Origin of the sequence: Chitinophaga alhagiae (genome assembly GCF_003568665.1) — a bacterium.
Classification (GTDB): domain Bacteria; phylum Bacteroidota; class Bacteroidia; order Chitinophagales; family Chitinophagaceae; genus Chitinophaga; species Chitinophaga alhagiae.
This window is the reverse complement of sequence record NZ_QXMH01000001.1, coordinates 346030-576715: the sequence shown is the minus strand read 5'-3', so window position 1 is coordinate 576715 and position 230686 is coordinate 346030. Positions and strand designations below refer to the sequence as shown.

At 53.9% G+C, this 230686-nt stretch carries 184 protein-coding genes, 3 tRNA genes and 3 riboswitches (2 of these 190 running past the window's edge); of the genes, 94 read left to right on the top strand and 93 right to left on the bottom strand.

Annotated features, from left to right (window positions below):
- From D3A97_RS02300 to D3A97_RS02290, 3 genes are all read left to right on the top strand, one after another.
- Window positions 1–1436: the 3' end of a SusC/RagA family TonB-linked outer membrane protein gene (locus D3A97_RS02300; RefSeq protein WP_119076254.1), read on the top strand. 1750 nt of this gene lie to the left of the window's left edge; 1436 of the gene's 3186 nt are visible here — the last part of the coding sequence; its start codon lies beyond the left edge, outside the window; its stop codon occupies window positions 1434–1436.
- A 14-nt stretch (window positions 1437–1450) separates the two neighbouring features.
- Window positions 1451–2989: a SusD/RagB family nutrient-binding outer membrane lipoprotein gene (locus D3A97_RS02295; RefSeq protein ID WP_119076252.1), complete on the top strand. Its 1539-nt coding sequence runs from the start codon at window positions 1451–1453 to the stop codon at window positions 2987–2989.
- Between the two features lie 83 nt (window positions 2990–3072).
- Window positions 3073–4110 (top strand): hypothetical protein, encoded by a 1038-nt coding sequence (locus tag D3A97_RS02290; RefSeq protein ID WP_157986309.1) that lies wholly within the window; start codon window positions 3073–3075, stop codon window positions 4108–4110.
- A gap of 14 nt (window positions 4111–4124) precedes the next feature.
- On the opposite strand, the gene hxpB is transcribed toward D3A97_RS02290, so the two are convergent.
- Window positions 4125–4781: a hexitol phosphatase HxpB gene (hxpB, locus tag D3A97_RS02285; RefSeq protein WP_119076248.1), complete on the bottom strand. Its 657-nt coding sequence runs from the start codon at window positions 4779–4781 to the stop codon at window positions 4125–4127.
- Window positions 4782–5875: 1094 nt separating this feature from the next.
- On the opposite strand from hxpB, the gene D3A97_RS02280 reads away from it, so the two are divergent.
- From D3A97_RS02280 to D3A97_RS02270, 3 genes are read left to right on the top strand one after another with little or no spacing between them, the layout of a single operon-like run.
- Window positions 5876–7993 (top strand): ferredoxin-like domain-containing protein, encoded by a 2118-nt coding sequence (locus D3A97_RS02280; RefSeq protein WP_119076246.1) that lies wholly within the window; start codon window positions 5876–5878, stop codon window positions 7991–7993.
- Between the two features lie 28 nt (window positions 7994–8021).
- Window positions 8022–8798 carry a uroporphyrinogen-III C-methyltransferase gene (cobA, locus tag D3A97_RS02275; protein ID WP_119076245.1) on the top strand — a complete coding sequence of 259 codons (777 nt, stop codon included), beginning with the start codon at window positions 8022–8024 and terminating at the stop codon, window positions 8796–8798.
- 13 nt (window positions 8799–8811) lie between these two features.
- Window positions 8812–9393, top strand: coding sequence for a precorrin-2 dehydrogenase/sirohydrochlorin ferrochelatase family protein (locus D3A97_RS02270; RefSeq protein ID WP_119076243.1), 582 nt, complete (start codon window positions 8812–8814; stop codon window positions 9391–9393).
- Between the two features lie 318 nt (window positions 9394–9711).
- On the opposite strand, the gene D3A97_RS02265 is transcribed toward D3A97_RS02270, so the two are convergent.
- On the bottom strand, window positions 9712–10233 hold the full coding sequence (locus tag D3A97_RS02265; RefSeq protein ID WP_119076241.1) for an acyl-CoA thioesterase: 522 nt from the start codon (window positions 10231–10233) through the stop codon (window positions 9712–9714).
- Between the two features lie 796 nt (window positions 10234–11029).
- Between D3A97_RS02265 and pyrG the strand changes: the two genes are divergently transcribed.
- The 3 genes from pyrG (at window position 11030) to D3A97_RS02250 (ending at window position 15646) form a co-directional block, all read left to right on the top strand.
- On the top strand, window positions 11030–12685 hold the full coding sequence (pyrG, locus tag D3A97_RS02260) for a CTP synthase (protein WP_119076239.1): 1656 nt from the start codon (window positions 11030–11032) through the stop codon (window positions 12683–12685).
- A 119-nt stretch (window positions 12686–12804) separates the two neighbouring features.
- Window positions 12805–14661: a membrane protein insertase YidC gene (gene yidC, locus D3A97_RS02255; RefSeq protein WP_119076237.1), complete on the top strand. Its 1857-nt coding sequence runs from the start codon at window positions 12805–12807 to the stop codon at window positions 14659–14661.
- 52 nt (window positions 14662–14713) lie between these two features.
- Complete coding sequence (locus D3A97_RS02250; RefSeq protein ID WP_119076235.1) at window positions 14714–15646, top strand: M20/M25/M40 family metallo-hydrolase; 933 nt, start codon at window positions 14714–14716, stop codon at window positions 15644–15646.
- 137 nt (window positions 15647–15783) lie between these two features.
- Here D3A97_RS02250 and D3A97_RS02245 read toward each other — a convergent pair whose 3' ends face one another.
- Together D3A97_RS02245 and porW are read right to left on the bottom strand one after the other, a co-directional pair.
- Window positions 15784–18213, bottom strand: a complete 2430-nt coding sequence (locus D3A97_RS02245) for a transglycosylase domain-containing protein (protein ID WP_119076233.1) — start codon at window positions 18211–18213, stop codon at window positions 15784–15786.
- A gap of 92 nt (window positions 18214–18305) precedes the next feature.
- On the bottom strand, window positions 18306–21266 hold the full coding sequence (porW, locus tag D3A97_RS02240; RefSeq protein ID WP_157986308.1) for a type IX secretion system periplasmic lipoprotein PorW/SprE: 2961 nt from the start codon (window positions 21264–21266) through the stop codon (window positions 18306–18308).
- A 288-nt stretch (window positions 21267–21554) separates the two neighbouring features.
- Here porW and D3A97_RS02235 point away from each other — a divergent pair, with 288 nt between their 5' ends.
- From D3A97_RS02235 to D3A97_RS02215, 5 genes are read left to right on the top strand one after another with little or no spacing between them, the layout of a single operon-like run.
- Entirely contained in the window at window positions 21555–21950 is a 396-nt protein-coding gene (locus D3A97_RS02235; protein ID WP_119076229.1) for a hypothetical protein, read from the top strand.
- 57 nt (window positions 21951–22007) lie between these two features.
- Entirely contained in the window at window positions 22008–22457 is a 450-nt protein-coding gene (locus D3A97_RS02230) for a bactofilin family protein (protein ID WP_198673830.1), read from the top strand.
- Window positions 22423–22650, top strand: a complete 228-nt coding sequence (locus D3A97_RS02225; protein ID WP_119076227.1) for an AtpZ/AtpI family protein — start codon at window positions 22423–22425, stop codon at window positions 22648–22650. The genes D3A97_RS02230 and D3A97_RS02225 overlap by 35 nt, the downstream gene beginning before the upstream one ends.
- The gene (locus D3A97_RS02220; RefSeq protein ID WP_119076225.1) at window positions 22640–23035 is read left to right on the top strand and encodes a hypothetical protein; all 396 of its coding nucleotides are present in this window, start codon (window positions 22640–22642) and stop codon (window positions 23033–23035) included. The genes D3A97_RS02225 and D3A97_RS02220 overlap by 11 nt, the downstream gene beginning before the upstream one ends.
- A gap of 5 nt (window positions 23036–23040) precedes the next feature.
- Window positions 23041–23661: a SprT-like domain-containing protein gene (locus D3A97_RS02215; protein ID WP_119076223.1), complete on the top strand. Its 621-nt coding sequence runs from the start codon at window positions 23041–23043 to the stop codon at window positions 23659–23661.
- An 84-nt stretch (window positions 23662–23745) separates the two neighbouring features.
- On the opposite strand, the gene D3A97_RS02210 is transcribed toward D3A97_RS02215, so the two are convergent.
- From D3A97_RS02210 to sucC, 4 genes are all read right to left on the bottom strand, one after another.
- Window positions 23746–24165 (bottom strand): OsmC family protein, encoded by a 420-nt coding sequence (locus D3A97_RS02210; protein ID WP_119076221.1) that lies wholly within the window; start codon window positions 24163–24165, stop codon window positions 23746–23748.
- A gap of 162 nt (window positions 24166–24327) precedes the next feature.
- Window positions 24328–26226, bottom strand: a complete 1899-nt coding sequence (locus D3A97_RS02205) for a DUF4139 domain-containing protein (RefSeq protein WP_119076219.1) — start codon at window positions 26224–26226, stop codon at window positions 24328–24330.
- A gap of 68 nt (window positions 26227–26294) precedes the next feature.
- Entirely contained in the window at window positions 26295–27317 is a 1023-nt protein-coding gene (locus D3A97_RS02200; protein ID WP_119076217.1) for a DUF4407 domain-containing protein, read from the bottom strand.
- Window positions 27318–27652: 335 nt separating this feature from the next.
- A complete protein-coding gene (gene sucC, locus D3A97_RS02195) occupies window positions 27653–28867 on the bottom strand; it encodes an ADP-forming succinate--CoA ligase subunit beta (protein ID WP_119076215.1) in 1215 nt (404 codons plus the stop codon).
- Window positions 28868–28942: 75 nt separating this feature from the next.
- Here sucC and D3A97_RS02190 point away from each other — a divergent pair, with 75 nt between their 5' ends.
- Both D3A97_RS02190 and D3A97_RS02185 read left to right on the top strand, forming a co-directional pair.
- Window positions 28943–29797, top strand: coding sequence for a purine-nucleoside phosphorylase (locus D3A97_RS02190; RefSeq protein WP_232825822.1), 855 nt, complete (start codon window positions 28943–28945; stop codon window positions 29795–29797).
- A gap of 30 nt (window positions 29798–29827) precedes the next feature.
- On the top strand, window positions 29828–31813 hold the full coding sequence (locus D3A97_RS02185; RefSeq protein WP_157986307.1) for a putative porin: 1986 nt from the start codon (window positions 29828–29830) through the stop codon (window positions 31811–31813).
- A gap of 55 nt (window positions 31814–31868) precedes the next feature.
- Here D3A97_RS02185 and leuB read toward each other — a convergent pair whose 3' ends face one another.
- Genes leuB through leuC form a run of 4 tightly spaced genes read right to left on the bottom strand, consistent with a single transcriptional unit; the run spans window position 31869 to window position 36520 of the window.
- Entirely contained in the window at window positions 31869–32942 is a 1074-nt protein-coding gene (gene leuB / locus D3A97_RS02180) for a 3-isopropylmalate dehydrogenase (protein ID WP_119076211.1), read from the bottom strand.
- A 19-nt stretch (window positions 32943–32961) separates the two neighbouring features.
- Window positions 32962–34455, bottom strand: coding sequence for a hydroxymethylglutaryl-CoA lyase-like TIM-barrel protein (locus D3A97_RS02175; protein WP_232825821.1), 1494 nt, complete (start codon window positions 34453–34455; stop codon window positions 32962–32964).
- 33 nt (window positions 34456–34488) lie between these two features.
- A complete protein-coding gene (gene leuD, locus D3A97_RS02170; RefSeq protein ID WP_119076207.1) occupies window positions 34489–35085 on the bottom strand; it encodes a 3-isopropylmalate dehydratase small subunit in 597 nt (198 codons plus the stop codon).
- Between the two features lie 28 nt (window positions 35086–35113).
- Window positions 35114–36520, bottom strand: a complete 1407-nt coding sequence (gene leuC / locus D3A97_RS02165) for a 3-isopropylmalate dehydratase large subunit (RefSeq protein ID WP_119076205.1) — start codon at window positions 36518–36520, stop codon at window positions 35114–35116.
- A 328-nt stretch (window positions 36521–36848) separates the two neighbouring features.
- Here leuC and D3A97_RS02160 point away from each other — a divergent pair, with 328 nt between their 5' ends.
- Window positions 36849–38711 (top strand): glycoside hydrolase family 127 protein, encoded by a 1863-nt coding sequence (locus D3A97_RS02160; protein WP_198673829.1) that lies wholly within the window; start codon window positions 36849–36851, stop codon window positions 38709–38711.
- 54 nt (window positions 38712–38765) lie between these two features.
- On the opposite strand, the gene D3A97_RS02155 is transcribed toward D3A97_RS02160, so the two are convergent.
- Window positions 38766–39176, bottom strand: coding sequence for a nucleoside deaminase (locus tag D3A97_RS02155; protein WP_119078386.1), 411 nt, complete (start codon window positions 39174–39176; stop codon window positions 38766–38768).
- A 117-nt stretch (window positions 39177–39293) separates the two neighbouring features.
- Between D3A97_RS02155 and D3A97_RS02150 the strand changes: the two genes are divergently transcribed.
- Complete coding sequence (locus D3A97_RS02150; RefSeq protein ID WP_119078385.1) at window positions 39294–40502, top strand: exo-beta-N-acetylmuramidase NamZ family protein; 1209 nt, start codon at window positions 39294–39296, stop codon at window positions 40500–40502.
- Window positions 40503–40608: 106 nt separating this feature from the next.
- Here the strand turns inward: D3A97_RS02150 and D3A97_RS02145 are convergent, their stop codons facing one another.
- The 6 genes from D3A97_RS02145 to D3A97_RS02120 all read right to left on the bottom strand — a co-directional run bounded on the left by D3A97_RS02145 (window position 40609) and on the right by D3A97_RS02120 (window position 53544).
- The gene (locus D3A97_RS02145; protein WP_119076203.1) at window positions 40609–41943 is read right to left on the bottom strand and encodes a voltage-gated chloride channel family protein; all 1335 of its coding nucleotides are present in this window, start codon (window positions 41941–41943) and stop codon (window positions 40609–40611) included.
- A 38-nt stretch (window positions 41944–41981) separates the two neighbouring features.
- Window positions 41982–42057: riboswitch (Fluoride riboswitch) on the bottom strand.
- Between the two features lie 84 nt (window positions 42058–42141).
- Entirely contained in the window at window positions 42142–45126 is a 2985-nt protein-coding gene (locus tag D3A97_RS02140; protein ID WP_119078384.1) for a discoidin domain-containing protein, read from the bottom strand.
- Between the two features lie 105 nt (window positions 45127–45231).
- On the bottom strand, window positions 45232–48084 hold the full coding sequence (locus D3A97_RS02135; RefSeq protein WP_119076202.1) for a glycoside hydrolase family 2 TIM barrel-domain containing protein: 2853 nt from the start codon (window positions 48082–48084) through the stop codon (window positions 45232–45234).
- Between the two features lie 13 nt (window positions 48085–48097).
- Window positions 48098–48886, bottom strand: a complete 789-nt coding sequence (locus D3A97_RS02130; RefSeq protein WP_119076200.1) for a sialate O-acetylesterase — start codon at window positions 48884–48886, stop codon at window positions 48098–48100.
- The gene (locus D3A97_RS02125; protein WP_119076199.1) at window positions 48883–50565 is read right to left on the bottom strand and encodes a RagB/SusD family nutrient uptake outer membrane protein; all 1683 of its coding nucleotides are present in this window, start codon (window positions 50563–50565) and stop codon (window positions 48883–48885) included. The genes D3A97_RS02130 and D3A97_RS02125 overlap by 4 nt, the downstream gene beginning before the upstream one ends.
- A 27-nt stretch (window positions 50566–50592) precedes the next feature.
- The gene (locus D3A97_RS02120) at window positions 50593–53544 is read right to left on the bottom strand and encodes a SusC/RagA family TonB-linked outer membrane protein (protein ID WP_119076197.1); all 2952 of its coding nucleotides are present in this window, start codon (window positions 53542–53544) and stop codon (window positions 50593–50595) included.
- A gap of 184 nt (window positions 53545–53728) precedes the next feature.
- On the opposite strand from D3A97_RS02120, the gene D3A97_RS02115 reads away from it, so the two are divergent.
- Window positions 53729–54769 (top strand): LacI family DNA-binding transcriptional regulator, encoded by a 1041-nt coding sequence (locus tag D3A97_RS02115; protein ID WP_198673827.1) that lies wholly within the window; start codon window positions 53729–53731, stop codon window positions 54767–54769.
- Between the two features lie 3 nt (window positions 54770–54772).
- Here the strand turns inward: D3A97_RS02115 and D3A97_RS02110 are convergent, their stop codons facing one another.
- The 3 genes from D3A97_RS02110 to D3A97_RS02100 all read right to left on the bottom strand — a co-directional run bounded on the left by D3A97_RS02110 (window position 54773) and on the right by D3A97_RS02100 (window position 57923).
- Window positions 54773–55276: a molybdopterin-dependent oxidoreductase gene (locus D3A97_RS02110; protein ID WP_157986306.1), complete on the bottom strand. Its 504-nt coding sequence runs from the start codon at window positions 55274–55276 to the stop codon at window positions 54773–54775.
- A gap of 10 nt (window positions 55277–55286) precedes the next feature.
- Window positions 55287–57290, bottom strand: coding sequence for a TonB-dependent receptor plug domain-containing protein (locus D3A97_RS02105; RefSeq protein WP_198673826.1), 2004 nt, complete (start codon window positions 57288–57290; stop codon window positions 55287–55289).
- Window positions 57291–57563: 273 nt separating this feature from the next.
- The gene (locus D3A97_RS02100) at window positions 57564–57923 is read right to left on the bottom strand and encodes a winged helix-turn-helix domain-containing protein (protein WP_119076189.1); all 360 of its coding nucleotides are present in this window, start codon (window positions 57921–57923) and stop codon (window positions 57564–57566) included.
- Between the two features lie 56 nt (window positions 57924–57979).
- On the opposite strand from D3A97_RS02100, the gene D3A97_RS02095 reads away from it, so the two are divergent.
- Complete coding sequence (locus D3A97_RS02095) at window positions 57980–59221, top strand: hypothetical protein (protein ID WP_198673825.1); 1242 nt, start codon at window positions 57980–57982, stop codon at window positions 59219–59221.
- 119 nt (window positions 59222–59340) lie between these two features.
- Window positions 59341–60207 carry a polysaccharide lyase gene (locus D3A97_RS02090; protein ID WP_119076187.1) on the top strand — a complete coding sequence of 289 codons (867 nt, stop codon included), beginning with the start codon at window positions 59341–59343 and terminating at the stop codon, window positions 60205–60207.
- A gap of 121 nt (window positions 60208–60328) precedes the next feature.
- Here D3A97_RS02090 and D3A97_RS02085 read toward each other — a convergent pair whose 3' ends face one another.
- From D3A97_RS02085 to D3A97_RS02005, 17 genes are all read right to left on the bottom strand, one after another.
- On the bottom strand, window positions 60329–61054 hold the full coding sequence (locus D3A97_RS02085; protein WP_119076185.1) for a 3-keto-disaccharide hydrolase: 726 nt from the start codon (window positions 61052–61054) through the stop codon (window positions 60329–60331).
- Window positions 61055–61063: 9 nt separating this feature from the next.
- Window positions 61064–62221, bottom strand: a complete 1158-nt coding sequence (locus D3A97_RS02080) for a Gfo/Idh/MocA family protein (protein ID WP_119076183.1) — start codon at window positions 62219–62221, stop codon at window positions 61064–61066.
- 29 nt (window positions 62222–62250) lie between these two features.
- A complete protein-coding gene (locus D3A97_RS02075; RefSeq protein ID WP_119078382.1) occupies window positions 62251–63297 on the bottom strand; it encodes a sugar phosphate isomerase/epimerase family protein in 1047 nt (348 codons plus the stop codon).
- A gap of 28 nt (window positions 63298–63325) precedes the next feature.
- Window positions 63326–64525, bottom strand: coding sequence for a cupin domain-containing protein (locus D3A97_RS02070; RefSeq protein ID WP_119076181.1), 1200 nt, complete (start codon window positions 64523–64525; stop codon window positions 63326–63328).
- 19 nt (window positions 64526–64544) lie between these two features.
- Window positions 64545–65618, bottom strand: a complete 1074-nt coding sequence (locus D3A97_RS02065; protein WP_119076179.1) for an aldose 1-epimerase family protein — start codon at window positions 65616–65618, stop codon at window positions 64545–64547.
- Between the two features lie 26 nt (window positions 65619–65644).
- Window positions 65645–68326 carry a PQQ-dependent sugar dehydrogenase gene (locus D3A97_RS02060; protein WP_119076177.1) on the bottom strand — a complete coding sequence of 894 codons (2682 nt, stop codon included), beginning with the start codon at window positions 68324–68326 and terminating at the stop codon, window positions 65645–65647.
- Window positions 68327–68365: 39 nt separating this feature from the next.
- Window positions 68366–69847 (bottom strand): RagB/SusD family nutrient uptake outer membrane protein, encoded by a 1482-nt coding sequence (locus D3A97_RS02055; RefSeq protein WP_119076175.1) that lies wholly within the window; start codon window positions 69845–69847, stop codon window positions 68366–68368.
- 24 nt (window positions 69848–69871) lie between these two features.
- Window positions 69872–72928: a SusC/RagA family TonB-linked outer membrane protein gene (locus D3A97_RS02050; protein ID WP_157986305.1), complete on the bottom strand. Its 3057-nt coding sequence runs from the start codon at window positions 72926–72928 to the stop codon at window positions 69872–69874.
- 277 nt (window positions 72929–73205) lie between these two features.
- Window positions 73206–74807 carry a serine hydrolase domain-containing protein gene (locus D3A97_RS02045; RefSeq protein WP_119076171.1) on the bottom strand — a complete coding sequence of 534 codons (1602 nt, stop codon included), beginning with the start codon at window positions 74805–74807 and terminating at the stop codon, window positions 73206–73208.
- A gap of 9 nt (window positions 74808–74816) precedes the next feature.
- Window positions 74817–76064, bottom strand: coding sequence for a DUF819 family protein (locus D3A97_RS02040; protein ID WP_119076169.1), 1248 nt, complete (start codon window positions 76062–76064; stop codon window positions 74817–74819).
- Window positions 76064–77119, bottom strand: a complete 1056-nt coding sequence (locus D3A97_RS02035) for a dipeptide epimerase (protein WP_119076167.1) — start codon at window positions 77117–77119, stop codon at window positions 76064–76066. Before D3A97_RS02035 ends, D3A97_RS02040 begins: the two co-directional genes overlap by 1 nt.
- A gap of 9 nt (window positions 77120–77128) precedes the next feature.
- Window positions 77129–78295 carry a serine hydrolase domain-containing protein gene (locus tag D3A97_RS02030; RefSeq protein WP_119076165.1) on the bottom strand — a complete coding sequence of 389 codons (1167 nt, stop codon included), beginning with the start codon at window positions 78293–78295 and terminating at the stop codon, window positions 77129–77131.
- Window positions 78296–78310: 15 nt separating this feature from the next.
- Window positions 78311–79858 (bottom strand): DUF4843 domain-containing protein, encoded by a 1548-nt coding sequence (locus D3A97_RS02025; RefSeq protein ID WP_198673824.1) that lies wholly within the window; start codon window positions 79856–79858, stop codon window positions 78311–78313.
- An 18-nt stretch (window positions 79859–79876) separates the two neighbouring features.
- Entirely contained in the window at window positions 79877–81292 is a 1416-nt protein-coding gene (locus tag D3A97_RS02020; RefSeq protein ID WP_119076161.1) for a RagB/SusD family nutrient uptake outer membrane protein, read from the bottom strand.
- Window positions 81293–81304: 12 nt separating this feature from the next.
- Complete coding sequence (locus D3A97_RS02015) at window positions 81305–84610, bottom strand: TonB-dependent receptor (RefSeq protein WP_198673823.1); 3306 nt, start codon at window positions 84608–84610, stop codon at window positions 81305–81307.
- Between the two features lie 229 nt (window positions 84611–84839).
- Window positions 84840–86000 carry a FecR family protein gene (locus D3A97_RS02010; protein WP_119076158.1) on the bottom strand — a complete coding sequence of 387 codons (1161 nt, stop codon included), beginning with the start codon at window positions 85998–86000 and terminating at the stop codon, window positions 84840–84842.
- A gap of 69 nt (window positions 86001–86069) precedes the next feature.
- Window positions 86070–86681 (bottom strand): RNA polymerase sigma factor, encoded by a 612-nt coding sequence (locus D3A97_RS02005; RefSeq protein ID WP_119076156.1) that lies wholly within the window; start codon window positions 86679–86681, stop codon window positions 86070–86072.
- 155 nt (window positions 86682–86836) lie between these two features.
- On the opposite strand from D3A97_RS02005, the gene D3A97_RS02000 reads away from it, so the two are divergent.
- From D3A97_RS02000 to D3A97_RS01980, 5 genes are all read left to right on the top strand, one after another.
- A complete protein-coding gene (locus tag D3A97_RS02000) occupies window positions 86837–87283 on the top strand; it encodes a secondary thiamine-phosphate synthase enzyme YjbQ (RefSeq protein ID WP_119076154.1) in 447 nt (148 codons plus the stop codon).
- 19 nt (window positions 87284–87302) lie between these two features.
- Window positions 87303–87692 carry an HYC_CC_PP family protein gene (locus D3A97_RS01995; protein WP_432206039.1) on the top strand — a complete coding sequence of 130 codons (390 nt, stop codon included), beginning with the start codon at window positions 87303–87305 and terminating at the stop codon, window positions 87690–87692.
- Window positions 87693–87776: 84 nt separating this feature from the next.
- On the top strand, window positions 87777–88316 hold the full coding sequence (locus D3A97_RS01990) for a heavy-metal-associated domain-containing protein (protein ID WP_157986304.1): 540 nt from the start codon (window positions 87777–87779) through the stop codon (window positions 88314–88316).
- Between the two features lie 11 nt (window positions 88317–88327).
- Window positions 88328–89194: a hypothetical protein gene (locus tag D3A97_RS01985; protein ID WP_119076148.1), complete on the top strand. Its 867-nt coding sequence runs from the start codon at window positions 88328–88330 to the stop codon at window positions 89192–89194.
- A gap of 2 nt (window positions 89195–89196) precedes the next feature.
- Window positions 89197–89769: an AraC family transcriptional regulator gene (locus D3A97_RS01980; protein WP_119076146.1), complete on the top strand. Its 573-nt coding sequence runs from the start codon at window positions 89197–89199 to the stop codon at window positions 89767–89769.
- 1 nt (window position 89770) lies between these two features.
- On the opposite strand, the gene hemN is transcribed toward D3A97_RS01980, so the two are convergent.
- From hemN to D3A97_RS01935, 9 genes are read right to left on the bottom strand one after another with little or no spacing between them, the layout of a single operon-like run.
- On the bottom strand, window positions 89771–91081 hold the full coding sequence (gene hemN / locus D3A97_RS01975) for an oxygen-independent coproporphyrinogen III oxidase (RefSeq protein ID WP_119076144.1): 1311 nt from the start codon (window positions 91079–91081) through the stop codon (window positions 89771–89773).
- Between the two features lies 1 nt (window position 91082).
- Entirely contained in the window at window positions 91083–91754 is a 672-nt protein-coding gene (locus D3A97_RS01970; protein ID WP_119076142.1) for a sulfite exporter TauE/SafE family protein, read from the bottom strand.
- Complete coding sequence (locus D3A97_RS01965) at window positions 91751–92188, bottom strand: FixH family protein (RefSeq protein ID WP_119076140.1); 438 nt, start codon at window positions 92186–92188, stop codon at window positions 91751–91753. The genes D3A97_RS01970 and D3A97_RS01965 overlap by 4 nt, the downstream gene beginning before the upstream one ends.
- Before the next feature lie 18 nt (window positions 92189–92206).
- Entirely contained in the window at window positions 92207–93631 is a 1425-nt protein-coding gene (gene ccoG, locus D3A97_RS01960; RefSeq protein WP_119076138.1) for a cytochrome c oxidase accessory protein CcoG, read from the bottom strand.
- Window positions 93632–93640: 9 nt separating this feature from the next.
- Window positions 93641–94654 (bottom strand): cbb3-type cytochrome c oxidase N-terminal domain-containing protein, encoded by a 1014-nt coding sequence (locus D3A97_RS01955; RefSeq protein WP_119076136.1) that lies wholly within the window; start codon window positions 94652–94654, stop codon window positions 93641–93643.
- Window positions 94647–94838: a CcoQ/FixQ family Cbb3-type cytochrome c oxidase assembly chaperone gene (locus tag D3A97_RS01950; RefSeq protein WP_119076134.1), complete on the bottom strand. Its 192-nt coding sequence runs from the start codon at window positions 94836–94838 to the stop codon at window positions 94647–94649. Before D3A97_RS01950 ends, D3A97_RS01955 begins: the two co-directional genes overlap by 8 nt.
- Before the next feature lie 5 nt (window positions 94839–94843).
- A complete protein-coding gene (gene ccoN / locus D3A97_RS01945) occupies window positions 94844–96964 on the bottom strand; it encodes a cytochrome-c oxidase, cbb3-type subunit I (RefSeq protein WP_119076132.1) in 2121 nt (706 codons plus the stop codon).
- A 9-nt stretch (window positions 96965–96973) separates the two neighbouring features.
- Window positions 96974–97126 carry a cbb3-type cytochrome oxidase assembly protein CcoS gene (gene ccoS, locus D3A97_RS01940; RefSeq protein WP_119076131.1) on the bottom strand — a complete coding sequence of 51 codons (153 nt, stop codon included), beginning with the start codon at window positions 97124–97126 and terminating at the stop codon, window positions 96974–96976.
- A 57-nt stretch (window positions 97127–97183) separates the two neighbouring features.
- Entirely contained in the window at window positions 97184–99559 is a 2376-nt protein-coding gene (locus D3A97_RS01935; RefSeq protein ID WP_119078381.1) for a heavy metal translocating P-type ATPase, read from the bottom strand.
- 239 nt (window positions 99560–99798) lie between these two features.
- On the opposite strand from D3A97_RS01935, the gene D3A97_RS01930 reads away from it, so the two are divergent.
- On the top strand, window positions 99799–101181 hold the full coding sequence (locus D3A97_RS01930; protein ID WP_119076129.1) for a hypothetical protein: 1383 nt from the start codon (window positions 99799–99801) through the stop codon (window positions 101179–101181).
- 156 nt (window positions 101182–101337) lie between these two features.
- Complete coding sequence (locus D3A97_RS01925; RefSeq protein ID WP_119076127.1) at window positions 101338–102984, top strand: L,D-transpeptidase family protein; 1647 nt, start codon at window positions 101338–101340, stop codon at window positions 102982–102984.
- Between the two features lie 58 nt (window positions 102985–103042).
- Here the strand turns inward: D3A97_RS01925 and D3A97_RS01920 are convergent, their stop codons facing one another.
- The 3 genes from D3A97_RS01920 to icd form a co-directional block, all read right to left on the bottom strand.
- The gene (locus D3A97_RS01920) at window positions 103043–104173 is read right to left on the bottom strand and encodes a TlpA disulfide reductase family protein (RefSeq protein WP_119076125.1); all 1131 of its coding nucleotides are present in this window, start codon (window positions 104171–104173) and stop codon (window positions 103043–103045) included.
- 141 nt (window positions 104174–104314) lie between these two features.
- On the bottom strand, window positions 104315–105547 hold the full coding sequence (locus D3A97_RS01915) for an NADP-dependent isocitrate dehydrogenase (protein ID WP_119076123.1): 1233 nt from the start codon (window positions 105545–105547) through the stop codon (window positions 104315–104317).
- Between the two features lie 123 nt (window positions 105548–105670).
- The gene (icd, locus tag D3A97_RS01910) at window positions 105671–106936 is read right to left on the bottom strand and encodes an NADP-dependent isocitrate dehydrogenase (RefSeq protein WP_119076121.1); all 1266 of its coding nucleotides are present in this window, start codon (window positions 106934–106936) and stop codon (window positions 105671–105673) included.
- Window positions 106937–107050: 114 nt separating this feature from the next.
- Here icd and D3A97_RS01905 point away from each other — a divergent pair, with 114 nt between their 5' ends.
- From D3A97_RS01905 to D3A97_RS01885, 5 genes are all read left to right on the top strand, one after another.
- Entirely contained in the window at window positions 107051–107713 is a 663-nt protein-coding gene (locus D3A97_RS01905) for an FAD-binding oxidoreductase (RefSeq protein ID WP_119076119.1), read from the top strand.
- A gap of 263 nt (window positions 107714–107976) precedes the next feature.
- A complete protein-coding gene (locus D3A97_RS01900; protein WP_119076118.1) occupies window positions 107977–108693 on the top strand; it encodes a LiaF transmembrane domain-containing protein in 717 nt (238 codons plus the stop codon).
- Window positions 108694–108775: 82 nt separating this feature from the next.
- Window positions 108776–109129: a DUF4288 domain-containing protein gene (locus D3A97_RS01895; RefSeq protein WP_119076116.1), complete on the top strand. Its 354-nt coding sequence runs from the start codon at window positions 108776–108778 to the stop codon at window positions 109127–109129.
- A 10-nt stretch (window positions 109130–109139) separates the two neighbouring features.
- On the top strand, window positions 109140–110213 hold the full coding sequence (locus tag D3A97_RS01890; RefSeq protein WP_198673822.1) for a sensor histidine kinase: 1074 nt from the start codon (window positions 109140–109142) through the stop codon (window positions 110211–110213).
- The gene (locus tag D3A97_RS01885; RefSeq protein WP_119076114.1) at window positions 110188–110919 is read left to right on the top strand and encodes a LytR/AlgR family response regulator transcription factor; all 732 of its coding nucleotides are present in this window, start codon (window positions 110188–110190) and stop codon (window positions 110917–110919) included. The genes D3A97_RS01890 and D3A97_RS01885 overlap by 26 nt, the downstream gene beginning before the upstream one ends.
- Window positions 110920–110933: 14 nt before the next feature.
- Here the strand turns inward: D3A97_RS01885 and D3A97_RS01880 are convergent, their stop codons facing one another.
- The 4 genes from D3A97_RS01880 to D3A97_RS01865 are packed head-to-tail and all read right to left on the bottom strand — an operon-like array spanning window position 110934 to window position 115117.
- Entirely contained in the window at window positions 110934–112139 is a 1206-nt protein-coding gene (locus tag D3A97_RS01880; protein ID WP_198673821.1) for an acyltransferase family protein, read from the bottom strand.
- Between the two features lie 17 nt (window positions 112140–112156).
- Window positions 112157–112552, bottom strand: coding sequence for a thioesterase family protein (locus D3A97_RS01875; RefSeq protein WP_119076112.1), 396 nt, complete (start codon window positions 112550–112552; stop codon window positions 112157–112159).
- A gap of 5 nt (window positions 112553–112557) precedes the next feature.
- The gene (locus tag D3A97_RS01870; RefSeq protein WP_119076110.1) at window positions 112558–114438 is read right to left on the bottom strand and encodes an Nramp family divalent metal transporter; all 1881 of its coding nucleotides are present in this window, start codon (window positions 114436–114438) and stop codon (window positions 112558–112560) included.
- Window positions 114439–114457: 19 nt separating this feature from the next.
- Window positions 114458–115117, bottom strand: coding sequence for a metal-dependent transcriptional regulator (locus D3A97_RS01865; protein ID WP_119076108.1), 660 nt, complete (start codon window positions 115115–115117; stop codon window positions 114458–114460).
- Between the two features lie 106 nt (window positions 115118–115223).
- Here D3A97_RS01865 and D3A97_RS01860 point away from each other — a divergent pair, with 106 nt between their 5' ends.
- Window positions 115224–116141: a hypothetical protein gene (locus D3A97_RS01860; RefSeq protein ID WP_157986303.1), complete on the top strand. Its 918-nt coding sequence runs from the start codon at window positions 115224–115226 to the stop codon at window positions 116139–116141.
- 78 nt (window positions 116142–116219) lie between these two features.
- Here the strand turns inward: D3A97_RS01860 and aat are convergent, their stop codons facing one another.
- Together aat and D3A97_RS01850 are read right to left on the bottom strand one after the other, a co-directional pair.
- The gene (gene aat, locus D3A97_RS01855; RefSeq protein WP_119076104.1) at window positions 116220–116867 is read right to left on the bottom strand and encodes a leucyl/phenylalanyl-tRNA--protein transferase; all 648 of its coding nucleotides are present in this window, start codon (window positions 116865–116867) and stop codon (window positions 116220–116222) included.
- Window positions 116867–117172 carry an ATP-dependent Clp protease adaptor ClpS gene (locus D3A97_RS01850; RefSeq protein ID WP_119076102.1) on the bottom strand — a complete coding sequence of 102 codons (306 nt, stop codon included), beginning with the start codon at window positions 117170–117172 and terminating at the stop codon, window positions 116867–116869. Before D3A97_RS01850 ends, aat begins: the two co-directional genes overlap by 1 nt.
- Window positions 117173–117330: 158 nt before the next feature.
- Between D3A97_RS01850 and D3A97_RS01845 the strand changes: the two genes are divergently transcribed.
- The 7 genes from D3A97_RS01845 (at window position 117331) to D3A97_RS01815 (ending at window position 128717) form a co-directional block, all read left to right on the top strand.
- Complete coding sequence (locus tag D3A97_RS01845) at window positions 117331–119490, top strand: cation:proton antiporter (RefSeq protein ID WP_232825820.1); 2160 nt, start codon at window positions 117331–117333, stop codon at window positions 119488–119490.
- 324 nt (window positions 119491–119814) lie between these two features.
- On the top strand, window positions 119815–120414 hold the full coding sequence (locus D3A97_RS01840) for an RNA polymerase sigma-70 factor (protein WP_119076098.1): 600 nt from the start codon (window positions 119815–119817) through the stop codon (window positions 120412–120414).
- Window positions 120415–120519: 105 nt separating this feature from the next.
- Window positions 120520–121686: a FecR family protein gene (locus D3A97_RS01835; RefSeq protein WP_119076096.1), complete on the top strand. Its 1167-nt coding sequence runs from the start codon at window positions 120520–120522 to the stop codon at window positions 121684–121686.
- Between the two features lie 102 nt (window positions 121687–121788).
- Window positions 121789–125151: a TonB-dependent receptor gene (locus D3A97_RS01830; RefSeq protein ID WP_198673820.1), complete on the top strand. Its 3363-nt coding sequence runs from the start codon at window positions 121789–121791 to the stop codon at window positions 125149–125151.
- A gap of 18 nt (window positions 125152–125169) precedes the next feature.
- Window positions 125170–126453 carry a RagB/SusD family nutrient uptake outer membrane protein gene (locus tag D3A97_RS01825; RefSeq protein WP_119078377.1) on the top strand — a complete coding sequence of 428 codons (1284 nt, stop codon included), beginning with the start codon at window positions 125170–125172 and terminating at the stop codon, window positions 126451–126453.
- A 21-nt stretch (window positions 126454–126474) separates the two neighbouring features.
- Window positions 126475–127386: a phosphodiester glycosidase family protein gene (locus D3A97_RS01820; protein ID WP_119076094.1), complete on the top strand. Its 912-nt coding sequence runs from the start codon at window positions 126475–126477 to the stop codon at window positions 127384–127386.
- Between the two features lie 14 nt (window positions 127387–127400).
- Entirely contained in the window at window positions 127401–128717 is a 1317-nt protein-coding gene (locus D3A97_RS01815; protein WP_119076092.1) for an IPT/TIG domain-containing protein, read from the top strand.
- Between the two features lie 455 nt (window positions 128718–129172).
- On the opposite strand, the gene D3A97_RS01810 is transcribed toward D3A97_RS01815, so the two are convergent.
- The 3 genes from D3A97_RS01810 to mtaB form a co-directional block, all read right to left on the bottom strand.
- Window positions 129173–129247: transfer RNA gene (locus D3A97_RS01810), tRNA-Val, on the bottom strand.
- Between the two features lie 61 nt (window positions 129248–129308).
- Window positions 129309–129383 (bottom strand) — tRNA-Val (locus tag D3A97_RS01805).
- 160 nt (window positions 129384–129543) lie between these two features.
- A complete protein-coding gene (mtaB, locus tag D3A97_RS01800; protein ID WP_119076090.1) occupies window positions 129544–130821 on the bottom strand; it encodes a tRNA (N(6)-L-threonylcarbamoyladenosine(37)-C(2))-methylthiotransferase MtaB in 1278 nt (425 codons plus the stop codon).
- A gap of 53 nt (window positions 130822–130874) precedes the next feature.
- On the opposite strand from mtaB, the gene D3A97_RS01795 reads away from it, so the two are divergent.
- Window positions 130875–131639: a lysophospholipid acyltransferase family protein gene (locus D3A97_RS01795; protein ID WP_119076088.1), complete on the top strand. Its 765-nt coding sequence runs from the start codon at window positions 130875–130877 to the stop codon at window positions 131637–131639.
- The gene (gene priA, locus D3A97_RS01790) at window positions 131636–134080 is read left to right on the top strand and encodes a replication restart helicase PriA (RefSeq protein WP_119076086.1); all 2445 of its coding nucleotides are present in this window, start codon (window positions 131636–131638) and stop codon (window positions 134078–134080) included. Before D3A97_RS01795 ends, priA begins: the two co-directional genes overlap by 4 nt.
- Before the next feature lie 53 nt (window positions 134081–134133).
- Here the strand turns inward: priA and D3A97_RS01785 are convergent, their stop codons facing one another.
- Complete coding sequence (locus tag D3A97_RS01785) at window positions 134134–134778, bottom strand: NAD(P)H-binding protein (protein WP_157986302.1); 645 nt, start codon at window positions 134776–134778, stop codon at window positions 134134–134136.
- 57 nt (window positions 134779–134835) lie between these two features.
- Here D3A97_RS01785 and murB point away from each other — a divergent pair, with 57 nt between their 5' ends.
- A complete protein-coding gene (gene murB, locus D3A97_RS01780) occupies window positions 134836–135852 on the top strand; it encodes a UDP-N-acetylmuramate dehydrogenase (RefSeq protein ID WP_119076082.1) in 1017 nt (338 codons plus the stop codon).
- Window positions 135853–135935: 83 nt separating this feature from the next.
- The gene (locus tag D3A97_RS01775; RefSeq protein WP_119076080.1) at window positions 135936–136670 is read left to right on the top strand and encodes a DUF3800 domain-containing protein; all 735 of its coding nucleotides are present in this window, start codon (window positions 135936–135938) and stop codon (window positions 136668–136670) included.
- Window positions 136671–136815: 145 nt separating this feature from the next.
- Here D3A97_RS01775 and D3A97_RS01770 read toward each other — a convergent pair whose 3' ends face one another.
- From D3A97_RS01770 to nagB, 4 genes are all read right to left on the bottom strand, one after another.
- Window positions 136816–137778 (bottom strand): YpdA family putative bacillithiol disulfide reductase, encoded by a 963-nt coding sequence (locus tag D3A97_RS01770; RefSeq protein ID WP_119076078.1) that lies wholly within the window; start codon window positions 137776–137778, stop codon window positions 136816–136818.
- Window positions 137779–137787: 9 nt separating this feature from the next.
- Complete coding sequence (locus D3A97_RS01765) at window positions 137788–138459, bottom strand: type 1 glutamine amidotransferase (protein ID WP_119076076.1); 672 nt, start codon at window positions 138457–138459, stop codon at window positions 137788–137790.
- Entirely contained in the window at window positions 138459–139871 is a 1413-nt protein-coding gene (gene rmuC / locus D3A97_RS01760) for a DNA recombination protein RmuC (RefSeq protein WP_119076074.1), read from the bottom strand. The genes D3A97_RS01765 and rmuC overlap by 1 nt, the downstream gene beginning before the upstream one ends.
- 75 nt (window positions 139872–139946) lie before the next feature.
- Window positions 139947–141872, bottom strand: coding sequence for a glucosamine-6-phosphate deaminase (gene nagB / locus D3A97_RS01755; RefSeq protein ID WP_119076072.1), 1926 nt, complete (start codon window positions 141870–141872; stop codon window positions 139947–139949).
- 289 nt (window positions 141873–142161) lie between these two features.
- Here nagB and D3A97_RS01750 point away from each other — a divergent pair, with 289 nt between their 5' ends.
- Window positions 142162–142566 carry a hypothetical protein gene (locus D3A97_RS01750; RefSeq protein WP_119076070.1) on the top strand — a complete coding sequence of 135 codons (405 nt, stop codon included), beginning with the start codon at window positions 142162–142164 and terminating at the stop codon, window positions 142564–142566.
- 123 nt (window positions 142567–142689) lie between these two features.
- Here D3A97_RS01750 and D3A97_RS01745 read toward each other — a convergent pair whose 3' ends face one another.
- The 7 genes from D3A97_RS01745 to D3A97_RS01715 form a co-directional block, all read right to left on the bottom strand.
- Window positions 142690–145008 carry a glycoside hydrolase family 20 protein gene (locus tag D3A97_RS01745; RefSeq protein ID WP_198673819.1) on the bottom strand — a complete coding sequence of 773 codons (2319 nt, stop codon included), beginning with the start codon at window positions 145006–145008 and terminating at the stop codon, window positions 142690–142692.
- 27 nt (window positions 145009–145035) lie between these two features.
- The gene (locus D3A97_RS01740; RefSeq protein ID WP_119076068.1) at window positions 145036–147954 is read right to left on the bottom strand and encodes a GH92 family glycosyl hydrolase; all 2919 of its coding nucleotides are present in this window, start codon (window positions 147952–147954) and stop codon (window positions 145036–145038) included.
- A 206-nt stretch (window positions 147955–148160) separates the two neighbouring features.
- Entirely contained in the window at window positions 148161–148943 is a 783-nt protein-coding gene (locus tag D3A97_RS01735; RefSeq protein WP_119076066.1) for an endonuclease/exonuclease/phosphatase family protein, read from the bottom strand.
- Between the two features lie 406 nt (window positions 148944–149349).
- Entirely contained in the window at window positions 149350–150108 is a 759-nt protein-coding gene (locus D3A97_RS01730) for a copper homeostasis protein CutC (protein ID WP_119076064.1), read from the bottom strand.
- 88 nt (window positions 150109–150196) lie between these two features.
- Window positions 150197–151240 (bottom strand): glycosylasparaginase, encoded by a 1044-nt coding sequence (locus tag D3A97_RS01725; RefSeq protein WP_119076062.1) that lies wholly within the window; start codon window positions 151238–151240, stop codon window positions 150197–150199.
- Between the two features lie 90 nt (window positions 151241–151330).
- Window positions 151331–152296, bottom strand: a complete 966-nt coding sequence (locus D3A97_RS01720) for an ROK family protein (protein WP_119076060.1) — start codon at window positions 152294–152296, stop codon at window positions 151331–151333.
- The gene (locus D3A97_RS01715) at window positions 152268–153899 is read right to left on the bottom strand and encodes an MFS transporter (RefSeq protein ID WP_119076058.1); all 1632 of its coding nucleotides are present in this window, start codon (window positions 153897–153899) and stop codon (window positions 152268–152270) included. Before D3A97_RS01715 ends, D3A97_RS01720 begins: the two co-directional genes overlap by 29 nt.
- A 189-nt stretch (window positions 153900–154088) precedes the next feature.
- On the opposite strand from D3A97_RS01715, the gene D3A97_RS01710 reads away from it, so the two are divergent.
- Window positions 154089–155381 carry a sugar MFS transporter gene (locus tag D3A97_RS01710; protein ID WP_119076056.1) on the top strand — a complete coding sequence of 431 codons (1293 nt, stop codon included), beginning with the start codon at window positions 154089–154091 and terminating at the stop codon, window positions 155379–155381.
- A 300-nt stretch (window positions 155382–155681) separates the two neighbouring features.
- A complete protein-coding gene (gene galK / locus D3A97_RS01705; RefSeq protein ID WP_119076054.1) occupies window positions 155682–156833 on the top strand; it encodes a galactokinase in 1152 nt (383 codons plus the stop codon).
- 82 nt (window positions 156834–156915) lie between these two features.
- Here the strand turns inward: galK and D3A97_RS01700 are convergent, their stop codons facing one another.
- A complete protein-coding gene (locus D3A97_RS01700) occupies window positions 156916–158307 on the bottom strand; it encodes a Gfo/Idh/MocA family protein (RefSeq protein ID WP_198673818.1) in 1392 nt (463 codons plus the stop codon).
- Between the two features lie 230 nt (window positions 158308–158537).
- On the opposite strand from D3A97_RS01700, the gene D3A97_RS01695 reads away from it, so the two are divergent.
- The 9 genes from D3A97_RS01695 to argH all read left to right on the top strand — a co-directional run bounded on the left by D3A97_RS01695 (window position 158538) and on the right by argH (window position 169541).
- Entirely contained in the window at window positions 158538–160577 is a 2040-nt protein-coding gene (locus D3A97_RS01695) for an alpha-L-fucosidase (RefSeq protein WP_119076052.1), read from the top strand.
- Window positions 160578–160973: 396 nt separating this feature from the next.
- Window positions 160974–161771, top strand: a complete 798-nt coding sequence (locus tag D3A97_RS01690) for a GNAT family N-acetyltransferase (protein ID WP_232825818.1) — start codon at window positions 160974–160976, stop codon at window positions 161769–161771.
- A 36-nt stretch (window positions 161772–161807) separates the two neighbouring features.
- Window positions 161808–163001: an argininosuccinate synthase gene (argG, locus tag D3A97_RS01685; protein ID WP_119076050.1), complete on the top strand. Its 1194-nt coding sequence runs from the start codon at window positions 161808–161810 to the stop codon at window positions 162999–163001.
- Window positions 163002–163083: 82 nt separating this feature from the next.
- Entirely contained in the window at window positions 163084–164067 is a 984-nt protein-coding gene (gene argC, locus D3A97_RS01680) for an N-acetyl-gamma-glutamyl-phosphate reductase (RefSeq protein ID WP_119076048.1), read from the top strand.
- 27 nt (window positions 164068–164094) lie between these two features.
- Complete coding sequence (locus D3A97_RS01675; protein WP_119076046.1) at window positions 164095–165219, top strand: aspartate aminotransferase family protein; 1125 nt, start codon at window positions 164095–164097, stop codon at window positions 165217–165219.
- A gap of 89 nt (window positions 165220–165308) precedes the next feature.
- Window positions 165309–166262, top strand: a complete 954-nt coding sequence (locus tag D3A97_RS01670; RefSeq protein ID WP_119076044.1) for a Rossmann-fold NAD(P)-binding domain-containing protein — start codon at window positions 165309–165311, stop codon at window positions 166260–166262.
- A gap of 9 nt (window positions 166263–166271) precedes the next feature.
- Window positions 166272–167054, top strand: coding sequence for an acetylglutamate kinase (argB, locus tag D3A97_RS01665; RefSeq protein ID WP_119076042.1), 783 nt, complete (start codon window positions 166272–166274; stop codon window positions 167052–167054).
- A gap of 4 nt (window positions 167055–167058) precedes the next feature.
- Window positions 167059–168138: a M20 family metallo-hydrolase gene (locus tag D3A97_RS01660; protein WP_119076040.1), complete on the top strand. Its 1080-nt coding sequence runs from the start codon at window positions 167059–167061 to the stop codon at window positions 168136–168138.
- Window positions 168139–168209: 71 nt separating this feature from the next.
- A complete protein-coding gene (gene argH, locus D3A97_RS01655) occupies window positions 168210–169541 on the top strand; it encodes an argininosuccinate lyase (RefSeq protein ID WP_119076038.1) in 1332 nt (443 codons plus the stop codon).
- A 58-nt stretch (window positions 169542–169599) separates the two neighbouring features.
- Here argH and D3A97_RS01650 read toward each other — a convergent pair whose 3' ends face one another.
- Both D3A97_RS01650 and D3A97_RS01645 read right to left on the bottom strand, forming a co-directional pair.
- Entirely contained in the window at window positions 169600–170001 is a 402-nt protein-coding gene (locus tag D3A97_RS01650) for a hypothetical protein (RefSeq protein ID WP_119076036.1), read from the bottom strand.
- A gap of 71 nt (window positions 170002–170072) precedes the next feature.
- The gene (locus D3A97_RS01645; protein ID WP_157986301.1) at window positions 170073–171332 is read right to left on the bottom strand and encodes a hypothetical protein; all 1260 of its coding nucleotides are present in this window, start codon (window positions 171330–171332) and stop codon (window positions 170073–170075) included.
- A 133-nt stretch (window positions 171333–171465) separates the two neighbouring features.
- Here D3A97_RS01645 and D3A97_RS01640 point away from each other — a divergent pair, with 133 nt between their 5' ends.
- The 3 genes from D3A97_RS01640 (at window position 171466) to D3A97_RS01630 (ending at window position 175624) form a co-directional block, all read left to right on the top strand.
- Window positions 171466–172323: a DUF1444 domain-containing protein gene (locus D3A97_RS01640; protein WP_119076032.1), complete on the top strand. Its 858-nt coding sequence runs from the start codon at window positions 171466–171468 to the stop codon at window positions 172321–172323.
- An 11-nt stretch (window positions 172324–172334) separates the two neighbouring features.
- Window positions 172335–173024 (top strand): DUF2461 domain-containing protein, encoded by a 690-nt coding sequence (locus tag D3A97_RS01635; RefSeq protein ID WP_119076030.1) that lies wholly within the window; start codon window positions 172335–172337, stop codon window positions 173022–173024.
- A 155-nt stretch (window positions 173025–173179) separates the two neighbouring features.
- Complete coding sequence (locus D3A97_RS01630; protein WP_119076028.1) at window positions 173180–175624, top strand: ABC transporter permease; 2445 nt, start codon at window positions 173180–173182, stop codon at window positions 175622–175624.
- A gap of 268 nt (window positions 175625–175892) precedes the next feature.
- On the opposite strand, the gene D3A97_RS01625 is transcribed toward D3A97_RS01630, so the two are convergent.
- A complete protein-coding gene (locus tag D3A97_RS01625; protein WP_119076026.1) occupies window positions 175893–176489 on the bottom strand; it encodes a hypothetical protein in 597 nt (198 codons plus the stop codon).
- A gap of 147 nt (window positions 176490–176636) precedes the next feature.
- Window positions 176637–179003 carry a TonB-dependent receptor gene (locus D3A97_RS01620; protein WP_232825817.1) on the bottom strand — a complete coding sequence of 789 codons (2367 nt, stop codon included), beginning with the start codon at window positions 179001–179003 and terminating at the stop codon, window positions 176637–176639.
- Between the two features lie 97 nt (window positions 179004–179100).
- A riboswitch (TPP riboswitch) is annotated at window positions 179101–179194 on the bottom strand.
- A gap of 161 nt (window positions 179195–179355) precedes the next feature.
- On the opposite strand from D3A97_RS01620, the gene D3A97_RS01615 reads away from it, so the two are divergent.
- The 7 genes from D3A97_RS01615 (at window position 179356) to D3A97_RS01585 (ending at window position 183951) form a co-directional block, all read left to right on the top strand.
- Window positions 179356–179745, top strand: a complete 390-nt coding sequence (locus tag D3A97_RS01615; protein WP_119076023.1) for a single-stranded DNA-binding protein — start codon at window positions 179356–179358, stop codon at window positions 179743–179745.
- Between the two features lie 329 nt (window positions 179746–180074).
- Window positions 180075–180146, top strand: a tRNA-Met gene (locus D3A97_RS01610).
- 64 nt (window positions 180147–180210) lie between these two features.
- Window positions 180211–181083 carry a GTPase Era gene (gene era, locus D3A97_RS01605; RefSeq protein WP_119076021.1) on the top strand — a complete coding sequence of 291 codons (873 nt, stop codon included), beginning with the start codon at window positions 180211–180213 and terminating at the stop codon, window positions 181081–181083.
- Between the two features lie 32 nt (window positions 181084–181115).
- Entirely contained in the window at window positions 181116–182429 is a 1314-nt protein-coding gene (gene der, locus D3A97_RS01600; protein ID WP_119076019.1) for a ribosome biogenesis GTPase Der, read from the top strand.
- Between the two features lie 81 nt (window positions 182430–182510).
- Window positions 182511–182726, top strand: a complete 216-nt coding sequence (locus D3A97_RS01595) for a hypothetical protein (RefSeq protein WP_119076017.1) — start codon at window positions 182511–182513, stop codon at window positions 182724–182726.
- Between the two features lie 148 nt (window positions 182727–182874).
- The gene (locus tag D3A97_RS01590) at window positions 182875–183420 is read left to right on the top strand and encodes a hypothetical protein (RefSeq protein WP_119076015.1); all 546 of its coding nucleotides are present in this window, start codon (window positions 182875–182877) and stop codon (window positions 183418–183420) included.
- A gap of 102 nt (window positions 183421–183522) precedes the next feature.
- Window positions 183523–183951 (top strand): hypothetical protein, encoded by a 429-nt coding sequence (locus tag D3A97_RS01585; protein ID WP_119076013.1) that lies wholly within the window; start codon window positions 183523–183525, stop codon window positions 183949–183951.
- Between the two features lie 117 nt (window positions 183952–184068).
- Here the strand turns inward: D3A97_RS01585 and D3A97_RS01580 are convergent, their stop codons facing one another.
- Window positions 184069–185643, bottom strand: a complete 1575-nt coding sequence (locus tag D3A97_RS01580; RefSeq protein WP_232825816.1) for a S41 family peptidase — start codon at window positions 185641–185643, stop codon at window positions 184069–184071.
- Between the two features lie 144 nt (window positions 185644–185787).
- Between D3A97_RS01580 and D3A97_RS01575 the strand changes: the two genes are divergently transcribed.
- The 8 genes from D3A97_RS01575 (at window position 185788) to D3A97_RS01535 (ending at window position 195740) form a co-directional block, all read left to right on the top strand.
- Window positions 185788–186642 carry an N-acetylglucosamine kinase gene (locus tag D3A97_RS01575; RefSeq protein WP_119076008.1) on the top strand — a complete coding sequence of 285 codons (855 nt, stop codon included), beginning with the start codon at window positions 185788–185790 and terminating at the stop codon, window positions 186640–186642.
- Window positions 186643–186645: 3 nt separating this feature from the next.
- Complete coding sequence (gene murQ, locus D3A97_RS01570; protein WP_119076006.1) at window positions 186646–187458, top strand: N-acetylmuramic acid 6-phosphate etherase; 813 nt, start codon at window positions 186646–186648, stop codon at window positions 187456–187458.
- A 22-nt stretch (window positions 187459–187480) separates the two neighbouring features.
- Window positions 187481–188044 (top strand): hypothetical protein, encoded by a 564-nt coding sequence (locus D3A97_RS01565; RefSeq protein ID WP_119076004.1) that lies wholly within the window; start codon window positions 187481–187483, stop codon window positions 188042–188044.
- 105 nt (window positions 188045–188149) lie between these two features.
- Window positions 188150–188836 (top strand): succinate dehydrogenase cytochrome b subunit, encoded by a 687-nt coding sequence (locus tag D3A97_RS01560; protein ID WP_119076002.1) that lies wholly within the window; start codon window positions 188150–188152, stop codon window positions 188834–188836.
- A 14-nt stretch (window positions 188837–188850) separates the two neighbouring features.
- Window positions 188851–190824 (top strand): fumarate reductase/succinate dehydrogenase flavoprotein subunit, encoded by a 1974-nt coding sequence (locus D3A97_RS01555; protein ID WP_119076000.1) that lies wholly within the window; start codon window positions 188851–188853, stop codon window positions 190822–190824.
- Window positions 190825–190861: 37 nt separating this feature from the next.
- Window positions 190862–191611, top strand: coding sequence for a succinate dehydrogenase/fumarate reductase iron-sulfur subunit (locus tag D3A97_RS01550; protein ID WP_119075999.1), 750 nt, complete (start codon window positions 190862–190864; stop codon window positions 191609–191611).
- 436 nt (window positions 191612–192047) lie between these two features.
- Window positions 192048–193436 (top strand): Gfo/Idh/MocA family protein, encoded by a 1389-nt coding sequence (locus D3A97_RS01540; RefSeq protein WP_119075995.1) that lies wholly within the window; start codon window positions 192048–192050, stop codon window positions 193434–193436.
- 174 nt (window positions 193437–193610) lie between these two features.
- Window positions 193611–195740, top strand: coding sequence for a S9 family peptidase (locus D3A97_RS01535; RefSeq protein WP_119075993.1), 2130 nt, complete (start codon window positions 193611–193613; stop codon window positions 195738–195740).
- A 192-nt stretch (window positions 195741–195932) separates the two neighbouring features.
- Here the strand turns inward: D3A97_RS01535 and D3A97_RS01530 are convergent, their stop codons facing one another.
- Window positions 195933–196472 carry an HdeD family acid-resistance protein gene (locus D3A97_RS01530; RefSeq protein ID WP_198673817.1) on the bottom strand — a complete coding sequence of 180 codons (540 nt, stop codon included), beginning with the start codon at window positions 196470–196472 and terminating at the stop codon, window positions 195933–195935.
- Between the two features lie 135 nt (window positions 196473–196607).
- Between D3A97_RS01530 and D3A97_RS01525 the strand changes: the two genes are divergently transcribed.
- On the top strand, window positions 196608–198248 hold the full coding sequence (locus D3A97_RS01525; protein ID WP_119075991.1) for an ABC-F family ATP-binding cassette domain-containing protein: 1641 nt from the start codon (window positions 196608–196610) through the stop codon (window positions 198246–198248).
- A 127-nt stretch (window positions 198249–198375) separates the two neighbouring features.
- On the opposite strand, the gene D3A97_RS01520 is transcribed toward D3A97_RS01525, so the two are convergent.
- A complete protein-coding gene (locus D3A97_RS01520) occupies window positions 198376–198771 on the bottom strand; it encodes a response regulator (protein WP_157986300.1) in 396 nt (131 codons plus the stop codon).
- Window positions 198772–199038: 267 nt separating this feature from the next.
- Window positions 199039–200004, bottom strand: a complete 966-nt coding sequence (locus D3A97_RS01515; RefSeq protein ID WP_119075987.1) for a DUF8428 domain-containing protein — start codon at window positions 200002–200004, stop codon at window positions 199039–199041.
- Window positions 200005–200107: 103 nt separating this feature from the next.
- Here D3A97_RS01515 and D3A97_RS01510 point away from each other — a divergent pair, with 103 nt between their 5' ends.
- Both D3A97_RS01510 and holA read left to right on the top strand, forming a co-directional pair.
- Window positions 200108–200830, top strand: coding sequence for a 3'-5' exonuclease (locus D3A97_RS01510; RefSeq protein ID WP_119078372.1), 723 nt, complete (start codon window positions 200108–200110; stop codon window positions 200828–200830).
- Window positions 200831–200851: 21 nt separating this feature from the next.
- Complete coding sequence (holA, locus tag D3A97_RS01505) at window positions 200852–201850, top strand: DNA polymerase III subunit delta (RefSeq protein ID WP_119075984.1); 999 nt, start codon at window positions 200852–200854, stop codon at window positions 201848–201850.
- Window positions 201851–201852: 2 nt separating this feature from the next.
- Here the strand turns inward: holA and D3A97_RS01500 are convergent, their stop codons facing one another.
- Window positions 201853–202779 carry a bifunctional riboflavin kinase/FAD synthetase gene (locus D3A97_RS01500; RefSeq protein ID WP_119075982.1) on the bottom strand — a complete coding sequence of 309 codons (927 nt, stop codon included), beginning with the start codon at window positions 202777–202779 and terminating at the stop codon, window positions 201853–201855.
- Window positions 202780–202900: 121 nt separating this feature from the next.
- Here D3A97_RS01500 and D3A97_RS01495 point away from each other — a divergent pair, with 121 nt between their 5' ends.
- A complete protein-coding gene (locus D3A97_RS01495; RefSeq protein WP_232825815.1) occupies window positions 202901–204079 on the top strand; it encodes an AIR synthase related protein in 1179 nt (392 codons plus the stop codon).
- On the opposite strand, the gene D3A97_RS01490 is transcribed toward D3A97_RS01495, so the two are convergent.
- The 3 genes from D3A97_RS01490 to D3A97_RS01480 form a co-directional block, all read right to left on the bottom strand.
- Window positions 204076–204792, bottom strand: a complete 717-nt coding sequence (locus tag D3A97_RS01490) for an energy transducer TonB (RefSeq protein WP_119075977.1) — start codon at window positions 204790–204792, stop codon at window positions 204076–204078. The two genes, D3A97_RS01495 and D3A97_RS01490, sit on opposite strands and share 4 nt — an antisense overlap.
- A gap of 548 nt (window positions 204793–205340) precedes the next feature.
- Window positions 205341–207128, bottom strand: a complete 1788-nt coding sequence (locus tag D3A97_RS01485) for a M56 family metallopeptidase (protein ID WP_119075975.1) — start codon at window positions 207126–207128, stop codon at window positions 205341–205343.
- Complete coding sequence (locus D3A97_RS01480) at window positions 207125–207487, bottom strand: BlaI/MecI/CopY family transcriptional regulator (RefSeq protein ID WP_119075973.1); 363 nt, start codon at window positions 207485–207487, stop codon at window positions 207125–207127. The genes D3A97_RS01485 and D3A97_RS01480 overlap by 4 nt, the downstream gene beginning before the upstream one ends.
- A 230-nt stretch (window positions 207488–207717) precedes the next feature.
- Between D3A97_RS01480 and D3A97_RS01475 the strand changes: the two genes are divergently transcribed.
- The 3 genes from D3A97_RS01475 (at window position 207718) to D3A97_RS01465 (ending at window position 211170) form a co-directional block, all read left to right on the top strand.
- Window positions 207718–208338, top strand: coding sequence for a cell division ATP-binding protein FtsE (locus D3A97_RS01475; protein WP_232825923.1), 621 nt, complete (start codon window positions 207718–207720; stop codon window positions 208336–208338).
- A 124-nt stretch (window positions 208339–208462) separates the two neighbouring features.
- Complete coding sequence (gene rpsO, locus D3A97_RS01470; protein WP_119075969.1) at window positions 208463–208735, top strand: 30S ribosomal protein S15; 273 nt, start codon at window positions 208463–208465, stop codon at window positions 208733–208735.
- Between the two features lie 86 nt (window positions 208736–208821).
- Window positions 208822–211170, top strand: a complete 2349-nt coding sequence (locus D3A97_RS01465; protein ID WP_119075967.1) for a polyribonucleotide nucleotidyltransferase — start codon at window positions 208822–208824, stop codon at window positions 211168–211170.
- Between the two features lie 74 nt (window positions 211171–211244).
- Here D3A97_RS01465 and D3A97_RS01460 read toward each other — a convergent pair whose 3' ends face one another.
- Window positions 211245–211820 carry a hypothetical protein gene (locus tag D3A97_RS01460; RefSeq protein WP_119075965.1) on the bottom strand — a complete coding sequence of 192 codons (576 nt, stop codon included), beginning with the start codon at window positions 211818–211820 and terminating at the stop codon, window positions 211245–211247.
- A gap of 117 nt (window positions 211821–211937) precedes the next feature.
- Between D3A97_RS01460 and prmA the strand changes: the two genes are divergently transcribed.
- The 3 genes from prmA to D3A97_RS01445 all read left to right on the top strand — a co-directional run bounded on the left by prmA (window position 211938) and on the right by D3A97_RS01445 (window position 214552).
- On the top strand, window positions 211938–212759 hold the full coding sequence (gene prmA / locus D3A97_RS01455; protein ID WP_119075963.1) for a 50S ribosomal protein L11 methyltransferase: 822 nt from the start codon (window positions 211938–211940) through the stop codon (window positions 212757–212759).
- Window positions 212760–212876: 117 nt separating this feature from the next.
- The gene (gene plsY / locus D3A97_RS01450; RefSeq protein ID WP_119075960.1) at window positions 212877–213515 is read left to right on the top strand and encodes a glycerol-3-phosphate 1-O-acyltransferase PlsY; all 639 of its coding nucleotides are present in this window, start codon (window positions 212877–212879) and stop codon (window positions 213513–213515) included.
- 230 nt (window positions 213516–213745) lie between these two features.
- Complete coding sequence (locus D3A97_RS01445; protein ID WP_119075957.1) at window positions 213746–214552, top strand: M48 family metallopeptidase; 807 nt, start codon at window positions 213746–213748, stop codon at window positions 214550–214552.
- Window positions 214553–214734: 182 nt separating this feature from the next.
- Here the strand turns inward: D3A97_RS01445 and D3A97_RS01440 are convergent, their stop codons facing one another.
- Together D3A97_RS01440 and topA are read right to left on the bottom strand one after the other, a co-directional pair.
- On the bottom strand, window positions 214735–215604 hold the full coding sequence (locus D3A97_RS01440; protein WP_119075954.1) for a transglutaminase-like domain-containing protein: 870 nt from the start codon (window positions 215602–215604) through the stop codon (window positions 214735–214737).
- A gap of 115 nt (window positions 215605–215719) precedes the next feature.
- Window positions 215720–218071, bottom strand: coding sequence for a type I DNA topoisomerase (gene topA, locus D3A97_RS01435; protein ID WP_119075952.1), 2352 nt, complete (start codon window positions 218069–218071; stop codon window positions 215720–215722).
- 259 nt (window positions 218072–218330) lie between these two features.
- On the opposite strand from topA, the gene D3A97_RS01430 reads away from it, so the two are divergent.
- The 5 genes from D3A97_RS01430 (at window position 218331) to D3A97_RS01410 (ending at window position 222120) form a co-directional block, all read left to right on the top strand.
- Window positions 218331–219101, top strand: coding sequence for a Rossmann-like and DUF2520 domain-containing protein (locus tag D3A97_RS01430; protein WP_119075950.1), 771 nt, complete (start codon window positions 218331–218333; stop codon window positions 219099–219101).
- Between the two features lie 40 nt (window positions 219102–219141).
- Window positions 219142–219666 carry a KdsC family phosphatase gene (locus D3A97_RS01425; protein WP_232825814.1) on the top strand — a complete coding sequence of 175 codons (525 nt, stop codon included), beginning with the start codon at window positions 219142–219144 and terminating at the stop codon, window positions 219664–219666.
- Between the two features lie 45 nt (window positions 219667–219711).
- A complete protein-coding gene (locus D3A97_RS01420; RefSeq protein ID WP_119075948.1) occupies window positions 219712–220656 on the top strand; it encodes a geranylgeranylglycerol-phosphate geranylgeranyltransferase in 945 nt (314 codons plus the stop codon).
- A 5-nt stretch (window positions 220657–220661) separates the two neighbouring features.
- Complete coding sequence (locus D3A97_RS01415; RefSeq protein ID WP_119075946.1) at window positions 220662–221231, top strand: Maf family protein; 570 nt, start codon at window positions 220662–220664, stop codon at window positions 221229–221231.
- 76 nt (window positions 221232–221307) lie between these two features.
- A complete protein-coding gene (locus tag D3A97_RS01410; RefSeq protein WP_119075944.1) occupies window positions 221308–222120 on the top strand; it encodes a hypothetical protein in 813 nt (270 codons plus the stop codon).
- A 47-nt stretch (window positions 222121–222167) separates the two neighbouring features.
- Here D3A97_RS01410 and D3A97_RS01405 read toward each other — a convergent pair whose 3' ends face one another.
- Entirely contained in the window at window positions 222168–223349 is a 1182-nt protein-coding gene (locus tag D3A97_RS01405; protein WP_119075942.1) for a homoserine dehydrogenase, read from the bottom strand.
- A 3-nt stretch (window positions 223350–223352) separates the two neighbouring features.
- Window positions 223353–224531, bottom strand: a complete 1179-nt coding sequence (locus D3A97_RS01400; protein WP_119078370.1) for a trans-sulfuration enzyme family protein — start codon at window positions 224529–224531, stop codon at window positions 223353–223355.
- Between the two features lie 187 nt (window positions 224532–224718).
- Window positions 224719–224832: riboswitch (SAM riboswitch) on the bottom strand.
- Between the two features lie 119 nt (window positions 224833–224951).
- Between D3A97_RS01400 and D3A97_RS01395 the strand changes: the two genes are divergently transcribed.
- Complete coding sequence (locus D3A97_RS01395) at window positions 224952–226271, top strand: DUF2851 family protein (protein WP_119075940.1); 1320 nt, start codon at window positions 224952–224954, stop codon at window positions 226269–226271.
- 189 nt (window positions 226272–226460) lie between these two features.
- Here the strand turns inward: D3A97_RS01395 and D3A97_RS01390 are convergent, their stop codons facing one another.
- Entirely contained in the window at window positions 226461–226868 is a 408-nt protein-coding gene (locus tag D3A97_RS01390; protein ID WP_119075938.1) for an OsmC family protein, read from the bottom strand.
- A 105-nt stretch (window positions 226869–226973) separates the two neighbouring features.
- Here D3A97_RS01390 and D3A97_RS01385 point away from each other — a divergent pair, with 105 nt between their 5' ends.
- The 3 genes from D3A97_RS01385 to D3A97_RS01375 all read left to right on the top strand — a co-directional run bounded on the left by D3A97_RS01385 (window position 226974) and on the right by D3A97_RS01375 (window position 229854).
- Window positions 226974–227801 (top strand): hypothetical protein, encoded by an 828-nt coding sequence (locus tag D3A97_RS01385; protein ID WP_119075935.1) that lies wholly within the window; start codon window positions 226974–226976, stop codon window positions 227799–227801.
- A gap of 34 nt (window positions 227802–227835) precedes the next feature.
- Window positions 227836–228729 (top strand): lipoyl synthase, encoded by an 894-nt coding sequence (lipA, locus tag D3A97_RS01380; protein ID WP_119075933.1) that lies wholly within the window; start codon window positions 227836–227838, stop codon window positions 228727–228729.
- Window positions 228730–228939: 210 nt separating this feature from the next.
- A complete protein-coding gene (locus D3A97_RS01375; protein WP_119075931.1) occupies window positions 228940–229854 on the top strand; it encodes a phosphodiester glycosidase family protein in 915 nt (304 codons plus the stop codon).
- Between the two features lie 9 nt (window positions 229855–229863).
- On the opposite strand, the gene D3A97_RS01370 is transcribed toward D3A97_RS01375, so the two are convergent.
- Both D3A97_RS01370 and D3A97_RS01365 read right to left on the bottom strand, forming a co-directional pair.
- The gene (locus D3A97_RS01370; RefSeq protein WP_119075929.1) at window positions 229864–230247 is read right to left on the bottom strand and encodes an SdpI family protein; all 384 of its coding nucleotides are present in this window, start codon (window positions 230245–230247) and stop codon (window positions 229864–229866) included.
- Between the two features lie 53 nt (window positions 230248–230300).
- Window positions 230301–230686, bottom strand: partial view of an AsmA-like C-terminal region-containing protein gene (locus tag D3A97_RS01365; protein ID WP_157986299.1) — the 3' portion only. It continues 2326 nt past the right edge of the window; only the last 386 of its 2712 coding nucleotides appear in the window; its start codon lies beyond the right edge, outside the window — the gene reads right to left on this strand; the stop codon is at window positions 230301–230303.

Here is a 230686-nt window from a genome sequence, read left to right as displayed (position 1 = left end):
AGGGCGGGCTCATCATCCCCGATTACTACAACCTGAAGAACGCCAGCAGCGTGCTCAATGAATCCAACTTTTACCACAAAAGCATTTACTCCCTCTTCGGGAGCGTGTCTCTCGGGTATAAGAACTTCTGGTTCATAGATGGTACGTTGCGGAACGACTGGAGCAGCACCCTGCCGCTTGACCGTAATTCATTTGCCTACCCGTCTGTGTCTTCCAGCCTCATCCTGTCCGAGCTGGCGCCTTTCAAAGAGAACAACTGGCTGGACCTGTTGAAGCTCCGCCTCAGCTGGGCGCAGGTGGGTAACGATACAGACCCTTACCAGCTGCAGCAAGCCTATGATGCCACCCAGGCTTTCAACGGCAACCCCGGGTACAAGCTGCCCAGCGTGCTGGCCAACAAAGACCTGAAACCCGAAATTACCAGCTCCACCGAGGCCGGCGTGAGCGTGCGCGCGTTCTCCAACCGCCTGGGGCTGGACGTAACGGTGTATAATAACAACAGCCGTAACCAGATCATCAATATTCCCGTATCTACCGCGTTGGGTTATGAATCCAAATACATCAACGCCGGCAAGATCAACAACCGCGGTATAGAAGTAACGCTCACCGGCGTACCGGTACAAACGGCGCATTTCACCTGGGATGCGGCCCTCAACTGGTCTGCCAACCGCAACAAGGTGGTGCAGTTGAGTGAAGGGGTGACCACCTTCCCGCTTACAGACCCTTCCGGTTCACTGGCCACGCTCGTAGCCCGCGAGGGAGAACCTTACGGCCAGTTGCTGGGCTATGATTTTGTGTACGCTCCTGACGGCAGCAAGGTGATAGACGATAAGGGGCAATACCTGCGCACACAGCAACTGGTGCCCATTGGCAGCGTGTTGCCTGACTGGCAGTTCGGCATACAGCAACAGTTTACCTACAAAAGATTTGATGCGGGTTTCCTGGTAGACGGGCGTGTGGGTGGCAAGTTCTTTTCCCAGACATATAAGGTGGGCACGCAAACAGGCGCGCTGAAACATACTGCAGATAATGGTATCCGAGAGAACGGCCTTATACTGGATGGTGTGAACGGTACCGTGGCTTTCAACGCAGATGGTTCCTACACCGTGTCTAACACCAAGCCTAATACTACCCGCGTATCTGCGTACGACTGGGCCTATGGTTACAGCACCGGCCCTACCACGCAAAGCATCCTGGACGCCACCTTTGTGAAGCTGCGCGAAATAACCGCCGGCTACACCATTCCCTTCGGCAAAACATCTGCCGTACGCCAGGTACGCGTAGCCGCCTACGGCAGAAACCTCTGGAACATTTATACGGCCAGCAAATACATTGACCCGGAACTGACCAACAGCGGCGGCAACATACAGGGCGTGGAAGGCGGCAACCTGCCTGTGCCCGCTACTTTTGGCCTGAACGTACAGGTTAAATTCTGATAAAAAGAACCGACATGAAAAAACAACTCATTATAGTATATACGTTAGCGTTAGCGGCCGTGCTGGGCCTGGCTGCGTGCAGCGACAAGAAATTTGAAGAGATCAATACCGATCCCAACCGCCCGGTAGATGTGCCCACCACCACCATTCTGTCTGTAGCCCAGAAGCTGGTGATAGACAACGCGCGCGGGTCTGCCGGCAACTTCCGGAGCGCCATGCTCTTTGCGCAATATTTTTCGCAGAACCAGTACGTGAACGAGTCGCGGTACGACCTGCCGCGCAGCGCGTCAGACACTTATTGGGACAACGCGTACAAGGCCCTCAACAACCTGGAGCAGATCATCCGGCTCAATACAGACCCGGCCACCAAATTGAAAGTGACCGCCAATGTTGGGCCTAATGAGAACCAGATCGCCATTGCCCGCATTCTGAAAGTATACACTTTCCTCTCGCTGACAGATGCGTTCGGGAACATTCCTTACAGTTCATATGGCAACAACGATGCGGATTTTCAGGCCCTGAAAGTAAACCCGGAGATAGTGTCTCCAAAATACGCGCCGCAGGAAAAGATCTATCCGGACCTGCTGAACGAGCTGAAGGAAGCCGCCGCCCAGATAGATGTGAGCGCCAACACTTTTGGCAACTACGACGGTATTTACAAAGGCAAACCCGACCTGTGGAAAAAGTTTGCCAACTCCCTGCGCCTGCGCATTGCCACCCGCGTGCGCGCCAAACTGCCGCAGGTAGCGGAAACACATATACAGGAAGCCATTGCCGGCGGCCTCATTTCCAGCAACGCGGAAAACGCCGTGCTGAAGTATGAGGCCAAAGCGCCCAATGAAGCGCCGTTGTACCGTAGCACGGTTACCGAAAACCGGCGGGACTTTTCCGTGTCTCACATCCTGATCAATGTGCTGAAAGGCACGGCCGGCCCCTTTACCGCTCCTGATCCCCGCCTGCCCGTTTACGCCCGCACCAACAACAAGGGCGAATACCTGGGCCAGCCATACGGCCTCGACGCCCGGGTGGCGTCTATCCTGAAGGCGGAAGACATCAGCCTGCCCGGTGCGCTGGTCAACGCGGCAGATTATGGCGAAGTGCTGATAGAATATGCGGAAGTATGTTTCCTGCTGTCTGAGTACAGGAACTGGGACGCCGCAGAATATATCAAAGGCGTGCGTGCATCCCTGCAGAAATGGGGCGTGGCCGCCAATGCGGAAAATGCTTACGTTAATGCCCTGCCGGCCGCTTCGCAGGAAACGGTGCTGTCCCAGAAATACCTGGCGCTCTATATGCAAGGCAACGAGGCCTGGGCGGAAATACGCCGTACCGGCTTCCCCAAATTCCTGGTAAAACCCGGGGATGTAGTGTGGCCCAATGCACCCTTCCCGGAAACGGAGTACACCAAGTTCAATCCCGTTGTGGGCAGCGGCATTCCCTCCAGGATCTACTACCCGCAGAAAGAACAGACTGTGAACCTGGCCAGTTATGAAGCCGCGGTGGCCGCACAGGGTAACGATGTACTGGATACAAAACTCTGGTGGAATAAATAAAACCAGCCTGTATATATGAAACGGCGCAAATGAGAATTTGCGCCGTTTTTATTATATATTGAGTGAACAAAACCCTGCTACCTATGGAATTAGTAAAACGTTACGCCAGCGCATATATTACCCTTTTTTTCGTGCAACTGGTAATGGTTAATCCGGCTTCCTCACAAGATTTTAGCTATCTTAATATTTTCAGTAGCCCTGCCGATGCCTTGTTAAAAATGGGAGAGAACAATATGAATTTCTACCTCAAGCAATACTCATCGAACAATAAGTTTTTACAGGAAAGCATATATGATGGTGGTGTGTACCATGTGGTTGCGGAGAAGCATAAGTCCTATATAAATTTCAGGAACAGCGCCGGGATCGGGAATGTTACTCCCGTTGCCACACTTGATGTAAATGGCAGCATCAGGGCCAATACGGCCTTCATGATGCTGGGCCCCGGAAGTTATGTGGGAACGAGATTTATTGACGGCCTGACCAGCGGCCGGCGTGGCCTTCATATTGACAATGATGCAAGTACAAGTTGGGAATTCCTTTCATTAAGGAATGCAAACGGAGAGCATCTCCGCATAAAGGGGAACGGCTACACCGGCCTGGGCGTTGATCCCAGCTACCGGCTGCATGTTATGCAAAAGGATGGCTCGTTTGCAGAAGGCATTGGCCTTACCAACGGAAGCGTGACCTGGAACATTGTTTCAGATGGTTATGGCGCCCGCCTGCTGATCTCCCAAAATGGGGACCCATCCAAAGGGCTGTCTATTCTGAACGGTAATACAGGTATTGGCATGGATGCCCCGGCCGCCTACCGGCTGGCGGTTAACGGCACAGTAGCTGCAAAAAAAGTAAAGGTGACGCAAACACCCTGGGCAGACTTCGTATTTGATCCGGGTTATGATCTGATGCCACTGCCGGAACTGGAAGAATATATACAACAAAACAAGCACCTGCCGGGTATACCTACCGCGAAAGAGGTAGGGAAAGACGGTGTAGACCTCGCAGAGATCAATGCAAAACTTCTTCAGAAAATAGAAGAGTTAACCCTTCACCTGATTGAACAGAACAAGGAAATAAAGCAAATAAGAAAAGAATTGGCTGCGGCGAAGGCTGTTACGGAATAAGTCCGGCCCCTTTTTCATCTTAACCCGCCCAACCGCTCATCATCAAACTCCAGCAACGAGCCCAGTTGCAGGTCTGCCAGGCCAAAGCGGCCGTCGTTACGTTTGTGGGCTTCCGGCACCACCACTACTTTCATGCGGGCGGCCTTGGCGGCTATCATGCCGGTTACGGAATCTTCAAAGGCCAGGCAGTGCAGCGGGCTGCTGTTCAGTTCCTGGGCGCAAGACAGGTATACGGCGGGGTGGGGTTTGCCGTGGGGCTCAAATTCTGCGGAGATCACGGCGTGGAACCGGTCCCGGATGCCCAGGTGGTCCAGCACGGACTGTATCAGGCGCATGGGAGAGGAGGAAGCCAGCCCTACCTTGAAACTGCGGGTATGGAAAAAGTCCAGGATGTAAGTAAGGCCTTCCATGGCGCGGCCTTCCCGCAATATTTTGCTGGTGACGTTGTCAATGATCTCCACGGTCACCTCTTCGGCGCTTTTGTTGTTCCACTGAAAGTGCTCATGCCAGTAGCTCACCACCTCCTTGGTACGGAGGCCCGTGGTGCGGCTGGTCAGTTCCGGAGAAAGGGTAACGCCCACCGTAGAGAACACCTCCCGCATGGCCTGCCCCCACAGTGGCTCGGAATCGATCAATAGGCCGTCCATGTCAAAAATCACCGTGTTGATCATATCGTTTGTATTTGCGCCGCAAAGGTACGGCAAAATGAGGGGAATTGTAGCGGCTGGCGGGTTGAACGGACGATAATGCAATGACCCGCAGTACTTTATGATTGGAAAGGAAGAGGGGGCCGGCTTTGGCACCAGGCCCGGCCGCCGTTGTGTCACTCCCTTCAGCGGCAGTGCAGGGCCCGGCAGGGCGGGGGCTTCACATCAGCTGTGCCGGATACAATTGTGCCTGTCTCAAAGCTGCTTTGACCACACTTCGGGGCCTCACATCAGCTATGCCGGATACAATTGTGCCTGTCTCAAAGCTGCTTTGGCCACACTTCGGGGCTTCACATCAGCTGTGCCGGATACAATTGTGCCTGTCTCAAAGCTGCTTTGACCACACTTCGGGGCCTCACATCAGCTGTGCCGGATACAATTGTGCCTGTCTCAAAGCTGCTTTGGCCACACTTCGGGGCCTCACATCAGCTGTGCCGGATACAATTGTGCCTGTCTCAAAGCCGCTTTGGCCACACTCCAGGGCCTCATATCAGCTTTGCCTGATACAATGTGCCTGTTTTAACCGGCCCGCTGGTTTTTTCAGGCCCCGAACGCCTCATTTCACGCCCGGCGCCCCATAACTATTTGTTATAGCCCATAACCCGGTAACGGCGGCTGGTTATGCCCGCCTATATTCGGCACTCAGCTGTAACGGCCTGCGGTGGCCGGTTTGGAAGAAATTTGCTGCAAATGGACGGCAGTATTGCCGCCCTGCCGCGCCCGCCCGCGCAGGGCCGTTAGATATTTTCTAATTTACCCCCCTCTTTTTTTACAAAAAAAGTTTTGCGTTTACAGGCCCAGACTATACCTTTGTATTACTCTACAAAATCTATAGGATTATGGGTTATAAATTTCAGATAATGACAGGTATGTGCATGTGCTGTTGGAATAACTCAACAGACTAGGAGGTTTCTACATATGAGTGAAATAAAGTTTTCAAGATCATACAACGAGGGCCTCCGCTATACAACGGGGGCCTTGTTTTTCAGGGCAGCGTACCGGGAAAACGAACAAGCACCACGATGAATACCAATTTTATCACGAGCAACTAAATTATCATGCAAAGCTTCAGAACCGAACTGGAAAATCCCATCGTAGAAAGAGACATTATCGAACTGGAAAAAAAGATCAGGCAGTTTCGTGAGGGAAAGGTAACGGACGAAAAATTCCGCAGCCTCCGCCTGGCGCGGGGCATTTACGGCCAACGCCAGCAAGGGGTACAGATGGTACGTATCAAACTGCCTTACGGCAGAATGACTTTGCAGCAGTGGAAACGTATCTCCGATATTTCTGACGAATATGCTACTAGCAACCTGCACCTTACTACCCGTCAGGATATTCAGATCCACTTTGTATCGCTTGACAGAACGCCCGAACTGTGGCACAAACTGGCGCAGGACGATATCACCATCCGTGAGGCCTGCGGCAACACCGTGCGCAACATCACCGGTTCAGACCGGGCGGGTATAGACCCTGAAGAACCGTTTGATGTTTCTCCGTATGCCGATGCGGCTTTCCGCTATTTCCTCCGCAACCCTATTTGCCAGGAAATGGGCCGTAAATTCAAAATATCTTTCTCTTCCAGTGATAAAGACACGGCCATGGGCTACATGCACGATGTTGGGGCCATCCCCAAGGTCCGCATCGTAGATGGCAAAGAAGTACGCGGTTTCAAAATAGTAGTGGGCGGCGGCCTCGGTGCACAGCCCTACCTGGCCAAAACGGCCTTCGAGTTCCTGGAAACAGAGCAGCTCATCCCCTACATTGAAAGCGTGCTGCGTGTGTTTGACCGCTATGGTGAAAGAAGCAGCCGCCACAAGGCCCGCCTCAAGTTCCTCATCCAGAAAATAGGCTTTGAAGAGTTTGAGCGCCTGGTAAAAGAAGAATTTAAGGCGGTGAAAAGCAAAACCTACCCGGTAGACCATGCGGCCTGGCCGGAGACGGTTGCTCCCGCGGCCGGTGTGGAACTGCCTGCCTTTACCATCAAAAACGAAAAACAGTTTGAGGCCTGGAAAAAGACCAACACTTTTGAACAGAAACAGAAAGGTTTTTACGGCGCCTACATCCGCGTACCGCTGGGAGACATCAGCTCCAGCACCTCCCGGACGCTGATAGAAAGGCTCCGCCCCGTAATAGCGGACGATCTGCGGGTAACGGCCAACCAGGGCCTGCTGCTGCGCTTCATCCGGCCTGAATACCTGCCGTACGTGTTCAGCCTGCTGGAAGAAGCGGGTTTCTCCGCCGCCGGCTTTGACAGTATCGCAGACATCACGGCCTGCCCGGGTACAGACACCTGTAACCTGGCCATTTCCAGCAGCACCGGTATTGCCGCCGCGCTGGAAAACGTGATCCACGACGAGTTCCCCGATCTCATTTACAATAACGATATCAAAATAAAGATCAGCGGCTGTATGAACTCCTGCGGCCAGCACGGTCTTGCCCACATCGGTTTCCACGGTTCTTCCCTGAAAGCCGGCGGCAAGGTATTGCCTGCCCTGCAGGTGCTGCTCGGTGGCGGTACCCTGGGAGACGGGCATGGCCGCGTGGCGGACAAAGTGCTGAAAGTGCCCAGCCGCCGCGGCCCCGATGTATTGCGTACCCTCCTGTATGACTATGAGGCCAACGCCAAAAACAACGAGCTGTTTAACGATTATTATGACCGCAACGGCGAAAAATATTTCTATGAGCTGCTGAAACCACTGGCAGACGTTACGGCCGTAAAAGCGGAAGAATATATTGACTGGGGCAAGGAAGATGCTTTTGCAACTGCCATTGGCGTGGGCGAGTGCGCCGGCGTCATGATAGACCTGATTGCCACCCTGCTGTTTGAAGCGGAAGAAAAAATGGACTGGGCCGCGCAGGCTTTCGCCAACAATGCCTGGGCGGATGGTATCTATCACGCTTACGCCTGTATGATACAAACGGCCAAGTGCATACTGCTGGACGAGAACATCAACTGCAACACGCAGCACGGCATCATGAACGATTTTGACAAACATTTTGTAGAGACCGGCCGCTTCAAGCTGGACGGCACGTTCCGTAACATGGCGCTGCAGATCAACCAGCACGAGCCTACAGAGAGCTTTGCCAAGCAGTATTACCAACAGGCCAAGGCATTTTATGATAGTGCGCAGCAATACCGCGCAGAAAAACAGGCGGCCAACGTAAGCGCCTGAACCAATCAACCTTAAAAAAAGTACGATCATGCAAACAACACAACCGAAAGTGACGCTGGTAGGGGCAGGGCCCGGAGATCCGGACCTGATTACCGTGAAGGGGCTGAAGGCCATTCAGAACGCCCGGGTGATACTGTACGATGCGCTGAGCAACAATGAGCTGCTGGACCACGCTCCGCAGAGCTGCCTGAAAAGGTTTGTAGGCAAACGCGCGGGTATGCATGTATACACACAGGCCGAGATCAACCGCATGATCGTCAAATACGCGCTTACCTACGGCAACGTGGTGCGGCTGAAAGGGGGAGACTCCTTTGTGTTTGGCCGCGGTCAGGAAGAAGTGGCCGCCGCGCAGCAGTACGGCATTGAAACGGAAATAGTGCCGGGCGTGAGCAGCGCCATTTCCGTACCGGGAGTGAACAAGATCCCCGTTACCGCCCGCAATGTGAGCGAAGGGTTTTGGGTGATCACCGGCACCACGCAGAACGGCAAGCTCTCCCGTGACCTGGAGTACGCCATACAGGCAGATACCACCGTAGTGATACTCATGGGCATGAGCAAGCTGGAAGAGATTGCCGCCATCTATAGCCAACAGGGTAAAGGCCAGGTACCGGCCGCAATTATACAGAACGGTACCCTGCCCACCCAGAAAGTAGGTGTAGGGGTGGCGGCAGACCTGGCGGTATTTGCCGCCGAACAGGATCTTCACAACCCCGCCATTATCGTAATTGGCGAGGTGGTGCGTTTTCATGAAGCATTCCAGGAATTACAGAGTAAATTAGCGGAGAATTACAAACTGGCCGTTTAATAAAATCTGCTGTATGGAAGCCAATCATTTATTTCCTGTTTTCTTCAAACTGGAGCAGTTGCAGGTGCTGGTAGTAGGAGGGGGCAATGTGGGCTGTGAAAAGGTGAACGCCATTTTACAGAATTGTCCCGCCGCCCGTGTGACCGTGGTAGCCACCTGGTTCCTGCCGGAAATGGAGACCATTACCGCCGGCTACCCCAATGTGACCCTGGTGCAAAAGGAGTTCTCCTGCGGGGATATTTTCGGGAAAGACCTGGTGATAGCCGCTACCTCAGACAAGGAACTGAACAGCTGCATCTGGGAAAAGGCCAAGGCTTCCAAAGTGCTGATCAATGTGGCAGACACGCCCGCGCTCTGTGATTTTTATCTCGGCTCCGTGGTGCAGAAAGGCAACCTGAAAATAGCTATTTCCACCAACGGCAAGTCTCCCACCATTGCCAAACGGCTCCGCGAAGTGCTGACAGACGCCATCCCGGACTCCCTGGAAAATGTGTTGCAGCACCTCAACGCCATCCGAGACCGGCTAAAGGGGGATTTTGCGGACAAGGTGAAAAAGCTGAACGAGCTGACGAGCGTGCTGGTAGACCGGAAATAAACCATAAACATGATCTGAGACTATAAAGAACAAGGTTGTTCCATGACGGAACAACCTTGTTGCTTTCGATGGGATGCCTTATGAGCATGATCGTTTATAAAAGAACAAGGTTGTTCCGTCATGGAACAACCTTCTTGCTTTTGACGGGATGCCTTATGAGCATGATCGTTTATAAAAGAACAAGGTTGTTCCGTCATGGAACAACCTTCTTGCTTTTGACGGGATGCCTTGTGAGCATGATCGTTTATAAAAGAACGAGGTTGCGCCGTCATGGCACAACCTTGTTGCTTTTGATAGCATATCTTGATCTTGCAGGGTTTACTGCTCGTAAAACAGCGCCTTCAGCTCGCCCGCGTCCGCGGGCTTCATTTTGCCGCCCAGTATCAGGCGCAGCTGCCGCCGGCGGAGGGCGCCATCATATAGTTTTTTCTCTTCCTCGGATTCTGCTATTACCGGGGGCACCGGGCGGGATTTGCCGTGAGGGTCCAGCGCTACAAAGGTCATAAAGGCCTCGTTAGACTTGTAGCGGTACTGCAGCACGGGGTCTTCTCCCCAAACCCGCATGTGTACTTCCATGGAGGTGGTGAAGGCGCGGGTAATAATGGCCTCAATGTGTACCACGTTCCCGAGCTTGATGGGTGTTTCAAAGGAAATATTGTCTACCGAAGCGGTCACCACCGGGGCCGCGCAGTGCTTCATGCAGGCCAGGGCGGCGGCAATGTCCATCCAGTACATCAAACGGCCGCCCATGAGGTTGCCGAAGGTATTGGTATCGTTGGGCAGCACCAGCTCCGTCATCTGTACCAGGGATTCCTGTGCCTTTTTTGGCGTTAAGGTCATATTTGCGTGTATTTCATCTGTTAATAACGGCTTCCAGGGGCCGGGTAGTGCCTGGCAGGGGCCTTCCCGGTATCGGGAAATGTTGCCTTTGCCCGGCTACAGCCCGCAAATTTACGGGAATGCGGGCACAATTCCCCTATGGATGGGAATGGTTTCAAACGGCGGAGAAATACGGCAGTACACGCCGGTGAGAAAGGGCGCTGCCCAGCAGGCGAAAAGCCCCCTGCCTGTGCCGGGTAGAAGCAACCCTGTCCTGCTGATGGAAACGTCGCTACACACCTCGTGAAAACACCCCCTGCCTATGCCGGGTAGAAGCAACCCTGTCCTGCTGATGGAAGCGTCGCTACACACCTCGTGAAAACACCTCTTGCCTGTGCCGGGTAGAAGCAACCCCGCTCCTGCTGATGGAAGCGTCGCTACACACCTCGTGAAAACACCCCCTGCCTATGCCGGGTAGAAGCAACCCTGTCCTGCTGATGGAAGCGTTGCTACACACCTCGTGAAAACACCCCTGCCTATGCAGGGTAGAAGCCCCCGCTCCTGCTGATGGAAACGCTCCTCTCGCCACGCCGGGGAAAAGTACAACCGGCCGCGTTTGGGAAATTTTCTGAAACGCTCTCCGGTGGTGGGTTTGAGGCGGCTCCGTAGTAAAGGCCGCAAAAATAGACTTGGGCGCGCAGCAAATTTGTGTAACTTTGCATGACCTTACGGAAGTAAATTACTTGACAGGATACACCAATACAGTCCGGCATCACTTCCTCTACAGGTCAAGTAAAATTTCGGGAACTTAGTTTTTATGGCAAAATATATCTTCGTTACGGGAGGTGTTACTTCCTCATTGGGTAAAGGAATTATCGCAGCGTCCCTCGCTAAACTATTGCAGGCACGTGGCTTTAAGGTGACAATTCAGAAATTTGATCCATATATCAACGTGGATCCCGGTACATTAAACCCCTATGAGCACGGGGAATGCTATGTAACCGAAGATGGCGCCGAAACTGACCTGGACCTCGGGCACTATGAGCGTTTCCTCAACACGCCCACCTCACAGGCCAACAACGTAACCACCGGCCGTATTTACCAGACCGTGATCAACAAGGAGCGCGAAGGCGCTTACCTGGGTAAAACGGTACAGGTGATCCCCCATATCACAGATGAGATCAAACGCCGTATACTGCTGCTGGGCAAAGACGGTAAGTACGATATTGTAATTACCGAACTGGGCGGTACCGTGGGTGACATTGAGTCTCTCCCCTACATTGAGGCGGTACGCCAGCTGCAGTGGGAGCTGGGCGAAGAAGATTGCCTGGTGGTACACCTCACCCTCATCCCTTACCTGCGCGCGGCCAAAGAGCTGAAAACCAAGCCCACGCAGCACTCTGTAAGGCTGCTGAGCGAAAATGGCGTGCATCCTGACATTATTGTATGCCGCACGGAAGAGCCCCTGTACCGCGAGCTGAAGAAAAAGATCGCTCTCTTCTGCAACGTGCAGGTAGACGCGGTCATTGAAGCAAACGACGTGGGCACCATCTACGAAGTGCCGCTGGAAATGATGCGGGAAAAGCTGGACGTGATCTGCCTCAAAAAAATGAACCTGCCGGTAGAAAAAGAACCGGAGCTGGTGAAATGGCGGGAGTTCCTTGACAAGCTGAAATACCCCAAGTCCAAGGTGACCATTGGCCTCATCGGCAAATACGTGGAGCTGCAGGATGCCTACAAGTCCATCCTGGAATCTTTCATACACGCCGGCGCCGTGAACGAGTGCAAGGTGATCGTACAAAATATTCATTCCGAGCATATTACGCCTGAGAATGTGTGTGAGAAGCTGAAGAACCTGGACGGGTTGCTGGTAGCTCCCGGTTTCGGCCACCGCGGCATAGAGGGCAAGATCACCGCCATCCAGTATGCCCGTGAAAATAGCCTGCCCTTCTTCGGCATCTGCCTGGGCATGCAAATGGCGGTAGTGGAATACGCCCGCAACGTGCTGGGCCTGCGGGAGGCGCACTCTACGGAAATGAACCCGGAAACGCCTTACCCCGTGATCAACCTCATGGAAGAACAGAAAAAGATCACCAAAATGGGCGGCACCATGCGCCTGGGCGCTTACGCCTGTGATCTGAAACCCGGCTCCCAGGCTTCCGCCATTTACGGCGGGGCCACGGCCATCAGCGAGCGCCACCGCCACCGTTACGAGTTCAATAACGACTTCCTGGGCCAGATGGAACAGTCCGGTCTCGTGGCCTCCGGTAAAAACCCGGAAACCGGCCTGGTGGAAATGATCGAGCTGCCTTCCCATCCCTTCTTTATAGGCGGCCAGTTCCACCCCGAGCTGAAAAGCACCGTGGAAAGCCCGGCCCCCCTCTTCGTCAGTTTCATCAACGCCGCCAAGAGCTTTGCGGAAAACAAAAACGGCAAGGCTAAACCGGCTGAAGAGAAGGTTATACACGAATAATATTTTTGATATATGATGCTTGCGCGCCGGCAGATGGATTTTAACAATATCATCTGCCGGAAAGCGTACATCATTGTACCTTATATATTACCTTTGCTCCTTAAATTTTAATTTTCGACATGGATAGAAATTCGGTCATTGGTTTTGTTCTGTTAGGAGCGTTACTGATCGGTTATATTTTCTGGAACCAGAAATCTACGGAAACGGCAAGACTGGAAAAGGCTCGTCAGGATTCTATTGCCAATCTGAATAAACCCAAAGAAGAGCAGGTACGGCTGGATACGGCCGTGGCAGCGCTGGGAGATTCCAACCGCCCCGTGGCCGCTTTCGGGCAAGATGCCCAGGCCGGTGAAACAGAGACCATACTGGAAAACGAACTGGTGAAGATCACCTTCTCCAATAAAGGCGGTATTCCCAAAACCGTGTTGCTCAAAGCCCTGCAAACCTCTGAAAAAGAAGGTAATAACAAGCTGAAAGAGTTCAAGACCTCAGACGGGCAGCCCCTCTACCTCCAGAAAGGCTCCTTTAACCGGATGGGCCTGAAAATCCCTTCTTCTACAGGCGAGATCAATACAGCAGACCTTTATTTTTCTCCGGCTACCATAGAAAAGACCACGGACGGCGGACAGCGCATCGCCTTCCGGCTCAATAAGAACGGCGCCGCCGGCCAGTATATAGAATATGTATATGTACTGAAACCAGACAGCTACCTGGTAGATTTTACCATCAATACCGCTGGTATGCAGGCAGACCTGCCTAAAGGCAGCATTCCCTTCCAGTGGAACAGCCAGGCAGACCGGCAGGAGCATGACATGCACCAGGAGCGCCTGAACAACCAGGTACACTGGCGGCTGGCAGACAAGGAGCATGATTATTTCACCCTGCAGAACCGCGCCGAAGAAAAGCTGGGCCCCCTGCAGTGGCTGAGCTTCAAGCAGCAGTTCTTCAACATCACGCTGCTGGCCAAAAAAGACAACTTTGCTTCCGCGGAGATCCACAGCAAGGTACCGGAAAGCGGCAACATCGTAGGCCAGGAAATGACCACCCTGGGTATTCCCTACAACGGCGCCTCCACCTTCAGCTTCCCCATGGAAATTTATTATGGCCCCAACCACTATAAAACGCTGAAGTCTATGGACGTTGACCTGGAGAAGATCATTCCCCTGGGCACCGGCATCTTTGCGTTTGTGAAGTATGTGAACAAGTGGATCATCATCCCCGTGTTCAACTTCCTGGGCGGCCTTACTACGCACTACGGCCTCATCATCCTGCTGCTCACCATCTTCATCCGCATCATTATTGCGCCTTTCACCTACCAGAGCTATGTGTCTGCCGCAAAAATGAAAGTGCTGAAACCGGAGCTGGACGAGCTGCGCGCCAAGCATAAAGATGACCAGCAGGCGTTCGGCATGGAGCAGATGAAACTCTTCCGCAGCGCCGGCGTAAACCCGCTGGGTGGTTGTTTGCCCGCCCTGCTGCAGTTGCCCATATTGGTGGCCATGTACTCTTTCTTCCCGTCTTCCATTGAGCTGCGGCAGGAAAGTTTCCTGTGGGCCAAAGACCTGTCTACCTACGATTCCATCTATAATTTCGGCTTCACCATACCGCTCTACGGAGACCACATCAGCCTGTTCACCATCCTGATGACCATTTCCAGCCTCATCCTCGCGTTCTACAACAGGGGTATGACGGACCAGAGCAACCCGGTGATGAAATACATGCCGTACGTGTTCCCGGTAATGCTGCTGGGCATTTTCAACAGCATGGCCGCGGCGCTCACTTATTACTACTTCCTCAGTAACGTGATCAGTATCTTGCTGCAGTGGGTGATACAGACCTTCATTATCAACCACGACAAGATCCACGCAAAGATCCAGGCCAACAAGGCCAAGCCCGCCGGCAAAAGCAAGTGGGCGGAAAGGCTGGAAGAAATGCAGAAACGCCAGCAGGACATGCAGAAAACAAAAAAGAAATAACCATCATACCGAAGGCCCCGAAAACGGGGCCTTCGTTCTTTAAACAGTGAACATGCGATCTATTCTAGTAACAGGATTATTGCTGGCAAGCCTATGCAGCGCAGCGCAGGAGTACATGCCCTCACCGGCCAACATTACCCGCACCGTACAATACCTGGCCTCGGAAAAACTGAAAGGCCGCGGCACCAATGAAAAAGGCGGGCAAAAAGCCAGCAGCTACGTGGCTAAGCAGTTCAGGAAACTGGGCCTGGAGCCGGGCAGCAACGGCCGGTATTACCAGCCCTTTACCTTTACCCGCGGCAAACATGTGAACATTCCCAGCCGCAACGTGATCGGCTATCTGGATAACAGCGCCGCCTACACGATAGTGATCGGCGCGCATTATGACCACCTGGGCACCGCCGCCCTGTTTGACGGGCGCTACCCTATAGGGCAGGTCCACAATGGCGCGGATGATAACGCCTCCGGTGTGGCCGGCCTGCTGGAGCTGGCCAGGTATTATACGCAAAACGGGGAGAGGGAGCCGTTCAACTTTATGTTCATTGCCTTTGGTGGCGAAGAAATGGGCCTGCAGGGCTCCAAATACTATACGCAGCACCCGGTAGACTCGCTTGACAATATCCACTTCATGCTGAACATGGACATGATAGGCCGTTACAATCCTTCCCGCGGCGTGGGCATTGGCGGCTACGGCTCTGCTATGGAGTGGCCGGAAATATTCAAAGGCGTACAGGCGGATACCATCAAATTCTTTACAGACGCGGCCGGCAAAGGCGGTTCAGACCACCATAGCTTTTATGTGGCCGGCGTGCCGGTGCTCTTTCTCCATACCGGCGGGCACAATGATTACCACAAACCTACGGACGATGCCCACAAGGTGAATGCGGCGGCGGAAGCCGGCATTCTCAGAATTGCGGTACAACTGATCAACAATGCCATGAAGGTGAACAAGCTGGAATATGTGGGGGAACAGGCGTCAAAGTAAGTAGCCCCGGCCGCTACTACGGCCACCAGGGCCTTAAACGATGACAAGTCTCTGCCAGGTACCCGAATAAATCAGGGCTGACCATCATTGCTGGTCAGCCCTTTTTATATTTATTTTCCGGCGCAGGCCGGGATGTTCTACTGGTTGTTATTCTTCGGCTTCGGCGGCATCACGGCCTTGGGCGTAGCACCGGGAGGCGTGGCCTCCTCTTTCTTTTTGTCTTTCGGCGCGTCTTTTTTATCCTTCTCTTTCTGTGTTTCCTTGCCAGGAGGGGCCACCGTTTCTACCGGCTCGCCATAATCCCTGAGGTCTATGGTCTCATAATCGCTGGCGGCGCCATTGCCCACGTCTTCCGCTTCCGCGCCGGGCTGCACGTTGTTCTCATAATTGAAGTAGAGATCGTTGCGCATATTGGCGGGTATCGGGAAGGTGGATTTGGAGTCTATGCCGAGTGTTTTATCTGCATATACTTTCTGCATGAACAGCGCCCAGATGGGCAGGCCGGTATTGGCGCCCTGGCCCAGGGCCGTGCTGGCAAAGCGGAGGTAGTTGTTGTCGCAGCCCACCCAAGCGCCGGCCAGCAGCTGCGGCGTGTAGCCAATGAACCAGCCGTCTGTATTATCGTTGGTGGTACCGGTTTTACCGGCTATTTCGCCCGGCAGGTTGTAGCGGAAACGCAGGCGCGCGCCGGTGCCGCCGGTGGTGGTAACGCCTTCCATCATTTTCACCATGGTGTACGCGTCTGTTTCGCTGATCACTTCGCGCTTTTCGGGTACATTGGTTTCAAGAATGTTGCCGTTGCGGTCTTCAATGCGGGTGATGTACACCGGTTTGGTGATCACCCCGCGCGCCGGGAACATGGTGTAGGCGCGCATCATGTCAAAGAGAGACAGTTCGGAAACACCCAGCGAGATAGACGGGTAGGGATCTATTTTATTAGACTCGAAACCTATTTTGGAATTGGCGAAGTTGGAGAAGGCCTGCGCGCCGAATTGTTTGATGAGGTATACGCTCACCAGGTTCAGCGATTTGGCCAGCGCTCCGGCCATGGTGATAGAACCGCCCACGCTGCCTTCGGAGTTGCGGCTGATGGTCCAGTTGCCGATGGTAACCGGCTCATTGGGCAGCATGGTGTTGGGGCTGAACCCGTTCATCAGCGCAAAGCAATACAGGAACGGCTTGAAGGTAGAGCCTACCTGCCGGCGTGATTTGAACACGTGATCGTTCTTGAAATACCTGAAATCAGGGCCGCCTACCCATGCCTTCACTTCGCCGCTCTCAGGGTCCATGGCCATGAAACCGGTTTGCAGTATGGCGCGGGAGTACTTGATGGAATCAAGCGGGGTCATCACCGTGTCTATCTCGTTCTGGGACGCGTCCGTAAAGCTGCGCCAACCGAACACTTTCATTTTTGTAGGGGTCTTGAAGGCCTTTACGATCTCTTCTTCCGGCACTTCATCTTCCAGCATTTGTTTATAACGTTCAGATTCTTTCATGAACCGCACCAGGTCTTTTTTGGCGTCTTCCCGTTTGGTCCACACACTGCCGCTTTTGATATTGCTTTGCTGGAAGAAAGACTTCTGCAGGTCTTTCAGGTGTTTGGCCACCGCTTCTTCCGCATACAGCTGCATGCGGGGGTTGATGGTGGTGTATATCTTCAGCCCGTCCCGGTACAGGTTGTATTCCGTACCGTCCGCTTTTTTGTGGTCTTTGCACCAGTTCTTCATTTCCGATCTCAGCACTTCACGGAAGTAGGGGGCCAGGCCGCTGTTGTGGTCTATCTTGTTATAGCGCAGCACAATGGGGCGGCTTTTGGCGGCGTCTCCGTCGGCTTTGGTGATATAACCGGTTTCCACCATGTTCTCTATCACGGTATTCCGCCTGTCAAGCGCCATTTTAGGATTGCGCCGCGGGTTGTACATAGTGGAGCCTTTCAGCAGGCCCACCAGCAGCGCGGCCTCTTCTATGGAAAGGCGGCCGGGGTCTTTGCTGAAAAACGTGCGGGCGCCGTTCTCTATCCCGTACACATTGTCACCGAAAGTAACGGTGTTCAGGTACAGGGTAATAATTTCTTTTTTGGTAAAGTTCCTTTCCAGCTTGATAGCGATCACCCATTCCGTCAGCTTCTGGAAAGAACGGATGAGCAGGTTGCGGGAGCGGGATTTGCCTTCCACATCCGCCTGCAGGTTGAGGGCCAGCTGTTGCGTGATGGTGCTGGAGCCGCGTTTTTTACCCACCAGCAGGTAAAATGGAATGGCTGCCGTGCCTTTCGGGTCTATGCCGGAGTGATCATAAAAATTACGGTCTTCCGTGGCCAGCAGGGCGTTGATCACGTTCTGCGAAATATCCTTGTAATCAACATTGGAACGGTCTACGGATAAAAACTTGCCCATAATGGTGCCATCTTCCGCAATTACCTCGGAAGCCAGCGCCGTTCTGGGATTTTCCAACTCCTCCAGGCTGGGCATATGCCCGATCAGGCGGAGATTGATGAGCAGTAACAGCAGCAGGAAAAAAGCCACGCCGGCGCCGAATACGACCCATAATATCTTGATGGATTTTCTCATATGTTAAATTGTGTGAAACAGTCTTTAGTGCAAAATTACCAATTTCCCCCCGGTATTCATAGGCCAGGGTGCCGCAGACAGTATTGCAAATATTATTCCGTTATATAGTTGTCTCCAAAGAATTTCCGGTAGCCGTTGATGTCTTTTGTATTGTTCAGCAGGATGAAGTTTTCCCGTGAAATGATAAAGAATTTATACTCAGTGGGTTTAATTCTCGGGATGATGACGGTGGCGGCGGAGCGCACGGCCTCGTCAAAATACCCGAGGGCTTTTTCCTCATCGGGGAAAAGCCTTATGATCACCATTATTTCCGTGGGCGTGAGCACAAAACTGCTGGTTTCCAGCTTTTCCGCCGCGTGTTTTTCCGCATTATAACGGGAAAACTGGGCCACCGCCTCATCTACCAGCACTTTCGACACCCGGTTGAAGTACATCACCACAAAGTGCGGAACGGCGGTTTTTTCGTCTCCCAGCCGGTAAGGCGTTACCGGCGGCGGCGGTGGCGGCGGCGGCACATTGGCGGCTGCCAGGGAGTCTGCCTGCGCCTGCGCTATTTTGGCAGAATCTGCCGCAAACTGGGGCTGCGGTGTTTGCCAGGGGTAGCGGATGGAAATATTTTCGTCTACTATGGCTGTTTCCGAGCTGTCCCGCTGCAATTGCAGGCGGCTGAGGTAGTCTGTTACCTCCGCTTTGCGGTTGAGCGCCTCCATAATGTCATTGGCCTGGTTGAGGATGGCCGGCTCGCCGGGGTATTTGTTGATGATGGCGGCAATGGCGGCCTTGCCCGCGCTGTCTGACTGCGTTTTGATAATGGCCATGGCTTCCAGCAGGTCCCATTTGGGCTGCAGGGAAGAATAGCCATAGCTGGAATCCGCCAGTTTTTTGAGCTGGAAAACAGTGTCGTACCGGCCGGTGAGGTAAGCGATGTAGGCGGTGTCATAAATGGCGCTCACCGCGTTGGTTTTCTCCTTGCTTTCATCTTTAGGCAGGCCAAATTGCAGGATGTTGGCGTAGTTGGTGCCGGCAAACTGCGTCATCACCATTTGTTTGTATTGGTTGGCCTGTTGGGTGTGGTTCAGTTTGTTATGCCATACGTAAAGCGAATACAATATTTCCGCCTTGCGGGGGTGTTCGGGGAAACGCTCCAGCAGGGAATCGTAAGAGGCAATGGCCTCACGCGGGTCTTCCAGTTTGTCGTGGTACAGCTTGCCCAGCTCAAACCAGGTGTCCATTTGTTTGCCGCGGGACTCGGCCAGCTTCTCCGGCGTAACGGGCAGGTTGGCGGCCAGTACGCTGGTATTGATGCTGTCTGCAGGCAGCTGGCTGATGTTGGCGGCCACATCGTCTGCGGGCGCTTCCGTTCCCGGTGCGGGCGCATTATTATTGAACGCGGCCGCGGCGCCCTGGCTGCGGCGCCAGTTGTCTGCCAGCGGGCGGTTGCCCCAGCGGCGCTTAAATTCTGAATAGCCGGAAGACTTGCTGCCAACGTTATAGAAGTACCAGTCCCCGCTGCCTTCATCCGGTTTGGGCGCCAGGGAATTGTTAGGGAAATTGTTGTTGAAGGCCGGGTTGTTAGCGGCGGCCCCGCCGCGTTCCCTGCCTTTTTCTTTTTCCGGTGTGGTGCGCGCGGTGCGGATGGCCGTTACCTGCTGGGCCAGCAGGGAGTCCCGCAGGGCGGGGGGCATGGCGGCTATCTGCTGAAGGCTGTCTTCCTGCCTGATGAGGCGGGTGCGCTGCACTACTTCTCCAAGGGCTTCTTTGCGGGTGTTGACAAGTGCCGCTTCCTCAAAATCAGGCCCCATTACGGCAGCGGTGCTATCATAATAGCGCTGGGCGGCGGCATAGTCTTTCCGGGAATAATAGATGTCTGCAATGCCTTTGAACGTAAGTGTTTTCTGGAGGGAATTGGCGCTTTCTATTTTGAGGGATTTGTTCAGGTAGTCCAGCGCTCTTTCCGGTTGCTCGTTGGCGCAAAGCGCGGCCATGTTGTAATAGATAGCGTCCCGGAAGGGGATGAACCTTTCCTTGCGCAGCATGCTTTGCAGCGCGGCAATGCTTTCGTCCATACTGCCGCCGTTGGCTTTGGTGTTGCAGCGGGCGATCTGTACGCGGGCGTTGAAGTCAATGGTAGCGTCAGGCTTGTAGGAGATCACGTTGCGGAAGGCGTTCATGGCGGAATCCAGTATGCCCTGCGACGCGTACAACTGGCCCAGTATAAAGCTCATGCGGGCCTTCTGGTCTCGGCCGGAGTTCCCTTTTTTGATGGCAATGATCAGCGGGTCTATGGTTTCCGCATAGCGGCCCTGTTTGTAAAAACGGTAGGCCTGCAGTTCCGCCAGCTGGCCTTCCAGCCGTTTGGGGAAATAGGGGTCTCCTTCCAGGATGTTCAGCAGGCTTTGCGCTTCGTCATACTGTTTCTGCTCCAGGTGTACGCGCGCCTGCCAGAGAAAAGCCTCGTTGCGGGCGGATTTGTGCCGGAGGCGGCTGAACATGCCTTTTTCTTTTTCCCGGGTGGAAATAGACATGCGGGAGTCTTCACTTCGCCCTACCACCGTGTTGTACTCCGATTTCTTTTTAGGGGCAAAAGTGGTGTTGATGTATTTGAAGGTGTTGGCGGCATTTTCCCAATCGCCCTTGTAATAATAGGCTTTGCCCACCAGCAGGTAACAATCATCTATCCAGCGCCCCCGCGGGTCATGTATCTGCACTGCTACAGACGCTTTCTGGATCACGGAGTCCAGGTCGTTCGAGTTGAGGTTCAGCTTTTCTACCGTGAAAGGATAAAAGGGGAGAAATACGTTGTAATTGTCCTGCCGCTGCTGGTTAATGCCCTTTAAGACCGCTTCCAGTTTCAGCTTGGCATGATAGTAATAGTTATACCGCGTAACGGTGTTCTGTACCACTTTACGCTTGAACGTGAAAGGCTTTTCGGCCATTTTTTCAGAAGGCGGGCGGCGGTCTTCCTGTTTTTGAGGCTTGTCCGGCGCCTGGTTTTGCCCAAATACGGTCAGCACTCCTGAACACATCATCAATCCCACTAACCAGGCACGCATATATAAGGATCTAGAACAATTCATGAAAAATACCAGGGTCGATATAATATAACATTAAAATGGCGAAAATATTTTAAAGATAGGGAAAATCAATTACGATTTACGAATTAGGACGGCCGCCTGCCCCGGCAAGCAGGTTGAAAATCAGGGCTTCAGGTAAACAGGCCCGGAAATGGCAGGCGGCATCCGGATTATTTTATGAAGAAATTTAGACCAATCTTGCTATTTTACGGCTTTATTCTGAATCTATTATCATAATTTCACATTCGTAATTCGTAATTGAGAAGCATGGCTTTGGACGATAAACATAAGGGGCGGAGCCTGGACCGGTTGAACCACAAGTACAGGCTGGTGATCATGAATGATGACACCTATGAGGAGGTAACGGCCTTCCGTCTCTCGCGCATGAGCGTATATGTGGCGCTCAGCACGCTGTTTGTGTTGCTGGTGGCCATTACGGTGGCTACGGTGGTGTTTACGCCCCTGCGGTATTACATTCCCGGTTATGGAGACCTGAAGCAGCGCAAGGAAGTACTGCAGCTGCGCATGCGCACAGATTCACTGGAACGGGCCATTACCAGCCGGGACCGGTACCTGGAGAACCTGAAGAACGTGATCGGCGGCAACATAAAGCTGGATACCAATATGTTGAAAGTGCCAAAAGTGGATAATAGTACTTATTAAATATTTTTTAACTATATTGTAACTGTCTTTATTAAAACAGAAAAACCTTGAGAACCTATGTTTAACCAAAGCAAGAAAGGTGAGAGCAAAGGCCTGATGCCCACCTCCAACATCAACCTTATTGGCAGCGGCACTTCTATCCATGGCGATATTGAGTGCGAAGGAGATATCCGTATAGACGGCCGCGTTAACGGCATTGTGTCTACCAAAGCTAAAATAGTGGTAGGCCCTGAAGGCGAGATCACGGGAGACCTGGTTTGCCAGAGCGCGGACATACTCGGTAAAGTGACCGGTATCATCAAAGTGGAAGATCTCCTGTTCCTGAAAGGGAATGCCATGATCAAAGGCGATATTTACACCGTTCATTTTGAGATGGAGCCTACGGTGAAGTTCAACGGGCGTTGCTATATGGACCCCGCGGAAGCGCCTGCTCCGGTGAGCGCATCATCAGAAAATCATTCGGATTCCAAATATGGAAGACCCGTCCTCGAAGAAGAAGCCGTATAACAACCAGCTCTGGCGTTACGCCGGCCTGGCTTTTCAAATGATGGCAGCCATCGGTATTGCCTTGTGGGGGGGCTATAAGCTGGATCAATGGACGGGGATGCCCTTCCCGCTCTTTATGATCATTTTTTCTTTACTGGCTTTAGCCCTACTTTTGTGGCAAATCGTAAAAGATACCGGCAAGCATGACCGATAAGTTTATTCAATGGCTGGCAGTCGTTTTCATATTGATCTCGGCGGCATTGTTCCTGTTAAAAGGCTGGCTTCAGCAAACGCTGGGCGTGGATTTTGGTGTATTGATGGGGGGCAACCTGGCCCTGGCCCTTATTACGCTGACCAGTTACTCACTGGGCAGTAAGGGGCTGGCGGCGGAGAACCCCAATGCCATGGTACGCGCCGTATATGCCTCCACACTGGCCAAGCTGATGCTTTGCGTGGCCTGCATTGCCGTGTATATATTCATGAACCGGCAGAACGTCAGCAAGGCCACCATCTTCCTGTTCATGTTCTTTTACCTGGTATATACGGTGTTTGAGACCATTCACCTGTACCGCAAAAGCATACGGCAAAAGAAATCCTGACAGCGTTGAAGCAAGAAGCACCTTTACATGCACTGGCGGCCTATTTACCAGACGGCACTTTTGAACAGGTGATCGCGTACATCACGGAGCACAGGGTACACCTGACCATTACGCGCGAACGGCAAAGTGTGTTGGGAGACTACCGCCATCCGTACGATAACAAGGGGCACCGCATCAGTATCAATGGCGGGCTCAATAAATATGCTTTTCTCCTCACTTTGCTGCATGAAATAGCCCACCTGGTCACGTTCAACTTGTACGGGAACCGGGTAAACGCGCATGGCCGCGAGTGGAAGCACGAATACAGCAAAATACTCCGGGAGTTTGTTGGGAAGAATTATTTACCGGCCGATGTGGAAACAGCGGTGCGGGACAGCCTGCATGACCCGGGGGCCAGTTCCTGCGCGGACGAAGGCCTGATGCGGGTACTGAAGCGGTATGACCGGAAAAGGGAAAATCATTACCTGGTGGAGCAACTGCCTCCAGGACAGTTATTCAAAACAAAAGACGGGCGGGTATTCCGCCGCGGGGAGCGCATCCGTAAACGGTTCCGCTGCGAAGAGGTGCAAACCAGGCGGGTGTACCTGTTCAGCCCGGTGTATGAGGTGGAGCTGGTGAGCGAGTGACCCTTCCGTATGACACCTCCGCACGCAACCGCCGCTACTTTGCAACGGCATGTAAAACCTCCATCGCATTCAGTTCCACCGCCGCTACTTTGCAGCCTCATGTAAAACCTCCACCGCATTCAGTTTCACCGCCGTACCCACCCGCAGGGTGTGGGGTATTTCCGCTATCTGGTCCGTATGCCTGATCAGGTCTTCCGTTTCCTGCCGCGAGGCGTTGGATTGCACCCTGATATCGTACCGGATATTCCTTGCCTGTGCCGGTTCTCCGCTCCAGTCACCATTGATGATGATCTCCACACGGTGCAGCTCAATACCCCGCGAGGCCGCTTCCCGGTACAGATCGTTACAGATGCTGGCGCCGATAGACATCATGAACAGTTCTTCCCCGCTGAAACCTATGCCCAGCCCGCCTGCGCGCGGCGTACGGTCTATCACCAGGCTCCTTGGCCCCGCCCAGCCGGCGGCGGCGCTGCTTTCGTGGATCGTTTTAAGGTGTACTTGCATAATATGTTTAATCTACGCAAAGTTGGGGTCAAAAACAAAAGTTACCGGGTTAAAACGGGAGGCTGCCCCGTAGTTGCGAGACAGCCTCCTGTTACCCTGGCAATGCCAGGCATCTTCATGTTGTTCTAATGCAGCTTCAGGCGCAATGCGCCCCGGCAGGCATCAGTTCAGGTTCACTACCTTGTCTTTCGGGTATTTTATGGCGTAGCGCAGCTGCATCTTTTTCTCTTCGCGTGAGGGAATGTTGAGGTCCCAGGTCACCTGGTGAGAGGCTTCGTCCAGCCGGGCGCCCGCATAGTCCGTTCTGCTGATCTCGATCTCTTTCTGCGTGGAAATAGGCAGCTGGTCCTCCACCAGTATACGAACAGGCTCCCGCTTGTTGTTCTTTACGCTGATCTCCCAGTTATGCGTTACCGTATGCGTACTGCCCAGGAACTGGTTCCGGGAGTAATCTTTCTGCAGCTTGCGGTTCACCACAATGTTCTTGTCCTTTCCCAGGGAAATGAACAAGGTATCTGTGGCGGTTTGCAGGTTCAGCAGGGTTTTGCCGAGGTAAGCGCCTTCGTAATAAATGCTGGCCTCGCCTTCCATGAGGTTCAGCGCTTCCCAGCCCGTGAGGCCCGCCAGCAGGTAGGCCGAAGGGTCTATTTTGGGCGCGGTATGGTATTCATAAATAGCCGGTAACTCCATTTCCCGGATAGATACGGCGTAAGCCTTGCCGTCTGAAGGGATGGAATAAGGCATGGCAATGTCAAAGCTGACGGTAGTGGGGTTGTATACTTCGGATACTTCCAGCGGGATGCTGGCGGGGGGCGGCGCCGGCGCCGCTGTAGTCACGCCCCGCAGCTTTATGGCAGAGCCGGTAACTACTTTTTTTTGCTGCGTGCCGTAGCCTACCACCACCACTTCGTCCAGGTTTTGCTGATTTTCTATCATGGTCACCCTGAGCGGCCGGCCGGTTACAGAGATGTGCTGTTTAGCGAAACCCACATAAGAAACTTCCAGGGAACGGGTGTTGGGCGGCAGCTGCAGGCTGAACTGGCCGTTTTCGTTGGTAACGGTGCCAATGCTGCGTTCCGGCACAAAAACAGACACCCCGGGCAGCGGCTGCCCGTTGCGGTCTGTTACCGTGCCCTGCGCTTCCGAGCTGCCTGTACGGGCCAATACAGAGCGGTTTACCAGCATTTCCTGCCGGGAGCTGAAAGTACGCAAATGCCAGGGCTGCAGCTCCGGTTTCTGCCCGCTTTCAGAAGGGTTGCCGCTGGAAAGGCGCAGCTTTACGTTTTTCCAGTTCTCGCCGCATTGCTGGAACACGTTGGCCTTGTATTCCATGCTCAGCGGGCGGCTGATGCTTTCAACCCGCAAGGCGTAGTTGGGGTACCAGCCGGCGTTCTTCACCAGGTACCGGAGACTGAATTTGCCGCTGATGGCCTCTTTGGCAGACACGGTAATGAGCAGGTTGCTGGTAGAGCTGTCTTTCGGCTCCATGAGCGCGCGCTGCTGCGCCTGCAGCCGGGCAATATTATCCGAGAGCGTTTTGATACCGCGGCGTATGGTCAGCTGCTGCTCCAGCACTTCCGCCAGCCTGGCCCGCTGAAAGTCCATCGCCTCCCGGAGGTCTTGCGTTTTGAGGCCGGTGCTGGTACCGCGTATTTCCTGGTTCTTGGAGAGCATTTCTTCTTCCTGCGTGAATACTTTTAGCTTGTTGTTCTCCCGCTGCAGTTTTTCCTGCAGGCCTTCTTCCTGCTGCTGCAGCTGGCGGATGTCTGCCTGCTGTGTTTGCGGCTGCAGGTAGTTGCGGTCCCGCGCTACAGAGAGGATGGTGAACGCGCCCTGCCCCTGTACCTGTATGCTTTTTTCTTCCAGCTCGGGAGAAATGTCAGGGAACACCAGTATGGCAGTACCTGCGGGAATGCTGGCCGTGGCGGAGCGCTGTACCTGCGCGCCTTGTGTAAATACGGTCACATGCTCAATGGACGAATTAACGGTGACTTTCTTCGTTTGTGCGCAGGCGTTATATGCTGCTGCCAGCGCCAGCAGCAGGGAGAAAAATGATTTCATATGCGGGCATTTTGGGGAAGGATGCGGGGGAGCGGGGGGATTCCATAAATGCCCTGAAAAAAACTATACTACACCACCACCTGCCCCACAGGTTGCCCGCCGCGCGCTGTTCTTTGCGCAATGCGTTCTTCCGTTTCCATACTGAGGATGGCCTTTTTCTCTTTTTTATGCATGATGAAAGCGTACTCGTGCTGCTCCAGCAGATCATCGTACGGGCCGCGGGGGGAAATGAGCTTTACAAATACCGGTGCGGTCTCTATGGCAATGAACAGCAGCATGATGAACCAGTTGGCCCAGCGGATGGGGGCGCTGGTTTGGGTGAGGGTGCCCAGGGCGTCCAGGCGGGAGGCCAGCCCGTCCAGGCTGCCGCGTTTGAGTTGGGTAACGGCGGCGGCGGTGGCGGAGTCTTGCGTGGCCAGCTCCTGTTGCAGGCCGGTGTACTGGTGCTGCAGGCGGGTGAGGGCGGCGGTGGCGCTGTCTGCGTCCGTTTTTTTGGCTTTATAGATGGGGCCCAGGTTTTTCACGCGGGAGCCGCCGGTGCCGTCTGCCTCCTGCTGCGCCAGCAGCATCAGGGTATCCCGCCGCGCGGCCTGCGCATCTATCTGCTGCTGAAGGGCCTGCAGGCGGGTTGTGAGTTCCTGCGTACGGCCCTGGTAGCGCTCTTTCACCTTGTCTTCCTGCTCCTTGAACTTGGCCTGTTCCATCAGCACCAGCTCCGCCTGTATTTCCCGGTCAAATATCTGCAGCTCCAGCGGCTTGGAGATCACAATGGCTATGATCACGGCCAGCACGATACGGGGCGTGGCCATCCACAGCTCCTGGCCAAAACGTTCCCGTTTTTTCATGCTGGACACAATGTACCGGTCCAGGTTGAAGATCATCAGCCCCCATACCAGGCCAAACAATATGGCGGCCCAGGGTTCCCGGAACACCGTCCACAGCGCATACCCGCCTGAAAGGGCGGCCAGCAGGCCGGTAAAGAAAATAGTGCCGCCAATGCCGGCGTATTTGTTGGTTTCAACGGGGGCACGGCGGAGCATAGGTAAATGCGCGCCCGAGCAAATGAGGAAAAACTGTCTGATGCGTAACATGAAATAAACGTGTTAATGGTATACCAGTAACCCGGGTCATGTAAAGGTGATAAAAGGATGGATCATAAAGATAATAGTTTTTTACCATCTTTTGGCGGAAATGACACCAAACTGCCCTTCCGTGTGACGGGCCGTCTATACAGGGATGTTACGGGAAAATAGGGGGGAAACCGAAGGTGGGAGCAAGGTTAACTGAAGGATAGGTGGACTTGATGCGGAAATGACCCGGATTTGGTGTGGCAATGAGGTGGCGTTGATGTGCTTATGCATAATAAAAAAAGATGCTTTGCGGGTAGCAAAGCATCTTCTATATGCAGTTATTTTCTACTTTGAGATCAGGCGCTTACTGCCTTGTTCACCAGTTCGGCCGCTTCGCTCAGGAGGATGGCAGACTGTACTTTCAGGCCGCTTTTCTCGATCAGCTCTTTCGCTTCCGGCGCGTTGGTGCCTTGCAGGCGCACAATGATGGGTACATTGATGGTGCCGATGGAATTGTAGGCGTCAATGACGCCCTGCGCCACCCGGTCACAACGTACAATGCCGCCGAAGATATTGATCAGGATGGCTTTTACCTTGGGATCTTTCAGGATGATGCGGAAACCGGCTTCCACGGTCTGGGCATTGGCGGTACCGCCTACGTCCAGGAAGTTGGCAGGTTCGCCGCCGCTGAGCTTGATCATGTCCATGGTGGCCATGGCCAGGCCGGCGCCGTTCACCATACAGCCCACGTTACCGTCCAGCTTCACGAAGTTCAGGTTGTGTTTGCCGGCTTCCACTTCGGTGGGGTCTTCTTCCGTTACGTCCCGGAGGGCCACCAGGTCAGGATGGCGCAGCAGGGCGTTATCGTCCAGGTTCAGCTTGCAGTCTACCGCAATGATCTTTTCATCGCTGGTCTTGAAGAGGGGGTTGATCTCCAGCATGGCGGCGTCCAGCCCTACGTACGCATTGTAGAGGTTGGTCACGAATTTCACCATGTTTTTGAATGCTTCCCCGCTCAAACCGAAGTTGAAAGCTATTTTACGGGCCTGGAACGGCTGAAGGCCGCCGCTGGGGTGTACCCATTCCTTGAATATTTTTTCGGGCGTGTTGTGGGCCACTTCTTCAATGTCCATACCGCCTTCTGTAGAGTACATGATCACGTTCTGTCCTTTGGCCCTGTCAAGCAGGATGGAGAGGTACAGTTCCTTAATGGGATTGGGGCCGGGATAATACACGTCCTGCGCCACCAGCACTTTATTCACCACTTTCCCGGCTTCGCCTGTCTGTATGGTTACCAGGGTGCCGCCAAGGATGTTGCCGGCAATGGTCTTAACATCTTCAGAATTTTTACCTACTGCCACGCCCCGCTGTTCCGTACCTCTAACTTTACCCTTACCACGGCCACCGGCGTGGATCTGGGCTTTAACTACGGCAAACTCGTTGCCAAACTGCACTTTCAGTTGCTTGTATGCTTCTGCCGCCGCTTCGGGAGTATCTACCGGGATACCTTCCTGTACCGGTACGTTATATTTTTTCAACAGTTCTTTAGCCTGGTACTCGTGTAAATTCATCGGTAATTAAATTTGGCCGCTAATTTAGTCAATTTATGTTTTAGTAGGGTGATTTCTTTGGGAGAGGCTGATGGTATGGTTTATAGAATTAACTTTGCCGGGCATAAATACTGGCTCATGCTGGCAGAGATCAAGGAAGCAACCGCTTACATACAACAGTTCGCCAAAGAAGCGCCCGGGGTGGGCATCATCCTGGGCAGCGGCCTGGGCAACCTGGCGGGTGACATTACCCATACAGTGGAAATATCATACCATGATATTCCCCACTTTCCGCCGGCCACGGTAGAAGGGCATTCCGGCAAGCTCATCCTGGGCCGCCTCGGCGGGCGCCCGGTGGTGGCCATGGCCGGCCGTTTTCACTATTACGAAGGCCTGAGCATGCAGCAGGTGACCTTCCCGGTAAGGGTGATGAAGGCGCTGGGCATTCATACGCTGCTTATTTCCAATGCGGCGGGCGGCATGAACAAAAACTTCCGGGTGGGAGACCTGATGGTAATCACAGACCACATCAACCTGCAGCCGGAGCACCCGCTGCGGGGCCGGAACATAGCTGAGCTGGGCCCCCGTTTCCCTGACATGAGCGAACCGTATGCAAAGCCGCTGATCGCCAAAGCCAGGGCCATAGCCGGCGCCAAAGGCATATCTTTACACAGCGGCGTGTACGTGGGCGTGCAGGGGCCTACTTTTGAGACCCGGGCGGAATACAGGTACATGCATGCCATAGGCGGAGACGCCGTAGGCATGAGCACCGTGCCGGAAGTGATCGTAGCCATCCACAGCGGCCTCCGGGTGTTTGCCATGAGCGTGATCACAGACATCGGCATCCGGGAGGAAGATAACGTGATCACCCATGAAGAGGTACTGGCGGCAGCTAAAGCGGCGGAACCACATTTAACATATATTTTCAGCGAACTGGTCCAACAATTGTAGAGGATGGCGGGCCGTACACGAATCATCAGGATGAGGTATTTCACGATAGTTTTTCTTTTGCTGGTTTGCACCGGCAGCGCCCTGAAGGCGCAATTCAACACCAACCGCCTGCCGGGCGGCGGGGGAGGCAATGCCAGCATGCAGCGGGATACCTCCTCGCATGACCATGAGCCGGACACGCTGACCATCCGCTACCGGTACCTCGGAGAGCCTACAGACTTCATGATGGACTCCACCATTGCCGATTTTTCACTGAACTACCTGGGCGTGCCCGCTACCTACACCAACCTCGGCAACAACGGCAGCGCGTCCCGCAACCTGCTGTTCTCCCCGCGGATGACCCCGGGCTTCGACCCCGGTTTCCACTCTTTTGACGTATACGGCTTCAACCACCAGAACGCGCAGTTCTTCCGGACCAACCGCCCGTATTCCGAGCTGGGCTACCTCATCGGCGGCAAGCAGGAACAAATGATCAATGTGATGCACACACAGAACCGCGGGGAAAAATTCAATTTCCATTTTGCCTACCGCAAGATCAACTCGCCGGGGTATTTCAGGAACCAGTCTACCAACCACGACAATTATAAAGTAACCGCCAACTACAACAGCCAGAACAAAAGGTACCACCTGATGATGAGCTATTACCTGAACAAGCTCAACGGCGGGGAGAACGGCGGCATCATAGATTCCCTGGAACTGCTGAACAACCCGGAGTACAGCCAGCGCCGCCTGATACCCACCAAACTGGGCGGTACCAGCGCGCAGTCCAACTCCTTTTTCAATACCAACATTCCGCTCAAGAACGATTTCCAGGAGTCCAGCATACTGCTGCAGCAGCAGTTTGACTGGGGCAGGGGAGATACCGTACATGTGAACGACACTACGGAGTATTACAAATTCGACCCCCGTTTCAGGATACAACATACTTTCACCTATACCCAAAATACGTACGAGTTCATAGACCAGAGCCCTGATTCCGCGTATTACGCCAGCCGCTACAATTTCAGCCTCTGGCCGGAAGCGTTCGGGGAAGACACGGTGTTTACCCAGCACCAGTGGCGCATTCTCAGCAACGACCTTTCCGTTATATCTTTTCCCGTGCTGGGCAACCAGGCGCATTTCATCAAGCTGGGGGCAGGGTTTGACTATATCAGCGGCAATTTTCTTACCGCCGCCACCAAGTTTTCCAACCTGCGCCTGCACGGTGAGTACCGCAACAAGACCCGTAACCAGAAGTGGGACCTTTCGGCCAAAGGCGAGTTTTACACCCTCGGCGAAAACATAGGGGACTACGCTGTAAGCGGCACCCTCAGCCGTTACCTCAACGAAACCTTCGGCAACGTAAGCCTGCGGGTGAGCAATGTGAACAGGGAACCGTCTTACGTATACAAATACTTCGGCACCAACCATTTCAGGGAATACGTGAACAACGGTATGGGCAAGGAAAACGTTACCCAGCTGCAGTTCAAGGCAGACAACCGCAAGCTGAAATATAACATTGAGGCCAACTACTACCTCTTCAACAAATACAGCTACTTCAAAAGCTATTACGAAAGCGAGCAGTTCACCGGCCTTTTCAACCTGCTGCAGATCGTTGCCTACAAACGGTTTGACGTGCGCAGCTTTACGTTTGACGCTAACTTCGCCTTTCAGCAACTGGCCGGCAACGCGCCGGTACAACTGCCTACCATATGGGCGCGGGCGCGCATAGCCTACAATGCCCGCCTGTTCAAGAACCTGAACCTTTACACGGGGCTGGAAGGGAAGTACAACTCACCATACTATGCGGATGATTATTCGCCCATGCTCAGCCAGTTCGTGTACCAGAACCAGTATAACATTTCCAACTATCCCGATGTGGCCGCGTTCGCCCACTTCCGCATCAAATCCTTTACGGCCTACGTGCGGGGCGAGAACCTCAATACCTTCCTGTGGACGAACAACTTCACAGCGCCGTTCTACCCGTCTAACAATTTTGCATTGCGGGTGGGGTTGAGATGGTGGTTCGTGAATTAAAAAAAAGAAAGCCGCACCTGTCCGGCGCGGCCTTGTTTATTCCTGAAAAGATCTTCTACAAAAACTTCAGCACTTCCGCGCCAATCGCTTCCGTGCCCAGCACCTTCTCCGCCGGAGTTTGCGCGTCCGCAATGTCCCTTGTGCGGAAACCTGCTTTCAGCACCTGGTCTACCGCGTTGATCACGGCTTCAGCTTCGGCTTTCAGGCCAAAGGAAATATCCAGCAGCAGGGCGGCGGAAAGGATGGAGGCCAGCGGGTTGGCCACGCCTTTGCCGGTAATGTCATGCGCGGAGCCGTGGATGGGCTCGTATACGCCGGTACCGTCCCCTACAGACGCGGAGGCCAGCATGCCCATGGAGCCTGCTATCTGGGAGGCTTCATCCGTCAGGATGTCTCCAAACAGGTTGGCGGTCACCACCACGTCAAAGCGGCGCGGATCTTTGATCAGCAGCATGGCGGTGGCGTCTACGAACTGGTGTTCTACTTCCACGTCAGGATATTCGGGAGCTATTTTCTGGATCACTTCCCTCCACAAGCGGGAGGTCTCTATCACGTTGGCCTTGTCTACAGAGCAGAGTTTTTTGCGGCGGGTGCGGGCGGCCTCAAAGGCTTTGCGGGCAATGCGTTCTACTTCGTAGCGGCTGTATTCCGCAATGTCGTAAGCGGTATCGCCATCGTTCTTCCGGCCTTTTTCACCAAAGTAGATGTCGCCGGTCAGCTCGCGGAAAAACAGGATGTCCGCGCCTTTCAGTATTTCCGGTTTGATGCTGGATGCGCCCAGCAGTTCGTCAAACAGTTTGATGGGGCGCAGGTTGGCGTACAGGCCCAGCTCCTTCCGCATTTTCAGCAGGCCTTGTTCCGGCCGCACTTTGGCGGTAGGGTCATTGTCGTATTTCGGATGGCCTACGGCGCCAAACAGTACGGCGTCCGATTGGCGCATTTTCTCCAGGGTCTCGTCCGGGAGGGGATTGCCGGTGGCCTCAATGGCTACGTGGCCTATCAGCGCTTCGTCGTACGTAAAGGTATGGCCGAACTTGGCGGCTATCTTTTCCAGTACTTTTTTACCGACTGCGGTTACTTCCTGTCCAATCCCGTCTCCGGGAACTACTAAAATATGTTTGGTTGCCATGCTGTATGTTATGAAAGTTTCAAATCAGGTTGAGCATTTTTTGCGTGGCTTTGATGGCAGACACGGTCTGGTCGCTGTCAAGCCCGCGGGTTTTGAACTCCCGGTTGTTCCACCGCCAGGTAATGATGGTTTCGCAAAGGGCGTCGCTTTTGCCGCCGGGGGGGATGCGCACGGCATAGTCTGAAAGGGCTGGCAGCTCCTGCTTCTGCTTTTTGTACACTTTCTTGAGGGCGTTCATAAAAGCATCGTACTGCCCGTCTCCCTGGGAGTGCTCTTCAAACACTTCCCCTTTGATAGACAGGCGCAGGGTTACAGACGGCTTGAGGTTTTTGGAATGCGTGAGCACATAGTTCTCGATGCGCACCTTTTCCTCAATGGTATTGCTGTCCAGGATGTCTGAAATTATATAAGGCAGGTCTGCCTGGGTCACAACTTCCTTTTTGTCTCCCAGCTCAATGATGCGTTGCGTCACTTTTTTGAGATCGGGATCGGATAGCTGTATGCCCAACTGCTGCAGGTTGTTTTCGATGTTGGCCTTGCCGCTGGTTTTGCCCAGGGCGTATTTGCGCTGGCGGCCGAAGCGCTCGGGCATCAGGTCGCTGAAATAGAGCTTGTTCTTTTTATCGCCGTCTGCGTGGATGCCGGCGGTTTGTGTGAACACGTTCTCGCCCACCACGGGTTTGTTGGCCGGTATGCGGAAGCCGGAGAACGTTTCTACCAGCTTGCTCACGCTGTATAGCGATGCCTCGGCCACGTTGGTTTTTACGGTGGGCATAAAATCGTTCAGCACGGCAATAGCGCTGGCCAGGGGGGCGTTGCCCGCTCTTTCTCCCATACCGTTAATGGTGAGGTGAAGGCCATGCGCGCCGGCTTTTACGCCTTCCAGCACGTTGGCGGTGCCCAGGTCATAGTCGTTATGCGCGTGAAAATCGAAGTGGGTTTTGGGGTAGCGCTGAACGATCTGGGTGATATAGTCATGCACTTCCGCCGGGGTGAGCACGCCCAGGGTATCCGGCAGCATGATCCTTTTTACGGGTTGCTGCTGCAGGAAGTTGAGGTACTGGAACACATACTCGCGGGAGTGGCGCATGCCGTTGCTCCAGTCTTCCAGGTATACGTTGCACTCCAGCCCTTTTTTACGGGCCAGGGCAATCACCGCGGCTACTTCGGCAAAGTGCTGCTCCGGTTTTTTCTTTAGCTGGTGCGTTAAGTGGTTGAGGGAGCCTTTGGTGAGCAGGTTCATCACTTTGGCGCCGGCTTTCTGCATCCACTGTACAGACACGTCCCCGTCTACAAAGGTGAGCACTTCTACCCGGTTCAGGAGACCGTTGGCCTTTGCCCATTTGGTAATGGCCTTTACCGCGGCCAGCTCTCCGTCAGATACGCGGGCAGACGCAATTTCGATGCGGTCTACTTTTACTTCCGTGAGCAGCAGTTGGGCAATGGTCAGTTTTTCAGAAGGGGAAAAAGACACGCCGCTGGTCTGTTCGCCATCGCGGAGCGTGGTATCCATTATTTCTATATAACGCTTGTCAACGGGCATTTTCTAGTACATGCTTTTTGAAGCAAATTCCTGTATCTCGCCCTTCATGGCCTGCAGATAGTCTATATCGTCAAAACCGTTGGTGAGGTTATGCTTCTTGTAAGAATTGATGTCAAAAGATTCCTGTTCACCGGTGGCGGCAATGGTAATGGTCTGCGCGGGCAGGTCTACCACCAGTTCCGCCTTGGGATCTGCTTCAATGGCGGTGAAGATCTTGTCAAGAAAGGCCGGGCTTACCGTTACGGGCAGAATGCCTACGTTGAGGGCGTTGCCTTTGAAGATGTCTGCAAAGAAGCTGCTCACCACGCAGCGGAAACCATAGTCGTAAATAGCCCAGGCGGCGTGCTCGCGGCTGCTGCCGCTGCCGAAGTTCTTGCCGCCTACCAGTATTTTGCCGGTGTACAGAGGGTTGTTCAGCACAAAGTCCTGTTTCGGCGTGTTGTCCCCATTGTACCGCCAGTCGCGGAACAGGTTGTCTCCAAAGCCTTTGCGTTCGGTGGCTTTGAGGAAGCGGGCGGGAATGATCTGGTCTGTGTCCACGTTCTCGATGGGCATGGGCACGGCTGAACTTTTGAGTATAGTGAATTTATCGTAAGCCATTTTTTGTGTTTTTTGTTGCGGATAAAAATCAGGCGATCAGTTCGCGCGGGTCGGTTACAACGCCGGTCACTGCTGCGGCCGCGGCCACAAGCGGGCTAGCCAGCATGGTGCGCGCGCCGGGGCCCTGGCGGCCTTCAAAGTTGCGGTTGCTGGTGCTTACCGCGTATTTGCCGGCGGGTATCTTGTCGTCATTCATGGCCAGGCAGGCGGAGCAGCCGGGCTGGCGGAGCTGGAAGCCCGCGGCCGTCAGAATGTCCAGGATGCCTTCTTCCCTGATCTGTTGTTCCACAATGTGGGAGCCGGGCACTATCCATGCGGTAATATGGTCTGCTTTTTTACGGCCTTTCACGATGGAGGCAAAAGCGCGGAAGTCTTCAATACGCCCGTTGGTGCAGCTGCCAATAAACACATAGTCCACCTTTTTGCCCAGCATGGAATCGTTCTCATGGAAGCCCATGTAGTCCAGCGATTTTTCGTAGCTGGCTTTGCTGCCGCCCGCTGCCTGCGCGGCGGGGATGTGCTGGGTAATGCCCATGCCCATGCCGGGGTTGGTGCCGTAGGTGATCATGGGCTCAATATCGGCCGCTTCGTAAGTATATTCTACGTCGAAGGTGGCGCCTTCGTCTGTTTTCAGTGTTTTCCAGTAGGCCAGGGCTTTGTCCCATGCCTCGCCTTTGGGGGCCTTTTCCCTGCCCTTGATGTAGGCAAAGGTGGTGTCGTCCGGGGCTATCATACCGCCGCGGGCGCCCATTTCAATGCTCATGTTGCATACGGTCATACGGCCTTCCATGCTCATGTTCCGGAACACTTCGCCCGCATACTCCACAAAGTAGCCGGTAGCGCCGGCCGCGGTGAGCCGGGAAATGATGTAGAGCACCACGTCTTTAGGCGTAATGCCTTTGCCCAACTGGCCGTTTACGTTGATGCGCATTTTTTTAGGCTTGGGCTGCATGATGCACTGGGAGGAGAGCACCATTTCCACTTCGGAGGTGCCGATGCCGAAGGCAATGGCCCCGAAAGCGCCGTGCGTGGAGGTGTGAGAGTCTCCGCATACAATGGTCATGCCCGGCAGGGTAATGCCGTTTTCAGGGCCTACCACATGCACAATGCCGTTCTTCGGGTTGCCCAGGCCCCAGTGGGAAATGCCGTATTTGGCGGAGTTGGTTTCCAGCGCTTTCAGCTGGTTGGCGGAAAGCGGGTCCTGCACGGGCAGGTGCTGGTTGATGGTCGGTGTATTGTGGTCCGCCGTAGCGAATGTTCTTTCGGAAAACATCACTTTCAGGCCGCGGTTTTCCAGCCCCAGAAAGGCAACCGGGCTGGTTACTTCATGAATAAAGTGCCGGTCAATAAAAAACACGTCAGGCCCATCTTCTATCTTCCTGACTACGTGCGAATCCCATACTTTGTCAAATAATGTAGCGGGTACTTTGCTCATTTTTTATATTTTATAAACGTAACTGCAAAATTGTTAAAATATATCCACAAAATTTGCTTTTCCGTGACATTTTCTCTAAGAAAATACATGAAAATGTAAAAAAATGGCCAGATGGAAAGGCGGAGTATGGTATTATGTTGATTGTCAGCTTATTATAAGCGGTTGTCCGCAAGGCCAGCAGCCGCCGCAGTAATGCGGCGGCCGTAAATGGTATCAATAAAAGCTGTAATCTGTGGGCGTCGTTGATGGGGAAGGAATTTATTGGATACGATAAAATTCTTCTATTTTGCAGCCCGAACAAATTCCACGGAAACAACCAGCAAACAAAATGAAACAGCTCTTCATGTACGCGGCAGGCGCCGTATGCCTGCTTTGCTCCGTCAACAGCCAGGCACAGGTCAAAGATCAGTTACAGGCCGCCACCGCCATTAAAGTGGGCGGCATTGTAGGCCAGCGTTTAGACAGTTCATACGAAAACCGGGTATTGGCGCAGGATGTAGACCGCCTGGTGAACGCTTTCCGCCAGCGCAACGAGACCAGCCGTTGGCAGTCGGAGTTCTGGGGCAAATGGTTTACCTCCGCCGTACTGGCCTACCGCTATCACCCGCAGCCCAGGCTGAAAAAAGTGCTGGACCATGCTGTGGCGGGGCTGCTGTCTACCCAGTCCGCAGACGGGTACATCGGTAATTACGCAGACAGCGCGCGCCTGAAGGGCTGGGACATTTGGGGCAGAAAATATTGCATGCTGGGGCTGCTGGACTATTACGACCTTACCGGCGATAAAAAAAGCCTGCAGGCCGCTGCCCGCGTGGCGGACAACCTGATGAACGAACTGGCCGCCCGCAACAGGAGCATTGTACAATGCGGCAGCTACCGGGGCATGGCGGCGTCTTCCGTACTGGAACCGGTGGTACTGTTGTACACGCGCACCCGCCAGCAGAAGTACCTCGATTTTGCGGAGGCCATTGTGCGCGACTGGGAAACGCCCGCCGGGCCGCAGTTGCTCAGCAAGGCAACGGTAAACGTGTCTGCGCGTTTCCCGGGCGTAACGGCAAAGCAGTGGTATGGCCCCCAGCAGGGGCAGAAGGCGTATGAAATGATGTCTTGTTACGAAGGGCTGCTGGAGCTGTACCGTGTTACAGGCAATGAAAAGTATAAAAACGCGGTGGAACAAACGTGGCAGAACATTTACGATACGGAGATCAACATAGCCGGCTCTGGGGCGGCGGCGGAAATGTGGTTCGGTGGCAAAGCCCTGCAAACCACGCCGGTATACCACTTCCAGGAAACCTGTGTAACCGTTACCTGGCTGAAGCTGAGCGAGCAGTTGCTGCGCCTCACCGGCGAAGCTAAATACGCCGATGCGGTGGAGCACAGTTTTTACAACGCCCTGTTAGGCTCCATGAGCGCAGACGGCGCCCAATGGGCCAAGTATACGCCCCTCACGGGCGAAAGGCTGCCGGGCAGCGAGCAATGCGGCATGGGGCTGAACTGCTGCGAGGCCAGCGGGCCGCGCGGTTTGTTCAACGTACCGTTGTTTATTGCCACCGGCGCGCAGCAGGGGGCACAGGTCAATTATTTTGTGGAAGGCGCCGCGGAAGTGAGAACGCCACGCGGACAAAAGATCACCCTGGCGCAGCATACAGACTACCCGGTTTCCGGGAGCGTGCAAATGGAGGTCAGCCTGCCTAAACCGGAAGATATGAGCATCGGCATCCGCATTCCCCACTGGAGCAAAAACACCACGCTGAAAGTGAACGGAGAAGCGGTAGGTAATGTACGGCCGGGCGCCTATACACAGATCAGGCGCACCTGGAAAAGCGGGGACAAGGTTACCATGGAGCTGGATATGCGGGGCCGCGTGATTACCATGGGCCAAACGCCGCGTTATGCCGCTATTATGCGCGGGCCGGTGCTGCTGGCCAGGGATGCGCGCCTGCCCGGTGTGCGGACCGGTGTTACGGTACATCCTATTGCGGACAAAGACGGGTATATTGACCTGCAGCCGGTGAAAGCGGCCGGTATGTGGATGCAGTATAAAGCTGCTTTTTACCCCGAATCATATATGGAGAAAGCGCCGGAACCCGTAGCAGTATACTTGTGCGATTATGCCTCGGCCGGCAACGGGAAAGAAAGATCGTTCTTTCAAACCTGGATGCCGTACCTGGTAGACCCGAAAACGTTGCAATAAGAGGATTATTTCATGCCGGTGGCCGGTATGCCAGGCCCGCTTCCGGAACAGGCCTCAGCTGTTTTCGTTGTAAACGATCACCTGCGGCGGTTTGCTCCAGGCATTGATATCTTCAGCCGTCAAAATGGGGTAGCGGGAGCCCGCGCCGCCCAGCTCACCGGAATACTGGCTGAAAACCACCGCGGCTATTTTGTGATGCCGGATCACGTAAGAACAAAGTATGCAAGGCTCTGCATTGGTGTATAATACAGCGCCTTCACAGCTGCCATGTTCCTCCACGGCGTTCATGATGGCCAGCACCTCCGCATGGCGCGTAATGTCTTTCAGCTGCCTGCTTTTTTCAAATGCTTCACCCAGCACGCGGCCTTCTTTTACGATCACGCTGCCCACGGGGCTTTCACCTTCGGCAGCGGCCATGGCGGCCAGCTCCAGGCAGCGTTGCATATAAACGGCATGTTCCTTCATGTTCCAAAGGTATACGCCCGCCGCCATTCGGGAAAAAGAAATTGATGTACCTTTAAAACAGTTAACGGTTGGCGTTGCCGAGTTTGTCTAACTGTTGGATACAAATTGTTTATGATCATGCAACTACGACTTTTTATGATAGGCCTGCTGCTGGCCGCAACACCGGTTTTTTGTACCATGCCTGCGGAAGCGCCCGCAAGAGAGGGCATTCTCACCGGGGCAGACCAGGTAAACCTGTACCTGCCGTACCTCAAAGGAAAACGTGTAGGCATGGTCGTGAACCAGACCTCCATTATCGGTAATAAACTGAGTGTAGACAGCCTGCGCACGCTGGGCATTAATATCAAGGCCATTTTTGGCCCGGAGCACGGGTTCCGCGGTAACGCCAGCAATGGCGCCGAAGTGGGTGACGAGGTAGATGCGGCAACCGGCATCCCCATCATTTCCCTGTATGGCCAGAAAAGGAAACCGTCCCGGGAAGACCTGCAGAAAATAGACATCATGGTGTTTGATATTGCAGACGTGGGCTGCCGCTTCTACACCAATATCAATACACTGCGGGACATCATGGAATCTTGCGCGGAAGCCGGGAAAGAACTGGTGATCCTTGACAGGCCCAATCCCAACGGGTATGTAGACGGGCCTATTCTTGATATGAAATACAGGTCCGGCATCGGCCAGTTTCCCATTCCCATCACCCATGGCATGACCATTGGCGAGTTTGCACAAATGCTGAACGGCGAAGGATGGCTGAAGGATAAAATGAAGTGCAAGATAAAAGTGATACCGGTGGCCAATTACCGGCACGATATGGATTATACCCTGCCGGTAGCGCCGTCTCCCAACCTCAACACCCAGCAGTCCATATTGCTGTACCCTTCCCTTTGTTTGTTTGAAGGCACCATTGTAAGCCAGGGCCGCGGTACCCGCATGCCGTTTACCGTACTGGGCGCCCCGGCGCTGAAAGGCATTTTTGATTTTACGTTCATGCCGGTAAGCATACCCGGCATGTCTGAAACGCCGCTGCATCAGAATGAGACCTGCTACGGCCTTGACCTGCGGAATTACGACGTAACGCCCCACCGCAAAGCAGGCAAGGTCAATATCAAATGGATCATGGACATGTACAAGGCCTATCCGGATAAATCAAAATTCTTTGACAGGTCTTACAGCCGCCAGATAGGAAATATTGACGGACTGGCCGGTACGGCGTTGTTCAAACAGCAGATCATTGCGGGCAAAAGCGAGGAGGAGATCCGGAAAAGCTGGGAGCCGGGTTTGAGCGCGTACAAGAAAATGAGAAAGAAATATTTGCTGTACCAGTAATTGATCTATACATTGGGCCGCCTGCTTTTTTCAGGCCATAACGAGTTGTTCTGTGCTGTGCCGGCAGGAAGTAGTCTGAATACTATTTGCCTGCCGGCACTTGCATTTAGCGCCTGCCGCGCCTGATATCTTTCAGGGTTTGCTCGTTATGGTATTCCAGGTTATCCGTTTTGGCGCCTGACAGCCGCTGGCTCTGGTAAATGCCGGAATGGCCGCTGAAGTAATAGGCCGTAAAGCAGGCTACGGCGTAGTAGAGCGTATACTCTCCCCCGAACAGTTCAATCCCCATAATAGTGCAGGCTATAGGCGTATTGGTGGCGCCCGCGAACACGGCAATAAAGCCCAGGCCCGCCAGCAGGTCTACCGGCGCGCCGGTGAGGCTGGCAAAGGTATTGCCAAGGGCCGCGCCAATAAAAAACAGCGGCGTTACTTCCCCGCCCTTGAAGCCCATGCCCAATGTAACGGCGGTGAACAGCAGCTTCCAGAACCAGCTCAGGTAACCCGCGCCACCTTCCTGGAAAGAAGATACAATAGACACGCCGTTGGGGTCAGGGTTGGTAACGCCCAGGCCCAGGTAATCTGTGGTGCCCAGCAGCAGGGTGAGCGCTATAACAAGGAGTCCGCCGGTGAGGGGCACCAGCCATGGCCGTGTAATGTACCGCGCGCTGTATTTTTTGATGTTGTGCGAAAGGGTGGAAAAACCATATCCCGCCAGGCCAAAGCAGATGCCGGCCAGTATCACCTTGAGCAGCAGCGCAAAATCGAAATGGATAAAGCTCACCGTGCTGTTGATAGCCTCGTTGATGGCAATATGGTAATGCGTATGGTGCACCTGCCAGGCCGAGCAGGTAATATCCGCCAGTACGCTGGCCATCAGGCAGGGGAGGAGCGCTTTATGGCTGATGCGGCCAATGGTGAGCACTTCCAGCGCAAAGATGGCGCCGGTAAGCGGCGTGCCGAACACCGCGCCAAAACCGGCGGCAATACCGGTGGTCAGTATGATCTTCACATCTTCATTGTTCAGGCGGAACCACTTGCCCAGTTGCCCGGCCAGGCTGCCGCCTATCTGTACGGCCGTGCCTTCCCGCCCGGCGGAGCCGCCAAACAGGTGGGTGATGATGGTGGTGACCAGCACCAGCGGCGCCATGCGGAGCGGAACGCCGCCACCCGGTTCATGAATTTCGTCCATGATCAGGTTATTGCCAGCCTCCGCGTTCTTGCCCAGGTATTTGTACAGCGCCCAGATGAGCACGCCCGCCAGCGGCAACAGGTACAGCAGCCAGCCATGGCGGTGGCGGAGGTTGGTCACTTCATCCAGCGACCATAAAAAGAAAGCAACGAGGGAACCTGCGGTGAGGGCAACGGGGATGGTCAATGCCGTCCATTTCAGGAGGTGCGAAGCGATCAGCACCTGTTCAAACGATGATCTTATTTTTTTCATACCTACAAATTAAAATGAAGGCCTTGCGCGCAAAGCCCCGGTTTGTAGGCGCCATCAGTCGTTTCCAGCGGGAAGGACGGTTGTGGGAAGGAAGACACCATTTCCTTTTTTACCCTGTAAATATAGGGAGAAATGGCAGGAATGCAATAGGGGAACCGTGAGGCTCCCCTATTGTCAATATTACGGGCAGTGCCTGCATTACCGGCCCCAGATCAAAAGTTCCGCGCTGCCAGGTGTTATAATGGCCCGGCGGCCTTTATCTTCATCATCTCCCAGTTGTCTTGTTTCCCGCACCAGCACAAACGTGAGGTCTGATGCGGCGTGTTTTTTCACCAGCTCCGTTACATCCAGCCAATGGCTGGCGTCTGTGCCGCTAAACGCCAGTTCTCCCGCCACAAAGGCTTTGCGGCCTACTTCTTTTATCAGCGCTTCCTTCCCGTCCAGCAGCGGCGCGTTTTGCCAGTTGAGTGAAGCGGCGCTCCAGCGGGCGTTGGGGATGCCATATACGTGCAGGCGGAAGGGGCGGCCACCGTCGCTGTTGCGGCCGTTCACGCGCAGCAGTATGCGGCTTGCCTGCGGTATGTTCTGCCCCGCCAGGTTGAAACGGAGGTATGTTACCCGGTTGTTGGCGGGCGTGGCGGCATCCAGTTGTACCTGCAATTGTTGCGACGGGCCGGCGCCCATGCCAATACCTGCTGCTGTGGCTTTCAGCGGGCGGGCGGCGCGTGCCTGTTTTGGAATGGTGAGCAGCATCACCGTTTGCGGCGGCAATACCACGTCTATTTTTTTATTGGCGGCCAGCGGGCCCAGCAGGCTGGCCTCGCCGTACTTTTCCGCGTTGACGGTTTCCGCTATCACGGGTACGGCGGCGGCTATGCCCAACGCTGAAACATCCAGCCGGAGGCGGTACTCAAACGGCCCGCGCTGCACCAGCCAGATGTAGTAGTTACCGGTTTTTTCATCATAGGCGGTGCAGGCGTCCAGCCCGCTGTCATCCACAGATGCCGTGGTTTCATACAGCGGTCTGCTGCCGCGGAAACCTTTTGCGAACAGGCGCACTACTTCGCCCGTACGCTGAATGCCGGATACGCTGTAGTTGGGCTGCGCGGAAGGGCCGTCTCCCGCGGCAAAGAGCTTTATTTCACGTACCGTAAGGCTGCCTTTGTCTGCACTGATGAAACGCACTTTACTGCTGGTTACCGGCTGTTTGAAGGTGCTGTATACCTGTGCGTATTTATTGTTCTGTTCCACGGCGCCGGCAATGTCTTTCCAGCCGTCTGCCGCGGCGTATTGCAATTTGAAATTGCGGATACGGTCTGGCGCGGTGTACACGCCGCCGTCACTGCCGGTGTAGATCACGGCGCTGCCAAGGGTTTGCGGGGCGCCCAGGTCTATTTCCAGCCATTTCTCCGCCGTGGCGGAGTCTGATACCCAGGCAGACCGGTTGGACTTGTTGCCGTCCGTTACGGCGGCCGCATTGCCGCCGGAGCTGCGCACCGGTTTGTTGAGCGCCAGGTTGCGGTAGGCGTCTTCTACAATACGCCGGCCCTGCCAGATAAAGTGATGGCCTGACTTGATGCCCCTCGGGTAAGGGCCGCTGGCGGTATTGGCAAATTTGAAGGCCCACATGCCGTAGCCGCCGTTTTTCATGTTGTTGGTATAAATACCCGCCCATTCGGTAAAGAGAGAAGGGGAGTCCATGGTCTCTTCCTTGTCTATGAGGTAAGCGTTCATCCAGCGGCCTATTTCCGTGTAGGCAATGGGCAGCGGGTTACCGGCAGGGTGGTTTTCCTGTATGATGCTGCGGATGTTGTTGATGCGCGATGCATAACCTACCGCGGGGGAGTTGTAGGAATGGGTGGAAAAAACTTCCAGCAGGTCTTTATTTATTTGCCTGCCGTGATAGTCTGTACGGATGGCGCGCGCTACGCCTGCCCACCAGTCCGTATTCTGGCCGGCGGTTACCGGGCCTACGAATTTAGGCACCAGGCGGGTGCCATATTTTTTGTTCACGTCTTCTACCGCCGCATGAATAGCGTCAGACACTACCTGCATGCCCATGATCCACTGGTCCAGCTGCATTGGGCCGGAGTTGCGGTGATTGGGCTCGTTCTGCATGGCAAACATGGCCACGTTGCCCTTGCGGGCGGCATGGTAGGCCAGCGCATAATAACGCTGCCATTGTTTCCATTTATTTTCCCAGTTGTCCTGAAAGTCTGTACTGCCCATTTGCAGTATTACATCAATGTTCAGCCGCTTCAACTCTGTGAGGGCATAGTTGAATACCATGGCATTGGTGGAAGAAGAGTCCGGCAGGTCATACAACGGCAGCAACTGCTTCCATTGGATGAAGCGGTTATGTTCGGGGTTGGCGCGCAGCTCCGCTCTTCTTTTATCAAATTCCGCTACGGAACTGAGCGTTTTATCTACCTGTACGCTGGCTTCCGGTACAAAGGCATTCAGCGAGGCCCATACCCTGAAGCTGTTCACCTGCGAGTATTCTACCCAGGCAGACACGTTGCTGCCCGGCATGTAGTATCCCTGGTTGTAGCCCACATACTGCATGGTAGCGCCGCTTACCTTGTTGCCCACGGTGATGTTAGCCTGCCGGGGCGCGGTAGATACTTCCTGCACCTGTAGGGAAGAAGTGGCGGCGGGCGGCTCCGGCATGTTGGGAGCGGCCGCGCCAAAGGCCTCAATTTCCATGATGTTCACCGGCTCCCCATCGTCACATACCAGCCGTATTTTGTAGGTGGTAACGGTGGGGTTGTACCGGAACACCACGGTGGTCAACCGGTTCTCATGCACCTCGCTTTTAGGGAAATCACTCCAGTTGGCATCGTCCCAATACTGCATTTTAAAGTTCTTCATAGACCAGAAGCCGGCAGCCTGCGTGGTCTCGTCCGGCTGCTTTTCCGCATCGGCAATGCCGGTATGGACGCGCAGCTCGTTGATGTTGTAATATTTTTGCAGGTCTATCTCAATCATGTGCGGCGCCTTGCCGTTGGCCGCTTCCCAGCGCGCATGGCGGGATATTTTCCCGTCAACAATGTTGGCGGCGGGGCCTGCGGCGGTTTGGGAGGTAACGGCTACCGGCTTGTGCAGGGCAACGTTCTGTTGCTGCGCGGTGGCTTGCAGGCCGGCCAGCAGGCTGTATGAGAAAAAAAGAAGTTTTGCGTTCATGTGGCTGTCTGAATTTTCGGTGATGGCAGCAGCCGGCCTGAAAACTGCCGGCTGCATACCAGGCGGCATTACGGCCGGCCTCAAAAACTGTTCCTATATATCCGGCTATCTGAAAGTTGTTTCCAATAATACCAGTCTCCTGTCTCCGCTATACCGCATCTTCACCGTAGTGGCATTCAGCGGGCAATCTACCCAAATACTGGCGCCTGCGGCAATTTCCTTGCGTACGGGCGCCTGGCCGTTTACCTGTACGGTTACCGGCAACGGTTCATCCGCCTGGTTCCAGACCAGCGTGGCAACGGTTTTGCGGTCTGCGGGCACGCGGCACCAGAAAACCCCTTCGCCAATGTTGCCGGTGGTATCAACCGGTTCCGGCACATTGCCAAAACCACGGAGGTAGTAGGGGCCGTACATGCGGCGGCCGTTGGCCACATACTGTACGCCCGGCCTGGTGTTGAAGCCGCCTGCCGCACCCTGGAAGCGGTTGCCCTCACGGGTGAGGCGCACCGTGCTTTTGATGTTGGCCGGCGCGCGTGGTACGGCGTGTACCATCAGCCCGCTGTTAACGCCGGTGAGCACGCCTTTTTCAGTGGCATAGTCTCCCCATACAATGGGTGCGGTAATGAGCGGGTAGCGGTGGTGGCCCTGTGTGCCGGCCATGTAACCGGCCAGGTTGCACAGCATGCGGTCTGCCACGGGGTCTATGCCCGCGCGGGCCGCCAGGTCAAGGCCGCAGAGCAGCACGCTGCCCTTGCCGTCAAAAAACTCCGCCAGGGCCATGCCTTCCAGCGCCATACCGTAATTGCCCAGCACGGCTATATGTTCCAGGTCTTTTTTGTGAACGGGCACAAAACCATCGGTAACAGGGTATACAGCGGGGAAGCCGGGTTGCGATTCGTTCCAGCCGGTATAGTCAGACCAAACACGCAGGCGCTCCCGCGTGATGCCGTCAAACACCGGGTGCTCCGGCCTTTCGGGGTTCAGGTATAAACCGTTGCGGGAAGGCCGGGGCGGCGGCGGGTAGGCCGGCACGTCAAGCGCGGTGGTAATATTTTTAATGGGCACGGGCAACAGGCTGTTCAGGACGGGCATATGCGCACTGTCTTGACGGAGGCACAGCACCCGGCCGCCTGCCTGCACAAATGACCGCAGGTTGCCCATTTGCGTACGCGCGCTGTTCTCGCCCAATACCAGCGTGGCGCCGGCGGGCAGCTGCTGGAGGGTGGCGAGCAACTTGTACGGAATACCGTTGCGGTTGAAGGCAGCGGCCGTATTGCCGGAAGGGTCATACAGGTAAACGGATGGCGCTGCCGGCGCGGCGCTCCTGATGCCGATGTACAACGCATCGTAATTTTCGGATACTACTTTGTCTCCTTTCAATATTTTTCCCACCAGTTCGTACTGGCCGCTTGGCAGTGTGGCGGGCAGGGTAATGGACAATTTTTTTTGCCATGTGCTGTAATAGGCAATGGAAGGCAGCTGCAGCGTATCGCCCAGCTGGGTGATGTGGCCATTGCTGCGTAACTGGTATACCAGCCGGGCGTTGCGCAGGTCTTCAAACCTGTCATCGTCATTCACCACATGCACCACAGGGTGAATGGTGGCACCGGCGTATACCTGCGTGGCCCAGTTCTCCCAGCTTACCAGCAGCGGCTGGTAAGAGAGGCGGGCCTGCCGGGTAACGGGTTTGGGGCCCATGTCTACAAATTGCTGCACGTTGTTCCAGTTATAGAAGAGAATGGTGAACGGGAACACGCCGCTCAGTTCGGGATTGATCACACGCAGGCGCCTGAACAGTTCCGTTGCTTTTTTGAACGTGAAGGACTGGTGCTCGTCCGCCAGCCTGGCCTGCTCGCTCCAGGGCGCATGGCCTGTCCAGTTCAACTGCGAGCCGGGATTTTTATGATCTGGCGTGAGGTTGTATTTGCCGTCAGGGCCGGTGTAGTTGCCCACGCATTCGGTAAACGTAACGGGCTGCGCTTTTTTTGGAAAAGGTACAATGGCCGCGTTGTTCCGGATGTTGATGAAGTTGAAGGGCGAACAGTAGTACCAGCCCCAGTAGCGGTGCAGGTCACAGATATCTCCTGATTTGCCGTAGCCGTAACCGGGGTTGCCAATGTAGAGGCGGGTACTGTCCCAGCGGCGGAGCGCGGTGTGCGCGTAGGTCAGGAATTTTTCCCAGCGTTCGCCAATTTCACCGTCGTACGGCACTTCATTGGTCATGGCGTATATCATGAGGCTGGGGTGGCCGGCAATGTTGGCATAGGCTTCGTTCTTATACCAGCTCACCGCTTCGTCATAGGCCGTGGGCGGCTTTTCTCCCATCACGGAGCTGCTGTAGTTGCCGCCAAATACCATCATGCCCAGCTCGTCACACACATCGTACCAGGTCTCATTGTTAGGAATGCGGATAATGTTGACGTGCAGGCTCTTCATGTACCGCACGTATTCTTCCGCAAACCGGCGGCTTTTCTCAATAGTGTCAGGGATGCCGCGGGCGGGGGGATTGATGGCAATGCCGCGGAGGAACACGGGTTTGCCGTTGAGCCACAACTGCCCGTTCCGGGACTCAAAGAACCGGAAACCAATGCGCCGGTGCAACGTTTGCGCCTGCCTGCCCTGCCCGCTAACAGTAAAACTGAGGTGGTACAGGTACGGCGCGGAGGGCGCCCAGGCCTGGGCGTTGACAGGGCCGGTGTGGAAGACCAGCTTTTTTTCTTCCGCCAGTACGGCCGTGGGCGCCAGCGTTTTGTCAAAAATGGTTTTGCCCGTGAGGCTGTCCGTTATCGTGATCCTGTATTGCGCGCCTGCAGCGGGCATTCCGTCAAAAACAGCTTCCAGCTTTACAGTACTGAGCGTGGTAAAGGCCGTGATGCGCTGCGGCACGCCATTGGCGTACAGGTGGCATGAGAATAGCAGGGCCATGGGTAACAAGGCCAGTTTCCTGAATACGTTCATCAATTTTTACATTTTACGACTTGCGCTTTTGCAAGGCTTTCATTTTTGCCGCGAAACGTTTGCCGTATTCGGTGGCAGACGCGGCATCAAAATGTGTGTTGTCTCCTTTATGGGTCAGCCCTTCGGAAGTGGCTACCGCCGTGAAGGGCACCAGTTGCGGTAATTTATCCAGTTCAATGTTGAAGTGGCGGAAGTTTTCCCTGAAAGGGCCCAGTTCCCCCGCTACGAACGGCAGTTCCGGGTTGCCTGCTACCGTGCGCAGGCGCTCTATCAGCGCCTGCAGTTTGCCGAGGTAGGCTTTGGCCTTTTCAGGGCTGGAATCAGACTCTCCCTGCAGCCAGATCACGCCGCGCAGGGTGCCGCTTTTCATGGCTTCCCGCAGCCGTACCAGCATGTCATCGTACGGGTGGGTACGGGTAGGTTTGTCAAAGCCGCCGGGCGCCCATGATTCAATGGAGCTGCCGCCTACGGAACAGGGTATCAACGCAATGGTTTTCCGTTTCCGTTTTTTGGCCATCACCTCCGCAAAGGAAATGCCCGGCCCTACGCCTGCTACCTTCGGTTTGTCGAAATGCAGGGGGTGCCTGGCCTGCACCCATTGGAGGTCTTTGGTCAGCATGACCACGTGGCGCGGCGCTTCCGTAACGTAAGCGCCGCTGATCACGCCGCGACCGGCCATGTTAGACTGGCCGATCACCAGGTAGAGGTCATAATCCGTTGTCTGTTGTGCCTTAACGCCTTTTACCACCAGCAGCGCCACACAGCAGGCGGCCGCCAGTTTGAGCAGATATTGTATCATCATTGATCGTACCCCGGGTTTTGTTCCATGGGCTTAGTAAGGTTTGCGTCTATCACGCTCTGCGGAATAGGCAGCAGCGTGTCTCTCAGTGCTATTTTAGCGCCGGTGAACCGGTTGTATTGTTTTGTGCGGTCAAACCAGGTGCCGGTGCGCAGCAGCGTGTAACGGCGGTGCTCTTCTGAAAACAGCTCGCGGGAGCGTTCGTCCAGGATGAACGCCAGCGTCACATCCCCGGCCGTAATAGGCGTGGCGTGCGCGCGGTTGCGCAGGGCGTTGATGGTGATGGCCGCGTTGGGCGCATCGCCCACTTTGAGCTGGGCTTCCGCCAGCAACAGGTAGGTTTCTGCCAGGCGCAGGTACACCTGGTCGTTATAGTTGGAAGAGTTCTCCACGTCTGGCGGCGGTGGCGCCCAATCCCATTTGCGGGTGCTGGGCCAGTTTTGTGCCGTGGTGGCGCTCGGGTTGGGCTCGTTGCAGTCAACACTGAGCTTTATGGTGTCTCCCAGGCCAGGGCCGGTCCAGCCGGGAGAAGCGCAGGTGGCTTCTGGTTTTGAGCCGGAAGGCAGGGAAGACGGGTTGTTGATGAGGTAAAAATAACGCCATGCATGGTAGGAACCACGGTCGTCATTAGCCCCGTAAACGGAAAACGCGTATTTGGTGGCGGCAAACCGGCCAATGCCACGGCCTCCGTTCTCCACAGAAAAAGTAATAGGTGTTTTATTGTTCACCTTGATGGTGTTGTAACGGTTCACCCACCACCTTCTCATGATGTTCACATCGCCGCCCACCGTCAGGTACTCGTTCTGGAAGGTCCAGAGTACTTCCCGGTTGCCTTCGCTGCGGTTGGAGTTTTTGTCCAGGAACATATCCGTAAAGGGGGTGCCGGGCTGGCTGGCGTTTACGCCGTACCGCTCTGTCATCAGGTTGTAGTTGGGGTTAGACACTACGGCCTGCGCCTTGTCCCGGGCCTTTTCATTAGCGCCCATGGTGAGGTACAGTTCCGCGAGGTAGTGCTGGGCCACCACTTTGCTGGCCCGGCCGTCCATCACCGGCACATCCGGCAGGTGCGCTTCCGCAAACAGCCAGTCCTGCTCCATGGCCGCGCGTATTTCCGCTACCGATGTTCTTTCCCAGTCTGTGCGGATGCTGTTGCCGTCAGATTCATGCAGGTTCAGCGGTACCTTGCCCCAGAGGTAGGTAAGGTGACGGTAGGCCCATGCCCTGATGAGGCGGGCTTCCGCCAGCACCTGGTTCTTTTCATCTTCCGTCCATTCCACGTCAGGGTTTTCCGCCCGGTCTACGATGGTGTTGGCGGCGTTGATGGTCTGGTAGAGATATTCCCACAGGTTGCGGATGTAGTTGGCGGTAGGGTTCATCCGTACGCCAAAATCGTTGAACACGGATTCCGCCGCGCCGCCGGCGGGGTAGAGGCTGTAAGCATTGTCTACGCCAATGATGGCGGCGGTGCTGGTAAGGTCGTTGCTGGCGCCGTTGATGCCTTTGCGCTCAGACCGCACCTGGCTGTACAGCCCGAACAGGCCTGCGTCAAAACCGGCCTTGTTCACGTACAGGTTATCCGGTGCAATGATGGCCTTGGGCTCTTCATCGAGAAAACCCTTGTGGCACTGCAGGCCGCTGAGGACTAATATGGTGGAAAGCGATAGCTTGGTGAATTTGTTCATAACAATTGTTTTCTGATAAAAAACCGATTATAACCCAATGGTAAGGCCCACAACAATTTCCCGTTGCAGCGGAATGCCGAACTGGTTTGTCAGTTCCGGGTCAAGCCCCTTGTATTTGGTAACGGTGGCCAGGTTGCGCGCGGTCACGTAACATTTGGCCGCGGTCAGCTGCAGCCTCTTTTTGAGAGACGAAGGCAGCTCATAGGCCAGCGATACGTCTTTCAGGCGCATGAAGCTGCCGTTCTCATACTGCTGTACGCTCAGCTTGTTGGCATTAGCGTCATTAGAAAAATGGGTGCCGTTGGGGTTCTTGGGAGACCACCAGTCTTTTTTCACCGTGTTGCGGCGGGTATCCGCAAATACGTTGTCGCTTTGCAGCGTATTGTTTTTTGTAACGCCCTGTACGCCGAAGAGGAATACCATCAGGCTAAATTCCTTGTAGCGGAAGGTGTTGGTGAGGCCCCAGGTGAACTTGGGATCTTGCTGGCCGATAAAGGTACGGTCAGACGCGGTGTTGATGCTGCCGCTGCCGTCTACGTCTTTCACCCTTACCCAGCCCGGCTGGGCGTCTTTCTGCGCGGAAGCGGCCACTTCTTCTTCAGACTTGAAAATACCGTCGTATTGCAGGGCGTAGATCATGCGGATGGGCCTGTTAATGAACCAGCCGTTTAGCACATCATCCCGCCCGTCGCCGTACAGGTCAAGTATCCTGTTGCGGTTGCTGGAGAAGTTGGCATTGGTGCTCCAGGTAAAGTTCCGGGCTTTGATGTTGGTGGAGGTAATGCCCACCTCTATGCCTTTGTTAGATGTTTTGCCGATATTCTGCAGCACCTCGGTGATGCCCTGCACGGATGAAATGCTGCGCAGCAGCAGCAGGTCTTCCGTACGGGCTGAATACAGGTCTACCGTACCCTGGATGCGGTTGTTGAGCAAGCCGAAATCCAGGCCGAGGGAGAAGGAGCGGGTAGATTCCCAACCCAGGTTCTCGTTAGACAGTTTGTTGGGAATATAACCCGGGTACAGCGTGGTGCCGCTGATGTACGGCGCGCTGGTCATGGTGGCCAGCGAGCTGTAGCTGGATACCGCCTGGTTGCCGTTGAGGCCGTAAGAAGCGCGCAGCTTGAGGTTGCTGATGGCGTCTACCGGTTTCATGAAACTTTCTTCCGAAATATTCCAGGCCACCGCGGCGGAGGGGAAGATACCGTACTTCTTACCTTTACCGAAGGCGGAATAGCCGTCACGGCGGGCCGTGAGCGTTAACAGGTACCGGCCGTCATAACCGTAGTTGATACGGGCCATTTGCGAGAGCAGGTTCTGTTTGAAGTTGGTAGACGATGGCGTGAGCAGGGAGGCCTGGTTCATCTGGTAATTGGTGAGCACATCGTTCGGAAAGTCTACGCCTTCCAGCTGGTCACGGTCAAAATCTTCGCTCTGGCTGCTGTACAACGCGGTCACATTGAGGCTGTGCACGCCAAACTCGCGGGAGTAGTTCAGTATGTTCTCTATGGTGAAGTTGCGGCCGAGGGAGTTGTAATTGATGGCATTGCCGTTCTTTTCCAGCCCAACGGCCACGTTGCGGCCATAGTAGGTTTTGCGAGATAGGTTCTCGTACTCCACACCGGTGTTCAGCTTGTAGCTCAGGCCTTTTACAAAAGGTACGTCTACTCTCAGGCTGTTGGTGCTGAAGATGCGGTACGAATTGTCCTGGTTCTTGACCAGTATGTTGCCCAGCGGGTTGCGGGCCTGCTTGTTGTCCAGGTAGGCGTATACGGCAATAGAACCATCTTCGTTGAATGGCGCGGTGAGCGGGTTGAAGAAGTTGGCCCCGCCGCCGGCGTTGCGGCTGTCTTCAAATTCTACGGGCAGGCCGGAACGGTCCTGGAAGGAGATCTGTGTGCTGGTGGCCATGGTGAGCCACGGAGTTATTTTAATGTCTAATGATGGGCGGATGGAGTAACGCTTAAAACGGTCGTTACGGGCCACGCCTTTTACATCAAGATAAGTTCCGCCTACGTAGTAAGTTACTTTGTCTGTGCCGCCGCGTACCGAGAGGGAATGCTGCATTTTGGCGCCCTGCTGGGTGGCCAGGTCATACCAGTCTACCCATTTGCCGGCGTCGTACACTTCCTGCTCCTGCGGGCTCAGTATGTTGGTATTGGCGTTGAGCCGGGTGGTCTTGAACTCGTAAAATTCAGGGCCGGTGAGCAGCCGCGGTTTGTTAATGAGGGTTTGGGTGGAGTAGTACCCGTCATAGGTAATGTCCGCCTTGCCCTTTTTGCCTTGTTTGCTGGTGATGAGAATAACGCCGTTAGAGCCTCTTGAGCCGTAAATAGCGGCTGCGGACGCATCTTTCAGCACTTCAATAGATTCCACGTCGTTGGGGTTGATCTCTGAAATGCCGCCGGTGTAGGGAATACCGTCCCAAATAATGAGCGGGCTGTTGCTGGCGCTGATGGAATTGCGGCCCCTTACCAGTATGGAAAGGTCATTACCTTCAGCCCCGCCGCCGTTGGTATTGATCTGCAGGCCGGGAACGGACCCTTGCAAAGCCTCTGCCACGTTGGTGTTGGGCAGTTGCTGCAACCTGTCTTTAGGGATGGAGGCTACCGCCCCGGTTACATCCCTTTTGCGCTGCGTGCCGTAACCTACTACCACTACAGCGTTGAGGGACTGTTCAGATTTTTCGAGCTGCACGTCATAAAATGTGCTGCTGCCAACCGTTATTTCCTTTTCCGAAAAACCGAGAGAGGAAATGACGAGTACAAGGCCGGTCGTTTTAGTGACCGGGAGTGAAAATGTGCCGTCTGGCTGTGTACTGGTGCCGGACGAAGTGCCTTTAATAGCCACAGCGGCGCCGGGGATGGGATTCCCATCTGTATCTGCTACCCGCCCTTTGATGAGCGTGGTCTGTGCAAAAGCCAGCCGTGGAATAATCAGCAATACCATAATGGTAAGTCGTAACGTGGCGGAGATCGACATAGGCAATCGTTTAAAATGAATAATGGTAAGATTGGTCCGGTCCGTAATTTTTTGGTTGCATTCCGATAGCCTAATTTAGGCACAATCTCCATGTAAAACCAGCAGGAAAGGGCTAAACGGCTACTACAACGATTGAAATAGAATGCAGGGCGGTACATTCCTGTTTCAATTAAGATATTTTTGTATGAATAACCGGCAAAATAAATTCCAGATGAAAAGAGGCGTAACACTGAAAGACATTGCCCAGAAATTGAATATGTCTGTTTCCACGGTATCCAAATCACTGAGCAACGATCCTTCCATCAGCCCGCCCACCAAGGCGCGGGTGAAGAAGCTGGCGGATGAATGGAATTATATTCCCAATGAGGCGGCGCGGCACTTCAAGCTCAACAGGACCTATACCATCGGCCTCATCATTCCCAACCTGATGGACCAGTACTATGCGCTGGCCATCAACGGCGCGGAAAAGGTGGCCGGCCAGCACCAGTACAATGTGATCATCTCACAATCTCACGAAGATCCCGAGCGGGAAGACAAAATTGTGGACCTGATGCTGCGCAACCGTGTAGATGGATTGCTGGTGGCTATTTCGAAGAACCGGGAAGACATGTCTGTTTTCAAGAAAACCACTTATACCGGCATCCCTGTTATATTTTTTGCCCGCCCGCCGAAAGAAGACGGTTTTGACGCCGTTATTTCAGACAATGAGCACGGGGCCTTCAAAGCCACCGAGTTCCTGATCAAAAAGGGTCATAAGCGGATCGGGCACATTATGGGGCCGGAGTCTATGTCTGTCAGCTACACGCGGATGGAAGGCTACCGCCGCGCGCTGGACAAATACAAGCTGCCGTACAACAGCGCGCTGGTAAAGTCTGTGGATTTTACGCAGGAGGCCACGTTTTCGGCCATGCGGCGTTTTATGAAAATGGTCACGCCGCCCACGGCTTTTTTTGCGTTCAAGAACTACATTGCGCTTGACGCCATAGAATACCTCAAAAGAAAACATCCCGCCATGCTGCGGAAAATTGACTTCGCCGGGTTCGGGAACCTGCCCTTGCTGCAATACCTTGATCACAAGCCCGTGGCTTCCATAGAAGAAAGCTCGTACGAAATGGGGGAGGAAGCAGCGCGGCTGCTGCTGCGCACTATACACGAGGAGGCGCCGGAGGAAGGGCGCCCCGTACAGCATATCCAGATCAGCTGCAGGCTGCTGGCCCATAAATAGGCATTACGGCAGCTTTTCAACCGAGATGCTGCTGACCCATTTTACATGGCGCGGGCCGGTTACCACATCGTTGCCACAGATCATTACAAAACGCCCGTCTTCCCGGATGGGTTGCCCGTTCTCTTCATAGATCAGGAATACGTGGTTGCCGGTGGGGTTGTTATATATTTCGTTCCAGGCATACAAGGTGGTGTACCCGTCCGTAGCCCTTACGGCAATGTAATATTTCCCCCTTTCTTTGGGCCTGGGCATTACGATGCCCGCGCTGTCCAGTATCCTTTTTAACGCTACGCCCCTGAACGAGCGCAGTTCTTTTTTTGTTTCGCCGGAGGAGCAGACAATGTTCAGGTTATTGTGTACTTCCGGCTGCAGGCTGCCAATGGTTTTCAGGTTGATGGTAAAAGGGCGTTCAATAAGGCCTTTTACGGCTACCTGGTCTGAAATTTCCGCCTGCCCGTGACAGATGAGGTGAAGCAGGAGGAGGACGGTGGTGCTGGCAAGTTTCATGATGAAAAGATTATGGAATGAAAGCATTGAAAGTCAGTCTTACAAAATAGTTCCTGCCCTGCTCGGGGTAACCTTCCACCAGCTCGTACTGCCTGTCCAGGATATTATTAACACCGGCGCCCAGCTGCAGCCACTGCCGCAATTGCACCTGTGCCGATGCATGCAGCAGGAAGAAAGGAGATACGGCAGCACCGTAGCTGGTGCTGTAGCGGGAAGAGTTGTATTCTCCCTGCAGTGTAACGCCGTGCCCATGCTGCCGGTAGGCCGCGCTCGCGGTGAGCTTGTGTTCCGGCACGTCTGTGAAATATATTTCAGGGTTATCCAGGTTGCGGCGTTTGATGAAGGAGTATTGGAGCGTGGAATGGAAACCGGGGGCAATAACATATGCCGCCGCTGCTTCCCCGCCCCAGAAGGCTGCGCGGCCGGTGTTCTGCATTTGGGATAACCACCTGTCTGCCGTTGTATCGTACCTGACGTTGTTCACGCTTTGTATCACATTACCGATGCGGCTGTAGAAAAGCGCACCCTGCAGCTGCAGACCGTGAAAGGCAGCGTCGTTGTATGACAGTTCGTAGTGCGTGGCGTTCTCCGCAGCAAGATCGGGGTTGGGAACGGCGGTGCCCATGCGGTAGGAATAACGGTCCTTGATGGTGGCAAGCCGCGTCATGCGGCCTACAGACGCGGCCAGGGAGCGTGCCGGGGAAAACAGGTGCGTGAGGGATGCCTGTGCGTTCCAGGCATGGTTCTGGCCCGGCTCAAAATTGCTGATGGTCTTTGACTGGCTGTTGTAGTCTTCCGCTTTTTCATTCCGCCTGAAATTCCACGCTGCGCCTGCCTGCAAGGCCCATTTTTCAGCAAAACGATGCTCGTCCGATACGCTCCAGGAAAACGTATGGTCTGTCATTTCCCGTACAGGTTCGCCTACATTGTTTTCCTTATGTACATCCCGTTTGAAATGAATGGCGGTACGCAATGTATTATGCTGCCGGAGGGCATGGCCATATTCTGCATTGGCCCCTATGGTGTGGTCGTTATAAATGCTGGTAAACGCATAAGGCCTGGTCTGCGTGGAATACGTGGCATCATCATAGCTGTTCAGCTTGTTGCGGAACTGGTCGTAATACGCCCGCACCTTGATGTAGCTCACGCTGTCTGCCTGGATGTTAGACAGGAAGTAGACACTTCTTTTGTTCCAGTAAGGCCACGTCCAGTACCGTGGGTTCCTGAAAAGCGAATTGAGGGTGTCAGCGCCGGCGTACACAGGCGTTCCCTTGCTGCCCTGCTGCTCTATGAAACCAACGGCATATTCTGTGTTGGCGCCGGGTGTATAGGCCAGTTTGATGTTGAACTGCACATCTTTATGACCTGCGTTTTCCCGCTTGCCGCCGTCCTCATTTTTGGTGGGCGTGTAACCGGCGGGCAGGTTGAAATAGTCCTGCTGGTAGACAGATACGCCGGTTTGCAGGTAGAATTTTTTCCATTTGCCGCCGGCGTTCAGGGCGGCTTCGTAGCCGCCGTTCAGCCAGCCGGCCGTGGCGCCCACCTGCAGGCGGTGTACGGGCTGCGCGGTAACCAGGTTAATGGCGCCGCCCATGGTATTGGGGCCGTTCAACACGGAGGCATTGCCTTTGCTGACGCTAATGCGGGCCAGGCCTGCCGTGGTGAAACGGGCCAGGTCTACATACCCGTCATACGGTACATACACGGGTATGCCGTCTACCAGCACGGGCACCTGGCGCAGGTTAAATCCCCGCACAAACACTACCGACTCATTACGCGGCCCCACGCTGGCAAGGGTAATGCCCGGCAGCAGGTTCAACGCCTGGGCGGTATTCAGCCGGTGATAGGCGGAAAGCTGCTGCCTGTCAACAGAAGAGAACAGGCCGGGGACGGCACCGGTAACGGTCACTTCACCCAACTGGAAAACCATGCTGTCTGGCCGGGCCTGGCTGTAGCTGCCCAGGCTGCATGTTACTAATGTAAGGGTGAATAAAACAGGGTAGTGTTTTTTCATTATGCTTTTTTTTGAATAACGATGATGTGCGTATGTTTGGTTGAATGATCGCTTCATATGGAACTACAGCAACTGTATGCCTCCCGTTTTGGGAAAGTGGCGGGCCGTCAAGTTCCTGTTAGCCTATGCTTTCATTATGCTTTTTTGTATATAACGGATACAAAATAGGGATAAAAAATGATGAAATGAATGGCGGAGGGGTGTTCGTTATGTTTTTTTATGAATAATCAGAAGCATGGGCATATTTTTGAAATGTTCATGTATGGCCGGCGCTTATTTTTTTGATTTGCCCCGCTTGTTCAGTTTCCTGGAATAATCTGTGAGGAACTCCTGGAAAGCGGCATTAAATGCATTAAATTGTTCAACGGCGCGCAGCCCTTCCGCTGTGAGAGTAGCGTGGCCGCCGCCCTTGCCGCCGGTATTGGCCACTATCAGGGGCGCATCCAGCTGGTCATTCATTTGCTGTACAAACTCCCAGGCCTGGCGGTAAGACATTTTCATGGCCAGCGCGGCCTGCCTGATAGAGCCCAGCTCATGGATGCGTTCCAGCAGTTCTACCCGCCCGTAGCCCAGAAAGGCCGTGCTGTTGTGATCGATCCAGATCCTGCCATTAGCTTTGAATGCATTTTTCATACGGAGCATTTAACAAACGTAAAGGTAAAACAAACACCAGTTCTTATTTTATAATTATGAAAACACTGATGCCACGCACCTGTTCGTTCCTCCTCCTGCTTTTGATATTCAATGCTACTGCTGCGCAGGCGCAACACGTTATTGACAGCAACGGCCTTTCCCGTCAGACGCTGGCGTACTACCTCAGCCGCGCCGTTACGATGGCGGAGTTTCTGGCGGTAGATCCTTTTGGTAACGATGGCCCCTATCCGTATAAGGAAGACGATGTGCGGCTCATACAAAACATTGGCGCCAAATTCATTGGCCGCGCCATTTACCGCTGGGGTAACGAACCGGCGTTGCAAAACCCTGCCTTTCTTGAACAGGCGCGCCGGTTGATGCAACAGGTGCATGCCCGTGACCCGGAAGTGATCTTCCAGGCGGCCGTATTTGAGGCGGTATCTGAAAAGGTAAACGAAATACCCGTTCCCGCCTGGGTGTTTGAGGCATTGGACCAGCCGGTGGAGCATCGCCATTTCAGGTACGCGGATATGCTGAACGGGAATGGCAAATTCGTGAACCATTGGGGCCGCTGGGGCAGCGTGCCTGACATTACACGGCAGGAGGCGCAGCGCTGGCTGATGTACCTCTGCGGTACTTACATCAACCTGGGGTGCGAGGCGCTGCACATGGGCCAGATAGCGCTGATGGGCATGGAAGATAAGGGCTTGAGGAAATGGACGGAGTTTATGGCGCGGGTGCGCGCCTATGCCAGAAAACACAGCCGCCGCCAATGGGTGCTGCTGGATGCGCATACCCCCGCGGGTGGCATGGTGGCAGACGGTAAAAGCCTGCTGGATTTCAATTCATTTCCCCTCCGTATCAAACCGGTAACAGGCAAGCCCATGGAGGGCATGCTGCAGGTGGGCCATGTAGATGCCATGTATGGCAGGAGCAAAGCCTGCATAACGCCCAGCGGCTGGCGGTGCGATGCCTTGCCATACCTGGTGGAGTTCGACAATTTCGGTATCAGCAAAACGCCCGGCGTGGCGGATACTTCTTCTCATTTTATATGGGGATATGACGAGATCACCTGGCTGTACCTGCAGCCGGAAGCCTACCGCAACCAATGGTTGAAGTATGCCTATAACTGGCTGGCGGCGCATGATGCCAATGCTTTCCTGCAAATGCCGGTAAGCCGCATTATTTCGCGCGGAAGGGGTTTTCATGGAGAACGGTTCCGCGGTAATATGCGCTCTGCGGCCTGCCCGCAGGGAAATAATATGGAATTGGTGATCAAAGAGATCTGGAAGGAGTAACGCCCGGTGAACCGCAAAAAAAGCTTTTTACATGGAGATTTTTGCTTAAATTAAGGAACGCAGTTAAGTATTGTTTGCATGTAACCCGATTTTTTCACGTTAATGAAAACCAAGTAAACATGAATCATCTGAAATCCATGAGCGCTGGTACGCTATTGGTATGCCTGATAGCAACAGCCTGCAGCAAACCCTCCACCACAGACAACACGCCCCTTCTAGCCAATGAAAACACCCTGGCCGCCACGGATGTGTCTATTGCCTCCATCAACAGCTCCATTTCCGAAAACTGGAACAGTTACACGCATGGCTCGGCTTACACGCAAGCGCAGGCGGAAGGGGACTTCGGCAACATCAACGGCTGGAACAGCTCCCGGTCTATGATCTCCAACGGCAACCTGCGCATCACCCTGCTGAAGAACGCGTTGAGCGGCGCAGGCGGCGTAATTGCCAGAACGGATATTTCTGACGGCTCGGAATATGAGCTGTCTTACACCGTGCGTTTCCACAGCGCGTTTGACTGGAGCCGCGGCGGCAAGCTGGGCTTCGGTTTCCTGATAGGAGACGGCAACACCGGCGGAGACCCCGGCTGGGACGGCAACGGCGGCAGCATGCGGCTGATGTGGTACAACAACGGCAGCCGCGTATATTTTCACCCGTACATCTATTACCGGGACCAGCCCGGGCAGTACGGCGATAATTTCGGCAAGTCCTATCCTTCTTCCGGCAGCCTCAATAAAGGCCAGACATATACCGTACAGATGTACGTAAAAAGCAACACCGGTACCAGCACCAACGGCAGGGCCAAAATAGTGATAGACGGGGTAACCGTACTGGATACCCCCATCCGCTGGACCACCAATGACAGCAAGCGGCTGATCAGGAACCTGTCTTTCCATACCTTCCGTGGCGGCAGCCAGACCTACTGGCAGTCTTCTACAGACGGGTATATCTATTATGATAACCTGGTGGTGAGCAAGATCCAGTAAACCACCCCGCAATATTTAACTGCAGGAGGCCGGCCGCGGATAAAGCGGCCGGCCTTTTGGTACCTATAAAAAAGCGGCCGTCCCCCTTGCGGGGAACGGCCGCTTTACAGCGTTGCGCTGATTATAGTTCTTTCAGCATAATATCCCTGTACTCCACTTTCATGGGCGGCCCCACATGCACCTGTACGCCGAGAAAGCCCTTGCGGCTGCCGTTCACGGTGTCATTGTCGGTTACGTCGCTCATGAGCACGCCGTTGATATAGTGCTGCAGGCGGTTGCCTTTTACCACTATGCGGCAGGTGTTCCAGTCCTCCTGTTTGATCTTGGCCTTCAGCTCGTCGCTGGTGCCGAGGGAGCCGGTAACCTGCATGGGCGTCCATGCGTTTTTCTGGCTGCCCTCCCTGAGGGTCAGGTTGGTGGGAGGAATAGTTACCTGCTGGCCGCGGTAGGCCAGCGTGGTGCGTTTCTTTTCTTCATAGTTCTGGCCGGTGTAGCGGTTGGCCCCGTCAATGTCTGCCTGGTAGCCCCTGAGCGCATACGGGATGTCTGTCAGCCTTTCACTGCGGTAGTTGATGCCGCTGTTGCCGGCCGCGCTGATCCTGAACTGCAGCGTTAGCTCAAAGTCTCCCGGCTGGCCGCCCTGCCATATAATGAAGCTGTTTGATTTCAGCGGTTTGTCTGGCGTGATCTCGCCTACCAGGCAGCCGTTTTCCACGCGCCAGTAGTTGGCATCTCCTTCCCAGCCGTTCAGGGTTTTGCCGTCGAATATTTTTTTGGCTTTTTGTGCGCAGGCCAGTTGCGGCAGCAGCATGGCCAATAATAAAGCGTGCCTGAATAATTTCAGCATATAACTGTTTTATTTTGATGCAAGGTTTACGATTTCCCATGCGCCCGCGGCGGCAGAGTTAAGTACTGCTTCACACACGGCCTGCGTTTCATACGCTTCCCGGAAAGTGGGGGAACAGGGCTTGCCGTTCTCCAGGCTTTGCAAAAAGTCTGCCACCTGGTGTACAAATGAATGTTCGTACCCGATGCCCAGGCCCGGTACCCACCATTTGTCCATGTAGGGCTGCTCTCCGTCTGTAACGTGTATGGAGCGCCAGCCACGCAGCTGGGAATCATCTGAGTTCTCAAAATACTCGAGGCGGTTCAGGTCATGCAGGTCCCAGCGGATGGAGGCGTTCTCGCCATTGATCTCGAAGGTATACAACGCCTTGTGGCCGCGGGCGTAGCGGGTAGACTCAAACAGGCCCAGGGAGCCGTTCTCGAAGCGGCAAAGGAAAGCGCAGGCATCGTCTATCTTCACTTTTTCCACTTTGCCGGTGAGCTGGTGCATTCTTTCTTTTACGAAAGTTTCCGTCATGGCGGTTACGTTCTTGATGCTGCCGTTCAGCCAGATGGCGGTGTCTATGCAGTGAGACAGCAGGTCTCCCGTAACCCCGGAACCGGCCACGTCTGCGTCCATGCGCCACAGGCCGGCGCCGCCCTGCGGCAGGTTGGCGTTAATGGTCCAGTCTTGCAGAAAGTTGGCGCGGTAGTGGAAAATGCGCCCCAGCTTGCCCGAGTCAATGATCTGCTTGGCCAGGGTAACGGCGGGCAGGCGGCGGTAGTTGTACCATACGGTATTAGCTACGCCGGCTATCTCAATGGCGTCTACCATTTTTTTAGATTCCGCCAGGGTGCGGGCCAGCGGTTTTTCGCAAAGTATCATTTTGCCTTTTTCCGCCGCGGCAATCGCAATTTCCGCATGCATGTCGTTGGGCGTGCAGATATCTACCGCATCTATGCTGTCATCCGCTATCACTTTCTTCCAGTCTGTTTCCGCTTTTTCATACCCCCATTGCCTGGCAAAGGCATTGGCTTTTTCTTCATTGCGGGAGCAAACGGTCTTTAACACCGGCTGGTATTGCAGGTCAGGAAAAAAATTGGGAATACGGTTGTAGCCGTTGGAGTGCGTTCTTCCCATAAATCCGGTGCCTATCAGCGCTATGTTGAGTTGTTTTTTCTGGCTCATGTTGTTGGTTTAAGATGAATCTGTAAATATTACCGGGCCTCATACCAGCCGTGCTGCTCACGTACTTTGATCATGGCGGCAAGAATGTTGTTCCAGGTATCGGGCAGCATCATTTTCTGGTTGGGGAACATACAGCCGTCCCAGCAGATGTGTTTGAATGCTTTGGTGAGCTGGCCTTTTTCGTCGCGCAGCCAGTAACCCGCATCGTGGGCAATGTTCAGCTTGCCGTTGGGGTCATTGGCCAGGCAGTGGCGGCCTGTTTTGTCGTGAGAGCCGGTACCGTGTACGGTGCCGTCGTTTTGCGCCACGTGAAAGTCTATGGTCCAGGGGCGGAGGGCGGCGGTGAGGGTTTTCAGGCCTTCTTCCAGCGCTGCGCGGTTGCTCCAGTCAAAATTTTCTGGCAGTATGCGGTCTTCGGGTTTATTATATCCCATCAGGTACAGCAGGGTATGCGCCATGTCTGCCTGGAAACCCATGTTGGGCCGGCCGGTGGCCTCCAGCGTTTCTATCATGGTTTTCCAGCTATGCATGCCGCCCCAGCATATTTCGCCTTCGGCGGCCAGTTTTTCGCCATAGTCCGCCGCCACATCGCAGGCTTCGCGGAAGGTTTCGGCAATCAGTTTTGTATTGCCTGCGGGGTCTTTAGACCAGGCTTCCGGCGAGCTGGCGGAGTCTATCCGTACCACGCCATGCGGGCGGATACCTATTTCGCGCAGCGTTTTGGCTACGTGGCAGGATTTGCGCACCTGTTCCACAAAACGTTTCCTTTCTTCCTTGCTGCCCATGGCGGGGCCGCCGTCCGGCGGCCAGATGGGCGCTACCAGGCTGCCTATTTCCAGGCCGTGCGCGGCTACCTTGTCTGCCAGTTTTTTAATGCCGTCGTCCCCGCCGTTCACGTCAAAGTGGGGGTTGAAAAGGCCGATGTCTACGCCGTCGAACTTGACGCCGTTCACTTCCGCGGCCGCGGTCATTTCCAGCATCTTGTCAAAAGCGATCACGGGCTCGGAGCCGTCTCCCTTGCCTACAATGCCGGGCCAGGTGGCATTGTGCAGTTTCGGATAATTATTTTGCTGCATGTGCATGTTGATTGAAAAAGTTAAAAAATTACAACACCAGGTCGGGGTTGCCCGGGCCAAAGTGTTTCAGCATAACGATGGGATCTGTAGCGGAGGCGTTGGTGATGGTCACCCCTTCTCTTGCGGCGCTTTCGCTTACAAAATATTCATCGTGCGTGAGCTGCCCGTAGCGGATCAGCGCGGGTGTTTCAATATCCCACACGCCCATTTTGCCGTGCCCCTGCATCATGATAAGGCCATAGGCCGCCGCATCTTTGATCACCACGGTGGCGCCGGGCTCAATGGTCAGTTCTTTGGCACTGAACGCGTCTGATTTGTAGCATACCCAGTTTTCTGTATAGCCTTTGGCGCCGGTTACGGGTTTGGGCGCCATAAAGCGGTTCTGATGGAGGTTGGGATCGAGGTTGAGGTCCCAGTCGATCACGTCCAGCAGGGCCTCATAATCGCCAATGCTTTCTTTGGGCGTACCGTTCCACAACAGTTCTTCCGGTATAACGGCCTTGTTTACGAGAGACTGGTACATGGCAAACACGTCAGAAGCCTTCTGCGGCTCATAGGTGCAAAGGCTGCCGGGCGCGTGCAGCAGGCCGGGAGGCACGTCCCAGCCGGTGCCGGGCCTGAGCAGGAAGGCCTGGGAAAGATCGGTGATCTTGTTATCCCCTTTCGTAAAGTTGCGCAGGCATTCCCCGATCTGCTCGCGGGTGGTGCCGGGGGCAATGCCCATAAAGGTGTAGGGGAAGTCTCCGCCGTGGTTGTTGAGCTGCGGCGGAAAGTAATATGCTTCCGGTTTCCCGAGCTGCCCTATCAGCGCGGCCTTTTCATCGTTATGATGTATGTGGTGGGGCAGGGGCCCCTGGTTGTCGAAAAACTTGGAATACATGGGCCAGCTTTTGTACCCGTTCCAGAGCCGGTCACCGATAAGCTCGCCTTTCAGTTCGTCTACCGCGTCTTTCAGCAGCATAAGCACTTCCTTGCCGCCGTCGTTGAACACTATTTTGCTGAGGCCTTCGTGCTCGCCGGTGAGCGGGCCGTTCTTGGCGGGTGTGGTGGAAGACAGCCAGCGTTCGTCAATACCGCCGCGTACGCCGCCGAGTACATAATAATCGTCGGGGTGCAGCTTGATCCTGCGGCCGGGTACACAAAACGAGCGGGGCACCCAGGTGGGGGCCAGGCGCAAAATGCCTTTACCCTGTTCCAGCGCTTTGGCTGCTAAACTTCTTTTTTCCATTGGCGTTGTGTTGAGAGTGTTAGAGGATTGTTTCATCGTGGAACAATATTTTATTGATGTTATTTTTTTCAGTCAGTACGCTTAGCTCCAGTTCGTAAGAGCGGCTTTCTCCCGGTTGCAGCAATATAAGGGTGCCCTGTTTTCTGGCGGCGGCCTGCCCAATGGGCGGATGCGTGCCGGGCTCCAGGCCTGTTACGTACTCTCCCGGGCCCCAGTGCTGCCAGTTGGTCAGCCAGGGCAACTGCTCTTTTTTGAAGCGCAGCACGGCGGCCAGGCCTATCTGCGGGTTATGCAGGCCGCAGGTGCTCCATCCGTCTTTCCCGGCCGCTACGTCAATGAAGGCGGCGGCTTCTCCTGTGCCTGCATGGTTTGCCAGGGGCGCTGCGCATCTCCTGAAATTATAATTTTTATTGAAGATTTGCACACTTAATTCGTCTCTTGGCTGCAAAGGCCCGCTCCAGTAGAGTTCCGCGCCTTCATCCGCCAGCGGCCAGCCAAAGTTGAAGTGGTACAGCAGCATATGCGGCGCGGTGGTGTTGCCGCGGTTGGTCACCTGGTCGTGTATGCGTACCACGGCTTCGCCGATACGCGCGGAAATGGTGCGGCGCAGCTCCAGGCAGGTGCCCAGTGCGGAGGCTTCTTTGATGATGCCGGTAATGCTCATGTCCATGTTGCCGGTAACCGGGTCTGGCTGTATCACGGAAACTATTTCAGCGGGCGTGTTGCTCATGCGGCCATGCAGCCCTCTTTCGCCATGCTCGTCCTGTTCCGGGCCGCCGGCATGGGTGAGGCCGCAGGTGGTGCAAAGGCCGCCGCCAAAGTTCTTTAACCAGGCAATGCCCCTGTCTGACGAGGGGTCAGGGGCCGTTTGGCCGGCGTAGCTCAGCCATACCAGGCTGTGCTGGTTGAAAAATGCTTCCGCAATATCCATGCACCGGTCTATCACCACTTTGAACCGCAGGCCTGTGCCGGTGTTGACCCAGGCTATGCGGTTCCCCCTGCCGGGACCGTTGTCCAGCACAGACGTTTCTATGCCGCCCAGTTGTGCATGGTGCGATATTTTGTTATGCCATTGAGGTTGTTGCGGTGCCATATGTTTACGGTTTTAAAGTGGTAGTATCAGCGCTTGCCAATCTTCACAGGATTAACAAACATACTATCTTCTTTATTACCGCCAGATCTCAAATATGCCATCAGGTCACGCAGCTCTTCCGGGTTGAGCCGGTTGATGAGGCCGGGCAACATTACAGATACCTGCGAGGCTATGGCGCCGCTCACGTCTTTTTTCAGCAGCTCCCGGTGCATCTGCGGCGAGAACGGGTTCTGGGAGATCACGTACTTCCCGTCATCTTCGCTGACCAGCCTGCCGGTGATGGTGCTGCCGTCTTTCATGGTGAATACGGTGGCGCCGTACTGGTCAGAAATGGTTTTGCTGGGCTCTATGATGGCTTCGAGGATGTCTTTGCTGGAAAAGCGGGTGCCCAGTTGCGTCAGGTCAGGGCCGGCGGTGCCGCCTTCGCCTTTCATGATATGGCAGGAGGCGCAGAGCGTAGCGTTGAACATGGCTTTGCCCTGCTCAAAATCCCTGTTGGCCAGGCCGCTGTCTATCACCTTCAGCGCTTCTTCCAGCTGCCATCTTCTGCCGGGCCCCTTGGGCTGCGCGCCGCCTTGCGCCAGGCGGCCGTTGCTGTTGAGCAGGGAGTCTCCGGAAATGGTGTTAAAATGCGCGTACTGGTCTTTCGACACATTTTTCAGCGCGTTCTTGCGGGCCGTGTTGATAAAGCCCAAAAAGCTGTGGCCGCCCTTGAACCCGAAGGCATTGTAATACCATCTGAAATATTGCTCGCGCAGCTCCGGCGTCCAGCCGGTTTTGGCCTCGCTTAACACGGTGGCGTAGAAGGTTTGCTGCAGCGGCGGCATTTTGGAGAGCATGCCGGCAATGTCCAGCCCGTATTGCGGGTTGCGCATGATCAGATCTGCGGAAGACATGGCGGTTTTCATGGCCGTTGTATCGTCTTTCGCCGTTTCCAGCAGCGCTACGGTCTTTTTCACGGCGCCAGGCGCTTCCAGGTGTACCAGCAGCTTGCTCAGCGGGCTGTTCAGCTCGTTGGAAGCGGCGGGGTAGTGCCCGTCAAGATAAGCAATGGTAGATGTTCTGGCTGCCGCGCCCGGTTCTCCCATGCGTACCAGCACCAGCTCAAAGGCGCGCAGCAGGTCTATTTGCTGTGCGGTGGAAAGCTGTGCGTAGCTAATGGTTTGCAGTTGCTGCAGCAGGCTGTCCCTGATGGCTTTATCACCCCTGCGGGCCAGTGCAATGGTGGTCTCAATAATGGTGGCCGGGTCTTTTTCCGCCAGCGCTTTTTGCTGCCAGGTGGCTACGGGCTGGTTTTCAAGCACCGTTCTGGCGGCGTAGCGGATAAACCGGTCTTCATGTTTCAGGTAAGGCCAGGCAGCTTCCACGGCGCCGGGTTTCTCCCCGCCATGATAGCTTTCCAGCTGCCGGCGCACCTTGTGCGCGTCGGTGAGCTGGGGCGCTTCGGTTTCCTTGCTGCCTGTCTTCTTCCCGTCATTGTAATATACCCGGTACAGGTCTGATTCCAGCCGGCGGCCGCCGGTGAGGAAGTACATGGCGCCGTCCGGGCCAATTACGCCGTCTGTGAGCGGCAGCGGAGCGCCGGATAAAAATTCTTCCGCTTCGGCCTTGTAAGAGGCCCCTTCGGGCTGCAGGTGAATGGCGTAGATGATACCAAAGCTCCAGTCAAATGCAAAGAGCGCCTTGCGGTATTTGTCCGGGAAATTGGCTTTGCCGCCAGACATGAAGTTGGTGGGAGAACCTTGCCCGATGTTGAGCACGGCGGGCAGGTTGTCTGGCCAGGATGGTGACCATTTGTCCGTACCTGGCCGCCAGCCGAACTCGCTGCCGCTGCTCACAAAGCAGATGCGCGTAGGCCTGTACCAGGGTGTGCCGAAGTCCCATTCCATATCTGAATCGTACGTGAACATATCACCTGCTTCGTTAAACGCCAGGTCAAAGGGATTACGGTAGCCGGAGCTGATCAGCTCCCAGCTGGAACCGGTAGAGTCTATATGCGCAATCCAGCCGCCGTGGGTGTTCACCACGTTATCATGCCCGTTGGGGTCGCGGATGAGCGGCAGCAGGTTGTCTATTTCCCAGGAAGGCGGCATCCGGTAGCTGTTCATCTCCGGTATTTTGGTGAAGTTGCCGGCAATTACGTACAGCGATTTTTTGTCTGGCGCCATCACAATGCTGTGCGGCCCGTGCTCGCCTTCGCCTTCCAGTTCCCTGATGAGCGTGATCTTGTCAAACTGGTCGTCTCCGTCCGTATCCTGCAGCCGGTAAAGCCCGCTGCCCTTGTCAAATTGTTTGTCTTTGTTGTGGTTCACCATCACGTACAGGCTGTTAAAGGCATACAGCAGGCCCTGTGCGTAACCCATGGATACTTTGGGCACCGAGTCTGTAGAATCCGCGGGGCCGATGTTGAGCTGCTCGATCTTGAAGGCGGACGAATCCTGGCCGATGGCCGGCAGCTGCAAGCGGTAGAGGTAGCCGAACTGGTCAGACACGATCAGCCTGCCCTTGTCATCAAAGGTCATGGATACCCAGGAGCCCTGCTTATTGTCTCCGGGACTGTACAGGTGCTCTACATTGAACCTGTCAGGCAATTTGAGTTTGTCGATCTTGGGGTTGCCGGTCAGCTTTCTTTCCTGCGGCTGCTGGCAGGCCACTGCTGTTGCCAGTACCGCCGAAAGCCCCCATAATAGTTTTTGTTTCACTCCCATATTTATTTTTATTTCTCTAAAGGTGGATAATGCCGATGCTTACCAGCCGGTGTTCTGCTCAAACCCGTTGAGCCGTACTTCACGGTCAGGAACGGGGAAAAGCAGTTTGTAAGGCGCCAGGCTATAGGTAGCGCTGCTCAGGCGCGTGAGCCGTGCTTTTTCTTCTATACCGTGCTGTGTCATTACTTCAATGGTTTTGCCGGTGCGCAGCAGCTGGTACCAGCGGTGGTCCTCAAACGCCAGCTCCACGCGCTGCTCATGCTGCACCGTATCCCTGAAGGCGGCCTGCCCCAGCCCTGAAAGCGGCTGCAGCCCGGCGCGTTCACGCACGGGATTGATGTACTGGTAAGGATCGCCGTTGCCGGTTTCGTTCACCGCTTCGGCCAGCATGAGCAGCACATGCGCGTAACGGTACACGGGCCAGTTCTCGTTGGCGCGCCCGTCTCTGGCGTAAGGCGGATGATAGAACTTCCTGATCAGCGGCAGCTTGCCGCCAAAGGCCTTTGACTCTTCGTAGGCGGTATTGCCGGGATTGTCATACAGGTAAATGGATGCGTCCCTCCGTTTGTCGTTAGCCTCGTATGCGTGGTAGATGCTGGGTGTTGGAATGTTGTTGCCGCCCAGGTTGCCGTTATACCCTGTCAGGTCTTTTTTGCCGTTGATAGGCCCGAATACAAAAATGTAGTTGCTGCTTTCAGTTTCCAGGCCGGCATCAAACTGAACGGAGAATACAGACTCCACATTGTTCTTTTTGGCGGGGTCAAAATTGTCCGCATACGCCGGCGTTAGATCGTAGTTCAGCGTGGTTACCTGTTGCAGCGTGGTTTGGGCGTTGGGGTAGTCTTTCAGCGTGAGGTATACTTCACCCAGCAGTGTGAGGGCGGCGCCTTTGGTAGCGCGGCCAACATCCGCGCCGGTGTAGCCGGGCGGCAGCCCTTCTACCGCATCTTTGGCATCCGCTATAATTTGTGCGTACACTTCTTCAACGGTGGCGCGGGCGGGTGTGAAGGCGTTAGCCGGGCTTTCCGCTTCTTTGGTAATGAGCGGTACGGCGCCAAAGAGGCGCACCAGGTGAAAGTAATGTAATGCGCGCAGGAATTTGGCCTCGCCGGCATACTGCGCCTTGGTGGCTTCCTTGCTGAACTTCACCGCCTCTATACGGCCAATGATCACGTTACACTGGTTAATGTTGCGGTACAGCTGCGTCCATACGTTATTGATATAGTTGTTGCTGGACGTGATGAGAAATTCATCTATTTCTTCCCGCTGCTGCGCGCCGCGGTCACTGGCGTTGTACTGGTAATTGGTATTGTCCGCAGACATTTCGGCCATTGCCCAGTAATCGCTGGTATAAAGGTTTTGCAAAACGCCGTAGGCGCCGTTTACAGCGCGCAGCACCTGTTGTTCTGTTTGATAGTAGGTTTCTCCGCTGGAGAAAGAAGCCGGCTTTACGTCCAGCAAATGGTTACAAGCAGTGGAAGAGAAGGCCAGCAGGCAAAAGAAAAATATTTTCGTTTTCATGATAGCGTGTTTTGAAGCATACGGTTAAAAAGTAAGGTTGGTGCCCAGTGAAAAAATGCGCGGTACCGGGTAGTTGGAATAGTCAATGCCCGGCACCAATGCGCCGCTGCCGCCTTTGCCAAGGTAGTTGCTCACTTCAGGGTTGCCGCTGTATCGGGTGAACAGGAAGGCGTTCTGAATGCTGGCATAAATGCGGGCGCTGGAAATGAACCCTTTTTTAGGAATGGTGTAGCCCAGGGTGATGTTCTTGATCCAGGCGTAGTCATTCTTTTCTACCGTGAGGGAACTTACATCGCGGTACATTACCCGTCCGCGGCCGGTGCCGTTGGTGGTGGGAATGCGGCCGTTGCCCGGCTGCGATTCGGAACGCCAGCGGTCTTTTATCTCCTTTCTTACGTTAAACACACCGTCTATGTTACCGTTATAGTCGTTGGTGGCATGCAGCCTGTCTGCTCCCATGGAGCCTACTACCAGCACGCGCAGGTCAAAGCTGCCGTACGTGAGCGTGTTGGTCATACCCCAGGTAAAGTCCGGGTAAGGGTTGCCGATGATGTCAAAGTCTTGCCGGGGCGTGATCTGCCCGTCCCCGTTGATGTCTTTATACCGGATGTTGCCGGGGATGGCGCCGGGGAAGGCGGGGCCTCTTTCCACTTCGGCCTGGTTCTGGTAAATGCCGTCAAACACATACCCGTACAGCATGGCCAGCGGGCGGCCAATTACCGTGATGTTGGTGGGGTTGCCCTCGCTGCTGTTGCCGGAATAGATGGGGTCGTTGGTGCGGCCCAGGGCCAGTACCTTGTTGCGGTTGAAGGCGATGTTGAAATTGGTGTTCCAGCTGAACAGGCGGGTCTCGATGTTGCGGGAGCTGATGCCTATTTCAAACCCCTTGTTTTCCAGGTCTCCCCGGTTTTCCGTTACGCTTACAAAGCCGGAGGAAGCGGGGATTTCCGTTTGCAGCAACAGGTCTTCGGTATTCCGTTTGTAAAAGTCCGCGGTAATGTACAGGCGGTCTTTCCACAGGCCTACGTCCAGGCCAACGTTTAGTTCCCGCATTTTTTCCCAGCCCAGGTTGGGGTTGCCGAAGGCGTTCATTACGCGGCCGCCGGCCAATGCTCCGCCCAGCACATAGTCAGCCGTGCCGATGTTGCTCATGTAAGAATAGTTGCCGATGTTGAAATTCCCGGTGAAGCCGTAGGAGGCCCTTATTTTCAGATCGCTGAACACGGGAGCGTTCAGCATGAAGTGCTCTTGCGAAATGCGCCAGCCTACCGCCAGTGAGGGGAAGGTGCCCCAGCGGTTGTTGGCCCCGAAGCGGGAAGAACCGTCGCTACGGATGGTGGCGGTAACCAGGTACCTGTCTTTATAGGCGTAGTTCACCCTGGCCAGGTAGGAGAGCAATGCCCACTCCAGCTTGTCTGTACCGCCGGTGAGCGTGGCGGCGGCGTTGAGGGTCTTGATATCGTCATCAGGAAAGTTGGTGCCGGTAAAGTTGGCGTAAGTTTCCTTTTGTTGCTGTACGGTGTAACCCAGCAGCGCGGTCACATTGTGGCCGCTGGCGGCGGCCCAGTTGTAGGTGAGCGTGTTCTCGTTGAGCCAGTTCATGATGTTGGCGTTGCCTACGCTGCCGCTGGGAATGCTGGGTGGCGCCGTGTTAACGCCGCCAAGGGTGGAGGGCCGGAAGTACTCCGCCTTGGCGCTTTGCCAGTCAACATTGAACGTGCTTTTGAATTTCAGGCCTTTGATGATCTCGTACTCGCCAAAGCCGTTTATGATCAGGCGGTTGTTCTGGGCATTGTTGACGGTTTCGTTCAGCAGCATCACGGGGTTGGGCAGCCCGAAAGTGCCGGGGCTCTGGATAAATGCGTTGTACGAGCCGTCTGGCAGGTACGCCGGCTCAATGGGGCTGGCAATGCCGAATACCTCATCCCGCCCTTCGCCGCGGATAGAACCTGTTTTAGTGGCGAAAGACGGCGCTACGTTGACGCCCACTTTTATTTTATCACTTAGCATGGTTTCTACGTTGGCCCTTACGGAATAACGTTTGTAGCCGGTGTTGATCATCACGCCGTCCTGGTTGAGGTAACCGGCGGATATGTACGTGCGGGTTTTATCACTGCCGCCGCTTACGCTTACGTTCACTTCATGCATGGGCGCTACGCGGGTCACCTCTTCAAACCAGTCTGTTCCCTTGCCAATGGCGGCAGGGTTGCGGTAGATTTCGGGGATGTCCGCGTCTGTGGGCTCCCGGTGTTCTTCAAAACGGATCTTGTCTTCCGTCAGCTCTTTCCAGAACTGGGCAAACTCCTGCCCGTTCATCAGGTCTGGCCGGCCTTTCTGCGGCACTACCTGCCAGCCTGTACTGGCGCTGATCTGCACGGTGGGTTTGCCGCTGCTGCCTCTTTTGGTGGTAATGAGCACAACGCCGTTGGCCCCGCGGGAGCCGTAAATGGCGGTGGCGGAAGCGTCTTTGAGCACGGCCATGGACTCAATGTCTGCCGGGTTGATGGCGTTCATGGGGTTAGACACTTCTACGGAGGTGGTGGAAAGCGGGAACCCATCTACCACGTACAGCGGCTGGCTGCCGGCGCCCACTGCGCCAATGCCGCGCACCTGCACCTGCGGCCCCCCGCCGGGTATGCCGTTAGACGTGTTGACCTGGATGCCCGCGATCTGGCCGGACAGCGCCTGGTCTATACCAGCTACGGGCAGGTCTTTGATGTTTTTCATGGGCACAATGCCCACGGAACCGGTTACGTCCTTTTTCTGCTGGGTGCCGTAACCTACCACCACCACCTGGTTCAGCACTTTGTTGCTGCTTTCCAGCTGAATGTTGACCTTGTCCCGGTTGCCAACTAGCACGGTTTGGGTAACAAAACCGATCATGCTGAATACCAGCGAGTCTGTTGCGGCCGCCTGCAGGCTGTAGCGGCCGCCGGCATCTGTAAAGGCGCCTTTGTTGCTCCCCTTCACGCCCACGGTAACGCTGGGGAGGACGGCGCCGGTGGCGGCGTCTGTCAACTGGCCTGTAATAGTTTTTTGTGCGTAAGAGATGGAAGAGATGCAGAGTAAGATCATCAGCATCTTTCCTGCCCGGGTTAGACGTGGGTTAAGGGCTCGATTTAGGAAAGTGGTTTTCATCATAACTTGGTGGAAATTAAAAAGTGGAATATGAATGTGCATGGGTACCGCATCTAATTTATGGGAACCATCCTGTATTCCTGTCCTGTTGCATCCTGTGCCGTCCTGTACTGTCCTGCCTTTACCGGGGAGGTGATGATGAAGGGTGGGGGAAATAGCAGAGGGGCAGACCAGTTATTTCATGGTCTGCCCCTCTGCTGCGGGTGCGGTGACGGTAATTTTATTCCCTGGTGAAAACAATGCCTTCCGCACGGGAGGCACTGGCCATGAAGCCCGGCTTGCGCTGGTCAAACAGGTACAATACGTGGTCTCCGGAAGTGAAACCCACGGTATTTCCCTGCCGGAAAGCGGGCGTTAGCACGCTCTTGTTGGAAGGGTGGCGGATGATGACCAGGCGGCCGTTCTTCAACGCCACCTGCTGGGTGGCGTTGCACTCCGCGCTGAAGAAAGTGCCGGTATACCCGTTCAGCTCCTGCGGAGATGGTTGATAAGGTTGTACGCGTGTATACGTTACCGTGTCATCTGCCGTTATCAGCTGCAGGTGTTGCCTGTTTGCCGCCAGGGCCAGTTTTCTTGCGCCCGGGGCCAGCAGCAGGCTGGGAGAGGAAGCCTGCAGCCTGATGGTGTCTGCCAGGAAGACCGTTTTCCCGCTGGCGGTAATGCGGAGCAGCTCATGCCCCTGGTCATTCTTGTAAATGCCGGTGAAAGCGTTGGCCTGGGGAGTGGTCAGGCTCACCGTATCCTGCGGTTTTTCACCTGGGGCGCCCAGCAAGAGGGCGGTTACCTTTTTACTGAGCACTATGGGGCTGGTGGCCGCATCGTTGCTCAGGCATACCACGCTCAGCGCCGGGCCGGGGTACCAGGCCATCCATGCGCGGTAGCCGGCAGTAGCGCCACTGTGGCTGATCTCTGTCAGCCCGTTATACTGGTTTACAAATACGCCGCCCGCGTAGGCGATCTTTTTGCCGTTGTTCAATATGCCCTGGGTAATTCTCATCTGGCCTACTTCGTTGCCGAACGCCTGTTTGGCCCAGCTCTGGTTCCAGGTGCTGAGGTCTTCCGTGGTGGTGAGGAGGGCGGCGTGGCCATAAGTATTCTCGAAGGGCATGGTTTGCTCATAACCCTGTTTGTTCCTGCTATAGGCTACGGTGCGACCGGGTATGATCTGGCGGAAGTTGTTGCGCCACTGTGTACGGGTCATGCCCAGCGGCTTGAAAATACGTTCTGCGGTAAATTCCGGCAGCTTTTGCCCGCTTACGCGCTCCGCAATAAAACAGAGCAGGGTATAGTTGGAGTTGCTGTAAAGATACCGTTCCCCGGGAGCGTGGTTAAGCCCTTTCTGACGGGAAATATAATCCAGGGCGTTGGCCTGGGTATATACGCGCGTGGTGCGCTCCCAGCCCGCTATACCGGCAACTACGCCCCAATCCCGCAGGCCGCTGGTGTGGTTCAGCAGGTGGCGGATGGTGATGGGCTTGCTGTATGCCGGCAGTTCGGGCACGTACTTGCGCACATCATCGTCCAGCGACAATTTTTTATCATTTGCCAGTAACAGTACGGCAGTGGCCGTGAATTGTTTGGATACGGAACCTGCTTCAAAAAGGGAAGCAGTGGTATTGGGTACCTGGTGCTCCAGGTCGGCCATGCCGAAAGCCTTCTGATAGTATAGTTGCCCGTTACGGAAAACGGTGAGCACGCCTCCCGGCGTTTGTTCGTTCCATTTGCTCATTATCTGGTCTATCATGGCCAGCGTGTCTGCCTGGGGCCCCTGGGCCGCCGCCATCAAAGGCATCAGGCAGCAAAGAAAAAAGAATCGTTTCATACAATCATTTTAAGGAGTGACGGCCTGCATCAGCAAACCGCATAAATAAGCTGCATAGGTACCGATGGCATAGCCGCATACAGCCAGCAGCACGGCTACGGGCACCAGCGAGGTATGAAAAGCGGCGGCAGCCACGGAAGCGGATGCCGGGCCGCCAATATTGCTCATACTGCCCACGGCAATAAAAAAGAAGGGGGCTTTTATCAGCTTTCCCACCAGCAGTAGCAGCAGGCCATGAATACCTATCCAGACAAGGCCCACCACTAACAGGCCAGGTCTGTTAAAGATAGCATATATGTCCATTTGCATGCCTATGGTAGCGATCAGGAAATACAGGAATACGTTGCCGATCCTTGATGCCCCGGCCCCCTCCAGTGTACGGGCTTTCGTAAAAGATAACAGTAAGCCGAGCATACTGGCTATGAGTATCAGCCAGAAGAAACCCGACGTCAGGCTGAATTTTTCGAGATATGGGGCGTTGGCGGCTATCCATGGTGTAATGATGTCTGCCAGCCAGTGAGCGAGGCCGGTGGCGCCCGCTCCAACGCCCAGTATAAGCATGGTGTCTGTCAGTTCCGGTATGCGCCTGGAGCCTTCTTCGCGGGCTTCCATGCGGGTAGTAAGGTCTTTGACAATTTGCGGGTCTGCCTTGAAGAGGGCATCTATTTTTTCTTTTTTCCCCGCTGCAAACAGCATGAGCGTCATCCAGCCGTACGCAATAATCACGTCTAGCGCCACTACCGCGGAAAACAGGGAAGCGGAAGGCTGAAATACCTTGTACATGGCAGCCTGGTTGGGGCCGCCCCCTATCCAGGTGCCTGCCAGTGTGGCGAGGCCGCGCCAGGCAGCTTCTGGCCCTTCACCGCCCACAATGCCCGGGTTTACCGCCCCAACTATCATTACTGCCAGCGGCCCTCCGATCAGCACGCTGATGCTGGCCGTGAGAAACATAATGCCGGCTTTGTGGCGCAGTTTCCATACAGCCTCCAGGTCCAGCCCCAGCGTGAACAATACCAGGCACGCGGGCAGCAGGTAGCCGGATGCCACGGAATAGAGCGCAGACCGGCTGCCTGATATGACGCCGAAGGTATTCAGCAGGCCGGGAATAAAGTAACAGAGCAATATGGGCGGTATAATGCCGTACAGGCGCCGGAAGAACGGGTGGTTCATCCGCGATGTGCCGAATATCAGGGCCAGTATGCTCATAAGCAGGCCAAACACTACCGCATCGTTCGTGATCAGGGGATGTTGCTCCATTAATTAGCGCTGTTGGTTGAGCAGGGCACAATATCGTCCCAGTTAATATTGCCGAGCCCCAGCCCGGGTTTGCCGGTAGTATGCAATTGCCCGTTGTTGACGAAGGCGCCTGTGTAGGGATCGTTTTGCGCGTCGAGATTACCGTCCAGGTCTACCCAGTCTGCCAGCGCGCACAACTGGGCGGCGGCTGAAATGGCGCAGGAGGTTTCAGACATGCAGCCCAGCATTACCTGGAGGCCCAGCGCTTTGGCGGTAACGGCCATCTTGAAACCTTCCCGCAGGCCGGTAGATTTCATGAGCTTGATGTTGATGCCATGGTAAAGCTCCGGCGCTTCCCGCAGGTCCGTGAGCCGTTGAATACCCTCGTCACCGATGACGGGCAGCGGGCTATGGAGGCGCAGCCAGGCCAGGTCTTTTTTGTTTTCTTTCAGCATGGGCTGCTCAATGAATACGGCGCCTTTTTCTTTGAGCCAGCCAATCATATCAAGCGCTTCTTCGCGGTCTTTCCAGCCCTGGTTGGCGTCAATAAACAGCGGTGCGTTGGTTACAGCGCGGATGGCATTGATCATGTCCCGGTCATTGGCAGCGCCGAGTTTTATTTTCAGGTACCGGAAGCCGGCGTGTTCCCGCGCCCGCTGCGCCATTTCTTCCGGGGTATCTATGCCGATGGTCATAGACGTGTCCATGACCTGGGCGGGCAGGCCAAAGTACTGGTGCAGCGGCATATTCAGGAGTTTGCCCACCAGGTCGTGCAGCGCAATGTCTATAGATGCTTTTACGGCCTGGTTGCCGGGCGCAATGTTATTAACGTATTGAAGAATGGTGTCTGTTTCAAAAGGGGACGAAAATTGGGAAAGATCTACCCGGGAAAGAAAGGCGGCCGCAGATTCAAAGGATTCTCCGTACAACGCGGGCATGGATGCTTCCCCAAACCCTTCCTGCCCGCCGAACGCGATGCGGGTAAGCATAAGCGGCGCGCTGCTGCGGGAACCGCGCGCTATGGTGAATACTCTTTTTAATTGCAGCAGGTAAGGCTTGTAACTTAATTGAAGCATATCTCAGGTTTAAAAAAGGTCTACATTGGGCCATGCAATGGTGGAACTCAGCAGCATGCGTTGTACCAGTTGCAGCAGGTCATTGGAAAAAGTGCTGTTGGAAGACCGGGAATTGACCAGCGCAATGCCGCTCATCCCGTCGTTACGGCGCATCCAGAAGCTGCTGGAGCCGGGGAAGCTGCCGCTATGGTACCAGCTGCCCTGGCCGCTGATGCTCCACCCGCAGGCGTAAGCCTGGTTGGCGAAGGAGGGTGTGATCATGGTATCTTTAATGGCCGCCGTCAATATATCCGGTACGGAGCTTAACCCGTCTACATGCACCATTAACCGCATCATATCTGTGGGAGAAGCGATCCAGCCGCCATTGGCGTCACGCCGTGGAAAGTTCTCGCTGTAGGGATTTTGCGTACCCTGTCCATAATAAACAACTTCATTTGTTTTACGGTCTGCCAGCGTACTGCCGCCAATATCCATTTTGGTGATGCCGGAAGGCTGCAGCACGTTCGTTTTTACATAGTTCTCATAGGTTTGCCCGGTTAGCTCTTCGATAACGCGGCCAAGTATCATGTACCCCACATTGGAATACAGGTACGTGGTGCCGGGCGCGGAAGACAGCGGGCGGTTGTCCAGTATCCAGCTGATCAGTTCCTCTGCGTTCATGGCATCGTTGGTGAGCGTGGGGTCGTTGCTGGCATTGCTCCAGCCCCCGTTATAATGTTGCAGCAGGTGCCGTACCCGCAGGTCTGTAATGTAGGTGCCGTAAGGCAGCGTACCGTACTGGGTGCCCAGTATGCTGCCGGGGCCGAATATCTTGTCGTCTAGCGAAAGGGTGCCAGCGGCCAGCAGTTTCATAATGGCCACGGAAGTAACGCATTTGGAAATGCTGGAAATACGGAACCGGCTGCTGTCTGTCACCGGGGCGGCGGCAGACTGGTCCGCATATCCATATCCTTTTGCATACACCAGCTTCCCGTTTTTTACAATGGCGATGGATACGCCGGGGATGCTGTGTTTCTGCATAAAGGAACGGACGGAATCATCTACGGCGGCAATGGCCGTATCGCTGTCTGTAAAGGTCTTCTTTCCTATTATTTCCACGGTGTTCTGTTCCGTGCAGGCAAACAGCTGAAGGGTTGCCAACAGCAGCAGGTATACAATGTTTCTTTTAAAGATCATGGTGATGGGTTTTTATTATTCAGGAAAAAATTCTGCGGCGCTGATGGGATGGTTACCCGGTGTTCCGGAGAAAAATGAGGCGTTGTTGCTAACCTGCGTCAGCGTCAGGGTTTCCGCGCCGGCGGCTTTGGTGATGCTGAACGCCTGCGTATTAAAGTACTCGTCTATCAGCGGTCCAACACCGGGCCTGATGGCGTTGCCGTTGGCGGTTTGCGTAAGGAATGCCAGCTTCACTATGCCGTTGTGGTCTATACGGGCCTGGTAGTCATACCGGGCCAGCACTTTGCCGTTGGTGGAGGTAAAATAATAGATGAGCACTTTGACCCCGTTGAAGTCCGCATCGAAAGACACCAGCATTTTATGGATGCGGCGGCCGCCGATCTGCAGCACGGCGGTTTTGGACGTTTCCCAACGGGTCTTGAAATCTTCCGACTGGCCGGCTTCTGCCGGGTCTATGAGAATGGACGTATACCGCGGGGCGCCCTGCCTGCCGAACAGTTGCTCTATGGCGGGAGAAGAGGGAAGGGGCCATGCGTCTGCGCTCACGGTCTCTATAGATGATATAGGCCCGAAAATGAAAGAAGCGGGCTCGTCTGCCCTGAAGATGCCGCCAATATATCCTTTTGCCGGTGCGGGTATAATGGCCGGGTCTATCCAATCCACATTGAACTCATATTGCTCCAGGTAGTCTTCCAGTAAAGGCTGCATCCTGGAACGGAGGTTGTTGGCGTTGGTATTGCCCGACACAAATACGAAGCGGCCTTTGCCGGAGGCGTCTGCTTCAAATTTGTACGTCCATATAGCCTGTGCTTTCCCTGAACCGGAATAATACCAGGCAATGGCTTCCACGGTCTGGTCCGTGGTGAAGCGCAGGGAAAATGACTGCAGTATGCGGCCGCCATAATCCAGCACCTGCTGCGCGGCGCTGTTCCAACGCGTGAGCAGGTCTGGCGGGAGGCCGGGGTAAAGCGGGTCAAGCGTAATGGTATTGTAGTAGTTGTCTCCCCCCAGTTGCTCGTAAAGCGGGAGGCCGGGGTATAGTTCTCCGGGAACAACAATGCCTCTGCGGTTGATGGGAATGCCAATGCGTTTGTAGTTCTCACTGGCTTTCACGGATTCATTGCCGGTCAGTTCGAGCACCAGCATCAGCTCTCCAGACGCAGGGGGGAAATCCAGTATTTCCACGCCAATGCTGTCTATACTGACTGCGGCTTGCATGGGCATGGCGCCGCCCTGCAACAGGCGGAAATGAACACCTTCCTGGGCTGTGGTCTCTTCCGGTACAATTCGGTAGCCGATGTTTTGAGCCGTTGCCACCTGCCCGCCCACGAGGTTTACTTTATAATGATAGGTACCGCTGGCGCGGTTCACCACGGGCATCAGCGGGTATGTTTTGCCCGGCGCCTTGTTCTGCCAGGTAGCGGCATCAAACTCCACCTGCAGGTCGCGGAAGAAAAAATCTTCTTCATATTTTTTGAAGCAACCGGAGAAGAGCAGGAGCGCGGCAGCCAGGCAAAAGGTCATCATGCTTCCCGTTAAATACGGCTGGTATATTGTTTTCATTTTCATGCATGTTTAAGTTTAGTAACCATCATTTTGCACCAGGTTGGGATTGGCCTGCACTTCGCGGATAGGAATGCGGGCCAGTATACGATGCTCGTTGAACAATACCTTGCCGGATTCTTTGCTGATATCCATACCCAACCGTTTCATATCAAAAAAGCGGTGGCCTTCAAAGGCCAGTTCCAGCCTTCTCTGCAATAATATTTCGTTGATGAGGGGCGTGCCGGCCAGTGTTTCATCTACAGCGGGCAACCCGGCGCGGGTGCGTATCCTGTTCAGGTCTGCCCGGGCCTCATCCGGAAAGTCCAGCCTGGCATAGGCTTCCGCCCTGTTCAGGTACACCTCGGAGATCCTGATCACGGGTACATTGTCCAGGTTGGCGGTGCCGTTTTTGCTGATGAACTTGTACATCTCGTTCAGCGCGGCGTTACGGCCCAGCCCTTTCATGATCAGCTGGCGGCGCACGTCTTCCGGTTTGTACAGTTCATACAGTTCATTGCTCAGCACCACGTTGCCGCGGTTGGTGAAGGTAGTGGCGGTGAGGGTAAGGCGGGAAGTGAACGTGGCGCGGAGAGATTCGTTCACCCCGATATTGTCTGTAGGCAGGTACACCAGTTCAAACATGCTCTCGGGGTGTACCGCGCCGCGCCAGGCGGAGATATAAGTGCTGTTGGGCTGGAATATGCCCACTCCCGAGGAGAGGGCGTTGTCTGCCTCTGCCAGCACTTTTTCATAGTCACCATTGTAGAGCGCTACCCTGGTGTACAGGGCGGCGGCGGCCCCGGCGGTGGCATAGTGGGGCGCCCTGTTGGTAGAGTAGTTCTGCAGCAGCAGGATAGCGGAATCCAGGTTGTGATATATATGTTCGTATACGGTATGAATGGGCTCGCGCGCGGCCAGGGAGATCTGCTCTGCCGCACGCACCGCCTGCCGCATTACCGGTACGCCACCCTTGTTAACGTCTTCACGGATGGCGGTGGGGTCATAGGCATAAATGCGCATCAGGTTATGGTAATACAATGCCCGCAGGAAATAAAGCTGTCCCCCGATGCGGTCTTTGAACTCCTGCGAAGCGTTCAATGCCTGCAGGGCCTCAAACAGGTTGTTGATCTCGTTGATGGCAAAGTAGCTGGATTGCCAGTTGTTGATATGGGCGCCGGGCTGGTTCAGCGCTTCCGCTACCAGCGCGCCGGAATTGCCGGTATTAATGGCATTGTCTGCCAGCAGTTCGGGAATGGCCACCAGGTCTCTCCCATACTGGCTTGCCTGGCGGAGGTAGGCGTATACGGAGTTGAGCGCGGCTTCTATGGCAGCCTCATTGTTCAGCGCATCGCGGGAGTCTATAGACTGGCGCGGCTTTACATCCAGTATCCGGTCACATCCTGCCAGCAACGCCGTACAGCTCAATATGCAGATGATGATCTTTTTTTTCATGTTGCTTCTTTTTTATAGTCCAACTTGAATGCCCGCTGTAAAGCTGCGGGTTTGCGGAATGATGCCGGTGTTGTTCTCTACGGTGCCGGTCAGTGCAATTTCAGGGTCGTACCCTGTCCATTCCGTCCACGTATGAAGGTTTACAGCGGTGAAATATATCCTGGCGGAGGAGAGGTGTATGCGTTTAAGCAGGGCAGGCTGGAAACGGTACGCCAGCGTTACTTCCCGCAGGCGGATAAACGAGGCGTCTTCCAGGAAGCGGGTGGAGGCGGTGTGCTGGGCGGCGCTGTTGGTTTCGGCCCCGCCGTGTATGAGCCGGGGTATGGAAGTAACCTGCCCGGGCGTTGTCCACCTGTTTTCGTATAGCCGCAGCAAGGTGTTGGAGCCTACCGTATTGCCATGGTGGTTGTACCACACGGCGTTCATCTGGTTTACCAAGTACCTGCCCATGTCAAAGTGGAACATGGTGTTCAATTCAAATCCCTTGTACCGGAACGTATTGGTGAGGCCGCCGAAGTAATCTGACAGTGCGCCCTTTTCGGTAGATACGTTGTCTGCGGCAACGGGCAGGTAGGTGATGTTGCCGTTGATATCATACCACATAGGCCTGCCATTGGCGGAGTTGACACCGGCATAGCGGGGCCTGAAATAGGTTTTCAGCGGGTGGCCTACCCTGATGGTGTTGCTGATGGATTGCAGCCCGTCATACAACTGCGTTACTTCGTTATGCAGGAAAGAAATGTTGAAACTGGTGTTCCAGCTGAAGTGCGTGCTTTTGACATTGACGGTGTTCAGTTCAATTTCCAGCCCCTTGTTCACTACTTCGCCTACATTGTCATCTATATTGTCAAAACCGCTGAGCCAGGGCACGGGCCTGTTCAGCAGCAGGTCTTTGCTGGCCCTCCTGTACACTTCCACCGCGCCTGCAATGCGGCCTTTGAGCAGGGAAAAGTCTGTGCCGAGATTCAGGGTCACATTTCTTTCCCAGCCCAATTTTGTATTAGCCATGGTCATCAGGCGGAGACCGGCTTTGCCGTTGTAAACACCGCCGCCCTGGTAAAAGCCGCGGGACGAAACGTTGTTGATCTGGTCGTTACCGGTTTCGCCATAGCCTATGCGCAGTTTCAACTGATCTACCCAGGTATGATCTTCCATGAAGGACTCCCGGGCAACATCCCAGCCGGCGGAGATGGCGGGGAACAGCCCCATCTGGTTATCCGTGCCAAACCGGGAAGAGCCGTCGTAACGAAGGGTAGCGCTCAGCATGTATTTTTTCCGGAAGTCGTAGTTAGCCTGCGTAAAAAAGCCCAGCCGGCGAAAGCCGGTCCAGCTGCCGGTAGAACTGGCGGCCACGGCGGCAGACTGCATGGTGCGGAGCTGGTAGGTGGCAAACCCCTCACCGCGGGCGGACGCATACTCACTCACATCGCTGCGGTACTCTGCGCCCATCAGTACGGAGAGGTTGTGGGCGTTGTTGAACTGACGCTGGTAGTTAAGGGTTTGGGTGGTGGTGAAATTGATGTTCTCGATGTCTTCTATGATCAGGTAACCATTCCAGACGGCGCCGTTGGGCGTGCGGTGATCGCGGTAATAATCGGTTTTGATATACCGGTAGTCTAGCCCGTAGAAGGATCGGAAGGAAAGATTGTCCAGTATTTTATAAGTGGCGCTGAAGTTGCCTACCAGCGCGCGGTGGCGTATGCGGTTATCATCCACTACCGCGGCCTGTACGGGATTGAAGCCGGTGCCGGGCATGCCGGGGTAGCTGTTGAAGCTGCCGTCTGCCTTGTAAATGGGTACCGTAGGAGGCATAAATACCGCGCTGTATTGTGGAGAGGCGTAACCGCTGGTATTGCCCTGGGAACCAGTGTTGCCGTTCTGTGTGATGAGGCTCATGTTGATGCCCAGGTCAAAGGAAAGGCGCTTGCTGGCCTGGTGGCCAATGCGCACTTTGGCCGTACCCTTCTTGAAATCAATGCCGATCACGTTCCCGTCGTGATTGTTAAATGCGCCGGAAACATAGAAGGTGGTTTTTTCATTGCCCCCGGATGCGCTCAGTTCAATGTTCTGCACCTGGCCCACGCGGAAGGTGGCGTTTTGCCAGTCGTACGTGGGCAACGCTACAATATCTTCATCGGAGAGCCCTGGCTCTAGCCCGTACTCCTGCAGTACTTCAGAACGTATAGCTGCGTCTGAACGGTCCGGGTAGCGGTTCTTCAGTGCTTCCTGGCGCATGGCGAGCGCCTGCTGGGTATTGAGCACATCTACCTTTGCCATGGGCATGGAAATACCCTGGTAATAATTGAGGTTGACGTTCGTTTTACCGCTTTTACCAGTTTTGGTAGTGATCAATACCACGCCGTTGGCGGCCTGGGCACCGTATACGGAGGCGGCCGCGGCATCTTTCAGTATCTCTATAGATTCAATATCGTTCGGGTTAATGTAGGCCAGCGGGTTGTTGGAGGTGCGGGAGGTGAGGGAAGACGAGTTGAACTGCACGCCATCTACAATATACAGCGGTTCTGTACCGGCTGTTATGGAACCTTCTCCCCGGATGCTGATCTTCACAGCGCCGCCCGGCACGCCGGTGGCCGTTTGCACCAGCACGCCGGCGGCCTTTCCCTGTATGGCCTTGTCAAAAGACTGGAGGGGAATGTTCTCGATGTCTTCTCCTTTCACCTTGGCAATAGACCCTGTAACCGCGCGTTTGGCCTGTACCTGGTAACCTGTTACCACTACGGCGTCCAGCTCGCTTACATCTTCTTCCAGCACAACTTGCAGCGGGCCTTGCCCCGGCATCACCTTGCGCGGTTTAAACCCGATCATGGAAAACTGCAGGGTGGCGCCGTTTTTTATACGAATGGCAAAATTGCCCTGCTCGTCCGTCAACGTGCCGCCGGAGGCGCCTTCTTCCGAAACGCTTACACCCGGTGCGGGCTGCAGCATGCCTTTTACACGCACTTTTACCGTTCCCCGTATCAGGGAATCTGCGGCAGGGGTGTTGCCTGCCGGGTTTGTTTCCTGAACGTTCCGCGAAAGTACAATGGTATTCCGGATAATTTTGTAGCTGATGTCCTGATTTTTCAGGCAGAGCTGCAATGTCTGGTCAAGACTGGCGTCTTTAACGGAGAGGCTAACCTTCCGCGCCGGTTTCAGCAGTTTTTCATCGTACCAGAAGAGGTAGCCGCTCTGCTGTTCAATTGACAGAAATACTTTTTCAAGCGGTACGTCCTTTACATTGATAGTGATCTTTTGCGAAAGCGCCCTTCCGCTGGCGTGCATGGCCAGGGTCAGCAGCAGAAAAAATGAAACTCTCATGATCCATGCAGGTTTACAGCGCCAGTAAAACAGTTTGTGAACTTTACCGGACCGGCATAATGCCGCCCGGCTGATCTTTTGACGTAGGTTGAAGACCATAGTGAAAAATTGGTTGATAAAGAATAGTGCCGGCAAATAACCTCCCCATGCCGGAAGAAGCGGGCTCCCGGCAGATCAAAGCGTATTCAGGCAATGTTACTGTATGTTGATTATCCTCTGTTAAATTATGCTATGGCAAAACGGTCAGTTTTTTCCCGTCCAGCCGGAAGTGTACCTTGCTGGCTTCCAGCACGGAGAGCACTTCCTGCAGCGTATAGTTCCTCGATATTTTACCGGAAAATTCGCGGGCGGTAGGTTCGCCTTCATATACAACATCTATATCGTACCAGCGGCTTAGTTCGCGCATCACGGTCTGTACGTTGGCTGTTTTGAAAACGAACAGCCCGTTTTTCCAGGCCATCACATCGGTTGTATTGACCCGTGTTACGGAAAGCGCGCCATCTGCATCCACCTGCGCCTGCTCTCCCGGCCTGAGCGTACTGCTGCCTTTCCGGCCGGTTACTTTTACGGCGCCCTGCAGGAGGGTAGTGCTGACGGTTTGCTCGTCCGTGTAAGCCTTGATATTAAAATGAGTGCCCAGTACCAGTATTTTTATGCCGCCCGCCATTACCTGGAACGGGCTGGCGGCGTTTTTCGCCACTTCAAAATAGGCTTCGCCGCTAAGCTCCACAACCCGCTCATTGCCGGAAAAGGCCGTGGGATATTTGAGGGAGGAACCGGCGTTCATCCATACCGTGGTACCGTCTGACAGTTGCAGCCTGAAATGCCCGCCCCGCGGTGTTTTTAGCTCATTGTAAGCCGGCCGGTCTTCCGCCCCGTCTTGCGCGGTGTACTGTAATTGGCCGTTGGCTTGCATAACAGCGGCGTTGCCTTGTTGCAGCGTGCGGCTGCCGGCGCTGTCTAGCGTAACCGTACCGCCGTCTGCCAGTACCAGCACCGCCTGGCTTTTGCCGGGGGGAATGTCTGCGGTATAGGCGGCCGTGGTCTTCCGGGGTACATCCTGCTTCACCAGCAGGTAAGTGCCCAGAGCGGCTATGCCCGCAATGGCAGCGGCGGCCACCCACCGGACGGCGCGCGGGATGCGTCTTGTTGCGGTTGGGTAACGTTGCTGTTCCCCGGTCTGGAAAATAGCTTCCAGTATATGTCCGGCATGCTCCGGCGGCATATGCTGGCCGGTGTCTTCACCTGCCAGCACCTGATCTATCCATGCTTCGGCCGCCTGCCGGTTAGATGGCTCCGCCAGCAGCGCCATCAGCTCTTCTTCTTCCCCCGGGGTGGCTGCTCCGCGCTGGTACTGCGCCAGTAAATATTCTATACGTGATGAAGACATATTGCGGAATTGTTAATGAGGCCGTTAACCGGCGCTTGTTATAAAGAGTATTTGCGAGGGGCTGTTGGGTCAGTGCCCGGAAAAAAAAATATGCCGGGCGGGCGGCAGCAGCACCAGTGCAATGATCAGATCGGGGTGGGAAAGAAGGTATGCCCGGATGTTACGCATGGCCTGGGCAATGTGCCGTTTAACGGTTTCTGGCCTTATGTGGAGGCGTTCCGCCACTTCGTCCCTTTTCAGGGCCTGCTCTTTCATTAAATGATATACCTGTTGCTGCATGGGGGGCAACCGGTTGACGGCTTCCTTCAGCAACGCGGCATATTCTTTCTCCTGCAGTCGCTGATGCACGTTGTTATGGGCTAGTGTTATCTCTTCTTCCTCCAGCTCCCGGAGCCTTGCCCGGCGGGAGGAGAGGTTGCGCAAAGTACGGTAGGCTTCATTGCGGGTAACGATGAAGAGGTACGACCTGAAATCGCGTATTTTCACCAGGTCTTCCCGCTTCAGCCAGATCATGGTAAAAATATCCTGTACCATTTCTTCCGCTATGATGGTTGAATGCGTAAGGCGTATGGCAATATCATATATGCGGCGCTGGTAATGGTGGAACAGTACGGCAAACGCAGACTGGTCCCCCAGGGCCACTTTTTCCAGTAATTCCTCCTCTAAAGGCATATCGTCCATACCTGGTAAATTTTATCCGGAGACTGCCGGCTGGTAAACATGCATGGTTTGTAACACCTGTAAATCTAAAAAAAACGGGAAGAAGATCAAATACCGGGGCCGGGTTAATCCGAACGCTGGAGGAACAATATCGTTTTATTCCCTAGGTTTGCCATGTGAAAGTATTCCAGGCCTTCTTCCAGCTGCCTCCCAAAAAAAGAGGCTTCCATCTCATTACTGCTGAAGTGATGCAGGCGTTGCCGGAGCTGCGGAACATCAAGGCGGGCATCTGCCAGGTGTTCATCCAGCACACCTCCGCTTCCCTCACCATTAATGAAAATGCAGACCCTACGGTGCGCAAAGACTTTGAAACGTACTTCAACAAAGCGGTGCCTGAAAATGACCCGCAATATGTGCATAATGACGAGGGGCCGGATGATATGCCGGCGCATCTGAAGGCCGCCCTGCTGGGCAGTTCCGTTACGTTCCCCATCCGCAATGGCCGGCCGGCCCTGGGCACCTGGCAAGGTATCTACCTCTGTGAGCACCGCAACTACGGCGGTTCCCGCCGCCTGGTTGTTACGGCTTGGGGAGAAACCGCGCAGATGGGGGAAAAACCGTAACTTTGTACCCGTACAGCACATGAAGAAGTTAATAACCATATGCATTGCAATACTTTACACGCTGATAACCAGCGGGTTTAGTGTCAATTTGCATTATTGTATGGGAGAACTGGCTGCTGTAGACCTGCACGATGCCCACAATGAGGCCTGTGGCAAATGCGGCATGCCGGTAAAAGGGGATTGCTGCAAGGACGAAGCCAAGTTCCTGAAGCTGGACGATACGCACCAGGCTGCAAAGGTTTTTGCCGGCCTCACCAACACCATTATCGCATTACCGGTCAGCACGCAGCCCCTGTGGTTGCAGCCCGTACACCCGGCTCCCGTGCTGCATGCCTGGGCGCCGCTGCACGCTCCACCGCTGATAACGGCGCAACCGCTCTATCTGCATCATTGCATTTTGCTTGTCTGATACCGTATTCCCCTTTTCGCCGCTATGCCGGGAAAAGGCGTTATCCGTTTATTTATCAGGCTACTGCCATTAAAATCAATGATCATGAAAACTATTCTTTTCGCAATAGCGCTGCTTGGCGCACAGCTCACTGCTTCCGCGCAGTATAAAAAGGCTGCCGTGCAGGCCGCGGGCCTTACCTGCGCCATGTGTTCCAACGCCACTTTCAAGGCGTTGAAAACACTGCCGTTCGTAGACAAAATAGATACAGACCTTAACAATACCACCTTCATCCTGCATTTCAAACCCAATGCGGCCGTTAACCTTGACCAGATCCGGGACAAGGTGGAAAACGCCGGTTTCTCCGTGGCCAAACTCACCGTTACGGCCAATTTTGACAAGGTAAAGGTGGAAAATGACACGCATATTCCTTTTGCGGGCCAAACGCTGCATTTCCTGAACGTAACGCCGCAAGTGCTGCAGGGTGAAAAGGACATTACCATTGTAGATAAGAACTTTGTGTCTGCCAAAACATTTAAAAAATACAGCGCCCAGACCAAAATGAGCTGCTACGCCACCGGCACCATGGCAGATTGCTGTAAAGGCGGCGCCGCAGGCAAACGCGTATATCACGTTACTATTTAAAAACCGGCAGCATGAAGCAAATTTTTATACTGCTGGCGCTGGTCTGCACGGGAGCCGTTGCACAGGCGCAGGAGCTGTACGTAAATGCTGAGCCGGCCAGCAATATGCCGGCAAATTCTCTCGGCTTGCGGTTGTCTAACAAACTGTTCCCGATGGACCATGCCAACTATACCGGTTACCGCCTGGCGCCGGAGATAATGGTGGGGTTTTCCAAAAAACTGATGGTGCATGCCAGCGGGTATTTTTCCAACATGATGCAGCGGCAGTTCCAGTTTGAAGGCGCCAGCCTGTACGCCAAATACCGTTTTTTGTCTAAAGACGAAGTGCATTCCCACTTCAGGATGGCCGCATTTGTAAAGGGCGCTCTTATCAATAACCCCTATTACCCGGAAATGGGCGCGGGGCATGATCATACTGCCAAACAGTATTACAACGAAGACCTGGACCTTGACGGTACCACCTCCGGGGTCAGCGGCGGCCTCATTGCCACCCAGCTGCTGCACAAGCTGGCTGTTTCCGGTACGCTGGGATATGACCGGTACTTTAAGAACGTGAAAGACGAGCTGCCGTTGTTCTTTTCCCGGAATGCGCTTAACTACAGCCTGTCTGCCGGGTACCTGCTGTTGCCGCGTACTTACAAAAGCTACCAGCAAACCAACCTGAACCTCTATGTGGAGCTGCTGGGCAAGTCCAACCTTGACCAGTACCGCCGCAACTATTATATAGATGTGGCGCCCGCCGTGCAGTTCATTTTCAACAGCACCACCCGGGTAGACCTGAGTTACCGCACCCAGTTGTTCGGAGACATGGCCCGGAATATGACCACTGTTTACATGGTGAAGCTGGAGCACAATATTTTCAACATCAGAAAAAAATAGGAATGGAGAATACCACATTATATATCAAGAACATGGTATGCCCCCGCTGCATCAAAATGGTACGGCAGGTACTGGAGCAGCAAGGGCTGGATGTGGCAGACGTAGGGCTGGGCAAGGCCATGCTGAACAGCAGGCCCGGTGCGGAACAGACAACGGCCATTGCCAAAGCGCTGGAAGCGGAGGGTTTTTTGCTGCTGGACGACAAGCGCCACCAACTGGTGGAAGGCATCAAGAATTTTGTGGTGGAAACAGTACACTACGGAGACCTGGAAGAGCTGAACGAAAATTTTTCCACCCTGCTGGCGCAACGCCTGCAGAAGGACTACCACCAGCTGAGCAAACTTTTTTCAGAAGTGGAAAACACCACCATAGAGCAGTACATCATTCATCAGAAAATTGAACGGGTGAAAGAACTGCTTATGTATGGGGAATTGACGCTCAGCGAAATTTCATATAAGCTGGGTTACAGCAGCGTGGCGCATCTTTCCGGCCAGTTCAAAAAGGTAACGGGCCTTACGCCCAGCCAGTTCCGGCAGTTGAAGGAAAGCGCGCGCAAGCCGCTTGACAAGATATGATTCAGATAGCGCCGCTGAACACTTGTGTGTTGGGCGAGTTTTCCCACAGGTAAGCATCAAAGGCCATACATATGTTACGTATGTATGGCTTTCCTTTTTCCGTAACGGCCACACGCCCCGGCTGTACCACTACCAGACCGTCCCGCAGCGGCTCCTGCAGGTGTTTTATCACAGCGGGAGACGGCGTGCAGGCCGTTTCAAAATTACACATCAGCTCCCGGATGTGGCGCCCCAGGTACAGGTCTTCCCTGCTTTGCACGTGAGCGCGCATCACCGGCAGCCTGCCTTCTTCCAGCGCCTGCTGGTACCCGGTCAGGCTTTTTTCATTTTGCGTGTAGGCGGCGCCGTGATCACTGATGGCAGACATGCCAAGCCCCAGCAACCGGCTGGTGCGGTGAATGGTGTAGCCCATAAAATTGCGGTGCAGCGTGCCGTTCTGCTGCGCCAGGTAAAGCTCGTCATCAGGCAGGGCAAAATGGTCCATCCCTATTTCCTCATAATAATGTTCTTTCATCATGGCGCAGCCCAGTTCATACAATCCTCTTTTAACAGCGGGTTTTGGCAGGTCCCGTTCTGTAAACAGGCGCTGCCCGTTGCCCTTCACCCAGGGCACGTGGGCGTAGCTGTAAAATGAAATGCGGTCAGGGTAGAGGCGCATCACCTTTTCAATGGTTGCCTTGATGCTTTGCGGTGTTTGCAGGGGCAGGCCGTAGATGAGGTCAAAGTTGATGGAGGTGTATCCCAGCTCGCGCGCTTCCCTCACTACCTGCTCCACATTTTCATAAGGCTGGATGCGGTTGATGATGGTCTGTACGGCCAGGTCAAAATCCTGGATGCCCAGGCTTACCCTTCTGAACCCAAGCTCGTAAAGGGTTTGCAGGTGTTCGTAAGTGGTGTTGTTGGGGTGGCCTTCAAATGCAAAGGCCGCACCGGGCAGCACATCGCAGCTTTGAAGGATGGTTTCCAGCAGGTAACGCAGGTTTTGCGGGCTGAAAAAAGTGGGGGTGCCGCCGCCAAGGTGCAGCTCCTGCAATTGCGGACGGGTGGGGAACCGTTGCAGGTATAGCGCCCACTCTTTCAGTACGGCGTCTATGTAAGGCGCTTCATGATCGTGATTAACGGTGATGTATTTGTTGCAACTGCAATAAGTGCACAGCCTTTCGCAAAACGGCAGGTGAATGTAGAGGCTCAGCGGCTCGGTACTGCTTTGCGCCAGGGCTGCTTCCCAGCCGGGCTTGTTGTTCCAGAACGGAACGGTGGGGTAACTGGTATATCTCGGAGCAGGTATGTTGTATTTCTGTATGAGGTCCATGTTATGAAGGTTTATGACAACAATTGACGGCGGCGGGCTGCATGGCCGGGCTGATGTACGGAATGCCGAGGTTCATGCCCCGCAATATGAGCAGTACGGCCATAACAGCTACCGCAACCGGTATCAGCCGGCGTATATGGCGGCGTACAGGCAGGCTCACCAACTGGCTGAACCAGGTAACGGCCGCCATAGCCGGCAGCGTGCCGGCGCCAAACGCCCCCATGAACAGCATGCCTTCCCATACATCGCCGGCGGCGAGGGCGCCGGCCACGCCCAGGTATACAAGGCCGCAGGGCAGCAACCCGTTCAGCAGGCCTATGGCATAGAGTGTGCTCACGCGCTGCTGCACCAGCAGACCGCCCAGTGTTTTTTTGATGATGTGCAGTTTGGGCACGGGCATGAACCGGTAAAAGAACATGCCGGCCAGCAGCAGTACGCCCAGGGAAATGGACAACCACTGCTGCAGGCCGCCCAGGTAGAACTGCCGGCCCAGCCAGCCAAATAGCAGGCCCATCAGCATATAGGTGGTAACCCGTCCGGCATTGTAAAGCAGGATGCCTCCCATTTTTCTGGCGCCCCGGAGGTGCTGCACCGGCAGGGTGAGGGCTATGGGGCCGCACATGCCGATGCAGTGAAAACTTCCGAGGAATCCTAGTAGCACTGCGGGTATCATTGGATGTAATATTGTGTTTCCTGGTAATAAGGTTTGCCCGCTGCTTCCCATTGCAGCTTGATGTTGTAGCTGCCTTTATGCAGCCGGTTGCGGCCTACAAATATGCGGCCGTCCGCATCGGGCGTTAACGGCAGCCTGAAATCCTGCCGTGCGTCTGAAGGGCGGTAAAAGTGTACTTCACCGGTCATCTGTTCGGCATGCATTTCCGCCGGGAAAACAATTTCCAGCACGTCTCCCTGTTGTTTGATCCGCACGGGGGCAGTGAGCGCCCGGGCATTGGCCTGCGCATCCATGTTCTGCTGATGCGTCAGCTCCGCGGCATAGTAATCTGCTGTGGCCATGTCTATGCGTGTACGCATGCTTTTGATCACCAGCGTGAGAATGCCGGCGGCAAACAGTACAAATACGATAATTATTTTATGTCCCCAGTTCATACCTGTTATGTTTTTAAGTTAGTGACTGACAGGGCCCAGGAAAGTGGTCTCCTTTTCACCGAGCAGCCGTGTACCTTCATATAACCCAATGGTCAGCGTTGTTTTCCGTTCCTTCACCTCCTTGCGCGGCAGTACAATAAAGAATGTGCCTTCTCCCTGCCCTTCGGCCTTGATGTGAATGGGCGAGTGGCCTATCACTTCCACCTTCCCGTTACGTTGCTCCAGCCGCAGGGTGAGGGGTACGTTTGCCGTTGTTTTGTTCACCAGCTTGATGCGGTAGAGGTTGCTGACACTGTCTGCTCCCCGCTCCTGGAACAGCATGCCCGCCGTGCGGATAATGGTGCCGCTCACCGGTTTGCGACTGATGAGCAAAAAGGTGATAGCGCCGGTGATGAGCACCAGTATCATGGTGTATGCCTTCATTCTGCCGGTAAAACGCAGCGGTTTTTTCTCCGCAATGCCATTTTCAGAAGCATAGCGGATCAGCCCTTTGGGGCGGCCTGTGTTTTCCATCATAAAATCGCAGGCATCCATGCAGGCCGTGCAGTTAATACATTCCAGCTGGGTGCCGTTGCGGATGTCTATCCCTGTAGGGCATACATGCACGCACTGGAAGCAGTCTATACAGTCGCCCAGAGCGGTTTCCGGCTCTTCGTTGGGGGCCGGCACGGGCTGCTGGGTTTTCTTTTTGAATTTGCCCCGCGGCTCTCCGCGTACGTAGTCATACGCCACCACTACGGAATTTTTGTCCAGCAGCACGCTTTGCAGGCGGCCATAAGGGCATACTACCGTACACACCTGTTCCCGGAAGAAGGCGAACACACTGTAGAATACGGCGGAGAAAATGATCATGGCCGCAAAGCCGCCGGGGTGTTCGGATACCGGCGCCGCTACAATGGTCTGCAGCTCTTTAATGCCAATGATGTAGGCCAGGAAGGTATTGGCTATCACTACAGACAGGGAAAAGAACAAGGCATGTTTGATCAGTTTCTTCCTGATCTTTTCCCCATTCCACGGCCCCGCGTTCAGCAGGCGTTGCGAAGGCGCATCGCCCTCTACCCAGTATTCTATTTTCCGGAAGATCATTTCCATGAACACTGTTTGGGGGCATACCCAGCCGCAGAAGAGCCGTCCGAAAGCCATAGTGAAGAGCACAATGAAGAGAATGAACGCCAGCATGGCCAGGCCGAAAATGAAAAAGTCCTGCGGCCAGAAAATGGCGCCGAACAGGATGAAACGGCCCTGCGTTACATCAAACAGGAACAAGGGCCTGCCGTCTATTTGCACAAACGGCAGGCTAATGAACGCTATGAAGAAACACCAGCTTACTATGCTTCTGATATTGTAGAGCCTGCCTTTTGGTCTTTTAGCATAGATCCAGTTGCGTTTGCCCTGTTCATTAACGGTGGCCAGCTTGTCCCTGAAAATTTCTTCTGCTTCCATTATATTGCTTTACTCTCCATTATATATAGTACCTTCTTTTGCTTTGGGATTAGGCGGGTTAGTGCCGTGGATGGACTTGATAAACGCGGTCAGCTGGGCCAGTTGCCTGGGTGAAAAGTCTTCTTTCCACGATTTCATCCCTTTCTCCGGCACGCCATATTTGATAGTGGAAAAGATGTCTTTTACCTGTCCGCCATGCAGCCAGAACTCATCCGTAAGGTTCGGGCCAACCATGCCCTGTCCTTCCTGCCCGTGGCAGGCGGCGCAGTTGGCGCCAAACAATTTTTTACCATCTTCAATATCTGTTGCTGCTGTGAGCAGCGTTACATTGTTTTCATCAATATTGTTGGCGGCATTTTGCAGATAGGCGGCTTTGGCCTCCTCCGCTTTTGCCTGGGCAATGGCCAGCTCTTCCAGCTGCAGCGGGGCTGCGTGAGAAACATGGTAGCGCCACAGGTACACTACGGCAAACAGCATGCTGGCGTAAAAGCCCCAGCGCCACCACGGCGGGGTGGGGTTGTTCAGCTCCCTGATGCCATCATAGTCATGCCCCATATCTACATCAGCCTCGCTGGTGGCATCTACGCTTTTTGTTTTATTCAGTTTTTCCAGCCAGTTCACGCGGGGTTTGGCGGTAGCCGTTTTAGGCTTGCGTTTGCGCTGTATGCCGGTCAGCACGCGCAGGGCGTAGAGCAGCATCATGATCACGAGCAGCTCCAGCGCTATTACGGATATGAGCAGGTAGAAGCTGCTGTCTGCCATTCCGCTGACGATGTTTTTCTTTGCCTCCTGCGCCTGTGCGTTTTGTGCCAGCAGTGAGCCGGCGGCCATCAGCGCCAGTACAACCGGTGTTTTTTTGATCCGTTCACGGTAAATATCCATGGCGCCCAGCACTGTATAGGCCAGCGCGCCAATGGCAATCAGCAGGCCCAAGGCCACGCAGAGCAGCATGAGGGCCACGGGGTGGTTGAAACCGGCAAAGGGACTGGGCGGAGCTTGTGATAGTATGAGAAGACTAAACATGGCGTTCTTGATTTTTAGGTTCGTCGTTGTCCAGGGGAATGTGGCTGATATTGTCCATCATTCCTTTGTCCGCTCTTAAAGCCCAGAAGGCGGCCAGCACAAAAAATGCGGTGAATATCAGCAGGGAGGCCATCGGGTAGATGCTCACGCCTGCTATGCTTTCAAGGTATTTGATGAATTTCATGACAGTTAGTTTTTTGCTTCACTCACTTTAATGTCTGTGCCCAGCCGCTGCAGGTACGCAATGAGCGCTACTATCTCACGGTCTGCCGGTATCTCCAGCTTGTCTTTTTTCAGGTTGTCCGCTATAATGCCGGCCTGTTTGTCAAAGTCGGCTTTAGACTGTTGCTCATACCCTTCGGGATAAGGCACGCCCAGTTTGCGCATCACATTGATCATAGCGGGTGTTTTGCCTTTGTCTACCCGGTTGTCGAACAGCCAGGGATAAGCGGGCATAATAGAGCCGGGAGACATAGACACGGGGTCCAGCATGTGGTTGTAGTGCCAGGAGTCCGGGTACTTGCCGCCCAGCCTGGCCAGGTCTGGCCCGGTACGTTTGGAGCCCCACTGGAAGGGGTGATCGTATACAAACTCACCGGCTTTGGAGTAGTCTCCGTAGCGCGCCACTTCATCGCGGAAGGGGCGTATCATTTGCGAGTGGCAGGTGTAGCAGCCTTCGCGGATGTAGATGTCCCTGCCATGCAGCTCAAGCGGGGTGTACGGTTTTACGCTGCTGATAGTGGGAATGTTGCTGCGCACCAGGAAGGTGGGTATCATTTCCAGCATGCCGCCAATACCCACTACCACAAGGCTGAATACGACCATTTGTACCGGCCGGCGCTCTATCCAGTTATGCCAGTGCGTTTTGCCGTAAGTGGAAGTTACTTTGGCCAGCGGCGGGGCTTCTGCCGCTTCATTGGCCACAAAGGCGCCGCGGCGGATGGTTTTGGCCAGGTTCACGATCATCAGCACCAGGCCGCTGATATACAGCAGGCCACCTACGGCGCGCAGGGCGTACATGGGCACAATGGTGGTAACTGTTTCCAGGAACTGGAATTTGAGCGTGCCTTCTTCGGTGAACTGTTTCCACATCATGCTTTGCGTAAAGGCGGCCCAGTACAGGGGGACCACGTAGAAAATGATGCCCAGCGTACCTATCCAGAAGTGCGTGTTGGCCCATTTACGGGAATACAGTTGTGTGGAGAAAATGCGCGGTATCATCCAGTAGAGGATGCCGAAGGTGAGGAAACCGTTCCAGCCCAGCGCGCCTACGTGTACGTGTGCAATGGTCCAGTCTGTATAGTGGCTGATGGCGTTTACGTTCTTGAGAGACAGCATGGGCCCTTCAAACGTGGCCATACCGTAGCAGGTGAGCGCCACCACAAAAAATTTCAGGATGGCATCTTCGCGCACGCGGTCCCACGCGCCGCGCAGGGTGAGCAGGCCGTTGAGCATACCGCCCCAGGAGGGGGCTATGAGCATGATGGAAAACACCGTGCCGAGGGACTGCGCCCATTCAGGCAATGCCGTGTACAGCAGGTGGTGCGGCCCTGCCCAGATGTAGATGAAAATAAGCGCCCAGAAGTGGATGATGGACCAGCGGTAGGAATAAACAGGGCGGTTGGCCGCCTTCGGGATAAAGTAGTACATCAGCCCCAGGTAAGGAGTGGTCAGGAAAAACGCTACGGCATTGTGCCCGTACCACCACTGCACCAGCGCGTCCTGCACGCCGGCGTACCAGGAGTAGCTTTTGAAAAGCGAAAGCGGCATTTCAAAAGAGTTGATGATGTGGAGCATGGCAATAGCCACCCAGGTGCCGATGTAGAACCAGATGGCTACGTACAGGTGAGATACGCGGCGGCGGAGAATGGTGCCCAGCATGTTGGCGCCAAACACCAGCCAGATGAGGGTAATGGCAATATCGAACGGCCATTCCAGCTCGGCGTATTCCTTGCCGGTGGTGTACCCCATCAGCAGCGTGAGCGCCCCGCCCGCAATAATGGCTTGCCAGCCCCAGAAGTGGACCTTGCTGAGTACATCGCTGAACATGCGGGCTTTACACAGGCGTTGTAAAGAATAATACACGCCCATGAAAATGCCGTTGCCCACAAAAGCGAAAACAACGGCGTTGGTATGCACAGGCCTGAGGCGACCAAAAGTAGTGGGCGCGTAGCCCAGGTTCAGGTCGGGATAAACAAGGGCAGTGGCCGCCCACAAACCTGCCAGCATACCTACAAGGCCCCAGAACATGGTGGCATAGGCAAACCATTTTACGGTGCGGTTGTCGTACGAGAATTTTTCGAGAGACATAGTGTTGATTTATTCGTTGTCGGTTTTATCGTCAAATAACATGCGGTGCGCGGGAGAAAAATCATCTTCATATTGCCCGTCTTTGACAGACCAGATAAAAGCGAAGAGGAAGAACAGCGCAACAATGAGGCTGGCGCCCAGGAGAAGTATGATCACGCTCATGGTTGAATGATTTAAGGCAAAAGTAGCGGTATGCGGCAGCAGGGTTTATGATGGCCATCACGCGCGGGGATGACTGTCATCACCCAGTAACCTGTTGCCGGCCCACTCGCTCAGCGCCCATGTGAGCAGCACAATGCTGATGGAGCTGGCCGGCATCAGTATGGCGGCGGTAAGGGGTGAGAGCTTCCCCTGAACGGCAAAGAACAGGCCGGTGATATTGTATAGCACAGACACGGCAAAACTGATCAGGATCACCCGTTTGCTGGCTTTGCAGAGCCGGATGAAGGCCGGCAACCGCCGCAATTGCGCGGCTTCCATAATGCCATCGCTGGCAGGTGTGAAGTTGTTGCTGTTTTCCGTCAGGGATATGCCGGTGTTGCTTTGTTTGAGGGCGCCGGCATCGTTCAGCCCGTCCCCGATCATCAACACCTGCTTCCCCTGCTCCTGCAGGGAAATAATATGGTCCAGCTTCTGGTGGGGCTGCTGCCTGAAACGCAGGTCTGCCCCGGCTCCCATCATATTGCGGAGCAGCGGCGCATCTCCGTCATGATCTCCGGAGAGCAGCGTAAGCGAGTAGGGAAGAGCATGCAGCATATCGTCAATGCCTTCGCGGTAGGTATGTGACAGCAAGAAGTAACCGGCATAGTCTCCGTTGACGTTTACATGCACCTGGCTGCCTTCGCCTTCTTTGGCGCCGGTATAAGCGGCGCTACCCAGCTGTATGTGCAGCTGGCCTGCCCAGCCTTGCAGGCCCTGGCCGGTATCTTCCGTGAAACGCAGTACTTCCGTGTTTGCGGGCTTGCCGCAAACGGCTGCAACGGCCCTGCTGGCGGGGTGTTGGGACTGGCTGCCTACCGCGCCAATGGCCAACTGCTCATCTACGGTAAGCGCGCGGCCATGCCAGGTAGCGGCAGACCGGGCCTTGCCGGTAAGCGTGCCGGTTTTGTCAAATACAATATGCGTGGTGCCGGCCAGGCTCTCAATAGCCTGCGCATTGCGCAGGTACAAACGGTGCCTGCTGAGTATGCGTAACGTATGCCCGTTGGTGAAAGAGGCCGCCAGCAATAACGCACAGGGGCAGGCCACTATCAGGATGGAGGTAACGGCCGGCCATATTTTAGACGTATCGTAAATGCCCCAGTAAATGGTGGTAACAGCGGCTATGAACAGCACTATCCAGGTAAAGTTCCTGCCCAGCAAATGGATGAAGGAGGCCTTCTGTTCCTTGTTCTGCATTTCATCCCTGTTCCACAGGCTGGTGAGGTAGCTCTGCGCCACTTCCTTGATGGTGAGTATTTCCATATTCCCCTCCAGTTGCCGCCCGCCGGCATAAATGATCTCGCCCATCTGTTTGGCAACGGGAGCGGACTCGCCGGTTACAAAACTGTAGTCTATGAGGGCCTTGCCTTTTACCAGGATGCCATCTGCCGGCACCAGCTCCTGGTGGTGTATGAGCAGCGTATCCCCGGTTTTGACATCGGGCAGCTGCACGGGAATTTCCTGCTGGTCTTTTACCACGGTAACGGCTATGGGGAAATAGGCGGTATAGTCACGGTCAAACGCAAGTCCTTTGTAGGTTTTGTCTTGCAGCACGCGGCCGGTGAGCATGAACAGCACAATGCCCGTCATGGAATCAAAATAACCGGCGCCGGCGCCCGTCAGCACATCTGTAACGCTGCGTACAAAAGTGACCAGTATGGCCAGAACAATAGGCACGTCTATGTTGAGGAAACCATGCTTCAGGCCTTTCCATGCGGAAGCGTAAAAAGGTTGCGCGCTGAAGAAGAACACCGGCAGCGAAAGCGCCAGGTTCAAGTACCGGAATACCAGGCTCATGGTACCGTCCATATGATGCTCGCCGGAAAAGTATTCCGGGAAGCTCAGCAGCATGATGTTCGCAAAGCAGAAGCCCGCCACGCCCAGCTGGTAGAAGATGCGCCGGTTTACGGGCGGTTTTTTCTTTTGCAGGTCCTGCAGGCTGATGTAAGGCTCGTAGCCGATGCTGGCCAGCGTTTCCACTACTTTCCGCAGGGTGGTTTGCCCGGGAATGAAAATGACCCGGGCCTCTTTTTTACTGAAGTTCACGTTTACCTGCTGTACGCCGGCGTCTACCTTGTGCAGGTTTTCCAGCAGCCAGAGGCAGGAGCTGCAATGGATGTTGGGAATATAAAAGGTTACGTGTACCTGCTGGTCATCTTCATACTGGATGAGCCTGCGGCGGATGGGTTCTTCTTCGAGGAACGCGAATTTATGCTGCCGTACGGGCACGCGTTGCGCGGTACCGGGCCGGGCGTTGAGGGTATAATAATTGCAAAGGCCGTGCTCATTGAGCAGCTCGTACACCATCTGGCATCCATGGCAGCAGAATTGCTCTCCTTTGGCACAGGGCTCGCCGCAGTGGGCGCATTGGGTAACGGCAGTGGCTGTTTGCATGCGCCAAAGGTAGACCCGCGGCCTTTGGCGGCCGATGAGGCCCGTCAAGGCAAAAAATGATGCTCATCAGCCGTAGCAGGGAATCCTGTAACACATTCCCATAATTATATAAGATACCGGCCTGGAAAGAGGGCTACCTTTGTAAAAACCTGGTACCATGGGAAAAGTGATGTTAAGCATACTCCGGTTCGTCCGGTCGTTATTTGTAAAGAAAAATTGCTGTAAATAAACAAAGCAGTATGAAAAGGTCAACAGGATCATTATTAGTAATACTAACTATATGGGCCGGCGTAGCACAGGCGCAGCATGAGCACCACATGCGGGCAAAGAAGGACACGGCGCAACATCAACGGCACAAGCCGGAGAAACAGGATACCGCCGCAGATCATAGCGCTCACCAGATGCATGGAGGCCATGCCATGCATGACATGACCAGCGCCTACTCCCTGAACCTGCCCATGAACCGCAACGGTTCCGGCACCAGCTGGCTGACAGACAATACGCCGATGTACATGTACATGGCGCAAAAGGGCAATACCTCTTTTATGCTCCACGGAAATATTTTCTTGCGTTATACATCTACTGATTTTACGGCCAAAGGCTCCCGCGGGGCTACCAAGCTGGACGCGCCCAACTGGCTGATGGGCATGATGAACCACCGCATTGGGCGGAAAGGCCTGCTGAACGCAACGGTAATGCTCAGTTTTGACCGGGCCGTAATGGGCGGTGAGGGGTACCCCCTGCTGTTCCAGTCCGGTGAAACGTGGCAGGGTCAGCCTCTTGTAGACCGGCAGCACCCGCACGATCTGTTTGCCGCCCTGAGCGTGGGTTATACATACGCGATCAATAAGGACCTGGACGTATACGCCTACCTCGGCTACCCGGGGGAACCGGCCATCAGCGCGCCGGCGTTCATGCACCGCGTATCCGCTATGAACAACCCGGATGCCCCGCTGGGCCACCACTGGCAGGATGCCACGCATATCACCTTTGGCGTAGGCACCCTCGGGTTCCGGTACAAACAGGTGAAAGCGGAGTTTTCCAGCTTTACGGGCCGGGAACCGGACGAAGACCGGTATAATTTTGACAAACCCCTGTTTGACAGCTACGCCTACCGCGTTAGCTACAACCCTTCCCGCCAGTGGGCCCTCCAATTTTCACAGGCGTTTGTACACAGCCCCGAAGCGCTGGAGCCGGATGAGAACGTAACGCGTACCACGGCATCGGCTATACACACCGCGCAGTTCCGCCACCCCGGCAGTTTCATTGCTTCCGCGGCGGTATGGGGCCTCAACAGCAAGAGCGGTAACCACAAGGAGCATTCTTTCCTGCTGGAAAGCAACCTGCAGCTGCAGAAAAATGCGGTATACGGGCGGTATGAGTTTGTAGAGAAATCTACACATGAGCTTCACCTGGAAGACCAGCTGCCGCATGCAAAATTTAACGTGCATGCCTTTACCCTGGGATATGCCCGCACGCTGGCCACTATCTGGAAAACCAGCCTCTCTATAGGCGCGCAGGGCACCGTAAATGTGGAAGACCAGTCCCTGCACGGTATTTACGGCAAAAACCCGTTAAGCGCACAGGTGTACCTGCGGATCAATCCTGCCCTGCACCGTTAGATGTAGATATGGTATGGCAGACACGCTTGAACCCCGAGGTTTCTCCCCGTGGACGGCCCCTGTTCAACACACCGCCATGTGAACATCCCGTTAAATCCTGCACGGTATTTGTAATTTATTCTACATTAGATGCATAAATCATAGAATGTAACCCGGATGAATTACTTGAGAGCAGGCTGGATCATATTGATTGTCATAGGCATATCTGCCTGTGGCCGCAGAAAGGGGCAACCGAGGCAACAGGAGATCGTCAGGGACCCGCGCCAACTGAATGAAGTGGTGGCCGCCCAGGTGGCCGAGCGCCTGGAGTATGTGGGAGGTAACGAGGGACTGATGGAAGACAGCGTGCCTGCCTTCCGCCTGAGCGCCCTGCAGCACGCCTACCGTCAGCATCAGGGAGCGGCTTTCTGGTCAGACAATGGCCGCACGCACAAGGCCGTATACAGCCTGATGGACTGGATCGCCAACGCAGACAATTATGGCCTGCCGCCGGCCCGTTATCACCTGGCCGCATTGCAGGGCGCCCGCGGGCAACTGGAACATTCCCGGAAAGATGCGGCCCTGTGGGCCAAAATGGATGTACTGCTCACAGACGCTTTTATGAAAATGGCCAGTGACCTGCATTTCGGGATTGCGCCGAAAGACAGCATCACCCTCCGAAAAGATTCCCTTTTTTCAGATACCGTTCTCACCGCTTTTTTGCAGCAGGCGCTGCAGGCGGGAGATGTAGGCGCATTGCTGCAGCAGCAGGAACCGGTACATGATGGGTACATGGCCCTGAAAGAAGGCATCCGGCTGTACAGAGACCAATACGGCGGCAAACAGTGGGATACCCTGCCGCAAATGTATGCAGACACGCCACAGTTCCGCCGCCAGCTTGCCATCCGCCTGATGGCCGGCGGGCATTACGATACCACGGGCATTCCCGAAACAGACACCATGCCCCTCAAAAACGCCGTGAAAGCCTTTCAGCGGGAGTTTAACATTTACCCGGACGGTATTGCCGGTAAACGTACCATCCAGACGCTCAACAAGCAGCCGGGCGACTGGCTGCTGCAGGCGGCCGTGAACCTGGACCGCTGGCGCAAGTTCCCGGATTCCCTGCCGGACCGCTACCTGCTGGTGAACATTCCCGCCTTCCGGATGAACGTGATGGAAAATGATACCATGATGCTGGAATCCCGCGTGATAGTGGGCGCCCCCCGCACGCGCACGCCCGTGCTCAACTCCGTGATGACCAATTTTGTGCTGTACCCTTACTGGCGCGTGCCCTACAGCATCGTGTTCAAGGAAATGCTGCCCCAGATCAAAAAGAACGTGTATTACCTGGCGGAAAAGAACCTGGAAGTGGTAGACCACAAAGGCAACGTGGTAAACCCCGATACCATTCAATGGGAACGGCTTAGCAAAAAATACTTCCCTTACGTATTGCGGCAGATGGACGGGCTGGACAATTCGCTGGGGGTCATGAAATTCAATTTCATGAACAAGTACAGCGTATACCTGCACGATACCAATAACCGCAGCCTCTTCAGCAATTCCAACCGCGCCCTCAGCCATGGCTGCGTACGGGTGCAGCAATGGGACAGCCTAGCCATGTACATGGTGCGTAACGACCCCCGCCCCGGCATCCGCGATAGCGTTCGCACCTGGCTGTACACGGAGCAGCAGAAACAATATACCATGCATAAACGGCTGCCCATTTATATCCGTTACTTCACCGCCGAGCTGAGAAATGGCAAAATGCAGTTCTACGAAGATGTATACGGGGAAGACCAGGTGATGATGCGGTATTTTCGGTAGCAAAAAGGCCGCTCCCTTCCGGAAGCGGCCTGTGGCTTGTTTATAGCATGATCTCAGATTATTTGATCAATTCTGCCAGCTTTTTTTGCAAGGCTTCTCCTCTCAGGTTTTTGGCAACAATAACACCGTTCGGGTCCAGCAGAAAGTTCTGGGGGATGGAGCTGATAGCGTACAGCTGCGCTACTTCATTCTTCCAGAAGGCGAGGTCTGAAACCTGCGTCCAGGTCAGGTTATCGTCTTTGATAGCCTGCAGCCATTTATCCTTGTCTGCCGGCTTGTCTAGCGAAACGCCCAGGATGGTGAAGTTCTTATCTTTAAAATCATTGTACGCTTTTACCACATGCGGGTTTTCTGCACGGCAGGGACCGCACCAGCTGGCCCAGAAATCTATCAGCACATATTTTCCCTTGAAGGAAGCCAGGGACACAGGTTTGCCGTTCGGGTCATTTTGCGTGAAGGCAGGCGCAACCTGGCCAATGCCTACTGATCTTACTTTCTGCAGCCGCTCGGCATAACTAACGCCGCTTTTGCTATTGCGCACATCGGGCGCCAGTTTGGCAAAGAGCGGCTGTATTTCGCTATAGTCAGGCGTGGAGCCGGCAAACTCTTTCAGCGCGTCAAGCCCTACTACAGTGGTGATATGTGTTTCGTAGAATTTTTTAAGAATGATCTTGCGTTCTTCGTAGTACTGTTTGCTCCTGTTTTGCAGGCTGGCAATAAAGTCCTTGTTTTTTCGCTCTGCTTCCGGTTTGGCCAGATACTCGTTCATCAGCGCCTGGTCTTGCGCATTGTTGGCTTTGACTGCTGCCTCCAGGGCCATGTTATCTTTATTTACCGCGCCGCCCCGCACCTGGGCAAACTTCATGGAATCCGCGCTTTCCACGTAGATCAGGTCTTTTTCCAGATACAGCCGCTTGTTTTCGGTGGAGCTTACCGCGCGCGGGGTGCCGGGGCCGTAGTTGAGGAATAACTGGGCTTTCACGGGCTCTTCTATAGTGCCGGTGAACTCAAACGCGCCGTTGGTCAGTATGGCGGAGTCTATAACCGGTTTGCCGTCTTGCACGTAACGGAGGTAAGCCTTTGCGGGAGAATGATGTGTTCCAATCTTGCCTTTAACGGTGAACGTGACCTGCGCGCCGGCCAGGGCAGGCAACAGCAGCAGCGCAGGTAAAATGTGGGTCTTTTTCATAAATGGTGTTGGTTTTGACGGATTAAATGTAAGAAAAGTACCTGTACATGCGGGAGACTTTCTGATGAGCGGGATTTTAAGGCCATAAAAAAACGTCCCGTGGCAGACGGGACGTTCTTAATATCAGCTATATAAACGGATTTATTGCTTCAGTTTGGCTTTCAGCGCAGTGTCAAGCGCTTCCAGGAACTCTTCGGTGTACAAGTAGTGTTTACCATGTTCCACCTTGTTGCCGTGGATGCAAACGGCCAGGTCTTTGGTCATTTTACCGCTTTCTACGGTTTCAATGCAAACCTGCTCCAGTGCCTGGCAGAAACTGATCAGCTCCTGGTTGCCATCCAGCTTGCCACGGAACTCCAGGCCGCGCGTCCATGCAAAAATGGAGGCAATGGGGTTGGTGGAAGTGGGTTTGCCGGCCTGGTGGTCGCGGTAGTGGCGGGTAACGGTACCGTGTGCCGCTTCTGCTTCCATGGTTTTACCGTCTGGCGTAACCAGGGTAGAGGTCATGAGGCCGAGAGAACCGAAGCCTTGCGCCACGGTGTCTGACTGTACGTCTCCGTCATAGTTTTTGCAGGCCCATACAAAGTTGCCGTGCCATTTGAGGGCGCTGGCCACCATGTCATCAATGAGGCGGTGCTCATAGGTGAGGCCGGCCTTGTCAAACTCGGCTTTAAATTCCTGCTGGTATGTTTCTTCAAAGATGTCCTTGAAGCGGCCATCGTATTTTTTGAGGATGGTATTTTTTGTGCTGAGGTACAGCGGCCATTTTTTCAGCAGCGCCTGGTTGAAGCAGGCACGGGCAAAACCGCGGATAGACTCGTCTGTGTTATACATGGCCAGCGCTACGCCGTCCCCCTTGAACTGGTATACTTCGTGCTCTATCACCTCACCGTTCTCACCTTCAAATTTGATGGTCAGCTTGCCTTTTCCTTTTACTATGAAATCGGTTGCACGGTACTGGTCGCCAAAAGCGTGACGGCCTATACAGATAGGGGCGGTCCAGTTGGGCACCAGGCGCGGAACGTTCTTCATTACAATGGGCTCGCGGAAAACGGTACCGTCCAGGATGTTACGGATGGTGCCGTTGGGGGACTTCCACATCTGTTTCAGCTTGAACTCCTGTACACGTTGCTCGTCAGGCGTAATGGTAGCGCATTTGATACCTACGTTGTATTGTTTGATAGCGTTGGCGGCGTCTATGGTTACCTGGTCATTGGTGGCATCCCTGTGCTCCATGCCCAGATCGAAATATTTGATATCTAAATCGAGATATGGAATGATCAGTTTGTCCTTGATAAACTTCCAGATGATCCGCGTCATTTCGTCGCCATCCAGTTCAACCACAGGGTTTGCAACTTTAATTTTTTGTGACATCGATGTAATGTTTTTTTAATATGTGCTGATAGTAAACACGAAATATACAAAAGTCAATTTCGAATTTCAAATAAGGGGTCACGAATTATGGATTTTATGCATATTTCGTGACCCTCTCATGAACTATAACTGTTTGATGATCTCATCTGCAAACTCGCTGCATTTCACGAGCGTGGCGTCGTCCATCAGTTTGTAGAAGTCGATGGTGACCCTTTTGCGCATAATAGCGGTGCTGAGGCCTTCAACAATAATATCTGCCGCTTCTTTCCAGCCCATGTATTCCAGCATCATAACGCCGGAGAGTATAACGGAGGAGGGGTTCATGGTATCTGTGTTGGCAAAGCGGGGCGCGGTGCCGTGGGTAGCTTCAAATACCGCGTGGCCGGTAGCGTAATTGATGTTGCCGCCCGGTGCAATGCCAATACCGCCTACGGCTGCCGCCAGGGCGTCTGAAATATAGTCGCCGTTCAGGTTGAGGGTGGCAATCACGGAATAGTCTTGCGGCGCCAGCAATATCTGCTGCAGGAAGTTGTCGGCTATCACATCGTTGATGATGATCTTGTTATGCGCCTGTGCTACTCTCATTTCGCGGTTGGCTTCGTCTTCGCTTTTTTCTTTTTTGGTCTTTTCCCACTGTTCCCAGGTGTATACCTGGTCTCCGAACTCGCGGGCGGCCAGCTCGTAGCCCCAGTTCTTGAAGCCGCCTTCGGTGAACTTCATGATGTTGCCTTTGTGTACGAGGCTCACGGTGGGCCGTTTGTGCTCAATGGCATATTTGATGGCCGCGCGCACCAGGCGTTCAGTACCCTCCTTGCTCACGGGTTTGATACCCAGGGAAGAGGTTTCGGGGAAGCGGATCTGTTTCACGCCCAGCTCTTCCTGTAAAAATTTCAGGAGTTTGTTGGCGTCTTCCGTTCCGTACATGTATTCTATACCGGCATAAATATCTTCCGTGTTTTCCCGGAAGATCACCATATCCACCTTGTCAGGCCGTTTCACCGGGGAAGGCACTTTATTGAACCAGCGTACCGGGCGTACACAGGCGTAGAGGTCCAGCTCTTGCCGCATGGCCACGTTCAGGGACCGGATGCCGCCGCCTACCGGGGTGGTGAGGGGGCCTTTGATAGACACCAGGTATTCCTTCAACGCGTCCAGCGTGGTTTTGGGAAGCCATTCCCCCGTTTCCTGGAAGGCCTTTTCACCCGCCAGTACTTCTTTCCATTCAATTTTCCGCGTACCGCCGTAGGCTTTTTCCACAGCGGCGTCAAACACACGTACACTGGCACGCCAGATGTCCGGCCCAATACCATCGCCAATAATAAACGGAATAACAGGGTGGGCAGGGACCTTTATCTGCCCGTCAATCATCTGAATTTTTTCTGCCGGCATATTGCTGATTTGTTGTTTTAATTATTGACCGCAAAGGTAACACATTTGAAGGTGGGATGAAGGCCGTAAGTGTGATAATTAACTTAAATTAGAAGAAGAATAAACTGAGGGACCATGGAAGAACATATAGTACCAATTTTAGATGTAACCCCCGTTACCCACAATGTAAGGCGTTTCACTGTTGAAAAGCCCGCGGGTTACCGTTTTATACCCGGCCAGGCCACAGAGGTGGCCGTTAACAAGCCAGGCTGGGAAAAAGAGCGGCGGCCTTTTACTTTCACGGCGCTGAACAGCTGGGACCACCTGGAGTTCACCATCAAGATCTATCCTGAAAGACAGGGCGTTACCAACCAGCTGGGGTTGCTGCAGCCGGGAGACAGCCTGCGCATACACGATGTGTGGGGCGCCATCCAGTACCGCGGCGAGGGCACTTTTATTGCCGGCGGGGCGGGCGTTACCCCCTTTATTGCCATTTTCAGGCAGTTGAGGAAAGACGGGCAGCTGGGCGGCAACCAGCTCATTTTTTCCAACAAGACCAAAGCGGACATCATCCTGGAAGATGAGTTCCGGGAGATGCTGGGCCCCAATTTCATTAACACCCTTACGGAAGAGGCCGTACCGGGGTACGACAATCACAAGATAGACGAGGTGTACCTGCGTTCCCGGATCAAAGACTTTGACCAGCCTTTTTACATTTGCGGGCCGGATGCCATGGTGGCAGGCCTGAAAAGCACGCTGGAGAAGCTGGGCGGCAAAACCATTGTAGTAGAGCTATAGGGGCGGTTTGCTGTTTCCCTGCCGCACAGGCGCAAGCGTTGGTTGTTGCCGGTATGCTCCGTCGTGCATTTCCCTTTGTGCCGGCGTTCTGGTGTTTTCACCGGCAGTTTCCCCTTACCGGCTTGCAGCGGCACCGCTTCGTCATTTTCACCGGCAATTTCCCCCATTTTACCGGTAAAAGCCCCATGCCTGCCTAAGCAGTATTGTTACCCCGGCAGGGTGGTGGTAGATTTGTGTCATAAACTTAAAAAACGATACAATTTATGGGCAGATATAATCGTCTTCCAGATAATAGCAATAGCGGCCTTTGGGGCGGAGTGATCGTGCTGGTGATCGGTCTTGTGTTCCTCCTCCGTAAAATGGACCTTCATTTACCCGACTGGGTGTTTTCATGGCCCATGCTCCTGATCCTGATAGGATTTGTGATGGGCGCCAAAAACAAATTCCAGGGCGCGGGGTGGTTCATCCTCACCTTTGTAGGCGTAGTGTTCCTGCTGAACGATATGTTGCCGTTCGAGTGGCACCTGCAGCGCTTCTTCTGGCCAATTATCCTCATTGTGATAGGGTTGTACATGATCAGCCGGGCCAGCAGCCGCAGCAAGCGGTACGAGGAAATTATAGCGGACGGCAGCAGCACGGCCAGCAGGGAAGATTTTTTGCAAAGCACCACTATTTTCAGTGGCACCAACAAGGTGATCCTTTCGAAAAACTTCCAGGGAGGCAACATCACTACCATGTTTGGTGGTACGGAGCTGAACTTCATGCAGGCAGATATTAACGGAGAAGCGGTGCTGGACATTACCATCATGTTCGGCGGTGTTGAACTGGTAGTGCCTTCTCACTGGGACGTGAAGCTGGACGTGAACACCATATTCGGCGGCATCGAAGACAAACGTACCATAGTGCCCGCATCCGCCAACAAGGTACTGGTGCTGAAAGGCTCCTGTACATTCGGCGGCATAGACCTGAAAAGTTATTGACCCTTTCCTTTCGCCATTCTCTTTTATCCATTGTTTTGCCGCCCTTCCATTCCATTCTTATATCACCTGAAAACCGTTTAACATGTATTGGTTTGTTGCGAAGATAGTTTACCAGATCATCTGCGGAAAGGGGGAACACCTCCCGCAATTCGATGAACAACTGCGCCTCATCAGTGCGGTGAGCAAACAGGAGGCCTGGAAAAAAGCCCAGCAAATAGGGGAACAGGAACAATATGCCTTCCGCAACCAGAAGGAAGAGCTGGTAGAGTGGCGTTTTATCAACGTGCCGGAGCTGATTGCGCTGGACGAGCTGAAAGACGGCATGGAACTGTATTCTCGCGTGGAAGAGCCTGATAACGCCGGCAGCTATGTAGCCCTGCTGCAGATGAAAGCGGCTCAGCTCCAGTCACAGAAATTATTTGAGCTGAACGTTTAAACCATAAATTTTGGCCACTCACCTGCTCAAAGAAAAACGCTACCGCTGGACCTTCATTACAGGCTTTGTGCTGTTCCTGAACCTGCACCGCATTATTGTGCATTACTGGCTGGCCCAGGATTTTATGATAGCGGTGGTAGACAGCCTGATACACAACGTGCTGTTGTTTGTGGCCCTGGCGGCCATTGTTCAGATGCAGGCCAATTACCGGCCGGTGAAAGGCAAGTATTCTTATGTGGCCTTTCTTACACTGGTCATGAGTGCGCTATGGGCTACCCTGGTGATCTGCCTGCTGAAGCTCTTTTACAATAACGGCCAGCACCCCCTTTATATACAATGGTTGTCTGACACGCTGCCCATCCGCTTTGCGCTGGGCTGGCTGCTGATCACCGGCACGGGCTTCATCAGCTTTTTCATGTATGAGGTAGAAGAGCAGCGGGAAGCGCTGGCCCGCAAGGAGGCCGCGGAAAAACTGGCCAAGGAGGCGGAGCTGTACAAGCTGCGCCAGCAGTTGCAGCCGCATTTCCTCTTTAACAGCCTGAACTCCATCAACGCGCTGGTATCGCTGCGGCCCGAAGAAGCCCGGCAAATGATACAGAAGCTGAGCGATTTTTTACGGGGCACGCTGAAAAAGGAAGACCAGCTCTGGATATCGCTGCGGGAAGAACTGCAATACCTGCAGCTGTACCTCGATATTGAAAAGGTCCGCTTCAGGCATCGTTTAACCACCACAGTTATACAGCATGAAGAAGCGGCCGCCCTGCAAATACCGCCCATGCTGCTGCAGCCGGTGGTAGAAAACGCCATCAAGTTCGGGTTGTACGATACAACGGATGCCATCAACATCACCATTGAGGCACGGCAGGAAAACAATGTGCTGCTGGTTACGGTTTCCAACCCGTTTGACCCTGCCATGCACCCGCAGGCGCAGCAGGGTACCGGTTTCGGGCTCAACTCCATCCGCCGCAGGCTGTTCCTGCTTTTTGGCCGGCAAGATCTTTTGGAAACAAAAGCTGATCTGAATATATTCACTACCACTATTAAAGTACCGCAGCTCCATGATAAAAACAGTGTTGATAGATGATGAACCGCTGGCCCGTGAACTGGTACGGGAATACCTGCAGGCCTACCCCCAAATAGAAGTGGTGGCAGAGTGCAGCGACGGGTTTGAGGGCCTGAAGGCCATACAGCAATACCAGCCTGACCTGCTTTTCCTGGACATACAAATGCCCAAGATCAACGGGTTTGAGATGCTGGAGCTGGTAGACAAGCTGCCCTGCGTGATATTCACCACCGCATTTGAAGAATACGCCATACGGGCCTTTGAAGTGAATGCGGTAGACTACCTGCTGAAACCCTTCTCCCGCGAACGGTTCGATAAGGCCCTGCAGAAGATGCTGGAGCGGAAAACGGAAGTATCGCAGGAGCTGCTGGATGCCGCGGGCCGGGAGCTGCCCACGCAGCACAACCGGGTGGTGGTAAAGATCAACGGCCGTATCAAGATCATTCCCGTGCAGGACATTCACTACATGGAGGCGGCAGATGATTATGTAAAGATCGTAACGCAGGAAGGCGCTTTTCTGAAGAACAAGACCATGGCTTTTTTTGAGAAAACGCTGGACGCGCTGCAGTTCATCCGCGTACACCGCTCCTACATCCTGAACGTAAGCCAGATCACCCGCCTCGACCCATATGAAAAAGAAACCTACCTGGCCGTGCTCAAAAGCGGCAGTAAAATACTGGTGAGCAAAACCGGTTACCCCAGGCTGAAAGAAGCGCTGGGGCTCTGATGCCTGCCAAGTGCTTATACCTTGATGAATATTTTTTTCCGGTACATCCAGTACAGTATCAGCCATTCCATGGCCAGCACCGGTATGCCTCTTACCAGCGGCGCATAGGCGCTGCCCAGCACCTGGTCAAAGTTCTGGCCCAGGTGAATGCTCAGGGAATTGCTGATAAAGCCGCCGAACCCGTCTGCAATTACATAGGCGGCAATGGAGTTCATACCTATTACCACCAGCGGCAGTATGTATTTTTGGCGCCCGGCAACATCTGTCAGCCAGTAAAAGAAGGTGAGGAAAAAGAAACACAACCCGCCGCTGAAAAGCGTCCACGAGGGCGTCCAGATGCGTTTAACAATGGGGCAGATGCCGGTAAAGTGCAGCAGCGCGGCGGCAGCCAGAAGGCAGGCGCCGGTGATCAGGAAAAACCGGATGCGCTCCTGAGGGGTATCCGTGCTTTTCAGGGCGCGGCCGGCAAAGAGGCCCAGCGCCATAGTGCCCAGGGTGGGAATGAAGCTCAGGGTAACATAGCCGCCGCGGTTATAGGCAAAAGGCTTTTCACGGGGAAAGAGGTTGAGGAACCACTGGTCAAAGGCAGCCGCCAGGTTGGTGTTCTTGTTCCAGTGCGCGGCCAGGCCCTGCATGTTGTGCGGCCAGTCTGCCGGAACGCCCACCAGCGTAGTGTCAAAGCCGGTGGCGGGCAGGGGGTAGAGGACAAAGGCCAGCCAGTAACCCGCCAGTATCAGCAACACCGTTACCACCTGTGTTCTGCGGGTGGCAAAACCGAGCAGGAACAGGAAGGGGTAGCCGAGGCCTATCTGGGTGAGCGTGTCTTCAAATGTAAAGTTGGTTTGGGTGGAATGCAGGGAACGGAGAAAGATACCCAGCAGCACCAGGATGAGGGAACGTACCAGCGTATGTTTCAGCAGTGAATTGAAAGTGGCGCCTTTGGCCGTGCGGCTGGCAATGGAAAAAGGCAGGGCCACGCCTACCAGGAAGGAAAAAGAAGGCTGTATCATGTCATGCAGGGAACCGCCTGTCCAGGGCACGTGGCTTTGGTTCCAGCCGAGAAACTGCCAGAAAGCATTGCCGGGCAGCGCGTCCGCCACCGTTGAGAGGCGCAGTACTTCTGCCATCATCAGCAGCATTACAAACCCGCGGTATACATCTACGGAAACAATTCTGGCGGGCATAGGGGCAGGGCCGGTCACAGGGGGTGGAATTTTCATGTACCTAAGATAGCTTTTTAAGCGAAGGGCGGCGAGAAAAGTTGAAGCAGCTTATCTTTTTTGAGCACTTTCTGCGCCTGCTCTCCCCGCGCCACCAGGCGGCTGCCGGCATGGGCCTCAAAGCGGCACAGCAGGCTGTGCCCTTCCGCTTTCACTACCGTGGCGGTAAAAACAACGGCCGTGCCCACCGTGGCGGGAGATACGTGTTCTACATGTATCATGGTGCCGATCCCTTCTTCATCTGCTTCCTTCATATCCAGCACAAACAGCCGGCAGCACCATTCCGCATCCCGCGCCAGCGCAAAGGTGGCGTACACAGGGTGTACAGGGCCACTGTCAAACGTGGCGCAGTCTTCCGCACGCACGGTGCGGGTAAAGGTCCTGACATCGCCGGGCCTGAATATCTGTTGCATACGCGTTATTGTATCACCAATACGGGGATGTGTACATAATGCCGTACATAGTTCACCGTTTCACCGTACAGCCAGTCTTTAAGGCCGGTATGGCCGTGGCCGCCCAATACCAGCAGGTCTGCCTCTTCCTGCTTCACAATGCGCACAATGGATTTGGCGCGGTGCTTGTACCCCAGCACGCCCTTTGCCTTGATGCCTTTGCTGGCCAGCAGGGAAAGGTAGGTGTCTATCTGCTCCTGGTCTTTCTGTGTTTCAAAATCATTGGCTTCCTTCCCGAAGTAACGGGCGGAAGCACTTTCCACCACGTGGATGAGGATGTACTCGGTATCAGGCTGCCCCTGTGCCAGCGCATTGGCAATGATCTTTTCATCGTGCTGGGAAAAATCCAGCGCCATGGCTATTTTTTTATAGACAGGCGCTTCCAGGCTGCCCAGTGTTACTTTGGTGGCATGCATACGCGCGGAACCTTTTTGCCGGTAGCGGCTGATGAACGGATACAGTACGGTAATGACCAGCAACGCGAGGAAAGCGAAGCCGGACAGGTATATCAGCACGTCTACCCACCACACGTGGTTCCCGCGGATGAAGGTGCCGGCTTCCGCCCACACCATACGCACGTTGAGATATACCAGCACGGAAGAAATAAGCCAGGCGGCCGCTTTTACAAGCGGCTTGATGGCAAAGCCGCCCATTGTATGTTTGTCGCTCACAAAGTGAATGAGCGGTATAATGGCGAAGCCCAGCTGCAGGCTCAGCAGTACCTGGCTGAACACCAGCAGCTCGCCTATTTTTTCCTCGCCCGCTACCCATATTACCAGCAGGGCGGGAATAATAGCTACCAGCCTCGTCAGCAGACGGCGCAGCCAGGGGTTGATACGCAGGCGCAGGTAACCTTCCATCACTATTTGCCCGGCCAGCGTGCCCGTTACCGTAGAGCTTTGCCCGGCGGCAATCAGGGCCACGGCAAAGAGAATGGGAGCCAGCTTGCTGCCCAGCAGCGGCTCCAGCATACGGTGCGCTTCATGCAGGTCCGCTATTTCCGTATGGCCCGCGGTGAAAAACACGGAAGCGGCCAGTATGAGAATGGCGGCGTTGACAAAGAACGCCAGGTTGAGCGCAATGGCCGTGTCCCAGAAATTGATCTTCAGCGCCTGCTTGATGCCGGCATCTGTTTTCTGTATTTTACGGGTCTGTACCAGGGCGGAATGCAGGTAGAGGTTGTGCGGCATTACCGTGGCGCCTATAATGCCAATGGCAATGTACAGCGCCGTATCGTCCGGCAGGGAGGGCACAAAACCCTTGGCCACTTCCGGCAGATCGGGTTTGGCCAGCAGCAGCTGTATCAGGAAGGAAGTGCCTACAATGGCCACCAGGGCAATAATGAAGGCTTCCATTTTGCGGATGCCGTAACGTTGCAGCAGCAACAGCAGGAAGGTGTCCAGCACGGTGAGCGATACGCCCCACATCAGCGGCAGGCCGGTGAGCAGCTGTATACCGATGGCCATGCCGAGCACTTCCGCCAGGTCTGTGGCCGCAATGGCCACCTCCGCCAATATGTACAGCAAAAAGTTGACCGGGGCGGGGTAGGTTTCCCGGTTGGCCTGCGCCAGGTCACGGCCGCGCACAATGCCCAGCCGCGCGCTGAGGCTTTGCAGCAGCAAGGCCATCAGGTTGCTCATCAGCAGCACCCAGATGAGCGTATAGCCGTATTTGCTGCCGCCCGCCAGGTCTGTGGCCCAGTTGCCGGGGTCCATGTACCCTACGCTCACCAGGTAGGCGGGCCCGAAAAAGGCCAGTATTTTGCGAAAGCCTGATTTGTGCCTGCCCGTTGTATCTACGCTCTGGTGTACTTCACTAAGGGAAGCGGCGTGGTCCTTAATTTTCATGTAGTATTGTTCGTCTCGTTTACAATGGTTTCACCATAATGGTTTTGGATACCTGCTCACTGATGGTGAAAGCGGGCTGGTTCTTTATTTTGATCTCCACGGAGTTGTCAAACTCGTACCGTTCTATCACATCTATCTGCGTGCCCAGCTTAACGCCTTTGGCATGAAGGAACTCCAGCAGGGCGGAAGACTGGTCACTCACCCCGGCTACTTCCAGCCGGCGGGTGGTAGCCTTGTCCAGAGACACCAGCTGTTTGCTTTTGCTGATCTTTCCCTGCGCGTCGGGAATAGGGTCTCCATGCGGGTCTGTGGTCGGGTTGCCCAGGAACTCGCTCAGGCGGTTCACCAGCTTTTCACTGCCCACATGCTCCAGTTCCTCCGCAATTTCATGCACCTCATCCCAGCTGAAAGACAGTTTTTCAACCAGGAAACATTCCCACAGGCGGTGCCGCCGCACTATCTGCAATGCCAGTTTGCGGCCTTCGGTGGTAAGGGTGATACCCTGGTATTTTTCGTAGTCTATCAGTCTTTTTTCCTTGAGCTTTTTGGCCATGTCCGTTACCGACGCCGGCTTGGTATCCAGCTCATATGCAATGGCATTGGTATTGACCGCCGTACTGCCGTCCTGCAGCTTGTAGATGGATTTGATATAGTTCTCTTCTGCTACCGTCAACTTCATGATATCTAAAATATAATTTAGACAAATCTAAATAATAATTTTCAAAAACAATAATCTATGCGGATATATGGAATATTATTTACCTTTTCGCTCCATAACGCATCATATGAGCAGAATCCTACTCCTGACACTATTGACCGGCCTGCTGGCGGCTTGCAGCAACCCACCGAAGCAGGTGAACGATGAAGACCGTGTGCTCACTTTTGAAGATTTCCGGGGCTTTTTCCCGGCCGGCGGTAAAAGTTTCCGGCTCAATGCAGACTCCCTGCGGCGCTCACAGCCGGACAGTCTTGCTTTAAAGGCGCGGGTAGTGCAGCAGTTTTTACCTGATACTCTTGCCAAAGGCGTGTTTACCGCGGCGGAGAAACCCCGCTTTTTTCCCCGGGTACTGATCGAGCGGGAAGACCTGCTGTATTTTGTAGTAGAAGGCCGGGCAAAAAAAGGCAGCGCGGCCTGGCTGAATTTGTATGACAAGAAGGGCACTTTCCTGCAGCGCCACCTGGTAGCCCGGAACATTGGCGGCAAGCCGCGCATGGGTTTTCTGCTGGACGACAAGTTTAACATCCGCATATCTACAGCATTGCAGCGCGGCAACCGGGACGATGTGTATGCTGCCAACCCTGACGGCAGCCTGATATTGATACTCACCAATTCTACCGAGCCGTTGAACGCCGGTCTTTATAATCCCATAGATACCCTGCCCCGCAAACACAAGTTCTCCGCCAACTACACATCTGGCGAGCATAGCCTGGTATCTATCCGGGATGGGGAAACGCCCAAGGAATTTCAGTTCTTTATCCACTTTTCAAAAGACAACGGGGCCTGTACCGGCGAGCTGGACGGCGTGGGCCGCTTCACTTCCGCCACTACCGGCCAGTTCCGTGACAAGCGCACTTCCTGCATCCTGGAGTTCAGGTTCAGCGGCGGCAGGGTCACCATTTCTGAAACCGGCTGCGGCGCTTACCGTGGCATCAAATGTTTTTTTGAGGGGTCTTATACAAAGAAGAGGGAGAAGAAGAAATAGGCAGCAGGAGGAGCCTCCTGGTATATTGGCCTACCCGAAGGCCTCTTCTGAACACAACTCCGGCATATTTGCCAGGGCTCACCCGGCATACCGCTGCACCATGTCTACAAAACTCACCCTGCTGATGAACCTTGCGCCCAGCGAGGCCAGGTGGTGCGTATGTACCTGGCAGTCTATGATTTCCAGCTCCTGCCGGTATTGTTCTACAAAAGTGATAAAGGCGGCCTTGGAAGCGTTGCTTACTTTGGAGAACATGCTTTCGCCGAAAAAGCAGCGGCCCAGCTTTACGCCGTACAGCCCGCCTACCAGCGCTCCCTGCTGCCGGCATTCCACGGAGAGGGCGTAACCGGCCTTGTGCAGGCGGAGGTAGGCTTCCATCATGTCTTTTGTGATCCAGGTGCCGTCCTGGCCGCTGCGGGGAATAGCGCGGCACTGGTTGATAACGCTTTCAAAATCTGTATTCACGCTGATCTGGAATTGCCCTTTCCGCAATACCTGTCGCATGCTGTGGGATACTCTCAGCTCTTTCGGGAAAAGTACGAAGCGTGGGTCTGGCGCCCACCAGAGAATGGGTTTGCGGCTGTACCAGGGAAAAATGCCGGAGCGGTAAGCGAGCAGCAGCCGTTCTGTACTAAGGTCTCCGCCAATGGCCAGTAACCCGTCAGGCTCGGCGCCAGACAGCGGCGGAAAAACCAGTTCATCTTCAGGTATATAAAACAGGGGCATTAAGTAGATACCGTTTCAACAATGGTTGCGCTGATACCACGGTCCAGCAGGGCCTCACACATCGGTTTCAGTTCACGGTACTCACCTTCCTTTACGGCGTATTTGCCGTTGTAGTGAATAATAAGGGCACACTGTTCCGCTTGTTCTTCCGTATGGCCGCATACTTCCATCAGGGAGGTGATCACCCATTCGAAAGTATTCACGTCATCGTTCCACACCACTAAACTGAAGGGGAACTGCTCGGCTGTTTCCACCAGCATTTCTTCTTTTTCTTTCACGGACACGCCTGTTCCCGTATAACTCATGGTCAGTCAACTGTTTTCACAAAGTTACATTTTTTTGGCAATGCCGTGGTTTGAAAGAATGGTTGTAAATTAACAGCCACGAAACCAGGCAGATGTGCCGGGTAGCGCCTGACTATTGAAAAGATAAATATTTGTTGATGAAAGGATTGGTTTTATTAATGAGTTTCAGTTTACCGCTGAAAGACCCGGTGCCCATTTTTTCGTTGGTATTGTTCATCATCCTGCTTGCGCCCATCATCCTGCGCAAGTTCCGCATTCCGAGCATTATAGGACTGATACTGGCCGGCATGGCCATCGGGGACCACGGCTTCAAGATCATAGAGAAAGGAAGTATCGATCTTTTCGGCAATGCAGGCCTTTTGTATATCATGTTCCTGGCCGGCCTTGAGCTGGATATGACGGAATTTCGGAAGAACCGCCACCGCAGCATGGTGTTTGGCGCATTCACCTTTTTTATACCGCTGGTGCTGGGTTACCTGCTCTGTACGTATGTGCTGCACCTTTCGCTGATGGCCTCGCTGCTCATCTCCAGCATGTTTGCTACCCATACGCTGGTGGCTTACCCGCTGGCCAGCCGCCTGGGCATCACTAAAAATGAAGCGGTTACCGTGGCCGTGGGCGGCACCATCATTACAGATACCGCCGTGCTCCTCATCCTGGCCATTATCACCGGCGCGGAGCAGGGCAATCTTAACACGGCCTTCTGGCTGAAGCTGGGCATTTCCCTCGCCATTTTCACCGTCATTGTGCTATGGGGGTTCCCGGCAATAGGCAGGTGGTTCTTCAAAAAGATAAAGGACGATAAAACATCTCACTTCATTTTTGTGCTGGCGCTGGTATTCCTGGCCGCCTTTTTGGCGGAGCTGGCCGGGGTGGAAGCCATTATTGGGGCCTTCCTGGCCGGGCTGGCCCTCAACCAGCTGATACCGCACACGTCCCCGCTGATGAACCGCATAGAGTTTGTGGGCAATGCGCTGTTCATTCCTTTTTTCCTGATCTCTGTAGGCATGATCGTTGACCTGCGGGTGCTGCTCAAGGGCCCGGAAGCGCTTATTGTGGCCGGTGCGCTCACTGCCATGGCGCTGCTCAGCAAATGGCTGGCGGCGTTCTTTACGCAGCTGTCATTCGGCTACACCGCCACCCAGCGCAATGTGATATTCGGCCTCAGCAGCTCCCATGCCGCCGCCACCATTGCCGTGGTGCTGATAGGGTACAACATGGGCATCATTAATGAGAACGTGCTGAACGGCACCATTGTGCTCATACTGATCACCTGCATGGTAGGCTCTTTTGTAACAGAGAACGCCGGCCGCAAACTGGCCATCAGGGAGGCGGAAAAGAAACCGGAAATAGCCGGCGGCCCGGAGCATTTTCTTATTCCCATTGCCAACCCTGAAAGAATGGAATCCCTGCTGGATTTTGCCCTGATGGTAAAAAATCCCGCCAACGCCGCGCCCGTATACCCGCTGGTGGTGGTGCAAGACGATGAGGAGGCCAAGGAAAAGATATACATCAGCAATAAAATGATGGAGAAGGCGGTGATACATGCCGCTGCTTCCGAAAGCAATGTGCAGGTAGTTACCCGGGTAGACCTGAACGTGACGGACGGCATCTCCCGCGCCGTGAAGGAACTGCTGATATCTGATGTGGTATTGGGTTGGAGCGACAAGAACAGCGCCACAGACCGCCTCTTCGGCAACATTTTCGGCACTACTACAGACAACGTGCTGCAGAGCGTTTGGGAAACAGTATACGTGTGCCAGTTCCTGCATCCTATCAATACCACCAAAAAACTGGTGCTGGTACTGCCGCAAAACACAGAGTACGAACTGGGCTTCACCCATTACGTTCAGAAGATCATACTGCTGGCCAAACAGGCCGGCGCAAGGGTAGTGGTGTACAGCGGTGCGCGTACCCAGGCCGCCGTTCAGCGTTTTGTAACAGAAGCAAAAGCCAGCGTGGAACTGACGTTCAAGAAACTGGACAACCTGGAAGACTTTCTTGTACTGGCCCGTAACGTATCGGGAGACGATCTGCTGGTAGTAGTATCTGCCCGGAAAGGCACACTCTCTTACCAGCCCTACCTGGAAGGCATACCGGGGCGGATCTCCCGCCACTTCAAAGACAACAACGTGATATTGGTATACCCTGAGCAACGCACCACGGAAAACAACGAGCCGGGCATGCAGGAGGGAGATATTACCCTGCGCCCCATACAGGAGCAGCTGATGAACATTAACAGGATCGGCAAGGCGGTGAAGCGGATATTCAAGGGAGGAGAGAAGCGAAACCCGTTTGAAGAAGAAGATGCGCAATAACAACAACCAATAAATAGCCTGTCATAAAAACAGGGCTGACCCTGCAATAGGAGGTCAGCCCTTTGTATTCCCGCACATTTTCGTCCCGTTCCTGTTATTGATTGGGGTAGGCAACAGATGATCTTTTGGGGGTGGCTAACAGATGACGGTACAAAGAAACAGCAGCTTGCCCGGTTCTGCCGGGTACATTTAACGGAAAAGGGATTTGGATTAATGTATACGCGGTTGTATTATTTTTATATTAACTTGCCGTTACCCGCTCAGGGATTCAACCAATATTTAGAATATTTGCCGGCCGTATCATAAATCAACAAGCTAAGAGGCATGTCTTCCAAAGAGTCCGCAGAAATAGCATTAGTAGCAGCATTACAGGAGGATAGTGTAGCGGCATTTGATGCCCTTTATCACATGTATTTTCCCGCAGTATATGCCAACATTCTCCACCTGGTGAAAGATGAAGCCGCTGCGCAGGATATTGTGCAGGAAGTGTTCATCCGGCTGTGGGAGAAACGAAAGCTGCTGCATGCCGGCCAGCCCGCGGGCAACTGGCTTTTTGTGGTGAGCTATAACCGCTCCCTCAATTACCTCCGCTCCAGCCTGCGGCAGCGGCTGAAGACGGCGGAGCTGGCCCCGGATATGGCAGAGCCGGAGCAGGACGAGTGGCAGGTTACTTCCATTCAACTGGATATGCTGGAACGCGCCATTGACCAGTTGCCGCCGCAGCGTAAAAAAGTGTTCCTGCTATGCAAGATGCAGGGTAAAACCTATGCGGAGGCGGCCAGCGAGTTGCAGATATCCCACTATACCGTAAAGGAACATATTGCAAAAGCCAGCCGTTTCATCCGCGAGTACGTGCGGCTCCAGCCTGAGTGGCAGGCGCTGGTGGCGGTACTTCCGCTGTTTGCGAAAGTGCTCGGAAATTGAGGCGCCGCCGGTATTTCTTCCCCGGAAAGCCGGTAATCAAAAAAAAATGCGCCGTACACCCCCCCTTTTTTGCACCCCCGGTGTATTTACCCTAAAGCTGATCTTTTGAATCAACCTGAAACATATATACGCGAGCTGCTGGCCAAACCGCGCTGGACAGATGAAGAATGCCGCTGGTTGCTCCATTACCTGGAGCATACGCCCGGCGCCGAGTTGAAGGCCTACATGCTGGAGCGGTTCAGGCAACAGGGATTTGAAATACCCGCCCCGGAGCTGTCAGCTTCCATATTGTCTCGCATTCATGACCGCATACAACCACCCGCCCGCCAAACGCCGGTGATACCCATGTTCCGCCGCTGGCGGGGCATAGCCGCCGCAGCCATAGTGGTGGGCCTGGCCGCGGCCGCGGCTGTTTTCCTGTTGCGCCCCGGCCGGCAGCAACCGGCGGCGGACCACATGGCCGCCCTCCCGCCGCAAGATGTTGCGCCCGGTGGCAACAAAGCCCGCCTGGTGCTGGGCAACGGCCGGTCTGTATTATTAGACCAGGCTGCAGACGGTCCTATTGCGGCCGGCAACGGAGAGCAGGTACACAAACAGGACGCGGAGCTGATATATGGCCCGGGCGGCAGCGGCAACAATATGCTCATTACCCCCAACGGCGGGCAGTACCGCGTACAACTGGCAGACGGCACGCGGGTATGGCTCAACGCGGCCAGCTCCCTGCAGTACCCGGCTGCTTTCAACAGCAGCGAGCGCACGGTAACGCTGACCGGCGAAGCCTATTTTGAAGTAGCACAAGACGCCGCCCGCCCGTTTTTTGTAAAAGTGAACGGCATGACGGTGCAGGTGCTGGGCACCAGCTTCAACATCAACGCTTATTCAGAAGAACAGCTTTTCACCACCACCCTGCTGCAGGGCGCTGTACGCGTAGTGGCCGGCCACCAGCGCATGACGCTGGCGCCGGGTGAGCAGACCACGCTGGAGCAGCGCTCCGGCCTGCTGCAACGCTCCTCCGGGGATGTGGAGAACGCGGTGGCCTGGAAGAACGGCATCTTCACTTTCAAAAATGATGAGCTGGCCGCCGTAATGCGGGACATCAGCCGCTGGTACGATGTGGAAGTTGCCTACAGCGAAGGGCTCAATGATAAAATTCACGTATCCGGCGCCATGCGCAGGCAGGAATCCCTGCAGCAGGCCTTGAAAATACTGGAACTAACAGCAGACCTGCATTTCGAAGTGCAGGGAAGAAAAGTAACTGTCAGCAAAAAATAAACATTATCACAGACGCAACATCAGCTAACCCGGCAGGCGCCTGCCGGAACGGCTATGCCTATGTGTAAAAAATCAAACTGAATTATAAAACCGGCTCAATCTATGAAACGATCATTATGCAACCAACGCAGCTTCCGCCCGCTTGCCGGGAGGCCTTTTAAAACATTGCTGCTGTTGATGCTGGTGGCGGGCCTGCAACTCACCGCCGCCGCCAAAGGTCAAAGCAAACGCCTGAACGTGGAGGTCAGCAACGCCAGCCTGGAAACAGTGTTCCGCATTGTACGCCAGCAAAGCAACTACCTCTTTATTTTCAAAGACGAAAACCTGGCGGCAGCCGCTTCCAAAATTACCCTGCGCCTCAAGGATGCTACTATTGAGCAGGTGATGGACCGCTGCCTGGAAGGCTCGCCGCTCACGTACCAGATCGTAGACAATACCGTTATTCTCGTCCGGCGCGGTGAAGCGCCTGAAACCCCGCAGCAGCAGGCCGTTAAACTGACCGGCTCCGTGAAGGACGCGGATAACGGGGACCCGTTGCCCGGCGTAACCGTGAGCGTGAAGGGCACTACGCTCGGCACCACTACAGACGGCAACGGCCTGTTTGTGCTGAACAACGTAACGTTGCCCGCCACGCTGGTGTTCTCCTACATCGGGTTTTCCACGCAGGCCGTTGAAGCAGGCGGGCGGAGGGAGTTCAACATACAGTTGAAACGCGAGAGCCAGGATATGCAGCAGGTGGTGGTAGTAGGGTACGGCACGCAGAAAAAAACAGAACTGACCGGCGCTATTAGCACCTTCCGGCCGGATGACCTGAATGCCCGCCCCGTACTGGGCCCTGACCAGTTGTTGCAGGGCCGCGTGGCGGGGGTAAACGTATCTTCCGCGTCAGGCATGCCCGGCAGCGCTATGCGTGTGAGCGTGCGCGGCATCGGTTCTCTCAGCGCCAGCAATGAGCCGCTGTACGTGGTAGACGGGGTGCCCATCATCCCGCACGATGCGGCCATGACCAACTTTGGTACCAAAATGAACCCGCTTTCGCAGCTCAACCCCGGAGATATCGCGTCCGTGGAAGTATTGAAAGACGCCGCTTCCGCCGCCATTTACGGCTCACGGGCCACCAACGGCGTTATTCTCATCACTACCAAAAGCGGCCGCAAAGGCGGCGGGCAGCTTACCGTGAACGCTTTCACCGGCGTGTCTGAAGTGCCCAATCTCCACAAGATGGAAATGGCGGATTCAAAGCTGTACCTCGAAGTGGTGAACGAAGGCATAGACAACTATAACAAACAGTACGGCTACATGCCCGGCAACAGCAAGTTCATCCCGGGCATAGACCATCCGTACCCGGGCCTCCCGGATACCGACTGGATGGACCTGGTGCTGCGCAAAGGCTGGACGCAGAATGTAGACCTTTCCGTATCCGGCGGCAACGACAAAACTACCTATTACATTTCCGGCGGTTTCCTGAACCAGCAGGGCACCGTGATCTACAACGACCTGAAAAAGTACACCGGCCGCATCAACCTCACCAGCGAACCTTTGAGCTGGCTGCGCACCGGTGTAAACCTCAGCTTCAGCTATTCGGACAACAACCGCGTGCCCGGCTCCAACCTGGGCTCTACCGTAATGGGCAGAAGCCTGCCGCAACGCCCGTTTGACAGGCCTTACAAGCCCAACGGCGATTATTATGTGGGTGGCACGGCAGACCTGGTGTACCACAACCCCATCCAGATATTGAAAGAGGAAGTGGCCAACCTGAAGAATTACCGCATGCTGGGCAACGCCTTCGCGGAGTTGAAGTTCACGAAAGACCTCACCTTTAAAACTTCCTTCGGGTCAGACATCGGCTATACGCATGATTATATCTACTACAACCAGAAGCACCCCTACGGCACCGGCAACGGCCGCATTGTAGACGAGCGCAGGCTGCTCACCAACCTGCTGCTGGAAAACACGCTCACCTACTCCCGCACCTTCGGGGAACTGAAGCTGGACCTGCTGGGCGGCCATTCCTTTCAACGCATGACGGTGTCTGACAATGGCATAGACGGCAACGGTTTCCCCGCGCCCTCCTTTGATGTGCTGGCCGCCGCATCCGTGATCAACAACGCTTCTACCAACCTGTACGGCAACGCTATGGAATCCTATTTCGGCCGCGCCAACTTTGCCTGGAAAAGCAAATACCTGCTGGGCATGTCTATCCGTACAGACGGTTCTTCCCGCTTTTCGCCAGACAACCGGTACGGTTACTTCCCTTCCATATCAGCCGGCTGGCAGGTATCCCGCGAGGCTTTCTGGAGCATGCCGGAAACAGACCTGAAGCTGCGCGCCAGCTACGGTTCTACCGGTAACCAGGAAGGGGTGAGCAACTACGCCTATCAATCCCTCACCGGCGGCGGTTATAACTATGACGGCAAAAGCGGCATTGCCATTACGGGTTTTGGCAACAACCTGCTCACGTGGGAAAAGGCCAACCAGTTTGACGCCGGTGTGGAACTGGGCCTGCTCCGTGGCGCCCTTAATGTTACGGTAGACTATTTTCGCAAGAACACTACCAACCTGCTGTACAACATGCCTATTCAGGGCACATCCGGCTTCACCAGCATTACCAGCAACATCGGCTCCATGCTGAACCACGGCCTGGAAGCCTCCGTGAGCACCAACTTCAATTTTGGTGAACTGAACTGGAAGTCTGACTTCAATATTTCTTTCATCAAGAACCGCGTTACCTCCCTGATCGGCAACAATGATGTGCTGTCTATTGGAGACAACCGTGCCCTGCAGGTGGGTTACGACATTGGCAGCATATGGGTATACAGGATGACGGGCATTTTCCAGGATGACAAGGAAGTGCCTGAGCCGCTGCAAAAGATCGGCGTGCGCGCCGGCGACGTGCGGTATGAAGATGTGAACGGCGATGGCAATATTGATATCAACGACCGCCAGATAGTAGGCAGCTCCAACCCGGCTTTCTACGGCGGATGGAATAACACGTTCCGCTATAAGAACTTCGATCTGTCGGTTTTCCTGAACTACACCTACGGCCAGGAAGTATATGCTACTTCCCGCATCACCATTGAAAGGCTGGGCCAGAACGCCGTGAACTTCGTGAAAAGGGTGGCGGAAAACCGGTGGACGGGGCCGGGAACCAGCAATACCGTGCCGCGCGCCATCTACAATCATGCCTACAACCTGTACAATTCCAGCCGCTGGATGGAAGACGGCTCTTTCCTCCGGCTACGTACCGTATCGCTGGGGTATGAATTGCCGGCCTCCTGGCTGTCAAGGGCCAGGATCAGGCGCCTGAGAGTATACCTGCAGGCGGATAACCTGTGGCTGCTCACCAATTACTCCGGCCTTGATCCCGAGGTAAGCTCGGACATGGACCCCCGTTATATGGGGCAAGACAACCTGGTGCTGCCGCAGCCGCGCTCTTTCAACCTGGGCATTAACCTGAATTTCTAACTGATGCAAAATATTCTCATGAAACGGATCATATTACCGGCGTTGTTCACAGGCCTGTGCCTGTTTACTTCCTGCAGCAAGATGCTCGATGTAAAATCACACTCCGCCGTGGCCACCAATACCTTGTCTGCCGCTGACGTGGAAGCCTTTCTGGTGGGTATCTACAACCGTGTGCAAAATGCGCCCGGCGCGGAGTCTTATATTTCTTTCGATGTAGTGGGCGGCAACCTCATTAATGCCGGCGCCACCAGTGACGGTGGGCTGAACACTTTTATCAGCAACGTGCTGCGCCCCGAGAACGGCCTCATGTCTTCCGCCTGGAACGGGTATTATTCCGCGCTTTACCAGGTGAACAACCTGCTGGAAGCGGTGGAAGGGTTGCCTGTAACACAACGTAACACAGAAATATCAGGCATTGCCCATTTCTTCCGCGCGTACCTCTATTACAACCTGGCAAGCCGCTGGGGTGGTGTGCCGGTGCTGGAAAAAAACACCCAGGAAAAAGTGAAGCGCAATACGGAACAGGAAGTATGGGCTTTCATTGAAAAAGAATTGCAGCTGGCCATTGACGGCGCGCCCGCCTATGCCGCGGGGCAATACTACCAGGTGTCTTCCATAGCCGCCAAGGCATTGATGGCCCGCGTGAAGCTGGCACAAAATAAGAAGGCCGACGCCGCTGCCCTGGCGGAAGAAGTGATCGGCAGCGGCCTCTTCAAGCTGGATGCCTTTGAGAAGATCTTCAGGGCCACTGCCAATAAAGAGGAGATATTTTCTTTCAAGAACCTCACCATTGAATCGTCTGTGCGTGTAAGCACCCTGTTCTATACATACGCGCACCCGGTGAAAGGCAGCTACGTATACCGGCCTACGCAGGAGGTGATGGACATGTTCTCTGCAACAGACAAACGCACCGCTATATCGATAGATACCTACCAGGGCCTGCGCGTGATCAACAAATACCCCAGCGGCCAGTCCGGCACAGATCCGCAGGTCATCATCCGGCTGGCGGAAATGTACCTCGTTAGCGCGGAAGCACAGGGCCTGGCCGGTTTGCACCGCCTTAACGAGCTGCGTGCTGAAAGGGGGCTGGCGGCCATTGCGCCCGCTGATGAAGATGCTTACCTGGACGCTGTGCTGCTGGAAAGAAGAAAGGAATTTCTGGGAGAAGGTTACCGCTGGTTTGACCTGGTACGCACCGGTAAAACGGCGGAGCTGGGCCTTGCCTCCAGGGAAGTAAAGTACCCTATCCCCATGAACGAGCTGGCGCTGAACAACCTGCTTGAACAGAACGAGGACTATTAACACTATCAATCAAAAAAAGATATGAACAAGCTGAAACTTGTACCCGCACTTATACTGCTGTGTTTTGCGGCGGCCAGTTGCAAAAAAGACTCACAGGCGCAGGCGCCGCATACCGTGATACAAAGCCCGCTTACCCAGCGTATAGCAGACAGCACAGGCCTGGTGGCCCAGGTGTTTTCAGACACGGTGTTCCAGGTGGCCGAGGGCATCCGGGAAACCGATGTGCACTACCTCAGCAAAACAGGCTATGCCATGCACATGTTTATACTGGAAATAGACGTTACCAATCCCAAGCTGAAGCTGGAAGCCGCCACGCCCTATAACGTAGACGCCTATGCCATGCAAACCGTGCCGGATATGGCCAGGTACCTGCAGGCCGCTGAAGGCCGCGTGCTGGCAGGTGTAAACGCGGATTTCTTCAATACCACCACCGGCGAGCCGCGCGGCATTCTCATCCGCAATGGCAAGGTGCTCAAAACCACCTGGGCCAATGCCCGCAGCGCCACTTTCATGGGCGTGCGCAAAAACGGGGAACTGTTCATCGGCAACCGGGAAGATTTTGACGCCATGAAAGATGACTTTGAGGATGCGCTGGGCGGCGGCCCCATGCTGGTGGAAAACAATGCAGTGCTCACGCAAACAGATCTTTCCATAGAGCCGCGCACCGGCGTGGGCCTGAGCAATGACGGCAAGCTGTATTTTATGGTGGTGGACGGCCGCAGTTTTTATTATTCGAACGGTGTTACCATTACAGACCTGGGGCATATGCTGAAAGCATGCGGCGCAACCAAAGCCATTAACGTGGACGGCGGCGGTTCTTCCACTTTTATGATCAAACATCCGCTGGCTGAAGTATGGCAGGTGCGCAACCGCCCGTCTGACGGTACCAACCGGGCCGTAGGCAACGCCTGGATGATCGTTTCCAAACCTTAAAAATCCCTTTCGCTATGCAAAGAATGATACAATGCTGCCTGGCGTTACTGCTAACGGTCATGCTGGCATGTAATAAAGATAAAACGCCCGCCGCCGCACCCGGCCCGGTGATCAGCACGGTATGGCCGCTGGAAGGAACTGCATCTACCATTGTGACCATACGCGGCAAACACTTCAGCGGCGTACGTACGGACAATACGGTGAAGTTCAATGGAACGGATGCTATTGTAATTGAGGCTGCCGAAGGGCAGCTGCAGGTGGTGAGCCCTAAAGCAGGCGCTACCGGCGCCATCACGGTGGCGGTGCGCAATGTGGAGATAACCGGCCCCGTGTTTACCTACACAGCGCCGCCGGAAGAATACACAGTAAAGGTATTTGCAGGCGATGTAAATGCAGGTTCGATAGACGGCCCTGTGGCCGCTGCGCGGCTGAAAAGCCCTGAAGGCGTAACAATGGACGCCGCCGGCAACCTCATCATTACAGACCGCGGCAATAACCGCATCCGAAAGATATCCGCGGCGGGCATCATGAGCACGGTGGCAGGCGCAGACGCCGCCGGTTTTGTAAATGGCGCGGCGGCCGCTGCAAGGTTCAGGCTGCCGTGGAAATCCGCGGCAGATGCCGCGGGCAATATTTTTGTGGCAGACCGTGATAACCACTGCATCCGCAAAATAACGCCGGATGGTACGGTGAGCACCTTTGCCGGCAAGGGTACCGCGGGTTTTGCGGACGGTGATAGAACCACCGCCATGTTTAACCAGCCGCTGGACGTAACGGTAGACGCTGCCGGCAATATATATGTGGCAGACAACCTGAACCACCGCATCCGGAAAATAACGCCAGACGGTACGGTGAGCACCCTGGCAGGGGATGGTACCGCCGCGTATGCAGACGGCACGGGTACTGCCGCCAAACTGAAAAACCCCAGCGGCCTTTCACTGGACGCGGCGGGTAACCTGGTGGTGGCAGACCGGCTCAATCACCGTATCCGCAAGGTGACCATGGCCGGAGAGGTAACCACCCTGGCGGGAGACGGCACGTCCGGATACAAAGACGGGGATGCGGCGGCCGCGAGGTTCGCAGATCCTTACGGCATTACGGTAGACGGCAGCGGCAACATACTGGTGGCCGATCTGAACAATCACAAAGTGCGTAAGCTGGCTGGCGGTACCGTAAGCACGGTAGCGGGCACGGGTAAAGGTTTCCTGGACGGGCCTGGCACCTCCGCACAGCTCAGCCAGCCTACAGATATATGTACAGATGCCGCAGGCAATATTTTTGTGGCAGACCTGGGTAATAACTGCATCCGGAAAATATCGCTGATGAAGTAAAAAAGGTGTTGAGCAAGGAAGATGATGCGCTGTAAACCGGCGCATCATTTTTTTATAGGAAAGTGCGGCTTGTTCCGCCATTCTGCCGGAAGTGAGGCAGGGCGGTTGCAGATAGGTAGTTCACTTTTTGTACATATGTAAAACATTGATGCAAATGGTGTGCCTTTTTCGGACCAGCGCAGTAACAAGGCGATAAGAAGGCGACTAGAAGGCGATAAGCCCGGGGGGCCAAGCCCATAGCAAGGCGACTAGAAGGCGATAAGAAGGTAGCCGCCTGTTTCTATGACAAATTTAAGCCATCATTATAGTTATGATTATCAATACTATATAATGCCGATTGGCTTTTTCACGCGTTACCCCAGCTTTCTGCTTGATCCCCTTTTTCTGAAAGTCGCTGCAGTAATGTGCAGCAGGCCGGGCACAAAAAAAGGCCTTGCAAACTGCAAGGCCTTTTGTGGGAGTTGACGGGGTCGAACCGCCGACCCTCTGCTTGTAAGGCAGATGCTCTGAACCAACTGAGCTAAACTCCCGGTAATTTCAAGTTTTTTGATCTTTTCCGACCACAGTTTCCGGGCTGTGTGGAAAATGATGTGGGAGTTGACGGGGTCGAACCGCCGACCCTCTGCTTGTAAGGCAGATGCTCTGAACCAACTGAGCTAAACTCCCGATATTCGTTTTTTTAGTGTTGTCTAACGCTTTTCGTTTGACGGGATTGCAAAGGTAAAAACTTATTTCATTCTGCCAAATAATTTTTAAAAACTTTGGTCAGAAAGCCCGGCAGCGGGGCGTCTTGACCAACCCGCCCGCAGTGCCTTCCGTTCAGTTCTTACCGCAAATCCCACTCCACAATGTTATTTTCCCACTCCTTGCGGAAAGGCGTTGATATCCTGATGTAATTGTCTGTATATCCTTCCATCATCCCGTCTTTTTGCATGCCCTCAAACAGCACTTTCCGGCGCTGGCCGGCATGCTGCTCCGTGAAATACTGCATTTTTTTATGGCTGAGGTTGCGCAGGGCCTTGTTCCGCTCATGCCGGACGTTCACCGGCACTACCGGTTGTATATCAAGGGCATGGGTATTGGCCCTTTCGGAATACGTGAAAACGTGCAGGTATGAAATATCCAGTTCGTGCAGGAAATTATAAGTGTCCATGAAATGCGCGTCAGACTCGGAGGGGAAACCCACAATTACGTCTACGCCAATGCAGCAGTGAGGCATGAACTGTTTGATGAGGCCTATCTTTTCCGCGTACAGCTCCCGGCGGTACCGGCGCCGCATCAGGCCTAGTATCTCGTTGCTGCCGCTTTGCAGGGGAATGTGGAAGTGCGGCATAAACTTTTTGCTGCCCGCCACAAATTCAATGATCTCGTTGCTGAGCAAGTTCGGCTCTATGGAAGAAATGCGGTAGCGCTCAATGCCATCCACCTCATCCAGCGCCTGTACCAGCTCGTAAAAAGACTCCTCGCGCTTTTTGCCGCCTTCGTAGCCCTTGCCGAAGTCTCCCAGGTTTACGCCCGTCAGCACTATTTCCTTTACCCCGCCGGCGGCCAGCATCTGCGCATGGCCTATTACGTTGGCCACACTGTCGCTACGGCTGATGCCGCGGGCCATGGGGATGGTGCAGAAGGAGCAGTTGTAGTCACAGCCATCCTGCACTTTCAGGAAGGTGCGGGTACGGTCGTTCACCGAGTAAGAGGAATGGAAGGTGTTCACTTCTTCAATGTCACAGGAGCAGATCCTGGCGCTGTCTCCTTTGGCCAGCTCCCGGATGTGGTCTGCAATGTTGAATTTCTCCGCCGCCCCCAGTACCAGGTCTACCCCTGGTATGTCAGCAATTTCTTTCGGCTTCAGCTGGGCATAACAACCCGTGATCACCACCAGGCTTTCCGGCGAGCGGCGCTGTATGCGGCGCACCAGTTGCCGGCACTCCTTGTCCGCATTGTCTGTTACGGAACAGGTGTTGATCACATAAACGTCTGCCAGGTCGTCAAAGTCCTTTTTGACAAACCCGTCCTTTTCCAGCAACCTGCTGATGGTAGAGGTCTCTGAAAAGTTCAGCTTACAGCCGAGCGTATGGAATGCTACTGATTTTTCCCGGGTCATAAGAGGGGCAAAGGTACGATATTGCACTATAATTCTGTATCTTTCGGCTTTTTATGCACGTGCTACTGAAATGTTGCCAGGCGCTGTACAGTGCGTACGCCCTGATCGTATGGCTGGCTATCATGTTCCTGATATTGCCCCCTATTGTACTGGTATCTTTCCTGGGCAAGGTGAGGGGCGGGAACATTGTGTTCTATTTCCTTCGTTTCTGGGCGCATGTATGGTTCCCCGCCGTGGGCATTTTTGTGAAAAAGACCTGGAAAACCCCCAGGACCAATGAACCCTGCATTTACCTGGCCAACCACTCCTCCTACCTGGACGCGGCCCTGGCCGTAAAGGTAATGCCGCTGCCTTTCCGCCCCCTGGGTAAAAGTGAACTGTCCCGCATTCCTCTCTTTGGCCTCATTTACAGCCGCTCCGTAGTACCGGTAGACCGTGCCACGGCAAAAGGGCGGGCGCAAAGCATGCGGGATATGTTATATATGATAGGTAAAAATGTATCTCTGCTGATATTTCCCGAAGGTACCACCAACGAAACGGAGCAGCCCCTGCTGCCCTTTCACAGCGGCGCCTTCAGGATCGCCATTGAAACGCAGACCCCCATCAGGCCGGTGCTTTATGTAGACAATCATGACCGCCTTGCCAAGATCAAATTCCTTTCCCTGAACCCCGGCCCGTGCCGCGTGGTGTTTCTGCCGGTAGTACCGGTGCAGGGGCTGACCATGGAGGATGTGCCGCAACTGAAAAAGCAGGTGCGCCACATGATGGAAGAAGAGCTGCGCAAGTACCGCAATTACCCCGCTTTACAGGCTATATGAAGTATGCTGATGTCATATTACCGCTGGCACTGCCCAGGAATTATACGTATGCCGTGCCCCCTGAAATGGAAGCCTCCATTCAGCCAGGCAGCCGCGTGGCCGTACCCCTGGGCCGCCAGAAAAAGTACACCGGCATTGTAAAGGCGGTGCATGAACAGGCGCCCGCCGCTTACAAGACCAAGCCCATTATGGACATGATGGACAAGGAGCCTGTGGTATACCCCGCGCAACTGGCTTTCTGGGAATGGATGGCGCAGTATTACATGTGTAACGAGGGGGATGTGCTCAACGCCGCCCTGCCGGCGCACCTCAAGCTCTCCAGCGAGACCGTGCTGCTGTACAACGATGCTTTTGGCGACGATTTTACCATGCTGGACGAACATGAGTACCTGGTGGCGGAAGCGCTGCACATCCGGAAGGAGCTGCGGATAGGGGAGGTGCAGATGGTGCTTGACCGGTCAGACGTTTACTCGGTCATCAAAAAACTGATAGAAAAAAAAGTATGTCTCGTATACGAGGAACTGAAAGAAGCATACAAGGAAAAAACGGAAAACTTCATCCTGCTCAACCCGGCTTACGACAGCGATGCATCCTTTGCCCCGCTGTTTGACGAGCTGGCCCGCGCACCCAAACAACTGGAGCTGCTGCTGGCTTACCTGCATTTCATCAAAACGCAGGGAGAAGTAGTGCAAAGCGAACTCCTGAAAAAGTCAGGCGCTTCTTCCGCACAATTGAAGGCGCTGGTAGACAAGAACATCCTGCAAATAGACAAACGCATTGTAGGCCGCGTGCGGATGGGCAAGGTAGAAGTGCAATTGAACTTCGACCTAAGCCCTGTACAGGAAAAGGCGCTGGCCGCCATCAGGGCCTGTTTTACCGAAAAGCAGGTGACCCTCCTGCATGGCGTTACATCTAGCGGGAAAACGGAGATCTATGTAAAGCTCATAGAAGAATACCTGGCCACCGGCAAACAGGTGCTGTACCTGCTGCCGGAAATAGCCCTTACCGCGCAGATCATCCGCCGCCTGCAAAAACACTTCGGCGGCCAGATCGGTATTTATCATTCCCGCTTTTCCAACAACGAGCGGGTGGAGATATGGAACAAGGTAAAGAGCGGGGAGATCAGGATACTGCTGGGCGCCCGCTCCAGCCTGTTGCTGCCCTTCCGGGACCTGGCCCTAATTATCCTGGATGAGGAGCATGACGCTTCCTTCAAGCAGCAAGACCCCGCGCCCCGTTACCACGCGCGGGACGCGGCCATTTACTACGCCGGCCTGTTCAAGGCCAAGGTGTTGCTGGGCTCGGCTACACCGTCTCTCGAGTCTTACTACAACGCGTTACAGGGTAAATACGCCCTGGTAGAGCTGCAGGAGCGATATGGGGGCATTGCCATGCCGGCCATCGAAATTGTAGACCTGAAAAAAGAAACGGCGCTGAAAGAAATGGTGCATAACTTTTCTTCCGTGCTGCGGCAAAATATTCACCAGTCGCTGCAATCCGGCAAGCAGGTGATCCTCTTTCAGAACCGCCGCGGTTACGCGCCTTTTCTGCTGTGTACTACCTGCGGCTGGATACCCAACTGCAAGCAGTGCGATGTGTCCCTCACCTACCACAAGCACCAGGACAAGCTCCATTGCCATTACTGCGGTACCCGCTACCCATACATTTACACCTGCGCCGCCTGCGGCAGCCAAACGCTGGTACCTAAAAATTTCGGTACGGAAAAAATAGAGGAAGACCTGCAGGAGCTGTTCCCCGAAGCCCGCATTGCCCGTATGGACATGGACGCCATCCGCAGCAAAGACAGTCATAACAAAATGATACAATTGCTGGAAGACGGGGAAATAGACATCCTGGTAGGCACGCAAATGGTGGTAAAGGGCCTCGATTTCCAGCGCGTGAACCTGGTGGGTATTTTGAGTGCGGACAGCCTGCTGAGTTACCCAGACTTCCGGGTGAACGAGCGCGCCTTTCAACTGATGGAACAGGTCAGCGGCCGTTCCGGCAGGAGAGACGGGCAGGGGAAAGTGATCATCCAGGCCAGCAACACCCGCCACCCCGTGCTGGAATTTGTTACGCAACACAACTACAAAGCGATGTACGCGGCGGAAATAGCCGAGCGGGAACAGTTTGCCTACCCGCCGTTTTCCCGCATCATCAAGATCACCATCCGTCATAAAAAACAACCAACGGTCAACGAGGCGGCGCTGGTATTGAGCAACTGGCTCCGGCCCCACCTGGGCGCGCAACTGGTAGGCCCCGCCGCACCGCTGGTAAGCAAGGTGAGAGATTTTTACCTGCAGGAAATGCTGATCAAGCTGCCGCGAGACAGCCGGCGTATTGCCCAGGTAAAAACAATGCTGAGAGAATTTTTTAGCCAGCTGACCATTGAAAAACAATTCCGTTCCGTAGTGATCACGCCGGATGTAGACGGGGTGTGACGCCGGAGTTATCCGTTTGCAGCGCTGACTAGCGCCGTTGATGTGTGATCCGCCTAGTCTGCAAAACCCTCAATCACCGACACTCCTTTCTCCCCGGTTTTTGCATGCGCTATCATGGCAGCCGCCACAGTTTCCGCTTTTACAGGCTTGTATTTGCGCAGCCGCCCTTTCATGAAGAAGTTGAAGGCCGGCATCAGCACCTGCGCTACCTGCTCGCCGAAGCGCACTTCCTTGCGGTTGCCCAGCAGCAGGGAGGGGCGGTAGATGAACAGGGAAGGGAAGCCCATTTGTATCAGCGCATCTTCCGTTTGCCCTTTGGTACGGAGGTAGAAGTTGGAAGAACGGGCATTGGCGCCTACAGCCGAAACAAGGTGGTATTGCGAAACGCCATTTTGCAGCGCTATGCGGCCGGTGTTGACCGGTATGCCGAAATCTACCGCCGCAAAAACCGCCTGGCTGCCCGCGGTTTTAATGGTGGTGCCAATGCAGCAAAACAGCACATCGCCCTGCAGGGCCTTTTCCAGCGCGCCGGTATCTTCGAAAGACACTACCGCGTTTTCCAGCCGGGGATGTTCCAGCAGCAGGGGCTTGCGGACGATGGCCCGCACGCGGTCAAAAGTTCCGTCTTGCAGCAGCGCCTGCACCAGCAGGTTCCCGATAAGACCGGAAGCGCCCGTAACAATTGCTGTTTTTGGCATTTTATAGTTGACTATATTTGTTCCGGTAATAAAGATAGGATATTTGAACACTACGCTATGAAGGTAACCGAAAATGTTTCACTAAGACCATACAATACTTTCAGCCTCGACGCTACGGCCCGTTATTTCACCACTTTCCATTCCATGGCCGCGCTGCAGGAAATACTGCAAGACCCGCGCTGGCAACAGGTACCCAAAATGATACTGGGCGGCGGCAGCAACGTGCTGTTCACGCAGAACTTTGACGGCCTGGTGCTGAAAAACGAGATCAAAGGCATCAATAAAGTGGGGGAAGACGAAGATCATGTATACGTAAAGGCCGGCGCGGGGGAGAACTGGCACCAGTTTGTGATGCACTGCATTGAGCAGGACCTCGGCGGCCTGGAAAACCTGTCCCTGATACCCGGCAACGTAGGCGCCAGCCCCATGCAGAACATCGGCGCCTACGGCGTGGAAATAAAAGATACCTTCTACGAACTGGAAGCCCTGGAAACAGCCAGTCAGCAACCGGTGCATTTCAACAACGCCGCCTGCGAGTTCGGTTACCGCGAAAGCGTGTTCAAACGGCAGTACAAAAACCAGTTCGTGATCCTCCACGTTACCTACCGCCTGCTCAAAAAACCGGCTATCAATACCAGCTATGGCGCTATAGAGCAGGAACTGGAGAGAATGGGCATATCCCACCCCACTATCCGCGACGTGAGCCAGGCGGTGATCAACATCCGCTCTTCCAAACTGCCCAACCCCGCTGAAATAGGCAATGCCGGCAGTTTCTTCAAAAACCCCGAGATCAGCGCTGAAAAATATGAACAATTAAAAGCCGCGTTCCCCGGTATTGTGGCTTATCCCTTGCCCGGCAACCGTTACAAGCTGGCAGCCGGCTGGCTGATAGAACAATGCGGCTGGAAAGGTTTCCGCGAGGGGGATGCGGGCGTACACGGCCGGCAGGCGCTGGTGCTGGTAAACTACGGCCATGCAAATGGGGCGGACATTTATGCACTGTCTACCAGGGTGCTGGACAGTGTGCGGGAGAAGTTCGGGGTAGCGCTGGAGCGGGAGGTGAATGTGGTGTGAAAAGCCTGCCCCGGGCATCAAAAAAGTCAACCAGATAACCATTCAAAATAAACAATATCTTAAACCAAACGTGACTAAAACTCATGAAGTATTGCTTATACATGGATGAAAGTGGAAATCATGGATTGACACATATTGACGAGAGCTTTCCGGTATTTTTACTTTGCGGCGTACTAATTCGGGAAGAAGATTATCAACTTGTCAGAAATAGCATCAACGCCGTGAAGCAGGCTTTCTGGAACAATACACATGTGATATTTCATTCCCGGGATATCCGGAAATGCGAAAAAGAATTTACTGTGCTGTTTGACCTTGACAAAAAGCGCAGATTTTATGAAAATATCAATGACATTGTACGGGACAATAACTACATCGTCTTTGCGTCAGCAATAAGAAAAGACAAATATATCAATAGATTTGGCCGGCTTGGTAATGATGTGTATGAAATTGCTTTGTCGTTTATTATTGAACGCACCATTTTTTTTCTGGACGATATTAAAGACGATCAGAAGGAGCTACAGATCATTATTGAAAAGAGAGGGCCAAAAGAGGACAGGCAACTGCATGAGCATTTTCAGAGACTATTAGCCAGAGGTACTTCCTATATCTCCCCTGACCGGCTTCAACGGTATAAACTTTCAATTGTATTCAAAAGCAAAAGGGAAAATATTAACGGGCTGCAGCTGGCTGATTTGGTGGCTTATCCAATTGCCAGACATGTAATAGAAGAGAACCGGCCGAATCCTTCATTTGATATTATCCGTGAAAAGATCTATGCCAAGAAAGGAAAGTTGTACGGTCTTAAAATATATCCATAAAGTATAAAGCCAGACTTACGCCTGGCTTTATACCGATCGGGGACACCCCAGTCCAAAAATTTGACGGCAAACTGCCTTGAATATTCTGATACAAAGATACGTTTTTTCTTGGTAACAAACATAATTTATGCGCTTTCCGGGAATTCTATCTTCTCATATGCGCCACAATCTTGTCAGCATGCTCCCTTGAATTTTCAATGAACCACACATGCGTATTCATCCCCCCGCATACCACGCCCGCCAGGTAAATGCCCGGCAGGTTGGTTTCCATGGTTTCGGGGTTGTAGGAGGGGGCCCGTACAGCGTCAGCAGACAGGGTGATGCCTGTTTTTTCAAGGAAGTTGAAATCAGGCTGATAGCCGGTAGCGGCAATTACAAAATCATTGGGAATGGTGATAGGGCCTTCGGGGGTATTGATGTCTACCTCCGTGTCACGTATGGCGGTGAGGTGTGAATGAAACCAGGCCTTGATGCTGCCTTCCTTGATGCGGTTCTCGATATCAGGTTTTACCCAGTATTTCACGCGGCGGCCTATTTCTCCTTCCCGTATTACCATGGTGACTTCAGCGCCTTTGCGGTAGGTTTCCAGCGCGGCATCCACGGAGGAGTTATTGGCCCCTACTACCAGTACTTTCTGCGTAGCATAATAATGCGGGTCTTTGTAATAGTGGGTTACCTTGGCCAGGTCTTCGCCGGGAATATTGAGCAGGTTGGGAATGTCGTAAAAACCGGTGGCAACGATGATGTAGCGGGTATGATAAATTTCCTTGCCGGTAATGACCGTATAACCATTGTCATCAGGCCGAATATTTTCCACCTTTTCAAACAGGTTGATGCGGATGTTTTGGGAAGACGCTACCCGTCTGTAATACTCCAGCGCTTCGGGCCGCGTGGGTTTGGCATTGTTGGAAACAAAGGGTACGCCGCCTATTTCCAGCCGCTCGCTGGTGGAGAAAAAGGTCATATTGATGGGGTAGCGGTAAAGGGAGTTGACAAGGCAACCTTTTTCTACTACCAGGTAATTGATGCCCGCCTTTTGTGCCGCCAAAGCGCATGCCATTCCAATAGGGCCTCCGCCTACAATGAGTAATTCCACTTGTTTTGCCATGCGCTAAAATTAAACCAATTTTTCCAACCGGTTGAGCAGGGCCTGCATCCACACATTGTTGTCCGCGGCAAAGCGGACGCCGGCGCGGATCTCATTGGCCGTTTGCACATAGGCGGCGGGTTGCAGCTCATGCCGTAGGTGCTGCAGCATGTTTTCCATGGCGGCGGGCGTTACCTCAAAATGGAATTGCAGGCCGTATACCCTGTCCCCGATGCGGTAAGCCTGGTTTTTGCAGGCGGGCGTTTCAGCCAGGTGTACCGCGCCTTCCGGCAGGTCAAATGTATCTCCATGCCAATGGAACACGGTAGCGCTGGAAGGGGCCAGGTCTTCATGGAACTGTACAGGAAACCAGCCGATTTCCTTTTCACGGTTGGGATACACTTTGGCGCCCAGGGCTGCCGCAATCAGTTGCGCTCCCAGGCAAATGCCCAGCACGGGCTTGCCGGCCGCAATAGCGCCGCGTATCAGTTCTTTTTCAGGCGCCAGCCAGGCGTATTGGTCTTCTTCATAAACGCCCATTGGGCCTCCCATTACGATCAGCATGTCTGCCTCTACGGCGGCAGGCGGGGCAGGGTTGTTGTACCAGCAGGTAGCGCTAAGGGTATGACCGCGTGCGGTGGCCCAGTCTTCAATGCAGGCCAGGCCTTCAAATGGAGCGTGCTGGAAATAGTGGATATGCATTAGTTAGTGGGTGTTTTGTCCTCGTCAATTACCCTCACTTCCTCATCCGGAAACAGCACATCCATCTCCGCTGTTACATCCGGCGGCAGGGTTTTATTCGTTTTGGCATCCAGGTGGCGGATGTTCTCAAACCGCCCTATGATGGTATCTCCTTTCCGTTTACCATCTTTCAGCTTGTTCATGGCCTCATCGTAAGCACGCCCCGCCTGCCTGAGCTGGTGCCCCAGGCTTTGCATCTCTTCCAGGAAGAGGGCAAACTTGTCGTACAGCAAGCCGCATTGCCGGAAGATCTCTTCCACGTTCCTGGCGCGGTTTTCATGCTGCCAGAGCAGCCGCACTATTTTGAAAGTGGCTACCATGGTGGAAGGGGTAATCAGCACGATCTTTTTCTGCAGGGCGCGGTTGAAGATGTCCGGGTTTTCATTCAGCGCCAGTGTGAGGGCTGATTCGAAGTGCATGAACAGGAACACGAAGTCTGGTGTATGGAGGCCGGTGAGTGAATGATAGTTGCGGGCGGCCAGTCCATCAATATGTTCGCTGATGTTTTTGACCAGTTGGCGGAGGTGGCCCTTTTTTTCTTCAGGGGTTGCGGCATTGAAATAAGCCACGTAGGCGTTCAGGGATACCTTGCTGTCTATTACCAGGTGTTTCCCGTCCGGCAGCCTCAGGATGAAGTCAGGGCGGCGGTTGATGTCTGTCTCCGCATCGCGGTACACGGCCTCGCGGGTGTAGTCTATATACTGCTGCAGGCCTTCGGCTTCCAGTATAAGGCGCAGGCGGTCTTCGCCCCAGTTGCCCTGTACTTTTACGTCAGACTTCAGGGCGCCGGCCAGGTGGCGGGCGTCTTCGCTCAACTGCAGGTTGAGCCGTTGCAGGGACTCAATTTCTTTTTTCAGGGAAGTAATGTCTTGTATATCTTCCTTGCGGGTATCTTCAATGGTTTTTTTGAACTGGCCGATGTCTGATTTCAGTGGCGCCAGTATGTGGTCCATGGCGGTTTTATTGGTGTCAACAAAATCGCGGCTTTTTTCTTTCAGGATGTCTGCGGCCATGTTCCGGAACTCTTCCCGGTTGGCGTCATGTATCTTTTTCAGCTCCTGGCCCAGCAGACCGCTTTCTGTGCTGGCGGCAGAGAGGCGGCTGCTCAGGCTGATGATCTCGCGGGTTTGGGCGGCTATTTCCTTTTCTCTTTCTCCCAGGGTGTACAGCATGTTATCGTACATATCGCGCAGCACATATTCATCCTGCACCTGCTGTTTGGTGAAGCGCTTTGCCAGTTCAGCTTCCAGCGCCTGCGTTTTTTGTTCTGCTTCCCGGAGGCGCGTATTGAGGTATTGACGGAGGAAGAGATAGCTGGCCAGGCCGCCGGCAAGCAGCCCGATGATCAGTGCGGATAGGAGGTCCCAACTCATATCTTTCAAAGTTAAATAAAAAACGGTCCGGGCGTACACCCGGACCGCGTTACAAACATATCTCCAAAGTTGAACTTACATAAAGTGGTAGCGAACAAACGCCTCCATGGCGGCGTATTTCTGCAGGCCCAGCTTGTCGTACAGGTCGGCAGTGTTGGCGTTCCTTTCTTCCGCGCGTTGCCAGAACTCGCGTGCGTCTGTTCCCTGGAAGGGCACTACGTCTTTCTGGCTCTGGTGGATGAAGATGCCGAGGCGTTTCTGCATGATCTGGTCAGGGCTCATGGGCACGGCCATTTCAATTTCGTGGATGTCCCATTCCTGCCATGCGCCTTTGTACAGCCATACCCAGCAATCTTTGGCCCAATCGTCTTTTTTCACCACTTCGAGGGCGGCAAAGATAATATCGAGACATACTTTGTGGGTGCCATGTGGGTCTGCGAGGTCGCCTGCGCAGAAGATCTGCTGCGGTTTCAGCTGGCGGAGCAGGTCTACGGTCAGCTGCACGTCTTCCGGGCCCATGGGTTTTTTCTCTACCAGCCCGGTCTCATAGAAGGGCAGGTTCTGGAAGTGGGCATGGTCGTCTCCTACGCCTACGTAGCGGCAGGTAGCCTTGGCCTCGCAACGGCGGATGAGGCCTTTGATGGCGCGTATCTCCGGCGTGTCTTTCTGGCTGGGCTTTTTGGCGGCTATGAACGCTTTGGCGTCTTCCAGTATCTGGGAGCTTTTGCTGCGGTCTATGTCAAACATGCCTTCAAAACCCACGGCAAAGTCGATGAAACGGAGCACAAACTCATCTGTAACGGCAATGTTGCCGGAGGTCTGGTAGGCTACGTGTACATCGTGCCCCTGCTCGTGCAGGCGGATGAAGGTGCCACCCATGGAAATGATGTCATCGTCCGGGTGGGGAGAGAAAATGAGCACGCGTTTGCGCTCGGGCGTGGAGCGTTCCGGGTGGTTGGGAAGGTCTGCTCCCGGTTTGCCGCCGGGCCAGCCGGTAATGGTATCGCGGATGCCGTTGAACTCCTTGATGTTCAGCTCGTAGGCGGAGCCGTACTGAACGATCAGGTCGTTAAGGCCGTTGTTATTGTAGTCTTTGTCCGTCAGCATCAGGATGGGCTTGTTCAGCTTCAGGGCCAGGCTTATTACGGCCTTGCGGATCAGCTTGGGCGTCCATTCGCAGTCTCCGGTGAGCCAGGGCTCTTTATTGCGGGTCAGCTCCAGGGCGGCCTGCTCGTCTACCACAAACTTGCAGTTGCGGTGCTGTTGCAGCAGGGAAGCGGGCACCTGGTCTGTACTGTTGCCTTCTACGGAGCGGCGCACAATTTTGGCTTTGTGCTGGCCCCAGGCCAGGAGAATTACTTTTTTTGCCTTCATGATGGTGTTGATGCCCATGGTCACTGCCAGGCGGGGCACAGCACTCATGTTGGAAAATTCATATGCATTGGCCAGGCGGGTGGAATTGTCCAGCGTTACCAGGCGGGTATGGGAGTTGACGTTGGAGCCGGGCTCGTTGAAGCCGATGTGGCCGTTGTTGCCGATGCCCAGAATCTGGATATCTATGCCGCCGGCTTCTTCTATTTTACGCTCGTAAGCCTCTGCGTGGGCTTTGATCTGCTCTTTGGGCACGGTGCCGTCAGGGATGTGGTAGTTGCCTTCGGGAATATCGATATGATTGAACAAATGTTCTTTCATGAAACGGTTGTAGCTCTGTAAAGCGTCCGGTTCAATGGGATAGTACTCGTCAAGATTAAAAGTGACCACGTTTTTAAAGCTCAGTCCTTCTTCCTGGTGCAGGCGCACCAGTTCTGCGTACAGGTATTTGGGAGTAGACCCTGTGGCCAGGCCTAGCACGGCCGGTTCTTTAGCTGCCTGTTTTTCACGAATGAGTGCGGCGATCTCCTGCGCAACTGCTTTTGAGCCATCCTTGGCTGTAGGGTGGATTTCCACGGAAATCTGCTCGAAACTGTCTATCAGTTCAATTTCCTGGTGATTGATGGTCATTGTTCAAGTTTTTTAATGCGTTTTTAAAAACGAGCCCGAAAATTAAATAAAATACAGGGATTCTCCCGGAAAATTTATCATTCACAATCGAAAAGGGGCTATAGTAAAGGAAAACTTAATATCAGGTTTTGCTAAAATCCAAAAACATTTTACCAACGTAACTATAAACATCAGGTTGCAGGCTCCGGAACATTTGACCGAACCGCCTTTTAGCGGGAACGGTTATGCAAACGCAGGGAAAATGCTGTTGCCCCAAATGTTTTAGCCGGCTGACATTAAAAACCACCCCATGAAAAAGTTCTTATCGTTATCGGGCGCCATGCTGTTAATGCTGGCAGGCCCGCCCCCGGCAGACCGGGCGGTTGCCGCGGTTTACGGGCAGGTATACCACCAGGACTGGGAAAAGTCCAAAACGGGTACCTGGACGGGCAGGAAAGGCGGGAAGACCTATTGGTACAAGCTGGACAGGAATGCCCAGTTGTGGTGGAGCGCAGACGGTAAAAAGTGGGCCGCGGTAGAAGGCGGCATGTGGGCGGACAGGGAGAACCGCTGGCTGAAGATCGGGGACGGCAAGTTGTGGTGGACCATAGACGCCGGCAAAAACTTCAGCGAAGTGCCGGAGTGGAAATGGGAAGCCCCCGATGGTAAATGGTACAAATTTGATGCAAAGTGGACTTTGTGGGTGAATAGATAAAGAAGCTCACAGTGTAGGAATGAGTCACGAATAGTATACAAGGGCCGGTACTTAGCGTACCGGTCAACACAACAAAAGGCCGCCCCGGCAAACGGGGCGGCCTTTTTATTTTCATGCGGGCGGCTATTTCACATAGATCTCGTCTACAAACAGCCAGGCAGGGTTGCCCTCTCCGGGCGCGCCTTTCGGGATGGCGCCCGCGTTGCGGGCAAATATCTTCACGTACCGTCCTTTTGCTTTTTCCGGCCGCGCGGTGAATTTTTTAATGCCTTTCTGTTTCACGTCAATCTCCCGCAGCTTGTACACATTTTTAAAATTCTTCCCGTCTTCAGACACAAAAAAGTCCAGCTCTTTGGGCACGTATATCCATTGGTCAGGGTTGCCCAGCGTACCAATGGCGATCTCTGTAATATCGGCAGAGTCCACGCCGAGGTCCACTACCGCTTCAAAGTTGCCGCCGTTGAAGCCTGACCACTGGTTGTCATTGAACTCTTTCACACCGGCAATGCCGTTCACCAGGGCAAAGGGGCTGCCGGGGTTGTAGTTGTTATGCGGCGGTTTGGTGAGCTTCACTTCCCTGCCCGTTGCCTTGTTCAGGGTAAAGGCCTGCTGGAATTCGTTGCCGTACTGTTTGTCTCCCTGGAACACGGCCGCCCTTATCATACTACCGGTCTTTTCTACGGGCACGGAGCCGGTGTAGCGGGTGCTTTGAGCGGTAGGGGCGGTGCTGTCTGTGGTGTAAGTGATAACCCCGCCGTCCAGCTTGCTGCCGAGGCTGACCTGTACGCCGCCCTTGTTATTGCTCTCTACCTTGCCGGTGATCTCGAACACGTGTTTGGCAAAATTCACGCCTTTCATCTCCAGGCGGGGCAGGTGGGTTTTGAGCCTGTCAAGGAAATTGTCATAATTCTTCTTTTCCACCGGAGACCACAGTACCTCCGCCAGCGCTATGGCGCGGGGGTATACCATGTATTCCACATGCTCGGAGTTCTTGATGTATTCTGTCCATACATTGGCCTGCGCGCCTTTGATGTAGCGGCTTTCTTCCTTGCTCAGTTCCTGCGGCACCGGCTCGTAGGCGTACACTTTGCTCACCGGCGTAAAGCCGCCAATGGCCAGCGGTTCGTTTTTGCCCTGGCTCTGATAATGGTCAAAATATACGTGGCTGCCGGGCGTCATGATCACATCATGATGTTGTTTGGCTGCGGCAATGCCGCCCTCCGTGCCGCGCCAGCTCATGACGGTGGCGTTGGGCGCCAGGCCGCCTTCCAGTATTTCGTCCCAGCCTATGATCTGCCGGCCCTTGCTGTTAAGGTATTTTTCAACGCGCTGTATAAAATAGCTTTGCAGGGCGTGTTCGTCTTTTAGTCCCAGCTGTTTCATGCGCTGCTGGCATTTCGGGCATTTTTCCCAGCGCACCTTGGGGCTTTCATCGCCGCCAATGTGAATGTATTTGGAGGGGAACAGCGTCATTACTTCGTCCAGTACGTCCTGTAAAAATGTGAACACCGTATCGTTACCCGCGCAGTACACATCGTCATACACGCCCCAGCGGGTGCCTACTTCGTATGGGCCGCCGGTGCAGCCCAGCTCAGGGTAGGCGGTGAGCGCGGCCAGGGAGTGGCCGGGCAGTTCTATTTCAGGTATCACGGTTACATGGCGGCCGGCGGCGTACTGCACTACGTCCTTGATCTGCTCCTGCGTATAGAAGCCGCCATAGGGTTTGCCGTCATACTTCTGGTCATTGTAATGGCCCAGCATGGTCTCCTTGCGGCGGGAGGCCACCTCCTGCAGCTTGGGGTATTTTTTGATCTCTATGCGCCAGCCCTGGTCTTCCGTGAGGTGCCAGTGAAAAGTGTTGAACTTGTGCATGGCCATGAGGTCTATGTACTTCTTGATAAACTCTACCGGGAACATGTGGCGGCCTACGTCCAGGTGGAGGCCGCGGTAAGCAAAACGGGGCTGGTCAAAAATATCGGCGCCCGCAATCCAGAAGGCTGCTGCTTTTTGTACGGGCAGCAGCTGTATCAGCGTTTGCATGCCGTAAAAAGTACCGGCCGCATCATCTCCGTTAATGCTTACCTGGTCTGCACTCACCTTCAGGTGGTAAGTTTCCGGCAGCCCCTGTTGAGACGCGGGCATGCTGTTGAAGATGATGGCGTTCTGGGTGCCGCTGTCCTGCATCTTCAATTCATAGCCGCTGAGGCTTTTGAAATATTCATTGAACAGGGCGGCGGCCTGTTTGTCTGCTTCGGAGGTGGCTACCAGTACGGTCTGCTTGTCCAGCAGGAAAGAATCTTTCAGTTCCGTGAGCCGCGCCGGCATGGGTATGATGTTGATGGCCGCTTTGGGCGCCGTGGAAGCCGGCCCGCGCTGGCCGCAGGCGGCAAAACCGGCAGCGGCGGCAAAGAGCGCCATGTGGAACAAGTTTTTTACAGTCATGGAATGATGATTAGCTACCGGAAAATACTACTCAATAATGATTTCATCCGCAAAAATATGACAAGGCTCTCCCTTGCCCGGGTGCCAGTCAGGTATGGTACCGTGTGTGGCGGCCACCACTTTCACATAGCGGGCGGTCAGGTTTACCGGCAGGCTCAGCACTTGTGTGAAGCTGCCATATTCCTTGTCAGAGAAGGTATTTTTCACCACACCGGCGGACGTGAAATCTTTCCCGTTGTCAGACACCAGGAACGCCACCTGCGTGGGGTACCAGATCCATACGCCCAGGTCCTGCAGTACGCTGAGGCCCAGCTTTTTCAACGGTCGCGGCGCCTTCAGGTCTACAATGGCCTCCAGGTTGCCGGGGTAGTGGCTTTGCCAGGCGCCCAGCCTGAAATCGTTCTGCCCGCGGATGCTGTCTATCAACGCATCCGGGCCGCCGGCGTCAAACTGCGGGTGGATCTTTGACAGCACCTGTACAGACTTGTCTGTAGGAATGCGGTAAAACGGCGTTTGCATTACCTGGCTGTACTGCCCGTTGCGGAGGGCCACAGCTTTCAGCGTGGTAGTGTTGGCGAGCGTGATGGGCTTTGTATAGCGTGCGGAGCGGTTGGTAGGCGTGCTGCCGTTCAGTGTATAATAGATCACTGTGTTGTGCTCCACTTCTTTGAGTGTTACCTGCACGCTGCCGGTAAAGCGGTCTGAAGGCGCTTCCGCGTATGGCACGGCCACTATAGAATTGTCTGTAATGGCGCTGTGCGGCTGGTTGGCTTCGGTAGCCGCCCACGTTTTATTGGGCGTGCTACCCATGGTAAACTCCATGCCGCCGCCCTGCATGATGGTATTATGGGCTATCCAGGAATGCGGCAGCGGTTGGCCGTTTACCGTAACGCCCTGTACGTAGAAGTTTTTATCAGACAGGTTCTTAGCCTTAATGGTGAAGGATTTCCCGTTCTCAAAATGCAGCGTTGCCTCATCAAAGGTTGGCGTACCCAGCGCATAGGTGCCGGCGCCGGGCGTAACGGGATAAATGCCCATGGCGCTCATCACGTACCAGGCGCTCATCTGCCCGCAGTCTTCATTGCCGCTCAGCCCGTCCGGCGCATTGTGGTACAGCGTGGTCATGACCTGGTGTACCAGCTCCTGCGTGCGCCAGGGCCGGCCCACATAGTTGAAGAGGTAGGTGATGTGATGGCTGGGCTCGTTGCCGTGCGCGTACTGGCCAATGAGGCCGGTGATGTCTGACTGGTGGCGGCCGGAGAGCTTGTCTTCCGTGGTAAACAACAAATTCAGCTTTTGCGTGAATTTTTCTTTGCCGCCGTTGAGCCTCATCAGGCCGCTTACATCTTGCGGCACGGCAAAGCTGTATTGCCAGGAGTTGGCCTCGGTGAAGAAATTGTTCACTTCCGTGGGGTCAAAGGGGCTCATCCAGCGGCCGCCTATCTTGCCGCGCATAAAGCCGGTGGAAGCGTCGTACACGTTCTTGTAGCTCTGCGCCCGTTTCATATACCGGTTGTACACTTCCCTGTTGCCGAGCATTTTACCCATCTGGGCAATGCACCAGTCGTCATACGCATATTCCAGCGTGCGGGATACTGACTCCGGTTGTGTGTCCATGCTGAGGTAACCCTGGCGGATGTAGTGCTGCATGCCGAAGCGTTCCCCTTCCGCATAGCTGCGCATGGCTTCCAGCGCGTATTGGGCATCATAGCCGCGGATGCCTTTCTGGTAAGCGTCTACAATTACCGGCACGGAGTGGTAGCCTATCATGCAAAACGTTTCGTTGCCGCTCAGTTCCCATACCGGCAGCATGCCGCCGTGTTTATATTGGGCCAGGAAGGTGTTGATCCAGTTATTCGTTTTCTGCTGGTTGATGAGCGTCATGAGCGGGTGCAGCGCGCGGTGGGTGTCCCAGAGGGAGAACACGCTGTAGTTGTCGAAACCTTCGGCCTGGTGTATTTGCAGGTCTGTGCCGCGGTACTGGCCGTCTACGTCCATATACAGGTTGGGATTGAGGCAGGCATGGTACAGGGCGCTGTAGAAAATGGCCTGCTGGTCTTTCGTTCCCCCTTTCACTTCAATTTTTCCCAGTTCTTTGTTCCATGCGGCTTTAGCGCTGGCCAGCGTCTGGTCAAAATCAAAGCCGGGCATTTCCGCATCCAGGTTTTTCAGTGCGCCATTTTCACTAACACCGGAAATGGACACTTTTACGTACACGGGCTGCGCGGGATCGCTGAAGGTGAAATATGCCTTGATGTTGCGGCCTTCCGCCTGTTGCAGGGCGCCCTTGGCGGTATCTCCGAGGGCTACGTTGTGGGAGCGGAAGGGTTGTGAAAATTTCATGGCAAAGAACAGTACCTGGTCTTTGGCCCAGGAGGTGGAACGGCGCATGCCGGTAACGGTGCTGTCATTCACCACTTTCAGGCTGGAACTGATCACAATATCGCGGTGGTAAAGGTCCAGCAGCACGTGTCCTTCTTTGGCCGTGGCAGGGAACTCGTATTTGTGCAGGCCCACGCGTTTGGTGGCGGTAAGTGACGCCTGGATGTTGTATTTGTTCAGCTTCACGCTGTAAAAGCCTGCATAGGCCTTTTCATTTTTGTGAGAGAAAGGAGAGGCATATTCCTCGTTATTCCACGAAGGCTGGCCGGTTACCGGCATCAGCAGCACGTCACAATAATCTTCAATGCCGGTGCCGCTGAGGTGGGTATGGGAAAAGCCGTACATCACGGAGTCAGTGTAATGATAACCGGAGCAGCCGTCCCAGCCTTTGAGCCGGGTATCAGGGCTCAGTTGCACCATGCCGAAGGGCAGGCTGGGCCCGGGATAGGTATGGCCGTGGCCGCCGGTGCCGATGAATGGATTTACTTTTTCTGCGTAGTCTTTTTGCTGGGCTTGTGCAGCACATGCCAGCCCCAGGGCCAGCGCAACCAACCATTTTTTCATTCACTGTTTTTTTTAGTTTCAAACCCGGCATGGGCGCCGGAACGGCTAAAATAAGAAAAGAATCGCTAAAACGTTTTAGTGATTTGATGGGCGGGGGAGGCATAAGGACGCGTTCATGGAGGTCTGCTCCTGCATCCCGGCGTAGGAGAACAACAAAAAAGCTGCACCCCGGGGCGCAGCTTTTTTTAGCGGATAGCCAATATTTATTATTTCAGCAACAGTTCGCAGATCACCGGCCGGTGGTCTGACGCCACGGTTTCTTCAATCACGGCAGCGTCCATGACGTGCCATTGCGAAGTATTGCTGAGCAGGATGTAATCCAGCTTTTGCGCGGGTTTGTCTGAAGGCCAGGTGGGGCCCAGCTTTTCGGTAGCGTCTGTGAACAGTTCTTTCAGTGCCGCAATTTCTTTGGACGCGGGCGTTGCGTTCATATCTCCCGCCAGTATCACCGGGTGCCGGTGCTGCCCGAAGTGTTTGAGCAGTATGGCGGATTGCGCCAGCCGGTCTGTAGGGTCTTCCAGGTGGTCCAGGTGGGCGCTGGCAAAGTCAAGCAGCAGGCTGTCTCCCGGCAGTTTTACCGTTACCACGGCCGCGGTGCGCGGTTCGCTGCCTGCGCCGGCGGCAGGCAGTTCCACGTTATAGCTTTTCTGGATGGGATAGCGGGAGAGGATGCCGTTGCCATAACCGCCGCCTTCCAGGCCCATGGCCTTGCCGAAGTAAATGTACATGCCGGTGGCCTCTGCCAGCTGCCGCAACTGGTCGGCTTTTTTGACACGGGTGGTAACGCTGTCTACTTCCTGCAAGGCCACCAGGTCGGGATTGGTGGCGAGTATTACGTTGGCAATGCCCTGTATGTCCAGTTCACCCTTGTTGTTAACACCGTGGTGAATGTTGTAGCTGAGCACTTTGATCACCTGCCCCTGCACTTGCGCCGGTACCGGCGCAGCGCCTGCCATGCAGAGCATGAATACTAATACGAATCGCTGCATAATGTATCGGATTATATAGATAAAATGTCTGCTTCATCAGTGACGATACAAGTTTCGTGCCTTGCCCGTCATAATCCGGCATGCCTGCTATTTCGCAAACGCCTCTTTCACAGGTCTGCCCGTTCACGCACAGCGTGTTTTCAGGCCAAAAATGTAGGCGATGGTGGCGGCCGTGTCGTATTGTGATGCCCTTGCCGCGGATGATCCAGGGGATCTGCATTTCCGCCATCGTTTTACCGCGATGGTCTTGGAAACCCCGTTTTTTATGTCTGGTGTAATTTAAAAAAATATTTAATGTGTTGCCGGGGGAATGGGGACTCATTTATCCAGTGTGGATAAATGTAGTGAAGGTATGCTATACTTTGTTTAGCAATAGTAATAAAGATGTGGTGGCCGTGTGGAAAACCTAACTGTTCAGCCCTTTCTCCGCTTCTTCCCTGATCAGTTTCACTTGTGCGGCCTGCGTAACCGCAATGCCATATTCCGGTACGCCGGGAATGCCGCCCATGCTTACATGGGGGTTGCGGAACCGCATGCGGCTGTCTACATAATCTTTGGCGGTGGTATGATATTCTTCCGCTTTTGTGGCGGCGGCCAGGGCGGCCACATTGCCCGCGCGTACGCCGGAGCCGGCCATGATGGCTATTCTGCCGGCTGCTTTTTCTACCAGTTGCTGAATGAGCGGAGCACCTTCCGGGGCGGTGTTGCGCTGCCCGGAGGTCAGTATGCGTTCGCAGCCTGTTTCAATGATGTCTTCCAGCGCCTGGAAGGGGTCTGCCGTCATGTCAAACGCGCGGTGAAAGGTAACGCCCATCGGCCATGCCAGTTCCACCAATGCGCGGGTGCGCGTTGTATCCACCTGGCCGTCTGCCGTCAGCAGGCCGATCACTACACCGTTGCACCCCAGTTGTTTGCACATCTCAATATCTTTTTGCATCACGGCAAATTCCAGGTCGCTATACAAAAAATCTCCACCACGCGGGCGGATGATGGGGTAGAGGGCGATCTTCACTTTTTCACGGGCTATGGCAATAGTGGCATAGCTGGGCGTAGTGCCGCCTTCCAGCAGGTTATCGCACAGCTCAATACGGTCTGCGCCGCCTTCTTCAGCGGCTATGCAGGACGCCAGTGAGGCTGCGCATATTTCAAGCGTGATCTTTTTCATAAATATTAACGGAACGGGAGCCGGCAGCTGTGAATTTCGCACTTGCAACCAACATGAGGTGCGCGCCCCCTGCATTCGTAATTCGTCATTAAAAATGATGTTTGCCCTGGATAAGCTGCTCCTGCCCGGCAGTGGTCACCGCATAGCTGAAACCTTTCTGCAGGCAGAAAGCGCCATGTTCGCCTTTTTTGTTGAGGGCCAGGAAACCGATCTGTATCTCTTTGGCATTGGCGGGCTTTTTCTTTACAATGCGCATCACGGCGTCCTTGCAGGCGGCTTCAGGAGAATAGCCCTGCCGCATCAGTTCCACCACTAAAAAGCTGCCTACCACGCGTATCACTTCTTCCCCTACGCCGGTGGCGGTAGCGGCGCCTACCTCGTTATCCACGTACAGGCCGGCGCCAATGATGGGAGAGTCTCCCACGCGCCCGCGCATCTTGAAGGCCATGCCGCTGGTGGTGCAGGCGCCGGAGAGGTTGCCGGCGGCATCCAGCGCCACCATGCCAATGGTATCGTGGTTGTATACATTGCCGGGGAGCTGCAGCGGGTTGAAGGCGGTAGCGCCTTTGCCGTCTCCCTGGTAAGATTTGTTCTCTATGTTGATCACCGGTTTGTACTCGGCTTTTTTCAGCCATTCTTTCCAGGCTTTTTCAGATTCCGGCGTCAGCAGGTTTTCTTTTTTAAAACCGTTCTCGAGGGCGAATTGCAGGGCGCCCTCGCCTACCAGCATTACGTGGGGTGTTTTTTCCATCACCTTGCGGGCCACGGAAATGGGGTGTACAATGTGTTCCAGCGCGGCTACCGAGCCGCAGTTGCCCAGTTCGTCCATAATGCAGGCATCCAGCGTAACGCGGCCGTCCCGGTCAGGGAAACCGCTGTACCCTACGGTATGGTTGTTGGGGTCTGCTTCGGGCACTTTAACGCCGGCCTCTACCGCGTCAAGGGCGCGGCCGCCGTTCTGCAGCACTGTAAAGGCGGCCTTGTTGGCGGCAATGCCAAAGTCCCAGGTGCTCACCACAACGGGTTTGCGCGCTTTGCCCTTGCGGCTTTGCGCGGCGGCGGGAAGCCCGTCCATCGAAAGGGCTGCCGCCCCCAAAGCGGCTGTTTTGAGAAAGTTGCGTCTGCTGTTCATTGTTCACATTTGCTTTGGTTACAAAAAGGAATGTCAATTGCAAATGAACGAACATTTCATCACTTGCAATTGACATTTCCTGATAGTTTTTTAGTCTTTCATTTCCCAGGCCAGGGCGCTGGCGCCGAGAATGGCCGCATCACTTTCTTTCAGTTCGGAGAACACCAGTTTCACCTTGTTCTGGAAAATGGGCAGCAGGTTCTTTTCCATGTGGTGGCGTACCGGGCGCATAATAAGATCGCCCGCCTGGGTAAGCCCGCCGAAGAGCACAATGGCCTCCGGGCTGGAGAACATCACAAAGTTGGCCAGCGCTTCGCCCAGCACTTTGCCGGTGTACTCGTATATTTCCATGGCCAGCTTGTCTCCTTTGATAGCCGCCTCGTAGATCATTTTTGAGTCTATTTCCTCTCGCGTGTGGTTGCGCAGCAGGCTTTGTTCATCTGGTCGGGCTTCCAGCAGTTCCAGCGCGGTGTTGGTAACGCCGGTGGCGGAAGCATAGGCTTCCAGCGAGCCATGCGCACCGGTGCCGGGGTGCAGGCGCCCGCCGGGGATCACGATCACGTGGCCCAGTTCCCCGGCAAAACCATCGTGCCCGTAAATGAGCTGGCCGTTGGCCACAATGCCGCTGCCTACGCCGGTGCCCAGGGTGATGGTAATAAAGTCTTTCATGCCGCGGGCAGAGCCATAGGTCATTTCACCGATGGCCGCCGCATTGGCGTCGTTGGTCAATACGGTAGGGAGGTTAAACAGGTCCTGCAGCATATTGGCTAATGGCACAATACCTTTCCAGCGCAGGTTAGGGGCATATTCAATATTACCGGTGTAATAGTTGCCATTGGGTGCGCCTACGCCTATTCCCTTAATGTTTTCGATTCCGCCAACCTGTTCTATCAGCTTGGATAAACGCTGATGGAGTTCGGCCAGAAACATAGTAACTTCTTCGTGAGCTTTGGTTGACATCCTGTCCTGGCACAAAATATTACCACGACGATCTACAATTCCAAATTTAGTGTTGGTTCCCCCAATATCAATGCCCACCGCTAATTGCTGACTCATAGTCGATTCCCTGAGATTTTAAGATTGATTTAACGCGAATTGCAAAAAATGCTAAGTATGCAAAACAGATTACCGGTACAATATACGAATGATGGATGCCAATTGCAGGTATATCTGCAAAACCGCCCTGCAGCGGCGGGATCAGCGCGCCGCCGAGGATCATCATTACGAGGAAAGAAGCGCCCTGGCCGGTGTATTTGCCCAGCCCGGCAATGGAGAGCGAGAAAATGCAGGGCCACATCACGGAGCAGAAAAGCCCGCCGCTGATGAAGGCAAAAGCGGCCACCTGGCCTTCTGTGAACAGGCCTATGATCATGGCGGCCACGCCCATAATGCCGAAGGTCATCAGCGTTTTGGCCGGTTTCTCCTGTCCGTAGAAGAAGCCGAGTATCTGTATCACAATGCAGATGGCAAAGGGATACAGTTCTTCAATATCATTTCCTTTCAGGTGGTTGACACCCAGTATGACGCCATAGGCTATAAAGGGCACTACTACGGAGAGCAGTTGCCGCATGCCTTTGCTGAGGTTGAACACGCTGATGGCGCCCGTCCACCGGCCAATCATAAGGCCGCCCCAGAACACGGCAATGTAGGGGCTGAGCTGTGATTCGTTCAACCCTTCCATAGTGAGAAAGCCGGGCTTTTTCAGCAGCTCGCCGAGGTTGCTGCTCACACTTACTTCCACGCCCACATACACAAAAATGGCGATCATGCCCATAATGAGCTGCGGGTATTTCATGGCGCCCCAGCCGTTGGAATCGTTGCGGGAAGCGGCCTGTGCGTAGAAGAGAATGGAGAGGATGCCGATGATGCCGGCAATAAAAAAGGGCAGGGGATTTTCCAGGATGATGCCGAGCAGGATGAGCACGAACATCACCGTGATGCCTACCAGCGTATAGGTGGCTTTGGTAGATGCTTCAAAATGATCGTCTTCCGTGCCTTTCGGCATTTTGGTAGCGGCAAATATGCCGGCCGCCAGCAGGAAGAGGCCTACGAGGGTGATATATAATACGTTGATCTTGCTGATGTCCGTATCACCGATGGGGCCCGCGTCAGCAGCGGTGCCGAAGAGCAGGATGCTCACCACCAGCGGGCCGATGGTAGTGCCGAAAGAATTGACCCCGCCGGCCAGGTTAAGGCGGTGAGAGCCGCCGGCCGGGTCTCCCAGCAGTACGGCAAACGGGTTGGCCGCTGTTTGCTGGAGGGAAAAGCCGAGCGCTACAATGAAGTAAGCGCCGAGTATCAGGTAAAAGGCGCTGGTCTTGTCTTCCATGCCCAGCCCGAAGTTCACCGCGCCAATGGTGGCGGCGGCGCCCACGCCGGAAATGAGCAGGCCGTATATGATGCCTTTCTTGAAGCCGATGCGATTAAGAATGTCAACTCCCTTGAAGGCGGAGAGCAGGTATAAGATGAGGGAGCCTATAAAGTAGGCGCCGTAAAAGGCAAAGTCTACGAGCTGCGACTGGATCTGTGTAAGATCGAAATGGGCTTTACAGAAGGGAATGAGGATACTGTTGGACGCGGCCACGAACCCCCAGAAGAAGAACACCAGGATCAGTACAAAAAACGAGGGATGCGTACCTTGTTTACTTTGCGTGGACATTATATACCTTTTATGGGTTTTGATAAAATTGGCTTTAAATGTAGAATAATTTTTTTGACAAACGGGCAAAAACACACCGAAAACCCCTAATTTTTTTAATTGCTCAAACGTTTTAGCTAATATATTTATGAAATTTGAGAATTGTTAATTAAGTTCGTGGCATTCTTGAACAATCAACCTAGGCAGCTCATGACTGACAAAACCGCTACAGTGGCCGCTCCTCGTGGTAATACCACGCAGGCAATGGCGATTATTGCCACGCTATTCTTTATTTTCGGCTTCGTAACCTGGCTGAATTCCGTATTGATACCTTTTTTGAAACAGGCCTGTGAATTGACCGACTTTGCGGCTTACCTCGTAGCCTTTGCTTTTTACATCTCCTATTTTGTAATGGCCATTCCTTCTTCACTGATCCTGAAGAAAATAGGCTTTCCCAAGGGCATGTCACTTGGCCTGCTCACCATTGCCGTTGGCTCGGTGATCTTCATTCCCGCCGCGCAAATGCGTTCTTACCCGGTGTTCCTGTTCGGCCTGTTTGTTCAGGGTACCGGACTGGCGCTGCTGCAAACAGCATCCAATCCTTATGTGACCATTCTCGGCCCAATTGAAAGCGCGGCTAAGCGTATCAGCATCATGGGCATCTGTAACAAAGTGGCCGGCATGATCGGCATCTTTGTACTGGTAAAACTGCTGTTCAGCGACACCCAGCATATATCGGACAAGATCAATTCCCTCACCGGCGCCGCCCGCGAAGCGGAGCTTGACCTGCTGGCCTCCCGCCTCATTACGCCTTACGCTGTAATGGCAGTGGTACTGCTGCTGCTGGCGTTCTTTGTGCGCAAGGCCCATCTGCCCGAGATCAACCAGGAAAACGAAGTGGCCACTGAAGAAGGCGCCGCGGACCAGTACGGCCGTACCTCCGTGTTCCAGATACCTTACCTCATGCTGGGCGTGCTCTGCATCTTCCTGTACGTTGGCGTGGAAGTACTGGCAATTGACTCCCTGGCGCTGTATGGCGAGTACACCGGCCTGGCCAAAGATGTGGCCAGCAACCTGAGCATCTGGTGCCTGATCGCGTTCACCATCGGTTACCTGATCGGCGTAGTGGCCATCCCGAAATACCTGCCGCAGAAAAACGCGCTTGTTATCTGCGCCATCCTGGGTGTGATATTTACCATTGGTGCGCTCACCACCACCGGCAACACGTCTATCCTCTTCATCATCCTCCTCAGCTTTGCCCACTCCCTGATGTGGCCCGGCATCTGGCCGCTGGCTATCAACAAACTGGGCAAATTCACCAAGACAGGGTCCGCGCTGCTCATTATGGGCATTGCCGGCGGCGCTATTGTACCGCTGATATATGGCGCTATTGTAGACAGCGTAGACGGCAACCGTCAGCTACCCTACGTGCTCATGATCCCCTGCTACCTGTATATCCTCTATTTTGCCGCTTCCGGGCATAAGAAAGGGTTGCCTGCCTGATAACTTCTTACCACTTTATAGTTGCCGATGCTTCTGCCTTTTTCGCAGAAGCATCGGTGCTTATAGTGCGCTCCCGGCGGGAACCTGAAGGTTTTACAAAGAAATGCACGGCAAAATGGCCTGTTGCTGGTTTGAGGTTTTCGGAGGGGATTTTGTCGTTTTAAGGGCGCGAGAGTGGTAAAACGTCCTGCTGAACCCCTTTTTTTCCTGCCTTGCAGGGGCCCCGCACAGAAATTCCCGCCGCTCATTTTTGAATAGTTATCTATTTTTATACTTTTAGGTGTAAAATGTACGCTTTAAATGATTGTAGCAGTAAAGGATAAATTCCACCAGCTTTTTGGAAAAGAACCGATAATGGTCAGTTCACCCGGCCGGATCAACCTCATTGGAGAGCACACGGACTATAACGAAGGTTTTGTGTTGCCGGCCGCCATCGATAAAAAGATCATCTATGCCATTGCCCTCAACGGCACCGATACCTGTAACGCTTATGCGCTGTTCAGCAATGAAATGGCCTCTTTTTCCCTGCAGAACATCCAGCCCGGGGGCGAGTGGGTCAATTACCTCAAGGGCGTGGTGTACCAGCTGCAGCAATTGGGCCTGGAAGTGAAGGGGTTTGATTGCGTGGTGCATGGAGATATTCCCATTGGCGCGGGCATGAGCAGTTCCGCCGCCGTGGAGGGAGGGCTGGCCGTTGGGCTGGACCACCTGCTGGGCTTCGGCCTTGACCGTATGCAGATGGCCCGGGTAGGACAGTTGGCTGAACATACTTTCCCCGGGGTGAAATGCGGTATTATGGACCAGTTTGCCAACCTCCACGGTAAAAAAGACAGGGTGATGCTGCTGGATTGCCGCAGCCTGGAATACCAGTATTTCCCCTTCGAGTTCTCCAAAACTTACAAAATAGTGCTGGTGAACTCCATGGTACACCACTCGCTGGCCTCTTCTGAATACAATGTTCGCCGCGCGCAGTGCGAAGAAGGGGTAGCGATACTCAAACAATTTGTGCCCGGCATCACCAGCCTGCGCGGGGTTACGGCGGCACAGGTGGAGCAGTACAAAAGCTCGCTGCCGCCCAAGGTATATGACCGCTGCCGTTTTGTAACGCAGGAGAACGAACGGGTACAGCAGGCCTGCACCCGCCTGCAGAACAATGAGCTGGCAGAAGCGGGCCGCCTCATGTACGCGTCTCACGACGGGCTCAGCCGCCTCTACGAAGTGAGCTGTCCCGAGCTGGACTTCCTGGCCGGCCTCGCCAAAAAACGCCCCGAAGTGGCCGGCGCCCGCATGATGGGCGGCGGGTTTGGCGGCTGCACCATCAACCTCGTGAAAATAGACCAGGTAGATGCTTTCGGTTCGTTTATACAGGCCCGTTATAAAGACCAGTATGGCGTGGTGCCGGAAGTGTACGTTACGTCTATTGAGGACGGGGCCAAAGTGGTTACCGCCTGATATTGCAGCAGTTATAAACAGGCGGAAATAAAAACGGCGGAACATCATCAGTTACCGCCGTTCTTGTTTTTACAGGGATGGATCAATACTCCCCGTTCAGTGCAAAGTTGGGCTTGCGGCTCATCCAGCGGCCGCGTGTAAAGTCCGGGATGTATTGTACGGAACCGCCTTCCAGCACAGACTGTTCGCTGAGCGGAGTGATGGCGTACCAGGTAGCCAGGTCGTACACGTCCATCTGGTAATCCGTACCGCGTTTGATGCTTTCAATAAAGGAATTGATCACGAACCAGTCCATGCCGCCATGGCCCGCGCCGGAAGCATCGTTCGCATATTTTTTCCAGAGCGGGTGATCGTACTTGCCCATGTAGCTGCTGGCGTCATCAGGCTCGCCGGCTTTTTCCCAGGTATGCGGTTTGCTTTTTCCTTCTATATGGATGGAATCAAAATCGTCCATCCACAGCCCGTTGGTGCCCTGTACCCTGAAGTTGAGGGAATAGGGGCGGGGCAGGTTGGTATCGTGCGAGAGGAGGATGGTTTCCCCGTTGTTGGTCTTGATAAGGGTGCTCACAATATCTCCCAGTTTGAACTCCACTTTGGCGTTGGGGTGGTTGGGGCCGCCCTCCGGCTGGTCAAGGATGTACTTGTGCAGCCCGCAGGATTTGGTGGCTACGCTGGTGAGAGATAGCAGCCGGTTGCCGCGGTTAACGTTGATCATGTTGTTCACCGGGCCCAGGCCATGGGTGGGGTAGAGATCGCCGTTGCGGTGTACGGAATGGTTGGTGCGCCACTTTGCTTCAGACACGCCCTTTTCGCCAAATTCCACGCCGCCGCCATAGAGCTGCTTGCCGTTGTTGAACTTCACGGCGCGAAGGTCGTGCTGGTAACCGCCCTGCAGGTGTACCAGTTCTCCGAACAGGCCCTGGCGTACCATGTTGAGCACGGCCAGTACATCCCGGCGGTAGTTCACGTTTTCCATGCCGAACAGGGGCACGCCGGTGGCTTCGGAAGTGTTCACCAGCTCCCAGCATTCCTGGATGTCTGCAGCGCCGCATACTTCCACGGCCGGTGTTTTACCGGCCTTCATGGCGGCTACGGCCTGTATGGTATGCCATTCCCAGGGCGTGGCAATGATCACCGCGTCTATATCTGCGCGCTTGAGCAGGTTCTCGTAATCATGCGGGCCTTTGGTGTACTCGGCCACCTTGCGTTTGGCGCCGTAGTGTTTTTGTATCATTTCCCGGGCCTGCGGCAGGGTGAAGTCTACATCCGGGTCTGCAATGGCTGCTACGTCTACATCGCTGCGGCGCAGGCACAGGTCAAGGTGGTTGAGGCCACGCGCACCCACGCCGATGAGGCCTACTCTTACTTTATCTTTTTTCTGGGCGGCCAGCACCCGGGCCGGCGTATTCATGAGAGAAAGGCCTACGCCCGCGGCCACACTGTTCCTGATAAATTTCCTGCGATGCATGTTCATATAAGAAAGCGTATTGTGTGATGAAATGGCTTTAAATGTATGGCTTTCGAGGCTTCCTTCGCAACCGGCTTGTATAAATTGTGACATTTTTGTGATAGATGGCAGGGGCGGGCTCCTGCAACCGTTTGCAGGCCGTACTATTTTAACATTCTCTATTGGGATATTACCAATGTTCGGGAAATGAACGGCAGTATATTATTTTTAACTGTACACGTCTGCAATACAGTACTATGAAAAGAACATTCTTCTTATTATTCCTCGTTTTGTGCGCTGCCCATGCCTGGGCACAGCCCGAGATCAAGCCTTACGGCGCCCTGCCTTCAGCCGCGCAGGTGAAATGGCAGCAACTGGAGTATTACATGTTTATCCACTTCGGGCCCAATACCTTTACAGATAAAGAGTGGGGGCATGGGGATGAAGATCCTAAAGTATTCAATCCCACCGGGCTGGACGCCCGCCAGTGGGCGCGCACCGCCAAGCTGGCCGGCATGAAGGCCATCATCATTACCGCCAAGCACCACGACGGTTTTTGCCTTTGGCCCAGCCAGTACAGCAAACACACCGTACGGGAAAGCGCCTGGAAGAACGGCAAAGGCGATGTGCTGGCCGAACTGTCTGCCGCCTGCAAGGAGTACGGCCTGCTCTTTGGCGTGTACCTTTCGCCCTGGGACCGCAACCATCCTGCTTATGGCACACCTGAGTACAACCAGATATTTGCCAAACAGCTGGAAGAAGTGCATACCAAATACGGATATGTATTTGAACAGTGGTTTGACGGCGCCAACGGCGAAGGCCCCAACGGCAAAAAACAGGAGTATGACTGGGACCTGTTCCACAGCACGGTCAGAAAATACCACCCCAACGTGATCTTCTTCAGCGACAACGGCCCCGGCTGCCGCTGGATAGGCAATGAGAACGGCTTTGCCGGCACCACCAACTGGAGCACGCTCAACGCCAGCCAGTTCCGACCCGGCATGCCCGGTATCAACAAGCCCCTGAACGAAGGGCAGGAAGACGGTACGGACTGGGTGCCGGGAGAAGCGGACGTATCCATCCGGCCCGGATGGTTCTTCAGCCCGTCTACGAACGACAAGGTGAAGACCCTGCCCTGGCTGCTGGACATCTACTACGGTTCCGTTGGCCGCAATGCCAACCTGCTGCTGAACGTACCGGTAGACCGCACGGGCCGCATCCACAAAAACGACTCGCTGCGCCTGATGGAGCTGAAAAGAACGCTGGACGCCGATTTCAAGACCAACCTGGCCGTACGGGCCAGAACGTCTGCCGTCAATACCCGTCAGAACAGCACGCTCACCAGCGCCATCTATCTTACTGACAACAACTACAATACTTACTGGGCTACCGGGGACGGCCAGCTCACCGGCTCCATCAACCTCAGCTTTGAAAAGCCGGTTACCTTCAACCGCCTGGCCATCCAGGAGTTCATTCCCCTGGGGCAGCGGGTGAAGGCTTTCACCGTAAGCGTGCTGGAAGGGAAGGAGTACCGGGAAATAGCCCGGGAGACCACCATCGGTTACAAGCGCATCCTGCGCCTGCCCAATACCACCACCAAAAGCGTGCGCATAGAGATACTAGACGCCAAGGCCAGCCCGGTGATCAGCGAAGTGAAGCTGTTCAAGGCGCCCGAGGTGCTGGCAGACCCGGTGATCAAACGCGGTAAAGACGGCATGGTAAGCATTACCGCCCTCTCCGCGGACCCTGCCATCCATTATACGGTAGACGGCAGCGAGCCCACCACCGCCAGCCCGCGTTACGCCGGCGCCGCGTTTTCCTTCCCGAAAGCCGGTACCATAAAAGCAAAGAGCTTTATTGACAACGGCCGGAAAGGCGGCGCCACCGTGGCCGTTACCTTTGACCTGGCCCCCGCCGGCTGGAAGGTGATGAACGCGGCGGATGCGGACAGGGCCATAGACGGAGACCTCGCCACCGCCTGGCAGGGCAAAGCCGGCAGCTTCCCGCAGGAAATACAGGTAGATATGGGCGTGGCCGTTACCATCAACGGCTTTACCTATACGCCGCGGCCACGGGGAGGCATTATTTACAACTATGCCTTCTACGTAAGCCAGGACGGGCAGAACTGGGGCCAGCCCCTGGCGGAGGGCAGTTTTGCCAACATCCTCAACAACCCGGTAAAACAGACCATAAAGCTCTCAAAATCAACACAGGCGCGCTATTTTAAACTGGTAGCGCTGGCTCCCGCAGACGCTAACGAAACGCGGGCAGGGGCCGCCGAAATAGGCGTGTTCTGATTTTCAGCCAATTCCCGCTCCGGAAAGGGAGGAAACGCAGGCCCGGCCGCGTTCCTCCCTTTCTTTTTTGGCAAAAAAAAGTGCCCACAGTATTTAAATATGTTATAACTTTGCGGATACTTTATTAACTAAAGACGTTTTTATAACAATTTAATGTCGAACTGAAGTTGAAATACATCGCAACCCATAACAACATTTTTGCTTATCACCCTTCTTTTGAAGAAGGTGTTTGCGCTATTGGGTTTCCTGTCTTTAGATATCTCTCCCGACGACCTCGCATTTGATAGCGCCGTCCCACCCAGGGCACGCTATCGCCCCATGGCCCCTCATGGGCATTTCCGGAAACGGAACCTGTTTCATCATCATTATTGCATTACAATTTTCAATTTTAACAAGTTGGAAAATAAGGATATAATCGTAAGGGCAGCCACTGCCGACGATAAGCATTATGCAAAGACCATTACGGACGAAATGGAGGCTTCTGCAAAGGCCCGGGGAACCGGTATAGCCAAGCGCTCTCCCGAGTACGTACAGCTCAAAATGGACGAAGGCAAAGCGGTGATCGCTATTACGGCCTCCGGCGAGTGGGTCGGTTTTTGCTATATCGAAGCCTGGGGACACGAAAAGTTCGTGGCTAACTCCGGCCTCATTGTTAACCCGGCCTTCCGTGGCCATGGCGTTGCCAAAGCCATCAAGGAAAAAATATTCGAACTGTCCAGGAAAAAATATCCTGACGCTAAAATATTCGGTCTTACCACCGGCCTGGCCGTCATGAAGATCAACTCTGACCTGGGGTACGAACCGGTTACCTACTCCGAGCTGACAGATGATGAGGAATTCTGGAAAGGCTGCCGCAGTTGTGTGAACTTTGACGTGCTCACGGCCAAGAACCGGAAAAACTGCCTCTGCACCGCCATGCTGTATGACCCGGTAGAGAAAGAAAAGGAGGCCCGCGAAAAAGCCGCCGCCGCTGCTGCTACGGCCATAGCCGTAAACGGTACGGCCGCTGCCGTGGCAGTAAGCCCCGCTACGGACGAAGGGAAGAAGAAGCGGAAGTTCAAAGGCAATTTTTCCCTGTTCGAAAGGTGGATGCGGTATAAAAAGTATGTGCTGCTCAAAGCCTCCCGTAAAATAGGCGGCGGCGGAGCGCCCGGCGTCAGCAAAAAGCGGTTTCTCTTTTTTAGCTGGCTGTAAACTGTCAATGAATTTTCAATCAGAATATAACTTACCATGAAGAAAGTAGTACTGGGATTCAGCGGAGGACTTGATACATCGTACTGTGTAAAATACCTGTCAGAAGAAAAAGGGTATGAAGTGCATTCCGTGATCGTAAATACAGGAGGTTTTACTGCGGAAGAGCTGCAGGAGATCGAGAAACGCGCCTACAGTCTGGGTGTGAAAAGTCACAAGACAGTAGATGCGGTCCGCTCTTATTACGACAAAGTGATCCGGTACCTTATTTTCGGGAACGTGCTGAAGAACAACACCTACCCCCTGAGCGTGAGCGCCGAACGTATGAGCCAGGCGCTGGCCATTGCCGAATACGTGAAGGAAGTGGGGGCGGACGCCGTAGCCCATGGCAGCACCGGCGCGGGGAACGACCAGGTGCGGTTTGACATGATCTTCCACATTATGATACCCGGCGTGGAGATCATTACCCCCATCCGTGACCTGAAGCTGAGCCGCGAAGAGGAGATCAGCTACCTCAAATCCAAAGGCGTGCAGATGAACTTTGACAAGGCCATGTACTCCATCAACAAAGGCATCTGGGGTACTTCCGTAGGCGGTAAGGAAACCCTCGCCTCCCACGGCATGCTGCCGGAAGAAGCATGGCCCACCCAGCTCACCCAACAACAGCCGGAGCAGGTGACCCTCTCTTTTGAAAAGGGTGAGCTGCTGGGCGTGAACGATAAAAAATTCACCCACCCCACGGAAGCGATCATCTACCTGCAGGGCATTGCCGGGGCTTTCGCCATTGGCCGGGACATTCACGTGGGAGATACCATTATCGGCATCAAGGGCCGGGTAGGCTTTGAGGCCGCCGCGCCCATGGTGATACTGAAAGCGCACCACGCGCTGGAAAAACACGTGCTCACCAAATGGCAGCTGAGCTGGAAAGACCAGCTGGCGCAGTTCTACGGCAACTGGATGCACGAAGGCCAGATACTGGACCCCGTGATGCGGGACATTGAGGCCTTCCTTCAGCACAGCCAGCAGCAGGTAAGCGGCAAGGTATTTGTGACCCTGATGCCCTACCGCTTCCAGGTAACAGGTATTGAATCTGCTTATGACCTCATGAGCAGCAAATTCGGCAAATACGGTGAAATGAACTCCGGCTGGAGCGGGGAAGACGTGAGAGGATTCAGCAAAATATTTGGTAACCAGACCATGATCTGGCATCAGGTAAACGATGAAGCCAGGTAGTGATGACGCACCTCAACGGAGGAGCGCAGGCTCCATCCGGCCACTGGAAAATAATTTATGAACGGATGACAATTAATAAATAATGGGAACGAATACTAAAAAACGGGCAGGTATCATAGGCGGCGCAGGTTACACCGGTGGTGAAACCATCCGGCTGCTGCTGAACCATCCGGACGTGGAGCTGGCATTTGTGCACAGCCGCAGCAACGCCGGCAACCCGCTGTATGCCGTTCATGCAGACCTGCTGGGAGAAACAGAACTGACCTTTGCAGCAGATATTGCGGACAATGTAGACGTGCTCATCCTCTGCCTCGGGCACGGGGAATCCCGCAAGTTCCTGGAAAGCACGCCCATTCCCGCCCATATACATGTGATAGACCTCAGCCAGGATTTTCGTTTAGGCGAAAGCGTGAACGGCCGGGAGTTTGTATACGGCCTGCCGGAATATGACCGGGAGGCCATCAAAAAAGCAGCCAACATCGCCAACCCCGGTTGTTTTGCCACTGCTGTTCAGCTGGGCCTGCTGCCCCTGGCCAAAGCCGGGTTGCTGAACGAAGTGCATACCACCGGCATCACCGGCTCCACCGGCGCCGGCCAGAAGCTGCAGGGCACTTCCCATTTTACCTGGAGGGCCAATAACATTTCTACCTATAAAGTACTGCAGCACCAGCATCTGAAGGAGATACGACGAACCTTGCAGGCTCTCCAGCCTGCTTATTCAGGAGCGATCAACTTTGTGCCGGTGCGGGGAGACTATCCGCGCGGTATCTGGATCACGTCATACCTGGACAGCAGCCTGACGCTTGAAGAGGCCTATCAGCTCTTTGAAGAGTTTTACAAAGGCCACCCCTTCACCCACGTCAGCAGAACGCAGATAGATCTCAAACAAGTGGTGAACACCAATAAATGCCTGGTACAGCTTGAAAAGGTAGAAGGTAAACTGGTGATCCATTCTATTGAAGACAACCTGCTGAAAGGTGCGTCAGGACAAGCGGTACAGAACATGAACCTGTTACTGGGGCTGGATGAAACAGCCGGGTTGAAGCTCAAATCCATCGTATTCTAGTTCCATCACCAGCAACAACAGATTGTTATGAAATTATTTGACGTATACCCGGTTAATGATATTACCATTGTAAAAGCCCAGGGCTCCGCCGTTTGGGACGATAAAGGACAGGAGTACCTGGACCTCTATGGCGGTCATGCCGTAATTTCCATTGGTCACACCCACCCGCATTATGTACAGCGGATCACAGACCAGTTGAACAAAGTAGGTTTTTATTCCAATTCCATACATATACCACTGCAGCGGGAACTGGCGGAAAAACTGGGCAAAGTCTCCGGCAAGGAAGACTACCAGCTGTTCCTTGTCAACTCCGGCGCGGAAGCCAACGAGAACGCTCTCAAACTGGCCTCCTTCCACAACGGTAAAAAGAAGATCATTGCTTTTAAAAAGGCCTTCCACGGCCGTACCTCGCTGGCGGTAGCCGCTACGGACAACCCGAAAATAGTGGCTCCCGTAAATGAAACGGACAATGTGATCTTTCTGCCCTGGGAAGACCAGGAGGCGTTGGAGATCGCCTTTCAGCAGAATGCTGTTTCTTCCGTGATCATTGAAGGTATACAGGGCGTTGGCGGCATCAACGTGGCCTCCGCCGGTTTCCTGCAAAAGATCAGGAGCCTGTGTGACGAGCACAACGCCGTGTTCATTGCGGACTCGGTACAGTGCGGCTACGGCCGGAGCGGCCAGTTCTTCTCTCATGACCATGCGGGCGTGAACGCGGACATTTACACCATGGCTAAAGGCATGGGCAACGGTTTCCCTATTGGCGGCATCATCATTTCCCCGAAATTTAAAGCGTCTTACGGCCTGCTGGGTACTACCTTTGGCGGTAATCACCTGGCTTGCGCCGCCGCGCTAGCCGTGCTGGAAGTGATTGAGCAGGAAAACCTGATCGCCAACGCGGAACAGGTGGGTAATTACCTGATGGAAGAACTGAGGAAACTGCCGAAGATAAAAGAAGTAAGAGGAAAGGGCCTGATGATCGGCATAGACCTGCCGGAAGAACTGGCGCATGTCAAAAAAGAGCTGCTTTTTAAACACAAGATATTTACCGGGGAAGCAAAGCCCAATGTAATACGGCTGCTGCCTTCCCTGGCGCTCACCAAAGCGCAGGCAGACCAATTTTTAAACGCTATTAAACAAGAGCTGAACTAGCTGATGAGATCGGGCATTGTAGACAATTCCCATTTGGTGTAATGCTCATGCAAGATCCCATCAGACCGCAGCAGATCAATTATTAACTGATGAAACAGTTTATTTCCGCGGAAGACGTCCCCAGCGTGCCACAATTGGTGGCAACAGCATTGGACTACAAAAAGAGCCCTTTTAAAGACAGGGGGCTGGGAGAGAACAAAACATTGGGAATGATCTTCCTGAACCCCAGCTTGCGCACGCGCCTGAGCACACAGGTGGCGGCCCGTAACCTGGGTATGGAAGTAGTGGTGTTTAATATCGATAAAGAAGGCTGGGCGCTGGAAATGAATGACGGGGTGGTGATGAGCGGCAATACAACGGAGCACGTGAAAGAAGCAGCCGCGGTAATGGGCCAGTATTTTGACATCATGGCCATCCGCACCTTTCCCGGCCTGAAAAACAAGGAAGAGGATTACACGGAAAAATACATCAACCAGTTCGTAAAATACGCCGGCCGGCCAATAGTAAGCCTGGAGAGCGCTACGCTGCACCCGCTGCAAAGCCTCACAGACGTGATCACCATTAAAGAGCGCTGGCAGCAGCCGCGCAAACCCAAGGTCGTGATGACCTGGGCGCCGCACGTAAAGGCGCTGCCGCAGGCCGTGCCCAACTCTTTTGCGGAGTGGATGAACGCCTGGGATGAGGTGGATTTTGTGATCACCCACCCCCAGGGATATGAACTGGACCCGAAGTTTGCCGGCCAGGCGCCGGTGATCCACAACCAGGAAGAAGCCCTGGAAGGCGCTGATTTTGTGTACGTGAAAAACTGGTCTTCTTACAAAGACTATGGCAAGATCACCTGCACGGATGAACGCTGGATGATCACCAACGAACGGTTGAAGAACACCAACAACGCCTCCGTGATGCATTGCCTGCCCGTAAGGCGCAACGTGGTGATAGCCGATGAGGTGCTGGACGGGCCGCAGTCTATCGTCATCCCCCAGGCGGGCAACCGCGTATGGGCGGCACAGGCGGTGTTAAGCGAAATTTTAAAGCATCAATAAGCAAGGGATATGGTATACGTGATCAAGGTAGGAGGGAACGTAATAGATAATGCGGTGCTGCTGGACAAGTTCCTGGCAGACTTTGCCGCCGTGCCCGGCAAAAAGATACTCATTCACGGCGGCGGCAAAATAGCCACCCGCGTGGGAGACAAGCTGGGCATTGAATCGAGGTACGTGAACGGCCGCCGCATCACGGACGCAGATACCATTGATGTGGTGACCATGGTGTACGGCGGGCTGGTGAACAAACAGATCGTAGCAAAGCTGCAGGCCAAGGGTTGCAACGCCATTGGCCTCACCGGCGCAGACGCCAACATCATACCCGCGGTAAAACGGCCGGTGAAAGAGATCGACTACGGTTTTGTGGGAGATATACCCGCCGGCAACGTAGAGGCCGCACCCATCCAGTTGCTGCTGGACGCGGGCCTCACGCCCGTGTTTTCGCCGCTCACCCATAACGGGGAGGGGCAGATACTCAATACGAACGCAGACACCATCGCCTCGTCGCTTGCGGTAGCGCTGGGCGCGCATTACCCGGTACGCCTGATCTATTGCTTTGAGAAGAAAGGCGTACTGCGGAACGTGGAAGATGATGATTCGGTGATCAACCTGATCAACCGTGACAATTATCAAACGCTGCTGGCCGAAGGCGCCTTGGCAGACGGCATTTTGCCGAAGCTGGAGAACGCCTTCGCCGCCATTGACAATGGTGTGAAGGAAGTGCTGATCGGCCATGCGGACGATGTGCGCAAGAACACCACGGATGCGGTGGCGGGCACCTTAATATGCTAACTATATGTGGACAGAAGAACGCTATGAAGACGCCGTACAGCTTTTAAAGGAACTGATTGCCACCCCCTCCTTCAGCAAGGAAGAGCAGGGCACGGCGGCCATCCTGGCCAGGTTCCTGGAGCAGCGCGGTGTGGCGTACCATCAGCATCTGAACAACGTGTGGGCGGTGAACAAACATTTTGATCCCGTCAAACCCGGCATCCTGCTTAATTCTCATCACGATACCGTAAAACCCAACCCGCAATATACCCGCGATCCGTTTGCTCCTGACGTGGTGGACGGTAAGCTGTACGGCCTCGGCAGCAACGATGCGGGCGGTTGCTTGGTGAGCCTGCTGGCGGCTTTCATGCATTTTTACGAACAGGGAGGCCTGCCGTATAATATCATCATAGCCGCCACGGCGGAGGAAGAGATCAGCGGCACGAACGGCATCGAAAGTATTCTTTCCCAACTGCCGCCATTTGAATTTGCCATTGTAGGGGAGCCTACCAAAACAGACCTCGCCATTGCGGAGAAGGGCCTGATGGTGCTGGATTGCGTGGCACACGGCAAAGCCGGCCACGCCGCCCGCGATGAAGGAGAAAATGCGCTCTACAAAGCCATGGACGCCATCGCCTGGTTCCGCACGTACCGCTTCCCGAAAGAGAGCCCTACCCTGGGGCCCGTGAAAATGAGCGTAACAGTGGTACAAACTTCCAACAAGGCGCATAACGTAGTGCCGGCGGAATGCTCATTTGTAGTAGACGTTCGGGCAACCGATCAATATACGTTGGAAGAAATGCTGGAAGTGATACGAGCCAACGTGCAATGTGACGTAACGCCCCGCTCCATGCGCATGCGCCCTTCCTTTATTCCCCAAGACCACGCGCTGGTGAAAGCCGGCATTGGCCTTGGCAAACAGTTGTACGGCTCGCCCACCACTTCAGACCAGGCGCTGATACCCGCCATTTCCGTGAAAGTAGGGCCGGGAGATTCCGCCCGTTCCCACACGGCAGACGAGTTTATTTACCTGGATGAGATACACCAGGGTATTGACACGTATATAAAATTGCTTTCCGTTGTGAATGGCATAAATTTGAAGTAAGACGGGGCATCAGCTCCATCGGCATAACTACCGCAGCCCTCCGGGAGTGGCAGCGGACAAAAAGAACAGATATGAAACTCTGGCAGAAAGATAAAGCAGCACTGGCCGCGGTAGAACAGTTCACGGTTGGAAGAGACCGCGAAATGGACGCCTACCTGGCCGCGTTTGACGTGCAGGGCTCCCTGGCGCATATTGCCATGCTGGAATCTGTAGGCCTGCTGCCTAAGGAAGACCTGGCAGTACTGCAAAAAGAACTGAAACAGATCTACCAGGAAATACAGGATGGGAAATTTGTGCTGGAAGATGGTGTGGAAGATATTCACTCCCAGGTAGAACTGCTGCTCACCCGCCGCCTGGGCGAGGCTGGTAAAAAGATACACAGCGGCCGCTCCCGTAACGACCAGGTGCTGGTAGACCTCAAACTCTTTCTGCGCAGCGAACTGGAAAACATCGTACACGAAACAAAACAACTCTTTGACCTGCTGCAAACGCAGAGCGAAGCCTATAAAAATCACCTGCTGCCCGGCTATACCCATCTGCAGATAGCCATGCCGTCTTCTTTTGGCCTGTGGTTCGGCGCCTATGCGGAAAGCCTGGTAGACGACCTGATAATGCTGCAGGGCGCTTACAAGGTAGTGAACAAAAACCCGCTCGGTTCCGCCGCGGGCTACGGTTCCTCTTTCCCCCTCAACCGGGAAATGACCACACGCCTGCTGGGTTTTGAAAGCCTGAACTACAATGTAGTATACGCGCAAATGGGCCGCGGTAAAACAGAAAAACTGGTAGCCTTTGCCCTTTCCGGCATTGCCGCCTCACTTTCCAAAATGGCCATGGACGCGTGTTTGTTCATGAACCAGAACTTCGGCTTCATCAGCTTCCCTGATGAGCTGACCACCGGTTCTTCCATTATGCCGCATAAAAAGAACCCGGATGTATGGGAGCTGATCCGTTCCCACTGCAACAAGCTGCAGGCGCTGCCGAACGAAATAGCCATGATGACGGTGAACCTGCCCTCCGGCTACCACCGGGATCTGCAGTTGCTCAAGGAAAACCTGTTCCCGGCATTTGGTGTTCTTCGCAATTGCCTGCAAATGAGCCGGCTGATGCTGGAGAACATTCGCATCAAGGAAGACATTCTCAAAGACGATAAATATCAATACCTCTTTAGCGTAGAAGTAGTGAACCGGCTGGTGCTGGAAGGCACACCTTTCCGTGAGGCGTACAAGCAGGTGGGGCTGGATATTGAGCAGGGGCGTTTCAAGCCTGATACAGCGATTCATCATACGCATGAGGGGAGCATCGGCAACCTGCAGAATGATGCGGTGAAGGCGCAAATGGAGGCGGTGCTGGCGGGGTTTCCGTTTCAGCGGGTGAGGGAGGCGGTGGAGAAGCTGGTGGGATGAGGAACGAAAATCATAGGAAAAGCATCCCGGTAACGAAGGCTATCGGGATGCTTTTATTCTATTTAGCCGGGGCCGTGTGCATTTTCAGTACAATACCGTCAGCGTCTTTAAACTCCAGCACACAGAGGTCCTGGTTTATCTGAAGCACTTTCATTATCATTTTTTCTTTGGTGCTATTGTCGGTTACGACCAGCGTTTTCTTTACGCTGTCATACTGCCAGATACCATTTTGTATAGCGCCAGCTTCAATGGACTTTACCTTATTATCCTTGTAAAAGATCATTCTGTCTCCCTTTTGTTGCGGGGCGGGCGGTATTTTTTCTCCATCTTCTTCATAGAAGACCAGTTTCCATTCTTTACAGATGAGATCGCTAAAATTGGCAGTGGACTTTTGTTGCGCAAGACTGCATGAGCAGAGCAACAAGAAAACGATGCATAGGTAAGAGATACGTTTTTTCATGTTTAGGATGTATTATAACCAGGAAATTATTTGCTGAAATTTTCCTGAATCGTTACATTCTGGAAATAAGTTTATTGGACAGTTACGGTTTTTATTTCCAATATCTCTCCTTCACCATCTCTCACAACTACATCATACTCCCCCGCTGCCAACATCAACCTTGCCTCATTGCCCCGTTCCAGCAGCAACTGGTCTGCCGGAAGCCTGCCTGCATCTTTCTCCGCGGCAATATAGGCTTGTATCATTACATGATCATACGCTTTTTTGAGCCGGACAGTAACAGGTTTTCGTGTTGCATCCAGCCTATAATAATCCGGCCGGCCCTGCGCCATGCCGTATGGCGGGTGAAATACCAGTATATCACAACTCCTGTCCGCGGGTGCAAAGTTCCACAAGCTATCCGCTTTCACAAACACAGAGGGTTCCTGCAATTTGAAAAGTTTCATGGCGGTATTATAGGCCGGATGTTGGAGAGCCGGATTGAAGGTTTCCCGCATGAACTCCTGGTTGATGGTAAGCGGGTCTATACCCGAAAGTTTTTTAAACCGCGCCGCCATCCATTCAATACCGTTCAGCGGCGCTTCCCGCAAATGAGAGTAGCCCACATGCACCAGCATTTTTGCGGCCGGGTCTTTCTGCAGTACCTGGTGCAGCTGTTCTGCCTGGTGCTGTTCGCGTTTCATGATGCAGTCTTCCCGGCCAGTGCATGACCCGTTAAATTCATAAGAAACCAACCGGTACCCAATGTTCAGTGCCGTTCTGACCATATCCGCATATAACGGCTCATGGGAATAATAGCCGTCTTTGGCCACAGGGTATTTCCGGTTGTTAAGCTCATCGTCAAAAGAGCCCAGTGTTTCCAGGGCAAGGTAACGGTAGCCCGCATTGTACAGCTCCTGCAGCAGTGATTTGGTGAAGAGGCGGTGATAGGGTACGTGGTGCGCTTCGTTGATGATGGTCACCTGCCTTGAAGCCGCCATGCGGATGATGGTTTGCCGGGCGCTGGCAGGCCGGTACCCGGAAAAAGCGTCCGGGCCGGAAGGAGATGCCGGTACCTGTTCACGGAAACCGGCAGAATCGTAATAGCGCAGCGCATCGCGGTAGTTGCCGATGAATGAACTGTAGGTTGCCAATTCATTGAAGAAGCGCGGCCGCATGCGGGCGTCTTTGCCTATAGTGGATTGGAAAGATAACAGCGTATCCAGCGGTTTCAGGTAATTGGCAGGATAGCTGAGGAACCGCATGGCAACAGAAGAAAACAGATCGCCGTTTTGGGCGGCAGCAGACCCGGCAAGGCAGGTCAGGAACAGGAAGGGAATCAATCGTTTCATAGCGGTGATCCCTGAAAATACGAAAAAAACGGAAGGGAGGGCAGGTATCTGATTCTGCCCGGTTAATCGTATATTCAGGCATCTTTGTAAAAGAGGCCGAAGGCCGCCAACGGATAACCATAAAACACCCTGAATGAGCTTCCTTAAAAAACTTTTCGGCGGTAAGTCTGACCCGCAAAACTGGCGGGAGATTACCAAAAGCCTGGCCCATGCCATTTCAACAAGCCTGAATACATCAACGGAAATAGAATGGGGGCCGGGGCCCGCGCAAACCCGCATTATCAGTAAAAGCCCAGGAGGCTCCACTATGACCACGTTTGCGGGCAACCTGGTTGTTCGCTGCCAGGCGCAGCCTGAAAACATGCGGGAGATATTTGAAGCGCACATCGAAACCCTCGCGGAAGATATGCGGATGATAGACAGCGGGCAGACCGTAGTGTTGACAGATGTGCTGCCCATGATCAAATCGCAGGAATGGCTGGAGGTGGCGCGCAAACAAATGCAGGCAACAGGGCTAACGGGAGAAGAGCTGGAGAAGCGGTTTATACACCGGCCTTTGCAGGGCGAGCTGATCGTGGTGTATGTTGCGGATTCGGAGCACGGCATGGCGTACCTGAGCCATTCCCAAGTTGCTGAAATAGGGCTGGCCGATGGGGAGGAGCTGCATCAAACGGCGCTCAATAACCTGCGTAGGAAGCTCGGCGACGTAAGTTACGAAGGCGGCGGCGGGCGTTACGCGGTCCGGCTTGACAATAACTACGATGCTTCGCTGGCGCTGCTGATAGAAGACATACTGCCTAACATCGAGATCAACGGCCAACCGGTATTGGCCATCCCGTCCAGAGACGAATTGCTGATTTGCGGGGACCAGGATGCAGAAAGCGTGCAAAGCCTCCAGGATGTGGCCGGGGAGATATTTGCCGTAAATCCTTACACCATCTCGAAGCAATTGTATACTTGGGCGGATGGTGCTATTGTATTATTGAAGTAACAGATAACCATATGGCTAAAAAACAGGCGATAACTATTCAACTATCCTCTTTTGACTTCCTGCGCACACTCAAACAGAACAATAACAGGGAATGGTTCAATGAGCATAAACCGGTGTATCAGCAGGAACTGCAGGCAGTGGCAATCTTTGCGGAAGCGCTGCTGCAACTGCTTTCAGAAACTGACCTGATAGAAACATCTTCCGGCGAAAAAAGCCTGCACCGCATTTACCGGGATACCCGTTTCTCAAAAGACAAAACACCTTATAAAACCAACTGGAGCGGCCATTTCAGACGGGCCACACGCCAGCGAAGGGGAGGATATTATTTTCACCTTGAACCGGGCAACAGTTTTGTGGCCGGCGGTTTTTGGGGGCCTGTTGCGGAAGACCTGAAACTGATCAGGGACGATATCGCCTTTGACCCCGCGCCGCTTCGAAAAATACTCAACACCAAAGCCTTTAAAGCTACCTTCGGTACGCTGCAGGGAGAGCAGTTAAAAACCACGCCAAAGGGATACGACGCAACGCATGAAGCAATAGACCTGTTGCGTTACAAACAGTTCCTGCTGATACGGAAGTTTACAGATGCGGAAGTTTTAAACAAAACCTTTCTGAATGAGGTGGCAAACGCATTCCGGGAAATGCGGCCTTTTTTTAATTACATGAGCGAAGTGCTGACGGCAGATGGCAATGGTGTGTAAGACCAATCGTCCACTTCTGAACGCCGCTTGTTCGATATTGAACAAGTTATCAGTATGACTAATGAATAAATATTTGAATAATAGTTACCTGTAAATTGGAACAAGAATCTCTGTGAAATAGAAACCTCCTGTTTCCACATGATAATCTTTTCCCTATGAGTCTTCAGACGAGAACTGTATTCCGCCAGCTGTGGCGCCAGCGGTTATTTACCCTGCTAAATGTACTTGGCCTGGCTATCAGCATCAGCGCTTGCTGGGTTATTTACCGTATTGTAAGCTATGAGTATAGTTTTGACGACCCGCTGCCTCAAAAAGCGCACGTCTACCGCATCGTAACCGGCCTTATTTTTGATGAAAAGGAAACTTATAACGGTGGTGTTTCAGCACCGCTATACCAGGGCATCCGGGAACAGGTAACGGGTGTTGACCGGGTAGTGCCGGTTTTCGGGCAATGGGTCAACTCAGTGGAAATTCCGGGGCCGAAGCCCGTAGTCATCGAGGAGTTTAAAGGTGTTGTTGCCACGGATGCCACATATTTCGCCATGGTACCTTATACCTGGCTGGCAGGCAATGCTGCCACGGCGTTCAGCGCTCCGGAAAACGTAGTGCTGACGGAGAGCCGTGCAAAAAGCTACTTCGGCTCCCTGAAACCGGAGGCGATCATTGGCAGGGTGCTGCTATACAACGGGAAAGATCAGAGAACAGTTGCCGGTGTGGTGAAAGACCTGGACTATCCTACAGAATTCACTGCAAAGGAATTTTTTGTGCTTTCGCCCAAAACCTACAAGCTGGCTGAGTGGACCAACACCAACGGTTCAGACCGGGTATATCTCCACATCCGCAACCTTGCGGATACGGGGCGTGTACTGGCGCAGATCAGCAGCATTGCCAAACAGAAGTGGGACGAGAATACGCGTGAAAGTGGCCTGCCCATCATGGTAAAACGCTGGTTCAAATTGCTGCGGCTGGAAGATTCCCATTTCTCTACTTATGTCAGGGAACGGGAGGTGAGAAAGGTCAGTAAACCTGTTATGAGAGGTCTTATTGGGCTGGGCGCTTTACTGATCATACTGGCCTGCATCAACTACATCAACCTGAGTACCGCCCTGGTACCGCAACGGAGCAGAAGCATCGGCGTCAGGAAAATTCTTGGCAGCAACAGCGGCCACCTCATCAGGCAAATACTGACAGAGACTTTCGTGATCGTACTGCTGGCGGTTGGCTGTTCTTTCCTGCTTACCAAACTGGCCTATTCATTCCTTGGTGATATTATTCCGGACGGTATGCATGAACATGCCGGCGGTTGGGGCATATTGTACTTCCTGGCTTTGCTGCTGGCTGGTATAACGCTGCTGTCTGGCGGCTACCCGGCGTGGCTGATGTCTAAAATAAAACCTATCGGCCTCGTGCAGGGACAGAGCGCTGTGCAGCTTAGTGGCGGCAGCCGCATGGGGCTCCGTAAAGTGTTGATCGTATTCCAGTTTGTGATTGCGCAGGTGTTCATTGTGGGCGCGTTGATCATGGGCAGCCAGCTGAACTATACCTTGAAAAAGGACATGGGGTTTGATAAGGAGGCGGTGGTATTGGTGAACGTTCCCTGGAAATTACAGCGGGATTCGCTGTACCGGAACAGGCATTTTGTACTGGCGGAGGAATTAAGAAAGGAAGCGGGGATACAGGGTGTTTCTGTAGGTTGGGCACCGATGTCTAATACCTATGCTTCCAGTATGTTCGAGTACAGGGGAGCGGAGGTAAAAGACCCCGCCAGGCGGCAGTTGTTTAAGAAGTATGTAGATACGGCCTACATCCGCCTTTACAACATGCAATTGGTGGCGGGCAGAAATCTTCGCCCCGCTGATACTACCAATGAATACGTGATCAATGAAGCGGCCGTGCGCGCGCTGGGCTTTTCTTCACCGCAGGAAGCGCTGGGCAAATTAATAGGGCAGCTGTCTGGCCCGCGGTACCCGGTTGTGGGGGTGGTAAAGGATTTTCACCAGCAGGATTTTCATACTTCTATTGACCCGGTAGCCTTAATGGCGGAAAAGAGCGATGCCGTTACGCTCAATATTAAATTGAACAGCGCAGACCCGGGTAAATGGCAGCAAATATTGAAGACAGCCGAACAGAAATGGTACGGCATTTATCCATCGGGGAGCTTTTCCTATAAGTTCTATGATGAAACGCTGGCCGCTATGTATAAGCAGGAAAGGAACCAGTCCAGGCTCGTCAACCTGGCTATGATCATTGCCATTATTATCAGTTGCCTTGGTTTGTTCGGGCTGGCCGTGTTGATCGCGTTTCAGCGCACCAAGGAAATAGGCATCCGGAAAGTACTGGGGGCAACAGTGGCGGGCATAGCGCAGATGCTGATGTCTGACTTCATCAAACTGATCTTCATCGCATTGATCATTGCATCACCCATTGCCTGGTGGGCTATGGACCGCTGGCTGGAAGATTTTGTGTACCGGATAAAGATCGAGTGGTGGATGTTTGTGCTGGCAGGAGCAATGGCCACTATCATAGCCATGCTGACCGTAAGTTTCCAGGCCATCAGGGCGGCGCTGGCCAACCCGGTGAAATCGTTGCGGCCGGTGTGATCGGCATAGCTTTACTTTAGTATATCGAAAAAGAGCTGGTCCGGTTTCAGGATCAGCTCTTTTTGTTGAATGGTGGGGGCGTTATTCCCAGCCAAAGAATTTGAATATGTTCCAGCGCTTTGATCTTTCTTTTTTGGGTTTCCGTTCCTTAAAATCTTCTCTTACCAGCATAGGCTCTGAGGGAATGACCAAGCTATTGTCAACTCCCGGCAACCTGGTAGTTCTGGTTGCAGTGGTGCTGTGCTGTGTTTGGGAAACATTTGCCATATTACTCGCTTTTGTTAAAGTTGCTAAAATTATTTACAATCTCTACCTTTTGGGGCTTTCCGTCTTTTGATGCAAGTTGAAAGCCCAGGCACACCAAATAAGGTATAATAGCGTAAATAGCCCAAATGAATGCTTTATGGTAAAACAGGCCCTTTCGCTGAAAGAGTATATCGTTCCTGCTTACAGCGCGTTCAAGTTCATCGATATATGATGATTTTATAAGGTTATCCACTTCATGTAATCTCAGGCCTTGTTGCTTGCTTTTAAGATTCTCATACTTCAACCTGTATTCTTCATAATATATTCTGGGTTCTTGCAGATAGGCGACATCAACCGGCGCCAATAAACGAATTGTATTGATAAGGGAACAAGAGAAAAGAACAATAAAGCAGTAAAACGACAAATGATACATTAAATGATACTTTGCCTCTGCGAAAAACAACGATTGCACCATAGGGATCAGGAATATGGCAAAGCCAGAATAGATCACCATAACATTGGTGAACCTGTCCACATTTCTTTGATATGCATTTGAGTACTGTTCCAACCGTTTTTCATTAATATCTATGATGTAATCAAAGTCATAGAATGATGCCATAATAATCCGTACTTAAGGTTAACAACGCCAATGGCATCAAATATCCATCAAAACTCACTGATCATCAAATTCTGCTTATCCGGAAAACGGACCAAATAAAAAGGGCCGGTATATGACCAGCCCTTTTGAATGGATATGCAAAAATCACTAAAACCCGATCTTCACCCCAGCCATCACGTTAAACCCGGCCATGGGGAAATAGGCGTTGGAATGCTTTACTTCACCGCCTTCCAGGTAACCGTAAGTATACCCGTTCGGCTCATACATTTCGTTAAAAATATTGTTCAGCATCAGCTGTAACCCCAGTTCACGGAAGAACTGCTGCGGCACCGTGTAATTGAACCGCAGGTCGTTTACAAGGAATGCATCCAGTGAACGCAGTTGGCTGGACGTATTGTCCAGGTACTGGCGGCTTACGTACTTGCCCACCCAGTCTATCTGCAAGCCGGTTACGGGGCGGTAGGTAACAGTATATCCTGCAATGAGGTTGGGGGAAAAAGAGATGTCTGTATTTTGGTGTACGGCTTCTTTTTGCCCGCCGTTGTCCCAGTCGTCCAGGTACTCCGTGAACTCCTGGATGCGGTTTTGGCTGAGGGCAATATTACCCGCAAGGGTGAGCCGGGGAACTACGTGGTAGTGTCCTTCCAGCTCAAGGCCCAGGCGGTAGCTTTTCGGGATATTTGTTCTGGCATATGCGCCTACATCATTGATGCGGCCGGTCAATACCAGCTGGTTATGGTAATTCATGTAATATATGTTGGCGGAAACCCCGGCTTTGCTGCTGCGCCACACATAACCTGCTTCCAGGTTGCGGAGGGTTTCATGTTTGGGAGCTTCAGCTATGCTGGCCTCAAAATCGTCGCGGTTAGGTTCCTTGTTGCCGATGGCGTATGATGCGTATATATGTTGCTGATCATTGAGCTGGAAGGTGGCGCCGGCTTTGGGGTTGAAGAAGTTGTACCGGTTGTTCCGACGGATGTCCGGGTTATTGCGGAAGCCGTTCAGCTCATAGTTTACCCGCCGGTACTGCAGGTCTGCAAAGAGTTTCAGCCTTTCGGTAACCGCCAGTTCGCCTTTCCAGTAAAAGTTCATGTCCATTTTGAACGCCGTGAGATCATACCAGCGGTAGTCTTTGTCGAACCCGCCTTTTTCCGCCCAGATCACTTTCCCGTAGTGTTTGCCGTCATATTTGTTCCAGGCGCCGCCTACGCTCCAGTTGAGCTTGCCGGCCTGGTGGCTGAGTGAGAACACGCCGCCGTAAAAGTGATTGTCCAGCCAGAGCTGGCGGATGAGATCTGTAGTGCTGATCCCGGGCGCCGGGTCGCTGATGCCGTAATCTGCATAGGCATTCGCGTCGCGGTAGTTTTCGTAATAACCGCGGCCGCGCGTGTAATGCAACGCCACGTTGAACTGCAGGTTGGAGCGGAGGGCATGGTTGAAGAACAGCTGGTAGTGGTCTTGCTGGTAGTTGTCCGTTTCGTTATCGTACGGTTCGCCGGGTTTGTTGGTGCCGCTGGGGTTGTAGGTGCGGTCGGTCTTCAGTGTTTCTTCATCAATACCGTTCCAGGCCTGGTATGTTTTTTCCTGGCCGGAGAACACGTTGAGGCGCAGGGAAGACTTTTTGCTGATATAGGCCGCGGAGGTGTAGAAGGAGCGGAGGTTGGAGGAGGCCCTGTCTACATACCCGTCTGACGTGATCCTGGAAAGGCGGGCGTCTACCGTGAAGTGGCCGTTGATGAGGCCGGAACCTGCGCGTACCGTGTTTTTCCAGGTGTTGAAAGAGCCGAAGCTGTTGTCTGTTTCAGCATATGCCTTTTCGTTGAACTGATTGGTGGAGAGGTTAAGCGATGCACCGAAGGCCCCGGCGCCGTTGGTGGAGGTACCTACGCCGCGTTGCAGCTGTATGCTGCTGACAGAAGATGCAAAATCAGGCATGTTCACAAAAAAGGTGCCTTGTGATTCCGCGTCGTTCACGGGGATGCCGTTCACCGTTACATTGATACGCGTAATATCGCTGCCGCGCACGCGCAGGCCGGTGTAGCCCACGCCGGCGCCGGCGTCTGAGCTGGTCACCACGGAAGGAAGCTGGTTGAGGAGCAGGGGCAGGTCTTGCCCGAGATTCTGCCTGGCAATGTCTTCCTTGCCGATCTCGGACTTGGTGAACGGCGCGTTCCTGCCGGCGCGGATGCTGGCAATCTCAACGGGTTTTACGAAGAGGCCTGTTTCCTGCAGGCGGAAGTTGAGCCCTGCGGCGGCATCGGCGGCAATGGTCTCGCGCACCGTGGTATAGCCGATGAAACTGGCCTGGAGGGTGTAGCTGCCGGAGCGGGGCAGCGGCAGCCGGTATTGTCCTTTACTGTTGGTAATAGTGCTGGGGCCGTTCTGAACGGCTACGGTAGCGCCTTCCAGCGGCCGGCCGGTACCCTCGTCCGTTACGGTGCCGGTGATCACTGTTTGTGCCTGCAGCAATACAGGCAGGCACAGGAGGGCAAAAAGCATGAACTTTTTCATCATATTTTCCTGTTTATTCAATTCGCTGTAAACGAACAGTTGGCAGCATGCGGCTATGGCAGCAGCCATGCTGTTCACTATCAAAAAATAACAGGTAAGGAGAATCGTCGCTTACCTTTCCTAACCAGCATTACCTGGTCCAGGTTCAACGGGTTTGATCTCAGCCTGATAGTAAGGCACCCCGAGGTGAAATTGGGAATAGTCCCGGTTTCTGCTGCAAAGGTAGAAACATGCGGGGGATTTTGTGCAAATTATTTTTTTCGCTATCTTCCGTACTGTTAATCCAGGTAATACTCCGTTTATACAGGCAAGGTCATTTTTCAGGGATCTTATTGTTAACTCAAACAGCGTAAAAATGATCAAGCTGCAATTAGTTGGCCGTCTGGGCCAGAATGCCACAGAAAATGCTGTAGGCGGAAAAAAAGTCATCAATTTCAGTGTAGCGCACAATGAACGGTACAAGAACCCGCAGGGCGTGCCGCAGGAACGTACGGTATGGGTGAACTGTTCCATGTGGGAGCCGGGCGCGGTAGGCGCTTACCTGGTGCAGGGCAAGGCGGTGTACCTGGAAGGGGTGCCGTGGGTCAACCAGTACACCAGCCTGGCGGGAGAGCCAAAGGCGGAAATGAAATTGCGGGTTACGTACCTGCAGCTGCTGCCAGGCCCTAAACCGGAAGCAGGCGGCAATGTACATGAAATGCCGGAGCCGGTAGTGCGGCCGGCGGACGACCTGCCGTTTGAGTAAGCACGGACGTTTTGAGCGAAGGGCAGGCGGATGTTGATGCCTGCCCTTCGTTTATCATGACTGCTGATGGGGCCAATTGTTGCAAAACGGTTTTCAGGAGTGGCAAGGGCTGACGCTCCATGTGTACTTGCCTTTGATAGCCCGCCCATTTGCCGGCTTGCTGCTATGTAGAAGCTATTGCCACTGTTGCAAAAAAAAGTACCGGAAAAGATATTCAGTTGAAACCCTTTGCTGGTAATGGTTTTCAATACTGTGCGCTTTATTTTTTTTCTCAAAGAGTAAAAAAATATTTGGCTGGGTTGAAAATTCCCTTACCTTTGCACCCACATTGCGAGGTAGAGCAGAGGTAGCTCGTCGGGCTCATAACCCGAAGGTCAGAGGTTCGAATCCTCTCCTCGCTACAAAAAACTAAACTTAAAAAGCCGAAGCTAATTCGGCTTTTTTTATTTGTACTAAATTGCAACTATGCACCGTGCAGGATTTGTAAACATCTTTGGTAAACCGAATGCCGGAAAAAGCACTTTGCTCAACGCCCTGTTGGGCGAAAAGCTGGCTATTGTTTCCCCGAAGGTGCAAACCACCCGCCACCGCATTACCGGCATTATGACAGAGCCCGGTTACCAGGTGGTGTTCTCCGACACGCCCGGTATCATAGACCCGAAGTACAAGCTGCACGAGAAAATGATGGGCGCTGTAAAGTCCGCGCTCGAAGATGCGGACGTAGCCTTGCTCATTATGGACGTGCGGGACAATACCGAAGAATGCCTTGCGCTGTTCGACTCCCTCAAGCTGAAAGCGCAATGCGTGCTGGTGCTGAACAAAATGGACAACCTGGAAAAGGCGGAGCTGGATGCGCTCATTGCCCGCTGCCAGGCATGGGGCAAGGCAAAAGCCGTAGTGCCCATTTCCGCGTTGCAGAAGAAGAACATGGACGGGCTGATGAAGGCCATCCTGCAACTGTTGCCCGAAGGCGAGCCGTTCTACCCGGAAGATACGCTTACAGACCGCTCCACACGCTTTTTTGTGGCCGAGCTGATCCGCGAAAAAATATTCATGCTCTTCGAAGAAGAGATACCGTACCATACCGCCGTGGTGGTCACACAATTCCAGGAAAAGCATACGCTTACCAAAATATCCGCGGAAATCATTGTGACCCGCGAAACGCAGAAAGGCATCATCCTGGGAGAGAAAGGGAAGTCTATCCGCGAGATCGGCTCCCGCGCCAGGGTTGACATAGAAAAGTTCCTGGACAGGAAAGTGTTCCTGGAGCTGCATGTAAAGGTGCGTGACAAGTGGCGGGACAATGATAATTACCTGCGGGAGTACGGACTGATTTAATAAAAAACGAAAGACAACAAAAAAAATATAACATGCCTGGTTTTACTGTAGCAATTGTAGGGCGCCCCAACGTAGGCAAATCCACCCTGTTCAACCGCCTGCTGGAGCAGCGGAAGGCCATTGTGGACGATGTGAGCGGCGTTACCCGCGACCGGCAGTATGGCATTGCCGACTGGAACGGCAAAACCTTTAACGTAATTGATACCGGCGGGTTTGTGGCCGCCAGTGACGATGTGTTTGAGCGCGAGATCCGCAAACAGGTGAAAATAGCCATGCAGGAAGCCAACGTGGTGATCTTCATGTGCGATGTGACCACCGGCATTACTGACCTGGACGCAGATGTGGCAGACCTGCTGCGCCGCTCCAGCAAACCCGTGTACCTGGCCGTGAACAAGGTAGACAACCATGAACGCCAGCTGGAGGCCACCGAGTTTTACAGCCTGGGCTTTGAGCATGTTTTTTTCCTCTCGTCCATGTCTGGAAGCGGTACCGGCGAGCTGCTGGACGAAATTGCGGCCCTCATCCCGGAAGATGAGCAGGCTACGCCCGGAGATGAGGGCATTCCCAAAATTGCCATCATTGGCCAGCCCAACGTGGGCAAATCGTCCCTGCTGAACGCGCTGGTAGGGGAAGAAAGGAACATAGTATCAGACATTGCCGGTACCACGCGAGACACTATTCATACCCGTTATAACCTCTTCCAGAAAGATTTTATACTGATAGACACTGCCGGCATCCGCCGCAAGAACAAGGTGCATGAAGACCTCGAGTTCTACTCCGTGATCCGCGCCATCAAGGCGCTGGATGAGGCAGACATCTGCCTGCTGCTGCTGGATGCGGAGAAAGGCATTGCCGCGCAAGACCTGAGTATTTTCAGCCTGGCCGCCCGCAAGGGCAAAGGCGTGGTGATCATGGTGAACAAGTGGGACCTGATCGAAAAACAGACCAACAGTGCGCGTGACTATGAAAAGCAGTTAAAGGAGCGCCTGGCGCCGTTTACGGACGTGCCTATCATTTTCGGCTCCGTTACGGAAAAGCAGCGCATCTTCAAAACCGTGGAAACGGCCCTGGAGGTGTACGAGAACCGCCAGCGTAAAATACCTACCTCACGCCTGAACGAGGTGATGCTGAAGGCCATAGACGCCTACCGTCCTCCCGTGGTAAGAGGTACCGCCATCAAGATCAAATATGTAACGCAGCTGCCCACGCAAACGCCCGCTTTTGCGTTCTTCGCCAACCTGCCGGACGATATCAAGACGCCCTACCGGAATTACCTGGAAAACAAGCTCCGGGAAAACTTCAATTTTAAGGGTGTACCCGTGCGGATCTTCTTTAGAAAGAAGTAAAAGACGGCTTTTTATATAAAAATATTTTTTGTATAAAATGATTTTTGCATACCTTTGCGGCGATTTAAAACACAAAATCAAATGAAAAAATTATTTGTATTGGCTATCGCTACCGGTCTGTTCGTAGCTTGCAACAACAGTTCTTCTACTACTTCAGACTCTACTACTGTTTCTGCTGATTCAACTGCTCTGAACGCTGCTCCCGCAGTTGATTCTGCCGCTGCTGTAGTTGACTCCGCTGCTGTTGCAGTTGATTCTGCTGCTGCCGCTGTTGCTGACAGCGCTCACAAACACTAAGATAGTTTGTAATAGCAAAAGTATATGGGACCTCCCGGTGCGCCGGGAGGCTCTTTTTTTACCCCAAACCCCGTCAATTTAGCGGTTCAGCCCTTTCTGGCACAGCAATTGTAACCCCCTTAGGCGGACCGTGAATTTTCCAGCTGCCATGAGAAGATTATTCCTGACATTCCTGCTCCTGGGCGGTTTAGCAAGTGTTAGTAACGCCCAAACCATTCAAAGCAACGCCCTCCGCCTCCCCGGTGCGGACGTACGCGCAGTGGCCCAGATGCCCCAGGCCCAGAGAGACAGTATTTTATTGAGCATCAATTATTTAGATACAAGCAATATAGATGTACCGGCCAACGGTATGTCTGCAGCGCACCAGCAGGAGCTGAAGGTGATCATCGGAGATATGCTGCAGCTGGTGAAACAGGTGTTAAAAGAGCCCGGTACGGTAGATGAGGTGGAAAAGAAAATGACCGTGCAAAACCGGAAGCTGGCCTCCCTGCGGGAAGACATTGCGTATGAAGAGAACCTCCGTATCCTGAAGGCTGGTTATGAGGAAGATATGCGCCGCCGCACCAAAGAGTACGAAGACAAAAATTATAATTCGGAAAAGGAAAAACGGATCGCCAAACGGGAGCTGGAACAGGAGCTGAGAGATATTCGCCGGGATTATGAGGAAGAACGGGCACGTTTGAAGAGAGGGTGATCCCCCGTTGGTGTCATATTTAGAAAATATAAAATACATATATTTACAGGGCTGCTGCGGCAGCCCTGTAAATGTATATCCCTATGTTCTAAACCGACGCCTATGTTCACTTCCAATACCCCTGCTTTTGTCGTGCGGGTATGGGGCAACAGCCTGGCCCTTTCACCGCTGCTGAGCATCTTTTTCATGTTGCTGGCAAACCTGACCGATCTCACGTACTGCTGGTTCCTCTTCCTGGTAATGTTTTGCTGGGGCACGGTGATTTCCATTCCCGGCTTTATATTATTTAACCTGGCTGTGCGGCAGATCAACCGCCGGGCGGGTACAGAACGGGAAAAGAAATACTGGTGCCTGGCCGCGGGCAACCTGCTGTGGGTGGGTACCTATGCGGTGGTTATTGCCTGGGGCGGGCTGGAGTACGCAGACAGGCTGGTGACCATTACGCTGGGAAGCTACCTGCTTACGCTGTCTGGCGGCATTTTTTGTTGCAGGCTGGAGCCGGAAGGGGAGAAAAGGGCGGGATCAGTGTGAAGCGGTTTTGCGGGGAAGAGATGTGGGAAAACCGGCGTTGGTAACAGGTGGCGCTCAAAATGACGGGCGGAAAATAAAAAGCCGGCCCAGAAGGCCGGCTCCATTATATCCATTTTCTTATTTCATGTTTTTCAGTTCCTCAATAGCCCGGAGTATCACCGGGTCATTGGTGTTGGTCACCATATAGAACCCTTCGCTCCGCCAGAGCTGGCGGGCCAGCAGGGCTTTCAGCCGCAGCTTCACTTCCGCCTCGTCCTTTCCGGTCATGGCGGCCATATTGATCTTTTCGCCGGAGGCGTGATTCTTGAAGGCATTCATCAGTTCGCTGCTCACCGTAAACTCCTGGTTAAAGGCTACAGCGTCTTTATACTTCTTAAAAGTCTCGGCATTCGCGGTGTAGTAAGCGTAAATGAAGTCCCCGAAAACGTTGCGGGTGTATAACTGCGTGAGCAGGGGGGAGTAACGGGTGGTGTCAAAAGGCACGAACACGTCTGGCATAATGCCGCCGCCGCCGTATACGGTTTTGCCGCCGGCCGTTTCAAACTTCACGGTATCGATGGGGCGGATGCTGTCACGGTTCAGGAACTCCCCGTGGCTGTAGCGGTTGGCAATGTCTTCTTCATATGCCTCCCGGCCGTTCTGGTAGCTTTTCTGGATGCTCCGGCCGGAGGGCAGGTAGTAGCGGGCCACGGTGAGCCGCAATGTAGCGCCGTTGCTGAGGTCAAACGGCTCCTGCACCAGGCCCTTGCCAAAGCTGCGGCGGCCAATGATCTCGCCACGGTCCCAATCCTGCACTGCGCCGGCCAGCACTTCACTGGCGGAGGCGGAGCCTTCGTCTATCAGCACGGTGAGGGCGCCTTTTTCAAACACGCCGGGGCGGGTACATTTATAATCCTGCCGGGGCGAGCTTTTGCCCTGGGTGTAAACGATCAGTTTGTTGCCTTCCAGCAGCTCGTCCGCCAGGCGGGTGGCGGCATCCAGCAGGCCGCCGCCATTCTGACGGAGGTCTATCACCAGCTTTTCCATGCCCAGCTTTTGCAGTTTGCGGGCGGCTTCCATAAATTCCGTGTAGGTGGTGGCCGAGAACTTGCTGATCTTGATATAGCCGGTACCGGGGGCGGCCATGTAGGCGGCATCCACGCTGTAGAGGGGAATCACGCCGCGTTTGATGATCACGTCCAGTTGCTTGCTGCCCCGCAGCATGGTGGTTTTTACCGTGGAGTTGCGGGGGCCGCGCAGCAGCTTCCTGATCTTTTCTGACGTAATGCCCTTGCCGGCCACGTTCACAGAATCGTTCACTGTCAGTATCTTGTCTCCCGTGAGCACGCCGGCCGCATCGGAAGGGCCGCCGGCAATCACGTTCAGGATGTTGACCGTATCGCGGATGATGTTGAACTCCACGCCGATGCCTTCAAAATTACCGTCCAGGTCTTCGTTCACCTCCTGCACATTGGCGGGCGGAATGTATACGGAATGCGGGTCAAGGTGGCTGAGCAGCCCTTCTATGGCTTCTTCCTGCGCCTCCCCGAGGTCCAGCGTATCCACATATTTATATTTCAGCAGGTCCATCACCTCCTGTAAAGAGCCCCGTCTGTTGGTGAAAAAGATGGCGGAATCACTATTGCGCGCAGCCGGCATCTTATGCCCCAGAAACATGCCCAGTGCCAGCACCAGGGCAAATAGAAGGGGCAAGAAAACTTTTAACTTCCTGTTGTCAGACATATAGATATTTAAAACGTTGACGGGTAAAACCCTTTTTGCTTAACTTGTGACAAAAATAACATATTCATAAGCAAAACATCTACATCCAATCCTTAATTTCATAAACGACCGGATATGCCTTCGAAAGTAAAGCTGGTAGCGGATAGCGGATCAACAAAAGCGGAGTGGTGCCTGATGAACGGTCAGGAAAAGAGATCTTTTTTCACCCAGGGCATGAGCCCTTATTTTCTTTCCGGCGCCCAGATAACGGAGCTGGTACAAACAGAACTGCTGCCCCAGCTGAACGGCATCATGCCGGAAGAGGTGTTTTACTACGGCACCGGTTGCGCCGCCCCGCAGAATGCACAGCTGGTACAGGCCAGCCTGCAGCAGGTATGGCCGCAGGCCAGTGTGATGGTGAGCCATGACCTGATGGCGGCGGCCCGCGGCCTGTGCGGCCATGAAGCGGGTATTGCCAGCATATTGGGCACCGGTTCCAACTCCTGCTACTTCGACGGCAAGAACATCGTTAAAAACAACCCGGGCCTGGGATATGTGCTGGGAGACGAAGGCAGCGGCGCTTTCCTCGGTAAAAAAATACTGCAATACTATCTTTACCAGACCTTTGACGACGAGATGCGCTTCCGCTTTGAAGAGCAATACAAAGTCACCAAGGAAAGCATCCTGGAGAGCGTATACCGCAAGCCCCTGCCTAACCGCTACCTGGCCTCCTTCACGCCCTTTCTCTCCGAGAACAGGGGGCATTACATGATCGAGAACATCCTGGAAGACGGGCTCAATGAATTTTTTTTCAACCACATTTACAAATATTCGGAAAGCTGGACGGTGCCACTGTATTTCACCGGCAGCATAGCCTGGCATTTCCGCGATATACTCGAAGAGCTTTGCCATTTGTATGAACTGCAACTCGGCAAGATCATCAAAAACCCGATGGACGGGTTAGCTGTTTATCACGAAGACGAAAAATAGGATATGTCATTCATCAAAGTAACCGAGCAGACAAGCCAGTACCGCCATCTTGAAACGATGACCATACAGGAAGTGCTGACCAATATTAATAAGGAAGATAAAACCGTACCTGAGGCCGTGGAAAAGGCCATCCCCCAGATCACCCGGCTCACCGCCGCCATTGCAGACAAGATGCTGGCCGGTGGCCGTCTTTTTTACATGGGTGCCGGCACCAGCGGCCGCCTGGGCATACTGGACGCTTCCGAGTGCCCGCCCACTTACGGCGTGCCCCAGGGCCTGGTAGTAGGCCTCATTGCCGGCGGTGATTCCGCCATCCGCCGCGCCGTGGAAAATGCGGAAGATGACAGGGAGCAGGGCTGGCGTGACCTGCAGCAGTACAACATCAGCGAAAAAGATGTAGTGGTGGGCATTGCCGCCAGCGGCACCACGCCTTATGTAATAGGCGCGCTCAAGGCCTGCAGGGAGCATGGCATCATTACCGGCAGCATCAGCTGCAACCCCGGCGCCCCCGTGTCGGAACAGGCGGACTTTCCCGTGGAAGTAGTGGTAGGCCCCGAGTTCGTGACCGGCAGCACCCGCATGAAAAGCGGTACCGCGCAAAAGCTGGTGCTGAACATGATCTCTACCACCGTTATGATACAATTGGGAAGAGTGGAAGATAACAAGATGGTGAACATGCAGCTCAGCAACGAAAAACTGGTAGACCGCGGTGTGAAAATGGTGATGGACCAGCTGAAGATCACGGACTATGAAGTGGCAAAAGAACTGCTGTTGGAGTTCGGCAGTGTAAAGCGTGCGGTGGAAAGCAGGCAATAGAAAAAAGTCATAAATTGCCGCCATGCACACTATAGAACCATTTTACAACTGGCGGCACCTGTATACGGCTGAGGAGGATGAGCTGTCACCGTTCTATGGGCGGGAGTATAGTGAGTTTGAATTTATCAATACAATTTACAACTACTACATCCATCCGCAATGGGACGAATTTGGTGCCCCCAACCTCTACATGAAGATCCTGTTTGCGGATTACCAGTTCAACTATGCCATCATTGAGCTGATGGGCGAGTGGAACGACGCCGTGGAAAACAATATCATGACCCTCAAGCGGGACGTGATAGACCTCCTCATAGCCCGCGGCATACAAAAGTTCATACTCATCGCCGAAAATGTGCTCAATTTCTATTCTTCAGACGATTGTTATTACGAAGAGTGGTGGGACGATATCCGGGACGAAGGCGGCTGGGTAGTGGTGCTCAACATGCCGGAGCAGACCCGGCAGGAGTTTGAAAAAGCCCGCCTGGACCACTATGTACACCTCCTGGACGAGCCCAAATGGCGAACTTTTCTCCCTCAGCACTTGTTTAACCTGGTGGATAACTGGATGATGCGCCGCCTTGAATAGGCCTTATTTCGTGATAATTATCATTTGATTTTAATTTTTCATGTTATACATTTGCCCGACATTTCACTTATTTATTCATACTAAAGGAAGCTTAGAACGTATCTTATGAAATGGTCGCAATTCTTTAATACCTCTATTGGTAAAAAATTGCTGGTAGGCGCTACCGGTTTGTTTCTGTGCTCGTTCGTGATCGTGCACCTGGCCGGCAACCTCTCCTTGCTGAAGGAAGACAATGGGGAAGCCTTCAACATTTATGCGGCATTCATGGGGCATAACGGTTTGATCCAGTTCATTGCCTGGGGCCTCAAAATTGTGATTTTGCTGCATGCCATCATTGCCATTCAGCTCACCATCCGTAACCGGGCAGCCCGCCCGGTGAAGTACGCGGTAAGGCCGGGGAACAAAACATCGTCCTGGTACAGCCGTCAAATGGCCGTAATGGGCAGCATTCTCTTCATTTTTATTGTGATCCACCTCTCGCAGTTCTGGTGGGCCATGCACTATGGCGACCTGAACACCGTGAGCTATAACGGGGCCGCTCCCATAGGCAACCTGTACGAGGCGGTTTGGTTCGCGTTTAAAGAACTGTGGATCGTGGCGCTGTATGTGATCGGCATGATAGCCCTGTCCTTCCACCTCATCCATGGCTTTAAAAGTGCCTGCCAGACCTTCGGCCTCAATCACAAAAAGTACAACGGCATCCTGCATTTCATCGGGGTATGGATATTCGGTATCCTCATTCCCGTTGGTTTTGCCGTGATCCCCGTTGTTATTTACATAAAACAAATCTGATAAAGCAAGGATATATGTTGAACGCAAAAATTCCTGCAGGTCCGCTGGAAACCAAATGGAGCAAATATAAAAGCACCGTGAAGCTGGTAAACCCGGCCAACAAACGGAAGCTGGAAGTAATTGTAATTGGTACCGGCCTTGCCGGCGCCTCAGCAGCAGCTTCTCTGGCTGAATTGGGTTACAAGGTGAAGGCTTTCTGTTTCCAGGACAGCGCCCGCCGTGCGCACAGCATTGCTGCGCAGGGGGGTATCAATGCCGCCAAAAATTACCAGAACGATGGAGACTCTGTGTTCCGTCTGTTTTATGATACCGTAAAAGGCGGTGACTACCGCGCCCGCGAAGGCAATGTATACCGCCTGGCGGAAGTAAGTGCTGCTATTATTGACCAGTGCGTGGCCCAGGGCGTGCCCTTTGCCCGCGAGTACGGCGGCCTGCTCAGTAACCGCTCCTTTGGCGGTACCCAGGTACAACGTACGTTCTACGCCGCCGGCCAGACCGGGCAGCAATTGCTGCTGGGCGCCTATTCCGCTTTACAGCGCCAGGTAGCCCTCGGTAACGTGAAAATGTACAGCCGCCACGAAATGCTGGACGTGGTGAAAGTAGACGGCAAGGCCCGCGGCATCATTGCACGGGACCTGGTAACCGGCAAGCTGGAAAGGCACTTTGGCCACTCCGTGCTGATCTGCAGCGGCGGGTACGGCAACGTGTTCTTCCTGTCTACCAACGCCATGGGCTCTAACGTAACCGCCGCCTGGAAAGCCCACAAAGCCGGCGCTTTCTTCGGCAACCCCTGCTTCACGCAGATCCACCCTACCTGCATCCCCGTTTCCGGAGACCACCAGAGCAAGCTCACGCTCATGTCTGAGTCCCTCCGCAACGACGGCCGCATCTGGGTGCCCAAAAAACAGAACGACAACCGCAAACCCACAGATATACCGGAAGAAGAAAGAGACTATTACCTGGAAAGGAGATACCCCGCCTTCGGTAACCTGGTACCCAGAGACGTGGCCTCCCGCGCCGCCAAGGAAAGGTGCGATGCCGGCTACGGCGTAGGCGCTTCCAGGATGGCCGTTTACCTGGACTATGCTGACGCCATTGTGCGTTACGGTACCATTGAGGCCAGCAAGAGAGGGGAAGACAATGCTCCCAAAGAAGAGATCATTGCCATGGGTAAAGGCGTGGTAGCGGAAAAATACGGCAACCTGTTTGACATGTATGCCAAGATCACCGGTGAGAACCCGTACGAGACCCCCATGCGTATTTACCCCGCGGTACACTATACCATGGGCGGCCTGTGGGTAGACTACGAGCTGATGACCACCGTGCCCGGCCTCTACGCCCTCGGTGAAGCCAACTTCTCTGACCACGGCGCCAACCGCCTGGGGGCCTCCGCGCTGATGCAGGGGCTGGCAGACGGTTACTTCGTGATCCCCTACACCATTGGCAACTACCTGGCAGACGAGATACACACCAAACCCATCCCGCTTGACCACCCGGCCTTTGTGGAATCTGAAAAGAAAGTACAGGGCCAGCTGGATACGCTCATGAACATCCGGGGTAAACATTCCGTAGACCATTTCCACAAAGCCCTCGGCAAAATTATGTGGGACAAGTGCGGCATGGCCAGGAATGAACAGGGCCTGAAAGAAGCCATCAACGAAATACGTGCGCTGAAAGAGGAGTTCTGGAAAGACGTACGCATCCCCGGCGGCCAGCACGAGTTTAACCCGGAGCTGGAAAAAGCCGGCCGCGTGGCGGACTTCCTGGAACTGGGCGAACTGATGTGTATGGACGCACTGATGAGAAGAGAATCCTGCGGCGGTCATTTCCGTGAAGAGTCCCAAACCGAAGAAGGAGAGGCAAAACGTAATGATGAGAACTTTTCGTTCGTGGCTGCATGGGAATACAAAGGCCCCGGCAACTTCGACCTGCACAAGGAGGAACTGAACTTCGAGATCGTTCACCCCACCCAACGCAGCTACAAATAAGGAACCGCTTTACCATTCACGATTAAGAATTATAATTATGAAGCTCACATTAAAAATTTGGCGCCAGCAGAACAACCAAGCAAAAGGCCATTTTGAGACCTTTGAGGTGTCAGATGTGTCTAAAGACATGTCTTTCCTGGAGATGTTCGACGTGCTGAATGAGCGTTTGATCAACGAAGGCAAAGAACCTATCGCATTTGACCACGACTGCCGCGAAGGCATTTGCGGCGCATGCTCCATGTATATCAACGGCCGCGCGCACGGCCCCTGGCATGAGACCACCACCTGCCAGCTGCACATGCGCGCCTATAACGATGGAGATACCATTGTGGTAGAGCCCTGGCGCGCATCGGCTTTCCCGGTGATCAAAGACCTGACGGTAGACCGCTCCGCGTTTGACCGCATCATTCAGGCCGGCGGTTACATTTCCGTGAACACGGGCAACGCGGTAGACGCCAATGCCATTCCCATAGACAAAACAGATGCTGACCATGCCTTTGCTGCTGCGGCCTGCATCGGTTGCGGCGCCTGCGTGGCGGCTTGCAAAAACTCTTCCGCCATGCTGTTCACGTCCGCGAAAGTATCCCAACTGGCCCTGCTGCCGCAGGGAGACCCCGAGCGGAAACAACGCGCCATGGACATGGTAGCGCAAATGGACAAGGAAGGCTTTGGCAGCTGCACCAACACCGGCGCCTGCGAAGCTGAATGCCCCAAAGGCATTTCCCTCGCCAATATTGCACGCCTCAACCGCGAGTTTATTGCAGCAGGGTTTTCTTCTGAAGCATGATCATGACCCCGCAAGGGAAACAAATAACGGAAGGCTGCCGGTAACGGCGGCCTTTTTTTGTGGCCCGCCAGGCGCTGGTACCCCGTTATGCGGCAAACCACCTGGCCCGCCATGCACTGGTTGCCTGTTATGCGGCAAACCACCTGGCCTGCCATGCACTGGTTGCCTGTTATGCGGCAAACCACCTGGCCTGCCATGCACTGGTTGCCTGTTATGCGGCAAACCACCTGGCCCGCCAGGCGCTGGTACCCCGTTATGCGGCAAACCACCTGGCCCGCCATGTTGCGGCAGCCTTTAAAGTGTACCGCATACACGCCACAGTATTGCTTTTGGCAGGTTCCCACTGCTCCCGGTTTTGCGCCGCCCGCCCTGTTTTTCCCTTTTCTCCGGCCTCATTTTTTACTATCTTGGTAAGTACACAAATTATTGATACATCATGTCAGACAATTCCCGTCGTAAATTCCTGAAACAGCTGAGCGGCACCGCGGCATTCCTGGGCGCCGGCTCGCTGGGCGCATTTGCGGAAAACCCTGTTAAACAGCACCTGCTGCAACTCTCCGGCCCCGTCAGCGCCAACGACAAAATTCGTATAGCCGGCATCGGCATGGGCATTATGGGCTTTGGCGATGTTAGTACCGCCCTGAAGGTACCGGGTGTGGAACTGGTAGCCGTGGCAGACCTGTATGACGGCCACCTTGAGAAAGCGAAGGCCGTATACGGCAACCACCTCTTCACCACAAGAGATTACCGGGAAATACTGGAAAGAAAAGATATAGACGCGGTTATCATAGCCACGCCAGACCACTGGCATGATACGCAGTCCATTGCCGCTATGGAAAAAGGCAAGGCCGTGTATTGCGAAAAGCCCATGGTACAACAGATAGCGGAAGGCCATAAAGTCATAGCCACCCAGCAGCGCACCAAAGCCGTGCTGCAGGTGGGCAGCCAGCGCGTGAGCAGTGTGGCGCTGGCAGAAGCGCGCAAGCGCTACCTGGCCGGAGACATTGGCCAGTTGAACCTGGTAGAAGCGAAAATAGACCGCCACAGCGCGCTGGGGGCCTGGCAATACTCCATTCCGCCAGATGCCAGTCCCAAAACCATAGACTGGGATACCTTTCTGAAAGATACCGCCAAAATGCCCTTTGACCCCGTGCGCTTCTTCCGCTGGCGCAACTACAGGGCCTACGGCACCGGCGTGCCGGGAGACCTGTTTGTACACCTGATCACCGGCCTGCACTTCATTATAGGCTCCAAAGGCCCTTCTAACATTTACGCCAGCGGCAACCTGGTGCAGTGGAAAGACGGGCGCGATGTGCCGGACGTAATGGTGGCCATTTTTGATTACCCCGCTACCAAAGAGCACCCCTCTTTCCAGATGCAGCTGCGGGTAAACTTTGCAGATGGCGGCGGTGGCGGAGAGTACACCCGCCTCATTGGCACCGAAGGCGTGATGGAACTGGGCTGGAACGATTTCAAGGTAAAACAGCACAAGCTGCCCGTGGCCCCCGGTTATGGCGGCTGGGACACCTACAACACCTTTACCGAACAGCAGCAGAAAGAGTTTGTGAAAGAATACAAAGCCAAATACGCCGAAGCAGACCGCGCCGCGGCTAAAACGGAAGAGTCCGCCTACCGCGCGCCCGCCGGGTACGACGACCGCTTTGATCATTTTGTGAACTTCTTTGAGGCCATGCGCGGCAAAAAAACAGTGGTGGAAGACGCCACCTTCGGGCTGCGCGCCGCCGGCCCCGCCCTGGCCGCCAACGAGAGCTATTTCTCTAAAAAGGTGATACACTGGGACAGCGAGCGTATGAAGATCAAATGACCGCCGGTAGTGTATCGGCGGATGCAAGGAAAAACCGTGTCTGCGGCCGCCGGCTGAAACAGCCTCACCGCACCCGCTAAATAAATGAAAGCCCAGCGTCCCCTGCAGGTCTCCCCGCCGGAATCTTCAGGGGACGCTTTTTTTCCTTACATTTAGTTATCCTAAACCTGCATTATGAAAGCAACTATCATCCCCCTCATGGCTGCCGTAACCCTGGCGGCCTGTAACACAGCAGAAAAAAAACAGGAGAAAATGAACGTGACACCACCCGTAGCCGAAAAGATCAGGCATGAATTTCCCGCCATCCATGGAGATGTGAGGGTAGACGAATATTACTGGCTCAAAGAAAGGGACGATCCCAAGGTAATTGCCTACCTCCAGGCCGAAAACAAGTATACAGACACCATGCTTTCACCCGTAAAGGAATTTCGGGAAAAGCTGTACGAAGAACTGAAAGGCCGTATCAAGGAAAAGGATGAATCCGTGCCTTACTTCCTGAACGGTTACGTGTATTACACCCGTTATGAAGAAGGGAAAGAGTACCCGGTATACTGCCGCAAAAAAGGGAGTGAGTCCGCACCGGAAGAAGTGGTGCTGAACGTGAACGACATGGCAAAGGGGTATGCCTTTTACAACGTGGTGGGCCTGAACGTAAGCCCGGATAACAAGCTGGTGGCCTATGGCGTGGATACCGTGAGCCGGCGCAAGTACACCATTCATGTGAAGGACCTGGAAACAGGGGAGCTGCTCCCGGACGCCATTGCCAATACCACCGGCGGCAGCACCTGGGCCAACGATAACAAGACGCTGTTCTATACCCGCAAGAACGATTCTACCCTCCGTTCGGAAAGTATTTCCAAACACCTGCTGGGCGCTGACCCGAAGGCGGATAAAGTAGTGTTCTTTGAAAAGGATGATACCTACAGCACCTGGGTATACAAATCCAAGTCGCGCAAATACATCATCATCGGCAGCGGCAGCACCCTTTCTTCAGAATACCGCTACCTGGACGCAGACCGGCCTGACGGCACTTTCAACGTGTTCCACCCGCGTGAGAAAGACATGCTGTATGATATTGACCACCGCGGGGATAAATTTTACGTGGTGACCAACTACAACGCCAAAAACTTCCGGCTGATGGAAACGCCGCTAGACAAAACCGGCAAAGACAACTGGAAAGAAGTGATACCGCACCGTACAGACGTGCTGCTGGAAGGCATAGAGCTGTTTAGCAACTACATGGTGGTGAGCGAGCGGAAGAACGGCCTTTCGCAATTGCGCATTATCAACAGCCTCAGCGGGCAGGAGCATTACCTGGATTTCGGGGAGCCGGCCTATGTGGCCTACGTATCCACCAACCCGGAAATGGACAGCAAGCAGCTCCGCTATGGCTATACTTCGCTCACCACACCCAATTCCACCTTTGACTATAATATGGACACCAAAGAAAAGGAGCTGAAAAAGCAGCAGGAGGTGCTGGGCGGCTATGATCCGAAGAACTATGTAACAGAGCGGCTCTTTGCCACCGCTGCAGACGGTACCCGGGTGCCCGTTTCGCTCGTGTATAAAAAAGGTTTCGAAAAGAACGGCCAACAACCGCTGCTGCTGTACGGCTACGGCTCTTACGGCAACTCCATAGAGCCTTTTTTCAGCTCCAACCGCATCAGCCTGCTGGACAGGGGCTTTGCCTATGCCATTGCCCACATCCGCGGCGGGCAGGAGATGGGCCGGCAGTGGTATGAAGACGGCAAGATGTTTAAAAAGAAGAACACTTTTACGGACTTTATAGACTGCGGCGAATATCTTATCAAGGAAAAATACACCAGCCGGGAACACCTCTATGCCATGGGCGGCAGCGCCGGCGGCCTGCTGATGGGCGCTGTGGTCAACATGCGGCCGGACCTCTGGAAGGGCGTCATTGCCGCCGTGCCCTTTGTAGACGTGGTCACCACCATGCTGGACGCTTCCATTCCCCTCACCACCAGTGAGTACGATGAGTGGGGCAACCCCAACAACAAAGATGCTTACGAGTACATGAAATCCTACTCGCCCTATGATAACGTAGTGAAAAAGGCCTATCCCAATATGCTGGTGACCACCGGCCTGCACGACTCGCAGGTGCAGTACTTTGAACCGGCCAAGTGGGTGGCCAAACTGCGGGAAATGAAAACGGACAGCAACCTGCTGCTGCTGGAAACCAATATGGACGCCGGCCACGGCGGCGCCTCCGGGAGGTTCAAAGCGTTGAAAGACGTAGCGCTGCAGTATGCGTTCCTGTTTTACCTGGAAGGGATCAGTAAATAGCTGTTGCCGTGCCAGCGGGTAACCCGCAACACCAGGGTTGCCTGCCTGGCCTGATAACTACAAGGGGCTGTCTCAAAAGTAATTTTTACCTGATCTTATTCAGGTACCTGATGGAGAGATTTTTCGTTTACGCGATTCTCAAGCCCATCAAATTACTTTTGAGACAGCCCCCTTTTTTATAATCCGTAACCTTCAGGCTTTGCCCAGTTTCTTCAGCTTTATGCCTACAGCGATCAGGAAGATGCCGAAAAACAGGGCATAAAACCCTATCCACCAGGAAATGACCACCACCCCGGTGATGGGCTGCATAAACAGCAGTATCCCGAACAGGATAGACAGTACCCCGGCCAGTATCAGCATCCATTCATTGGTGATCTCCTTGCGCAGGCGAATGGCCAGGATGATCTCGAAAATGCCGGTCAGCAGGCTCCAGATGGCTATCAGCACCACCAGGAACAGGGCCGTAACGCCGGGGCTGAACAGGGCTATCAGGCCGGCCACGATGCTGACCAGCCCCTCCAGCAGCAGCACCCACCAGCGGGGCTCCGTTTTCATGACCCGGAAGCTGTGTACCAGCGTAAAAATGCCGTCCACAAAAAAATAGGCCCCCAGGAAGATCACGAGGATAGAGAGGGTGATGGCAGGCCAGAGAAAGGCCAGTACCGCAAAAAGGATGGCCAGAACGCCCCTCAGCACGAACAGCCACCAGTATTTGGCAAATTCTTGGATCATAACATCGCTTTTAGTTGTAAGTGTTAACACTATATATCGGAAAATTGTTCAATAGGGCGGTGTGGCGGGGTTTAGGGAACAGGTGGAGATATCCCTTATATTTTGTAACTTTGCGGCTTCAAATTTCAGCCAGCAATGATTAGTGTAAAAAATGTGACGCTCTCTTTCGGTAAACGGGTATTGTTCGATGAAGTGAATATCAACTTTACGAAAGGCAACTGCTATGGAGTGATCGGCGCCAACGGCGCGGGTAAGTCCACCTTCCTCAAGATCCTGTCAGGGGAGATCGAGCCCAACAAGGGCACGGTAGAGATCACCCCCGGGGAGCGTATGTCCGTACTCAAACAGAACCACTACGAGTTTGATGAGATAACCGTACTCAATACCGTGCTGATGGGCAACAAGAAGCTCTGGGAAATTGCCGCGGAAAGAGACGCCATTTATGCCAAGGAAGACTTTTCGGAAGAAGACGGCATGCGTGCCGGCGAGCTGGAAGCTGAATATGGCGAAATGGGCGGTTACACCGCCGAAAGCGACGCCGGGGTGCTGCTGGGTGACCTGGGCGTGAAGGAAGAGCTGCACAGCGTGCTGATGAAAGACCTGAGCGGCGCCCTGAAAGTGCGTGTGCTGCTGGCACAGGCCCTCTTCGGCAACCCAGACATCCTGCTGCTGGATGAGCCCACCAACCACCTGGACGTGGAAACCATCGGCTGGCTGGAAAACTTCCTGGCGGATTATGAGAACATCGTGATCGTAGTGAGCCACGACCGTCACTTCCTGGATGCCGTATGTACCCACGTGGCAGACGTAGACCGTGCAAAGATCAAGATATTCACCGGTAACTATTCTTTCTGGTACGAGTCCAGCCAGCTGATGGCCCGCCAGATCAATGACAAGAACAAGAAAATGGAGGAAAAGCGGAAAGACCTGCTGGACTTTATTGCCCGCTTCAGTGCCAACGCTTCCAAATCCAAACAGGCCACCTCCCGTAAAAAGGCCCTGGAAAAGCTCGTTATTGAAGATATTGAGCCTTCCAGCCGCAAATACCCCGGCATTATTTTCAAACAGCTCCGCGAAGTAGGTAACCAGATACTGAACCTCGAGAAGCTGGAGAAAAGCGTGGACGGCCGCAAACTGTTCAGCGACGTTACTTTTTCCGTGAACAAGGGAGACAAGATCGCCTTCCTTTCCAAAGACCACCTGGCCCTCAGCACCTTCTTCGATATTATTAACGGGGACCAGCAGGCAGACAGCGGCAAGCTGGAGTGGGGCACCACTGTTACAAAGGCATACCTGCCTGACGATAACGCGGAGTTCTTTAAAAGCGACCTGAACCTGATGGACTGGCTGCGCCAGTTCGTTCCGCCCCATGTAACGGACGTAGATGAGCCCTTCCTGCGCGGTTTCCTGGGCAGGATGCTCTTCAGCGGGGACGAGATCATGAAAAAAACCACCGTACTGAGCGGTGGTGAGAAAGTACGCTGCATGGTATCCCGCATGATGCTGCAAGACCCGAACGTAGTGATACTGGATGAGCCTACCAACCACCTTGACCTGGAGTCTATCCAGTCTTTCAACGAAAGCATGAAAGATTTCAAAGGCATTGTGCTCTTCACCACGCATGACCATACCTTCATGCAGTCCGTGGCCAACCGTATCATCGAGATCACGCCCTCCGGCATTATAGACCGCCTGAGCAGTTTTGACGAATACCTGTCAGATGAGCGGGTGAAGAACCTCCGCGCCGAAATGTACGGGGAGCCTGTTACCGCTTAAAAAATGAAACCGACTGACCTGTTTTAAAGACGTATATTAACAGATGAAAAATAAATAAATGCAAAAGAGCGGACACTGGTTCCGCTCTTTTTTATGGGTCACTTTTTTGGGTATTAGCTCTCTTTTTTCAGAGATATTCTTCAATTACTTTCATTTTAGATTTATCCAGCGGCTTGGTGATGTAGGCCATCAGCTCCGGCGTTTTCTTCACCTTTTCCATGTCTTGTATGTTCATGGAAGAAGAGCACATAATGATGGGCACATGCCGGCGCAGCCTGTTCTTTAATCCCCGGAAGGCCTCAATAAAATCCCATCCGTTCATCCGCTGCATGTTCATGTCAAGAATGATCAGGCAGGGCAGGTTCTGTTCAGCAAAAGCGCTGAGGTCTTCAATGGCGTCTTCTGCTGACAGAAAGGAGTTTACAACCACGTTCCAACCCTGCAACCCGAACATCTTCTTTACAATAAAGTGGAAAATCTCGTCATCGTCAATTACATACACTACTTTATTTGCGTTTGCCATGTCATAAATATTATCGTATAGCTCCATAATTCAGTCTAACGAATCATCGTCACAAGCACCGGGTTTCGTGCAAATGCAAGGAAATACGCTTGGGGGATGGCATTTTCCTGATTGCTCCGCAAAGAAAGTTAATTTTATTTTATTTTTATATATATTTTAAATTCAATAACCAATCTTTAACAATCCTGATAGGAATAAAAAAGGTGCGGCCCTGGTTAGGCCGCACCTGTGCTTATGAATGTTGGATTGTCTATTTTATGGTCTTCCTTAGTTGAAAAGACCGCCTTTTTTAAGATTTACTTTACCGGCGCCTATCCGGAAGCCGTCCTGGTAGATTTCTACGGTGTAGTCTCCCGGTTTGAAATCGGAGTTCTGTTTCCAGTCCATGCTCACCGGGGTAGTACCGCCGGCTACATAAGAAACGGTCTTTTTCACGGTGTACAGCTTCTCGGTACCGTCTTCCAGGGTGAACCGGCCGCTGCCCAGGGCTTCTACCGCCAGGGGAGAACCGTCAGGAGCGGTAATGGCCACGTAAATGTCTTTGTCTCCGGAGGTGGCTATGCGGTTGTCTACATCAAAGCTCACGCGCATCATATCGGCCCTTTTGGCTTTGGAAGTTACTTCTTCCTTGCCGTTGCGGCGTACGTTGATGGGGCTCAGCTTGATGTTGGAAGCATGCAGTACGGAACCGATCTCCACGCGTTTGCCGAGGCTGTCTTTCACCACAGACACGGAATCACGCTCCTTGCGGGCTACATCGCGCTCACCGGTGATCACGATCTTTTCGCCTTCCAGCCTTTCGATGGTCTGTACGTAAGACTCGGTGGTGGATTTCAGCTGCTCGATCAGTCTCCTGGCTTCAGCCAGTTCCGCAGCGGTAGCATTTTTATTGCTGAGGATGCCGCTGATGCGGCCTTTCATGTCGGCAATTTCTTTATCCTTGCTTTTTACCAGGCTGTCCATGCGGCTGTTCTGGGAGATCAGGTCATCCAGGCGCGCCTGTGCAGCATCATATTCAGATTGCAGTTCATTGCGGGAGTTGCTCAGTGTGTCCAGCTGGTTTTCTTTTACCACCAGCTCCTTGCTGGTTTGGCTTTTATCATAAAACATGTACCCCCACGTACCCACCAGCGCGGCAATGAGAACCCCGTAAATAATCCCGTTTTTGTTGTTTTTTGGTTTTTCAGGTCCGGAAGTACCGGGCGTACCGGTATTAAAAGTGTTTTCCGCCATAGTGATGTTTGTTTTATTTTTTGATTGTTATATGGGTAAAATTTTTTCTGAAACCCCTGAACGTGGAAATTTATTTAACTTACACGTTTTAAACTTTTTGGCTGTGCTCAATACCGTTGCTCTCGATCAATTATTACTCCTTGATATAGAAACTGTTCCGCTTGCAGCTACTTTTGATCACCTGCCGGATGAGCTGCAACGCCTCTGGCTGGAGAAAAATACAAAAACTGCGCCAGATTCTGAAAATGGGGAAGAGGCCTATGTGGAAAAAGCAGGGTTGCAGGCGGAGTTTGGCCGCATAGTATGCATTTCCGCAGGTTTTTTTTATACAGAATCAGGTCATTATCAATTGCGTATAAAATCTTTTGCCGGCCAGAACGAAAGAGAAGTAATGGAAGGTTTCCTTGACCTGGTGCAAAAATTTTTTTTAAAGTATCCCCGGGCCCAGTTTGCCGGCCACAATATCCGCGAATTTGATATTCCCTATATTTGCCGCCGTGCATTGATCAATGGCCTGGCCCTGCCGGCCCCTTTGCAGGCGCACAACTTCAAACCCTGGGAATCTCCCGTGCTGGACACGCTGCAAGTATGGCGTTTCGGCGAGTTCAGGAACTACACCTCCCTCAAGCTGCTGGCCGCCGTGCTGGGCATACCCACACCCAAGGACGATATAGACGGGAGCATGGTGGGCAAGGTGTTCTGGGAAGAAAAGAACCTGCCCCGCATTGTGGAGTACTGCCAGAAAGATGTGCTCACCGTAGGCCAGTTGCTGCTGCGCTTTAAAGGAATGCCCCTGCTGGAAAAAGAGCAGGTGCAGTTTGTGTAAAAGGCAAAACCGGAAAGAAAAATGGAATACCAGGATATCATCAAAGATTGGAAAAGCGGCAAATTCAAGCCATTGTACTGGCTGGAAGGGGAAGAAGACTTTTTTATAGACCAGGTGGTGGACTACGCGGAGCACAAGCTGCTCAGTGAGGCTGACCAGGGTTTTAACCTCACCGTGTTTTACGGCAAGGATACGGACTGGGCCGCTGTGATCAACGCCTGCCGCCGCTACCCCATGTTTGCGGACCGCCAGGTGGTGATCCTGAAAGAGGCCCAGGCCATGAGAGACCTGCTGAAGCTGGAAGCGTACATTGCCCAGCCGCTGGAATCTACCGTGTTCGTAGTGGCCCATAAACAGGGCAAGCTGGATGGGCGCAGCAAGATGTCCAAGCTCATCAAGGAAAAAGGCGTGGTGCTGTCTACCAAAAAAATGTATGACAACCAGCTGCCGGCCTGGGCGGAAGCCTATGTGCGCAGCCAGGGCCTGGCCATCTCCGAAAAGGCCTGCATACTGCTGGCAGACCACATCGGCAACGACCTTTCCCGCATGGCCAACGAGATAGACAAGCTGCTGGTGAACCTGCCCGCAGGCAAAAAAATAGACGAGAACGACATCGAAAAATATGTGGGCATCAGCAAGGAATACAACGTGTTTGAGCTGCAGAACGCCCTGGGCCAGCAGGACGTGGGCAAAGTGATGCGCATTGCCCGTTATTTTGCCGCCAACCCCAAGGCCGCCCCCATCCAGATGGTGATACCCGCCCTGTATAACTACTTTGCCAAGATCAACCTGCTGTTCGGGGTGAAAGGGGGAGAGAAGGAAATGGCCGCCGCCCTGGGCGTACACCCTTTTTTCCTGAAAGACTATACCGCCGCCGCCCGCAATTACGGCCCGGAAGGAGCGGAGCGCGCCATCCTGCTCCTGCACAAATACAACCTGCGCAGCATTGGCATCGGGGATAGCGGTAATGAAGACGGGGAATTGATGAAGGAGCTGCTGTTCCGCCTCATGCGGCCCTGACCTCAGCCTGCTATTACCCGCGCACGGGCCACATCATCTTTCATTTGCAGCACCAGCGCTTCTACGGAATCAAATTTTTTATCGGAACGGATGTAGTCCAGGAAGTTCACGCGGATGTGCTCGCCATAGATCTCTTCGTCAAAATCAAGGATGAACACTTCTATTCTCAGCTCCCGGCCGTTAAAGGTAGGCCGCGTGCCGATGTTGAGCGCGCCCTTGTGCGTATGCCCGCCCGTGGTAACGGTAACGGCGTATACGCCTTCCGCGGGAATGAGCTTGCGGGCATCGTTCAGGGCAATATTGGCGGTGGGGAAACCCAGCTGGCGGCCCATTTTATCTCCATGCACCACCGTGCCGTTGATGAAATACGGGTAGCCCAGCAGTTCGTTGGCCAGCTGAATGGCGCCTTCCTGCAGGCTTTTGCGGATCTTGGTGGAGCTGACCGTGAGGTTGTGTACCACCTGCTGCGGAATTTCCAGCAGCCGGAAACCGAATTTTTGCTGCTCCGCTTCCAGCAACTCCAGCCCCCCTTCCCGGTTGTGGCCAAAACGATGGTCGTACCCGATAATGATGGTATGCGGCTTGAAAGTGCTGATCAGGAAATCTTCCAGGTAGGCTTTGGCAGACAGCTCGGAAAACGCTTTGGTGAACGGCACCACCACCAGGTGGTGGATGCCCTGCTTTTCCAGCAGCAGTATCTTTTCTTCCAGCGTGGTGAGCAGGTGTACCGGCTGGTTATGCGGGGCCAGCACCTCCCGCGGGTGCGGGTCAAACGTGATGATCACCGTTTCGCCGTTGCAGGCGGCGGCAGCTTCCTGCAATTGCTGCAGGATGTACTGGTGGCCGGTATGTACGCCGTCAAAAGTGCCGATGGTGATCACAGCATTTCTGAAAACGGGCAATTGTTGTAAGTCTCTGTGAACCTGCATGGTGAAAAGGTCATATTTTCAAAAACGCCGTGCAAATCTAAATGTTTTGACCGGAATCCCATGCGGCCGTTGCCGGGTATGGGCAGAATCTTTTACTTTTGCACTTTCTAAACTTAATACTGTGGACCAAAACCTCTACGCCCAGCGGGGTGTTTCAGCCGGAAAAGAAGATGTGCACAACGCCATCCGCAATATTGACAAGGGACTTTTTCCCCGTGCCTTTTGCAAGATCATCCCGGACATCCTGGGCGGTGACGCCGAATGGTGCAACATCATGCATGCGGACGGCGCCGGCACCAAATCTTCGCTGGCGTACGCGTACTGGAAAGAGACTGGGGACCTGGGCGTATGGCGCGGCATTGCGCAGGATGCCATTATCATGAACACGGACGACCTGCTTTGCGTGGGCGCCACAGACAACATATTGCTTTCTTCCACCATTGGCCGCAACAAGAACCGGGTACCGGGAGAAGTGATAGCCGCCATCATCAACGGCACGGAAGAAATACTGGAAGAACTGCGCAGCTACGGCATGGGCATTTACTCCACCGGCGGTGAAACTGCGGATGTGGGAGACCTGGTGCGTACCATCATCGTAGATTCTACCGTTACCTGCCGCATGAAGCGGGCAGACGTGATCTCCAATGACCGTATTGCCCCCGGCGACGTAGTGGTAGGCCTGGCCTCTTACGGGCAGGCCAGCTACGAGCGGGAGTACAATGGCGGCATGGGCAGCAACGGCCTTACCTCCGCCCGTCACGATGTGTTCAACAAAACACTGGCGGAAAAATCCCCGGAAAGTTATGATCCCGCTATTCCGAAAGAGCTGGTGTTCAGCGGTAAAAAGGGCCTGAAAGACCAGGTAGATATTCCCGGTTACGGCAAGGTGACCGCCGGAAAACTGGTGCTGTCACCCACGCGTACCTATGCTCCCGTGATCAAACAGGTGCTGGAAAACTTCCGCCCGCAGGTACACGGCATGGTGCATTGCAGCGGCGGCGCGCAAACCAAGGTGCTGCACTTTATAGACAAATTGCATGTGATCAAGGATAACCTTTTCCCCATCCCCCCGCTGTTCTCCCTCATCCAGGAACAGTCAGGCACCAGCTGGAAGGAAATGTACCAGGTGTTCAATATGGGGCACCGTATGGAGTTGTACGTGCCGGAAAATATTGCGGAAGATATTATCCGCATCAGCCAGACCTACCATATTGACGCGCAGATAGTGGGCCGTGTTACAGACAGCCCTGCCAAAAAAGTGACCGTCAAAAGCGCGTACGGCGAGTTTGAATATGCCTAGAGCCGCGGAAGCGGCGCCCTGAAACGGATGGGCAGGTTAAAATGCACCTTTACCTTTTTACCATGTTGAATGCCCGGCATCCAGTCGGGCATTTCGCTGACTACCCGTATGCCTTCTTCCTCCAGCCCGTAACCCAGCTGGCGGCCGGGCACGGATATATTAACGGGCACGCCGTTCTGGTCCACGTCAAACGAAACTTTCACAATGCCGCTCACACCGTTTTTTATCGCGTCTCGCGGGTATTTCACGTTGTAGCTCAGGAAATCTGCCAGTCCTGCCAATCCGCCCGGAAAGCGGGGCGGCTGTTCCAGCTCAAAAGTGCGTACCATGGTAACAGAATCAGCCGCCTTTTTTACGGAGAATTTGCCCGAAAGGGAATACTCCACGTCAGATCTTTTGCCGCGGATAACGCCCGGCGTGAAGTCAGGTAAACCTTCCACCACTTCCACCAGCGCATCCAGGTAGGGGCTGGCCGTTGCGCCGCGAGGCGTTCTTACCTGGGTTATTTTGCCTTTGGTGGTAACGGTGAACTCTACGGTGACGTAAGTGCCCTTTTCGGTGAGCGGCCCGGCATCCGGCACTTTTACACGGCGCTGCACGTATTGTACCAAGGAGTCCAGTCCGCCGGGGAAAGCGGCATCGCGGTAAACCTGCGCGGCGGCGGGGAGGGCCAGCAAAAGCAGAAAGGGGAGGATGATAAGATACCTGGTCATAGGTAGCGGCAAATTTTTGCCGGTGAAGATAGGGGGAAATCATTCACGAACGCATGCGGCGGAAAAAAATAACGAAGGATTGATGCCCGCCTGCTGCAGGCCGGGGCGCAGGCTGCCGTTAGGGGAACAATACGTTATAATATACTGCACTTACCGTTCTGCCTGGGATAAGGCAGGGATAAGCCACCTCTATATAAGGGTGGCTTATCCTAGGGATATCCCTGGCTTATGGATGGGATATGGGTAAGATATCCTATCTGAAACCCGCCAGCAGCAAGGCTTGGTCTTGTCCTGAAATAGGTTTACACCTTTGGTTAGAAAATACTGATCAAGGTTTACAGGGTTCAAAAATAATCCTGATGATGGTTTAGGACGTGCCCCCTTCTGGCCCGCTACCCAGCGTCCGGGGTACTGCCATTGCTGGCTCAGGTAATGATAACTCAATGAAAATCAAGGTGGGAGTGGGGGTAGTAGTGGTCAAAAAGGGCTGACCAAAAAGCAACGATCTGCTTCCCGGCCAGCCCGTGGATGATTGTTTTTTGCAGGCATTATTGCAGCCTGAACGCAATAGGCACCTGTACTTCTGCGGGAACAGCCTTGCCTTTGTCCATAGCCGGTTCCCATTTCGGCATTTTTTTGATCACGCGCATGGCCTCCTCTTCCAGTCCGCCGCCCAGTTGCTGGCTGATCACCATCACCCTGTCTACAGAACCGTCTTCTTTCACTACAAAAGATGCCAGTACGTTCCCCTGTATTTTGCCGTTGCGGGCGGCCGCGGGGTACCGCAAGTTGGAAGAAAGGTACCTGGCCAGGGCCGCTTCACCGCCTGCAAAGGAGGGCATCAGCTCTGCCGTGCGGTAAATGCCGCTGCTGGTCTTTCCAGGAGGCGGGGCGTCTTTTTTCACTTCGGTCATCACAAAGCGGATGGGGAGGTTGAACTGTACGGCCACCTTCCTGCCGTTCTGCTTGCCCGGCGTCCAGTTGGGCATTGCCTTCACCACACGTACGGCTTCTTCTTCCAGCCCGCCGCCCCTGGGCTTGCCTACTGTTTTTACATGGTTGATCTCGCCCATGGCAGATACCACAAAACTCACGAACACGGTACCTGAAATACCCTTTTCCGTGGCCTCCTTCGGGTAGCTGATAGATTGGTTCAGGTATTTGGCCAGGGCTGCTTCGCCGCCAATAAAGGTAGGCGGTATCTCTACAAAGGTGAAAATTTCGTTGCCGGTAGTGTCTGGCCGCATTTGCGCGTTGGCAGCGGCGGGCCGTGGGGGCGGCGGCGGTGCGGGCCGCTGGTAACCCACTACCACGGTCTGTTTTACAGCATACCCCACCGTGTCCCGGCCATTTGGGGTAACAGGGGTGGCCGCTGCGGCGCCGGCCTGGGGGGAAACCTCAACAATAGCGGGCTGCTGTTGCTCTTTACCGGCCGCGGTGCTGAAATCAAGCCCCTCTTCGTTGGCCACAAAAGCCAGCGAGCAGAAAATAAACACCGCCAAAGGCAATATAAGCAGCCGGCGCAGGTAACTGAACCGCAGGTGGCGGGATTGTGTGAGCATCAGTATTCTCCGTTTGATGGGCTGATGGGAAAAGCTGTTGGCCATGGAAAAAGAATGGCGGGATTGCAGGGCCATTTGCAAGATGCTCTGCGCGTATTCCGTCACATCGCCGTTTACCACCGCTTTCCTGTCCGCGATAAATTCATGGATCATGGACAGTTCCCGTTTGATGAGGTGAAAGAAAGGATTGATCCAGCAAACGGCCGTTACCAGTTCCATAAAGAATTTATCAACGCTGTGCCGCTCCTGCAAATGCACCATTTCATGCCGCAGTATCTGGCGGCCTTCGGAGGTTTCAGCGCTGAAGCGGCTGTTCCAGAAAATATAGCGGAAGAAGGAGAAGGGCGCGGTTATTTTTTCAGACAGCACCAGCCAGTACGGTTTGAGGAACTCTACGCGGCTGCCGCGCACCAGCCTGAATATTTTCCAGTACCCGCCGGCAATGCGCAGCAGCAGCGCCAGCAACACCCCGGCATACAGCCAGGTGCTCCAGTTAATGCTGGCCACCAGCGATGTTCTGGAAGGCGTGAGCACCTGCTCGCGCAGCGTTACTACCTGGCTCGTATATACGTAAATGGTCTCGCCGCCGCCCGTGCCGGTAAAGGGAAGGGGAATGCGCAACAGCGGCACCACCAGGCTGAGCACGGTACACAGCAACAGGTAATAACGGTTCCACTGGTGAAAGCGGTTATTGCGCAAGGCAAGGTGATAATAGCCGTACAGGATGCCTGAGCAGATCACTACCTTGGCAAGGTAAACGAGTAAGGGCGTCATTTTTTTGCGTTTTTGATCTGTTGCAATAATTTTTCCAGGTCGGCCACGCTCATGTCTTTTTCTTTTACGAAGAAAGAGACCATGTTGCTGAAAGAACCCTCAAAATAGCCGGATACCAGGTTCTTCACGGTTTTATGGCTGTACTCTTCCTTGCTGACGATGGCAAAGTACTGGTGGCTTTTGCCGTAAGCCTTGTAGTTCACAAAACCTTTGTCTACCAGTATTTTCACCAGGGTGGAAACAGTATTGTAATGCGGCCGCGGTTCGGGCATGGCGTCTATCATGTCTTTCACAAAGGAAGGGCCCAGCTTCCATAACACCTGCATGATCTGTTCTTCTGCTTTAGTGAGCGTTTTCATTGTTACTACTTTTTTTTACGTTTGTAATAATACGGGATCCCGGTCTCTATCCAAATGTAAAACTATTATTTTAGTTTTCAAACTATTTTTTTAGTTATTAAGGGAATGCGGATCACTTACAACTAATTGGTTATTTTTGATTTTCAAAAAGGAAATAAATGGTGGATCAACCCATAGTTCAACTGACGAATGTGAATGTTTACCAGGGAAATTCTTTGATTTTGGCTGACGTGAACATTACCATTAACAGGGGAGAGTTTGTATACCTCATTGGGAAAACGGGCACGGGTAAATCAAGCCTGTTGAAAACATTGTACGGAGACCTGCCGCTGAAAGAGGGCAGTGGCCAGGTAGTAGGTTTTGATCTGACCAAGATGGACTGGAAAAAGGTACCTTACCTCCGCCGGAACCTGGGCGTGGTGTTCCAGGACTTTCAGCTGCTCACGGACCGTAACGTGCATGACAACCTGAAGTTTGCCCTGAAGGCCACCGGCTGGCAGGAGCCCAAGCAGATAGAGGACAAGATCAACGATGTGCTGGAGAAAGTGGGGCTGGCCACCAAGGGTTTCAAAATGCCCTATGAGCTTTCAGGCGGGGAACAGCAGCGGGTAGACATTGCCCGGGCCTTGTTGAACTCGCCCAAGCTGATACTGGCGGACGAACCTACCGGCAACCTGGACCCGGAAACCTCAGACGGCATCATGCAGCTGTTGTTCCGCATTTGCCGGGAAGACGGCACCGCCCTGGTAATGGCCACGCACGATTATATAGTGCTGCAGAAGTTCCCTTCCCGCGTGCTGAGAACTGAGAACGGGCAGGTGACAGACAATGCAGCGGTTAATTTTGTATAGGTAAACAGCTGGTTATCAGTACTTAATTGGAAATGTAGCGGTAGAATTTCAATTTGGAACTTGAAATATTACTTCTTACCTTTGCACCGGAAAAATAGCGAGTAAAAAAATTATTATTATCAAGATGTCTTACTTAACTGTAGAAAAGAAAGCCAATATTTTCAAAGAATTCGGCGGTAGTGAAAAGAACACCGGTTCTGTGGAAGCACAAGTTGCGCTGGTGACCGAACGGATCAACAGCATTTCCGCTCACCTGAAAGAGAACAAAAAGGACTTTTCCACCCACCGTGGCCTGATGAAAATGGTAGGGCAAAGAAAGCGTTTGCTGTCTTACCTGGCTAAAACCAACCTCTCCGGCTACCGCGCCCTCATTGAGAAGTTAGGTATCAGAAAATAATCTGAAATTTATTATAGCGCTATTCCCAACTGCATAGGTTGGGAATAGTTTTTTTGTATGTGTACCTTAATAATCCTCACACAAGTATGAATCTCACACCTACTTCGGTTAAATTTGATATAGGCGGAGGCCGCGAGGTGACCATAGAAACCGGCAAACTGGCCCGCCAGGCCGATGGTGCCGTTACTGTGCGCCTGGGCAACTGCATCCTGCTGGCTACCGTGGTGGCCAGCCAAAAGCCCAAAGAAGGGCAATCCTTCTTCCCTCTCACGGTAGACTACCAGGAGAAATTTGCATCAGCCGGCCGTATCCCCGGGTCTTTTTTCAAGCGTGAAGGCAAGCTCAGCGACTATGAGGTGCTGATCTCCCGCCTGATAGACCGCGCGCTGCGCCCCCTGTTCCCCGATGATTATCTCTGCGATGTGCAGGTACTGGTAACCCTGGTATCTTCCGATGCGGAAGTAATGCCGGACGCAATGGCCGCCCTGGCCGCCTCCGCGGCGCTGGCGGTATCTGACGTGCCCATCCAGGAAATCATTTCCGAGGTGCGCGTTGCCCGCGTAAACGGCGAGTTTGTGATCAACCCCACCCGTACCCAGCTGGCAACAGCAGATATGGACTTCATTGTGGCCGCTACCGCCAAAAACATCATGATGGTGGAAGGCGAAAGCAAGGAATGTCAGGAAGAAGACCTGGTAAAAGCCATTGAACTGGGCCACGAAGCCATCAAGGTACAGGTGAAAGCACAGGAAGAATTACGCGCCCTGGTAGGCAACCCCGCCAAACGCGCATATGATACACCGCACCAGAACGAAGAGCTGAAAGCCAAAATAGTGGCCTTTGCGCAAAACCGCATCCTGGAAGTGGCCAAATCCGCCCTGGGCAAACACCAGCGCAGCGAAGCCTTCAAGAAGATCGAAGAAGAGCTGGTGGAATCACTGGGAGAACTGCCGGAAGAAGATGCCGACCTTGTTGGCGACTACTTCCACGACCTGGAAAAGGAAACCGTGCGCAACATGATCCTGGACCAGAGCATCCGGCTGGACGGCCGCGTACTGGACCAGGTGCGCCCGCTGAGCATGGAAGCAGACTTCCTGCCCTCCCCGCACGGTTCCGCCCTGTTCACCCGCGGCGAAACACAGTCTCTCACCACCGTTACCCTGGGTACGCCTGATGATGAGCTGCTGATCGAGAACGCCGCTACCTCCAACTACACAAAATTCATTCTGCACTATAATTTCCCTCCTTTCTCCACCGGTGAGGTGAAGATGATGCGCGGCCCCGGCCGCCGCGAGGTGGGCCACGGCAACCTGGCGCTCCGCTCCCTGAAGCAGATGATGCCCGGTAACGATTACGCCTACACCGTGCGCGTAGTGTCAGACATCCTGGAATCTAACGGTTCCTCTTCCATGGCTACCGTGTGCGCCGGTTCGCTGGCCCTGATGGACGCCGGCGTTCCCATTCCCAAACACGTATCCGGCATTGCCATGGGCCTGATCTCCCGCGCCGGCGACGGTAAATGGGCCGTACTGAGCGACATTCTCGGAGATGAAGACCACCTGGGCGATATGGACTTTAAAGTAACCGGTACCCGCGATGGTATTTGCGGTGTACAGATGGACATTAAAGTAGACGGCCTCAGCATGGACGTAATGCGCGCCGCGCTGGCACAAGCCCGCAAAGGCCGCCTGCACATCCTGGACGCTATGTACGCCTGCATCGAGGCCGCCCGTCCGGAACCGAAACCGCATGCGCCGCGCATGGAAAAAATGATCATTGACCGCGAATACATCGGCGCTGTAATAGGCCCCGGCGGTAAAGTGATACAGGAGATCCAGCGCGAGACCGGCACCACCATCAACATTGAAGAAGTGGGCCAGACCGGCGAAGTGAGCATTTTTGCCACGCAGAAAGAAAATCTCGATAAAGCCGTTACCTGGATCAAAGGCATTGTAGCCGTTCCTGAAGTGGGCGAAGTATACGAATCTACCGTGAAGAGCGTAATGCCTTATGGTGCGTTCGTAGAGTTCCTGCCCGGCAAACAGGGCCTGCTGCACATCTCCGAAGTGTCCTGGAAACGCCTGGAAAATATGGACGGCGTACTGAGCGAAGGCGAAAAAGTGAAAGTGAAACTGGTAGGTACCGATCCCAAAACCGGCAAGTTCAAACTCAGCCGCAAGGTGCTGATGCCCAAACCGGAAGGTTATGTGGAAAGGCCCGAGCGTGAAGAACGTGGCGACCGTGGAGACCGCGGCGAACGCCGCGGAGATCGCGGAGACCGCAGGGGCGGCGACCGTGGAGACCGCAGAGGCGGCTTTGACCGTGGTGGTGACAGGGGAGACCGTGGTGACCGTGGCGGTTACAACAGGCCCTCTCAACCCGAGTCCCAGGAACCTCTCGGCCCCATTGAAGGACCGGTGTTTGACGAACAATAAACACACTGATGTGTAAAATATAAAGAGCGGTTGCCTGTAAAAGGCAGCCGCTCTTTTTTATGTAGAGGATGAAGCTACAACCCCACGGTAGACAGCTGTTCTACAAACACTTCGCTCTCCCGCCAGATCGTTTTGCCCTTTACGAACCGGAATATCTTGTACGTTTTCATACCCACATCCTCGTAATCTATCTGGAATTGCTGCACCCGCTTGCCCGTAGCGCGGTCTACCATCTGCACGCGCCCGCCTTCCATCAGTTCGGGCAATATCTCGTCCAGGTAAGGCAGCAGCACTGTTTCGTTATCGTTCCAGAAAAGCGTGAGCTTGTCTGTGCTGTACCGCAGCGCATTGTTTTTGGAAGCGGCCCAGAATTTTGATGCCATGCCGTAATGGCGCTGCACCTCATCAGGCCGCAGGTGCGCGAACTGGATGTTGCGGAACACTTCTTTGGCGTATTGGCGCTGGGGAAGAATAGTATCCAGCCCGGCGAAATAATCCTCCACGTCCTGCTTGTCAATGATGAGCACGGCGGCCTGCAGCTGGTAAAAAATGGAATCTTTGTACGGATTGTCGTACACCTTTACAATGTTCTGCGCCAGGCAGCAGAAAGGGCCGGCCAGAACGGCGGCCAACAACATGAGCTTTTTCATAGGATAAGGTTATATTATTATAATTCAAATATAAATCAGGCGCCGTTTCCCGCAAAGGAATTTTTGAAAAGAGCAATTGCGCATTGGCACTGAGGAATTTGTAATTATCTTGCGCTTATGTCACACATTGCAGTTACCATTGCCGCGCCCGCGGAGCTGAAGGATATTTTGATAGCCCAGCTGGCAGATACCGGTTATGAAGGTTTTGAAGAAACAGCAGACACGCTGGTAGCCTATATCCCTGAAAACGAATTTGACGAGCAGGTGATACAGGGCATTGCAGGTTCTCACGGCCTGGACTATACGAAAGAAAGGATAGAGCAGGCCAACTGGAACGCGGTGTGGGAAAGCAACTTTCAGCCGGTGCTGGTAGACCGCTTTTGCGGCATCCGCGCGGCTTTTCATGAGCCGCTGGGCGCGCAGGTGCAGCATGAAATTGTGATCACGCCCAAAATGTCTTTCGGTACAGGGCACCATGCCACTACCTGGTCTGTGATAAAGCTGATGGAAGGAACAGGCTTTCATGGAAAAAAGGTGTTCGATTTTGGTACCGGCACCGGTATACTGGCCATACTGGCAGACCGGCTGGGGGCGGCGGAGACAGATGCTATTGACAACGATGAGTGGGCCGTTGAAAACGCGGTGGAGAACGTGGCCGGCAATCAATCCCGCGCGGTACGCGTTTGGCAGGCGGACCGGCTGGACGAGGTAAAGAGCAACGCGTACGATGTGGTGCTGGCCAATATCAACCGTAACATATTGCTGGCTAATATGTCCCACATGAAAAGAATCCTGAAAAATCATGGATTATTGATTTTGAGTGGTATATTGCAGGAAGACGAGCACGCAATTGTTCAGGCCGCCGCAGCAGAAGGGCTGCACATGGAAAGAAAGGCAGATAGGGAGCACTGGCTGGCACTTTCCTTCACTCATGGCTAATGTGGAAAAATTCATATATTTTAATTGCTGATTTTGGAGTAATTGTCTTAATATTGCTGTTAAGTTTGTATTCTTTTTAACATATAATTTACTATCTTAGCACTCTAACTTGTTGTGATGACAGAATTATTGCTACTTATTGGTGCCTACCTGATAGGCTCTTTTGCCACTGCTGTATGGGTTAGTAAAGGGGTTTTCGGTATAGATATACGTGAACATGGTTCCGGTAACGCAGGGGCTACCAATACTTTCCGGGTGCTGGGCCCTAAGGCCGGTACCTTTGTGATGCTGGTGGACATGCTGAAAGGTATACTGGCAGTAAGGCTGTCTTATCTCATTCCTCCCTACGATACGCCGGAGCAGTTGATCAACCTGCAGGTAGGCCTGGGCCTGGCCGCGGTAGTGGGCCATATTTTCCCTATATGGGCGGGTTTCCGCGGCGGCAAGGGCATTGCTACCCTTTTTGGTATGGTACTGGCCATTCAGCCGCTGGTAGCGCTCTGCTGCGTAGGCGTGTTCCTGATGATCCTTTTCCTGACCCGTTACGTTTCATTAAGCTCTATTATTGCCAGCATCGCTTTCCCGGTGCTTATTCTCTTCATATTCAGGGAGCAGGAGGTGTTTTACCGCATTTTTGCCATTGCGGTGGCCCTCATGGTGGTGCTGACACACCAGAAGAACATCATGCGCCTGCTTACCGGTAACGAGTCCAAAGTGCCGCTGTTCAAGAACCGCAAGAACAAGGACGACGAGTAATTTCCTCTTTTTTTATCTCCCTTAGGCGAACAAAACAGCATTTTTGCCTGTTTCCGTGATACGTACAGCCATATTTCGGCATAGCGATTGCTTTATATGAAACAGTTGATCACGAATGCGGTCAAAATTGTAATTTCGCCGCAGGCATCCGGTGGCTGGATGTGCAGGTTGTAATGTGAATGCGCCCCTCCGGTTTTGCCGCGGACCATCTATCTTCAAAACATTAACCGATGAAAAAAATTGCGTTGTTACTCGTAGCCGGTACAGGGTTCATGTATGCCTGTACACGGGTGCCCATCACCGGCAGAAGCCAGTTGAACCTCATTCCGGAAGCTACAATGCAATCAATGGCGTTACAGGAGTACCAGAGCTTTCTTTCCCAGAACAAAACCGTTTCCCCCACGGGCAGCAAAGACGCTGAAATGGTGCGCCGCGTAGGTAACCGCATTGCGGGCGCTGTAACGGCCTATATGAACCAGAACAATATGGGCAACCAGATAGCCGGGTACAAATGGGAATTTAACCTGGTAGATGACAAGCAGGTGAACGCCTGGTGCATGCCGGGCGGCAAGGTAGTTGTATACACCGGCCTGTTGCCTGTTACACAGAACGAAGGCGCGCTGGCCTGCGTAATGGGGCATGAGGTGGCGCACGCCATAGCCCGCCATGGTAATGAAAGAATGAGCCAGGGCCTGGTGGCGCAAGGCATACAGATTGCCGGCGCAGTGGCCCTGAATAAAAACCCGCAGGCGCAAAACATCTTTATGCAGGCGGTAGGCGTGGGCGGCCCCCTGGGGCTGATGGCCTATGGCCGTCAGAACGAGCTGGAAGCAGACCACCTGGGCCTCATTTTTATGGCCATGGCCGGGTATAATCCCAATGAAGCGGTACCTTTCTGGACGCGCATGGCCAACGCCGGCGGCGGCCAGAAACCGCCGGAGCTGCTGAGCACCCACCCCAGTGACGAGCGGCGCATTGCCCAGCTGCAGAAACTGATGCCGGAAGCCATGAAATACTACCGGCCGCAGGGCAAATAAGCACGGGTAAAAAATACTGCGGGCTGATGGAAAGTGTTGGATCACTACTTTCTGTCAGCCCGTTTCTTTTTGCGGAATGCTGCAAGCTGACGGCAACAAAAATGCCGCGCTGTTAAAAGAAGGCGGCATTGAGCAATTATTTAACGCAGGCTTTGCGATAGCCTTACCTCAACGGGTACCCGTTAATCCAGTATCTGCGAAAGGTTCTGCAACTCGTCAGACTTGTACTGCTCCTTGTCGTTCCGGAAACATTTTGCCATTTCTTCCAGCAGGAACTGGATGATGCGCTGGTTGCTCTGCGGTTTGTAATAAGCCGGCAGGGCGGGCACGTTTACCCGTTTGAAATAGGTTTCCACATCCTGCTGCGTATAGATCTGCCCCTGGATGGGGTCAATGAAGAACAGTATGCGGTAGTCACCGGGGTCAGCCGGTTCCGTAAAATCATAAAAGGTATCGAAATAAGCGAGTATGAACTGGCGGGGAATGTTGACGGCGTACACCGGCAGGTCAAGCATGGCGCAGAGGGCCTGGTAAATGATGCCGTTGGTGATGGGATTGCCTTTTTTGGTCTCTATCACCTGGTTGATGAAGAACTGGTTCTTGCGCTGGTAAGATACCTCTTCGCCCTTCAGCCCGAAATAATTATAGATCATGCTGTTCAGCACATTGATCTGTTCAAGCGGGGTGAGGTAATTGTTCAGCTCCAGCCATATGTTGCGCTTGATGCGTTCTATTTCCGTGTTGATCTGTGTGGGCTGCAGGTCCGGGTACTGGTACCGGGCGGCCAGCAGGGCGCCCTGCAGCAGCTCCTGCGCACCAGCGTTGCCCCAGAGGCGCACGGCCTCCTGCAGGTCCTGGTAATGCACCCGGTGTATCAGCAGCTCTATCCTTTCCTGGATAGACTCGTCGTAAGTGGTTTCCCAGAGATGTTCCAGGTTCGGGATGATGTCTTTCCCGAACAGGAGGATCTTGTTGGCCACAGTATCGAATACTTCCTGGTCAGGATCATCCAGCAGATGGAACAATGCGTTTATTTCCCTGGTTTCGTTCACTGGTTATCTAATTGTTTTCCCTGATGAATTTACGAATAACCCCTTGTAAATGAAAGTTTGAAAATCCAGGATTATTTCGTTATATTAATTATACTCACCCTGAGCCCTATACGATCTATTCCGCTTTTTTCTTGCGGGGCGGCGCTTTCTTTTTGGGTGGGTTGGCCTTGGCTTCTTCAATAATGGCTTTGGCCTCTTCTACCGTAAGATCTGCCGCGGTATCTATTTTCTCTTTCGGTATTTTGAAGTTTTTCAGCCCTACTTTCAGGTAGGGGCCGTAGGGGCCTTTCAGCACCTGTATCTTTTCCTTTTCGAATACCTTGATAGTACGTTCATTTTTGGCCTGGCGTTTCTCCACTATCAGCGGCGCCACTTCTTCCAGCTCTACGGTATAGGGGTCCATTTCTTTTTTGAGGGAATAGAATTTCTTGTCGTGTTGCGCATATGGCCCGAACCGGCCAATGTTCACCGTAACGTCCGTGCCTTCGAACAGGCCCAGGTTGCGGGGCAGGCGGAACAGGTCCATGGCCTCTTCCATGGAAATGGTCTCAATGCTCTGCGTTTGTTTCAGCTTGGCAAAGCGCGGTTTTTCCTCATCTTCCACGGAGCCTATCTGCACCATGGGGCCAAACCGGCCCATGCGGGCCACCACGGGCTTGCCGGTTTCGGCATCCGTGCCCAGCAGGCGCTCGCCTTTCACCCGTTCCGCTTTTTCCAGCGTTTCCTCCACGTTCTCGTGGAAGGGGTCGTAGAAGTCGCGAAGCATTTTGTTCCACTTCTTTTTGCCGTTGGCTATTTCATCAAACTCTTCTTCGATCTGGGCGGTAAAGCCGTAGTCCATCACCCGGTCAAAGTACTGTTTCAGGAAGTCTGTTACCAGCATGCCCAGGTCCGTGGGGAACAGCTTGGCCTTTTCGGCGCCGGTGTTCTCCTGCTCGGTAAGCTGGCTGATCTTGTCGCTCTTCAGGCTGAGAATGCGGAAATCCCTCTTCACGCCTTCTTTATCCCGTTTTTCCACATACCCGCGCTTCTGGATGGTGGTAATGGTGGGGGCGTAGGTGGAAGGGCGGCCAATGCCCAGCTCTTCCAGTTTTTTTACGAGGCTGGCCTCCGTGTAGCGGGGCGCGGGGCGGGAGAAGCGTTCTGTGGCCTTCATCTCCTTCAGGTCAAGCGCCTGTTTTACGGCCAGGGGGGGCAATACGCCTTCCTGGTCATCTTCACCTTCATCTTCATCGTCCCTCCCTTCCATATATATCTTGAGGAAACCGTCAAACTTGAGCACTTCGCCGCTGGCCGTCAGGTCTTCATTATTGGTGGAGATGGCTATTTTGGCAATGGTCTTTTCCAGTTCCGCATCTGCCATCTGGCTGGCAATGGTACGTTTCCAGATCAGTTCGTACAGCCGTTTCTGATCGGTATCGTCTACCGTGGGGTTCTCCATGTAGGTAGGGCGGATGGCCTCGTGCGCTTCCTGGGCGCTTTCGTTCTTGTTCTTATATTTGCGGCTCTGGAAATACCTTTCGCCGTAGTTGGTATGAATGGCTTTGCTGATGTCTGTCATGGCCGTTTCAGACAGGTTCACCGAGTCTGTACGCATGTAGGTGATCTTCCCGCTTTCATACAGCTTTTGCGCCAGCAGCATGGTCTTGGACACACTGTAGCCCAGCTTGCGGCTGGCTTCCTGCTGGAGGGTGGAGGTGGTAAAGGGCGCTGCGGGCGATTTTTTGCCCGGCTTCACCTGGATGTCCCTAACCGTATAGGCGGCGCCGATACACTGTTGCAGGAACTTTTCGGCGTCTTCCACCGTTTTGAAACGGGTGGGGCCTTCCGCCTTGAAGGTGATGGTTTTCCCCTGGATGTCCTTGGCCAGGAAAAAGGCCTCTACTTTGAAGGTGCTGGTAACGGCAAAACTGTTGATCTCGCGCTCGCGCTCTACAATGAGGCGAACGGCTACGGATTGTACCCTGCCGGCGGAGAGCGAGTTGCGCATGCTCATTTTGCGCCAGAGCACCGGAGACAGCTCAAAGCCCACGATCCTGTCAAGGATGCGGCGGGCTTGCTGGGCGTTCACCAGGTTCATGTCAAGCAGGCGGGGGGCTTGTACGGCTTTTTCAATGGCGGGCTTCGTAATCTCGTGAAAAACAATGCGTTTGGTGTTCTCCGGGTCAAGGCCCAGCACCTCGCAAAGATGCCAGGATATGGCTTCCCCTTCCCGGTCCTCATCCGTTGCCAGCCAAACCTCATCGGAGTCCTTCGCCATTTTTTTTAGCTCTTTTACAACCTTTTCCTTGTCATCCGGTATTATATACTTGGGCTTAAAGTTGTTCTTGATGTCAATACCCATGTCGTCCTTTTCCAGGTCGCGGATATGACCGAAACAAGATTTCACCTCAAAGTCTTTACCTAGAATTTTTTCAATAGTCTTTGCCTTTGCCGGGGACTCAACAATCACGAGATTTTTTGCCATGAACGCCTGCTTTATTTTCTTGATTACGCAAAAATTTGCACAAAAGTTACAAATCCGATTTGTGCAAGTATATAAAAGTAGGTTGATATAAAAAATAGTATCTGGTAAATAGTTGATTTAGAGAGAACAATGGAAAAGGCGTTACTTGCATATATTTATTTGCCCTCCTTTTAGGGGAAAGACAGTAATATTACATTATAAAATAAAACCATGCGTGCTGTTGTGGCACAGATTTGGGGCAATCAATAAAAATTCACTGATGGACATAGTTATAATAGGAGCGGGGAACGTGGCGCATTGTTTTGGTCATTTCATGAAGCTGCACGGCCACCAGGTAAAACAGGTGATCAGCCGGCAGCAGGAGCACGCAAAGGAGCTGGCGGAACTGCTGGGGGCCGGTTATACAACAGACCTGCTGGACATAGACATGGAGGCAGACGTATACCTGCTGGCGGTGGGAGACACGGTGCTGGAGGAGCTGAACGACCAGTTGCGCCTGGGCCGCCGCATAGTGGTGCATACTGCCGGGGCGGTGTCTATAGACGCCATTGCCCGCATATCTGTTAATACGGGGGTGATGTACCCCCTGCAAAGCATCCGCAAGGAAACCAAGAGTTACCCCGCCATTCCCCTCATACTGGAGGCGCGTAATGATGAAGTGCAGCGGCGGCTGTTCCCCCTGGCCCAAAGCATCAGCTCCACCATTTCCTGGATGAGCTCCGCCGAAAGGCTGCAAATGCACCTGGCGGCCGTTTTCTGCAACAACTTCACCAATCACCTGCTGGCGCTGGCCAAATTCTATTGTGAGCAGGAAGGCAGGGATTTTTCGCTGCTCAGCCCTATCATCAGGGAAACTTTCCAGCGGCTGGACAAATACCCCCCGGAAACGGTGCAGACCGGCCCGGCCGTCCGGCACGATGAGAAGACCATGGCCCTGCACGAGTCCATTCTCCGGAATTACCCCTCCATGCAGCAGATTTACCCGCTGTTGTCTGAAAGTATTTACCAGTTTCACCGGAATGAGGGGTAAATGATTATTTTTGCGGACTGACCACAGCCAGCATATAATAATGATAAACGTTCTGGAGAAATTCACACATATCCGCACTTTTGTATTTGATGTAGACGGCGTTCTGACAGACGGCACGGTGCAACTGCTGCCCAATGGCGAGCAAAGCCGCCGAATGAGCATCAAAGACGGGTATGCCCTGCAACTGGCCGTTAAACAGGGGTACCGGGTGGCCGTTATCTCGGGCGGCCGTTCCGAAAGCGTGGTGGCCCGCCTCAACGGGCTGGGCATCACCGACGTGTTCACCGGGGTGCTCAACAAGGCCGAAAAGCTGGAAGACTATGCCCTTGAGCACGACCTGCTTTGGGAGCAGGTACTGTTCATGGGAGACGATATACCTGATTACCGGGCCATGCAGCTATGCGGCCTGGCCACCTGCCCGGCAGACGCCGCGCCGGAGATCAGGAGCATTTCCATGTACGTGTCTCCCGTTGCCGGGGGGCAGGGGTGCGTAAGAGATGTGATCGAAAAGGTGCTGAAACTGAACGGTCATTGGGTGCTGGATGAGGCCGTAGCGTCCAAATGAACGCCTGTACACACAAATTTATCATTCGTAATTCCTAACTGACTCATGACTTTACTGGCGGCTTTTTTCAGGATGGTGCGGTACCCTAACCTCATCTACATCGCGTTGACCCAGTTCCTGCTGCAGTACTGTGTGGTTGCGCCTGTATTGCAGAACAGCGGGGCGGAGCCTTCCCTCTCTTTCCCCCACTTTCTGATGCTCTGTTTCTCTACCGTACTGGTGGCGGCGGGCGGCTATATTATTAATGATTATTTCGATATCAATATAGATCTGGTGAACAAGCCGGAGAAGATGGTGGTGGAAAAGATCATCAACCGGCGCTGGGCCATGGCCTGGCATACCATATTAAATATGGCCGGTGTTTCCCTGGGTTTCCTGGTGGCCTTCCAGATAGGGCAGTTCTACCTCGGCTTTGTACAGGTGTTCTGTACCCTGCTGCTCTGGTTTTATTCCACCTCCTTCAAACGGCAGGTACTGATAGGGAACGTGGCCATCTCGCTGCTCACCGCGCTGAGCGTAGTGGTAGTGGGTTTCTATGAAAGACAGATCTATGAAAGTTTTGAGGCCATCATGAGCGCCACCGGCCGCAAACTCATCAAGATCATCGGTATTTATGCCCTGTTTGCCTTTGTATTGTCTATGGTCCGTGAAATAGTGAAGGATATGGAAGACATGATAGGGGACAGTAAAGACGGCTGCCGCACCATTCCTATTGTTTGGGGGCTGAAAAAGGCCAAGGCCTTTACCATGTTGCTGATGGTGATATTGCAGGCCCTGCTGGTAATTATTATGGTAGTGACGGCGTTCAAAACCTGGTACGCCGCCGCGGGGTATATATTGCTGTTCGTATTGCTGCCTTTCACGCTGTTTGTACAAAAACCGTTTCTGCAGGCATACCAGCCCGCCCATTTCCACAAGATCAGCACCTGGATCAAAATAGTGATGCTGACGGGCATCCTTTCCATGGTCTTCTTTAAAATCATGCTATAAAGAATATGTATACCGGAAAACCAGTGGTGCTGGCCTCACAGTCGCCCCGCCGCCGGCAACTGCTTGAGCAGGCCGGCATTCCCTTTGAAGTTAAAGTAAGCGAGGCGGAAGAGACCTTTCCGCCCGGCATGCCGGTGCAGGAAGTACCGATACACATTGCCCGGCAAAAAGCAAAGGCGGTAGCCACCTTATACAACAATGGAGAAGTGATAGTGGCGGCAGATACCATTGTGGTGCTGAACGGCGCCATCATCGGCAAACCGGCCAACCGGGCGGATGCCATCCGTATATTGACGGCGCTCAGCGGCCAGGTGCATACGGTGATCACCGGGGTGGTCATACTGCACAACGGCCGGGAAGAGGCCTTTGCCCAAACCACAGAGGTGCATTTCAAGCCCCTCTCACAGGAACAGATCACCTATTATATAGACCATTACCAGCCATATGACAAAGCCGGGGCCTATGCCATACAGGAATGGATTGGGGCCGTAGGCATAGACCGTATCAACGGCTGCTTTTACAATGTAATGGGCCTGCCCATTAGCCAGGTAGCGGAGCGGCTGGAGAAGATATGATTTTATTATACATTATAAAAAAAATTCTTATATTTGTTTCCGTAATGTAATTTGTTAACGGAGGAGACCTTATACCATGAAAAACATCATTCCCTGCCTGCCCCTGGCATTGTGCCTGCTGGCCGCCTGTTCCAAAAAGAAAGACGCAACACCTGATGAACAGCAGCAGGAGAAAATAGCGGTTAGCCGCCTCATGCATGAAACAGACACCATTGCCTTTACCTACCGGGCAGATGGTACCCTTCAGCAGTTCAAACAATACGGCCAGTTGCCGCCTTTCTCGCCAGATTCTACCCAGGTGGTATATACCGGCGGCCAGATATCCGCTTTCAAAATATGGGTGATGGGAGACGAGCAGCCGCGCAACGACCGGGGTTTCCAATACAATGCCGCACAGCAGCTGAGCAGGATCAGTTACTACAACATGATAAGCGAAACCGAACTGGTCATTACGGATTATGACTCCCTGGTGTACGGACAGGGCAAGCTGTCAGCATTGCATGTGATAAACGGCTCCCAAAGGAACGAAGTGTACCGGCTCACCTGGGATAAAGACAACGTCAGCAAAGTGGAGCTTTACCAGCTCATTGGCGGGGAAGAAGTACTGTACAAAACAACCACGCTTACTTATACAGATAAAGACGCCCTGGGCCGCAGTTTCCCCGGGCAGTTCCTGTTCCTCCATACTTCCGGCAGGGACTTTACCACGCTCAGCGCCAACGCGCCGCTCAAGGCGGAAACGGTGGAGGAGCCCGGCGCCGTTAATACGGAACTGGTTACCTATGAATATGCCTATAACAACGATGGGCTGCCTGAAAAAATCATGACAAGAACAGGAGCGGGCGGTACGCCGGTAACCACCGGCATTGCGTACGTCAGCCTGCCGTAACGAGTAAAAAAAGAAGCGGCCGCATTGCAATGCGGCCGCTTCTTTTTTTACTGCTCCAGTACGAGCAGGTTCACATCTTTATTTTTGAGCCCGCGGGCGTCGTTGAGTTTTTGCAGGTTTATAGTGCCATCCACGTACCGGTACTCCGGCGATTCATATTTTTCCACAATGTTGTAGAACTCAGCCAGGTCTACCTGGTCAGGCGTGCAGTAGCGCACGTACACTTTCAGCTGCACATCGTTGGTGAAGGCGGGCTGGTTGTTCTGTTTGATCTTTTTGTATTCGTAGCGGTAGTTGTAGAGCAGCGCGGAAATATCGCTTAACACGGCGCTGCCGGTGGCGGTGCCGCCCGCGCCTTTGCCTACAAAGAACTGTTTGTCTGTGAAAGCGCTTTCCAGCAGCACGCCGTTGTACTCGTTGTACACATCATACAGCAGGTTGTGCTCGCGGATGAGGTGGGGCAGCACATATGCGTTCACGCTGCCGTTTTGCCGGCGGCAATTGCCAATGAGCTTGATGGTGCAGTTGCGCTGGCGGGCAAACTGAATGTCAAAGTCGTTGAGGTGATTGATGCCGAAGTTGAACACTTCTTCCGGTTTTACAAAAGTACCGAAGGCGTGCAGCAGCAGTATCACAATTTTGAACTTGGGATCGTAGCCTTCTACGTCGAGCGTGGGGTCTGTTTCCGCAAAACCCAGCTCCTGCGCCTGTTTGAGGGCAGTCTCAAAACTGAGGTTCTCCTCAAATATCTTGGTGAGGATGTAGTTGGTAGAACCGTTGCAGATGCCTTCTACCGCGTTCAGCAGGTCATTATCATAATACTCTTCCAGGTTGCGGATAATGGGAATGCTGGCGCAGCTGGACGCTTCGTAGAGGAAAGGCACCTTGTTCTCCACCTGCAGCTGGTACAGGGCGGGCAGGTTCTCGGCGATCATCCTTTTGCTGGCGCTTACCACGGCTTTGCCGTTGCGCAGCGCGGTGCTTACTATATGATAGGCCGCTTCCGTATCGTTGATAAGCTCTACCACCACGTCTATAGTAGGATCGTCCAGGATCTCTTTGGGGTCTGTGGTGAAGTAGCTCATGTCTATCGGGCGGCTCTTGTTCGGGTCTTTGATACAGATCTTCTTGATGCGGGCGTTGATGCCTTTGGTACGGTTCAGTACTTCATAAAGGCCCTGGCCTACACAGCCAAAACCGAAAATGCCAAGATTGATGTTCTTTTCCATAGATTATTGCAGTACGGTAATTTGTTTGCCTATTGGCTGGTTTAATTTATCCAATGCTTGTTTCAGGTCGTTAATAAGGTCTTCCACATCTTCAATGCCTACGGAGAGGCGGATGCATGACTCCTGCAGCCCGGCCTTGCGGCGGAACTCTTCCGGAATGGTGCGGTGCGTCATGGTGAACGGGTGGTTGAGCATGCTCTTCACCCCGCCAAAGCTCTCCGCCAGCTTGAACAGCTTGGTGGAGTTCACAATGCGGATGGCGTTCTTGATCTGGTCTTCCTTCAGGGAAAAACTCACCATGCCGCCGTAGGCCTTTTGCTGCTTGCGGGCAATGTGGTGGTTTTTGTGTGTGGCCAGGCCGGGGTAAAATACCTTGTCTACCGCCGGGTGCGCCGCCAGCCAGGTGGCAATGGCCATGGCGTTGGCGCATTGTTTTTCCAGGCGCAGGCTGAGCGTTTCTATGCCGCGGATGGTGAGCCAGGCCTCAAACGGGCTGAGAATGCTGCCGGATATGTTCTGGTTGAACTTCATCTGGTCTGCCAGCGTTTTCGAGTTGACCACCACCAGCCCGGCAATCACGTCTGTATGGCCGGCCAGGTATTTGGAAGCGCTTTCAATAACAATGTCTGCCCCCATCGGGATAGGCTTTTGCAGCAGGGGCGTGCAAAACGTATTGTCTACCACCAGCAGTATGTTGTGCTGCCGGGCTATTTTGCTGATAGACTTGATGTCTGATATCTTCAGCATGGGGTTGGTGGGAGACTCCAGCCAGATGATGCGCGTTTTCTCCGTGAGCTTTTCCAGTACTTTATCAATGTCGCTGGTGTCTACAAAATTCACCTTCACGCCAAAGCGCTCAAACATATGATGGAATATCTGGAAGATGCCGCCATAGGTATCTTCTACCGCCATGATCTCGTCCCCGCTTTTGAGTAGCTTCAGTACGGAGTCAATGGCCGCCATGCCGCTGGCAAAGGCAAAACCGGCATACCCCTCTTCCAGGCTGCAGATCAGGTCTTCCAGCACTTTCCGCGTGGGATTGTTGGCCCGCGAAAATTCAAATCCCTTGTTGATCCCCGGGCTTTCCTGCACAAACGTAGACGTTTGGTAGATGGGCACGGAAATAGCGCCTGTCAGCTCATCCACCGGGATGCTATGGATCAGTTGTGTAGATGGTTTCATCTCCGAATTTTTTTCGAGGGTCATATGCAGCCGTGCAAAATACCCGGCTTCATGGTTGATCAATGTTTTACGAAACGAACTATAAAAGCGTCATTAAATGTCAGCTTACAAGAGAAGGAATAAAAAAAGCCCTTCCGGGGTTGGAAGAGCCTTTTGCAATATGATGGTGCATGTAAATATCTCTGCCAACTTATCTTTCCCCGTACAACGGGGCCGGAATTAGCACCTTTTTTCCGCCAGCCGGCGGAATTGGTTGCTAAGGCTTCTCAGGGCCAGTACCCTCTGCCTTTCTGGATAAGTGATGTTTAAGAACTGTGCGCAAAGGTAATGGTAGAAAGCCCAATTTTCCAAATACCGGGCATGAATTTCGATTTTTTTGAAAAAAAGGAGTAATTTATTAACCGTTTGTAATACTATTTTATGAGTACTGTTAACCCGCTCTTCTCTGAGGAATTGCTGCAGCATATCTGGCAATTCCGCCTCTTCAACCAGCAAAACCTGGCCACGGTGAACGGTGAGCCCCTGTACGTGGTCCACCCCGGGGAGCTGAACCGCCATGCAGGCCCTGACTTTACCGGCGCCCGCCTGCGTATAGGCGGCATGGAATGGGCCGGTAACGTGGAGCTGCACTACCGCACGTCTGACTGGCGGCGGCATGGCCACCACCGCAACCCCAGGTATGACAATGTGGTGCTGCATGTGGTGTTTGAGCATGACGCCCCCTTCCACACGGCGCCCTGCCTGGAGCTGCAACACCGCATTCCCAAGCTCATGCTGAAGCGTTACCGCGCCCTGAAAGAAAGCGCCGCCTTTGTGCCCTGCGCGCCGCTGCTGCACCGGGTAAACGAAGATGCCTGGGGCCCCTGGAAGGCCCGGCTGCTGCATGAGCGGCTGCAACGCAAGGCAAACGTGCTGCGCGGATGGCTGGAACAGAGCCGTTGTAACTGGGAAGAAGTTTGTTTCCGTGCCGTGGCCCAGGGCTTTGGCATGCCGGTCAACACAGCGGCCTTTCTGGAGCTTTCTTTTTCCTTGCCCTTTATGGTACTGGCCCGGCAGCGCAGCTGCCTGCCGCGCCTGGAAGCCCTGCTCTTTGGCCAGTCCGGCATGCTGGGAGGCGCCTTTGCAGACGCCTACCCGCAGGAGCTACAAAGGGAGTACCGGTTCCTGCAGCACAAATACCGGCTGGAGCCTATGGCCGCCCATAGCTGGCAATGGCTGCGCATGCGGCCCTCTTCTTTTCCCACCATGCGCATTGCCTGCTTTGCGGCACTGCTGCACAACAGTCCCCACCTGTTCTCCCGCCTGCTGGAAACAGAGCGGCTGCCGGAAGCCGAAAGCCTCTTCGTCGTAGAGCCGTCTGCGTACTGGCGGCACCATTACCGGTTCGATATACCGGCCGTGCGCACCAACGGCCTGGGAAAGGGCACTGTGCAGCATCTGTTCATCAATACCGTAGCCCCGTTGCTGCATCTTTACGGGGACTATATGGGCCTGCCGCAATACAAGCAGCGGGCGCTCCGCTTTTTACAGGAGCTGCCGGCGGAAAATAACCGGGTACTGCGGGGCTGGGCGGAAGAGCAGGTGCCGGCCGCCAACGCGGCAGACTCCCAGGCGCTGCTCCAGCTCAAACAGTCTTATTGCGATACAAAGAATTGCCTGAACTGCGCTATAGGGGAGCGTTTGCTAAGAGGGGAGGAAGTATGGGTATGCCGGGAAGGGGAGGAGGATGACTGGATGTAAAGGGAGCCGGCCCGCTGCGGGACCGTGCGTTTCATCATTGCCTTCGATACGAACAAAAAAAAGGGAGCTGGCCCGCTGCGGGTCACCTCCCCGGGTAGATATCATGTTCATAAACGGCAAGCCGGGTACGTTTTGCAGAAACACCGCCCGGCGGCAGCCTGTTTCCGCTCATGTTGACGCTGCCGGCAATTACCAGTTGAAAGTCACGTTTTGTTTGATATCCGGATGTACGCTTTCCGCTACCGGACAGGTGTACGCCACGTTCTCCAGTATTTTGCGGTCTTTTTCATCCAGCCCGTGGCCTTCAGGAAAGTCGAATACGATATTCACGCCGGTAATGCGGCGGGGTTCGGTACCCATGATCTTCTCCACGCTTACCCTGGTGCCGTTTATGTTCCAGCCCTTGTCCCGCGCCTTGATGCCCATAATGGTCAGCATGCAGGAGCCCAGGGCGGTGGCCACCAGGTCACTGGGAGAAAAGCGCTCCCCCTTCCCGTTATTGTCTACCGGTGCGTCTGTTTCTATTACTGTGCCGGACCGCAGGTGGGTGGCGGTGGTCCTTAATTCCCCGTTGTAAAGTATTGCTGATGTTTGCATGGCTGGTGTATTTTCTGTGCAAAATAAGCGTATTTTTAATGTATGTTTGTATAGGAATAAAACATAAAACGTAATCAGGCGTTTAAATTAAAATAATCGCGCACGGTGAAAAAAATACATGTACTCTTACTGCTCCTGATGACCGCTTCCTGTCTCTATGCCCAAGATAAACCGTCCAAAAAGGAGGAACGGGAACAGAAAAGGCTGAGGAAGATTTCCCTGTTCAGGGAAATTGAGGAGGGAGACAACCTTTTTAACCGGGAGTTTTCCGGTGGCGCCAGGTTAAATACAGACGGCTGGACGGGTTTCCTCGAAATGGGATACCGCAAAACCGCCGGCACCGTCAACTACTTCCAGTTTGAATTTTCCGAGAAAAGAGACCCGAAGCAAGACCGGTCTTCCCGCATTATTCCCGTGGGCGGCGGTTTTGGTATCAGCAGCACGCCCTTTGTGTATGGGAAAATGAATAATTTTTACCAGGCCAAGCTGGGCATTGGGCAAAAACGGCTGATCGGCGGCAAAGGGAACAAGAACGGGGTGGAAGTAAACGGCATTTATTACGGGGGTATTTCCTTCGGGCTGGTAAAACCGTATTATCTTGACCTGATGAGCGACGCCGGGGACCCCAATAACCGCAGAACAGTAAAGTATTCTGATGACATCCGTGACGATTTTCTGAACCACGACCTGATTTACGGCGCCGGCGGGTTCACCAAAGGCTGGAATGAAGTGAGCGTGAACCCCGGTTTGCATGCCAAAGTGGGCTTCCGGTTCGACTGGGCGCGTTTTAACGACGTGATCTCGGCCCTGGAAGTAGGCATTAACGCCGAATATTACACCAAAAAGGTGCAAATTATGGTGGAAAGAGATCCTAAGTCATTCTTTTTCAATGCTTATATAGGCTTGCAGCTGGGTAAACGCTGGAATAAGTAACTTTGCACATTATTAATCGAAGAAAGGATCAGCGATGCAAGAATTACCCGTAATTGCAGCAGAAACGGCTGCACCAAGAGTGAAGAAACCGGACTGGCTGCGCGTGAAACTGCCGATAGGAGAAAATTACAGGCAGGTCAGGAACCTGGTAGATACCCATAAGTTACATACCATTTGTGAAAGCGGCAACTGCCCCAATATGGGCGAGTGCTGGGGCGCCGGAACGGCCACTTTCATGATACTGGGCAATATATGTACCCGCAGCTGCGGCTTCTGCGCCGTGGCCACCGGGCGGCCCGAGGCGGTAGACTGGGATGAGCCGCAGCGTGTGGCGGAAGCTATTTACCTCATGAAGGTGAAGCACGCGGTGATCACCTCGGTAGACCGGGATGAGCTGAAAGACGGCGGCTCCATCATCTGGGCCAACACCATCCGCGCCGTACGGGCCCTCAACCCCAACACCACCATGGAAACCCTCATCCCCGATTTCAGGGGCATCTGGGAAAACCTGGAGCGGGTGATAGAAGCGGCCCCGGAAGTAGTTTCCCACAACCTGGAAACAGTAGAGCGCATGACCAAACAAGTGCGCATTCAAGCTAAATACCACCGCAGCCTCGAAGTGATACGCCGTCTCAAACAAGGAGGCATGCGTACCAAAAGCGGTATCATGCTGGGCCTGGGAGAAACCAAAGAAGAAGTGGTACAGGCCATGCAAGACCTGTATGACAATGGCTGTGATGTAGTGACCCTCGGCCAGTACCTCCAGCCCACTCCCAAACACCTCCCTGTTGTACGCTTCGTACATCCGGACGAGTTTGCCGAGCTGCGCGAGATCGGTTACGGCATGGGGCTGGATTATGTGGAAGCAGGGCCTTTGGTACGCTCTTCTTACCACGCGGAAAAACACATTTTCAGCGGAAGAAAATAATTATCAGAACAATTGTATTAGAATGAGCTGCTTCGCTATGGAGCAGCTCTTTTTTTGCCGGAACGGACGGTTTACGGCGGATAGGGAAGAATGGCCCGCAACTATATGCGCGCCTTTTTTGCCGCACGGAATGGCACTGATGCAAATACACCTCACCCCGTACATCAGAAATAACACAGGCGGTTAAATATTCTTTCCTATTTTTCTGCCATGAAACGGACCCTCTTGCTTGCAGCGGCATTATTTCCCGCAATAACCTATGCCCAGTTGACCTGGCACCCTTCAACCACCCATAATCAAGGCCTGCCGCCCGGCGTAAAGGTGTATGAGACCAAAGACTCGCTGGATGGCAAACCCTTCAGGGCATTCTACCTGGAAGCAGACCTGCAAGACCCGCAACTGGAATTTGTAGTGCTCTCCGGCCACGGCAAGCGGTATACGCCGGCGCAGTTTGACAGTATTGAGAACCATAATACGCTGGCAGTGATCAATACCACTTTCTTCTCTTTTAAAGACAATAGCAACGTTAATATTGTGATGCACAACGGGAAGGTGCTGGCCGCCAACCCCAAGTTCAAACAATACACCACCCGTGGCGCTTTTGGCATCAACCGCCGGCGCCAGCCTGATATTGCCTGGGTATACAACGTGGGCAAAAAAGACCGCCCTTACGCTTATGACGAGCCTGTAACGCCACTGATCAACGGTACAGACACTACCTACCGCGAGCCGGGCAAACGCTTCCCCCGCGGGGCGCATAAATGGAAAATGAAAGAGGCCGTAGGCGGCGGGCCGGTACTGGTGCAGAACGGCCAGGCCTTCATTACCAGCAAACAGGAGAGAATGCTGAACGAGAAAGATTTTCATCCCCGGTCAGCCGTTGGGTACACGGCAAACGGTAAACTGATATTGCTGGCTATTGAAGGCCGCCATAAGGGCATAGCGGAAGGCGCCACGTTCCCGCAGATGGCAAAAATATTCACAGACCTGCATTGCGTGGAAGCGCTCAACCTGGACGGCGGCGGTTCTTCCGCTTTGTACGTGCAGCAGCAGAATACCATCAAACCTTCAGACGCCGGCGGGCAGCGGGCGGTACCCACCGTATTGGTGATACGCCGCAAATAGCTTACTCCTCTACTCCTTCTTTATTTTCCGCTCCCCGTCTTCGTCAAACTCCTGCAGCAGATGCCATTCTGTGAGGCCGGTGAGCAGCAGGGCGCAGATGATCACCGGGGTAACGGTGAGATAGAGAAACAAATCTGTTTGTGTCTTGAACAGCAGCGCCATCAGCAGGCCGAATGGAATGAGTATATAGGCCATACGCCGGGATAGGAAAGCTGCGTACTGGTTAGCTTCATGCCAGGTGTTTTCATTAATGGTGGAAGAAAAAGTACGGTACCCGTACCATGTTTTCATGCTGCGTGGAGGATACTTGCGGATCATGAAGCCCATAAACAGGAACAACAGGCCCGCTAAAAGGCTGGCATTGAAAAAGGGGCTATTCAAAATGCTGTCCATAAAAAAACGTGGTGCAACAATAGCATTGCACCACGTTTTTATTACAACTGAGTTTATTGTTTTGTTGAGTCTGCTGCGGTGTTTTTGCGCTTCAGCAGGTTATTGAGGGTATTATTCAGGGTTTTTTCCGCCGCCTTGCCCGCATTTTGCAGGGGCTTGCCCTGCGCCGCGCTGTCTTTCCCACCCAGCAACTGCTTTTTCAGCTCGTCTTTTACAGCGGAAACAGCTTCGTTCTTCACATGGTCAAGTGAGTCTTTCACTGTATTCTTCACCGTGTCCAGCTTGTTTTTTACCATGGCGGTGGCCTGATCTTTCAGGTTGTCTGCCGCGTTGCCGGCTACTTCTTTCAGATCTGTTTTCAGGGTGGGTTTGAGCATGCTGCCGCCCATCAGTATGTTGAGGTACACGGTATCGCTCAGCTGTACGGGAATGCCCTTGT

Coding starts and splice junctions, on each gene's coding strand:
- D3A97_RS01630 (WP_119076028.1), top strand. CDS start 173,180: ATGAGTCTTCAGACGAGAACTGTATTCCGCCAGCTGTGGCGCCAGCGG.
- D3A97_RS01525 (WP_119075991.1), top strand. CDS start 196,608: ATGATTAGTGTAAAAAATGTGACGCTCTCTTTCGGTAAACGGGTATTG.
- D3A97_RS02250 (WP_119076235.1), top strand. CDS start 14,714: ATGCGATCTATTCTAGTAACAGGATTATTGCTGGCAAGCCTATGCAGC.
- D3A97_RS01845 (WP_232825820.1), top strand. CDS start 117,331: ATGAGTTTCAGTTTACCGCTGAAAGACCCGGTGCCCATTTTTTCGTTG.
- hxpB (WP_119076248.1), bottom strand. CDS start 4,781: ATGATCAACACGGTGATTTTTGACATGGACGGCCTATTGATCGATTCC.
- mtaB (WP_119076090.1), bottom strand. CDS start 130,821: ATGACCCGGGAAAAATCAGTAGCATTCCATACGCTCGGCTGTAAGCTG.
- D3A97_RS01620 (WP_232825817.1), bottom strand. CDS start 179,003: ATGATGAAAAAGTTCATGCTTTTTGCCCTCCTGTGCCTGCCTGTATTG.
- D3A97_RS01815 (WP_119076092.1), top strand. CDS start 127,401: ATGCAAAGAATGATACAATGCTGCCTGGCGTTACTGCTAACGGTCATG.
- D3A97_RS01660 (WP_119076040.1), top strand. CDS start 167,059: ATGTGGACAGAAGAACGCTATGAAGACGCCGTACAGCTTTTAAAGGAA.
- D3A97_RS01485 (WP_119075975.1), bottom strand. CDS start 207,128: ATGACGCCCTTACTCGTTTACCTTGCCAAGGTAGTGATCTGCTCAGGC.
- D3A97_RS01725 (WP_119076062.1), bottom strand. CDS start 151,240: ATGAACAGCAGACGCAACTTTCTCAAAACAGCCGCTTTGGGGGCGGCA.
- pyrG (WP_119076239.1), top strand. CDS start 11,030: ATGGCAAAATATATCTTCGTTACGGGAGGTGTTACTTCCTCATTGGGT.
- D3A97_RS02185 (WP_157986307.1), top strand. CDS start 29,828: ATGAGGTATTTCACGATAGTTTTTCTTTTGCTGGTTTGCACCGGCAGC.
- D3A97_RS01550 (WP_119075999.1), top strand. CDS start 190,862: ATGAAGCTCACATTAAAAATTTGGCGCCAGCAGAACAACCAAGCAAAA.
- D3A97_RS01720 (WP_119076060.1), bottom strand. CDS start 152,296: ATGAGTCAGCAATTAGCGGTGGGCATTGATATTGGGGGAACCAACACT.
- leuC (WP_119076205.1), bottom strand. CDS start 36,520: ATGAGCAAAGTACCCGCTACATTATTTGACAAAGTATGGGATTCGCAC.
- D3A97_RS02270 (WP_119076243.1), top strand. CDS start 8,812: ATGGAAGCCAATCATTTATTTCCTGTTTTCTTCAAACTGGAGCAGTTG.
- D3A97_RS02210 (WP_119076221.1), bottom strand. CDS start 24,165: ATGCAAGTACACCTTAAAACGATCCACGAAAGCAGCGCCGCCGCCGGC.
- D3A97_RS01425 (WP_232825814.1), top strand. CDS start 219,142: ATGATAAACGTTCTGGAGAAATTCACACATATCCGCACTTTTGTATTT.
- D3A97_RS02150 (WP_119078385.1), top strand. CDS start 39,294: ATGCAACTACGACTTTTTATGATAGGCCTGCTGCTGGCCGCAACACCG.
- D3A97_RS02100 (WP_119076189.1), bottom strand. CDS start 57,923: ATGAAAAATGCATTCAAAGCTAATGGCAGGATCTGGATCGATCACAAC.
- hemN (WP_119076144.1), bottom strand. CDS start 91,081: ATGGACCTCATACAGAAATACAACATACCTGCTCCGAGATATACCAGT.
- nagB (WP_119076072.1), bottom strand. CDS start 141,872: ATGACCATCAATCACCAGGAAATTGAACTGATAGACAGTTTCGAGCAG.
- D3A97_RS02205 (WP_119076219.1), bottom strand. CDS start 26,226: ATGAAATCATTTTTCTCCCTGCTGCTGGCGCTGGCAGCAGCATATAAC.
- D3A97_RS01915 (WP_119076123.1), bottom strand. CDS start 105,547: ATGTCACAAAAAATTAAAGTTGCAAACCCTGTGGTTGAACTGGATGGC.
- rpsO (WP_119075969.1), top strand. CDS start 208,463: ATGTCTTACTTAACTGTAGAAAAGAAAGCCAATATTTTCAAAGAATTC.
- topA (WP_119075952.1), bottom strand. CDS start 218,071: ATGGCAAAAAATCTCGTGATTGTTGAGTCCCCGGCAAAGGCAAAGACT.
- D3A97_RS02065 (WP_119076179.1), bottom strand. CDS start 65,618: ATGGCACCGCAACAACCTCAATGGCATAACAAAATATCGCACCATGCA.
- D3A97_RS01565 (WP_119076004.1), top strand. CDS start 187,481: ATGCACACTATAGAACCATTTTACAACTGGCGGCACCTGTATACGGCT.
- D3A97_RS01920 (WP_119076125.1), bottom strand. CDS start 104,173: ATGAAAAAGACCCACATTTTACCTGCGCTGCTGCTGTTGCCTGCCCTG.
- D3A97_RS02085 (WP_119076185.1), bottom strand. CDS start 61,054: ATGCTGAAATTATTCAGGCACGCTTTATTATTGGCCATGCTGCTGCCG.
- ccoS (WP_119076131.1), bottom strand. CDS start 97,126: ATGAGCGTGATCATACTTCTCCTGGGCGCCAGCCTCATTGTTGCGCTG.
- D3A97_RS01555 (WP_119076000.1), top strand. CDS start 188,851: ATGTTGAACGCAAAAATTCCTGCAGGTCCGCTGGAAACCAAATGGAGC.
- D3A97_RS02015 (WP_198673823.1), bottom strand. CDS start 84,610: ATGAGAGTTTCATTTTTTCTGCTGCTGACCCTGGCCATGCACGCCAGC.
- D3A97_RS01465 (WP_119075967.1), top strand. CDS start 208,822: ATGAATCTCACACCTACTTCGGTTAAATTTGATATAGGCGGAGGCCGC.
- D3A97_RS01865 (WP_119076108.1), bottom strand. CDS start 115,117: ATGAAGTTGACGGTAGCAGAAGAGAACTATATCAAATCCATCTACAAG.
- D3A97_RS01710 (WP_119076056.1), top strand. CDS start 154,089: ATGACTGACAAAACCGCTACAGTGGCCGCTCCTCGTGGTAATACCACG.
- leuB (WP_119076211.1), bottom strand. CDS start 32,942: ATGGCAACCAAACATATTTTAGTAGTTCCCGGAGACGGGATTGGACAG.
- D3A97_RS01430 (WP_119075950.1), top strand. CDS start 218,331: ATGGACATAGTTATAATAGGAGCGGGGAACGTGGCGCATTGTTTTGGT.
- D3A97_RS01775 (WP_119076080.1), top strand. CDS start 135,936: ATGAAGTATTGCTTATACATGGATGAAAGTGGAAATCATGGATTGACA.
- D3A97_RS01560 (WP_119076002.1), top strand. CDS start 188,150: ATGAAATGGTCGCAATTCTTTAATACCTCTATTGGTAAAAAATTGCTG.
- D3A97_RS01795 (WP_119076088.1), top strand. CDS start 130,875: ATGCACGTGCTACTGAAATGTTGCCAGGCGCTGTACAGTGCGTACGCC.
- porW (WP_157986308.1), bottom strand. CDS start 21,266: ATGCGTGCCTGGTTAGTGGGATTGATGATGTGTTCAGGAGTGCTGACC.
- D3A97_RS02035 (WP_119076167.1), bottom strand. CDS start 77,119: ATGCTTCAATTAAGTTACAAGCCTTACCTGCTGCAATTAAAAAGAGTA.
- D3A97_RS01585 (WP_119076013.1), top strand. CDS start 183,523: ATGTTCACTTCCAATACCCCTGCTTTTGTCGTGCGGGTATGGGGCAAC.
- D3A97_RS01905 (WP_119076119.1), top strand. CDS start 107,051: ATGGAAGAACATATAGTACCAATTTTAGATGTAACCCCCGTTACCCAC.
- D3A97_RS02040 (WP_119076169.1), bottom strand. CDS start 76,064: ATGGAGCAACATCCCCTGATCACGAACGATGCGGTAGTGTTTGGCCTG.
- D3A97_RS01830 (WP_198673820.1), top strand. CDS start 121,789: ATGAAACGATCATTATGCAACCAACGCAGCTTCCGCCCGCTTGCCGGG.
- ccoN (WP_119076132.1), bottom strand. CDS start 96,964: ATGTCTCTCGAAAAATTCTCGTACGACAACCGCACCGTAAAATGGTTT.
- D3A97_RS01750 (WP_119076070.1), top strand. CDS start 142,162: ATGAAAAAGTTCTTATCGTTATCGGGCGCCATGCTGTTAATGCTGGCA.
- D3A97_RS01765 (WP_119076076.1), bottom strand. CDS start 138,459: ATGCATATCCACTATTTCCAGCACGCTCCATTTGAAGGCCTGGCCTGC.
- D3A97_RS01645 (WP_157986301.1), bottom strand. CDS start 171,332: ATGAAACGATTGATTCCCTTCCTGTTCCTGACCTGCCTTGCCGGGTCT.
- ccoG (WP_119076138.1), bottom strand. CDS start 93,631: ATGGAAGCAGAAGAAATTTTCAGGGACAAGCTGGCCACCGTTAATGAA.
- D3A97_RS02140 (WP_119078384.1), bottom strand. CDS start 45,126: ATGAACGCAAAACTTCTTTTTTTCTCATACAGCCTGCTGGCCGGCCTG.
- D3A97_RS01530 (WP_198673817.1), bottom strand. CDS start 196,472: ATGATCCAAGAATTTGCCAAATACTGGTGGCTGTTCGTGCTGAGGGGC.
- D3A97_RS01900 (WP_119076118.1), top strand. CDS start 107,977: ATGGGCAGATATAATCGTCTTCCAGATAATAGCAATAGCGGCCTTTGG.
- D3A97_RS01740 (WP_119076068.1), bottom strand. CDS start 147,954: ATGAAAAAATGGTTGGTTGCGCTGGCCCTGGGGCTGGCATGTGCTGCA.
- D3A97_RS02045 (WP_119076171.1), bottom strand. CDS start 74,807: ATGAAACGATTCTTTTTTCTTTGCTGCCTGATGCCTTTGATGGCGGCG.
- galK (WP_119076054.1), top strand. CDS start 155,682: ATGATTGTAGCAGTAAAGGATAAATTCCACCAGCTTTTTGGAAAAGAA.
- D3A97_RS01535 (WP_119075993.1), top strand. CDS start 193,611: ATGAAAGCAACTATCATCCCCCTCATGGCTGCCGTAACCCTGGCGGCC.
- D3A97_RS01515 (WP_119075987.1), bottom strand. CDS start 200,004: ATGGCGGAAAACACTTTTAATACCGGTACGCCCGGTACTTCCGGACCT.
- D3A97_RS02200 (WP_119076217.1), bottom strand. CDS start 27,317: ATGTTACGCATCAGACAGTTTTTCCTCATTTGCTCGGGCGCGCATTTA.
- icd (WP_119076121.1), bottom strand. CDS start 106,936: ATGCCGGCAGAAAAAATTCAGATGATTGACGGGCAGATAAAGGTCCCT.
- D3A97_RS02235 (WP_119076229.1), top strand. CDS start 21,555: ATGGCTTTGGACGATAAACATAAGGGGCGGAGCCTGGACCGGTTGAAC.
- era (WP_119076021.1), top strand. CDS start 180,211: ATGCACCGTGCAGGATTTGTAAACATCTTTGGTAAACCGAATGCCGGA.
- D3A97_RS01820 (WP_119076094.1), top strand. CDS start 126,475: ATGAACAAGCTGAAACTTGTACCCGCACTTATACTGCTGTGTTTTGCG.
- D3A97_RS02120 (WP_119076197.1), bottom strand. CDS start 53,544: ATGTCGATCTCCGCCACGTTACGACTTACCATTATGGTATTGCTGATT.
- D3A97_RS01955 (WP_119076136.1), bottom strand. CDS start 94,654: ATGTTTAGTCTTCTCATACTATCACAAGCTCCGCCCAGTCCCTTTGCC.
- D3A97_RS01930 (WP_119076129.1), top strand. CDS start 99,799: ATGAAAAGGTCAACAGGATCATTATTAGTAATACTAACTATATGGGCC.
- D3A97_RS01410 (WP_119075944.1), top strand. CDS start 221,308: ATGAAAAACATCATTCCCTGCCTGCCCCTGGCATTGTGCCTGCTGGCC.
- D3A97_RS01935 (WP_119078381.1), bottom strand. CDS start 99,559: ATGCAAACAGCCACTGCCGTTACCCAATGCGCCCACTGCGGCGAGCCC.
- D3A97_RS02295 (WP_119076252.1), top strand. CDS start 1,451: ATGAAAAAACAACTCATTATAGTATATACGTTAGCGTTAGCGGCCGTG.
- D3A97_RS02095 (WP_198673825.1), top strand. CDS start 57,980: ATGAAAACACTGATGCCACGCACCTGTTCGTTCCTCCTCCTGCTTTTG.
- D3A97_RS01825 (WP_119078377.1), top strand. CDS start 125,170: ATGAAACGGATCATATTACCGGCGTTGTTCACAGGCCTGTGCCTGTTT.
- D3A97_RS01860 (WP_157986303.1), top strand. CDS start 115,224: ATGAGCAGAATCCTACTCCTGACACTATTGACCGGCCTGCTGGCGGCT.
- rmuC (WP_119076074.1), bottom strand. CDS start 139,871: ATGAGTTGGGACCTCCTATCCGCACTGATCATCGGGCTGCTTGCCGGC.
- D3A97_RS02060 (WP_119076177.1), bottom strand. CDS start 68,326: ATGGGAGTGAAACAAAAACTATTATGGGGGCTTTCGGCGGTACTGGCA.
- D3A97_RS02125 (WP_119076199.1), bottom strand. CDS start 50,565: ATGAACAAATTCACCAAGCTATCGCTTTCCACCATATTAGTCCTCAGC.
- D3A97_RS02290 (WP_157986309.1), top strand. CDS start 3,073: ATGGAATTAGTAAAACGTTACGCCAGCGCATATATTACCCTTTTTTTC.
- D3A97_RS01985 (WP_119076148.1), top strand. CDS start 88,328: ATGAAGCAAATTTTTATACTGCTGGCGCTGGTCTGCACGGGAGCCGTT.
- plsY (WP_119075960.1), top strand. CDS start 212,877: ATGACAGAATTATTGCTACTTATTGGTGCCTACCTGATAGGCTCTTTT.
- D3A97_RS02135 (WP_119076202.1), bottom strand. CDS start 48,084: ATGAACGTATTCAGGAAACTGGCCTTGTTACCCATGGCCCTGCTATTC.
- D3A97_RS02230 (WP_198673830.1), top strand. CDS start 22,008: ATGTTTAACCAAAGCAAGAAAGGTGAGAGCAAAGGCCTGATGCCCACC.
- D3A97_RS01880 (WP_198673821.1), bottom strand. CDS start 112,139: ATGAAAATTCCACCCCCTGTGACCGGCCCTGCCCCTATGCCCGCCAGA.
- D3A97_RS01650 (WP_119076036.1), bottom strand. CDS start 170,001: ATGAAAAAACGTATCTCTTACCTATGCATCGTTTTCTTGTTGCTCTGC.
- D3A97_RS01990 (WP_157986304.1), top strand. CDS start 87,777: ATGAAAACTATTCTTTTCGCAATAGCGCTGCTTGGCGCACAGCTCACT.
- cobA (WP_119076245.1), top strand. CDS start 8,022: ATGCAAACAACACAACCGAAAGTGACGCTGGTAGGGGCAGGGCCCGGA.
- D3A97_RS01885 (WP_119076114.1), top strand. CDS start 110,188: ATGATAAAAACAGTGTTGATAGATGATGAACCGCTGGCCCGTGAACTG.
- D3A97_RS01770 (WP_119076078.1), bottom strand. CDS start 137,778: ATGGCAAAACAAGTGGAATTACTCATTGTAGGCGGAGGCCCTATTGGA.
- priA (WP_119076086.1), top strand. CDS start 131,636: ATGAAGTATGCTGATGTCATATTACCGCTGGCACTGCCCAGGAATTAT.
- murQ (WP_119076006.1), top strand. CDS start 186,646: ATGTCATTCATCAAAGTAACCGAGCAGACAAGCCAGTACCGCCATCTT.
- D3A97_RS02160 (WP_198673829.1), top strand. CDS start 36,849: ATGAAACAGCTCTTCATGTACGCGGCAGGCGCCGTATGCCTGCTTTGC.
- D3A97_RS01840 (WP_119076098.1), top strand. CDS start 119,815: ATGTCTTCCAAAGAGTCCGCAGAAATAGCATTAGTAGCAGCATTACAG.
- D3A97_RS02190 (WP_232825822.1), top strand. CDS start 28,943: ATGGTTTATAGAATTAACTTTGCCGGGCATAAATACTGGCTCATGCTG.
- D3A97_RS01395 (WP_119075940.1), top strand. CDS start 224,952: ATGAGTACTGTTAACCCGCTCTTCTCTGAGGAATTGCTGCAGCATATC.
- D3A97_RS02245 (WP_119076233.1), bottom strand. CDS start 18,213: ATGAGAAAATCCATCAAGATATTATGGGTCGTATTCGGCGCCGGCGTG.
- D3A97_RS01595 (WP_119076017.1), top strand. CDS start 182,511: ATGAAAAAATTATTTGTATTGGCTATCGCTACCGGTCTGTTCGTAGCT.
- D3A97_RS01870 (WP_119076110.1), bottom strand. CDS start 114,438: ATGAAAATTAAGGACCACGCCGCTTCCCTTAGTGAAGTACACCAGAGC.
- D3A97_RS01965 (WP_119076140.1), bottom strand. CDS start 92,188: ATGAACTGGGGACATAAAATAATTATCGTATTTGTACTGTTTGCCGCC.
- D3A97_RS02225 (WP_119076227.1), top strand. CDS start 22,423: ATGGAAGACCCGTCCTCGAAGAAGAAGCCGTATAACAACCAGCTCTGG.
- D3A97_RS01490 (WP_119075977.1), bottom strand. CDS start 204,792: ATGACCAGGTATCTTATCATCCTCCCCTTTCTGCTTTTGCTGGCCCTC.
- D3A97_RS01540 (WP_119075995.1), top strand. CDS start 192,048: ATGTCAGACAATTCCCGTCGTAAATTCCTGAAACAGCTGAGCGGCACC.
- D3A97_RS02155 (WP_119078386.1), bottom strand. CDS start 39,176: ATGAAGGAACATGCCGTTTATATGCAACGCTGCCTGGAGCTGGCCGCC.
- D3A97_RS01460 (WP_119075965.1), bottom strand. CDS start 211,820: ATGAAAAAGCTCATGTTGTTGGCCGCCGTTCTGGCCGGCCCTTTCTGC.
- sucC (WP_119076215.1), bottom strand. CDS start 28,867: ATGAATTTACACGAGTACCAGGCTAAAGAACTGTTGAAAAAATATAAC.
- D3A97_RS01850 (WP_119076102.1), bottom strand. CDS start 117,172: ATGAGTTATACGGGAACAGGCGTGTCCGTGAAAGAAAAAGAAGAAATG.
- D3A97_RS02055 (WP_119076175.1), bottom strand. CDS start 69,847: ATGAAAACGAAAATATTTTTCTTTTGCCTGCTGGCCTTCTCTTCCACT.
- D3A97_RS01695 (WP_119076052.1), top strand. CDS start 158,538: ATGAAAAGAACATTCTTCTTATTATTCCTCGTTTTGTGCGCTGCCCAT.
- D3A97_RS01970 (WP_119076142.1), bottom strand. CDS start 91,754: ATGATACCCGCAGTGCTACTAGGATTCCTCGGAAGTTTTCACTGCATC.
- D3A97_RS02110 (WP_157986306.1), bottom strand. CDS start 55,276: ATGAAACTTGCCAGCACCACCGTCCTCCTCCTGCTTCACCTCATCTGT.
- D3A97_RS01735 (WP_119076066.1), bottom strand. CDS start 148,943: ATGCAGCGATTCGTATTAGTATTCATGCTCTGCATGGCAGGCGCTGCG.
- argB (WP_119076042.1), top strand. CDS start 166,272: ATGGTATACGTGATCAAGGTAGGAGGGAACGTAATAGATAATGCGGTG.
- lipA (WP_119075933.1), top strand. CDS start 227,836: ATGCAAGAATTACCCGTAATTGCAGCAGAAACGGCTGCACCAAGAGTG.
- D3A97_RS01375 (WP_119075931.1), top strand. CDS start 228,940: ATGAAACGGACCCTCTTGCTTGCAGCGGCATTATTTCCCGCAATAACC.
- D3A97_RS01400 (WP_119078370.1), bottom strand. CDS start 224,531: ATGAAACCATCTACACAACTGATCCATAGCATCCCGGTGGATGAGCTG.
- D3A97_RS02130 (WP_119076200.1), bottom strand. CDS start 48,886: ATGATGATACAATATCTGCTCAAACTGGCGGCCGCCTGCTGTGTGGCG.
- D3A97_RS01520 (WP_157986300.1), bottom strand. CDS start 198,771: ATGGCAAACGCAAATAAAGTAGTGTATGTAATTGACGATGACGAGATT.
- D3A97_RS02090 (WP_119076187.1), top strand. CDS start 59,341: ATGAATCATCTGAAATCCATGAGCGCTGGTACGCTATTGGTATGCCTG.
- yidC (WP_119076237.1), top strand. CDS start 12,805: ATGGATAGAAATTCGGTCATTGGTTTTGTTCTGTTAGGAGCGTTACTG.
- D3A97_RS02010 (WP_119076158.1), bottom strand. CDS start 86,000: ATGTCTTCATCACGTATAGAATATTTACTGGCGCAGTACCAGCGCGGA.
- D3A97_RS01980 (WP_119076146.1), top strand. CDS start 89,197: ATGGAGAATACCACATTATATATCAAGAACATGGTATGCCCCCGCTGC.
- D3A97_RS01670 (WP_119076044.1), top strand. CDS start 165,309: ATGAAACAGTTTATTTCCGCGGAAGACGTCCCCAGCGTGCCACAATTG.
- der (WP_119076019.1), top strand. CDS start 181,116: ATGCCTGGTTTTACTGTAGCAATTGTAGGGCGCCCCAACGTAGGCAAA.
- D3A97_RS01500 (WP_119075982.1), bottom strand. CDS start 202,779: ATGCAGGTTCACAGAGACTTACAACAATTGCCCGTTTTCAGAAATGCT.
- D3A97_RS01405 (WP_119075942.1), bottom strand. CDS start 223,349: ATGGAAAAGAACATCAATCTTGGCATTTTCGGTTTTGGCTGTGTAGGC.
- murB (WP_119076082.1), top strand. CDS start 134,836: ATGAAGGTAACCGAAAATGTTTCACTAAGACCATACAATACTTTCAGC.
- D3A97_RS01875 (WP_119076112.1), bottom strand. CDS start 112,552: ATGCAACAGATATTCAGGCCCGGCGATGTCAGGACCTTTACCCGCACC.
- D3A97_RS02145 (WP_119076203.1), bottom strand. CDS start 41,943: ATGAAAAAAATAAGATCATCGTTTGAACAGGTGCTGATCGCTTCGCAC.
- D3A97_RS02265 (WP_119076241.1), bottom strand. CDS start 10,233: ATGACCTTAACGCCAAAAAAGGCACAGGAATCCCTGGTACAGATGACG.
- argC (WP_119076048.1), top strand. CDS start 163,084: ATGGGAACGAATACTAAAAAACGGGCAGGTATCATAGGCGGCGCAGGT.
- D3A97_RS02030 (WP_119076165.1), bottom strand. CDS start 78,295: ATGATCTTTAAAAGAAACATTGTATACCTGCTGCTGTTGGCAACCCTT.
- D3A97_RS01700 (WP_198673818.1), bottom strand. CDS start 158,307: ATGAACATGCATCGCAGGAAATTTATCAGGAACAGTGTGGCCGCGGGC.
- D3A97_RS02070 (WP_119076181.1), bottom strand. CDS start 64,525: ATGGAAAAAAGAAGTTTAGCAGCCAAAGCGCTGGAACAGGGTAAAGGC.
- D3A97_RS01730 (WP_119076064.1), bottom strand. CDS start 150,108: ATGAAAAAGATCACGCTTGAAATATGCGCAGCCTCACTGGCGTCCTGC.
- D3A97_RS01415 (WP_119075946.1), top strand. CDS start 220,662: ATGTATACCGGAAAACCAGTGGTGCTGGCCTCACAGTCGCCCCGCCGC.
- D3A97_RS01895 (WP_119076116.1), top strand. CDS start 108,776: ATGTATTGGTTTGTTGCGAAGATAGTTTACCAGATCATCTGCGGAAAG.
- D3A97_RS01745 (WP_198673819.1), bottom strand. CDS start 145,008: ATGACTGTAAAAAACTTGTTCCACATGGCGCTCTTTGCCGCCGCTGCC.
- aat (WP_119076104.1), bottom strand. CDS start 116,867: ATGCCCCTGTTTTATATACCTGAAGATGAACTGGTTTTTCCGCCGCTG.
- D3A97_RS01615 (WP_119076023.1), top strand. CDS start 179,356: ATGATCAAGCTGCAATTAGTTGGCCGTCTGGGCCAGAATGCCACAGAA.
- D3A97_RS01785 (WP_157986302.1), bottom strand. CDS start 134,778: ATGCCAAAAACAGCAATTGTTACGGGCGCTTCCGGTCTTATCGGGAAC.
- D3A97_RS01925 (WP_119076127.1), top strand. CDS start 101,338: ATGAATTACTTGAGAGCAGGCTGGATCATATTGATTGTCATAGGCATA.
- D3A97_RS02075 (WP_119078382.1), bottom strand. CDS start 63,297: ATGCAGCAAAATAATTATCCGAAACTGCACAATGCCACCTGGCCCGGC.
- D3A97_RS02220 (WP_119076225.1), top strand. CDS start 22,640: ATGACCGATAAGTTTATTCAATGGCTGGCAGTCGTTTTCATATTGATC.
- D3A97_RS02020 (WP_119076161.1), bottom strand. CDS start 81,292: ATGAAAAAAAAGATCATCATCTGCATATTGAGCTGTACGGCGTTGCTG.
- holA (WP_119075984.1), top strand. CDS start 200,852: ATGGAATACCAGGATATCATCAAAGATTGGAAAAGCGGCAAATTCAAG.
- argG (WP_119076050.1), top strand. CDS start 161,808: ATGAAGAAAGTAGTACTGGGATTCAGCGGAGGACTTGATACATCGTAC.
- D3A97_RS01480 (WP_119075973.1), bottom strand. CDS start 207,487: ATGAAAACGCTCACTAAAGCAGAAGAACAGATCATGCAGGTGTTATGG.
- prmA (WP_119075963.1), top strand. CDS start 211,938: ATGTCACACATTGCAGTTACCATTGCCGCGCCCGCGGAGCTGAAGGAT.
- D3A97_RS01715 (WP_119076058.1), bottom strand. CDS start 153,899: ATGTCCACGCAAAGTAAACAAGGTACGCATCCCTCGTTTTTTGTACTG.
- D3A97_RS01420 (WP_119075948.1), top strand. CDS start 219,712: ATGACTTTACTGGCGGCTTTTTTCAGGATGGTGCGGTACCCTAACCTC.
- D3A97_RS01640 (WP_119076032.1), top strand. CDS start 171,466: ATGAGCTTCCTTAAAAAACTTTTCGGCGGTAAGTCTGACCCGCAAAAC.
- D3A97_RS01950 (WP_119076134.1), bottom strand. CDS start 94,838: ATGAAATTCATCAAATACCTTGAAAGCATAGCAGGCGTGAGCATCTAC.
- D3A97_RS02050 (WP_157986305.1), bottom strand. CDS start 72,928: ATGCTGATGATCTTACTCTGCATCTCTTCCATCTCTTACGCACAAAAA.
- D3A97_RS02175 (WP_232825821.1), bottom strand. CDS start 34,455: ATGGATACCACGCTCCGCGATGGCGAACAGACCAGCGGCGTGTCTTTT.
- D3A97_RS02080 (WP_119076183.1), bottom strand. CDS start 62,221: ATGAGCCAGAAAAAACAACTCAACATAGCGCTGATAGGCACCGGATTT.
- D3A97_RS02105 (WP_198673826.1), bottom strand. CDS start 57,290: ATGAAAAAACACTACCCTGTTTTATTCACCCTTACATTAGTAACATGC.
- D3A97_RS02280 (WP_119076246.1), top strand. CDS start 5,876: ATGCAAAGCTTCAGAACCGAACTGGAAAATCCCATCGTAGAAAGAGAC.
- D3A97_RS01445 (WP_119075957.1), top strand. CDS start 213,746: ATGAAAAAAATTGCGTTGTTACTCGTAGCCGGTACAGGGTTCATGTAT.
- leuD (WP_119076207.1), bottom strand. CDS start 35,085: ATGGCTTACGATAAATTCACTATACTCAAAAGTTCAGCCGTGCCCATG.
- D3A97_RS02115 (WP_198673827.1), top strand. CDS start 53,729: ATGAATAACCGGCAAAATAAATTCCAGATGAAAAGAGGCGTAACACTG.
- D3A97_RS01995 (WP_432206039.1), top strand. CDS start 87,303: ATGAAGAAGTTAATAACCATATGCATTGCAATACTTTACACGCTGATA.
- D3A97_RS01635 (WP_119076030.1), top strand. CDS start 172,335: ATGGCTAAAAAACAGGCGATAACTATTCAACTATCCTCTTTTGACTTC.
- D3A97_RS02025 (WP_198673824.1), bottom strand. CDS start 79,858: ATGAAAACAATATACCAGCCGTATTTAACGGGAAGCATGATGACCTTT.
- D3A97_RS01625 (WP_119076026.1), bottom strand. CDS start 176,489: ATGGCATCATTCTATGACTTTGATTACATCATAGATATTAATGAAAAA.
- D3A97_RS01390 (WP_119075938.1), bottom strand. CDS start 226,868: ATGCAAACATCAGCAATACTTTACAACGGGGAATTAAGGACCACCGCC.
- D3A97_RS01675 (WP_119076046.1), top strand. CDS start 164,095: ATGAAATTATTTGACGTATACCCGGTTAATGATATTACCATTGTAAAA.
- D3A97_RS01575 (WP_119076008.1), top strand. CDS start 185,788: ATGCCTTCGAAAGTAAAGCTGGTAGCGGATAGCGGATCAACAAAAGCG.
- D3A97_RS01370 (WP_119075929.1), bottom strand. CDS start 230,247: ATGGACAGCATTTTGAATAGCCCCTTTTTCAATGCCAGCCTTTTAGCG.
- D3A97_RS01590 (WP_119076015.1), top strand. CDS start 182,875: ATGAGAAGATTATTCCTGACATTCCTGCTCCTGGGCGGTTTAGCAAGT.
- D3A97_RS02005 (WP_119076156.1), bottom strand. CDS start 86,681: ATGGACGATATGCCTTTAGAGGAGGAATTACTGGAAAAAGTGGCCCTG.
- argH (WP_119076038.1), top strand. CDS start 168,210: ATGAAACTCTGGCAGAAAGATAAAGCAGCACTGGCCGCGGTAGAACAG.